The sequence below is a fragment of the Acinetobacter sp. ANC 3832 genome (assembly GCF_002135415.1).
Classification (GTDB): Bacteria; Pseudomonadota; Gammaproteobacteria; order Pseudomonadales; family Moraxellaceae; genus Acinetobacter.
Genome location: NZ_NEGJ01000002.1, coordinates 230,687 through 441,587, shown reverse-complemented (window position 1 = coordinate 441,587; position 210,901 = coordinate 230,687). Strand labels below are relative to the sequence as shown.

Genomic DNA, 210,901 nt, shown 5'->3' with positions numbered 1-210,901 from the left:
AACTTAGGTGGCGGTTCAACTTATGACAAAACCACAGGCGAAGTGACGGCACCGAGCTACACCGTACAAAGCAATCCGAACGATGCGACGACCAGCACCACAGTCAACAACGTCGGTGCAGCAATCGACAGCTTAAACACAGCGGTGAATACCCCACTGACGTTTAAAGATGCAGCATCTGGCAGTTCAACCAACCCATTGGGTAGCGAACTTGCGATTGTGGGTGATAGCAACATCACCACGACCGTGACCCAAGGCCAAGCTGCGATTGCGCTGAACAAAGATCTCAATCTAACCAGCATTACTGCAGGTAATAGCTTGCTGAACACTAATGGTTTAACTATTACTGGTGGACCAAGCATTACCACAGCGGGCATTGATGCTGCGGGTACAAGCATCACCAATATAAAAGGTGGTGAGGTTAGTTTGGCATCGAAAGATGCTATTAATGGTAGCCAACTATATGGCACTTATTTGGCAATGGTTGATGCGTTAGGTGGAAGCTCATCATACAATCCTGATGGTACTGTTACCCCACCAACATATGCAGTAAATGGGACTGATTATAAGAATGTTGGTGCTGCAATTAGTGCTCTTGATACAGGTTGGGTGTTAAATGCGAATGGTCAGGACGCAAGTGCAATTAAAGCAGGAGATACTGTCGATATTGGTACAGCTGATACTGAAGAGAATCTAACTGTAAGTAAAACAGGTAATAAGATTGATTTTGCTCTAAATAAAGACTTGAAATTAAGCACTGTAACAGCTACGGATACAGTTACTGTTGGCATTGGCTCTAATGCAATTAGTATCAATGGTACAACAGGGACATTAAATGGATTAGCGAATAAGACTTGGGATTCGTCAAAAGTTGTCAGTGGACAAGCTGCAACTGAAGATCAATTGAAGTCTGCTACAACATACACAACTAAAGATGGCAATGGTAATGATGTTCAAATGAACATTTCCAATATTGTTGTAAATCAAAATGTAGATGATAAAAATCAAGACTCATTATTCTTGACTTATAACAAGGCTGGTCAAAACACAACAGACAGATTAACAATTGCTCAAACTGTGAGTCAAATGAATAGGGATGGTATTAAATACTTCCATACCAATGCAGATACATCTTCTGGTTCTTTAGGTGTAACAAATGACTCAAGTGCAGGTGGTTTAGATTCAACAGCAATCGGTGTTAATGCCATTATTGAAGCGGGTGCAGATGGTACACTTGCATTAGGTTTAAATACCAAAGCTTTAGCAACAGCAACGGCTTCAGTTGTTATTGGTCAGGGTTCAATTGTTCAAGGTGCTTCTTCTATCGCAATCGGTGATGGTGCACAAGCTTTAGGTAATCAATCGATTAGTATTGGTACGGGTAATGTAGTTACAGGAAATCGTTCAGGTGCGATTGGTGATCCAAATAATATAAGTGGTAATGACAGTTACGCTTTGGGTAATAACAATACAGTAACCACAAATGACACATTTGTTGTTGGTAATAATATTACTCAAACTGTGGATGGATCAGTTGTATTAGGTACTGGCTCTGCGGCAACCACTGGCGCAGGACAAGTTGGTTACAGTTCTCAAAATATTTTAGCACCAGATCTTGCCGCTATTAATGCAACATCATCAACAACTGGTGCTGTCGCTGTTGGTGATGCAAATAAAGGTGTGTATCGTCAAATTACTGGTGTAGCAGCAGGTACAGCAAACTCTGATGCAGTTAACGTTGCACAGTTAAAAGCGGTTGATAACCAAGTTGGTATTACACAAAACGCATTGGTAAATGGCTTAGGTGGTAATGCGAAAGTAAATACTGATGGTACGATTACAGGACCAACTTATAATGTTACTGGCAATACCCAAACTAATGTTGGAGATGCTCTAAATGCCTTAGATAAAGCACTTGCTGATACGACGGGTACTGCAAATGCTGGTTGGACAGTGAAAGCTGGAAATACAACGCAAGTCATTAAAGCAAACAAACAAGTTGAGTTTGAGGGTGATCAGAACGTTACAGTTTCACAAGCAAACGATGCTGATGGTAATGCGAAGTTAACCGTTGCATTGAATAAAAAACTAGACCTAGAAGAAGTTAAAACTGGCGATACCATTATGAATAATAGTGGTGTCTCAATTGGACAGACTGTTCAGTTGAATAATACAGGTTTAATTATTGTAGGCGGACCTAGTGTAACGACGGGTGGTATTAGTGCAGGAAACAAAGCCATTACAAACGTTGCAGATGGTGTAAATACTTCAGATGCGGTGAATAAAGGTCAATTGGATTCAGCTGTCAATAATATCCAAGGTAATATTGATAAAGTGACGGATCAAGCTGTTCAATACAATAAGAATGCAGATGGTACTGTTGATAAAAACAACGTTACTCTTGCAGGTGGATCGAATGGTACAAAAATTGGCAATGTTGCAGATGGTACTTTAGCTTCTGGTTCGAAAGACGCTGTTAATGGCGGTCAATTAGCGGATGTTCGTGATAATTTACAAGGACAAATTACGAATAACACCAATGATATCAATAGTATTAAGAATGACATCAATAGCGGTTCTGTTGGTTTAGTTCAACAAGCTGGAAAAGATGCAGACATTACTGTTGCTAAAGATACAGGTGGTTCAAAAGTAAATATGAGTGGTACCAGTGGTGACCGTGTTGTTACTGGTGTTGCAAATGGTGCAGTAAGTTCAACATCTAAAGATGCTGTAAATGGTAGCCAATTAAATGCAACCAACGATGCTGTTGTGAAGTATTTAGGTGGTGGAGCAGGGTATGACAACATCACAGGTAGCTTCACTGCACCAAGTTATACGGTTGGTGATAGTAAACATGACAATGTTGGTGGAGCAATTGATGCTCTCAATAAAGCCGATCAAACACTGAATAGCAAAATTGATAATGTCAGTACTAAACTTGATGATGCATTCCGAGTTACCAATGATCGCATCGATAGTGTAGAGAAAAAAGCCAATGCAGGTATTGCAGCCGCGATGGCACTGGAATCTGCTCCGTATATTGCAGGTAAATATACTTATGCCGCGGGTGCTTCTTATCATGGTGGTGAGAATGCGATTGGTGTAACTCTACGTAAAACAGCTGATAATGGACGTTGGTCGATTACCGGCGGTGTTGCAGCAGCATCTCAAGGTGATCCAAGTGTACGTATTGGTATCAGTGGTGTAATTGATTAATTCACTAGGCTAGGAAGATCTTCGGATCTTCCTTATTTTTACTTTATAAAAGAGAGATAAAAATGAAAACATTAAACAATATAATCATGTTCGGTGTACTCAGCGGTCTAGTGATTTCTATGAGCCATGCAACAGAAATAGATACGCAAAATACTGCTTCAGAAATTAGCTTTCCTGAAGTAAAAGACAGCTATTTAAAGCAAGTTCAACGTTATGAATATGATCAAGTATCTCGGTTAGATAAAGGACTGACTAAAGATCAAATTCGTTTTTTACTGGGTAATCCACAGTTTTCAGAGGGATTATTTGCGGTAAAAACATGGAACTATGTACTTGATATTCGAGAACCAAATAGCAACCAATATAAACGTTGCCAACTCAGAATAGATTTTGATAAAAAATCTTTATCTGAAAATTTATATTGGAAAGGTGAGCAATGCCAAGGTTTAATGGCTTGGGGGATTAACAATCAGTCGGATACTGAACAAAGTGTAGTGTCATTAGCAGATCACTCTGCAAGTGTTCTATTTTACTTTGATCGTTCTGATAAAAGTGGTATAAAAAATCCTGAATATATTTCTAATATTGCGAATCAAATTAAACAAGTAGATGGTATAAAAACCATATATTTAACGGGTTTTACAGATCGTTTAGGTTCTTTTCCTTATAATCAAAATTTATCAGCAGCAAGAGCCAATACAGTTGCTCAAATGTTGGTAGACCAAGGCGTTGACCCTAAAAAAATGCAGTTTGAAGCGAGAAATAAGACCGATGCTTATCAACAATGCTCAGGTGAGAATAAACGAGTTCAATTGGTTGAATGTTTAGCACCAAATCGTCGTGTAAATATCACATGGTAAAAATAGATTAAATGATTCAAAATTGGAGAATATATGCGCTTAGGATGGCTTAGTTTAAGTTTGATGTTGAGTATCACAACACATGCAGTTGCTGATTCTAAATCAACTTCTGCATCAAGTCCTTTACAGACTTTATTGCAAACTAAAAATTGGGGTTTAGTCCAGCCAGGGACGATGTGTATTGAACAATACCAATTTTTGCCATCTGGGGAAGTTTTGATTCAGAGCAATAAAGAACGCGTATCAGGAACATATAGTTATCTTGAAAAACAGCAAGGTTTTGAGTTGCCAGCTGTTGTGATTAATTTTAAGACGGATAATCAACAACCAGATTGTGCAGGTAATTCAGAGAATCAAGCGGGTACTTCAACAACCAATTTTATTAAAAAAGAGTCGGATCAGAAAGTTTATTTCTGTCTTGATTCTTTAGGGAAAAGTTGCCCAGTGTATTTGCGCCCAGAACGCTAAGTTAATTGTTTAGGAAACATAGAAAATGTTAAAAAAATTAGCACTTGTAATGATTGGTTTAGGTTGTGCAATTCAAGCTCAAGCGTTTGATAAAAGCCAAGTGAATTTAGAAAACGATTTTTGGGGAACTTGGTCTGTTTATAATGCAAAAACACAATGCACAGAAGCATATCAATTTACCAAGCCAGGTAATTTTACTTATACAACCAAGCAAAAAAAAATGACGGGTAATTTTGCTATTTTAAGAAATAAGGAAGCAAATGTTTTAGATATCTTAGCAATGAAAGTGAAAACAGACAATAAAAAAGCAGGTTGTAGTGGGCAAGTGGTTGACTATACCAATGCAGATATGCGTTTGAGTTTAAAGTGGGTTTCAGCAAAAACAGCGGAATTGTGTACAGACCGTGAAGGTAAGCAATGTACTGGGCTCTATTTAATTAAACAAAAATAAGTACTGTTTAATTTATTGAAAAGGCTTCTTCGGAAGTCTTTTTTATAAATGAAAATTTTCATAAATTGTAAAATTAATAAAATATATTTATATAAAAATTAAAAATTATTCATGAAAGTTGTGTATTTAATCTAAAGAGATCGGTTTATATTAGATTTCATTATCCATTTCTTTTATCTGGTTTGTCGAAATATTGGAATAGAAGCGCTACAGATATTTTTCGTATAAAAAAAGATCATTGTGGTGATCGTCTGTTCAACAGCACATGTAGTATGATGTGTTTATATTTCGACTGATTCAAAACTATATTAGTAATATTCAGCCAGAGAGAATCATCAGATTCATTTCAAGCTTAAACTTTGTTGGAAGCACACAATGCCTGACTATCGTTCAAAAACATCAACACACGGAAGAAATATGGCTGGCGCACGTGGCTTATGGCGTGCAACAGGAATGAAAGACGATGATTTTGGTAAACCCATTATTGCCGTGGTCAATTCATTTACCCAATTCGTTCCAGGTCATGTACATCTTAAAGATTTAGGACAATTGGTTGCGAGAGAAATTGAAGCATCAGGCGGTGTAGCCAAAGAATTCAACACCATTGCTGTCGATGATGGCATTGCGATGGGGCATGATGGCATGCTCTATTCATTGCCTTCGCGTGATTTAATTGCAGACTCAGTGGAATACATGGTAAATGCACACTGTGCAGATGCGATGGTCTGTATTTCCAACTGTGACAAAATCACACCGGGAATGTTGATGGCTGCAATGCGCCTTAACATTCCAGTGGTATTCGTCTCTGGCGGTCCGATGGAAGCAGGTAAGGTCAAAATTCGTGGCAATGAAAAAGCCATTGATTTGGTCGATGCGATGATTGTTGCGGCAGATGATAGTTTTACCGATGAAGAAGTTGCTGAATACGAACGTTCTGCTTGTCCAACCTGTGGTTCATGCTCAGGTATGTTTACTGCAAACTCAATGAACTGCTTAACAGAAGCTTTAGGTTTGTCTTTACCCGGTAATGGTTCGACGCTTGCAACACATGCTAACCGCAAAAAATTATTCTTAAAAGCGGGTGAGTTGATTGTTAAATTAGCAAAACAGCACTATGAACAGGACGATTACAGCGTATTACCACGTTCAATTGCAACCAAAGCTGCTTTTGAAAATGCTATGACTCTTGATATTTCAATGGGTGGTTCAACCAATACTGTCTTACATTTATTGGCTGCAGCACATGAAGCAGAAGTTGATTTCACCATGACCGATATTGATCGTCTGTCACGCGGTGTGCCTGTGTTGTGTAAAGTTGCACCTGCAAAACAAGATGTACATATGGAAGATATCCACCGTGCAGGCGGTATCATGTCTATTCTGGGTGAATTAGATCGTGCAGGATTATTAGATACCTCTGTACCGACAGTTCATGAAAAAACCATGAAAGATGCTTTGGATAAATGGGACATTATTCGCACTGAAGATGCGGATGTTTACGAATTTTTCCGTTCAGCGCCGGGCGGTGTTCCAACGCAAACAGCATTCTCACAAAATCGTTATTACCAAACTTTAGATGGAAACCGTGAAACGGGTGTGATTCGCAATGCTGAACATGCTTTCTCACAAGATGGCGGTTTAGCTGTACTGTACGGCAATATTGCAATTGATGGTTGTATTGTAAAAACTGCGGGCGTTGATGATTCAATCTTGAAATTTAACGGTACAGCACGTGTCTTTGAAAGCCAAGATGCGGCAGTTGACAGCATTTTAAGTGGTGGTATTACTGCGGGCGATGTTGTGGTGATTCGCTATGAAGGTCCACGTGGCGGTCCGGGTATGCAGGAGATGTTGTATCCAACCAGTTATTTAAAATCGAAGGGTTTAGGTAAAGAATGTGCCTTACTCACTGACGGTCGCTTCTCTGGTGGTTCATCAGGTTTATCGATTGGTCATGTGTCGCCTGAAGCTGCTGAAGGTGGTGCGATTGGTTTAGTTGAAGATGGTGATATCATTGAAATTGATATTCCAAACCGTAGCATTCACTTAAAAGTGGATGATGCGATCATGGCTGCGCGTCGCGAAGCTCAAGATGCGAAAGGTTGGCAGCCAAAAGAAGAACGTAAACGTAAAGTATCTAAAGCACTTAAAGCGTATGCGATGCATACGACGAGTGCATCAAAAGGTGCGGTACGAGAACTTTAATCGTTTTGTGATTTAAGTTGATGAAATAACGTTTTTCAAAAAGCTTGATGTTTTAAAAATGCACTCGAAATGAGTGCATTTTTATTATTGGCTTAGATGAAATTATTTATAAGTCAGTGAAATGCCAAGTTGGTTTGTTAGTTTTAAAGATGCTCTAAGACGATAAAAGCAATATATGTGTGATTTTGATGAAATATTCCAAACAGAATAAAATACGATAACGGCATCAATTCATTACAAAGGAATGGATTGAAAATTGACTTAGGGTATAACCCTAAAAGTATAGTCTCTCACTGTTTTTGAGTTGAAAAGTAGATAAAGTTGGCTGGAATAAATGATTTTATCCAGTTCTGAAACATTGAATCTTTTGCTTTGAATTGCTATAACTTTTGCATAAAGTTCATTTTATTTTTTAAAGCATCCGAGAAGAATGGATGGTATCCTTGAGCGAGTTTCAATCAAAATATTGAACTCATTCAGCATTTATTTCGAGGCTTATCTAATGTCACTGCTGCGCCGTTGGTTTGATCCAATCCGATCGAGTTGGTTTTATCAAAAGCCGATTCGCCAAGAGGTGTTATCCACGGAACAAGGCTTAAGTATTTATTTACGTCTGGATGATGTTTATAGTTATTTGGCAGTACAACAGCTAACCCAGTTAGATGATATTTTGAGTGATGCATTAAAACCGTTGAAGGTCATCATTTCGGATACAGCCGCAGAACCCCCCAATGGCATGACTGTTGAAGAATGGCGTAATTATTGTTTAAATGATGCCAAAATTTTAGCCAATCAACATCGCTTTAGTTATGATGAAAAACCAGAACAACCTACAGCAGAAGCACTACAACAAGCAGAAATAATTCTAAGAAATACGCCACTCACAGGGCAAAACTTCCTTTATTTAATCGAAGACGTTTTTCATATGCTCTGGCAACAGCAGTACGGGAAATTGCGTACTTTATTTGTGATGGCGAGTAAACATCAAACACCTCAAAATATACCTGAACGGATCTTTAATCATACGCCAGTACTTGCCAGTCATTTCGAGTTTGGTGGGCGTAAATACCATGCTGTAGATGATTTATTGCGTTTGATCCGACGTCTTAAACAACAAAAATTACTGATCGAAAACCCTATTTTTTTGATTAATCATATTGAGTGGCGTGAGCACATTATGAGTGATGCAGAGGAGCTTGCAGAAATACATGCAATGCACCCTGAACTCGATTTATATATTGCGCTTGAAGATCCGATCAGCTGGTTATTATTGGCGTATATTAAAGAAGAGCTTGCTGATTATTACAACATTCAACTGAATGTATTCCCTTTGTCTTATCACGGACGGGATGATTTTGATTGGAGTTTAGCGACTCGGTTATCGAAACGAACTGAAGTTAAATTTACGCCATTTTGTCGACCAACTGCTGATAGTACAGTGAATATGGCGCAACTGTATTACAGCGTATCTGAAGAGCAACGCGTTGATGCAATGTATGAAATTCTTGAAGCTGTATGGACGAAAGGTCAAGATTTATCCTTTAAAGCACATTTTCAACGGATGCAACAGACTTTAGGGATTGAAACGTTAACTCAAGTGGACGTATCGGAATTACTCAAACAGAATGATCAAACCTGTGCTAATCAACATCAACCTGATTTTCCAGTATTGGAATTAAGAATTGATGGCAAACAGTATGTCTTTAATAGTTTATATCGTGTGTGGATGATTGAAAGTATCTTCAGTAATGTGTTAGAACAAAAATATAAAAGTGAAAATAATGCTGAAAGGCTGATTAACAGTGAAGATCCCAGACATGAAAAGAGAGAAATGTGAGTCACTTGAACAGGTGCGTGAACATATTGATGCACTTGATCAAGCTTTAATAGAAATGATTGCGACACGTCAGTTTTATGTGGATCAAGCTGTACGTTTTAAGCGAAATGCGGAAGATGTGCAATCTCCTGAACGTGTGCAACAAGTGATAAATAAGGTGCGTCAGCAAGCAATTGATGTTGGAACCAATCCTGATTTGGTTGAGACGCTTTATCGAGAAATGATTCAGCATTTTATTCAACGAGAGTTAAAAGAGATTAGACCTTAATTTAATGCAGAACAGAATAATAAATGAAGCTATTATGACTGCGCTTCATATCATTTTTTGCAATATTTATTTTATTCACCCAGCTTATAAGAAAGAAAATATTCAGATCTACAACGAATTTTAATGAGTAATGACAGAATCTTGAGTCAGTACATAAATATTTTGATTTTTAAGCCTCAATCTTTCATTGAGGCTTACTTCTAAAAACACTGATTTTTGAAATGAATAACTTTCTGTAGTATCGCCTTGAATATAAGAGGTAATGCAGATGTTAGGGTTCGTGATTGGTGTTTTTGCAATTGCAGGTATGATTAAAGGCACAATTGGTTTAGGTTTGCCTGCTGTTTCTATGGGGCTATTAACATTGGTAATTAGCCCATTTCAGGCTGCAACTTTGCTTATTATTCCTTCAATGGTCACCAATTTTTGGCAACTTTTTGCAGAAGGGCGAGTCTTACAATTGGTTCGCCGTTTTTGGCCATTACTCATGGGTATTATTGTCGGTTCTATTTGGAGTGTTTTTCCAACGTTAGGGCATGGCGGTCAAGGTTTTCATAGTGAAGCTTTATTGGGTGGCATGCTCGCACTCTATGGTTTATACGGCTTATTTTCAAAAAATATGCCAAACCTTGCACCTCATGAAAAATGGTTGTCGCCTATTGTGGGTTATTTAGGGGGAGCATTGACTGTAGCAACAGGCGTAGTCGTTATTCCAGTTGTTCCTTATTTGCAATCATTGCATTTAAAGCGAGATGATTTAGTTCAATCTTTAGGTTTGGCTTTCACCGTTTCAACGCTCTGTTTGGCTGGATTCCTTCACTTAAATCCAGTAGAAGATACGCCCATTGATTATAAAATGTCGCTAATTGCACTGATTCCTGCATTAATGGGAATGTGGATTGGAACGAAAATTCGCTATCAGATTCCAGAGCAAAAGTTTCGTAAAGTTTTCTTTAGTGGCTTAGTTCTTTTTAGTGGTTATATGGTTTTACATCAATTTGGAATCATTTGAATTGAGTTTTGAGTATCAATTGCATTAGGCCATTTACATCTATATTAAAGCCTCGTTCTTGTTTTGCTTAAAAGAGACATTCAAAGGCTTTAAGTAAGATATTTCTTAAATAGAAAGCTTGGTTTTTTGCGACATTAAGAATTGAGTGAAATGTTGATAAGAAACAGGCAAGGCATCAAAGTTTTGTGCTGCCAATAAAAGTTTGCGATTTGCCCATGCTCCAAGTAATTCAACTTGATGAAAGGCATATAATTCATTCAGTCGTTTGGCTGCTCGCTTTGGCATAATGGCAATACCAACGCCATTTGCAACCACTTGTGCAATCGCTGCAAAATTGGGTAAACGTAAGCGATATTGAATAGCACAACCTAAGTTTTTTGCTTGAGCTTCAATCGATTGCTGTAATGAGTGATACTGCATTAATCCGACAAAGGGATAGTTCAACGTATCAATCAATTTTAATTCAGTCTGATTTTTTAATACATGATCTATTGGACAGATTAGAACCAATGGATCATTTGAGAAATCGAGTGTTTGTAATTGATGGGCATGAAAAAAACTCGAAATGAGTCCTAAGTGAGCTGTACCTTTTTCCAAAGCATGAATAATATCGTTACTTTCTGCCTCTTTTAAATCAATTTGAATGTTTGGATTTTCAACTAAATATTGTGGCAGTAGCATTGGCAAATATTCACTTTGTGCAGAGGAATTACACCACAAAGTCATTTCTGAATTTAAGCCTGATGAAAAGGGCAACATCACTTGTTGTAGATGTTGGCTTTGCTGAACCAGTCGTTGTGCTTCCTCAGTAAATGTTTGCCCTGCGATGGTGAGTTTTACACCTGTGGCATGTCGAGTGAAAAGGCTGACAGAAAATTGTTGTTCAAGTTTCTTCATCCGTTCACTGGCAGCTTGTAATGAAATTGCTGAACGCTCTGCACCTTTGGTTAAGCTGCCTGTATCAACAATATTTAAAAAGAGCTGTAGATCAAAAAAATTGAGTCGCATGGGCAAGCACTTATTTTAGATTGAATGACATCTTACTAAAAAAATACCGTCTTAAAAATCAGCGCGAAAAAAAGCAGCCTTTCGGCTGCCTAAATTTTAAAATACTTATTTAGATTTATCGGCTAAGCTAAAGAACCAATTCAGAAGAAGTGCTGCAAATGTTGCAGTACCAATACCGCCTAAATTAAAGTTGCCGAATTGTAGCGCAAAGTCACCTGTGCCTAAAATAATGGTTACTGCCGCGACCATGAGGTTTTTATTTTGAGAAAAATCGACTTTGTTTTCAATCCAAATTTTTGCACCAGCAATAGTAATTAAACCAAAAACGACAATTGAAGCACCTGTCAGAATTGCTGTGGGAATGGTATGGATGACAGCACCAAACTTAGGTGAAAGACCTAAGAAAATAGCAAAGACACCAGCAATCACAAATACAATAGTTGAGTAAACCCGAGTGACTGCCATGACCCCAATATTTTCACCATAAGTGGTCATACCCGGCGCACCAACACCACCAGAAATTGTGGTTGCAATCCCATCTGCAAGGAATGCTTTACCAATTTGTGGGTCTAGGTTTTCACCTGTCATTGCACCAACAGCTTTGATATGACCTAAGTTTTCAGCAACCAAAATTAATGCAATTGGGGCAATAATAATGATGGCATTGAAATCAAATTGTGGAGAATGAATGGTCGGTAAGCCAAACCATGCAGCTTCTTGAATAGGCGTAAAGTTAATGGGCGTACCATTTCCCATCACATTAGACACAATGAAATAGATTAGATAAGACGACAATAAGCCAACCAAAAGCAATAAACGTTGCAATAAGCCTTTGGTGAATACCGCAATAGATCCCATGCATAGCACGGTGACCAACGCCATCCACATATTAAAGTTATTGCCTGCAACACTTTTAACCGTGATGGGTGCAAGGTTTAAACCAATGATCATGACTACAGCACCTGTAACGACAGGTGGCATCAATTTCTCGATCCATTTGGTTCCTGTTACCATCACAAGTAGACCAAATAGGGCATATAAAATACCGCAGACCATGATTCCGCCAGCAGCAATGGCTAAATTGGGATTGGTCGCACCTGTACCAGAAGCCGCATAACCTGTTGCAGCAATCACGACACCAATAAAGCCGAAACTCGAACCTAAATAACTTGGAACTCGACCACCTGTCATTAAAAAGAACAGAATGGTACAAATACCAGACATCAAAATGGCTAAATTGGGTTCAAAGCCCATTAAAAATGGCGCTAAAACGGTTGAACCAAACATTGCAAAAGTATGTTGAATACCTAAGACAGCGCTTTGTGCAGGGGGGAGGTACTCATTGGTACCAACAGGACGGGCATCAATGTTACCGTCGTATGGACGCCACTTGGGAAACCAGTTGGACATAAATTGAGCGCTCAAAAAACAAATTGAGGACATCATACTCTTTCTTTTATTGATTTTTCATCATTTTAGAAAGACTAAAGAATTGCTATCATTCATTTTTTTGCTTTGTTTGTACCAAACGGTCAAATCAAAAAAGTGTGTAAGTAAGTAAAATCAAGAGATTAAAAAATCAGTATAAAATAAAGTCAAATATTTAATTTTTTGCAATTGAATTATTTTTTTAGAATTATTTTGACTTTAATGGCGGTGATGTTGAATAAATAAACAGGAATTTTGTTTAGATTTATATTGGCTGTACTTTCTTTTAGAAAATTCAAAAAATAAAAAGGAAATATCACGATGAAATGATATTTCCTTAAGTCGATATCTTGCATAAAAATTTTATACAAGATGAATGATCTTAAAAATGTTGCTTAGCCTGTATTACGTAAACCTGCAGCAATCCCTGCAATGCTGACCATAAGTGCATGATCAACAGGGGTATGTTCAGCCTGACATTCAGCCAAATAACCACGGCGACGTTTCATCAATTCAGCTTGTAATAAATGTAAGGGTAATAAATACGGTTTACGCACTTTCATGGATTGATCAAGCACATCATTAGAACTTAAAAGTTTAGATTCACCTTTCATTGCCAATAATGTTTGCACTGCATCATGTAGACGTTGACGTAATTCAGCACCCAGTACTTTTAAATCTTCGTCATCGGTCAAATGTGCCTCATAGTACAGCGCAATATTTGAATCTGCTTTAGACAGTACCATTTCCAACATATCAATAAGTGTTTGGAAATAGGGCCATTCGTGTAGCATCTCATCCAACACGGCTTTTTGACCTTGATTAATCACTTGATTAATTGCAGCGCCAGTACCCAACCAAGCAGGAAGCATTAAACGGATTTGTGTCCATGCAAAAACCCATGGAATGGCACGTAAAGATTCGATACCACCACTGACTTTACGTTTTGCAGGGCGTGAACCCAATGGCAACATTTGCAACTCAAGTTCAGGTGTCACTGTTCTTAAATATTGAACAAAATGAGGATTTTCACGCACGGTTTGACGATAAACCTGAACCGATAAATCGGTCATTGTATGCATTAAATCACGCCATTCCTGTTTCGGTTCAGGTGGTGGAAGCAAGGTAGCTTCTAATGTTGCAGCGGTATAAATCTCAAGATTTTGTAGCGCAATTTCTTCTAAACCAAACTTGAAGCGAATCATTTCACCTTGTTCAGTCACACGAATTGCACCTGAAATTGAACCGGGTGGTTGCGAGAATAAAGCCTGTTGTGTCGGTGCGCCACCACGACTGATTGAACCACCGCGACCGTGGAATAAAGTTAGGGTCACGCCGTGTTGTTTGGCAATAGCAGTTAATTCTTCTTGCGCACGATATTGTGCCCAATTGGCAGACATAAAGCCTGCATCTTTGGCAGAATCTGAGTAACCAATCATCACTTCATGCTTACCTTGAATATGCTGTTTATACCAATGCATATTAAACAAAGTGCTCATGGTTGCAGATGCGCCATCTAAATCTTTCAGTGTTTCAAACAGCGGTACAACACGTAAAGGATGTTCAATACCTGCTTCTTTTTGCAGTAGCAATACAGCTAAAACATCACTTGGATATTCCGCCATAGAAATAATGTACGCACCTAAACTTTCTTTAGGTTGTTCAGCCAAAGTACGCATGGTCGCAAAGACTTCTTGCACATCTGGATGCTCAATTAAGCTTCCTTTAGGCTCATTGAGCAATTTCGGTAGCAGAGGACGTTTGCTTTGTAGTTCTTGTAATAAGAAATTTTGACGGGCTTGCTCTGTCCACGTTTCAAAATTGCCTAAGCCTAAATATTCGGTAATCGCTGAAATGGCTTGGCGATGACGACCTGATTCCTGACGAATATCCAGTTTAAGCAATTCAATACCAAAGCAATTCACCCGATAAATAAAGTCGAGCAATTTACCATTGGCAATTTCAGGTAGATTACAGGCGATTAATGAGCGATAACATACCAATAAAGGTTGTAATAACTCATCTTTATGATGAATGATTTGGCTGCGATCGACATCTGAATGTTGCCCTTGAAGTTTATGCGCTAACCATTGACGGGTTGCTTTTAAACGTTCACGTGCATCACGTAAATATTCACGATATGGTTCAGGATGGCTTTTCCCTAAGGCTTGAGCCAATTCATTTGAACAGTCTTGAATAGACAATTCCCAGCGTAAATCTTCAATATCACGGAGATATAAATCAGCCGCTTTCCAACGAGATAACCACAGGACTTCTTGAGTAATATTATGCGTTACATTGGGATTACCATCACGGTCACCGCCCATCCACGAGGCAAAACGAATTGGTGCAATATCTAAAGGTAAATCTTGTTTGCAATGATCTTCAACCAATTCATTCAGTTCACGAATAAATTTGGGTACTGCGTTCCACAAGGTTTGCTCAATGGTGGTAAAGCCCCATTTTGCTTCATCTATAGGGGTTGGGCGATGTTGACGAATTTCATCCGTTTGCCATGCAGAGCAGACCAATTGCTTTAAATCGGCTAATACATCACGGCGTTGTTTAGGCGTGAGTTTTTGCTGATCAAAGGTGGATAAGCAATTGTTAATGCCATCATATTTTTGAATCAGAGTACGACGACTGACTTCAGTTGGATGCGCGGTAAGCACCAATTCAATTTTTAGTTCGCAAATTTGTTTATACAGAACTTCAGTCGAAATTTCTTGGTTTTTAAATTTTTCAAACAGATGAACCAAGACATTTGGAGAAGGTTCATTTTCATTAAATTCACTTTGACGACGGCTCCGCACCACATTGTATTGTTCTGCAATATTGGCAAAGTTTAAAAAGTGCGAAAAAGCACGTGTCAGTGGAAGAATTTCATCATCTTTTAAATTAAAAAATAATTGTTCGAGTTGTTTTTCTGCTTCAATTTGACCATCTCGTGCACCTTTGGCTAAGGCACGAATTTGCTCAATCTGATTAAACAAATCTTGTCCTGCATGTTCCTTTAAGGTTTCCCCTAAAATATTTCCCAGTAAGCGTACATCTTCACGCAATGGAGCATCAATTTGTTGAATCATTTTTCACTCTCCCATTCTTCTTATTTCGACTATATCGCGAAATATTGACATTCCAAGTCTTATCCTACAAAAGTATGTGAACTGCTGGTGAATAAGTCAGCAATTCATTGATCAGTATGCGTGAATTCAATGCATTGTATTATTTAAAAATGAAATACAACTAGGCTGCTCTATATTTCAATAGGAATAGATCAATGCTGTCTAAAATAATCTGCTTTTTTTCACTTTCTGTCGGTGGCTTACGAATGCCCAATAACACTTCATGATGGCGAAGCCCAAGCAATAAAGACAAAATCAGATCAGTTAATTTATCCACGGCGGCATTTTGAATAAAACCGAGATTAATCGCTTGTTGAAAGAAGTCTTGCCAAACAAGGCACATCCGTTGGTGTGAAGCATTATAAAATTGCAGTGCTAAAGGATTCTGTTCGGCTGCCAACTCTAAAAGTAGATGTTCTAGTTTAATCGCTTCAGGCAAACAAATAATATTCAAAGCCAATTCACACGCATGAGAAAAGGCCTGTTGAAAGTCACAATCTGCATGCAAGGTTAAAGGACGTGCATTGATCGATTCCTCACAGGTTTCTTCAATGGCACAAGTAAACAAGGTGGCTTTATCCTGAAAATGGTTATACACCGTCAGTTTAGTCACACCTGCCTCTTTGGCGATCTGATTCATGCTCGAGCCATGATAACCGCAGGTTAAAAATAGCGCTTTCGCCACTTCTAAAATACGCTTATGTTTTTCTAAGTCCTTTGGACGACCTGCTGTTATTTGCACTTTAATTTCCAAAAAAAGAAAAATAAGTCATTTACTTGATACCTGATTTATAATTAATGTACCATGCGGTATATTAATTAAAAAGTAATCAAATTAATAGACCTCACTCTATTGTGCCCGAAAAAATGCATTTGAATAAGAGCAACGCGTATGAGTACTTCAAAATCAGTGATAATCAGCATGATGATTGTATGTAGTGTGACTTTATGGGGGTGTAGCAAAGAACAGCCTGCTGCGGAACAAGTCCCTTTTGTCATGGTGACTCAGCCTGCAACCATACACAATGAACAAAAAAGTTATGCGGGTGATGTACAAGCCCGACAGCAAACGGCACTTGCATTTCGTGTGGGTGGGCAAATTATTGAGCGTTATGTTGATGTTGGGGATCGTGTCAAAGTCGGACAGGTACTTGCAAAACTGGATGTGAAAGATGCGCAGTTGCAACTGAATTCAGCACAGGCTCAATTGGAAAGTGCGCAATCCGCAGCGAAAATAGCCGCGGATGAATTTAAACGCTTTCAACAGCTCTTGCCGATTAATGCGGTGAGTCGTTCACAATATGATGCCATTAAAAGCCAATATGATTCTGCCAATGCCACTTTAAAACAAGCCCAATCGAATTATGCTGTAACAGCCAATCAAACGGGTTATAACCAATTGGTTGCCAATAAAAATGGTGTGATTACAGAGCGTAATATTGAAATTGGACAAGTGATTGCAGCAGGGCAAGCAGCGTATCAGTTGGCGATTGATGGTGATCGTGAAGTGGTTATTGGAGTGCCTGAGCAAGCGGTGTCCACAATTAAAGTAGGGCAAGATGCTTGGGTAACACTGTGGTCTAAACCTCAAGATAAGTTCGCTGCTTATGTCCGAGAGATTTCTCCTGCTGCTGATCAATCGCGTACTTTTACGGCCAAGGTTGCCTTAAAAGAAGGGCAGTCTGCCATTCAACTTGGACAAAGTGCACGTGTTTTCTTTAATACCACAACGCAAAATATGCTTAGTGTTCCGCTTTCAAGCGTTTCAGCAAATGCAAATCAAGCCTATGTTTGGGTTGTAAATGCAGATCAAACATTGCATAAAGTGCCTGTGACTTTAGGGGCTTATGGACGAGATAGTGTTCCAATTTTAAGTGGTTTAAATGCCAATAGTTGGGTTGTGGTTGGTGGTGTGCATCTATTACGTGAAAAGCAAAAAATTCATCCTGTAGATCGTGAAAATCGTGCGGTTACGATTCAAGCAACTCCAGTCGCTTCAACTAAAGTTGGAGGTGGTTCATGAGCCAATTCATGAAATTTAACCTGTCAGAATGGGCGCTGAATAATAAGGGACTGGTCCTTTATTTCATGATTCTACTGAGTATCGTCGGTATCTATTCGTATTCCAAACTTTCACAAAGTGAAGACCCACCGTTTACATTTAAAGTGATGGTCATTCAAACCTATTGGCCGGGTGCAACCGCACAGGAAGTGTCTTTACAGGTAACCGATCGGATTGAAAAGGAGTTGATGAGCACAGGGCTATATGATCGAATCACAGCTTATTCACGTCCGGGTGAATCGATGGTCACTTTCATTGCCAAAGATTCACTGACCTCTGCACAAGTTCCAGATGTCTGGTATCAAGTACGTAAAAAAGTAGGGGATATCAAACAGCAATTACCAAGTGGCGTTCAAGGTCCATTTTTTAATGATGAATTTGGGAATACGTTCGGAAATATTTATGTTTTAACAGGCAATGATTTTGACTATGCCACTTTAAAAGAATATGCAGATCGCACACAACTACAATTACAACGTGTGAAAGATGTGGGCAAAGTTGATTTAATTGGCTTACAAGATCAAAAAATTTGGATTGAACTTTCAAATACCAAAGCAGCGCAATTGGGCATTCCCGTAACTGCAATTCAACAAGCGCTTCAGCAACAAAATAGTATGGCAACTGCAGGCTTTTTTGAAACAGGTACAGACCGCATACAAGTACGAGTCAGTGGTCAGCTTAAAAATGTTGATGACTTGAAAAAAATGCCGTTATTGGTGGGTGATAAAACAATTCAGTTGGGGGATGTGGCTGAGGTCTATCGTGGCTTTAGTGAACCTGCGCAACCACGTATGCGTTTTATGGGGGAAAATGGTATTGGTATTGCTGTTTCTATGCGTAAAGGTGGTGACATTATTGCCTTGGGTAAAAACTTAGAAACAGAATTTAATCAATTACAGAAAAACTTACCTTTAGGCATGCAACTGAAAAAAGTCTCGGATCAGCCTGTTGCTGTACAGCGCAGTATTCACGAGTTTATTAAAGTCTTGGCTGAAGCCGTTATTATTGTGTTATTGGTTAGCTTTTTTTCATTGGGTTTCCGTACAGGTTTGGTGGTTGCATTCTCGATTCCATTGGTTCTTGCAATGACTTTTGCAGGGATGAACTTATTTGATGTTGGATTGCATAAAATTTCATTGGGTGCGCTAATCCTAGCACTGGGTTTGTTGGTAGATGATGCGATTATTGCTGTTGAAATGATGGCGATTAAAATGGAGCAGGGCTATAGCCGAGTGAAAGCAGCAGGCTTTGCATGGACCAGTACAGCATTTCCGATGCTGACAGGAACATTGATTACTGCAGCAGGTTTTTTACCTATTGCAACTGCCGCATCAAGTACGGGTGAATATACACGGTCTATTTTCCAAGTTGTGACCATTGCCTTAATCGTATCTTGGATTGCAGCCGTATTATTTGTCCCTTATTTAGGCGATAAATTATTACCTGATTTTAGTCAAACCACACAGAAAGCGCCGTGGTATCAACGCTTATTGGCACGATTACGCAAACAGCCTGAACCGCAACCTGTGGTCCATCATACGGGCGAACATTATGATCCGTATCAGACCAAGTTTTATCAAAGCTTTAGACGTGTAGTGAACTGGTGTGTGAGTTATCGTAAAACGGTCATTGCTGTCACTGTCGCAATCTTTGTACTGTCAGTGATGATGTTTAAACTTGTACCTCAACAGTTTTTTCCACCTTCAAACCGAACTGAAATTTTAGTCGATCTTAAATTAGAAGAAGGCGCATCGTTAACAGCCACAGAACAAGCGGTCAAAAAAGTTGAAAAGTTCTTATCGACTCAAAAAGGAATTGATAACTATGTGGCTTATGTTGGAACAGGTTCACCACGTTTCTATTTGCCTTTAGATCAGCAATTACCTCAAGCCAGTTTTGCCCAATTTGTTGTGTTGGCTTCATCATTGGATGATCGTGATGAAATTCGTAAAAGCCTAGATACGCAAATTCGTCAATTATTACCGCAAGTACGAACGCGTGTCACATTGCTTGAAAATGGCCCTCCTGTCGGTTATCCAATTCAATACCGCGTATCTGGTGAAGATTTGAATATCATCCGTCAAGTGGCTCAAAAAGTCGCTAAAGTGTTGGGTGAAAATCCGAATACCACCAATGTACATTTGGATTGGGGTGAGCCAAGCAAAATTATTTCTTTAGAGATTGATCAAGATCGTGCACGACAATTGGGTATTTCCAGTAGCGATTTAGCGAATTTCTTAAATAGCTCTATTAGCGGAGCAGTAATTAATCAATATCGTGAAAAACGTGAGTTGATTGATATTCGTATTCGAGGTGATCAGACGGAGCGTGCAGAAGTTGAAGCGCTTTCAAATTTGTCTGTTCCAACAAGCAAGGGAATAACCGTTCCTCTGTCACAAATTGCGACGATTCAATATAAGTTTGAAGATGGTCTAATTTGGCATCGTAATCGCTTACCGACCATTACTGTACGTAGCGATATTCGAACGCATTTACAGCCTGCCACTGTTGTTGCTGAAATGACTGAAAAGATGGATCAACTTCGCGCTGAATTGCCAAGTGGTTATCTGATTGAAGTGGGTGGAACTGTTGAGGAATCTGCGCGAGGTCAATCTTCTGTAAATGCAGGTATGCCTTTATTCTTGGCTGTAGTGTTTACTTTATTGATGATTCAGCTCAAGAGTATTTCTCGATCCTTCATTGTATTTTTAACAGCACCATTGGGTTTAATTGGAGTGGTGTTATTCCTGCTCTTGTTTAATAAACCTTTTGGTTTTGTAGCGATGCTCGGAACAATTGCACTCTCTGGAATGATCATGCGTAATTCACTGATTCTGATTGATCAAATAGAGCAAGATATTCAAGCAGGACATAATCAATGGGATGCAATTTTAGATGCAACAGTGCGCCGTTTTAGACCTATTATCCTGACGGCATTGGCTGCGGTACTGGCAATGATTCCACTTTCAAGAAGTATTTTCTTCGGGCCAATGGCTGTTGCGATCATGGGTGGATTGATTATTGCGACCATGTTGACCCTATTTTTTCTACCTGCACTATATGCAACATGGTTTAAGGTTGAAAAACAAGCAAATAATACTTAGTTTTTTGTGAATATTAGGTGCGAAATATTGAAAAATTCAATATAGTAGCACTTAATCTTTAACACAAAATAACATTGAAATTTTCATTGCATATAAATAAATTAGCATGCAATGAATTGAGGTACAAAAACACCCATGGGGCAAGATAATTCAGAACAGCACCGTCGTTATGTCACGGTCTCATATGTTTTCATGTTTCTTGCATTGTTCACCATTGTGAGTGCTGTCATATCGTATTGGTTAGCTCGAAAAGTGGTACAGGTCGACAATGCAGAAGTATGGCTTCATGCACAAGCATTATGGGTTATGCGTAGCGTAGTCTTATTTATGCTATTGGCTGCTTTTGCTTCCCTATGGTTTATTCCTTTGATTTTTTTCTATTGGGATAGTTTTATTTGGGTCAAAGCATGTACTGTGATTGGTGTTGTATTCAGTGCGATTGCATGGCTGTATTTATTGAATGCGTGGCTGCAAGGCTTTAGCAAATATCTAAAAAAGAAAGCCGTTTTCTAATTTTTTTCATCTTTTTGCTTGTAAAACGAAGTAGTGACCCCCACCTTACTTCGCAGTGAAGTAATATCAAATTTCGTGGAGCATCGCCAGACATGGCTAAACGTGATTATTATGAGGTTTTAGGCATTTCTAAAACCGCTAGTGATGATGAAATTAAAAAAGCCTACCGTAAGTTGGCGATGAAACATCATCCAGATCGTAACCCTGACAATCCTGAAGCTGAAGAAAAGTTTAAAGAAGCTGCTGAAGCTTATGAAATTTTGTCAGACAGTGAAAAACGCAGTATGTATGACCGTATGGGACATAATGCATTTGAAGGTGGCGGAGGCGGTGGCTTCGGAGGCGGATTTAGCGCTGAAGACATTTTTAGCCAGTTCGGTGACATTTTCGGTGGCGCATTCGGTGGTGGCGGTCGTGGACAACAGCGTTCGCGCCGTGGTTCAGATTTACGCTACGTCATGGAATTAACGCTTGAAGAAGCGGTCAAAGGCGTTAAAAAAACCGTAACCTTTACTGCACCTGCACCGTGCGATGTATGTGATGGCAAAGGTTCTAAAAACCCAAATGATGTAGAAACGTGCAGAACCTGTCATGGTGCAGGTCAAGTGCGTATGCAACAGGGCTTTTTCTCTGTACAGCAAACCTGTAGTACATGTCGTGGACAAGGTAAAATCATTAAGAACCCTTGTAATACATGCCATGGTTCAGGGGTAAAAGATCGTCAACAAACCCTTGAAGTGACCATTCCTGCAGGTGTGGACAATGGTGATCGCGTACGTTTGACAGGTAAAGGCGAAGCAATTCGTGACGGTCAAGCAGGTGATTTATACGTTGAAGTGGTTGTTCGTGAACATGAAATTTTCCAACGTGATGGCGCCGATTTATATATGGACGTACCTGTAAGTATTGCTGATGCAGCTTTGGGTAAAGAAATAGAAATTCCGACACTTGAAGGTCGTGTGAGTCTGAAAATTCCTGAGGGAACTCAGACAGGTAAAATGTTCCGCTTACGTGGTAAAGGGGTTAAACCTGTACGTACCAGTATGCAAGGTGATTTACTGTGTCGCGTGGTGATTGAAACACCTGTGAATTTAACAGCACGTCAACGTGAACTGTTAAAAGAACTTCAAGAAACAATGGATGGTGATGATAATAAATCATCACCTAAGAAAAAATCGTTTTTTGATCGATTGTTTGATTAATTTGAAATATAAAATTTAAGTCAAATTAAACAGATCAATCAAAAGAGGTATATGCATGCATATACCTCTTTTTTTATGGGCGATTTATCTTTCATTAAAGCGGCTTATTTTTGTATTTAGTTCTACTCAAAAACAGGTTGATCAATATCTTCCACTCTAACCGTTGCTTGTGGTTCAGCGCTTGGATTCTCTGCTACGACGACTTGTTTTTCTTGTATCGTGACAGTATTGGATGTCTCTCCTGTTGTTGTCGATCCAGCCCATACACTGGTCGTGAGTGTTACTATGAGTAGTGTAAATACCATTTTATTCGAATGCATCATGATCTCCTTATAATCCCGTTTTTATCATTCGTGCGCTGTAGTGTGCGATGCTAACTTTTCACTTTGATGAAAAGTCAGTAGATCACCCAGTCATTTTTAGATTTTTTTAACTTTTAATCACATGGTTGATTCATATCGATATTTATAAGAAAAGAATAGATCTATCTTTATCGTCACTTTGCTCATCTTTTATAGTTTGAGATTTTCTGGAAATTTTGTTGTTGAAACTTAGCCAATCTACAGAGTTTTGTTATAGTAGATGCAATTTAAAAATCCATCTTCAGGAAGATCTAATGTCAACAATTCCACGCATTTGTGTACTAGGTGCAGGCGGTCGTATGGGACGTACTTTAATCCAAGCGGTTCAAGAAGCAGGTTATCAATTGGCTGCGGCAGTAGAGCGCCCAGAAAGCTCATTGGTGGGTGCAGATGCAGGTGAGCTTGCAGGTATTGGTACATTGGGCGTTAAGATTGTGGGTAATCTACAAGATGTTTTAAAAGACTGTGATGTTGTGATTGATTTTACAGCACCTGTTGCGACTGAACAGCATCTTCAATTATGCCGTGCAGCTGGTGTTGCCATGGTGATTGGTACAACAGGCATGTCTGATGCTCAAAAAGCGACTTTAAATGAAAGTGCAAACATTGCACCTGTTGTGTACGCAGCCAATTATTCTGTAGGTGTCAATGTTTCGATCAAGCTTTTAGAACTAGCTGCAAAAGTTTTTGCAGACACCGTTGATATTGAAATTATTGAAGCACATCACCGTCATAAAGTAGATGCACCATCAGGTACAGCATTGATGATGGGTGAAGCGATTGCAGATACTTTGGGTCGTGATTTAAAGAAAGTCGCTGTATATGGTCGTGAAGGTCATACTGGTCCACGTGAACGTGAAACCATTGGTTTTGAAACCATTCGTGGTGGTGACATTGTTGGTGAACATACTGTTATGTTTATTGGCGAAGGTGAGCGTGTAGAAGTGACACATAAAGCAACCAGTCGTATGAACTTTGCCACAGGTGCTGTACGTGCAGCCGCTTGGGTTGTAGGCAAAGAGGCAAAAAAATACGATATGAAAGATGTTTTAGGCTTAAATGACATTTAAGCTGAAATCTGAATCCGTTAAAATTAAAAATCTACATGATGTATTGAATAATAAAATGAATAAAACAGTGATGTTTATTGCGTGTGTGGTGAGTGCTTTTAGCCTCACTGCACAAGCGGCTTTACCAAGTAATGCTAAATTAAGTATAGATAAAAGTAATATTAAAGTTTGGACGTATCAGGATGCGAATAATCCTGTCATGTCGTATAAAGCAGAAACAACTTTAGATGTACCAATTGAACGTGCTGTGGCTTTGGTTTTGGATATTGGTAATACACCTAAATGGGTGCCCAATGTGGCAAAAGCTGAACTCTTATCTCGGGATGATAAAAAAGGTGAATTCACCATTTATATGGTTTTAGATTTTCCTTTTCCATTGAAAGATCGTGATATGGTTGTTCGTGGAAAAATGTTAAAAGATGCCAATGGTAATATTACCATTAAAAATAAAGCCATTTCCCAAGGTAAGCCTGTAAATTCAAGCTATGTGCGTTTGACAAACTATGAAGGGGATTGGATTTTCCAAAAACTTTCAGCGAATAAAGTCAAAGTAACCACCACAGGCTTTGCAGATCCTGAAGGTTCAATTCCACAAAGTGTGACCAATATGTTGGTTCAGCAACAACCGTATCAGATGTTACAAAAAATGAAGATTGAACTGGGCAAAAACAATAAATTGCCTGCATTGCCTGATTTTTTAAAATAGTTTAAATCATCCTCTCTCTAGCCCTCTCTTTAAAAAGGAGAGGGGGCATCCATTATGAGCAAATACTGATTAAAAGCTGGCTTATGAAAAAGGCCTATTCATTTGCAGTCAGGGTGGCTTGCTTACTTAATTTCATTTGAATCATGACTAAAACAAGCCCTAAAGCGGTAAGTAAAGCCCCTGTGATAGACACGGCTGAATAGCTCATTCCCATGTTCAGCACTGCTCCACCTGCAGCAGCACCTAAGGCATTCCCCAAATTAAAAGCACCGATATTGACAGAAGAAGCCAGCCCAGGCGCATCATGTGCAACCGACATGACACGCATTTGTAAAGGTGGTACAACAGCAAAAGCAGCAGCTCCCCAAATGATTAACGCAATTGCAGCACCCAAAGTCGTTTTGGCTAAAAGAGGGAATAACAGCATCATCACCATCAATAAACCTAAGAAGCCAATCAAGGTTTTGGTCAATGATAAATCGGCAAATTTTCCACCGAAATGATTACCAATGGAAAAGCCTATTCCAATAAGAACCAGCATCATCGTAATAACAGCAGGCGTTGCATGAGTAATGCTTTGCAGACTTGGTGCAATATAGGTATAGAGAGTAAACATCGCGCCTGCACTCATCACCGTAGTGAGTAAAGCCAACACCACAGGTAAACGAGTGAGTACTTTAAGTTCAGCCTTTACATCAGGGCGTTGCCCTAATTCGCCCTCAGGCAGTGCTTTCCAAAGTGCAAGCATGGTGGTGATGCCCAATAGCGCAATTAGAGCAAAAGACATGCGCCAACCAATATTTTGCCCAATCCATGTGGCTAAAGGAACACCCCCAATATTAGCAATGGTTAATCCCATAAACATCATGGCGACCGCGCTGGCTTGTTTGTCCTTGGGCACGACACTGGTGGCGACAATGGAACCAATCCCGAAAAATGCACCGTGATTTAAACTGGTAATGATTCGAGCACCCATTAATCCCCAATAATTGGGTGCAAGTGCAGCTAAAATATTACCAATGGTAAAGATACTCATCAAAATAATCAGTGCCTTTCGACGAGGGAAATGCCCAAACCATAAGGTAATGATAGGTGCGCCGATCATGACACCCAGTGCATAAGCGGTAATCAGCATGCCTGCTGTGGGAATAGAGATATCTAAATTTTCAGCAATCTGCGGTAAAAAACCCATCGGTGAAAATTCAGTGGTTCCAATCGCAAATGCACCAATCGCAAGAGCGAAGAGGGGGAAATTAACTTTCATGCGTATTTTAATCCCAAATTGGTGCTAATCCTTCAGGATCAACTTCTCGACTTTGACGTTCTAAAGAGGAAATCATTTGCATTTCCTCAGGACTAAGTTGAATATTTTGCGCTTCTAAATTAGCGATTAAATTTTCACGCTTAGTTGATGATGGAATAACTGCAAAATCTTGATTGAGTGCCCAAGCAAGCGCAATTTGTGCTGTAGTTGCATGATGATTCTGCGCAATTTCAGTTAAAACAGGGTCATTCAGTACTTTACCATAGGCCAAAGTCATGTATGAGGTGACATCAATATTTTGTTGTTGGAGAAAATTGACCAGTTTTTGATTTTGTAAATAAGGACTGAGTTCAATTTGATTGGTCGCAATATTTTCTACACCAACAGCATCAATGGCTTGTTGTGTAAAATCAATATTAAAATTTGAAATACCAATATGCTCAGTTAAACCTTGTTGTTTGGCTTCAAGCAGATTTTGCATCATCTCTTCTATCGAAATTCCAAGTGATGGCGCAGGCCAATGAATTAAAGTGAGATTCACTGCATCTGTACGCAATTTTTGCAAACTTTCTTTTAAACTTGCAATCAAATGATCTTTTTTAAGATGATCAATCCAAATTTTTGTCGTAATAAATAATTCATCACGATGTACATGACTTTCAGTAATCGCTTGCCCAACTTCAGCTTCATTGCCGTAAATCTGTGCTGTATCTACAGCCCGATAACCGACATCTAATGCATTTTTAACAGAATCAATCACCACTTGACCTTCTAAGCGAAAAGTCCCTACACCAAATTTTGGAACGATCATACGGTACTCTTTTAACTATTTTGAAATTGGTGCTATTTTGCAGATTTAATCGTTGCAGAAAAATAGATGAATCTGCAAAATATTGTTGACTAAAAATCAATAAATTTGGATGGTCAATCAAGATGAAATCGACATTAGAAGAATTACAGGCATTCATTAGTATTGTAGACAGCGGTTCTATTGTAGAAGCATCCAAACATTTACAACAAACAACATCAGGTTTAAGTCGAGCTTTACAAAGACTAGAAACAAAGTTGAATGTCACTTTGCTTGAACGCACCACACGAAAACTAAAGCTGACCCAAGAAGGGCAACTTTTTTTAGAAAAAGCTCGCAAAATTTTACATGATTTAAATGAAGCAGAAGATGCCTTATTGAAATCGGACAGTGATACTTCAGGTTTAATCCGTGTTGATTCAGCCACACCGTTTGTATTGCATGTGATTGTGCCTGTGTTGCAAGAGTTCTCCGCGCTTTATCCGAATATTGAAATTGAGTTGAATAGTAATGATCAAATTATTGATCTACTAGAACATAAAACGGATGTGGCGATTCGCTTTGGTCAACTGAATGATTCAAGTTTACATGCAAAACTACTGTGTAAAAGTCGCTTATATATTGTTGCAAGCCCTGAATACCTTGAAAAAAATGGTTATCCAAAGACCCCGAAAGATCTTTTAAATCATGTACAAATTGGTTTTAGCAAAACTAACTATTTGAATACTTGGCCGATTAAAGTAGATGATTTAAATTTTACCTGTAAGCCGAGAATTAAGGCATCCAATGGGGAAACGGTACGTCATTTAGCATTGCAAGGGCTTGGTATTACGTGTTTATCTGCCTTTTTAATTCATCGTGATCTACAGGAAAAGCATTTGATTGCATTATTTGAAGATCACATTGAATTGCACGAGCAAAGTATTCATGCCGTGTATTATCAACAAGAGCACTTACCTAAACGTGTCCGTTTATTTATTGAGTTTTTAGCGCAAAGGCTGTCAAAGTATCGATAGTTTTTTGCGGTGGTAAATCTAAACTCAATAACACTTGTTGCTGATTTTGCCCTTGATCAATTAAACGAACCTCATAGTGTTGTGCAGAATTTTGCGCACATTGAAAGCTCAAATCATGTTGGCGTGGTAGATTGACTTTCATCGTACTATCACTGCTTGCTTTATAGCGATAATCACGATGTACAGCTTGCGTATGGAGTGTTGGGCGTAAGCTATACAGTTCGTATTGTCCTAAATGTTGAGTTTTTAAAAAGCCTTCAATCAGAGATGTACAAATAAAATGTTGCTGTTGGGCAAGTTGATTGACTGGTTGCGGTTGGCAAGCTGCTAATCCAAAAACCAAGGTCACTAAAATCATTATTTTCATCTGTCTCTCCTTTTTCGTGTATCGGGCTGTACAAGGAGAATAAATCTGTTAGTTTTATAGGTACAGATACAATAATATCTAAAAAATGGATACAGAAAGATGGCGTTTCAATATCAGACTTTGGCACATCAATTAACGCAGAAAATTTACAATGGTGAATTGGCTGTGGGGCAGCGTCTAAGTTCACTCAGACAATTTGCAGAACAGCAAAAAGTTAGTCTGAATACGGCAAAAAATTGTTATGAGCTTTTAGAAGCTCAAGGTCTGATTTATGTCAAAAATAAGATGGGTTATTACGTCAAGCCTCAACAAGATCAGCAAGTACAATTACCAACGCACCATGACTTTAAATCTAAAGCACGAGAAGTATCGAATTTAGAATTACAAATTGAGATTCAAGAAGCTTCAATTAATAATAAGTTAATTCATTTAGGTTCAATTCAGCTTTCTCCAAATCTCGTTCCTGCCGAAGCTTTACGCCGTTCAATTCAGCGAGCGTTAAAACACAGTAAACCTGAAGATTTTTTATATAGTGATCGGCAAGGCCATCAACATTTACGTGAAGCGCTGTCTCATCATTGGGCGGAAGATGGTTTTTATATTGCCAAAGAGGATATTTATATCAGCAATGGCTGTATGCCTGCTTTATCGGTGATGGTTCAAAGCCTAACGCAAATCGGCGACAGCATTATTGTTCCGACACCTAACTTTAATGGACAGTTGCAATTACTGGCGGTGCTGAAACGTAAAATTGTAGAAATTCCTGCAAATACAGACGGTTTTGATTTGGAACGGCTTGAGCAAGCCATGCAAAACTCAGGTGCAAAAGTGTGTTTACTCACTGCAAATTATCAAAATCCGTTGGGATTTTGTTTAAGTAATGCTGAGAAAGAAAAAGTTGCACAGCTGGCAGCAAAGTACCAATGTTATGTGATTGAAGATGATATTTATGCTGAATGCACTTATAGCTTAAATAGACCTTTACCGATTAAATATTGGGATCAGCAGGGCTATATTATCTATTGTGGCTCTATATCAAAATCATTATCGACGTCTTATCGAGTGGGATGGTTTTGTATCCCACAGCGTTTACATTTTCTTCGTGCGCAATTGATGACTCAGAATGTTGCTGTCAATACACCTTTACAATTGGGCTTGGCAGATTTGATTTATAGCAGAGCATATCGTGAGCATTTAAATATATTACGACCGATTTTAATGGCGCAAGTGGAGCAGTATCGGCAGTTTATTATTCAAGCTTTTCACAGTGTAGAACTTCGTTTGAATCAACCACAGGGTGGTTATGCATTGTGGCTACAGTTGCCTGAGCAAATTGATGGTTTAGAGATGTATCGTTATGCACAAAGACAGGGAATTAATATTGTTCCCGGTGAAGTGTTCGGTGAAGATAATCGATATAAAAATTGCATTCGTCTAAATGCTGGACATGAACTTTCAGATGAAATTCGGGATGCGATTGAGTTATTGGCAGATTGGGTGAGAGGGGAGTTGGTCACAGAGAATGTGGCTTAAATCTATTTAGATTACTATTTTAAAATGCAGCTTTTAGATTTTTAAGAGTTACTTATATTTTAGGATATTGGTACAAGCTCATATAAATAATGAAATTTAATAAGCTTTGCGAAGGTGAAATTTTACTTTTGATTGGGCAAAATTAAAAAGAACCCTTTGTTGGAATGAGGATACTTTCATGTATCTCATTCCAACGGGTGACATCGATGTCACCAACCACATGATTTCATATTGGAACAAAGCAATTGATTGAATAGCTTGGCTCTAAAAATCTGCTTTTAACACAATGCGATAACGTGCTTTACCTGAATGTAAGCGTTCTAAAGCATCATTGATTTTAGACATTGGGTACAGTTCAATTTGTGGTGCAATATTTTTACGTGCTGCAAATTGTAAAAGTTGACGTAACGCAAAAGGTGAACCTGTTGGAGAACCTGTCACAGATTTTGCACCACTGATGAGTGCTCCTGCTGGAATAGGCATAGGGTCAATCACCATACCAAGCATGTGAATAGCACCATTTGGAGCAAGCGTATTTAAATATGCCTTCCAATCCAAGGTCACATTTACAGTACACAGAAGCAAATCAAATTTACCACGTTGTGCTTTCAAGGCAGATGCATCACGGCTATTCACCACATGATCAGCACCCATCGTTTTTAACTCATCTGTCTTGTCTAAGCTTGAGGTAAATGCCGTAATTTCACATCCCCATGCTTTAAGAAGCTTAATTGCCATGTGACCCAAACCACCAATACCGATAACACCGACATGATGCACTGCTTGAATTTGATGTTTTAAAATTGGATCAAAAACAGTAATACCACCGCAGAGTAAAGGACCTGCACTTTCAGGATCTAAATCTTCAGGAAGTGGAATAATCCATTGCCATCCTGCACGGACTTTATCTGCAAAACCACCTGCATGACCGACAATTGTCGCTTTCTTTTCACCCGTACAAAGTACTTGCTGACCGCTGACACATGGGTCACAGTATTGGCAACTTTCAGCTGTCCAGCCAATGCCGACACGTTGACCGACTTTTAGCCCTTTGGCTTCAGAACCTAATTCAGTAATCGTACCAATAATTTCATGACCACCAATGACAGGGAAAACTGAGTTTCCCCATTCATTATTAATCACTGAAACATCAGAATGGCATAAGCCACAATACTCAACTTTTACTTCAACTTGGTGTGCTTGTAACTCGCCTGCATCAAATGCATAAGGCTCAAGTTTTTCACCTGCTTGTAATGCAGCATAGGCATGAATTGTGTTGATCGTCATTTCTGAATCCTTTTAATTTCAGTTTCAATATGAATCAGTGTTGCTTAGACTTTTTGCATAACACTTTTTATCTTTTCTTTAAAAACATAAAGAGCGTGTGAATATTCATGCAAGCTATCTATTTGAAGGCACAATGATTTTCGTGGTCATTGATCATTCCAACTGCTTGCATGAACGCATAAATCGTTGTTGGGCCAACAAATTTAAAGCCATGCTTTTTTAAGCTTTTCGATATTTTCTGACTTAACTCAGTTTGTGCAGGTGCATCTTTATAATAAGGAACATCATTGATTTGGGCATGGTTATCTACGAAATCCCAAAACCATTTGACCATATCAACGCCATCATCCTTCATTTTTTGCCAAGCAATGGCATTATCACGAATGGCTTTTAACTTACCGATATGACGAATAATGCCTGCATCCTGTAATTTATACTCCAGATGGGTATCTGTCAGTTGTGCAATTTTGGTAATCGGAAATTTAAAGAAATGCTCTCGGTAGTTTTCTCTTTTTTTGAGTACGGTAATCCAAGACAACCCCGCTTGTTGTCCTTCTAAGCACAGCATTTCAAATAGATGCGCTTCATTATGATTGGGCACGCCCCATTCATGATCATGGTATTCAATATAAAGTGGATCATTTGAGCACCAACCACAGCGTTGCGTTGTCATTTAGATGCTCCTATGCATATTGAATGTGCGTTTTATATTTTAAATTCGAGCCATTGGTCTGTCTTATTATCCCAGAAGAATAACTCAGCTTGATTTAAGTCACTGAATTGAATCCAGATATCTTTACCTGTTTTATCTGCAAATCCTGTACTAATCAAGAGGGCATCGTCACTAATTTCCATAATCCAGCCCTGATGTGTTTGCCCATTCAGTACAATCTTTTGCTGATTGCCTGATTCTGCAAATTCAACTAAGCGATTGATTAAAGCTTCTGACATGAAAATTTCCTAAAACTATAAATTAAATTAACGTAAATACGGATAAGGATTGACTGCGCCACGTCCTTTCCCTGATAAATAAAGACCATAGTGCAGATGTGGAGCAGTATGACGTGCATTACCAGTATTGCCAACATAGCCAATGAGTGTACCTTTTTGAATATAGTCCCCCTCATTGAGACCACGTCGTTGATCACTCAGATGGGCATAATAATGCCATGCGCCACTCGGACCGAGTATCCAAATTACTTTACCACCTAAGTTATTGCTTTTTAAACTGGCAATAATCCCTTCGGTTGTACTATATACTTTTGTTCCACGTGGAGCCATGATATCAATACCTTCATGGCTACGACCTTGACTACGGGCTGCACCCCAAGTATCGGTTAAGTTTTTGGTTTTGACACCATCAACAGGAATTGAAAAGTGACTAGGGAGCGACATTGCTTTTAAATAGGCAACTTTATTTTGCGGTAGTGGCTGTGAAATGGTTTTTTTAGGAGTAGTGGTACAAGCCGTTATAAAAATAACGCAAAAACAAAGCAAGCTATAACGCATAAAAGCAGACACGAGACATCCTTATTCTTCAATTTTTGAGCATTTAAAAGTGGTAATCACTCGTGTTTGACTATGTCATACCTGTACAGCAGAGATCAATTTTTTCATGGCAGTTGGAAGCCCCATTTGTGTAGCTTTTTGTGGCGAGAGCCATTCACCGCCTAATTCAGCTTGTAGATACTCTTGTTGATCAGACTCAACTTGGACAATATGTGCTGTTAAAATCCAAGTGAAATGCGTAAAACTATGCGAAATTTGCACAGGTTCTGTTGTAGAAACCAATTTTAAGCTTTGGCAAATTTGCTGATATTTTGCATCATATTCAAAAATGGGTAAGCACCATAAGCCACCCCATAAGCCTGAATTCGGTCGTTGTTGCCATAACCAATCTTCACCCGATTTTAACAATAAAACTTTGGCTGATTTTACGGGCACAGGTTTTTTTGGTTTTTTATATGGGAGTTCAGTTTCAATGCCTTGTTGATGGGCTTTGCAATGTTGTTGCATAGGGCAATATAAGCACAATGGTTTTTTGGGTGTGCAAACCGTTGCACCTAAATCCATGATGGCTTGGGTATAGTCATGATTGCGTTCAACAGGGCAAAGTTGTGTTGCTATTTGCCACATGGCACGTTCATGAATAGGTTTAGACAAATCATCTTCAATGGCCAAGAAACGCGACAATACGCGTTTAACATTACCATCCATAATCACACCATATTCACGTAAACCGAGTGACATCAGCGCACCACCTGTAGAGGGTCCAATGCCAGGTAATGCGACCCATTCTTCTAAGCTTGTCGGAAATGATCCATGATGGTGTACTAAGCCTGCTGCTTTATGTAAATTGCGTGCACGGGCGTAATAACCTAAGCCCGCCCAATAAGGCGCAACGTCATCCCAAGAGGCTTGTCCTAGGTCATCGACAGTGGGGAAGCGTTCGACAAATCGAGTAAAGTATTGCAGTACAGTTTTCACTTGAGTTTGTTGCAACATGATTTCCGATACCCAGACTTTGTATGGGTCATCTACAATTTGCCAAGGCAAATCATGACGACCATGTTCATCGAACCAAGAAAGAAGAGCATCTGAAAAGGTAAATTGCGACATGCCAACTCAATGTTTTAAAGAGGAGGCTAGTATAGCGAAAGTGGAGAGAGTCTCGTGAAAATATTAGAGAACTGCATAACTAGAACCTCTCTTAATTTTTAGAGTTTGATTAGAAATGAAAAAAATTATATAGAAAGTCGATTCAAAATAGTCTTCTAAAAACAAGGCTTGAACCAATAAAAAAGATGCCGAAGCACCTTTAAAAATCAGAAAAATTATTTTTTCTCACATAACTTAAAAATGATTAATCGCTGATGACACCCCAGCGTTTATCTAATTTCAGCGCTTCATTTTTATAGCGTGGAATAATGTGGATATGGAAATGTTCAGCATTTTCGTCACCAAAGACATGTCCATCATTAAAGGCAATATGAAAACCTTCTGGCTGATGGCGAATCTTCAACTCATTACGAGCGAGCTCTAATAATGAAGACAGGCTTTTGCGTTCTTTCTCTGAGATTTCAAAAAAGGAGTCAACATGACGCAATGGTATAATCACAGTATGACCTTTTGATAATGGATTTGGTTCAGGCAAAATTGCGCCAAATTCATTTTTATCAATAATGTCATATTCGTCAAAGTCGCAATAAGGACACTTGTTCTCAGTCATTTTATTATCCTCTTATTAAATCAATACTTTTCAATTACATTGTTTGCTGAACATTTTATTTTATTCACCAAGTTGTTGCTTTAATAAAGCATACATTGCACTAAGTCCAGCTTTTTCAGCCTCTGGGTTATAACCTAAATCAACATCATTGGCTTTGGCACGTTCATCTGCCAGTGGGTTACTAAAGCCATGTTTGGCATCTTTTAAAATAATGACTTCATTTTTAACATCAGCATTTGCCATTTCTTGTTTAAAAGTTTCAACATCAGCTAAAGAAACCATCGTGTCTTTTTCGCCATGCAAAACTAAAATTTCAGCTTGAACCTTGCCTTTTTCAGCAGCAACTTGATGGCTTAAATTGGCATGGAAAGTGACGACTGCTTTGAGTGCTGCGCCTGAGCGAGCCAAATCTAAAATTACTTTACCGCCGTAGCAAAAACCAATTGCTGCAAGTCGCGTTGCATCGACTTCAGGTTGAGTAGCCAAAGTTGCTAAAGCTGCTGCTGAGCGGTCAACAATCGCTTCTTCTTGGAAGGTTTGCATCATCCATTCATAGGCTTGCTTAGCATCAGTGGTGACTTTCTTGTCACCATACATATCAATGGCAAATGCGGCGTAACCATGTTCAGCCAATTCTCGCGCACGTTGTTCGGTATATTCCGTTCGTCCCCACCATTCTGGTGCAACAATAACCCCAGCAACAGGTGTTGTCGTTGGTGCAGCAAAATAACCCACAAGTGTTGTGCCATCAGTCGCTGTGTACTGGATTTCTCGGGTCTGAATGCTGTTGGTCATTGGTTAAATCCTTGTATACAATGGGGAATAGGCCGATTAAATCATAAAAAAGTGATTTTAAAGTGACTTTGTTGCGAATATTAACAATAGAAGTGTGAGGAAATATTTTTACAAATTTGGCATAAAAAAAGAAGGAGTTAATCCTTCTTTCTTCAAAGACTTAATAGTTAAGGTTGAACTGAGCGCTATACTCGACCACGAGTAATAAATCCTATAATTGCAAGGATCACCGCAACAACCAATAAAATCACAGCAAAGTCTTTCGACATGCCTGCTACACCACCAAATCCTAATAAACTCGCGATTAAGGCAATGACAGCAAAAATGATAGCCCAACGGAACATAATTATTCTCCATGTTTTTTTATACGTGTAAATGAAGTATAGGGTTGATTAAAAAATCAACTATAGGTTTTATGTTTAAAAATACTGCAGAGTATTAATTTAAGTAAGTAATTTGTAATTTAGATTGTGAAAAAGAGTTATTCTAAAATGCTATAATTAGACCATATTGAGCAGATTTTAGACTTTATGAGCAGTGAATTACGTCCACAATTTTGGAAAACCTATCCACTTGATCAGTTGAACCAAGCGGAGTGGGAAGCTTTGTGTGACGGCTGTGGATTATGTTGCCTAGTAAAATTAGAAGATGATGAAACTCAAGAAGTTGCTTATACCAAAGTGGCGTGTAAACTTTTAGATTGTAAAACAGCACGTTGCTCAGACTATCCGAATCGTTTAGTACATGTGACAGACTGCATACAATTGACGCCTGAAAAATTACAAAGTATTCACTGGTTGCCACCGAGCTGTGCTTATCGTCGTTTAAATGAAGGAAAAAACCTACCTTCATGGCATTATTTAAATACGGGAACACGTGACAGTATCATCAAAGCAAGAAAATCAGCAGCTGGGCGTTGTGTTTCTGAAACAGAAGTACATGAAGATGACCTTGAAGACTATATCGTACGTTGGGTACGTTAAAAATTTTTAACGATTTGAAGAATATAAAATTTACTTGATAATAATTATCATTTAATATTTCTATACTCCATCTTCAGCCTCATTATTATGTTGAAATTTAATTCCTTTTCTAAAGCGTCATCTTTCATCTTTTTAAGTGTTGCGCTTACTTTTTCTTTCAGTCACAGTGCAATCGCCAAGCCCAATTTACAACCCTTAGGTGAAAATATTGCCGATATTGGCTCAAAATATTATCAATTTCAAATTAAAGAATTCAAATCTACAGATCAACAGCGAAATTATAAAGTTTGGTTAGGCATTCCAAAACAGATTAATCGACAACAGGCTCAGCCTTCTATTTTTATGCTCGATGGTAATTCTGTAATGTCGCGTTTAAATGAGCCACTGTTAAAAGAGATGACAGAGCAACAAGCACCTGTTTTAGTCGCAATTGGCTATCGAACCAATTTGCCCTTTGAGTCTAATTCACGTTCGCTCGATTACACCCCAGCAGACCAAACAGGCAAGCCAAGTATTGATCCAAGAAATGCTGAGCGGATGAGTGGTGGAAGTGAGGCTTTTCGTAAAGTTATTCTTGAACAAATTACACCATGGGTCAGTTCACAAGTTAAATTAGATGCGACTAGAAAAGCATTGTGGGGACATTCATATGGTGGATTATTTGTTCTCGATTCAATGTTAACAACTGATTCATTTAGCCATTATTTTTCTGCAAGCCCATCACTTACATGGGCAGATCAACGGATGTTGAAAAAAATTGCCAATACCGCAGTGACTTCCATTAAAACAAAACAGCTTTTGCTGATGGAAGGAGATATGAGTCTTCAACAAGCTGCAAAAGTCAGTCCAAATTTTGATTCAGCGATGATTCAAAACAATCGACAGGTGATTTCAGATTTGAATAAGCAGGGTGTTAAAGCCAAATTTTTGATTTATCCAAACTTAAGTCATGGTGAAGTTTTTGGTACATCTTTAATGGATGTTTTAAGTAATCGATTATTTTAAGTTTAAGGTGAGACATCTTACATAACCATTCATAAGCTCATTATTTTTCTTTCAAAGGAGAAATAAAAAGGCTTGATGAAAGAAGTCGAGTAAAGCTCAAAAATCATCAGCTAAAAAGGGTTGATTCAAACTATTCCATAGTAGACTATGGGTAGAAATTAATGATTTAAAAAGAATATGTCAGACACACACATCCCACTTCCTGAACGCCTTCGTCCTCGTGATTTGTCTGAAATTATCGGGCAGGATCATTTGCTGGGTGAACATGCACCTTTACGCCAAATGATTGATCAGGGTCATTTACCCTCGATTATTTTTTGGGGACCGCCTGGTGTAGGAAAAACCACGATTGCTTTATTGTTGGCTCAAGCAGTTGATCGCACATTTATCAGTCTTTCTGCATTGAATACGGGAGTGAAAGAACTCCGTGAAATCATTGCAGATAGTGGTGATTTACTGACACCTGTAGTGTTTATTGATGAAATTCACCGCTTTAATAAATCGCAGCAAGATGCATTACTTAACGCTGTTGAAAAAGGCAAAATAACTTTAGTCGGTGCGACGACTGAAAATCCATCCTTTGAAGTGAATGGCGCATTATTATCGCGCTGTCAGGTCTATACGTTAAATGCACTTAGTAATGAAGCCATCCAAGATTTAATTTTACGTGCCATTCGACAAGATCAATTTTTACAAGATCGTCATATTCAAATTGAAGAATATGATGCTTTGGTTCAGTTTGCAGCAGGTGATGCACGTAAAGCACTGAATTTGATTGATCTGGTTGCCAGTACTTTTGAAGCCGATGTTGAAAATATTGTAACCAATGCAATTGTGGTTAAAGTTGCGCAACAGAATATTGCACGTTATGACAAATCGGGTGAGCAACATTACGATCTTGTTTCTGCTTTTATTAAGTCGATTCGTGGTAGTGATCCTGATGCGACTTTGTATTGGATGGCGCGGATGCTCAAAGGTGGTGAAGATCCTGTTTTTATTGCACGCCGTATGTTGATTGCCGCTTCGGAAGATATTGGAAACTCCAACCCGAATGCATTATTACTGGCAGGTGAATGTTTCCGTTCAGTACAAGCGGTAGGTATGCCTGAGTGTCGAATTATTCTTGGGCAATGTGCTGTGTATCTTGCAACCAGTGCTAAAAGTAACAGTACTTATTTAGCCATTAATAAGGCTTTAGATTTAGCAGAAAAAACGGCAAATTTACCCGTGCCCTTACATTTGAGAAATGCACCAACGAAGTTGATGAAAGAACAGGGTTATGGGGTTGATTATCTTTATCCGCATAATTACCCAGAGCATTTTGTGATGCAGGAATATATGCCACCTGAGTTAAAAGGCACAAAGTTATATGAGTCTGCACGCAATAAGCGTGAGGTTGAAGGCGAGCGTTTGCAAGTGCGACGTTGGCAGCAAAACCAAGAGCAATAATCTAGAGTAAAAGTGAAAAATAAGAAGACTTGGCATCATCTAGTATTTTAAGTGGAAAGATATACAATCTGCTTAAAATTTATGATGTAAGCCAAGTTTAATTAAGCATACTTAGCTAGAACATCAATTTGCTTAATTTAGATCTTTAAAAGAAATGACTATGAAATTATTGAATTTAAGCATTGCTCTCATGGGTTTTATGTCTATTACGGCATATGCTGAAAGTATTGAATATAAAAAAATAACGCCTACGGTTAAAAGCCAAAATGTGAAAAGCAATGTACTAACAACCAAAGTACCTTTGCATCAAACAACACTATTAGAAGAAGATTTTGAGAAGCTAAAAATGCTTCCTTCAGGGTGGCGTATTCCTGGAAATAATGCAGGCAATATATCGCTTCAAGATGGCTTTTTACTCTTGGATGGACGGTCTAGTAGTATGACCCCGACGTCTATTTTATTGCCGAAAGACTTAGAAAAAGTACAAAATTATCGCATTGATGTAGATTTCACCTTAGACCAAGCACTCAATAATACGCGATGGGGTAGTATCATTTATGATGTTGTGGAAACTCAAGGTGTTATACCTATCCAATATTACCAATTTACAATACGAGCAGATGCTGCTGCAAAAAATGGTACGGAATTTGGTCGTAAGCAAAAAAATGGACAATGGAATGTACAAGCAATCGCACCATTTTCAGAGAATATTCACCCGCAAAAAATTTATAAAGCCACGATTATTGTGCATGCTAATCGTGTTCAACACTATTTAAATCAAGTTTTAGTTCAAGATGTTGAAGTACCTCAATCTTCCTTAAAAGGTGGAATAGGACTGTCGGTTGCAGGTGCTTTACTCAAAGTTAAAAAAATTAAAATATCTGAACAAAGTGATCAATTACCTGTAGTGAAAAGTAATTTTACTCAAGTACAAGAAATAGAAACTGGTGTGGCTTTAGCTCCGACTATCATTCAAAAAATAAATCATCCATCAGAATCTATGGTCACGAGAGCGAATCAGGTTTTTTATCATCTCGATCAAAAACTCAATTTGATTGACCGTTCAGGTACTGTTGTTACAACATTGTCGAAATATCTTGAAGAGAAACAACGTAAAACCATTCCAGTACTCAAAATTCAAGATCAGATGACGCTTGAAGCGTTAAAGCAATTGAGTCAGACACATGATATTTCGGATATCACTTTATTATCCAATCAAAGTGAATTATTAAATTTAGCCCATAATATTGTACCAATAGTGAGAACAGCTATAGATTTAAGCGCGATGACGCATTTAAGTAATAGCAGAAAAGACCTTTCATGGATTGTGCAACAAGCCAATCAGTCTTTGTCAAAAATTGTTGTTTTGCCAACTAAATTAGTAAATAAAGATAATGTCAGTTTTATTCAAAGGTTATTAATGACAGTTTGGGTCGATTCATCGACCACTCAAATTCAAGATGTAGCTTCACTTCTTACTTCAGGCGTAAATGGAGTTATGACGTCGAATAGCGAATTATTTATCCAAGTATTAAAACAATTTCCCAAAAATACTTTATTGCGAAAACCTTTGATTATTGGACATCGAGGTGTACCCAGTCTTGAAGATGAAAACACTTTAGAGAGTGCAAAACATGCTGTAAATTTAGGTGCTGATATTGTAGAAAATGATATTTACATCACCAAAGATAATCATCTCGTAGTGATGCATGATGATACGGTTGACCGTACAAGCAACGGTCATGGAAAAATTGAAGAGATGACACTTGCTCAAGTTCAGCAACTGAGAACAAAGAATAAAAATTATAAAATTCCAACATTAGCGGATTACTTTAAAGCATTTAAAAATACGAAAAACTTTGTATTAATGGTTGAAATGAAAAGTGCGAATCCTCAGTTGGTACCAGCCTTAAAAGAAGAAATTAAAAAATATGAGGTTGAAGATCAAGTAGTGACAACATCATTTAATCGAGATCAAATTCAGCGTGCAAAAGCTAATTTATCAGGGACTTCTCGAGGGATATTAGTTGGAGCAATGCCAAATTCGACGAATCCACTGAATAATGCACAACAAATTATGTGGGATGCACAAAAATATACTGCCACATACAATTCGGCATACCGTAATGACTTAATCAGTTTGATGGAAGCAACCAAGCATAGAGGAATTAGTTTTTGGCCCTGGAATTTAGATGATGTTGCATTTAAAAAATTGTATGTGGCTGGAACCGATGGCATTACTACCAATGCGACACAGTTTTATTCAAAATATATTGTCGATATTCAAGCACCGACAGATATTAAGGTAAAAGTTGGGCAAGCATTGAATGTGAATACTCAGTTAAGACAACAAGATGGAACTGAATTAAAACAACAGGCTCAGCAATTTATTATTTTGTCTGGCTCGCCAAAGCATGAGTTTAAAGAGGGTATTTTAGTCTTTACTGAAAAAGGTACAGCTTATGTTTTAGCGGGCTATAAATATCAAATTGATCAGCAGTATTCATATAATATTTTTTCTAAACCTTTGAAAGTACAAGTACAGTAAGCGATTTATACAAACTTGTACGAAGAATACCGAGAATGCTAAACATAAAAAACCGAGCTATTTAAGCTCGGTTTTTTATGTATTTCAAACAGAATTAGATATCTGAAAGGTCAACACCAATACGTGTAGCAACTTCTTCATAGGCTTCAACGACACCGCCTAAACCTTGACGGAAACGGTCTTTGTCGAGTTTTTTCTTGGTATCTTTGTCCCATAAACGGCAACCGTCTGGAGAGAATTCATCACCTAGTACGATACGGTCGTGGAATACACCAAATTCAAGTTTAAAATCAACAAGAAGCATGTTGCCTTTGTCGAATAACTCTTTCAGTACAACATTCACTTTTTGAGTGAGTTCTTTCATTTGTGCCAATTGTTCTGCATTAGCCCAACCTAAAGCAATCGCTTGAGATTCGTTGACCATTGGATCACCCAATGCATCATCTTTAAAGAACAATTCAAAAGTAGGAGGAGTAAGCTCCAAACCTTCTTCAACACCTAAACGACGGCACAATGAACCTGCTGCATAGTTACGCATTACGCATTCTACAGGGATCATTGTTAATTTTTTAACTAAAACTTCAGTTGGAGAAAGCAATTTCTCAAAGTGAGTTTCAATACCAGCCTCAGCCAATTTTTCCATGATAAAGGCATTAAAAAGGTTATTCACCTTGCCCTTACGATCTAGTTGCTCTATTTTTTCGCCATTGAATGCAGATGCATCATCACGGAAAACTAAAATTAGATGATCAGCACTCTCTGTTTCATAAACAGATTTAGCTTTACCAGTATAGAGCAAGGTTTGTTTTAACATTGGGGAACCTTTTTCAAAAAAATTGCCTAGAACGACTAGGCTGGCCAGTTTTGGTAAATCTGGGTTAACAATTCTGCAGCTTTTTCTTTGTCTGCAAAACTGCTATCGGCATTGAATACCGCAATATTATTGCTTGAACCTACAGAAGTGAGCTTGACCACATAGATCTTATTATCGATCTTGATTGTTGCTTCATTCGCATTTTTGCTCTTTCCGACAACGTTATGGTTAAGACTACTGAGGGTGGCAAGTGCGTATTGCCAAATTGTAGCAGAATTCCCATCAATTTTGATCAACGGATTACCATTTCCATCAGTCAAAAGCTGTGGTCGTCCGACATTTGTACTCGTTGTTGTATCTTGTACAACAGTATTCGTTTGAGTCACTTCTGGGCGAGGTAATTCAAAACGGTTACCACGCTTATTTTCAAGTTTTGGTGCGTGTTCAATTGCAAGTTGATCAACCACAGGAGCTGGATACAATGGCGTCGCTGGTCTAACCATCGAACCTTCAGGGTATTTTAGCGGCTCTAAAGTGGTTGTGTCTTTATAATCTAAAGAACCGTTGTTGATTCCAATTGAACTACAACCCGCTAAACTTAAAGCTGAAAGGGCAAGGGTTAAACCAAAACGTAATTGCATAATACTAAGCTCTTATTGAATGACACCCGCTGCTTTGAGTTCTTCACGCAGTGGAGTGCGATATTGTTCTGCAAGCGGAGTTAACGGTAGGCGGATACCTGTACCAATTAATTCCATTTCATGAAGTGCCCATTTCACTGGAATTGGGTTCGATTCACAAAATAGAATATTGTTTAATTTTGCAACTTGAGCATCTTTTTCTTTCGCAAGATCTGTATTACCTGCAATTGCAGCAGCACAAAGCTCACTCATAATTTTTGGTGCGATATTGGCGGTAACAGAAATATTACCCTGAGCACCCAATGCAATAAGTTCACGTGCAGTGGCATCATCACCTGAGTAAACCACCATTTCTTTGCCTTGAAGACCATCTAGAAGTTCTTTACCACGAGGAACATCACCAGTTGCATCTTTAACGCCAACAATGTTGGATATATCGGCTAAACGAATAACCGTTTCATTCAACATATCTACGCCAGTACGGCCTGGAACATTGTATAAAATAATTGGTAAATCAACAGCTTCAGCAATTGCTTTATAGTGTTGATATAAACCTTCTTGAGTTGGCTTATTATAATAAGGGGTTACCAAAAGTGCAGCGTCTGCACCAATATCTTTTGCTTCTTTGGTAAGCTCAATTGCTTCATGAGTTGAGTTTGCACCAGTTCCGGCAATAATAGGAATGCGTTTATTGGCGACACGAATCACTTCTTTAATGACTTTAGTGTGTTCAGCCATGCTTAGCGTAGATGCTTCGCCAGTTGTACCAACGGCAACAATACTATTCGTGCCTTGTTCTATATGCCACTCAACGAGCTTCTCGAGACCCTTCCAATCTACGCTGCCATCTTCAAACATGGGGGTGACGATTGCGACAATTGAGCCTTGAATGATCTGTGCTTGCTGAGTCATTTTGAAAAAATATCCTATTTTTCCATCCATTGAGATTAAAAATGAGTATGGACGGTTGCAGTATTTTGATTTGAGCCTAAACAATCAGGTTAGAGATTGCATAATGCTTATGCAAATTATGACTGATTCAGCGTAGGAGAACAATATACTTTGATCGAAGCAGGAGAAATCTTTATAAAAAGAAACAAATACTTCACATATTACTTTTTATTTTTGAAAAGAACTTTGTTTTGTATGTTGAATATAATGTGTATTGATCTAATTTCTAGATTTCAAATCTGAATAGTGTTGTTGAATCAGGTTCGATGAAAAGATTAAGAATTTTACTTAAGTATGAATCAGTCCTCTGCTTTTTCTTCAATGGGAAATTAAAAAATTGTATGCAAGGATGGTATACATGGGCTTTGATTAGATTTATTTAAGATTATATAAGACGCAAGCATGATTAAAATAATGGAAAAATTTTTAAGTAAAAATATTTTATTTACCGTTTATTCAGAGCATTTTTCTATATAAAAAAGTAAGTTAGTTATTAAGTGGTGAGAATGATGCAGTAGAGCAATACCATTCTCGACTATTTTAATCAGATTTCAGCATCAATTTATTACTTTTTTAACTAGATCGTGATGAGATTAAAACAGTAGTTTTCAACTTTTGAAATCATGAATAAATCTTTTTCTAACACTTATTGATAGTTATCTTGGCCTTAAGTGTACTTGATGATGTGTAGGTCATTATCCAACAGCATTAATGAAAAGGATTTTTAAGATGGATAGATCATCAACACAAATAGATAGAAAGCATTCTACGATTACCATATTTATTTGCTTTTTAATTGCCATTATTGAGGGTATTGATATTCAGGCAGCAGGCGTTGCAGCCTCAGGTATTAAAGAGTATTTCTCCTTAGATGCATCTCAGTTAGGTCTATTTTTTAGTATTGGGATTTTGGGCTTATTGCCTGGTGCATTGGTCGGTGGACGTTATGCAGATCGGATTGGTCGAAAAAAGGTATTAATTGCTTCTGTCTCAATTTTTGCAGTTTTCACCTTATGTACAGTCTGGGTCAATAGTTTCTATACATTGTTATTGGTTCGCTTTCTTGCAGGTGCTGGCTTAGGTGCAGCCATGCCCAATTTAATTGCTTTAGCATCTGAGTCTACCCATTCTGAAAACCGCGGGCGCGCTGTTGGGTTAATGTACTGCGGTATGCCAATAGGGGCAATTATTGTATCGCTCTTAGCCGCAAAATTAGCTTCAACAGATTTAAGCACCAGTTGGAAAACGATTTTTTATGTCGGTGGGTTAGTTCCTTTAATTGTTGTTCCAATTATGATGAAGTTTTTACCTGAATCACGTGAGTTTTTAAAAGCACAACAACAAGTAAAAAGTTCAGATACGAAACCCCTTTCTTTTAAAGATTTATTTAGCCGTGAATTTGCACCGCGAACAATTTTACTTTGGATCAGTTACTTTTTTACCCTCATGGTGGTTTACATAATGCTCAGTTGGTTGCCATCATTATTTACTGAGCTAGGTTTTAGCCGTAAAGATGGCAGTATGGCAATGGTTTATTTCCAAATTGGAGCAGCAATCGGTACTGTTATTTTGGGTATGTTGATTGACCGTTGGAATAAGGCTTATGTCATTATTTTGATGTATTTAGGTATTCTTGTCGGATTATTTAGTCTAAATGCTGCGACAACTTTGAATCTTATGTTTGTTGCTGCTGCCATTATGGGAACATTCACCATTGGTGGGCAAGGCGTGCTTTATGCGTTTGGTAGTTTTGTTTATCCAACACATTTACGAGGTCAAGGCGTGGGTGCAGCATCGGCAGTTGGGCGTATAGGCGCAATGATGGGGCCAGCTATTGCTGGACAATTACTGGCAATGGGCAGTGGTGCGACGGGTGTTATTTCTGCTGCAATTCCATGCATTGTCATTTCAGCAATTATTATGGTGTTATTAACACGACGTTTAGAAACTGCATAAACTAAACAGTTTAAGTATTTAAAAAGCTCGCATATGCGGGCTTTTTAATTGCGATACAGTAAGTTTGCCAATTTGGTTTTACTGTTTAATATAGAGACGAATTTTCTAATAATTTTTATTTTTTAATAAACATAAGTTTTGGGGAGTAGTGATGATGTTGCAATATGAAAGAAGTGCTTTAATTATTGTAGATGTACAAAATGGGTTCACCCCAAATGGAAATTTAGCAGTTGTCCATTCAGATGAAATTATTCCATCAATTAACCAACTGGCTAAGTATTTTAAAAATATTGTTCTCACACAAGATTGGCATCCTGAAAATCATATTTCTTTTGCCGAAAATCATACAGGAAAACAAGCGTATGAAACGATCGAACTTGATTATGGTACACAGGTTTTATGGCCATCGCATTGTGTACAAGGCACACCAGATGCTGACTTTCATCCAGATTTAGAGATTACGACAGCACAATTGATTATCCGAAAAGGATTTCATTCACAAATTGACAGTTATTCTGCATTTATGGAAGCTGACCATAAAACATCGACAGGATTAGCAGGCTATTTAAGAGAACGTGGGATAGATACTGTTTATATGGTTGGAATAGCGACCGATTTTTGTGTAGCGTGGACAGCGATTGATGCAAGTAAATTAGGCTTTCAAAGTTACGTGATTGCAGATGCAACCAAAGGTATCGACTTAAATGGTTCTTTGCAACATGCTTGGCAAGAGATGTTCGCGAGTGGTGTAAAAAAAGTTTATCTCAAAGATATTTTGAGTGAAAAAGAGTAATACAGATTTTGCATAAATCTCATTTTTATCAATCTATGGATATAAAAATAAGATTTAGATTTTTATCCGCTTTAAGATAAAGCATATATTGCTCAGATTTGAGTAACCTACACAAAATGATATAGAAGGGATGTATGTCTGCATTATTGCGTTTTACTCAGTTTATTCAAAAAACATTTGCCTTGTGGGTGGTTTTATTCGCAGGCATTTCTTTGTTTGTACCAGAAGCTTTTGTATGGATGAAAGCTTATATCCCATGGATGCTAGGGATTATCATGTTTGGTATGGGAATGACCATGACGGTTGATGACTTTAAAGGGGTTTTACAAAGTCCAAAAGCTGTTTTTATTGGTGTGGTTGCACAATTTTTGGTGATGCCAGGTTTGGCTTATGCATTGTGTCAATTATTTCAATTACCTGCAGAAATTGCAGTAGGTGTCATTTTAGTGGGTTGTTGTCCGGGAGGCACAGCATCTAATGTGATTACTTATATGGCAAGAGGAAATACAGCTTTATCAGTAGCTTGTACTTCAGTTTCCACATTATTGGCTCCAATTCTGACACCTGCTATTTTTTATTTATTGGCAAGTCAATGGCTACACATTAATGCAGGCTCTATGTTCGTTTCAATTTTACAGGTTGTACTTTTCCCCATTATTTTAGGGCTGATCGCAAGAGCGTTCCTTAAACAAAAAGTTGAACAATATATTCAAGTTATGCCACTAATTTCGGTGATTGCGATTGTTGCCATTGTTGCAGCAATTATTGGGGCGAGTAAAACGGCAATTTTGCAATCAGGATTACTCATTCTAGGTGTTGTTATTTTGCATAATGCTTTAGGTTATCTATTGGGTTTTTGGGCAAGTCGGTTCTTCAAATTGCCTTATACAGATTGTAAAGCCATTTCAATTGAAGTTGGAATGCAAAATTCTGGTTTAGGAGTGGCATTGGCAGCAGTCCATTTTGCAGCATCTCCAATTACAGCTGTTCCAAGTGCAATTTTTAGTTTGTGGCACAATATATCAGGTCCTGCTTTGGCAACTTATTGGGCGACAAAAGCAGATAAAATACAAAAAGAACAAGAATAAAATCTGAAAAATAATTTACAGGATCATGGAGGGCTTAGGCTCTCTTTTTAATTTAAATATCCAGGATTTGTAAAAACTGATCTTCAGTGATGACTGTAAATCCATGTTGTTTGAGTAGAGCAGACGTGACGCCATTACCTTGAATTTTATTTCCTGAAAATGAGCCATCATAGATCAGCTCTGATCCACAGGATGGGCTGTTCGCTTTTAATATAACATGTGTAATTTGATGCTTTTGTGCGAGTTGTAAGGCTTTATAAGCACCTTGTATGAATGCATTAGAAACATCATTACCTGCTGAGTCTAAGACTTTGGCTTTGCCACACAAAACATCTTCACCATTTCCACCGACAATTTCAGCAGCTAAACGCGGGGTGCTTAATCCACCTAAAACTTCAGGGCAAATAATCACAGCTCGTTGTTCAATGACCAGTTGGCGTAGTTTTTGTTGTAGGCAGTTTTGACCATCGTAACGGACATTTTCTCCAACGAGGCAGGCACTGATGAGGTATTTAGGCATAGAATTTTGCTACAGATATTCACTATTCAATCGTCAAAATTGAGCAGTACAATGAATTGTGACTGCGGATTAGGTTTCAAGTTTAACTGAAAGTTGAGAATATTATTCTATGGCAATTTATGTGGATCGTGCAAAAGTTTCTTTTAGGGGACAAGAATGGTGTCATTTAATGGCAGATACACTGGATGAACTGCATTATTTTGTAAAAATGGTTGGAATTGATGCACGCTTATTTCATCAGTCAGCCTCTTATCCACATTACGATATTACTTTATCAATGCGAATGATAGTACTAGCACATGGAGCAATTGATGCAGATCGTAAAATGATTATTAGGTGTGGTAAAAAGCTAAAACAAGAATTGCAACTGAGCCAAATATATCTGGGACAATAAAAAACAGCCTACTATTATAGTAAGCTGTTTTGAGTAAATCAGTATGAAAATTAAAAAGTGCTTAGTGAGTATAAGTTATTGATTATTCGACAGTTACGCTTTTTGCTAAGTTACGTGGTTGATCGACATCAGTACCACGTAAAACAGCAACATGATACGACAACAATTGCACTGGAATACTATAAACAATCGGTGCTAATAATGAGCTAATTGTCGGAACATTGACAACGTGTTGACGATCTTTATTTTTAATACCGCTGTTTTCATCAGCAAATACAAATAGCTCGCCACCACGTGCTTGGACTTCTTCCATATTGGATTTAAGTTTATCCAACATCTCATCTTTAGGCGCTAAAATAACCACAGGCATATCATTATCAACAAGTGCCAAAGGCCCATGTTTTAATTCACCAGCAGCATAACCCTCAGCATGAATATATGAAATCTCTTTCAGCTTTAAAGCACCTTCTAGTGCGATCGGGAACTCTGTACCACGACCTAAGAACAAGCAATGCTGCTTTTCTTTAAATAAGTCAGATAAACGCAGAATTTCTTGATCATTTTGCAAAGTATCTAAAATAACTTTTGGAAGATGCCAAAGTTCAGCTGTGATTTCTGCAATTTTCTCAACAGTAATACTTTGTTTTACTTGACCAATTTTAAGAATCAAGAGAATTAAAGCCGCAAGTTGCGTGGTAAATGCTTTGGTTGAAGCAACACCAATTTCAGGACCAGCAAGTGTCAACAAATGGTGATTGGTTTCACGAACCATCGATGAGGTTGCCACGTTACAAATAGTCATTGTTGTAATATTCAGACCTTTGGCTTTTGAACGCTTTTGCGTATCACGTAATGCAGCTAAAGTATCAGCGGTTTCACCTGACTGAGAAATACAAACATAGAGTGTATTTCCAACAATCACAGGTGAGCGATAGCGGAATTCGCTCGCAATTTCAACCTGACATGGCAGATCAATTAATTGCTCAAACCAATATTTTCCAATCATTCCAGCATGGTAACTGGTACCACAAGCAATGATTTGCACTTGTTGAATATTAGCAAAATCAACGTCAGCATTGTTCAAGAAATCATCACGTAAACTATTGCCATTTAACGCTTGAGAGATTGTTTGTTGAATGGCTTCTGGCTGTTCGTAAATTTCTTTCAGCATATAATGCTTATATTCACCCTTAGATGCGTTACTGACTGTTGCATCCAATTCTTTTATAGGGCGATCAACCAATTGACCATTTACAAAAACTTCAATCGTTTGACGTGTTAAACGTGCAATATCACCTTCTTCAAGGTACATAAAACGGTTAGTCACAGGTAGCAATGCCAATTGGTCAGAACTGATGAAATTCTCACCAATACCTACACCAATCACCAACGGTGAGCCTTCACGTACAGCAATCAATTGATCAGGATGTGCTGTATGCACGATACCAAGGGCATATGCACCTTTTAACTGAGGAACAACAAGCTCTACAGCTTTAAGTAAATCAGGTGTTGATTTCAGTGCTTCATGAACTAAATGTGCAACGACTTCTGTATCCGTTTGAGAAGTAAACACATAGCCTAAAGCTTCAAGATCATCTTTAAGTTCTTGATAGTTTTCGATGATCCCGTTATGTACCACAGCAACATCACTAGAAATATGCGGATGCGCATTATTTTCAGTCGGTTTACCATGTGTCGCCCAACGAGTATGTGCAATCCCTAATGAACCCAAAATATTTGATTCAGAAACAGCTTGTTCAAGATTCGCAACTTTACCGACACGGCGTTCACGTAAAATGTGACCTTGATCGACCAATGCCACGCCTGCTGAGTCGTAACCACGGTACTCAAGACGCTTTAAACCTTCAATTAAAATATCTGTAATGCTACGTTCAGCAACGCCGCCAACAATTCCGCACATATTTATATCCTCTTATTTCGTGACCTTTTGGGGACGTTGATAATTTTCTTTTGAAATTTGTTTTGCACGTTCAAATGCAAGACTATGGTCAGCCACGTTATGGGTAATGACTGAGCCTGCGCCAGTCGTTGCGCCGTGACCAATGGTTAGGGGAGCAACGAGTGAGTTATTGGTACCAACAAAGGCATTATTACCAATAATGGTTTTGTGTTTATTGGCACCGTCATAGTTACACGTAATCGTACCTGCACCAATATTAGAGTTTGAACCAATTTCAGCATCACCCAAATAAGTGAAGTGATTGGCTTTAGAACCCACGCCCACAGTGGTATTTTTAACTTCTACGAAGTTACCGATATGAACTTCGTTCGCCAATTTTGCACCAGGACGTAAACGTGCAAAAGGGCCAATTTGTACATTTTCACCGACAATCGCATTGTCAAATACGCTATAAGGTTGAACTTTGGTGCCTGCTGCAATCGTTGTATTTTTAATCACACAACCTGCACCAATTTCAACATTGTCACCAAAAGTACATTCACCTTCAATGATCACGTTAATATCGATACGTACATCTTGACCAACAGTCAATTGACCACGCAGGTCAAAACGAGCAGGATCAATTAAATGCACACCTTGTTGCATTAATTTTTTAGCTTGATAATGTTGGAATTCACGTTCTAAAGCAGCAAGTTGTATACGGTCGTTTACGCCTTCAACTTCAAATGCTAGTTCTGGTTGAATTGAAGCGATTTGCAGACCATCAGCCAATGCCATCGCCACAATATCAGTTAAATAATATTCACCTTGAGCATTGTTATTACTTAGTTTTGGTAACCATTCATGTAGTTTGGCATTGCTCACACAGTAAATACCTGTGTTGATTTCTTTAATTTGATGTTGTTCTGCGGTCGCATCTTTATGTTCTACAATAGCTTGAATTTGACCATCTTTACGCACAATACGACCATAACCTGTCGAATCTGCTAAAGTTAATGTAACCAGTCCAATACCTGTACCTGTTGAAGCATCAATCAAACGTTGTAAGGTACTTTGTTGCACACACGGAACATCACCAGACAAGATTAAAGAAAGACCCTCTTGCGGAAGAACAGGCAAGCTTACTTTGACAGCATGACCTGTACCGAGTTGCTCTGTTTGCTCAACCCATTGAATATTTTCATGGGTAAATACCTGTTGAACAAGCTCACCACCGTGTCCAAAAATAGTAATGATGTTTTCAGCGTGTAATTTTTTTGCTGTTTCAATCACATGACCAAGTAATGGACGTCCTGCTAAAGGTTGGAGTACCTTGGGTAAACGAGAACGCATTCGCGTTCCTTTACCTGCTGCAAGAATAATCACAGTAGTTGACATAACACACCTACAGATTGGCTTAAGCCATAGAAAAATATAAATAAATTATTATACAGATAGCAGCCCAAACACCTGCGATAATATCATCAAACATGATGCCGAAGCCACCACCGACTTGGCGGTCAATTACACGTATAGGCCAAGGTTTCCATATATCAAATAAACGGAAGAGGGCAAATCCAATCAATACCCATAACCAACTCATTTGTCCAAAGTAGATTAAGGGTAAAAATGTAATAGATTGTCCTGCAAACTCATCCCAGACAATACGTCCATCATCATGCACACCCATGATTTCTGCAGTTTTTCCACAAATCCATATGCCAATCAAAGACATGATTATAATGGCTGTAATGGAGCCAGTGAATCCAATTGCAAGCCAAAGTGGCACGAACAAAAGTGCAAATGCAGAACCAAATGTTCCGGGTGCTTTGGGTGCAAGACCTGAGCCAAAACCCACACCGCAAAATACGATAATGCGTTCAGACCATGTCATTGTATTGAAGACAATTGGTGGTTTATGCAAAATGTTGATATCCATGAAGTTGAAGCGGATGATCTAAGCCATCTTTCTCAAAAGTTAAACCGCATTCTTGTGTAATTTTCCCAATAATTGTGGTTTTAACATTGGGCTGTAATTGCAAAAGTTCTTTATAGTTCTGCGCATTTATTGTAAAGCATAACTCATAATCATCACCGCCTGCTAGTGCATATTTCCACTGCATAGTATCGGATAACTGGCTTAAATCAATATTAATGGGTAATTGGCGAAGTTCAATTGTTGCACCGACTTTCGATGCTTCTAAAATATGTCCTAGATCTTGGGCTAAACCATCCGAAACATCAATCATGCTCGAAGCTAAGCCTTTGAGTAACTGTCCTAATTCACACCGCGGTGTAGGATAGTCGAGGCGCCTTTGTAAAGGATGACCTAAATGTTGTAGTGCAAATGCTGCATCACCCAGAGAACCACTGACTACAATAAGGTCATCTATTTGTGCGCCAGAGCGCGTAACAGCTTGACCCGTTTCAATCCAACCCAGTGCGGTGACTGTAATGGTGAGATGAGGGCTTTGTGTGGTATCACCACCGATAAGACTGACATTGTATTGGTCACAGCATGCATAAAGACCATTACTAAATTCTTGCAACCATTCTTCATCAATATTGGGCAAGCTGATTGCCAATAAAATGCTTTGAGGCTTTGCACCCATAGCGGCAATATCTGAAAGATTGACAGCAACACTTTTCCAACCTACAGCATGAGGCGAAGTGTCTAAAGGGAAATGTCGACCTGCAATAAGTGTATCTGCGCAGATGACCAATTGCTGGTTTGCAGGGGGAGTGAGCAGGGCTGAGTCGTCACCGACGCCTAAATCAACGCAAGCATCACGCTTACGATTAAAATAGGTTTCTATAATTGAAAACTCAGCCATCTCAACAACAACTTATTTCGCGGATTGCTTTTCTGCTTCACGCAGGCTGTTTGCTAAACGGTCTAATACACCATTGATGTATTTATGACTGTCTGCACCGCCAAAGTGTTTTGCAAGCTCAATTGCTTCATCAAGAACAACGCGATACGGAACTTCAAGATGATCTTTCAGTTCGTATGCGCCTAGACGCAATGTTGCAAGTTCCACACCATCCAATGCATCAATCTCGCGATCAAGTACAGGGATCAGTAAAGCATCTAATGCTTCATGAGTGGCAACCACTTGCGTCAGCAATTCATGGTAATAACCGAGATCCACCTTGTGCATGGCATTTTCCACACGTGTACGTGCTTCAATTTCATGAACTGGGTTGTGGCTCATCTGCCATTCATAAATTCCTTGTACAGCAAAACGACGTGCTTTGCGTTTCGCTGCATAAGTTGCTTGGAGTGTCTGCGACATGCTTTAAATCGCCTTTAACAAATTAACCATTTCAATTGCAGTAAGAGCAGCTTCGCCACCTTTATTGCCTGCTTTTGTACCAGAGCGTTCAATCGCTTGTTCAATACTATCCGTAGTTAATACACCATTGATTACAGGTAAGCCAGTATCTAAACCAACTACACCTAAACCTTTGGCACATTCGCCAGCAACGAAGTCAAAATGTGGCGTACTACCACGAATGACTGCGCCAAGAGCGATAACTGCATCAAAGTTACCTGATGCAGCTAATTTTTTAGCGACAACGGGAAGTTCCCATGCGCCTGGTGCATGAACGACAGTGATATTATCGTCGGATACACCATGACGATGCAACGTATCAATTGCACCTTCTAGTAAATGTTCAACAACAAAGCTGTTAAAACGACCAACTAAAATCGCGTAACGACCTTCGCTCGCGAGATGTAATAAACCTTCAATACGGCGAATCGCCATAGCAACCTCGATATTAATAAATGTTATTGAACAGAATTTTGATCTGCGGTGACATATTCCACCACTTCTAAATTAAAACCAGACAAGGCATTAAAGCGTAATGGTGAGCTTAATAGCTTCATTTTTTCAACGCCTAAATCACGCAAAATTTGTGCACCGACACCAATTGTTTGGTATTGCTGAGACAATGCCGCATTCGATTTAGTCGGTTTGGGAGCAGACAATGCGTCTAATGCAGGACCAAGGTCAGATAAATGACGTTGACCAATCCATACCAAGACACCGCGATCACTGGCAGCAATCATTTTTAGGGCTTTATCTAAATTCCAAGCCGCTTCACCATCTTTCTTATTCAATTTTAGCAAGTCACGTGCAGGATTAAAACCATGTACACGAACAGTGGTCACGCCTTCTGTTGGTTGACCTTTGACTAAAGCCAAATGAATATCTGGGTTACCTAATTCACGGTAACGATATAAATCAAATGTACCGTATTCAGTTTCAATGCTTTGCTGATCAATACGTTCAACCGTTTGTTCATTGGTCATACGGTAGTGAATAAGGTCGGCAATTGTACCTATTTTTAAACCATGCTTTTCAGCAAAAACTTCTAAATCAGGACGGCGCGCCATTGTACCGTCTTCATTAATGATTTCACAAATGACAGAGGCTGGTTCTAATCCCGCAAGACGTGATAAGTCACAGCCTGCTTCAGTATGACCTGCGCGGTGCAATACACCACCAGGTTGCGCCATTAATGGGAAAATATGTCCCGGTTGTACAATATCAGCAGGTTTGGCATGTGCTGCAACAGCCGTTTGAATGGTATGTGCACGTTCAGCAGGGGAGATACCTGTAGAAATACCTTGAGCAGCTTCAATCGAAAGCGTGAAGTTAGTACCATGTTGTGCACCATTGGCATCTACCATAAGGGGTAGATTCAATTGCTTACAACGGTCACGACTTAAAGTAAGACAGACTAAACCACGTGCATGAGTGATCATAAAGTTGATGTCTTCAGGGCGTACGTGTGTCGCAGCGATAACTAAATCACCTTCATTTTCACGATCTTCATCATCCATGAGGATGACCATTTTCCCTGCGCGGATATCTGCTACAAGCTCTTCAACAGTATTGAGCGGCATCAACCTTCACCTTCTTGTTGTGTCTGAATGACATTTTGATTAATTCATAGTGGCATAGTCTAACGTGTTTTCACGTGTTTTGCCTATGCTTATCACATTCCGATTGCTATGACTGTTATACACAGCTTAGTAGTCGATTGAAAAGATGTGATAAATCTAAAATAGAAGATTCTGTTTAAAGAATAGACATTCACTTGCCATATTTAATGATAATGATATTTAAAAATGCAAAAAGCCCGATAGAACTGAATGCTTATCGGGCTTTAAACGATACATATGTGTTAGATGTCAGAGGTTTGTTCTGAATGATTGTTATGTTCAGATGATTTTTTTTTGCCTTTTAAAATTTCAGTACGAATGGTTTGTGCAATTTCAGCACAATCTGTATTCATTCCATTGATCATAAAAGCATGACGCGTCAATACGTTGGTTGGATTCGGCAATGCTAAAAGTTGATAGCATCCACTAATCTGTTTTAAGTGATCATTGCTTAAATACAATGCCATTTCTTTTGCAATAAGATGATGTGTTAAGCGTTCAGATGCTTGTAATGCATCCAATTGCATAGCTTCAACAGCTGAGCTGACAGCACAACGGGTTTGTAAAACGAAGCGTTTATCTTCTCTGTAGCGTTTATACAGAACCTCAGATAAAAGCTGAAACACCGATGCAATCATTAATAAGCATTCAGCTGCATTGGTTTGCGTCGCTGAAATACTCACGATTGCCCCATTTTGATTGAATTCTTGATTACGTACAAAATCATGTGAGTTCAGTTTGAAATGTTGCGCGCACAGCTCAATGCTTTTATTCAAAAAAATCTGGCATAAATTAAAGTAAGGCAATGAAACTGATTGATTCACCGTATTCATCAATTGTTTAGGGTCATAATGTTGGATATTAAGCGCTAAAATATCTTGATCAACTGAAAACTCAGTCGGTACTTTTTTCGGTTCAGGTTTTACTTTAACTTGTTGTTGCGCTTGAGCAATAGCAAGGGTTCGATTGGCTTTTTCTGCTTCTAAAGCTTCTGTAAGCTGTTGAATTTCGTGTTTAAGACGAGCTTCATTGTTTAAACGTGTCAAGTATTCGCTTCGAGTCGGACGTGCAATTGCACGATATGCCAACCATAAGAATGCATGAATTAGAAGTGAAACCAAAATTGCAAGCCATTGGGTACGTAAGATTTCCCCAATACTTGGCTTAACCAAGGTGATTTCAATGCTACCGACTTTCTTTTCGTGCTGTAACGCATCACGGACAAAAACTTCGCCTTGACGGGTTTTGGCTAAACCACTGGTAGCAAGCACTTGTTTTTTTGCGTCTAAAATACGGATAGAAGCAACACTTGGATTGGTCGCATAACGATTCGCAAGCAATGCCAATGACACTGTATTTGCAGGCTCTAACTCAGAAATACTGTCTGTAACCAGTTGACTGGTCATGAGTTGCCCCTGACTAGCACGGTTTTCATTCAGCTGATGAGTCGTTGCGATTACCAATAAAAAGGTATGTAATGCAAAACTTACGATTAGTAGGCTAGCAAATAGCCCTTGTCTAGGTGCATTCAACGTAAACTTCCAAGGCATTTATATTCAAATTCGATTATGATTCTTACAATAGTTGTAGCTCAGACCAGAGTCAATTCATGCGAGAAATCATTCTTATATCCTTTTTAGGACCTGATCAACCGAATCAGTTTACTCGATTAATGCAGGTACTGTCCGTACATTCTTTGCAAATACTTGATGTTGGGCAAGCGGTTATTCATAACCAATTGACTTTAGGTATTGTTGTATCGTCAAACGACCAAACAGCAACTGCTTTAGCAATGAAAGACATCCTTATTTTAGCACATGATATCGGTTTAACAGTTCGCTTTAAACCTATTTCAGAAACTGAATATGATCAATGGGTGAGCGAAGGCGGACGAACCCGCTATATCGTGACTGCTTTAGCCCCAGAACTGACCGCAGCAGATTTACAAGCTGTAACCAATATTGTGTCGAGTCAAGGTTTTAACATTGAAACAGTCACACGTTTATCGGGTCGCCCAGAACGTGATGGACATAGTGATGGTCCAAAACGCTCATGTGTTCAATTCGGTTTAAGTGGTCAAATGTTAGATGCAGTTGCCATGCGAGCAGCTTGTTTACGACTCTCCACTGAATTAAGCGTGGATGTTGCAGTTCAGGAAGATAATGCTTTCCGCCGTAATCGTCGTCTGGTTTGCTTTGACATGGATTCAACACTGATTGAACAAGAAGTCATTGATGAACTTGCAATTGAAGCTGGTGTAGGTACGCAAGTGGCTGAAATTACTGAACGTGCGATGCTAGGTGAACTTGATTTTCAACAAAGTTTCCGTGCACGTGTTGCCTTACTAAAAGGTTTGGATGCTTCAGTATTACCCAAAATTGCAGAACGTTTAACTGTGACGGAAGGGGCGGAGCGTCTGATTTCGACCTTGAAATCACTCGGTTATAAAACAGCAATTCTTTCAGGTGGATTCCAATATTTTGCTGAATATCTTCAACAAAAATTAGGTATTGATGAAGTGCATGCCAATATTCTTGATGTTGAAAATGGTGTTGTCACAGGTGAAGTTAAAGGTCATATTGTCGATGGAGCACGCAAAGCATTTTTATTGCGTGAGCTGGCTGAAAAAATGGGTATTTCACTTGAACAAGCGATTGCAGTCGGTGATGGTGCAAATGATTTACCAATGCTGTCAATTGCAGGCTTAGGTGTTGCATTCCGTGCGAAACCATTAGTACGTCAAAACGCTAATCAAGCCATTTCAAGTGTCGGTTTAGATGGTGTACTTTACCTTTTAGGTGTACATGATAAAGATCTAAACCGCGCTTAAAAACCGTTAAAATATTGCAAATTGATGACAAAAAGAACGACAAATAAGTCGTTCTTTTTGTTTATAAATAAAGCACATATTGAAATATTTTCGTTTGAAAAAATGAGCTTTCAAAAAAACATAAAAATATTAGAAAAAATCTTTTTGATAGGACAAAACAACATGTGTTTTTTTGTAATGACACGCCAAGATAGGTAATGATTCAGTCTTAAGGAAAAGCACGATCATAAAATTTGTAATGACAAAAGAATGTTGCGACAACATATGTCGTATGACGTTCAGCTAAGTCTTTTATTCCGCTGAAAACCATCCATAATGCATTGCATAAGCTTTTATAAGATTACAAAGAATAACTGCAAAGGCTTGAACCATTGTTGTGAAACATCATTGGACGGTGTTAGAGGCATCATCATTTTTGGCGGAGGTTTTTATGGTAACAGCGACACTTGCAACGATAGTCGGATTCAGTCTGATTGCTGTAGCATTAGCTACTGTTTTCTTTTCCCCATACCGTCATTGGTTAGGGTTTATGTTTGCAGGTATGGTTTTTTGGGGCATTTTAGAAGCCATTCGTTTTAGTATTCAAAATGTATTTGATCTGTCCGTTGCCTATAGCTATTTGACAGCACTCAGTTTAGCGATGATGGGCTTAACTGCCTTTTTATTAAGAGAAGACAGCCGTGCGCAAAAAGCATTGGCAAATCGTCAATATATTGAACATACCCCCGTATATGAAGATGAATGATTTCATTAATTAAACAGCGCATTCAAAAGAATTTTTACTGACCTTAATTACACGAAAAAAATTCACACAGACATTCAAAGGTATATCAAAATGATATACCTTTTTTTCTTGCTGATACTTTGTTATAGAAAGCTTTGTCTCTGAAATAACAAGTTATGTTAGGATGAAAGGGTCTGTTGATATTTCATAAATGCATTGGTTCATTAAATCATCTATGAAATATCAACAAACTTCCAATATTTTTGTATTAAAACAACAGGCTTAAATGTCATGAAACTTTCTGCAATTCCAGTCGTGAAACTACCTATTGTCGATGCGAGTACAGATCCATTAGACCTATTGGTACTTGGTCTTTCGCTTCGTATGAAACAACTTGCACGTACTAGTCCTAAGTTTATTGAGCTGACACATGATCGTCAGTTCCGTATTCAAATTGGTACAGATTTAGGCGTTGCTCGCCAGATCTTGGTGAACAATGGGCAAATTGATACTGTTTCAGGTGATGCAGAAAAAGCAGATTTTATTTTGCAATTTGCAGACAGCGAACAAGGCGTTAAAACTTTGATGAAAGGTGACCCAACTGCATTTATGACGGGTATGCAAAACGGCAGTATTAAAATGGAAGGTGATTTTGGCTTATTGGTTTGGTTTAACCAAGTGGCTAAACTAATTCCACCTAAAGTACCTAAGCCAATTAAAGACAAAATTAAAATGGCGCGTCAGTTTTTAAAAGAAAAAACTGGGCGTTCATTTTAATAACCTGATCTACAGATTTCTTGTATGAGGCTGTTATTTACAGTTATATAAGATGTCTTATAAAAAAGCCTATTCATGAATAGGCTTTTTTATTGACTAATGATTATTCAAAATTAGAGATAGAATTGATGTTTATTTAACCTCTAAGTTAAACGTCACTGGTCCATCATTGACCAAATGAACTTTCATATCAGCAGCAAAAATTCCAGTCTGCACATTTTGAAATTGTGACTCTGTATATTCAACCAATTGTTCGTAGAGTATTTGCGCTTCTGCAGGAGGCATGGCAGGTCCAAAATCAGGTCTTAAGCCCTTTTGAGTTTGAGCCATTAAGGTAAATTGTGAAACCAGAAGCAGTCCACCCTTGGCTTGGCTAACATTCCAGCCCATTTTGCCTTGTTCATCATCAAAAAAGCGATATTTCAGAATTTTATCGATTAACTTTTTACCTTTTTCTAAGTTATCTTCTTTGCCAAGACCTAAAAAAACTAAAATGCCATGATCAATTTCACCTGTAGTTTGACCATCGACAACAACTTTTGCTTCAAGAACTCGTTGCAATAATGCACGCATAATTTAACCAAATGATTGATTTAAAATTTGGGATAAATTGTATCAAATTGACAAGGAATTTCTTAAATATTTAATTAAGTTTTTGAAAAACAATGGATATTAAATTTGAATCATAATTAAATTCATTAATCCGATTTATATTATAAAAATTATCGGTTTTATCTATTTTTGTTGTAACGTTATTTTGACTGCGCAGGAAAGGTATTCAGTCGAGAATTTTATTATGTTTAAGCGTACATTATTGGTCGCAATGTTAGGTATGAGTATTTCAGTTGCTCAAGCCGCACCTTTAACCAAAGATAACGGTGCACCTGTTGGTGACAATCAAAACTCAACAACTGCGGGTAAAAATGGTTCAGTTTTACTACAAGATGTGCAATTGATACAAAAATTACAACGCTTTGCACGTGAGCGTATTCCTGAACGTGTAGTACATGCACGTGGAACAGGTGCTTATGGTGAATTTGTCGCGACGAAAGATATTTCTAATTTAACCATTGCTTCAATGTTTAAAACAGGCACGAAAACTCCTGTTTTCTTACGCTTCTCAACCGTTATTCATCCGCAAGGTTCGCCAGAAACTTTACGTGATCCGCATGGTTTTGCCGTTAAATTTTATACCAAAGAAGGCAATTGGGATTTAGTCGGTATTAATGCCCCAGTATTCTTTATTAGAGATGCCATCAAATTTCCTGACTTTATTCATGCAATGAAGCCAAGTCCAATCACCAATGTTCAAGATGCAAACCGTGTATTTGACTTCTTACAAAGTCAGCCATGGTCAACCAATATGATCACCTACATTTACTCTAAATTTGGTGTGCCAACGAGCTACCGTGAGCAAGATGGTTTTGGTGTTCATGCATACAAATTTTATGATGAAAATGGTGATTATCAATATGTGAAGTTTAACTTCCGTTCACAACAAGGTGTAAAAGGTCTTAATGTGAAAGAGGCAGCTGAACAGCAAGGTAAAGATTTCAATCATTTAACCAATGATTTGTATCAAAATATCGATGCAGGTAAATATCCGAAATGGGATCTTTATATTCAGGTCCTTGATCCAGAAAATTTAGACAGTTATGACTTTGATCCACTTGATCCAACTAAAATTTGGCCTGAAAAGTTATTCCCAGAGTTTAAAGTCGGTACTTTAACGCTGAATCGTAATCCTAAAAATGTGTTCCAAGAAACAGAACAATCTGCTTTTGCACCTGCAAATATTGTCCCAGGAATTGAGCCTTCAGAAGATCGATTACTTCAAGGGCGTGTGTTCTCTTATTCCGATACGCAAATGTATCGTTTGGGTGCGAATCATCAGCAACTAGCAGTAAATCGTCCACTTGTTGATGTAAACAACAATAACCAAGATGGCACGATGAATTTAGGAATGAGCAGTTCTGATGTGAACTACGAGCCAAGTCGTAAAGCGCCAAAACCTGCGACTGAAAAAGCCCGTGCAGTGAAAACACCTTTAGTGGGTACGGTGATGCAAGAAGGTAAAAAAGAGCAGAACTTCAAGCAAGCAGGCGAGTTATATCGTTCATTCACTGAGAAAGAAATATCAGACTTAATTATGAATCTCGCTACTGATTTAGGTGCAGTCAAAGATTCAGAAACAAAACACATCATGTTGTCTTACTTCTATAAAGCAGATGCAGATTACGGCACACGGATCACCAAAGCGGTGAACGGTAATTTAGTCACAGTAAAAGCAAAAGCTGAACAGTTGAAAGACTAAATTTAACTGAAAAGTGAGGTTTGACTGAATAGGTGATTGGGCAAAGGAAAATCATCACAAGAAAGTCCTGTAAAACTCTAAACCCTTTCCTGCAACCCTAGGGGAGTTTTACAGGCATTTATTGATTATTATGGTGTGAGGAAACTAAAGTGAAATTATTTTTAAATAGCTTATCGATGGCGGTACTTAGTATTTGTGTGATGACTATGCTTAGCTTGAGTATTACACGAATTTACGCACAAGAAGTGAATCAGCAAGCTGAACTTAATCAACAAAATAGTGAACAATTGTTGGAATCACAAAAGGAGGTTGTCGCATTATTTTTTGAAGCCGCTAAAACAGGAAATAATGAAATTATTCATGAGTTTTTAAAACATGGTTTTCCTGTTGATGTGAAAAATCATGCAGGCTTTACCCCATTAATGATGGCAACTTATTATGGCCATCAAAATGTGGTTGCTACATTGTTAGAAAATGGCGCAGATCGTTGTGCACGTGACAATAAAGGCAATACGGCATTGATGGGTGCCATTTTTAAACTAGAATGGTCTATTGCCAAACAATTAAATAAAGCTGATTGTGATATCAATGCAAAACAAACAGGGCAAAAGACTGTCGCTGAATTTGCCAAGATGTTTGGTCAAGAAAATCAATTGAAAAAATTGAGTATTGAAAATTAATGCTCAATGAGAGAAATAAGCATCGTGCATCAGCATTTACAAACGCTTTATTTTTCTCTTTTAAGAAGAAATAAAGAAGCGTTATATAAGGAATGGCATTATCTCATAGTTCTATTTAAAGCGGAAAATGAGTGGTATAGTTTCCACTATTTACGAAAGCACTCGCTTTTAATTGAAAAAAATATGCTTTAATGCAAGAAGAACAGCGAAATTAATCAGCCTATGTCTCCAATTATTCAATCTTTGCTCGATACTGACTTGTACAAATTTACAATGCTACAAGTGGTTCTTCATAAATTCCCTCAAACGCATAGCGTGTACCATTTCCGTTGTCGCAACTTAGATGATACGGTATATCCATTGACGGATATTTTAGATGACTTGAATGAGCAACTCGATCATCTTTGTCAGCTTAATTTTAAAGAAGACGAATTAAAATACTTACGCAGTATGCGTTTTATTAAAAGTGATTTTGTTGATTACTTAGAATTATTCCAATTAAAACGTCGTTTTATTAAAGCAGGCATTGATAGCGAAGGTCGTTTAGATATTTGGGTTGAAGGCCCAATGGTTCAGGCGATGATGTTTGAAATTTTTGTTCTTGCAATTGTGAATGAACTTTATTTCCGCCGTATTCGTTCAGATGCAGTACTTGTAGAGGGTGAGCGTCGCTTACAAGCCAAAGTTGCTTTACTGAAAACCTATGTTGAAGAACAAAAAGACAGTGATCCACCTTTTTTAGTTTCTGATTTTGGTACGCGTCGTCGTTATAGTCTCGATTGGCAAAAGCATGTCATTCAGACTTTTCACGATGCCGCACCTACGATTTTCCGTGGTACGAGTAATGTTTTAATTGCGAAAGAAATGGGTATTTTCCCGATTGGGACAATGGCACATGAATTTCTGCAAGCCTTTCAAGCACTGGATGTACGTTTGCGTGATTTTCAAAAATCTGCGCTTGAAACTTGGGTGCAAGAATACCGTGGTGATTTAGGTATTGCACTGACAGATGTCGTTGGGATGGATGCATTCTTACGTGATTTTGATTTGTATTTTGCCAAACTATTTGATGGCTTACGTCATGACAGTGGTGATCCCTACGAATGGGGCGATAAGGCATATCATCACTATCGTAAGTTTAAAATTGATACTAAAACCAAAATGCTTACTTTTAGTGATGGTTTAGATATTGAACGTGCTTGGGGTTTATATCAGTATTTTAAAGATCGTTTCCAAGTAAGCTTTGGTATTGGAACCAATTTAACCAATGATATGGGGCAAACACCACTAAATATCGTCTTAAAGTTGGTTGAGTGTAATGGGCAATCTGTGGCTAAAATTTCAGATAGCCCAGGCAAAACCATGACAGATAACGATACTTTTCTCGCTTATTTACGTCAGGTTTTTGAAATTCAGGAAGACGCAGAATAGTTAGAAATTAATAGCTGATTTTTTGCTAAAGGATTGTGAAAAATCAGCATAATCGTAAAAAAGACTGTGTTAAGATCGATTTAGTTGATGTATTAAAATTCGAAAAATCTTATGACTGTAGCTGCCTTTAATTTTGGATTATTGATTGAAACAGAACAACTTGTGCCTTATTTGGGGCATGAGTTATTACGTATTGTCGATTTAAGTCGCCAATCTGTTTATGAACAATTGCATATTCCACATGCGATTCATCTCAGACCCAATTTATTGGTTCGCCAAGAAGAACAAGCCTCTGGTTTATTACCAGATGAAGACGGTTTACACGCACTGATTGAATATTTGAATATTTCTCCTGACCATCATGTTGTTGTTTATGATGATGAGGGTGGTGCATGGGCAGGGCGTTTAATTTGGAATTTACATTGCCTTGGATTTAACAATGTCAGTTTGTTAAATGGTGGAATTCATGCATGGTTAGGTGCAGGTTTACCCACTTCATCAGAAAAAGAGTCTTTGAACAAAGTTGAAAAGCTGGTTCCAATTGAGTTAGATGCTGAAAAACAGTATCGGATTGAATATTCAGAACTCTTAGAACGTGTTGAAAAAAAAGCAATACAGCTCTGGGATTGTAGAACCATAGAAGAATATACAGGTCAACGTCTTGCCGCTAGACGCGGTGGTCACATTCCAAATGCACGTCATTTTGAATGGAGTACTGCAATTGACCGTCAAAATCATTTAAAATTGCATCCTTTAGAACGCACTCGACAACGTTTAGCACAGTTGGGTTTTCAATTTGATCAACCTGTCGTGGTGTACTGTCAGTCACATCACCGTTCAGGGTTGGCTTATATTATAGGTCGATTACTCGGTTGGAAGATCCAAGCCTATGATGGTGCGTGGAGCGAATGGGGCAATCGCCTTGACAGTCCAATTATTACTGGAGAATCACCTACGTGAGTCTTACATCAAAGTTAAAAAAACAAATTTTTATTCAAGCTCAACGTATCGTTCCACAACAACAATTGAGCCGAGTGGTGGGGAAAGTTGCAGAAAGCGAACATCCACTGGTTAAAAATGTCGTGATTCAAGCATTCAAAGCCAAATATGGAATTGATTTATCCATTGCACAACAAACAGATGCTTTAAAATTTAAATCATTTAATGACTTCTTTACTCGTGCATTAAAAGACGGTGTGCGTGAAATTGATGCTGATCCTAAAAGTGTGGTTTGCCCAGCAGATGGTGCAATTTCACAAATTGGTTTAGTCAAAGATGGGGATGTTTTCCAAGCCAAAGGACAAAGCTTTTCAGTTGAAAAGTTAATTGGTGATCCACAACTTGCAGAACCATTTAAGAATGGTGAGTTTGCAACGGTTTATTTATCACCGAAAGATTATCATCGTGTGCATATGCCATTTGCAGGTACTTTGACCGAGACTTTATATATTCCGGGTGAATTATTCTCAGTGAATCAAACCACTGCAGAAAATATTCCAGGTTTATTTGCACGTAATGAACGTATGGTGTGCTTGTTTGATACTGAGCTTGGTCGTATGGCGGTGGTTCTTGTCGGTGCAATGATTGTTGCAGGCATTGAAACTGTAGCAACAGGCAAAGTAAAACCAACAGGTCGGTTAGAGTTGAATCATCATGAGATGAAACTTGAAAAAGGCGCTGAACTGGGCCGTTTCTATTTGGGTTCAACGGCTATCATTTTATTTGAACAAGATAAAATGGTGTGGGATGCGCAATTCAAAGCAAATTCTGCTGTGGTGATGGGTGAAGCTTTGGGTCAAGTGATCTAATTTTTATTGCCCTTTCTTTTACTCCACTGGTAAAGGAGAGGGCATCTTTTAGAATCTTAATTCATTGTTTCTTCAGGGTTATACAGACGCTCTTTAGGAAAAATTACTTTAAAGGTCGAACCTTCGTTTTCTTTTGACTCTACTTCTAAATAAGCACCGTGTTGCATTAATACATGCTTCACAATGGCTAAGCCTAAACCGGTTCCGCCTGTTTGGCGACTACGCGCACTATCCACACGGTAAAAACGTTCAGTGAGTCGTGGTAAGTGTTTAGGGTCAATACCAATGCCTGTATCTTGTACTGTTAAATAGCCATGTTCACCATCATCATGCCAACCAATCGTTACAGTTCCACCTTTAGGTGTGTATTTGATGGCATTGGTAATCAGATTGCTAAAGGCACTGGCAAGTTCGGTATCTGAACCAATCAAATCACAATGGCTATCAATATCTAAGTTCAGTGTATGACCATAATCAACATTATACGCTTGTGCATCATCAAACAATTGATGCATTAAACTTGGCATTTCAATAATTTGATTTTTAGCAATTTGTTTATTGCCTTCTAAACGTGAAAGAAGTAATAAGTCATTTACCAAAGCATTCATACGTCGTGTTTGTGATTGCATTTGGTCAAAAGCACGTTTCCAACGTGGATTTAAATCTTCTTGATCGGTAAATGTTTCGATATAACCACTTAAAACAGTCAGTGGTGTACGTAATTCATGAGAAATATTGTCAACAAAGTCTTTCCGCATTTGCTCAAGGTTGTGCATGCGGGTGACATCATAGGCAAGTAATAAACGACTTTCACTACCAAAACGAGTCAGTTTGATTTGCACATAATGTTCATCAAAGACCGATGATTTAATTTTGATGCCATCGGGTGCTTTATCAATATGACTAAAATAATCGATAAAACTCGGTTGGCGAATAATGGTCAGAATATTACGTCCACGATCGAGTGGTTGAATACCGAGTAATTTTTCCGCTGCAGGATTCCACCATTCAATTTGATGGAGTTCATCGGTGAGCACTACAGCTTCAGCCAATGCGACGAGTGAAGATTGTGCACGATCAATCAAACCGACCATTTCAGCTTGAACCACACGTTCTTGACGCTGAGCGCGGTAAACATTAAATAATAATGCGCCCCAAATGCCATCTAAATTGGGTGGTGCTTCATAAGGGCGATTTGAAATCCATTCATTCACGAGGTAGAGCGAATGTAATTGAAATGCAAAAAATAGGGCAAAGGCGATGCATAGGCAGATCCAAAAATACCCAATCCCTAAGCCAATAAAGCCTCCGACAAGCAGTAAAAAAGCCAGTAGGCGTAAGTCTTGCTTGGCAAAAGTCCATAAACTGCTGTAACGAAACTTTTTATGTTCGCGTGCAAGATCAGGGACGGGGTACGGTTCATACATAAAAAGCGATTGACCTAGTGAAAGTACTAACCTAAAGCAAGATCTGCACGGGTAGAGAAACGGTAACCTGTGCCACGAACAGTTTGAACAAAACGGTCTACACCATAAGGTTCAAGCACTTTACGTAAACGACGAATATGGACATCAATAGTACGGTCTTCAATATAGACGTTACCACCCCAAACTTGATCAAGTAACTGAGCACGAGTATAGGCACGTTCAGGATGCGTCATAAAGAATGCCAGTAAACGGTATTCAGTTGGACCCATTTCTAAAATATTGTCGCTAAAGCTCACCCGTTGGCTGACAGGATCTAAAATTAAACCATTGGCATCAATGGTTTTTTCGCCACTGAGCGCATTGGCACGACGTAATACAGCTTTAATACGAGAAACCAATTCACGTGTAGAGAATGGTTTGGTCATGTAATCATCTGCACCTGCGTCAAGACCTTGAACTTTATGGTCTTCTTCGCCACGCGCAGTCAGCATAATCACTGGAATTTCAGAAAGATTTTCATCACGTTTTAAGCGACGGCATAAATCGACGCCGCTTACACCACCCGGCATCATCCAATCTAATAAGATAAGCGACGGGCGTTGATCGACAATCATTTGATGTGCTTGTTTTGCATCTTCGGCTTGTAAGCATTGAAAGCCTGCCATGTCCAAAGAAGTATGGATCATTTCTCGAATCGGAAGTTCGTCATCGACAATTAAAATGTAGTCATCTTTCACAACGCAATATCCTATTAATGAACGGTGGACCGTTTTTTATTTATGACAGGCTTATTACAAAGATTAATTATGACAGTATCATTGCAAAAAGGGGCTGTTCGATGAATTTAGCAACGATTTGTGACAATTCTTAGTCGAAACCATGAATAATCCATGACATTTGGTTGAATGAAATGTATGGATATTCAATAAATTATATTTAACTGAAAGTTAAATCATCGATCCATTGGGTGAAAAATGAATAAATTTACTTTTCTGAAAAAGTGTCAAGTAGTGACATAAATACGGTTTGGCATGCCATTAAAACATCCTCTAAAGAGAGCTTAAAACCACCTGTGACCCAGCGAATTGCAACTTGTGTGACGTAGCCATTTAAGCCTGTGGCGATTAAAGAAATTTCCTGCTCACTACGATCAATATGCGGCATCATCAGCATCACAAAAGTATGAATCATACGGTCAAATTGGCTCATTGTTTCGTGAATGGTGGCATGGTTATGTAGTTCTTGAACCAACATTGCATCAATATAAATAATTCGAGCCATACGTGGATCATTTTTGATGAGCGTAAATAAAGTACTTAAACCGACTTCAATCATTTTTTTGGGATCTGAAGAAGCTTGCATGACTGCTTGCATTACATTTTGCTGAAGTGACTCAATTAATTGTAAAAAAATGGTTTGAAACAGCTCTTCGCTTTTCTTAAATGATTCATAAAAATAACGTTCAGTCAGCTTGGCTTCATTACAGACATCTTTTACCGTAACTGAAAAAAAACCATGTGTGCCATAGGTTTCAATGCCTGCTTCAATGAGCTTTTCTCGTCGTGCGAGTTTGCGCTCGACCAAAGACATGCCTTTAAATTGGCGTTCTTTGGTCGCTTTTTTTATTGGTTTTTCTAGCGCGCCGTTTGTATGTAAAAGTTCTTGAGTCATAGTGAATTTGTACCAATTGTACTGTGCAATTTGCAACATTTTATCAATAAACACTGCTGAAACCTATGTTAGTGTTTTTGTCTAAAGATTCAGCAGTAAAAGCTTAGTATATTATATTGACAATAACTATTGTCAAATTTATAGTAATCAAGTGAGCTGCACAACTGAAATTGCTTTGTGCGGAAAATTCAAACAAGGAAACTCCATGAAAAATTTTAAAAATAAAGTCGCAGCAATTACAGGTGCAGGCTCTGGTATGGGGCAACAATTGGCAGTTTTACTTGCTAAAGCAGGTTGCCATTTATCACTGAGCGATGTAAATGAAAAAGGACTGGCTGAAACAGTTGAACTGGTAAAACCTTATAACGTACGTGTGACCAGTCAAAAAGTGAATGTTGCTGACCGTGATCAAATGAAGCAATGGGCTGAAGCAACTGTACAAAATCATGGTTCAGTGAACATGATTTTCAACAACGCAGGCGTAGCATTGGGTTCGACTGTTGAAGGTGCGAGCTATGAAGACCTTGAATGGATTATGGGCATCAACTATTGGGGCGTCGTTTACGGCACCAAAGAATTCCTCCCATATATCAAGAAATCAGGTGAAGGTCACATCATCAATACATCTAGCTTATTTGGTTTGACTGCACAACCAACACAATCTGCTTATAACTCAAGTAAGTTTGCTGTACGTGGTTTTACTGAATCTTTACGCCAAGAACTTGATTTGGAAAAATGTGGTGTGAGTGCACTTTGTGTACATCCAGGCGGTATTCGTACCAACATTGCCAATGATGCACGTATGAATGATAGTTTGCGTTCTTTGGGCATGAACCCTGAAAAATCAGCTAAAGCATTTAATAAATTATTACGTATGCCTGCGGAAGAAGCAGCACAGCAAATTCTGGATGCAGTATTAAAAGATAAGCGTCGTTTATTGATTGGTAATGATGCAAAAACTTTAGATATTATCCAACGTATTTTACCGACGGGCTATCAAAAAATTACTGGTTTTGCGACGAAGTTTAGTAAAAAACTCGAACCGAAATAATTGATTTAAATTGATAAAAAAGACCTGTTGCTACAGGTCTTTTTTATTTTTAAAATTAAGTGACTAAGTTATCGCTGAATAGAAAATTTAAAATAATGGTCATTAGATGAGTGTTTTGATCGCCTTTTTCTTCCACACAAATTGATAATACAAGCCTTGTAAAACACACAGTGAAACAAAGGCTAAGGCATAGGCGTACCAAATTCCTTGTAAGCCCCACCATTGACTGAACAAATAAGCGCATGGCACTTCAATGGCAAGAATAGCAAAAATATTGATCAGCATAGGGACAGTGACAGTGCCACTTGCACGCATGATGGAAGCAAAAATAGAACTTGCACCAAAGAATAAAAATGACCACAACACAATGAAGAGTAATTGCTGACCTAAGGCAATCACGTCAGGATCTGTGATAAAGAGTGCCATTAAATATTTAGAGAATAGATAAGCAAGTGCGACCAAACTACCGGTAATAATGATATTCATCACCAGAGCCGTTCGAGTAACTTTACGTAATAATTCAGACTTACCTGCACCAATGGCTTGTGCTGCAAAAATAGACGCGGCGATTGAAATGGATAAGGCCGGAAATTGAATGTAATTGAGAACCTGATTGACCGCACCATATGCCGCAGTGGCATGTGAACCATAATGATTGACCAAACCAATAATCACCAAACCTGCCACAGAGTTGGTGATCATTTGAATACCCGTTGGAACACCAAGTTTAAGAATGATTCGGCTCAGTTCTGGCTCATGTTTAATATGGCTAATTAAGTTACGGTCAAGCTTGAGTGGATGATTTTTCTTATTTAAATAGACATATAAAAAGAGTAAAACGGCTGAGAACCCAATCAATGAGGCAATGGCGGGCGCAATAATGCCCATTTTAGGAAAACCAAAATAGCCTGCAATGAGTACAGGTGTCACCATTAAACCAATCAGAATGGTCATGCCTGAAGCAATCAGCGGTGTAATACTATCGCCCACACCACGTAAAATAGAGGTGTAAATAATATAGATAAAGAGCAGTGGACTTCCAACGAGCATCCATTGAACATAAGGCAAAGACAGGTGCATAACTTTGGGATCAATCCCGAGAAGCAGTAAAATTTGCTTGGCAAAAACCACACCCAAAATTGCAATGATACTGCCACCAATCAGGGTCATAAATAAAGTTGAACCGACTACGCGTTGCACTTTATCGAGGTCTTTGGCTCCCCATGCTTGCCCGACTAAAACCGTCGCACCACCAGACAAACCAATCACGAATGCCAATAAACAAAACAGAATGGGGAAAAACACCGAAATCGCGGCAATTGCATCGACTCCGAGCATTTGACCGACAAAAATTGTATTAATCGTACCTGACAGGTTTTGCAGAATATTGGTTGCAATTAAGGGTACTAGAAAGATTAAAAATGCTTTCCAGAATTTTGGATGATGAATCATATTTGGACGAGGTGGCATTTGAGTTTTTTATCCAATCCGTGGTCTATTATCTTTAGATCACAATAGCATAGCTACAATAAAAAAAGTCTGAGCATTTGAGTAACTCAGACTTTATGATTCTTATATTTTAATCATAATGCATTAAGTCGATCTTAAAGAGACATCTTAAAAAACGCGTCTTAATATTTCACAGGCTTGCATCAGTGTTTCATCTTTTTTGGCAAAGCAGAAACGGATTAAACGTAAATTTTCAGGTGCTTGTTGATAAAAAACAGAGACTGGAATTGCCACGATTTTATGTTCTTCGGCTAAATATTTGCACATTTCGACATCATTTAAGTCTGGGCGAATCGCACTGTAATCTACATTTTGAAAGAAGGTTCCTTGTGATGGAATCAGGCTGAATTTAGAACCTTCCAAACCTGAAATAAATAAATCTCGTTTTTGTTGGTAGAAACTCGATAAGCCATCAATATGTTCAGGATGTTGTTGCATGTAGTTGGCAAGTGCCATTTGTATAGGCGTTACACCACAGAAATTGGCAAATTGGTAAATTTGACGAAAGACCTTCATCAGTTCTGGTGAGGCAATGCAATAACCTGTTTTCCAACCTGTCACATGAAAAGTTTTACCAAATGAACCCACCACAAAACAACGATCTCTCAATTCAGGGAAGGTGAGTGCTGAAATGTGTTTTGCATCGTCATAAATTAGATGTTCATAAACTTCATCCGACAATACAACAATATTTTTATCTTGAATAAGTTCAATTAAATTCAGCCAATCTTGACATGACCAAATCGCACCTGTTGGATTGTGTGGTGTATTCACAATCACCATACGGGTTTTATCTGTAATGGCATCTTTCACTTGATTCCAGTCCACTGAAAACTCAGGTGCATTCAATGCAATATGAATGGCTTTCCCACCGACTAATTGTACGCTTGGTGCATAACTGTCATAGCTTGGGTCAAAAATAATGACTTCATCACCTGCATGGATGATGGCTTGAATCGCACTAAAAATACCAATGGTTGCACCGGGTGTAATGGTGATTTCAGAAATAGGATCAAGTTTAATTGCATCACGCTTAGAAAAGAGTTGTGCCACTTGTTCACGTAATGGAAGGAGTCCATCCCCTGAAGCGTATTGGTTAAAGCCATCTAAGGTCGCTTGGCTGAGTGCTTCTAATAAATCTGGTGGTGCAGGAAAATCTGGAAAACCTTGTGATAAATTCAGTGCGTTTAAGCGTTGCGCCATTGCCGTCATGATGCTGAAAATAGTGACGCCTTGAGCAGGGAGTTTAGAATGGATTTCGATCATGACGAATGGGTGTAGAAAACTATATTGCTGTCAGTTTAGCAGGTTGCTATGGCGCTAAAATAGAATTAAATGATTCGCTTATTTATGTATCATTGAGTAGTACTATTTTTTTAGAAAAAAATGGATATTTCTACTTGGGGCTTACAACTGAATTTCGCATAAGCGCCATTATGTTAAATAGAGCTAGACTTTCTAATTTGTCATAAGATATTTTATGTTTTATAAATGACTATTCGCTTTTAATGTTTTCAGTAATATGAAAAAGAAAAAATTAAAATATTTGGCAGTCTATAGAGAGAAATTTCCAGATAAAAAAATATTGAGTCAGCCTACTATTGAAAATTATAAGGATGTTTTAACACTAGATTTCACTACTGATATTTTAAAATATTTAGAGCTAGATGATCAACTTCAACTTCAATTTATTAGTCATACGACAGATCCATATAGTGGGGATTCTATTCCATTTTGTATATATTCAGATGGAGATTATGTTTGGGACACTACTTTAATTCATTGGATAAAAAAATATAGAATACAACTACCTATGGTTTTTTTAGAACATTTCAGTAATTCTAAAAATAAAAAGCCACAAAATTTAAAATATAGCGTACATATAACTAGAAAAATGGAGTTAGTTTTTTTAGAAAAGCCTCATTATTTCTTTAAATAGAACAGTCGATTTGCTAGCTTTAATTTAAGATTTCCTAAAATTAACATAATACACTTTATGCGAAACCTTTAATTTAATTACATATAAATCAATTGGTTATCGTATATACAAAAACCCCAATCATGATTGATTAAGTTTTTTATTAATTTATCACGTTCCACGCTAGCTATTTGATCAATGTTTCACGATTTTATTTAGCCTGATTGAACAATACTATTCGCCATAACATTTTCATTGAATAGCTTTAAGGTTATAAATCTTTAAATCAAAAAATCAATAATCGCGCGAATCACACCCAAAGTTAAACCAATAAATGCACCAACCACTACACCATTGACACGAATCATGTGCAAGTCACCACCAACTTCACTTTCAATCTTGCCAATCATTTCACTCGAATCCCATTCATGAATGCGTTCACTGATAAAACGAATGACTTTCTCGCTGTATTGGTCACTTAAATTAACAGCGATACCACTCATTCGATCATTTAAAAGCTCACGGACAGATTGATTTTGAATTAAATTTTCACCCACTTGTTGAATGGCAACACGTAAGTTCATCGCAATGCCAGAATCAGGCTTCATCAAATCAGTTTTGATTGCATCACAGAGAATCACCACAGCGCCTGTAATAAAATTCAAAACGGATGAACTGTCGAGCAGGGCATTTTTGGTATCATTTAAGCGTAGGCTTGCATTACTACTGTTATCAGCCAGTTGAACTTTAAGTTCATTGGCGATTTCTTCAATTTTCTGACGAATTGGATGTTCCGGATCTGCCAACATTGATTCTACTTTTTCCAGTAAAGAATCAATGGTGCGTTGTTCCACATCAATGCCAATCCAACTCGCACCTTTGGCAAGACGTGAAACCCCGAGTTCTTTAAACATGGTTTGCGTCAGTTCACGGGTTTTTTCAGGATTATTCATCATCCATTCATGTGCGACATCTAAGCCCCGCTGTAAAACATCTTGATGGAAATCATTTTCCAATACAGCACGCAACATTTCACTGGCAAGCTGATTTACACGAGTATTTCGTACCCATTGCACGCTATTATTTTGAATAAAATGACCAATTTGTTCTTGTCCAACAAATTCAAAAATTTTCGGCACAGTTTGCTGAATCACATCAACCACTTGAGTATTGTTTTGTGGATTCGCGAGCCATTTACCAATCGCTAAACTTAAATCAGTATCTTTTAAACTTTTCTCAACCACTTGTGGTGATAGAAAATTTTCCTGAACAAACTTCCCCATAGACTCTGCTATACGGGCTTTATTGCGTGGAATAATTTCTGTGTGGTGTTTTAAAAATTTAGGAATCGGAATTTTGCCAAAGGGATTTCTAAACAGTACCGTAATGGCATACCAATCAGCTAAGCCGCCGACAACACCTGCCTCTGCACCCAACATGAGAATATGGATAAACCATGCGTATTCAGGCATGACTTTGGCGCAAATGATTAAAATAATCCATGCCACGACAGCAACAATTAAAGCAATGGTTGCAAATCGTTTACTGCGATCCAAACTTGGAACGTTAACTTGTTCAGTATTACTCATCCAAATTCCTAAAATTTTTTATTTTGATGATGTTACCTCAGTCGGCTGAGGTTGTAGCACTTGTCCTGTCGGACTAACGCCATATTTTTGCCCTAAAGATTGTAAAATCAGACGAGCATCAAAGGCATCATTCGGTGCAGATTTTTTATCTTTATAACATTCAATTGTATAAGCCACTTGTACAGGATCTATGTTGACCACCTGAGGCATATCATAAAAGGGGTCATAGAAAGCGCCGTAGCGTCTATATCCATAACCGTATGGCATGTACATCGGCGTTGGATAAACCACAGCTTTACGTGGCGGTTGTTGTGTCCGATTGCTTGGGTCATCTTGTACTTTAAAGAAGGTAAAACCATTTTGAACAGTGGTTTGTGCAGATTTTAATAACGTAATTTCTTCTGCCGTACCAAAGCTCATATTGCTATTGCCCTGAAAACTAACACGGAAAGTTTGTGCATTCAAAGGGACTGTTGAGAATTGTCCTAATTGGTCAAATGTGCGTGGTTTGGATGGAGTTATTGCACATCCTGACAGTGTAAGTACTGCCACCATGCTGAGACCGATGAGTGCTTTTTTCATGATGGGTTCCTTTTATGGTGGTTCAGTCATTTTATCAGTATATAGTGTTTTAAATGGGTGGATTGATGATGAATTTCAAGCAGATTTTTGTTTGTTAAACTCTATTCATGGGTGAATAGAAAATTTGTATCTGCTCTGATAATCAACTCTTCCAACAATAGACTTCTTGCATAACTCCTTTTTATTTCGCCTTAAAGGAAAAAAAAGAGCTTGTTCATACTGATACAAGAAGTTTCATTAAAAACTGCTATTCGGTTGTTTTAAAAACTCGATTTCTTCAGCCGTAGATTCACGTCCTAAAATTGCATTACGATGTGGATAACGACCAAAACGGTCAATAATCACTTTATGCTTTTTCTCAAATTCTAAATTAATTGGATTGCCTAAATCTTCAAATAGATTTAAAGCGTGTTCATGCATCAACTTTGATTCACTGTGCATAAAGGGCATGTATAAGAATGGACGTTGTTCAAAACTCAATTTTTTATCTAAACCTAAGTTGAGACATTCCTGAGCAAGCGCCAGTGATAATGGGTCTTGTGCAAAGGATTGCGGTGAATCTCGGAATAGATTACGAGAGAATTGATCCAAAACAATAATTTCAGCCAAACGACCTTCAGCATTTTCACGCCATGACCAAAGTTCACATTGTCGTGCTTGTTCCAGTACATGCTTAAAACGATCACGTAAAATCTGATCAAACGCGTCACTTTTAGCGAACCAATGCGGTTGTGTTTCAGGATTAAACCAAAAATCGATGACTTCTTGATAATTCATAATATTTTCACATCATTAAGTATTCTTGTTTAATAGAATCACAAATTTGTGATGTCATATAGGCTAACTTTGTGATAAAAATTTGCCGAGATAAAATGAATATTCAGTGCAAATCCAATCTGTACGTGATGTTATATCGATAATTCACGTTATACTGGTGCCATCCGATAATTTTATTTTAAAAACTCTTTAAGATAAGTGAGTAAGTATGAGTCAACCCGAAGCGATCACTCCATCTGTTTTACCGACTTGGGTCGATTCAGCATTGTTCAAAGGCATGTTGCGTGGAATCGAGCGTGAAAGCCTGCGTATGCAAAGCAATGGTTTTTTATCACAAGCAGATCATCCGATAGCTTTGGGTTCAGCCTTAACCCATCCTCATATCACGACAGATTATTCTGAAGCGTTGATGGAGTTCATTACGCCTCCGAAAGAAAGTATTCCTCAAGCACTCAATTATTTAACAGATATTCATGCCGTTGTTCATCGTCATTTAGAAAATGATGAAAAACTTTGGCCTTTGTCTATGCCATGTATGTTGGACGATCAAGAAGAAAATATTCGTCTAGCACAATACGGCACATCCAATATTGGGAAATTTAAAACCTTATATCGTCATGGTTTAGGCATTCGCTACGGGCGTCGTATGCAGACGATTTCGGGTGTGCATTATAATGTGTCATTCCCAGATCAAGTTTTTGAAGCTTTACAACAAAATGAAACAGATGAGGTTTTAAAAGCACTGAGCTTGCAAGATTATCGTAGTCATCGCTATTTAGGCTTGGTGCGTAATTTTATTCGTTTAACGCCATTAGTGATGTATTTGATTGGCTCTAGTCCATCCGTTTGTAAATGTTTTATGACAGGTCGTGAACATCATTTGTTGCCACTGATCAAAGGAACATTATTCCTGCCGTATGCAACAGCATTACGTATGGGACGTTTTGGTTATCAGAATTCAGCACAAAAACAATTGGGTATTCACTACAATAATTTAACAGCTTATGTTGAAGAATTACAAAAAGCAGTACATACGCCGTATGAACAGTTTAGTCATTTGGGTTTGAACAATGAGCAAGGCGAACCGATTCAAATTAATGATCATGTGCTACAAATTGAAAATGAATACTACAGCTTAGTGCGTCCGAAACAAGTACCGCAAGCAGGGGAAACACCTTCTGACGCATTGGCAAAACGTGGTATTGGTTATGTAGAACTCAGAGCTGTGGATGTTAATCCGTATAGCCCAATTGGGATTGATGAAGATACCGCAGGCTTCCTTGAAGTTTTAGCGCTTTATTGCTTACTGAAAGACAGCCCAGATTTACTTGATGATGAACAAGAATTGATTGAACAAAATCAGGCAGAAGTGGTGAATCGTGGACGTGCGCCAAATGCTAAAATTCTAGAAGACAACCAAGAATATGCATTGGAGGCTTGGGTTAGATTGCATTTAAGTCAAATGCAAGATTTAGCGCAATTACTCAACCAAACCTATACAACTGATTTATATACACAAGCTATGCTTGCAATGCAAAAACGGATAGATGATGTGGATGAAACATTATCTGCGCAAGTCATTGAAGATACGATGAAACATAATGGAACTTGGGCATTTGGGAGCTTTATGGCAAATCAACATTTGGGAAGCTATGAGCAACATCCATTAAGCCCAGAAACTTTGGCATATTTTGCCGAATTAACGCAGTCATCTTTGCAACAACAACAGCAACTGGAACAAGATACAAGCATCAGTTTTGATGATTATCTTGCCAATTTTAGATAATTTATTTGAGATAAGAATGAAGAAGGTGATCCATGCAATGGACTAGTTACCGTGTGGTAAGTGGCTTTTTATTTTTAGCCAGTGTCATTGGCATGGCATTTGCGCTTTATTTAGAACATGTACAAGGCTTAGAGCCTTGTCCACTGTGTGTATTTCAGCGTTTGGGTTTAATTGGGTTAGGGCTTATTTCCTTAATTGCATTACTCCATAACCCTAAAAGTAATGGCATGAAAAGAGGCTATGCTTTTTTAAGTTTGGCTGCAATTTCATGGTCGGCAGGTGTTGCTGCACGTCATGTATGGTTGCAAAACTTACCTAAAGATCAAGTGCCAAGCTGTGGTCCAGGTTTAGATTACTGGGTTGAAACCTTACCGTTAAAATCTGTATTTGAACAAGTGCTGAAAGGGTCTGGTGAATGTGCGTTGGTAGATTGGAGCTTTTTAGGACAGTCTTTACCTGTCTGGTCATTGGCTTTCTTTAGTGTTTTAGCGCTTGTTTGTTTATGGCAATTATTGCGTAAATACGCTTAATATAATGCTTCAAATGATTTTAAAAACCAGCACCTGTGCTGGTTTTTTTGATTAAAATAAGATGAAAAATAGGTTATAAACAAGATGAAAATAAAAACGATGCTATTCGGTATATTATTGGGAATTTCAGCTTTGAGTCATGCCGATTATGGTTTCGTTGATGATCCTGATGGTTTTGTAAATGTCAGAGACAGTAATTCACTCAAATCGAAAGTAAGTACTCGGCTTAAAAATGGTGAAGCGGTTTCATGCAGCTTTGAACAAGGTGATCCTGCATTTTGCTTTGCTCATTTTTCTCTAGGCTCTCAACAAGATTCTGGTTTTATTCATAAAAGCCGAATCAACTTTTTTAAAAATTTTCAAAAATGGCACTTAACTCAAAGGTCAAAACTGAAAGCAAACTATACATCGCCTCAAAATAAAATTGAGATAGAGGTTCAGCCTGCCCAATTTAAAGTTCAAGACTTTAAGAAAACACGCCCGCAAGGTGAAACTGAAAGTCGCTATACGCATTATAAAAATAAGCCATTTTTTGGCATGGATGGCATGGTTTCTTCAAAAGATAGCATGTTTCAATTATCAAAAATAACCATTCATTTTAATGGGCAACAAGTCATCATTCCTGCACAAAATTTGGAACAGTATTTTTTGCCGAATATACCTTTGGCTAAAAATGGTTTACAAGATTTTGAAGAGTCAGAAATTTATAGTAAGGGTCAGGACCTATATATTTTTAATTCTTTGGCGAATGGTGGTGCAGCACAATACACTTTGATGTTTCATATACGCAATGGGAAAATTGTGAGCCAACAGGCTTGGTCTGAAGCAATATAAAGATGAGCTGTATTGATATTTTGTATGAGCGTTAATGCGCTCTTTATTTTGATTATTGAAGGATAAAACTAAAAATTTGAAGAAAAACCGCTGATGAGATTTACATTAAAAAAGCCAATCAAATGGATTGGCTTCATTTTATTTAAGAAATAGATTTAGGTTTGGACAATACCTTCCATACTTTCCAATTTGATCAAATATTTACGGATTTGCTCTTCAGCTAACTCATCATGGTGTGGATAGAACCATTTTGCAATTTGCTCAGAAACACTCGGATGGTATTGAATATCAAAGTGATTCAGCCCATAAAATACAGCTTTATGTGATTCAGGCAATTTTAATTGGTAACGCGGATTCGGGTGCTCACCTAAAGCACTTTTTACACTCACCAAATAATCACCAATAATTTTTAGGGTTTTATTTTTACGATTTTCAAATTCTAAAGTTCCTGCCACAAGAAAAGTGTTGATGTGTGACGGAAGTGGAGCAGGTTTACGATTGTCATCGACGTGACCAATACGTGCATTATTGTGTTCCCAGTCATCATCACGAACACTGCCGTAGCGTAAATCTAAAATACCATTACTACGAATATTGACGATATGGCTGACCAATTTAATGATGGGGAAATGCCCGATTTTTTCTTGCAAAGCAAAACCAAAACGCTCTAAAACAGCACCATGATGTGGTGAGCCAATGCAGACTAGATTTTCAACCATACGGAACCATTGGTGCATATTTTGTTTGCCGTAGAACAAGGCACTGCGTGACACTAAGCCTCCCATACTGTGACCAATTAAATCAATACTGGTAATTCGTGGATTACGCTTAACCAAGTCTTCAAGGGTATTTGCAAGGCTTCGACCATTGGCAGAAATACGACGCCCCGTATTGTAATTCAAATACAACATGGTGTTGTTGTCACGCTGTGCTAACAATTTTTCACCAATACCCCCATTGCCACGATTTGACCAATCCAAATGATTCATACACAAGCCATGTGAAAAAATCACCACACGACCGTCTAAATCACCTCGCTGTAATCCACCATAACGGTCATATAAAGTACTGGGTAGTGCAAGAGGATTGTGATTTGCTAGTAGAAAATCACCTAAAATTCCATTCAATGCACCCACGAGAAAGTGCATGGTTGGTGTTAAAGGTTTATCATGTAAATTCGGGAAACGGTCAATGATTTGGCGTAAACCTGGTGCTAAAAAATGGCTACCATAATTTTGTAGTGTGCCAAAAGCGAATTGATAGATTTTTTGTATGCGTTTAGATTTTTGAAACGCTTTAGTTTTTTGCGTACTTAAGCCGAAAATACTCAATAACATTTCACGTTGTAAGGCTTGAATCAGGTCTTGAACAACGCCATTTAAACGAGTGCTGACCAACTGAGCTATACCTTCTAACAGGTCTGCTTGGCTGGGTGGCGAACGATCCCATTTACAATAAGTTTCGTGCAGTGGCGTTAAACTTGGCATGCGTTTTTATCCTAATTCATATTGACCTATACCGAGACTTTCTTTTTGGTAGAGATCAATGTATAAAATTCTTCGTATTCATCTTTTATTGTTCATCCTGAACAGTTTTAAGATACCGATGATTACATTGGAGTTTTAGTTTTTTTGTCCGACAAGAACTCGTTACATACAAATTAAAACAATTATGTGATTCAAGTCACAATAATGACCAAGCCACTGTAACTTAGATTACGATCAAATTGATATGAATATTATCTATCTACATGGATTTAAAAGTAGCGCTTTCTCGATTAAAGGGCAACAGTTAAACGACTATTGTCAGCGCTATACATCACATATTGTGCATTTACCTGATTTAAATATGCCACCGCAGGCTGTAGAGCTATACCTTTCACATTTAATTGAACAATTGGATGATGTTGCATTGGTCGGTAGTAGTTTCGGGGGCTTTTATGCGACACAATTGGTCGCTAAATATAGCGTACCTGCTGTACTGATTAATCCTGCTATGCGACCATGGCAATTGTTCAGAGATTTATTTGAAACGGAGCAGATTCCTTTTCTTGTAAATGAATACTGGACTTTAGATGATGCACAACTTGATCACTTAGAGCAGATTGCTGTGCCGTTTGTACAGGATGCAGACAAAATATTGGTTCTGTTACAACAAGGCGATGAAGTTTTAGATTATCGTGATGCAGAACGGTATTATAGCGCTACGCAACATTCGTCACTGATCATGACAGAGATGGGTGGTAATCATGCAATGGAAAATTTTGCAGACAAAATACCGATGTTTTTAGAATTTTTATCGTACTCAGTTAAGTAAATCATCATTGGTAAAATAAAAGGAAAACTTACAACGTGTCTCAATATACGGCTCAATCACTTGAAGTTTTATCTGGTTTAGATCCTGTACGCCGTCGTCCGGGAATGTATACCGATACCACGCGTCCAAACCATTTGGCACAAGAGGTTATTGATAATGCTGTCGATGAGGCACTTGCAGGGCACGCCAATAAAATTACGGTTGTAGTTTATAAAGATGGTTCACTTTCGGTTGAAGACAATGGGCGTGGGATGCCTGTCGATATTCATCCTGAATATGGTCAAAGTGGGATTGAGATCATTCTGACCAAGCTACATGCAGGTGGTAAATTCAGCACAGACAATTACCAATTTTCAGGTGGTTTACACGGTGTTGGTATTTCTGTTGTGAATGCTTTATCAACTCGGGTCGAGGTCGAAGTTCAGCGTCAAGGCAATTTGTATAAAATGGCATTTGAACGTGGCGAACCCGTTGGGCCATTAGAAGTATTTGAAGGTAAAGCACCCAAACGTGCTACAGGTACACGTGTACATTTTTGGCCAGAAGACAAATATTTTGATTCACCCAAGTTTGCCGTAAAAGCACTGAAACATAATTTAAAAGCCAAAGCAGTATTGGCGGCTGGCTTACAAATTATTTATATCGATCAGATTAATGACGAAAAAATTGAATGGCAGTTTGAGAATGGTCTAGTTGACTATTTGATGGATGAATTGGAAGACCGTGAGATTATTCCAGATCCCGCTTTTGTCGCTTCTGGTGAAGCTGAACGTGCCAGCGCGGAGTTCGCAATTTGTTGGAATGTTGAAGGCGGCGAACAGATTCAAGAAAGCTATGTCAATTTAATTCCAACAGCGCAAGGTGGTACGCACGTCAATGGTTTACGCTCAGGTGTAACAGATGCAATGCGTGAATTTTGTGAGTTACGTAGTTTATTGCCACGGAATATGAAGCTTTCAGCAGAAGATGTTTGGGATGGTGTGAACTATATTCTCTCATTGAAATTTCAAGAACCTCAATTTTCTGGGCAGACCAAAGAGCGACTTTCAAGCCGTGAAGCCTCGAATATTATGCTAAATATTGCCAAAGATGCATTTACTTTATGGCTCAATCAGAACTCTGAAATAGCCATGCAACTTGCTGAAATCATGATTGCTAAAGCAGGTCGTCGTTTAAAAGCAGCCAAAAAAGTTGAACGTAAAAAGATTGTTGCAGGACCAACTTTGCCTGGTAAGCTTTCAGACTGTGTTGGTCACACTTTAGAGGAATCTGAGCTTTTTATTGTGGAAGGAGATTCTGCTGGTGGTTCTGCGAAGCAGGCACGAGATAAGAACTTTCAGGCGATTATGCCGATTCGTGGCAAGATTCTGAATACATGGGAAGTATCTTCTGATGAAGTTTTGGCTTCTCAAGAAGTACACAACATTGCGATTGCGATTGGGGTTGATCCAGGTAGTGATGATTTATCAGAATTACGTTATGGCAAGGTGTGCATTCTAGCCGATGCGGATTCTGATGGTTTGCATATTGCAACTTTGTTGTGCGCATTGTTCGTTAAGCATTTCCCTACATTAGTAGAAGAGGGGCATTTATATGTTGCGATGCCACCGTTGTACCGTATAGATGATGCTAAAGATGTCCATTATGCTTTGGATGATGATGAGTTAGAAGCTATCTTAAAGAAAGTTAAAAGCAAAAATCCGCAAATCACTCGATTCAAAGGTTTAGGCGAGATGAATGCGAGTCAATTACGTGAAACGACATTAGATCCGAATACACGTCGTTTGGTGCAATTAGATTTAGATGATACTCAGCTTACGGCTGGTTTGTTGGACAAATTACTTGCTAAGAAACGTGCCAGTGATCGTAAAGAATGGCTTGAACAGAAAGGTAATTTAGCGGATTTGGTTGTATAAAAATTTATTTAGAAAGCCCCGAAAAGGGGCTTTTGAGTATTTATATACTCATATTTTCAATCCAAAGAAAATAGCCACCATATTGGCTTGATCTAAATTCACCACCCATTGCTTTTCCTTGGTCAGTTTGATAATGTTTTCCACCTTCATTCAGCGTAAGTAAGCCTTTAGTGACAAATTGATCTAAAAGTTCAGAGGTTTTAAGTTTATGTTTTGCAGCAAGCTTGGATGATGTAAGTTTACTGGCGTTATCGGTACTTTCCTCAGATAGATTTTCTTCCGCTTGTTCTGTTTTTACTTCATCTAATGAAATACGAACTTCGTCACTGATACGAATAATACGTTGAGCTTCTTCGTAGGCATCTTTGAATACTTGGATGTCCTCTTCTTTGTTAATAAAAATACCCATTTCATTATTATTAACTTGGCTAAACTCATATAAGTTCAAACTTGAAATAATGCAACTCTCTTCATTGATATAGCATTTAGCATGAAGATTTTTACAAAAACTGACTCGTACATAATCGAGTCTTTGCATCCATTTAATTTCATCAGGATGTAGGTCACTTTTCCCATAAATAATACGAATATCAATTTTGAGACGATTTTTATCTTCCAATAGTTCTTTGATTCGATCATTTAAACGAAGATAAGGGCTAATTAAAATAAGACGTTCTTTTGCATTTTTAATCAGTTCTTCTAAGTAAAAATTTGTTGCACTGGTATTTAAAAACTTAGCCATTTATTCCCCGTAATATTATTAAGTAATTAATTTATTTGCATAAAATATAATATTACTGCACTTGCTGTAAATTTACAGCTTATTTTTTTGCCTTAGAATAGTTTGCTAATGATAAATAACCTCTTTGTTTTCCTGCTCTAATGAAGAAATTTTAGGAGCATTTTGCAATAAACCCATAAAAACTATTGTGAAAACTTTATATAACAAAATAGGACAAAACTCAGAACTTTGCCTGCTGAAGTTCCGTTATAAATAGATATAACAATTATTCAGAATATATACCATGACAAAACAAATCCGACTTGCAAATGTAGATGATGCACAAATTTTGACAGATTTATTGCAACCAAATTCACAAAGCCTAGGTGGTTCACTTGATGGTGATTTCGCGTATGTTAAAGTTGAAAAAATGCTCGAAAATTCAGAAGTCACTGTTATTTATACAGAGGATGAAATGGCGCTGGGCGTGATTTTTAGCTTTGATCCAGCGACAATGCAAAAGCCACCCGTGATTGAAGAAATGCTGAAACATATTGATGATCAAGATTATCTTATCTATGGACCTGCATGTATTGCATCAGAAGTGAGAGGTGAAGGTATTCTTGGGAAAATGTATAAAGAATTAAGACAACAGACTCAAGGTAAAGCATTTTATGCCTTCGTAAATCAAAAAAATCAAGACTCATTCAAAGCGCATGAAAAAATTGGCTTTTTGTTAATCAGCCCATTTTCTGTTCATGATGAAAAATATTGGATCATTAAAGCGGAATAATCAATTCAAGATCAATTGCATCAGAATTAAATCACGCCATTGCCCAAATTTTTGTCCAACTTGAGGCATATAGCCTGTTTGTTGAAAGCCTAATTTTGCATGTAAATAAATTGAACCTGCATTTTCAGAATCAATTGCAGCAACCATGACATGGAGCTTTTGCTTCCGAGCATGTTCAATCAGTTTTTGCATTAAGATTTGACCTAAACCTTGGCGCGTAAAATCAGGATGGATATAGACAGAATGTTCAACGGTATCTTTATAACCGTTAATTTGGCGGAAAGAGGAGTAATCTGCATAGCCTGCAATTTGCTTTGAATGGGTGCTTTCAGCTACAAATATTGGGAAGTTTTGATTTTTTAAAGATTCAAACCACTCTTGATAATCTGAACCTGATTTAAGTTGGCTATTCCATGTTGCAACGCCATTGCTAATTTCAGCATTATAGATAGACATGATCTGTGGTAGATCAAGAGCTTGGGCAGGACGAATAAGAAAGGTCATTAAAATGCCAAAAGGATCAGTTAAGTCAGTATTTTAGGAAATTTTATTTTATTGAGCAATAAAAAAGCAAGACCGAAATCTTGCTTTTCAATATCAATCTAAACTGTAATCAAGCAGATTTTTTACATGAGTATAAAAAGTTAGATGCAAACAGTTTAACAATTAGAAGTGGTATTTAACCAAGGCACTCACATTGTTTTCATCTTTATTTGGAACGCCATATTTGTTGTGCCATACAGAGTGTTCAACACCAAGATATAAACGAGTATCTGGAGAAATGTGTTTACCCGCATTCCATTTCCATTGTGTCGTCCAGTTCAATTCACTTGAATGGGCTTGTGTATCTTTTTCAGCTGTAGACCAATCAAGGAAACCATCAACCAAGAATTCTTCTGAAGAAATTTTGAATGGAATACCATAAGAGAACGTTAATTGATAATCATCTTCTTGAATATCATTACTTGCGCGGTAGAAGTTTAATTGTGCAAACTGAAAATAAGGAATTGCTAAATCCACACCAACACCATAAAGGTAGTTGTTCATGTCCTTACCACCTTCCCAAGTGGTTGCGATTAAGACATCTTTAATTGGACCAAACTCAAGTTTTTTACCTGAAACTGCACCTAAACTTAAACGTGGTGAAACTTCAAAATAAGTGTCCGATTGACCACCACTATTAGTACGGTCTGCAAAAGCAAAAAAGTCACCATAATTAAGTTTCGCTGCATATTCAAATGTTGCAGTAGATTGCTTTTCATCAGGTGTTAACTCATAGTTTTCACCGTATAGGCCAGTAATACTGAAGTCTTGCCATACAGGTTTAGCTTGAGTCAGTGTTGCTGTAGAAGCCAATGCGCAGATTGCAGCAATATGTGTCAGTTTCATTAAAAAGTCTCTCCCCCAAGAAAGCGTATAAAGGATACAGATTATTAAGCAAAAATAAAGCCAAAATAAGATGAAATTAAAAAAAATATGTAAACATCAAGCCTGAAATTGTGAGTGAATCGTGACTCAAAGTAAGCAATTATTTTTTGTCGTAAAAAATGGATAAAAAGATGAGAGTTGATCTCAGCGTATTTTTGATATACATTATTTGAGCATTTTAAAATCATAAAAGTTAATAAAAATCATTACTTTAAAAAAACAAGTAACAAGTTGTCATTTTTCATATCGTTTTCATAAAATTTTAAAAAATGTACTTGCTTATTTTCGAATATAGCCCGATATTGAATGTATAAGAACACGAATCTGCAGACTCAAATGTGTTCATCCAGTCAATTATGGAGGATGGTATTCCAATTAATTGAAGATGATCAGGCTGTGAAAACAGCGCGCTAAATCGTGCCCAAGAACGAAAGTTTTGCGCCACATGTTTAAAGTTTAAAGAAAGTTTAATAAATAAAGAGGATGATATTTATGAACATTGAAATCCGTACAGATAAAAATATTCAAAATAGTGAACGCTTAATCACATATGTGCGCGATGAGCTAAATCAGGAATTTCAACGTCATAGTGAGCGAATCACCCATTTTTCTGTCCATATTAGTGATGAAAACGGTGACAAAGGTGGGGGTGACGACATCCGCTGTATGATTGAAGCGAAAGCTGCAGGCATTAAACCTGTGGTGGTTACGCACAAATCTAAAAATATTGACTTGGCATTACATGGGGCAATTGAGCGTGTCAAACGCAGTTTAGAGCATGTCCTTGAGAAAAAAGAGAACCCGCGTGGCGGAAAGCTTGAGATTATTGACGAAGAAGAAGTTTAATAAAAAGCCCTACGGGGCTTTTTTTATATCGAATAAAAATAAAAACAACGAATTGCTAAAATAATCCGATCAGTTGGTTGATTTACTCAAAACTATTTTATAAATATTCGGCATAATATTCCTTCAGATAAAAGTGAGAGATCAGCATGCTTAATGCGCAACAACAAGTCTTTTTACAGGCATTAGAAGATTTAGACCTTGAACAGGTTAAGCGCCTGTTGGCAGATGGTCTTGATCCTAATTTTATTGACCCAGAAAAAGGTCCTGCTGTATCCGTTTGGTCTGATGGATTGTTCAAGTGGTGGGAAAAAATTTGTGAAGCTCATGAAGCGGGTCAAGAATTAGCAACAGATCAAAAGAAACAAGATTTACAGGTTCATCTTGATATTTTAGCTGCGCTGATTCAAGCAAAAGCTAATTTTCATCTTTGGGATGCAGAAGAATGTTATGGTCCACTTTGGGATGCAGCAAGTGCAGCATGTGCGCCAGCAGTACAGCTTTTGCTCGATCAACAAGTTGATCCGAACACTAAAGATGAAGAAGGTAAAACGATTTTAACGTCAATTAGTGACTTATTCTTTGATGTCGATTTTGACGAAATTAACTGGTCAGAAGCATTACCTGAAGAAAAAGAAACACTCGAATTGCTGCGCAGTCGCGGTGCAAAAATGTCTAAAGAAATAGTTTGAGAAAACATATGACAATTTTAAAAAAAATGACTTTGCTGATTGCTTCAACAGTCAGTATGGGCAGTATGGCAGCTGATTTTTCATTTGATCGTCCAGGTGCAGGCTTTGGTACAGGGATTACACCTGTCGGTCAGTTGGCTTGGGAGCAAGGTTTACCAAGTGCGACCTATACTGAAACGACGATTGATGGCGCGAAAGCAAAAACGGTTACATTAAATGGCGATATGTTATTCCGTACGGGTTTAACGCCAAGTATGGAATTGCAATTGGGTTGGCAGGGTCCAGCATGGACACAAACTAAATATAAAGGTCAAAAAAATGATGATTCTGGTTTAGGTGATGTCACCATCGGAATCAAAAAAGCCATTGATTTAAAAGATGATAAATTAACACTGGCTGTTTTGGCACAAGCACAGATTGCGACAGGCAATGATGGTTTTACTGCTGAAGATGATATTTATACTTTAGGTTCATCTGTTGCTTATCAATATAATGATTTAGTTAATACAGGTATTACCATGAAGTACGAAGTACAAGATGGTAATTGGGCTGTGACAGCGATTCCAACGATTGGTTATAAAATTGCAGGAAAGCTCTCTGGTTTTTCTGAATTTATTTATCGTAAAGAAGAAAGTCAAGATTATGAATATGGCTTAGGCTCAGGCTTAATCTATGCCTTGAATGATCGTACTCAATTTGATACCAGTATTGGTGTAGATTTGAATGGTAAAGATCGTAGTTATAATGCAGGCTTTGGCGTTGCATTCTTATTTTAATCTGACTTAGCTAGATTAAAAAATAAAAAGAGTAGCCATATGTTGCTCTTTTTTTTGATTTTAACTTTTACAATAAGATGATTTTATATCGATAAAGACTTACAACAGTGAAAATAAGGCTGGGATTTAAACATGATCAATTTATTTATAGGCAATAAAAATTATTCAACATGGTCTATGCGTCCATGGTTGGTGCTTCGCTATTTTAATATTGAATTTAATGAACACTTAATTCCTTTTGATGACTTCAAGTTGGAGAGTGAATTTAAGCAACATATTTTTAAAATTAATCCAACAGGGAAAGTTCCTGCACTTCAGCATGATGGATTATTGGTTTGGGATTCATTGGCTATTTGTGAGTATCTTGCAGAACAATTTCCTCAAAAGCATTTATGGCCAGAAAATAAAGCACAACGTGCAAGAGCAAGATCAATAAGTGCGGAAATGCATAGTGGTTTTGCGATATTACGAAGCACTTGTGAAATGAATATTGAAGCAGATTTAGTTGAAATTGGACAACAACTTTGGCATGACAATCCTCAGTTACAGAGCGATGTACAGCGCATTGAAAAGATTTGGTCAGAGCGACCTGATGTAGATGGTTTTTTGTGTGGTGCTTTTAGTATTGCAGATGCATTTTATGCACCTGTGGTTATGCGCTTTGTGAGTTATGGATTACCCACCACTGAGTTGAGTCAAGGCTATATTGAAAAGATGCTACAAGTTCCAGTATTGCAACAATGGATTCAAGAAGCGAAGCAAGAACATATGTTTGTTGAGTGCGAAGAACCTTATCGATCAAAGTGAACAAAAGGAGTGATAACGCCTAATTTTTATGAGGATATTAAAGAATCCGTTGGATATATCTGGATTTGATTACGGCCTTGTTGTTTTGAGCCATACAATGCAGTGTCTGCAAAATGAATGATTTTTTCACTTTCATAAGTGTAGCTCGACATGGCGAGCCCAAAGCTTGCGGTCAGTGAAATAGATTCCTCTGCACGACTTTGAATGTGTAAATCTTGAATAGCTAAACGACATCGTTCGGCAATTGCTGTTGCTTGCGTAATTTCAGTGTTATTCAGCACCATAATGAACTCTTCACCGCCGTAGCGCGCAACAATGTCAGAAGGTCTGATGCAGTGTGTGAGCGTGTGTGCAACATGTTCTAGAACTTCATCCCCACACTGATGTCCATATTCATCATTAATATTTTTAAAATGATCTAAGTCTAAAATAATAATGGCGTATTCTGCTTTTGAGCGATGTATCAATTGTAGTTTTTCATTAAAGCTACGACGATTAAATAAGCCCGTCAGCGGATCTGTTTGACTGAGTTTTTTAATCAGAGATTCACGGTGTCGCCATTGAATTAAGATAATTTCACCTAAAATTAAACTTGCAAATATGATCGGTATAATAAAATACGCCATACTGACGATCCAAAAAACTGATTTAAAAGGGTAATCATGTAGCAAGCTATCACTGAACATTGGTGCGTAGGGAAGAGCTTCAAAAATAGTCAGTAGTGCTAAGCTAAGTAATGTGATAGTGGCAAGAAGTAGGGGGGGATAGACAATTTTTCGTTCAAAAAGAAGAAAACCTATCCCTGAAATACAGATATAACCGCACAGCGTTGCAGGACTAAAAATACCAATGAGATAGCCATCTCGAATAAACATTGCAACAAAAACAGTCAGAATAATATAAGGTAAGTAATCTTCAGCCCATTGTTTCTTTTTAAGTTTGATGCATGGAATAATTAATAAAATCAAGATAATTAAAGCATAGATATTTAATGAGATTTGAAATTCAAGTAGAGGGATATTTACCCACTCCCAAAGAGAAGGGGTATAGAAAATGAATAGCTTCCATACAATCCATAATAAATGTTGGCAACATCCTAATACTAGAATAAGCGTACACTTATCTAAGTTGCTCCAATTCATAATAATATTGGTATGCAAAAAAAATTGGATTTTTTCCAAGTTCAATACACTGAATTTTCGGATTGCGAACTTCATATAAAACAGTATCTCAGAAATAGATCACTTGGTTCTAAATTTGACTCGATTAGAGATAAATAAAGATCTAAAGTATTTGATAGCACATTCTTATACTTTCTATATTGTTGGATTTTGAGTTTAATTCAACCTTAAAATAATCATTTGATTGATGTAATCTGATTCAAAATGTAAGCACAGAATTAAATGAGTTTCATAGAAATACAATAATGTAATTTATACCGATTGTCTTGCTTTATTCCGAATAGATTATTGAATGCTGAACTGAGATCGCTACGAGAATAAATAGAAGACGGTTCTCTATTGAAAATCAAAGAGCTGGTCAAAAGCATTGAGCAACTCTTTATTTCAGGTCAGTAAATGATTTTAATTAAGTGGAAATAGAGCTTTGATCACGAATTTGATTAAATCCATGTGATTTTGCTACGAATAAAGCTTGATCTGCATATTGTAAAACTTTATCACTAAACGTATTTTCTTTAGAAACAGAGATACCGCAACTGGCTTGTAGCATCACCGATTTAGCGTTAATTCGGAGTTCTTTTTGTTGAATTTGAGCAGTTAATCTTTTTGCCACATTGTTGGCATTGTCTAAATTGATATCACTCAGGATTAAAATAAACTCATTATCGCCATAACGCCCAACAAGATCGGTATCTCGTATACGATTGGACAGCATTGAAGCTACTGTAATTAGGGCTTGATCGGCAGACTTGAGTCCAAAATTATGTTGTATTTCCTTAAAATTATCGACACTTAAAAGGACGATGGCATAATCAATTCCAGCTTGTGGATGTAATTCTTTTAAATAAGAATTAATTCCAAATTGATTATAAAGACCTGTAAGTGGGTCAATCGATACTGTTTCTACACTTTGATTCTTATGCAACAAGTCACTTACAAAAGAGTTTTTGATCACATTTTTAAAAAATGTATGTAACCGACGACGCCTTTCGGAATAGATTTTATTTCTCATAAAGTTACCGCCTATATTTAATCTGTTATTTGTTTTTTGTTGGTTTTAAGTAATATAGCAACTTGTATGATGGCGATCAATTTTTAGTTTTACATAAAATACTGATTTAAATAGTATTATTTGCAAATAATGTGATTATAGTCACAATAATATTCTTTTTTTTGAAGTTACTACTCAGTTTTAGAGTGTGATTTTTATTTTAAATTGTATAAATCTATTTCTAAAAGTACTTTTAAATAAAAGCCATCGCTTTTATAAAATTATATAACGTGATTTGAGCGAAAATCTAAGAAACGGGTGATCTATAGTTTGAGTTTAATAAAAAGGTCAGCGTTGATCTAACCTTTATTGATTCAGATTATGTTCGATCTAACTTGTGTGCAAATTCAGCCAAATCAGCTAAAGAACGCTTAGCTTCATCAAACCATGGGCTGAACATCTGAAAGTTATGCCACATGCCTGTATAGAGTTTATAGGTGACATGTACATGCGCTTGCTTTGCTTTCTCTTCAAAACGAGCCGCATCATCCAATAGAATTTCTTTTGAACCTATTTGTACCAATGTCGGTGGCAAACCTTTGAAGTCTCCAAAAATTGGAGACAATTGAGTTAATGATTTGTCCATATTTTTTGGAACATAATATTCAATTCCTGTTTCTAAGGCTTCAACAGAAAGTAGCGCATCATGCTTTTGGTTATAACGTAAGGATTCGCTGGTCAGTGTTAAATCTAAAAAGGGCGACATGAGCACCAATCCGCTTGGAATGAGAGCTGTATCTTCATCTTTTAAGCGGAGAACCAATGCCAATGCCAAATTTGCACCGCATGAGTCCCCTGAAATAATAATATCTTTGGGTTGGATGCCTTGATTCAGTAGATTGATATATACATCATAAACGGCATCAGAAGCTTCTGGATAAGCATGTTCAGGTGCAAGTGGATAATCGATATGTAAAACTTGCATCTGCGTTCTAACAGCCATTTCAGACAAGAATGCACGATGGGTTTTTAGCGACCCCACAAAAAAAGCACCCCCATGAATATGAAAAATCATTTGAGTGGTTTGTGGTTGAGGTTTAATTTCCTCAGCATGAACCCCAGCAATTTTTAAAGCACGAATTTCTACATCTTTACGTTGAGGAAAAACTTTTGCGAGCTGTTCTAAAGCAAAACGTAATGCAGTTGGGGGTAGATTCAAGCGACTCGGCATTTTAAAGCTAGTTTTAAGAATCATTTCTGTAATATATTGTTTCATTGCAGGGTCTATCTTCATGTTATATCCACATTATTTGAATTTGGTCTTGTTTTTGATGGATTTACCAACAGAGTTTACAAGGGTACACTAAATAGTCACATTCAAAAATTGCAAATTTGTTGTGAGTTTTTAATACTATAAAAGTCAAAGATGACTAGGGAAATGAAAAAAATGAAAAAAATTGCACTTGCTTTAGGATTACTTACAACAGCGATGTTTGCAAATGCTGCAGACCCTTTAAATGGTACAGTATGGAAAACCATTGATGATACGACAAAGCAACCGAAAGCTTTGGTTAAATTTACAGAACAACAGAATGGTACGTTGTCTGCAACCATTCAGAGCATTTTGACGCCAGGTGAAGAGAACTCATGCGTGAAGTGTGAAGGTCCTTACCATAATAAATCGCTAAAAGGCGTGACCATTGTGCATGGTTTAAAAAATGCTGGTGGTAAAAATTATGACGGCGGTACAATTTTAGATCCAAAAAATGGCAAGTCTTATAAATTAAAAGGTGAGCTTGCTGGAAATAAATTAAATTTACGTGGTTATATCGGTGTATCAGTTCTTGGTCGCAATCAAACTTGGGTTCGTGCGAACTAATTTAATCTATTAAATTGATCCTGATTTTAAAAGCCTGATTTTCGAATCAGGCTTTTTATTGAGTTCAATTGTTATCTTGCTGACAACTTAGATAAGCTCGAAGAAGTGCTTTATTTTTCTTTCACAATAAATTGATGATATTCAATCAAAAGCTATTTTAAGCCACGAATTTCATCTTCATTAAAACCAACAATGTAGCCTTGATGAGTTTCAATGACAGGACGTTTGATCATACTGGTATGTGTGGTTAAGGTTGAAATGAGATTCTCTTCACTCGAAAGTGCATGCTGTTGCTCTTGTTCAGAGAGTTTTTTCCATGTTGTGCCTTTTTTATTGAGAATTAACTCTTGTCCAACTTGGTCTAACCATTTTTTTACTGTTTGAGCATCAATACCTTGCTTTTTATAATCATGAAATTCATAACTTAAGCCCAACTCATTGAGTAAATCAAAAGTTTTTTTCATTGAGTTGCAATTTTTAATACCATAAATTTTTAACATGATTTAGCCTGCATTTTTTAAGTGAATCAATTTCTATTGAAGAGCAGATTAACAAAAAATAGAAACAAAAAAGGTAAAGTTTATTTTTGATCAATTCAATTTTTGTGTAGATATTCTATAAATAAGATGTGACTGTGATCAATGTCATAAAGTTGACATCTTTATTTGTCAAAATAGCTTTTAAAAGAGCAATGGTCATAAAAAGTTAAATAACCAAAATTGCCTAATCAGATAGAGATAATAAAAAGTTGAAGATCATAAAAATAATGATTTAATAAAGAGAAAACCCGCATTTAATCATCCTGATCATGCGGGTCTCGATATAACGTCCAATGTCTCATCCTTGGAAAATAAATACAGAGTATTCATTTTCTATCCATCCTACGGCTTCCTATCCCTTTGCGGTCATCCTGACCAAGTCCCTTTGCCGTGAAGCAATAATGCACTTATTTAATGCGCTAAAATATACGCTAACACGACAAGTATTGTGAGAAATTTGCACATACTCAGTATACGTGTGTACACTGAATCTGTACTAAGTTTGTTTAAATTTTATAATCAATGATCACAGGGGCATGGTCACTAAACCATTCTTCTTTATAGACCCAAGCATTAACAGTACGTTCTTTCCAATCAGGTGAACATGCTTGGTAATCAATACGCCATCCAACATTTTTAGCACGTGCTTGCCCACGGTTTGACCACCAAGAATAAACTTCAGCTTCTTTACGGACTTCGCGGAAGGTATCGACATAGCCCAATTCATCATAGATATGATCAAGCCATGCACGTTCATGGGGCAAACAACCAGAAGATTTTTGGTTTCCAGACCAGTTTTTAATATCAATGCGTTTATGTACGATATTGTAATCACCACAAATAATGATGGATTTATTTTCATCACGCCATTGTTTGAGTATTTTTGTATATTCTTCTAAAAAGTGATCTTTACGAGCTTGAGCTTCATTGCCTGAAGAACCTGAAGGTAAATAGAGTGAACAAATATGGACATTCTGTTCCAGTCCAACATCAAATTCAGCAGAAATAAAACGACCTTGGCTATCTGCCAATTCAAAACCTAACCCATCTTTTACCGAAATAAAAGGCAAGCGGCTATAGATGGCTGTACCTGCATAACCTGCTTTTTCAGCAGGAAATAAATGGGTATACCATCCTTCAGGTTGAAACTTTTCTGTCCATTGCGCATGCGTGATTCGACTCTCTTGCATACACACCACATCTGCTTCGGACTTTTCTAGCCACTCAAGTAAGCCTTTGGTCACAGATGAACGAAGTCCGTTGACGTTAATTGAAACGACTCTTAGAATTTTTTGATCACTTGGATAGCTAGTCTTTGGTATCATGCGCAGTCATAACCTTAATGTATGAATTTTTGGAGCACCTCATGTCAACGCCAGCTCAATTTGACCCACAAGCTTTTATCGAACTTGCATTATCACGTGGTGTGCTTAAATTTGGTGAGTTTACTTTAAAATCAGGTCGTGTGAGCCCTTATTTTTTTAATGCAGGTTTACTCAATGACGGTGAAGCATTATCACTTTTAGCGCAAGGCTATGCAGATAAATTAACACAATGTAATCATGTCGAAGTAATTTTTGGACCTGCGTATAAAGGGATTCCATTTGTAGCAGCGACAGCTGTAGCTTTATCACAAGTACATGGTGTAAGCGTCCCTTGGGGCTTTAACCGTAAAGAAGCCAAAGATCATGGTGAAGGTGGTGTACTTGTTGGTGCATCAGTAGAAGGTAAAAAAGTTTGGATTATTGATGATGTCATTACCGCGGGTACAGCTATTCGTGAAGTTGTCACAATTCTGAAAAATGCAGGTGCAACAATTGCAGGTGTATTGGTTGCTTTAGACCGTGAAGAAAAAGGTCAAGGAACATTGTCAGCAATTCAAGAAGTTCAGCAAGAGCTCGAAATTCCTGTACATGCATTAATTACCATGAAAGATTTAATGAATTATTTAGATGCTAAAGGTGAAAAAGAATCTTTAGCAAAAATGCAAGCATACCGTATTAAATATGGTGTATAAGCATTTTTAGATTGGTAAAATAAGGAGCATTTGCTCCTTATTTTTAGCCTCGGATTTCATGTTGGAAGCGCCTTACAATGCTTTTTTTGATTGTGTTTGTCATGTTTATGGTTGTTGCTTTTCTTCTTGCTCGACAACTGGATCGACGTAGATGGCATCGTTATCAAATTGATCGGGATATGTTTTTTCGCACACATCCTTATACTTTAGATTGTGATCAACAATTTGATGTGCATTTGACGCTGAATCAAAATGCGCAAAAAAAACTCATGAATGAATTGATGTTGAAATCTCATGAGCAAAGCATTTTAAAAAAGGCACTTATTCAGCGTGAAGCAGAACAGCAAAACCAACCTTTTATTATTAAAGTTATGATTCATGATTTAATTATTGGTTATTTAGAAATTAAATATGCTGAGCAGTTGTGTAAAAGCTTACAAGAAACTGATTTTATGATTGGTCGCCCGATTGAAACCTTGGCGGAAATTAGCATCTTTCAAAAGAATGAAATCCATTTATTGTGTCGTGTGAAGTTAGATTTGCCTAGAAATCCAAAATTAGTGAACAATTTAATTAAAGGTAAAAAAGTTGATCATGATACTGAATTAGATGCACACACTAAATCATAGTTTATTTATTGATTTTTAATAAATACATGCCCAATATTATTGAATTTTAGCTTTGAAATTAAACTATAATGGAAGAAAATCTAAATTTATTAGTTGCTTGTTTTTCAGCGATTGCTGCTAGCTGTGCTGCATTTGCAACTTTTCTTGGTTGGATAGAGAATAGAAAGCTTAGAAAAGCTCAAACAGAACCATTTGTTGATATTAAATTAGAAGTAATGCCAGAATCCATAAGCTGGATAAGACTCAAAATTTCAAACTTAGGTTTAAGTCCAGCACTCGAGTTAAAATTTGAATTTAGAAGTCATGAATTTTCGAATGAAAAAGTAGCAGAGAAAGTTATTGATATATTTACAACATTGCGATTTATGCGCGAAGGTTTAAATTATTTATCTCATGGAGATAGTAGATATAGTAACTTTGTCAATTTATTAGAGAATACTGAAGCTAGAGGATTTGATGTTAAAGAGTTTTTAAACACGACTTTGATTGTTAGAGTTGAGTATAAAGATCGATTTGACGCACAATATTCTGCTGAGTTTATAATTGCTATGAATGAATTAGAAGGTGATTATAGGATAGGAGAAAGTTTTGGTGATCAAATAATTGAGCAATTAAAGAATACCAATATGAATTTAATAAACTTAAAAACAGAACATCAAATGTTTAGAAATGAATTTGAAAAAACTCATCGTGATTGGACAGAAATAGAATTAGAACAGAAGTTGGCCTTTTTAAAAAAGCAGAGAGCTATAAGCGAAAGTTTAAGGCAATCTCTAGAGAATGTTAAATATCAAAAAGTTGATAAAAAGCCTTCGATTCATCAATTGCGGAAAAAAATGAAATAAACTAATAAGAAATTTTCTCTTCACATTTTAAACAATTCAATTGCACACCTAGTTTTTCAGCTCGACCTTCTGGTGTCACCACCCATGGGCGGTTTTGCCAAGGGGGATTATGCCGTACATGCCGCGCATGCCCACAGGCTAAGTCAGCGACCCAATGCTGTTCTTCGTCTAAATGAAAGCCAATCATTGCTTGTAACATTAAGCCATCCTCAAATATTTTAAAATTTTAGCGAAAGCTTTACTTAAATTCAAAAAAGGAAAGGATAATCTCCGCTATACTCAAGACGATATTAATTTAAAAATGAGTTGTGATAATGCGCGTACTTGTTGTGATGGATCCCATCGAAAATGTAAACCTGAAAAAAGATTCAACTATGGCAATGCTATGGGCTGCATCACGTCGTGGACATGAATTAGGCTATGCATTACAACAAGATTTGTATATTAACCAAGGTAAAGCCTTTGGTTTGATTTCGCCACTGAAAGTATTTGAAGACTATAATCACTATTATGAATTAGGCGAGAAAAAGAAAGAATCTTTAGCAGATTATGATGTCGTGTTGATGCGTAAAGATCCACCGTTCGATATGAACTTTGTCTATACCACTTATATTTTAGAACAAGCAGAACGTGAAGGTGCGTGGATTATCAATAAACCACAAAGCTTACGAGACTGTAATGAAAAATTATTTGCGACACAATTCCCTGAGTTACAAGTGCCAACCTTGGTCACTTCACAGCAAAATTTGATTCGTGAATTTTTAACAGAACATCGCGACGTGATTGTAAAACCATTGGATGGTATGGGTGGAACAGGTATTTTTCGCTTAACTGCGGATGGTGTAAATATTGGTTCGACTTTGGAAATGCTCACTGAAATGGGACAGCAACCGATTATGGCGCAGCGCTACATTCCTGAAATTGTGGATGGGGATAAACGTATTTTGATGATCAACGGTCAACCTGTTCCGTATTGCTTAGCGCGTATTCCACAAAATGGTGAAGTGCGTGGTAATTTGGCTGCGGGTGGTTTAGGTGAAGCACGTCCACTGACTGAAAATGATAAAGCGATTGCAGCCAAAGTTGGACCATTTTTAAAAGAAAAAGGTTTGGTCTTTGTTGGTTTGGATGTGATTGGCAATTATGTGACAGAAATTAATGTGACCAGTCCAACTTGTATCCGTGAAATTGATACCCAATTTGGCACTCATATTGCCGATGATTTATTTGATGTTTTAGAAGCAGGTCGTTAATTCTCTTTATTGAAATTCGATTTTCGATTAATGAAAAAGAGCCAAATTGGCTCTTTTTTGTTTTATACCTTTTGATAGGGATGCGCTTTAAATAATTTCCATACAACAATCAATCCTAAAAGAGACAGTGTGGTAGTTGCCCAAGCAATCGTGCTCCAAGTGTGCGTATAAGAGACCAATAAAGCACTCAATGGTGGAAGTAAGAATTGCCCCAATGCTGATATTTGCAAGACCAAGCCGACACTGGCGGCGACGGCATTTTGTTGTGGTGCATAATATAGACAAATTGCAAATACAGTCGCAGGAATAAAACCGCCAACCGCTGAAAAGAGAAAAACACTTAAATATTGCAGACTAAAAGGTAAATAACTTTGCATGCAGAAAGTGACCCAACTCATCAACAGCATAATCACAAAGCCCCATCGAAACAGACTTTTTGGTTGCACACCACGATGTAGAAGTATTCCTGATATTAACGTACCTACAATATTGGCGATTGAAACGGAAGCAGTGAGAAGCCCTGCTGTTTTTAATTCAATGTGATTGCTGAGATAGATACTGGGTAAAAAGCCAATCACAGTTAGCCATTGACTGGTATAACAAGCAAAGATTAATGCTAAACAAATAATGGGTGGATGAGTCAGCGTGATTTTGAGTAAATGAAAGAAAGAATCAGACTGCGTTGTATATGTAGGTTGATTTGGCAAGACCAATAATTTAGTGATAATAAAAGCAATGGCAAAGCATAAAATACCTAATATGACCCAAATGGTCTGCCATGAGAAAAATTGCATCAAGAGTGGAATGGTCAGCATCGCAATGCCGACACCGAGCCCCATATAAGAACCCCAAAGTCCCATCTTCATGTTGATTTTTGCAGGGTCACAGATTCGTTTTAAAATCGCAGGGGCTGTAAGGGTAATCAGTAAAAAGCCAATACCTTCAAAAAATCGAAAGAAAAATAAACTATAAATATTATGAATAAACACACTGGCTAAACTGGAAAAACCTAAAATGATTAATCCAGACAGAAAGCACTTTTTTAATCCAAATTTTTCAGAAAATACACCTAAACACAGTGCAAATAACATCCCTGCGGCTTGCACTAGAGATAAGGCTAGTCCTGCTTGAGCTAAGGAAATATGTAATTGTTGCTGTAAAATTGGAATAATGGTCGCGAGTTTGCCCACATGAACCGCAGCTAAATAGCCTGCTAAAATAATCCAAATATCATGTCTTGGAGCATGTTGTGTCACAGTATTGTTTCATCCATGAAAACAAGTGAGGTTATTTTGAGTATAGAGAGGATAATTTATTTTTTATAGTTTAAAAGGTGAATAATCACATACCATTTTTGCATAATGAGATAAAAAGAATTTTTCCAATTGTACTCTTCATATCCAATAAATTAGATGATCTATGCAGGTTGGATTTCAATCTATTTGAGAGTGATAGCAAATCTTTTATAGTGGGTATTTTTATAATACTTGAAATATATACTAATTAATAAATATATATTGATGAAAAGAGATGTATTCATCATCTCTTTATTTTTCCTAAGAGTAGAAATAAAAAGGCTTTATTGAAGAGGTCTCATGTTTATGAATCTTGAGCCAAGTGTTACAAAACAGAGAGAATTGTATTAATTTCCTGCTTTTTTTATGGATTAATAATAAAACTAGTTTAAACTTTCATTTCAGTAGAAAAAAACAATGAAATGCTTGGTGAAAAAAAGTAAATAAACTTTTCCCAGTATGCGTTTGTGATTACAATTGCTTTTTTAAAGATATATTAAACATTTCATTTTGAATTGAAGAAATAGACTGTGACTAAACCCGAACAAAGCATACCAAAACACGTCATGATGATGGCGGCAGGAACTGGTGGACATGTGTTTCCTGCACTTGCAGTTGCCAAAGAATTGCAACAACAAGGCTGCCAAGTGTCTTGGTTGGCGACCCCGACGGGAATGGAAAACCGACTTTTAAAACAACACAATATTCCAATCTATCAAATTGATATTCAGGGCGTGCGTGGCAATGGTGTCGTGCGCAAATTGGTTGCCCCATTTAAAATTTTAAAAGCGACTTTAAGCGCAATGCGCTATATGAAACAGCTCAAGGTAGAAGCTGTTGCAGGTTTTGGTGGTTATGTTGCTGGACCAGGTGGTCTTGCCGCACGTTTATTGGGTATTCCTGTGATTATTCATGAGCAAAATGCCGTTGCAGGGTTTACCAATACGCAGCTTGCACGTATTTCAAAGACAGTCTGTGAAGCCTTTCCAAATACATTTGCACAAAGTGAAAAAGTGGTGACAACGGGTAATCCTGTACGTGCAGAGATTACAGCCATTTATAATCCATCATTTCGCTATAAAGAACGCCAGAATGCAGATGAACCTATTCATGTTTTAATTGTGGGTGGCTCTTTAGGTGCGCAAGCTTTAAATGAATGTGTGCCTCAAGCATTGAAACAGTTTGATGTGCCGTTGCATGTTTTTCATCAATGTGGGCAAAATAAACAAGAAAGTACCCAAGTTTTATATGCTGACGCTCCTGATAATTTAAAAGTGGAAGTTCAGCCTTTTATTGAAGATATGGCAAAAGCCTATGCGGATGCAGATTTAATTATTTGTCGTGCTGGTGCGTTAACAGTGACAGAAGTGGCGACCGCAGGTATTGCCGCAGTATTTGTACCTTTGCCAAGCGCAGTGGATGATCATCAAACTGCAAATGCAAAATTTTTAGCCAATATTGGTGCTGCGAAAATTTGCCCACAAGCCAGTATGACACCAGATTCATTAAAGGATGTATTAATGCCGTTGATGAACCGCCAATTATTGATGGAAATGGCAATAAAAGCTCGTCAACAAGCTCAACCCGACGCAACACAGCGTGTGGTTGGTTTAATTCAAGATTTGTAAGTTAGAGTAGATTATGTCTCCAACAAGCCCTGCTGATAAAGCAAAAAGCCTGATTAAAATCCCAGAAATGCGCCGTATTAAACACATTCATTTTGTGGGTATTGGTGGAGCAGGGATGTGTGGTATTGCAGAAGTTTTGAAAAACCAAGGCTATAAAGTGTCTGGTTCAGATATCAAAGCTTCAAAGACGACGGCTCAACTTGAAGAAAATGGCATTAAAGTCTTTATTGGACATGCTGCTGAAAATATTAAAGGCGCAAATGTATTGGTGGTATCCACTGCAATTGATACTGAAAATTTAGAAATTAAAACCGCAATTGAAACACGCATTCCAGTGGTTCGTCGTGCAGAAATGCTAGGTGAATTGATGCGTTACCGTCATGGTATTGCTGTGGCAGGTACGCATGGTAAAACCACAACAACCAGTCTTGTGACATGTATGTTGGCAGAAGAGAATATGGACCCAACTTATGTGATTGGTGGTCTGTTGAATCGTACAGGTGTCAATGCTGCATTGGGTGCGAGTCGTTATATTGTTGCAGAAGCTGATGAATCGGATGCTTCGTTTTTATATTTAGAACCGATGGCAGCCATTGTGACCAATATTGATGCGGATCACATGGATACCTATGGTGGTAGTTTTGACGTATTAAAAGATACTTTTGTTAAGTTTCTACAAAAAATGCCGTTTTATGGTTTGGCGGTTGTTTGTGGTGATGATGCAAACATTCGTGAAATTATGCCACGCATCGGTCGTCCAGTTTTAACCTATGGTTTTAATGAAGATAACGATATTCGTGCCATTGATGTTGAACAGATTGGGATGCAATCACACTTTACGGTTTTACGTAAAGGACGTGAACCACTCAAGTTAACCATTAACTTGCCAGGCTTACACAATATTTTAAATGCATTGGCTGCCATTGGTATCGCAACTGATGAAGGTGTATCTGATGCAGCAATTGCGCGTGCATTAGAAGGCTTTAGTGGTGTAGGACGTCGCTTCCAAGTTCAAGGTCAATATGCTTTGGGTGATGGCGATGTGAAATTGGTTGATGACTATGGTCACCATCCAAAAGAAGTGGAAGCAACCATTAAGGCTGCTCGTGCAAGTCATCCAGATCGCCGTTTGGTGATGTTGTTCCAACCGCATCGTTATTCACGTACACGCGATTGTTTTGATGATTTTGTAGATGTGTTGTCGCAAGTTGATCAATTGTTACTGTTGGAAGTGTATTCTGCGGGAGAGAAACCCATTGTCGGTGCGGACAGTCGCTCATTGGCACGTAGTCTGCGTTTACGTGGCGAAGTTGAACCGATTTTGATTGATCCTGTAGAAGGGAATCTAGCAAACGTGGTGCAAAAAGTGTTACAAGCAAATGACTTGTTATTAACACAAGGTGCGGGTAACGTGGGAGCAATTTCTGTAGAATTAGCTCAAAACCAATTATATTTAAAATAATCACAGTTTGTGATTGTACTTAAATTGACTCACTTTATAAGTTTAAGGATTTAAACGTGTCAAATGCTTCTAAATTCGGCAAAGTAGCTGTGTTGCTTGGTGGTAAATCTGCTGAGCGTGAGGTGTCATTAGATAGTGGTAAAGCTGTACTTGAAGCATTGGTTCGTTCAGGTGTGAATGCAGAAGCATTTGATCCGCAAGAACGAAGTGTCACTGAGTTGGTCAATTATGATCGTGCCTTTATTGTATTGCATGGTCGTGGTGGGGAAGATGGTCAGATTCAAGGAACATTAGAATGGATGAATGTGCCTTATACGGGTACAGGTGTTCAGGGTTCTGCCATTGGAATGGACAAAGTAAAAACCAAGCAAATTTGGCAAGGTTCTGAGTTACCTACAGCACCGTATCGTATAGTAAGCCAAGGAACTGACTTAGCTGAAGTCGTTGGTAGTTTAGGTCTTCCACTGATTATCAAACCTGTACATGAAGGTTCGAGTGTGGGAATGAGCAAGGTTGAAAAAGTTGAAGATCTTGCTGAAGCAATTGCCAAAGCCACTCAACATGATGCTGTGGTCATGGCTGAAAAATGGATTACAGGGCGTGAATTTACCATTTCATTCTTAAATGGTCAGCCTTTACCTGTGATTCGTTTGCAACCACCTGCAGATGTTGCTTTTTATGATTATGAAGCAAAATATAATCGTAACGATGTGGAATATGGTATCCCTTGTGGTCTGACCGATGCAGAAGAGAAAAAACTGCAAGAATTGTGTTTACGTGCTTTCCAAGCCGTTGGCGCAAGTGGTTGGGGACGTATTGATGCAATGCAAGATGAGCAAGGTGATTTTTGGTTATTAGAGGTGAATACCGTACCTGGTATGACCAGCCACTCATTGGTACCAAAAGCTGCACAAGCGGTTGGTTATAGTTTTGATGAGTTGTGTATTGCAATTCTTGAACAGACTTTAGCAGGCGATACACAATAATTTATGGCTCAACTTCCTGCTTCGATGCGCCGTAAACGCGCAGCTATTACATCGATACATGAAAAACCACCGACTCGTAAGGAAAAGTTAATCCATGCGGGTGGATGGTTGTTGATGATTGTTGCCTGTATGGTACTGATTGTCGGGATGTTTGGGCTATATAAACTGATTACTAATGCAAAAGTAGCAACATTGCAAATAGTTGGTGCAGATTCAGCGATTGAAAAGCAACAACTGACGCAACATTTAGCACCCATTGTTAAAGATAATTATTTTACCTCTGATTTAGAGCTGATCCGAGATCAGGCTTTGCAAATTTCATGGGTAGATCGAGTTGTTGTTTCCCGTGCATGGCCAAATAGTATTCGCGTTCGTGTGATGCCACGTCATGCAATTGCACGTTGGGGAACAGGTCGCTTATTGAGTGATGGTGGTGAGATTTACACTGAAGCAGTGATAAAAAATCATTCACAATTGCCGCTGCTTCATGGACCCCTCAGCCAATCTAAAGTGATGATGCGTCGTTATAATGAGATTAATCAATTATTTCTTCCCGTGAATTTACGTTTGAAAGAATTGTATTTAACGGAGCGAATGACTTGGTTTATGCAATTTGATTCAGGTTTACGTGTGATTGTGGATCAAGATCAAACCATGAGTAAGTTACAGCGCTTAAGTCATTTGGCACAAACAGATTTAAAACCCGTATGGCCAAAAATAGCTGCAATTGATTTAAGGTATCGCAATGGTCTTTCTATTCAATGGAAAAACTCAATTGTGCCTAAAATCATCAATGGTCAGTTTGTTGTAACCAGTGATGACATAAACGTTGCGAATACAAGCGTTGCAAAGCCATAATACGTGGCTTTCAATAGGCATAAAGCCAAACATAAACAATGAATAAAATGGTAGTAAGTGATGAGTGAAGCTGTTCCCTCAATTGTTGCGATAGACATTGGGACACATAAAGTTTCAGTTCTAATTGGAAAAGTACATGCCCCTGATAATATTCAGGTGATTGGCATGGCTTCTGCACGTAATAAAGGCATGAATAAAGGCAAAATAGTTAGCCTAGAAAAAGTAACCAATGCCATTAAAAATGCAGTACAAGAAGCGGAAGATATGGCGGAATGTCGTGTACATTCTGCATGGGTGTCTATCCCAAGTACAGAATTACAAAGTTTCTATGCCGCGGGTCGTACGCCTATTGCAAACCCAGAGCGTATGATTACAACAACAGAAGTAGTTCGTGCATTGGATTTAGCCAAAGCCAGTCATATGACACCAGATTATTATTTGGCGAGTGCTGTACCTTTGGGTTTTGAATTGGATGACTCTCCAGAATGGGTACATAATCCGATTAACCTTTCTGCACATAGCATGACGGGGCATTATCAATTGATGATGTTGCCAATTAGCACCATGCAAAATTTAGATCGTGCGATGAAAGGTGCCAATATTTTTGTTGAAAAAATGGTGGTGTCTTGCTTAGCAACGGCTGAAAGTAGTCTGTTAAAAGATGAAAAAGAATATGGCGTATGTTTACTTGATATTGGTGCAGGAACCACGAATCTTGCAGTCTATATTGAAGGGCATCTTGTCTTGGCACACACCATTCAACGGGGTGGTGAAAATGTGACCCGTGATATTGCAGCCGTATTACAAACAACAACAGAAGAAGCAGAGCGAATTAAGTTACTGTATGGTTGTGTGGATTTACATCAAGTGAAACCTGAGCATATGATTCAGTTTGAAGCTATTGATGGTCCGCAGTCGATTAGTCGTATCGAGTTGTCTGAAATTATTATTGCGCGTTATGAAGAAATTTTAAGTGCTGTGCGTGAAGAATTAGAAAAACGTGGTGCATTACAAAGTTTATATCATGGTGTTGTTTTAACAGGTGATGTTTGTCAAATTGAAGGGATGATTACTTTAACGCGACGGATGTTAGGTGTATCTGCCCATTTGGGTAATCCACCTCTAGAAATCACTGCTGAAGAACAATATTTATCAGCCTTGCGTCGTACGATGTATGCGACTGCTGCAGGGCTTTTGATGTTTAGTCAAAGTGATATGCAAGAGTCAATAGAAGAGCCTGAAGTTACTGGAAAGCGTCCAATGTGGGATCGAATGGTCAATGGTTGGAATGCGCTCAATAACAAATTAAAAGGTATTTTTTAGGTGTAGTTTTTTGGGGAATATTGTTAGGAAGTTGTAAGCATGCCGTCCTGTACTTGACAAGCTTAGTAATGCACAGCATCCTGAAAACTATTTATATTATTGAAGATCAAGGCAGTATACGGGCTTAAAGCAACTGCCATATTAATTAGGAACTCTAAAGGTCATGGCCTCATTTGAATTTTTAGAAGATGAACAAACCGATAACAACGGACAAGCCCGTTTTACTGTGTTTGGTGTTGGTGGTGGCGGTGGTAATGCTGTGCAACACATGGTGCAATCCGATATTAAAGGTGTGAAATTTGTTTGTGCGAATACAGACAAACAAGCACTCGATCGTATGAATGCGCCATTCAAAATCCAGTTGGGTGAGCAAAGTACACGCGGTTTAGGTGCTGGAGCAAATCCAGATGTGGGTTCGATTGCGGCTGAAGAAAGTCGTGAGCAAATTCGTCAGCACCTTGAAGGTGCGGATATGGTATTTGTAACCGCCGGTATGGGTGGCGGTACGGGTACTGGTGCTGCACCTGTGGTTGCTGAAATTGCCAAAGAAATGGGTATTTTAACGGTTGGTGTGGTGACAACGCCTTTTAACTTTGAAGGTCGTCGTCGTCAACGTTCAGCAGAAAAAGGCATTGATGCTTTAGAAGCACATGTAGATTCATTGATTATCATTCCAAACCAACGCTTATTAAGCGTGTATGGTGATATTTCAATGCAGGATGCGTATCGCAAAGCAGATGATGTTTTATTAAATGCAGTACGTAGTATTTTTGATTTAGTCGTGCGTCCAGGTCATATTAACCTCGACTTTGCGGATTTGAAAACAGCAATGAGTACACGTGGCTATGCCATGATGGGCGAAGGTAAGAGTAGCGGTGTTGATCGTGCTGAAGAAGCTGCACGTTTGGCAATTCGTAGCCCATTACTGGATAACGTAAATATCATGAATGCCAAAGGTGTGTTAATTAACATCACTGGTGGCGCTGATGTGACATTACGTGAAACAGAAATTATTACTGATGTTGTGAACCAAATTGTTGATCTTGATGAAGGTGAAGTATTTTTTGGTACAGTCTTTGATCCAGATGCACGCGATGAAATTCGTGTGACGGTGATTGCGACTGGTTTAACACGCAATGCTAATGATGCCGCTGAAGTGAAACGTAAAACTCAAGTGAATGTGGCTACTCATCTTCAGCAATCAGTACAAAATTCAACTGATGAAGACGATGTGCCAGCGATTAAACGCCAAAATGCAGATGCATCAACAGCTGCACCAAGCGCGTCACCACGTTCTACACCGATGAGTATTCAGGATTATTTGAAAAATCAACAACGTAAATAATTATAGTTATTTGATTTTTAGTAATAATTCCAAAAAGGTAATGATAATTCATTACCTTTTTGTTTTTTATCAATGGCTAAATGTGCTAACGTATAGCGGATTTAGGCTAAAGACTGAATAAGCATGTTGAAACAACGTACCCTAAAACGAGTCGTGAAAGCGAGTGGTATCGGACTACATAGTGGGCAAAAAGTGATGATTAACTTTTTACCGCATGTCGCTGATGGGGGCATTGTTTTTCGTCGTATCGATTTAAATCCACCCATAGAAATTCCTGCGGATGCAATGCTGATTCAGGAGGCATTTATGTGTTCTAATTTGGTTCAAGAAAATGCCAAAGTGGGTACAATTGAACATGTCATGAGTGCGATTGCAGGTCTAGGTATTGATAATTTAATTGTAGAAGTTTCGGCATCTGAAGTCCCGATTATGGATGGTAGTGCGGGTCCTTTTATTTATTTATTGATGCAAGGTGATTTGGTCGAACTAGACGCACCGAAAAAATTTATAAAAATACTTAAACCTGTTGAAGCACTAATTGAAGATAAGCGAGCTGCTTTTAAACCCCATGATGGTTTTCAAATTAACTTTACCATTGATTTTGATCATCCTGCTTTCGCAAAAGAATACCAATCTGCAACCATCGATTTTTCCACGGAAACCTTTGTTTATGAAGTGAGTGGGGCACGCACCTTTGGCTTTATGAAAGACTTAGATTATCTAAAAGCACATAATTTAGCTTTAGGTGCGAGTTTAGATAATGCCATTGGGGTGGATGATACAGGTGTGGTCAATGAAGAAGGTCTAAGGTTTAATGATGAATTTGTTCGTCATAAAATTTTAGATGCGGTTGGTGACTTATATTTGTTAGGTCATCAAATTATTGCCAAGTTTGATGGGTATAAATCGGGGCATGCACTGAATAATCAATTATTACGCAATGTGCAGAGCGATCCGAGTAACTATGAAATTGTAACATTTGATGACGAGAAGTCGTGTCCAATTCAATTCGTCAGTGTGACATAAGTCATTGTCTTTAGGGTGCAATGTTATAGAGTAACAATATAAAAGGTGATAATTGTCACTTTATGCAAGCTCTAAATTAAAAGTATTCTGAGTTCTGTTACTTTTTATTGCTTGCCAAACGTAATAGAGCTTGGCTAAGCTTAGGGTCGCTCACAAAGCTAGCAGCGTGCTGTAACATTTCTTGCGTCGCTGGTGTTAATTGTTTTGTGGTTTTATGATCGAATTGAGTCTCTTTATGCGCTTTAGCTCTTAATCTGACCTGAATTTTATGTAAATCATGCAATTCATTGATTTGTGATAATTGAGAAATATACTGTTTTTGAAGATAACCGAGTTGACTAATCATGGCTTGATTTTCACCAGTAATCGTCAAAACACCGTATTCATAACATACGACTTGCCATATCTCAGGTTGAGGTAGTAGCGGTTGAATTAATTTAGTAAGTTTTTGCCAACCGGCAACTTGCTTTGTGAGAAACGATAAGTTTCCTGTTTTTATGTGTTGTCTTGTTTGTTGAAAGACGTTTTTGGGTTCTGACATACATTGTTCCTACATGTTTATGCCCTAATCTTAAACGTTCGTTTCAGTGGATATCAAGGAAGAGATCGCACAAGAAACTTAATTAAGAACAGTTCAAGAGGTTTTTTTATGCATTCGCGACGTATTTTACTGGCATTTTCTTTAGCCGCGTCTACTGTGTCAGTTGCTTTCGCAGACTTGGTTCAATTAGATGCTTCAAGCAATTCTTCATCAGATCGATTAGAACAATTAACAAAAACATTATCTCAAGGGTCATATACCCATTCTGATGATTTAGATGTTTCTGCAAATACAAAGCTCAATGTAAAGTTACGCAAAGAAGCGCCAATAGAATTAAATAATGCTTCTTTAGCTCAAAAATATGGTTCAAACACCACAACGCGTTACTCAGCGAATTCAACATCTTCTTGGTTAGTTACACATCCTTTACCAGACATGAAGCGTGTGAGCTCTGATTTTGGTGGTCGTAGCATGGGTGGTCGTGCAGAACATCATTCAGGTTTAGATCTTTCCGCACCAAGTGGCACACCAATTTATGCTACAGGTCCAGGTATTGTAACCAAATCAGGTTGGGGTACAGGCTACGGTCAGTATGTTGAAATTAATCATGGTAATGGTTATATCACGCGTTATGCCCATGCATCACGCTTAGTCGCTCGTGTGGGTGATCAAGTTTCTGCTGGCGAACATATTGCCAATGTTGGTTGTACTGGGCGTTGTACTGGTCCACACTTACATTATGAAGTAGTGAAAGATGGTCAACGTAAAAATCCTTCGACTTATTTAGCAATGTTGCCTTAATAAGATGCAAGCAGTGCAACCATTTATCTAATAATTTAAATGTTATCACTGAACTGAAATACTTTTGTATTAAAAACCGTCTAAATTGGCGGTTTTTTGTTGTTTAGTGTGAGAAAAGGTCACTGACTATTTAGTTCCTAAATAATACTCACAATCCACATTCATCTGTAACGATAACTTAACAAGGCTAAAACATGATACATATATGATATAGAAAACAGTTCATGGAGTAGTTGAATTATGGTGTATTACGGTGATACAGATGCCCAAGAAACCCAAGAGTGGCAAGATGCCTTTGATTCCGTTTTGCAGCATATGGGAACTGATCGTGCTGCTTTTTTGCTCGAAAAATTATACCAACAAGCAATTGCTAAGCACGTACCCATTCAGCGGATAAATACTCCTTACTTAAATACCATTTCTGTAGAAGAAAGCCCTGCAATGCCAGGCGATCAAGATATGGAACGCCGTATCCGTGCATTAATTCGTTGGAATGCTTTGGCGATGGTACTGCGTGCCAATAAAACAGGTGATGACTTAGGTGGTCACTTGGCAAGTTTTGCATCTTCAGCAACGTTATATGATGTAGGTTTTAACCATTTCTTCCGTGCCAACAGTGATCACTTTGGTGGTGACATGATTTATTACCAAGGCCATTGTGCTCCGGGTATTTATGCACGTTCGTATTTAGAAGGGCGTTTGACTGAAGATCAATTGAATAATTTCCGTCGCGAAGTCGGTGGTCAAGGTCTTTCAAGTTATCCGCATCCTTATTTAATGCCTGATTATTGGCAATTCCCAACGGTATCGATGGGTCTCGGACCAATCATGTCGATTTATCAAGCGCATATTCAAAAGTATTTGATGAATCGTCATTTGATTAAAGAAGAAAATCGTAAGGTTTGGGCATACCTTGGCGATGGTGAAATGGATGAGCCTGAAAGCTTAGGTGCTATTTCACTCGCAGGTCGTGAAAAACTGGATAACCTAATTTGGGTCGTGAACTGTAACTTACAGCGTCTTGATGGTCCTGTACGTGGTAACGGTAAAATTATTCAAGAGCTTGAATCTGTATTCCGTGGTGCAGGTTGGCGTGTCATTAAAGTGGTTTGGGGACGTCATTGGGATCCATTATTGGACAAAGACACTTCAGGCGCACTCAAAGCACGTATGGCTGAAGCGGTAGATGGTGATTATCAACGTTACCAAGTGAAAGGCGGTGCATATACGCGCGAGAATTTCTTTGGTAAATATCCAGAAGCAGCTGAGCTGGTTAAAGACCTCAGTGATGATGATATTGAAAACTTAAACCGTGGTGGGCATGACCCGTATAAAGTCTATGCAGCGTATGCAGCAGCAATGACAAGTAATGGTCAACCAACGGTAATTTTAGCGCATACCGTAAAAGGGTATGGCTTGTCAGAAGAAATTGAAGCAGTCAATAAAACGCATCAAATTAAAAAGATGCAGATTGATTCACTCAAATATGTACGTGATCGCTTTAACTTGCCATTTACCGATGAGCAATTACAAGAAGTGCCTTTATATCGTCCAAGTGAAAATTCACCTGAACTAAAATATATGAAAGCCCGTCGTGAAGCATTGGGTGGTTATTTACCTGCACGTCGTAAAGACAGTGAATCCTTGGCGATTCCTGAACTTTCAGTGTTTGATGGTGTGTTGAAAGGCAGTGGTGAGAAAGAACAATCCACCACTATGGTGATGGTTCGTTTAATTGCAGCATTGTTAAAAGAGAAAGCAATTAAAGACCGTGTTGTTCCGATTGTTCCAGATGAAGCACGTACTTTTGGTTTAGAAGGTATGTTCCGTCAATTGGGCATCTACGCGGCACATGGTCAGCACTATACGCCTGAAGACCAAGAACAGTTGATGAACTATCGTGAAGCAAAAGATGGTCATATGCTTCAAGAAGGCATTAACGAAGCAGGTGCGATGAGTGCATGGGCTGCATTGGGTACAAGTTATTCAACCAATAACTTACCCATGATTCCAATGTATATGTATTACTCTATGTTTGGTTTCCAACGTATTGGTGATATTGCATGGGCAGCAGGTGACTCTCAAGCGCAAGGTTTCTTATTGGGCGCGACAGCAGGTCGTACGACTTTAAATGGTGAAGGTTTACAACACCAAGATGGTCATTCGCATATTTTAGCGAACACGATTCCAAACTGTATCTCTTATGATCCATGTTTCGGTTATGAGCTTGCTGTCATTGTACATGATGGTTTACAGCGCATGTATGTGAACCAAGAGCGTGTGTTCTATTACTTAACCGTAATGAATGAAAACTATGAACATCCAGCAATACCTGAAGGTGCTGAAGAAGGCATTAAACGCGGTATGTATTTGTTCGAAAAAGATGACAAAGCAACTGTGCAATTGTTGGGGTCAGGTGTAATTCTGCGTGAAGTGATTAAAGCAGGGAAAATTCTACGTGATGAATACCAAATCCATTCCAATGTTTGGAGTGTAACGAGCTATAACGAATTGGCTCGTGATGGTATGGCAGCTGAAGAACATAACCGCTTGCATCCGCTTGAAGATGGCAAAGAATCATGGGTATCTAAACAGCTTCGTGCGACAGATGGTATCGTGGTTTCTGCAACCGATCATATGCGTGCCTATAGTGATCAAATTCGTGCGTACCTTCCAGACAACCGTCCATATGTGACTTTGGGTACAGATGGTTATGGTCGTTCAGATACACGTGGTAACTTGCGTAGTTACTTCGGCGTTGATGCTGCTCACATCGTTGTTGCAACCTTGAAAAAGCTTGCTGATGAAGGTGAAGTAGATGCACGTTTAGTGAAAGATGCGATTTCAACGTTTGAATTAGATGTAGACCGCCCAGTAGCATGGTTGCCTCAAGCACATCCATCTGTTCAAGATGTTGCGCCGTATGCAGAACCAACAACTGAGGAGAAATAAATAATGCAAATTAAAACTCCTGATATTGGTGTTGATAAAGCCACTGTCGCTGAGATTTTAGTGAAAGTGGGTGATCGTATTTCGGTTGATGACAGTATTGTTCTGCTTGAATCTGATAAAGCTTCTGTTGAAGTGCCTAGCACTTCGGCAGGTGTAGTCAAAAGTATTGCTGTTTCAGAAGGTGATGAAGTTTCAGAAGGTCAGGTGCTGATTGAAGTTGAATCAGCAGAATCTGATGTAACTCCAGAAGCTGAAGCAAAAGCTGAATCTGTTGCACAGCCTGAGACGACTGAGATAAAACCTGTAGTTGAAGAAAAAGCATCTACACCAGCCGTTGCAACATCAACCCAAAGTGTTGATGTGAAAGTGCCTGATATTGGTGTCGAAAAAGCATTGGTTGGTGAAATCTTAGTTAAAGTCGGTGATGAAATTGCGGTTGATGACAGCATTGTTGTTGTTGAATCTGACAAAGCGACCGTAGAAGTCCCGAGTTCTGTTGCAGGAATTGTGGAAAGTGTAGTTGTTAAAGAAGGGGATAGCGTTAAAGAAGGTGTTGTTTTGATTACAGTCAAAACCACTTCTGCTGCTCCTGCATCTAACATTGCAGAAGCAAAAGTTGATTCAGCACCTGTTGTTGCATCAACTACGCCTTCTACAGCAAAAGCAGAATCAGCAACCACTCAATCAGGTTCAGTCGAAGTGACTATTCCAGATTTAGGTGTTGATAAAGCCACGATTTCTGAAATTTTAGTCAGCGTTGGCGACCGTGTAGAGAAAGATCAAAGCTTATGTGTTGCTGAATCGGACAAAGCTTCGGTTGAAGTACCAAGTTCTGTTGCAGGTGTGATTAAAGCTATTCACGTTGAGTTAAATCAGTCTGTTTCTCAAGGGACAGCATTGGTCACGATTGAAGCTGAAGGTCAATCTGCACCTGCGCAAGCACCTGTTACAAAATCTGAGCCTACGAAAGTTGAAACTCAGTCAGCTCCAACGACGACTCAAGTTGAAAAATCAGCACCAGTAGCGGCTCAAGCGGGTTCGGATAAACTAACGAAAGCGCAAGAAGCCGAAAATGCAAAAGTGTATGCAGGACCTGCGGTACGTAAACTTGCGCGTGAACTGGGTGTGGTACTTTCCAATGTGAAAGCATCAGGTTCGTATGAACGTGTGATTAAAGATGATGTTTTTGCTTATGTGAAAACACGTTTAACTGCACCACAAGTTGCACCTACTGCAAGTGCATCAGCAGTTGTTTCAGGTTTACCTGCATTACCAGATTTCAATGCATTTGGTGGTGGTGAAGTGAAAGCAATGACGCGCTTACAGCAAGTGTCTGTACCGCAGTTGTCATTGAATAACTTCATCCCTCAAGTGACTCAGTTTGATCTTGCCGATATTACTGAGCTTGAAGCTTGGCGTGGTGAACTTAAAGCTGGCTTTAAACAGCAGGGTGTGAGTTTGACTATTCTCGCTTTCATTGCGAAAGCGCTCGCATTCTTATTGAAAGAAGAACCATATTTTGCGGGTCATTTGGCTGATGATCAGAAAGGTGTATTGCTACGTAACGAAATTCATATAGGGATTGCTGTTGCAACACCAGATGGTTTAACTGTTCCTGTACTACGCAATCCTGATCAAAAATCAATTAAGCAAATTGCGATTGAATTGGGTGAGTTAAGTAAAAAAGCACGTGAAAAGAAACTTTCTCCGAAAGACTTACAAGGTGCAAACTTTACCATTACCAGCTTAGGTTCAATTGGTGGTACAGCATTTACCCCTTTGGTAAACTGGCCTCAAGTAGCTATCTTAGGTATTTCGCCTGCAACTATGCAACCTGTATGGAATGGTCAAGAGTTTGAACCGCGCTTAATGTTGCCATTGTCATTGTCTTATGATCACCGTGTCATTAATGGTGCTGATGCAGCCCGTTTTAGCAATAAATTAACCAAGCTTTTGGCTGATATTCGTAATATTTTGCTTTAAGTTTAAGCTGTATTGAAAACCTCGCTTCGGCGAGGTTTATTATTTTTAGTCGTCTATTTTTTTGTTTCAAGATAAACTTTAAGATAAATGAGATTGAAAAGCAGGCTAAAGCCATTTAAACTCAGCATACACTTCATTGGGGAGTAGCCGCTATTCACGTTTTCAACGTGAATAGGTGATGATCAACATAATTGTTCAACAGAACATGGTCATCATAGCAAAGAACCAATTTAACTGAATCTTCACTTTGTTCAGTTATCTTTTGTTGGCAAGACCTTTGATTTATCACTCCGCATTGAGTAAAGCATTTAACTTTATTCATTTAGGCTAGCAGGAGGGGTAAGTCATCGGTAAAAATTGCTAGCCTGAGAAACACCTTATGAATGTCTTTCTTATTTCTCTTGTTGTCGTCGCCCTTTCTGAAATGGGTGATAAGACACAGCTCCTCGCATTACTCCTTGCTGCACGTTTCCGTAAACCTGTTCCGATACTTTTTGCTATTTTCTTTGCCACTGTGATTAATCACGGTGTTTCAGCGCTCTTGGGGCAATGGATTACCACCGTACTGAGTCCTACTGTTTTGCTTTGGATTGTATCTCTTGGCTTTATTGCAATGGCGGCTTGGATGTTGATTCCAGATGAATTGGATGATGAAACCGATAGTATTAATAAGTGGCAAAAATATGGGGTTTTTGGTGCAACTTTTGTTTTGTTCTTCCTTGCTGAAATTGGTGATAAGACCCAAATTGCCACTGTGGCTTTGGCTGCGCGTTATGACAGCATCGGTTGGGTAACATTAGGCACAACACTTGGAATTATGTTGGTGAATGCACCTGCTGTTTTCATTGGCAATAAATTAGCAGATAAATTACCAATTTCACTCATTCATAAAATTGGTGCTTTAATCTTCTTGATCATTGGTGTAAGTGCTTTAGTACAACATTATTTCTTTTAAGTAGACGCAATTTAAATCTTTTAAGCCTGACGTTATGTCAGGCTTTTTTTTATTGTGATTCATGGCATAACTCACGAAATTCTTATTCAACTTTATGTGTATATTTATTGTAAGCCTGAAGAAATCCTTATATGTTATAGGGAATAAGTAAAGTTTTATTTTAAAAAGTATTTTTGGGGTTTTTGGTATGGCTTTAGATCGTACAACATCACAGGTTTTATTTGATAATGGTACACACAAATGCATTAGTTTTACCAGTTTGGTAAAAGGCGAAGGTGTACAGGCAAATCAGTTTCTCATTTTAGATCATGAGCGTGCAGCTGTTTTAGATCCAGGGGGTGATTTAACCTATGTTCCGTTAACCATGGAATTGAATCGCTATACACGATTGCAGAATTTAGACTATGTGATGGCTTCGCACCAAGATCCTGACATTATTACTTCTATGCCACGTTGGTTGGTTTATACCGATGCAAAAGTGGTGGCATCAAAATTATGGGCCCGCTTTTTACCCCATTTAAATTCTGCTTTTATGAGCGATCGAATGAAAGGTGGTTGGTTAGAGCGATTAATTGAATTACCAGATCAAGGTGGTGTGATTTCTTTAGGTGAATCTAGAATTATTGTTGTACCTGCTCATTTTTTACATTCAGTCGGTAATTTTCAGTTTTATGATCCAATTGCAAAAATTTTATTTTCTGGAGATATGGGGGCTTCAATTGTTGATGAAGCATCTGCATCTTTAGACGATTTTGAGGCACATATTCCAAAGATGAAAGGTTTTCATCAGCGTTATATGTGTTCCAACAAAGTCATTCGCTTATGGGTGAAGATGGTACGGGGTATGGACATTGAAATGATTGTTCCACAACACGGCACACCATTTATAGGGAAGGTACAGATTAATCAGTTTTTAGATTGGATTGAAACGCTAGAGTGCGGGATTGATTTAATGGATCAATCTATTTTTACCTGTCCTGAATAAGCCAGTCACAAAAATATATTGAGTTTAATCGCAACTTTTTTTAGGATTCTCAAAAGTAAAATATTGATAACGAGAATTTTAAAAAATGTTGTCCCAAATCGCGACGCAGGATGCGTGTTTAAGTTGTGGGGCATGTTGTGCTCATTTTCGAGTCTCATTTTATTGGGCAGAAGGTGAAATGATTCCCAATGAAATGCTTGAAGTTTTAACGCCTGTATATTCTTGTATGAAAGGTACCAATCAAGCTCAGTCGAGATGTATTGCATTAGAAGGTAAAATTGGTGAGTTTGCCAGTTGCCAAATTTATGAACAGCGCAGTTCTTCATGCAAAGAAGTGCAGGTCGCTGATTCACAATGCCATAAAGCGCGTACAGCGCATGGCTTAATTCCTTTAATTGAAATTGATCCTGCTGTTCCAAGCAATGATGATGGTTATGATCAGGTAGTTTAATTGACGGAATGAGTCTAGTATAAAAATTTGAAGTGCCAATAAAATTATTCTTGAGTGCTTTATTGTAGAAAGTACCGATGATATTGAGAATATTGAAGTCTATAGATGTATTGAATAAAGCCTTTTTATTTTTATTTAAAGATAGAAGTAAAGAGGGTATTTATGTTGAGATAGAATATCTAATTTTAAAATTATAGATTGGTCGAACTTAATAATGATTTAACTTTTCAAAGTGTTGCAGATACTTCTGAAAAAACTATGCAATTAAAATGAAAAATAAACTGAAGTTTGTATATAATAGCTCACGGAAATTACCAGCGAGACTGTTATGTTGACCATCGTTCAAGAAGCCCTAACCTTCGATGATGTCTTATTACTCCCTGCCTATTCTACTGTCCTCCCAAAAGATGTCTCTCTAAAGACACGCCTTACACGCGGCATTAATCTGAATATTCCAATGGTATCAGCAGCGATGGATACAGTGACTGAGTCACGTATGGCAATTGCTATGGCACAACATGGTGGTATTGGTATTCTACATAAAAACATGGATATTTCTGCTCAGGCAGCAGAAGTTCGCCGTGTGAAAAAATTCGAAGCAGGGATGGTGAAAGACCCAATCACTGTGACTCCAGAAACAACCGTTCGTGACCTTATTGAAATCACTCAGTCGAATAACATCAGTGGTGTACCTGTTGTTAAAGATGGCAAAGTGGTGGGAATTGTAACGGGTCGTGATACACGTTTTGTCACTAATTTAGAACAACCTGTGAGTAACATCATGACGGGTCAAGACCGTCTTGTGACTGTGAAAGAAGGTGAGTCGAAAGAACGTATTCAAGCATTGTTGCAAAAAAACCGTATTGAAAAAGTATTGGTAGTTGGCGATAACAATGAATTAAAGGGCTTAATTACGGTCACTGATTTCCGTAAAGCTGAACTCTATCCATTAAGCTGTAAAGATGACTTAGGTCGTTTACGTGTTGGCGCAGCAGTGGGTACAGGTATTGAAACACCTGCACGTGTTGAAGCATTGGTTGATGCTGGTGTAGATGTGATTGTTGTTGATACTGCACATGGTCATTCTGCGGGTGTGATTGAACGTGTGCGTTGGGTAAAAGCAAACTACCCACAAGTTCAAGTCATTGGCGGTAATATTGCAACAGGTGATGCTGCTTTGGCATTACTGGATGCTGGCGCAGATGCTGTGAAAGTGGGTATTGGTCCTGGTTCAATTTGTACAACACGTATTGTTGCAGGTATTGGTATGCCACAAATGTCAGCCATTGACAGTGTTGCCAATGCGTTGAAAGATCAGATTCCTTTAATTGCTGATGGTGGTATTCGCTTTTCTGGTGATATCGCAAAAGCAATTGGGGCTGGTGCAAGTACAATTATGGTCGGTTCACTCATGGCAGGTACTGAAGAAGCACCTGGCGAAGTTGAATTTTTCCAAGGTCGTTACTACAAAGCATATCGTGGCATGGGTTCATTGGGTGCAATGGCGGGTGCAACAGGTTCTGCAGACCGTTATTTCCAAGACGCTAAAGCGGGTGCCGAAAAGTTAGTACCAGAAGGTATTGAAGGTCGTGTACCGTATAAAGGTCCAATGGGGAATATCGTTCATCAAATGATGGGTGGTTTACGTTCATCTATGGGCTATACAGGTTCTGCAACAATTGAAGATCTTCGTCAAAATGCAAAATTTGTAAAAATTACATCTGCAGGAATGCAAGAATCGCATGTGCATGATGTAACGATTACCAAAGAAGCGCCAAACTATCGCGTTGGTTAATCTTTAGTAAAGTTTGAGTGAAAAAAGCCGTCAGTTTATGACGGCTTTTTTATTTTGGTGTAAAGTAGACTCAAGGAATAGATACTGTTAAACAACACGATAATAAAGTGGGTAAAAAATGAGTTATTTTGGTACAGATGGTATTCGCGGTAAATTTGGTGAATTGCCAATTACTCCTGAATTTGCACTTAAATTAGGATTCGCAGCAGGCAAAGTATTAAAACAATTAAGTCCGAAGTCCAAACCGATTGTTGTATTGGGTAAAGATACCCGTCTTTCAGGCTATATTTTAGAAGCCGCTTTACAGGCAGGTTTAAATGCGGCAGGTGTCTATGTACATCTGTTAGGACCATTGCCAACACCTGCAATTGCTCATTTAACCCGTGCTTTACATGCCAATTTAGGGATTGTGATTTCGGCTTCACATAACCCTTACTTTGATAATGGTATTAAATTTTTCTCAGATGAAGGTAAGAAATTACCTGAAGCTGTGCAAGATGCGATTAACCAAGAATTAGAAAAAGACATCGTAATTGATGACACCGCTAATTTGGGTAAAAGTGTTCGTGTAAATGATGCCAATGGTCGTTATATCGAATTTTGCAAATCAACCTTTCCTTACCACTTTAACTTACGCCATTTAAAAATCGTGGTCGATTGTGCGAATGGTGCTGCCTATGGTGTAGGTCCATCTGTATTTCGTGAGTTAGGTGCAAAGGTTGTTGTATTAAATGCTGAACCGAATGGTTTAAATATTAATGAAAATTGTGGTTCAACTCATCCTGAACACTTACAGAAAGCAGTGGTTGAACATGAAGCTGATTTAGGCATTGCCTTTGATGGTGATGCAGACCGTGTGGTTCTGGTCGATCGTCAGGGTCGTTTGGTCGATGGTGACCATATTTTATATATTCTAGCAACTCAAGCGAAGCATAAGCCAGAGGGAATTGTCGGTACGGTCATGAGTAATATGGCTTTGGAGTTGGCTTTGGAAAAAGCACAAGTTCCTTTTGTACGCGCTAATGTGGGTGACCGTTATGTATTACAAAGCCTAGATGAACATTCGTGGGTGATTGGTGGTGAGCCATCAGGTCATATTTTGACTTTAGATAAAAGTACCACAGGCGATGCCATTATTGCGGCATTACAAGTATTAACCGTGATGGTTGAGCAAGATAAAGCTTTAGATGAATTGATCAGTGATTTTAAATTATTTCCAAACGTGCTGGTCAACGTACGATTAGAACAAATGTTTGATCCCTTTGCAGTTCATGCTTTAGTGAGTCAGTTTGATCAAGCTGAAGCGCAATTGAAAGGTCGTGGACGGATATTGATTCGTAAATCAGGTACTGAACCGATCATTCGCGTGATGGTTGAAGGTGATGATTTACAAGAAGTCACGACATTGGCCAATCAATTGGCAGATGCTGTACGTCAACAAACAATTGCTTAATCAAACATATTGTATAAGGATTAATTGCTTCTTTATTTTTCTTTAAAGAGCGCTTAAAAGGCTTTATGAAAGAAGTTTTGATTTAGATATTTTAAGGATAGGGTTTCATGAGTGATGTAATTAAAGATTTAAGTGAGTTACGCCTGACTTATGAAAAAGATGAACTGCATGAAGAACAAGTGGATGCCGATCCACATCAACAGTTTCTTGTTTGGTTTAATCTTGCTTTAGAAGCAAAGCTACATGAACCCTATGCCATGTCATTGGCAACAGCCGATGCACAGGGACGACCACATGTACGCACTGTATTATTACGTGGTGCGACAGAAGCAGGTTATGACTTCTATACCAATTATGATAGTCAAAAAGGCTTAGATTTAGCTGTGAATCCTTATGCAGAATTTTTGTTTTATTGGCCTGAATTAGAGCGTCAGATTCGTATTGGTGGTCATGTTGCTAAAATTTCTTTAGAAGAATCGACGGATTATTATCATAAACGTCCGCGTGATAGCCAAATTGCTGCACATATTAGTACACCACAAAGTGGTGTAATAGAAAGTCGTGAATTACTTCAACAACACTTTCAAGAGTTGCATGATCGTGTCGAGTCAAATACAGAATTGGAAAAACCTGAATTTTGGGGTGGATATCGTTTAGAACCAATGCATTATGAATTTTGGCAAGGTCGGCCAAACCGTTTACATGATCGTTTGAGTTATGAAAAACTAAATGGAAGATGGACTTTACAGCGTTTGATGCCTTAAATGCCAAATATTCAAATTAAACAGCGACCACTTATCACACGCCCAGAGCATTTTCAGAGGGTGTCTACATTTGTTGCTGAAATTTTGGCACGCCGTGGAGTAGAGTCAGAACAAGAGTTAGATTTAAAGCTTAAATATCTGCTTGCACCGAAAATGAAAGGCTTAGATCAAGCGATTCAAATTATAGATACGGCAATTGATCAGCAAAAAAAAATCGTGATTGTTGGTGATTATGATGCAGATGGAGCAACCAGTACTGCACTGATGATCTTAGCGCTGAGAGATATGGGTGCAAATGTTGAATATTTGGTTCCAGATCGTTTTAAATATGGTTATGGATTAACACCAAAAATTGCAGATTTAGCTTTTACAAGCTATCAGCCTGATCTATTGATTACAGTCGATAACGGTATTTCCAGTCATGCAGGTGTCGAGCAAGCACAGTTACATGGCATGCAGGTGATTATTACTGATCACCACCTAACAACCAAAGAAACGCCAAAAGCTGAAGCCGTGGTTAATCCAAATCAATTGGGTTGTGAGTTTCCAAGTAAAGCGTTGGCTGGAGTCGGGGTTGCTTTTTATCTATTGGCCAATTTATCGAGTCATCGAGCTAAGCAAGGAAAATCAGGATCGAAAGTTGTGCAATATCTTGATCTTGTGGCTTTAGGGACTTATGCAGATGTGGCAAGTTTGGATTATAACAACCGTATTCTGGTCGATTCGGGTTTAAAACGTATCCAACAAAACCAATGCCGAGCTGGAATTAGCGCTTTATTGGACATTGCGGGACGAGATCCTGCAGAATTAAAAGCACAAGATTTAGGCTTTGTACTGGGTCCACGCATTAATGCCGCAGGGCGTATGGAAACCATGGACATTGGTATTGAATGTCTATTGGCTGTGGATATGCAAGTCGCTTATCCCTTGGCGCGTCAACTGAATGATTTAAATTTAGAACGTCGTCAGGTTGAAAATCAGATGAAACAGGAAGCATTGTCTGAATTAGAAAACTTAAAATTAGATCAAGATCATTTACCTGCTGCTTTGGTGATGTTTGATGAGCATTGGCATCAAGGGGTGATTGGGATTGTTGCAGGGCGTTTAAAGGAACAATTTCATCGTCCAAGTATTGTCTTTGCGGCTGATCAAGATGGCATTCATATCAAAGGTTCCGCACGTTCAATTGATGGTATTCATATTCGAGACTGTATTGAAAAAGTCGCTGAACAATCTCCGCATTTGGTCAGTCATTTTGGTGGGCATGCAGTGGCGGCAGGATTAACCCTCAAAAAAGAGCATTTTGAAGAATTTAATTCTGCCTTTACTCAACTCATTCAAAATATGGATGAAGAGTTATTCCAAGCAACTTTGTGGACAGATGGTGAATTAGCACATCAAGCGTTTACATTAACCACAGTAGATATGATTGAACAATTGGGGCCTTGGGGGCAAAAATTTCCTGCCCCAATTTTTGAAGGGCGATTTAAAGTTTTAGATTATCGATGGTTAAAAGAAATTCATTTAAAATTAAAATTAGCTTTAGATACAGGACAGTCTGTAGAGGCAATTGCTTTTAACGCAGCAGATAAATTTGATTTTGATCCTCAACAAAGTTCTGTGCGTATTGTTTATGAACTGGATAAAAACCAATTCAATGGTCAGGTGAATGTGCAATTAAAAATGTTGCATCTAGAACACTAAGATTAAGCATAGAAATGAAGTAATAAAAAACCGCTCCAATGAAGCGGTTTTTTATTTTAGTTTTGTTGTTTCAGTCTAAATTAGAAGCGGTATGCGCCACGTAGACCAAAAGTATTGTAGTTGTCACCAAAACCAACACGACCTTCAAGGCTTACTTGTTGATTTAAGAATTTTTTAGCAGAAATACCAAACTCATCACGATCAGTTAAATCGTTATTGTAGTAATCAGCACCGACACTTAATGTTTTATCAAGGTAGTAATCACCGCGTACGCTATATTCATCAAGGTCACCGAAAGCACCATATGCTTCTACATTAACATCATGCTGACCGACTTGAGTTACATATTTAGCACGAATTGTTGGATCTGCACCATCATCGCCATCTTTTGCATCATAGCCTTTTACACCCACTGCAAGTAATAGGCCTGGCGCTGGTAAATAACCTACTTCTGCACCATAAGTTGTTACTTTAGTATCGATTGGCGTATTGTCAACTTCATGTTCGCTACGACCGACATTACCACTTAAGTAAAAATCGCTATTTGGTACGAAGTACTCAATGCCTGCGCCATACTGCGTATTTTTTACATCGTTATTATTACCATAATTCACTTCGGCTTTAACATTACTCGCACGATCTAAAAATGCTGCTTCATTTAATGGCGCATTACGTGTTTGAACTGGATTGAAGTAGTAAGTTCCATCTACACCAAAATTATGTGTGCCATCAAAGTCATCCCAATCAGTGTAAGTGTAAGAACCACCAACTTCTGCTTGGTACGCATTTGCAGTACCTGACATTGCTAACGCAGATAATAGCGCTGATGCAATTGCTAATTTTTTCATGGTGAGAACCCCTCTGAAAGTTTGGCTTAATTTAATACATTTTTTGTTACAAGTTTAGTGTAGAGGAATTTGATCGATGGTCAATCCTGAGTACGTAACAGGATTGTAATATACGTAATGTTGTGTAATTAATTTGTTTTAAATATATGATATTTAATTATTAATTAATGTGTTTAGTTTTATTAAAACTGTGTAGGTAGTGTGGAGGTTTGTGTGGGTTGCGTGAAATTAATACATATTTTGTAATAAAAAAAGCATTTTTTAATAAAGTATCTGTTTAGAAAAAGGCATTTAAAGACACAAAATTGACTTAAAAACGATAAGTTGTATTCATATTAAATGTTTCTAAATCGCCACCAAAGCCAAGTGCGCAAGCCACAGCTAGGTTTGAATTTAAGAAATATCGATGAATGCCAAAGCAAGTAAAGAACGTTTCATCGGATTAAGCCTTTTAGATTTTTATTGTAAAATTATAAAAATGTGACAAAAGCGCACGAACTCTTCATTTTCTTGTTACAAAGATCAAGAGTTGAGCATCTTTTTTTCGCTGAATCCATGCGATATTGTTGAGTCGGCATGTGGTAGAATTGCGCCGTTTTAAATTCGAATAGGATTCATCTCGTGGAAATTAATCCATATCTAAACCAATTAAAAGACTTAAACGAACGTGGTCAAACACTACGGGGGTATCTTTGACTACGATCTGAAGAAAGAGCGTTTAGAAGAAGTTCTCCGTGAGTTAGAAGATCCAACGATTTGGAATGATCAAAGCCGTGCACAAGCAATGGCAAAAGAAAAGGGTGAACTGGAAAACGTTATCAACGTATTAGAAGGTTTATCGACTCAGCTTGAAGATGCGCAAGCGCTACTTGAACTTGCAGTTGAAGAAGATGATGAAAGTTTACTTGAAGATGTTCAGAGTGAACTTGATGCGGGTGAAACAGCTTTAGCGAAACTTGAATTTAATCGGATGTTTAGTCATCCGATGGATCCAAATCCATGTTATGTAGAAATTCAAGCAGGTTCTGGTGGTACAGAAGCACAAGATTGGGCTTCAATGTTGTTACGCATGTATTTGCGTTGGATTGAACGTCACGGCTTTAAAGCTGAATTGATGGAAGAATCTGCGGGTGATGTGGCAGGGATTAAGTCTGCAACGATTCGTGTTGAAGGTGAATATGCCTATGGTTGGTTGCGTACTGAATCAGGTGTACATCGTTTAGTGCGTAAATCACCTTTTGATTCGGGAAATCGTCGTCACACATCGTTCTCAGCAGTTTTTGTTTCGCCTGAAGTTGACGATAATATTGAGATTGATATTAATCCGTCGGATGTTCGTACAGACACCTATCGTGCATCAGGTGCAGGTGGTCAGCATATTAATAAAACCGATTCTGCAGTACGTTTAACCCATGCGCCAACAGGTATTGTGGTGGCTTGTCAGAACCAGCGTTCGCAACATGCCAACCGTGACCATGCATGGAAGCAGTTACGTGCTAAGCTTTATGAATTAGAGATGCAGAAACGTAGTGAAGCTTCACAGGCATTAGAAGATTCTAAATCTGATATTGGCTGGGGAAGTCAAATCCGTTCTTATGTATTAGATGACTCACGTATTAAAGATTTACGCACAGGTGTAGAAAATTCAAATACGGGTGCAGTACTTGATGGCGATTTAGATCGTTTTATTGAGGCAAGTTTAAAGCAGGGTTTGTAATGGCTTTGCTCTAATTTATATTTTTAAGTAAAACAAAGCTCTAAACGCATTTTTACAATATATCTAAAAAATTCGATATTAAAATCGAATAAATGCGATATATTAAGGAAAAGATGTTGAATAGAGCTTTGTGATTTATTGAATGTGTCTACTATGGATATTGATTTAATTTTTAAAGCACTGGCAAATCCTACTCGCCGACAAATATTGGAATGGTTAAAATCCCCTGAACAATTTTTATCGGAAGAGCAGTGCGGTGGCTTTAAACGTGGTGTTTGTGCAGGGAATATCGAAAAACTCGGTAATGTCTCTCAGTCCACGATGTCTAATCATTTATCAGTATTGCAACAGGCAGGTTTAATTCAAGCAGAAAAATATGGTCAATGGTCCTATTTTTCTCGCAATGAAGTTCTTATTCAGCAGTATATTGATTATCTGCAAAACTCACTGTAATACATCTAATTTCAGGTGTGCGTGAGTCATGAGGCATCTATGGCTGAATTATCTTCTCCCCTTATTCTTGGCGATTTACATCTAAAAAATCGTGTGATCATGGCACCTTTAACACGTAGTCGTGCGACAGATGATCGTGTTCCAACCCCAATGATGGCTGAGCATTATGCACAACGTGCAAGTGCAGGTTTAATCATTTCAGAAGCAACTGTGATTTCTGAAGCAGCCAATGGTTATTTCAATACCCCAGGATTATTCACCGATGCGCAAGTTAAAGGTTGGAAATCTGTCACTCAAGCTGTGCATGATAAAGGCGGTTTGATTGTTGCACAGCTTTGGCATGTGGGTCGCGTATCACATCCTGATTTGCTCAGTGGTGATACACCTGTATCTGCAAGTTCAGTACAGCAAAAAGGGCAAGTGAGTTTATTGCGTCCAAAACGTGATTATGTCGTACCTCGTGCGCTTGAAATTACTGAAATTAAGACCATTATTGAACAGTTTAAACAGGCTGCAATTCGTGCCAAAGAGGCAGGTTTTGATGGCGTAGAATTGCATGGTGCCAATGGTTATTTAATTGATCAGTTCTTACAAAGTTCAACCAATCAGCGTGAAGATGAATATGGTGGTTCGGTAGAAAACCGTGCGCGTTTATTGCTCGAAGTGGTTGATGCATTAATTGAAGTTTGGGGTGCGGGGCGTGTAGGCGTACATTTAGCACCGCGCGGTGATGAGCATGATATGGGTGATGCTGATCCACGTGAAACCTTTGGTTATGCTTTAGAGCAACTGGGTCAGCGTAAAATTGCGTTCTTCTTTACCCGTGAATATTTGGCAGATGACAGCATCAGTGAATATTTGAAAGCACGTTCAGGTGGTGTGCCTTATATTGCCAATATGAAACTTAGCCGTAATGATGCCATTGCATTATTGGCTTCAGGCCAAGCGGATGCTGTGTCTTTTGGTAAAGCGTATATTGCCAATCCTGATTTGTACGAACGTTTGGTTCAGGATGCGCCTTTGAATGAGTTGGTCTTTGACAATATGATCGGTGCTCAAACTGCTGAAGGATATATTGATTATCCAACTTTGGCAGAAAGTCTTGTTGCTCAGAACGCTGAAAATGAAGTATCTGCATAAACTTGCATTGCACTGTTAAGTCGGGATTTTTTGATTTCTACTTTCTGATTTATTCAGCAAGGTTTTAACTGTATTAGGTAGAAACTCTGGTGATTTTTGTTTTTCAGAAGTAACTAGAGTTTTTATTGAGTTGAAGATTCATTCTTGGATATTCTGCTTAATGTGTACTATCGCCAGCACACTCAAGTATCAATAGTTTTCGATTTCAATATTGATCATGCATATTTTCTATTCATCTAAAAAGAATGAGTGAAACGAATCTCTTCAACTTTATTCTTTAACAACCGAATAAGGCTCTGTTATATTTGCCGATTCAATCTATTCCGAGGCATTGGTTTGGCAACTCCTTTTTGGTATAACGCATTATTATCCATTGTTAAGCCCTTGTATAAATGGCGGATAAAAAAGCGTGCCTTAGATTTAGCACGATACCAACAAGAATGTCTGGAACGTTTTGGACCATTTCAACCACCCAAGAATAAAAATACCATTTGGTTTCATGCCGTTTCTGTCGGTGAAACTAATGCAGCACAACCTTTAATTGAACATTATTTAAAATTGGGTCATGCAGTACTGGTCACCAATACCACTAAAACAGGTCAGGCGCGGGCAAAGTCACTTTTTCTAAAAGCGCCTTTCGAGGCTTTATTTCAAGCGGTTTATTTACCTGCGGATCAAAAAAGTTTAATCAGTGCATTTTTTGAAAAATATCAGCCTAGACTTTTAATTCTAGTCGAGACTGAGCTTTGGCCAAATTTACTTGATCAGGCTCAACAGTTTGTTGTACCAAGCTTGTTGGTCAATGCACGACTTTCAGAAAAATCGGCTGCAGGCTATGGCAAAGTTCCAAGCCTAACCAAACCCATGTTACAAAGTCTCAGTCAGCTCCTTGCACAAGATATTGCAACACAACAGCGTTTTATTGATTTAGGAATTTCTGCCCAAAAAACACAAGTTTTAGGCAGTATTAAATTTGATATTCATGCACCCGAACAATTTATTCAGCAAGCCTCTCAACTCAAGCATGATTGGAATTTATCTACTCGGAAAATCATCACCATTGCGAGTACGCATGCCCCTGAAGAGCAACTGTTACTTTCAGCTTTAAAACCCTATTTGGCTCAGCATCCCGAATATTTGTGTATCGTTGTACCTCGCCATCCTGAACGTTTCGATGATGTATTTAATCTGGCACAACAGTTAAATTTAAACACCCAACGTCGTAGCTTAAATCAGTCGATTCAGTTGGATACACAAGTTTATCTTGCGGATAGTATGGGGGAGTTGTGGCTTTGGTATGCTTTAAGTCAGGCCTGTTTTGTCGGTGGTTCATTAAATGAACCAGGTGGTGGGCATAATATTTTAGAACCGATGGCATTGCATGTGCCTACAGTGATTGGCCCCAATTATTTTAATTTTCATGCCATTGTGGATGAGTTCTTACAAGCGGATGCCGTGAAAGTTGGGCAATCAGCAGATGAAATTGTTGAGCTTTTAGTCCGATGCATTGAAGATCAAGCTTTTGCCGAAGATTTATCAAAACATGCGATACAAGTTTTGGATAAGAATAAAGGGTCTTTGCAAAAACATATTGCTGTGATTGATCAATATCTTAAATAAATGATTTTCACTACGACCAGCAGGTACTTTGCATATTACATAAACATGAATAACCGTTTAATTTTTCTTTCTCAAGTAAAGTTAAAAGACATTATCTAAGCGATCCATTGAAAAATTGGTATTAATAAAATGAACATCGTCCTGTTAGACGCACGTCAGACTCAATCTGAAATTTGGACGATTTCTTCCAAACGGCAAGTTGAACATTTAAAGACTCATGTAGATGTAGAGCTTGGTGATACGCTAAAAGTGGGAATTCGTGAAGGCAAACGTTATCTCACTGAAATTGTTTCTATTTCAGAGCAAAGTATTCAAATTAAACCGATTCAGGAAGAAGCTGTTCCTGCCAAATTACCTGTTACTTTAATTGTTGCTATGCCTCGTCCTAAGGTTTTACGTCGTTTAATCATGGATGCAGTGACTTTGGGTGTAGATAAATTCATTCTTATTCACAGTTATCGCGTAGATAAAAGTTATTGGCAAACCCCCTTTTTACAACAACTGGATCAATATATTACGTTGGGTTTAGAACAAGCGGGGGATACTATTGCTCCCCAAATTGAAATTTACAAACGCTTTAAACCTTTTGTTGAAGACATACTTCCGAGTTTGATTGATACATCTCATCCTGCTTATGTAGCACACCCTTATGCAGCCGAGAAAATGGCATGTGCCATTGAGCATTCATGCACGGTGATTATTGGTCCAGAAGGTGGTTTTATTCCTTATGAGATTGATTTACTCATCAAAAACGGCTGCCAAGCAGTGAGCTTAGGCAGCCGAATTATTCGAACTGAAACTGTTATTCCCTATGTTTTGGGCAGATTATTTAGCACGACCTGAATCGAGTTCATCCACAGACGGATCGCCACGATAAACTTTGACTTCTTGTACAGGGTAAGGAATCGAAATATTGTGTTTGGCAAAAGCATCAATGACCAATTCCTGAACTTCACTGACAGATGCAGACGTTGAAGTTTCGGTAGTATTGACCCACCATTGAACTTTTAAATTAATAGAGAAATCTGCCAAAGCAGCAACATTAACACTAAAGCCCGGTTGGCTTAGAATTTTAGTATCTCGATCCAGTAATTTGAGAATGATATCTTTGGCTTTTTGCACATCATCTTCATAACCAATGCCGACAATAAACTCACAACGACGACGTTGGTATGCTGTATTTACAGTCACTGCACTGGTATATACCGTGGCATTGGGTATCACGATACGACGACCATCTGGTGAGCGTAAAAATGTTGCACGAATTTGGATATCTTCGACTGTACCTTCCATGTTATTGACGATGATGTCATCACCAATTTTGAAGGGTTCGCCCAAAAGAATCAGAATGCCTGACAGCATATTTTGAAAAATATCTTTAAATGCAAAACCGATGGCAACAGAACCAATGCCGAGTGCACTCATTAATTGACTTGGCGTAAAGCCCGGAATGGCGATGACCATTGCAATTAAAAAACCAAAAAAGATAATTGCAGTACTACCAACACGGTTTAGTACTAAGACTAAATTTTGACGGGTATAAGAGCGATTTTCTAATGTTTTACGAACAAAAAATTTGAAGAGTTTAGACAATAACCAAAAAATAAACAGCACGACAAGGGCGATGCACAAATAAGGCATACGCTCCCAAAATCCATCGACAAATTTATCAATCGTGGAATATGCATCATTGTACTTTGCAGTGTGTTCAATGACTGATTTTGCTGTTTTTTCACCAGCACTATGAATCAATTGTGTGGTGTCTTGAGCGACCTCACTTAAGGTATTTGCTTCTTCAGCCACGATATTGTCCAATAAAAAAGTTGCGCTATTTTGCCTGAAATATTTCCGAAATAAAGTATATCAGTTGACTGATTATTAAACTGTCGAGCAACTGTTGTGTTTCGTTAAAAGAAAGTGATTAAAAATACTCAGTTCCTGTTTGAATAATGACATTTGGGCTCTCAATATCACCTGTACCCATGAAATAAGAAACGATGCTAGCCGTTGCAAAAATACTAAAGATCGTCATCAAAATCATCAGCCAAGCCAACATTTTCTCAAGGAAGTGTGAGGGACGAGGAAAGCCAAAATTATTTAAACCTGAGTCTCCGCGGGCGAAAATGAGATAGAGCGCAAAAAAGAAATTAATCACAGGAATAAACAAGCAGATACAGTACCAACCTGATTTATTTCGGTCGTGTAAGCGCCTAATCACGATGATGAAATTAAAATAAAGATAGATACAACTCATTAAAAAATAGGCAATACCCGAAAATCCCATGAAAAATTGTAGATCATGTTCATTTAAATGAAATGTATTCAGATTGAAAATGCCTAAAAATACGCTTAAAGCAACTATCGCAAAAAAATACATTAAATTGAGAAAACTATACCAAGCAATATAGCTCAAACGATTGAATCGCCCATGAGTAGATAAGGGAGATACTTGCTTTACAGTATGATTTTTTGAAAAAAAGGATGAAGAATCTTGAGCGTGCATATACATGATCCACTTGGAGGGAGGTTCACTCAATAAAAGTGATTGGTCTGAAAATGCTATCCATTTTCAAACATACAAATTATAAGATTAAAAGTGTAGGGATATTGAAAATTCACAAGATTTTGGCAAATAATCGCGCTATTCTCTAGTATAACGAAAATATCTAGTCTACGACCAAAGCCTAATTGTTGTGCAATTTGAGCTGTCGTAATACTGAACGCATGCACGTAATAAAATCAATAATCTAAGCATACATCTCGCGATGAGATGAAAAAGTAAGGGAGTATAATATGAATGAAATTTATCCCGTGCCAGAAGAGTTTGTAAAAACGGCACGAACCAATGAACAACAATATTTTGAGCGTTATCAACAGTCACTTGAGCATCCAAATGAGTTTTGGGCGGAAGCTGCAAAAAAATTGGATTGGATTAAACCGTTTACCCAAGTTAAAAATACCAGTTTCGAACCCGATAACTTTAAAATTGAATGGTTTGCCGATGGTCAATTGAATGTAAGTGCAAATTGCTTAGACCGACATTTAAAAGAACATCCGCATAAACCTGCCATTATTTGGGAAGGTGATCATCCTTCACGGCATAAAATTATTTCCTTTGAAGAGTTGCATGACGAAGTGTGTCGTTTTGCCAATGTTTTAAAAAAACGCGGTGTAAAAAAAGGCGATCGTGTGGTGATGTATATGCCAATGGTCTCTGAAACAGCCATCGCGATGTTGGCGTGTACACGTATTGGTGCAGTGCATTGTGTGGTTTTCGGTGGTTTTTCGCCAGATTCATTGGCGAGTCGGATTGATGATAGTCAAGCTAAAATTGTGATTACCGCTGACTCAGGTATGCGTGGGGGTAAACCGATTCCACTGAAAGAGAATGTGGATGCGGCTTTGGCTTTGGATGGAACAGATTCAGTTCAAAATGTGGTTGTGGTACACCGTACAGGCAATCCGATTACCATGCATGAAGGGCGTGACTTGTGGTATCACATGGAAATCATGACGGTCAATGATATTTGCCCACCTGAACCGATGAATGCTGAAGATCCGCTTTTTATTCTGTATACATCAGGCTCTACAGGTAAGCCGAAAGGTGTGTTGCATACCACAGGGGGCTATCTGACTTATGCGAATACCACTTTCCGTGAGGTTTTTGATTTAAAACAGGATGATGTGTTTTGGTGTACGGCTGATGTGGGTTGGATTACAGGGCATTCTTATGTGCTGTATGGACCACTTTCAAATGGTACGACCACGGTGATGTTTGAAGGTATTCCACAATATCCATCATGGGCACGCACAGGGCATATTGTAGATAAGCATAATGTCACGATTCTTTATACTGCTCCAACTGCCATCCGCGCGATGATGCGAGAGGGGGATGCTTTTGTTCGAGAGAGTGATCGAAGCAGTTTGCGTTTATTAGGCTCAGTTGGCGAGCCAATTAATCCTGAAGCATGGAATTGGTACTATACAGTGGTGGGTGAAAACCGTTGTCCAATTGTGGATACATGGTGGCAAACAGAAACAGGTGGTATTTTAATTTCGCCTTTACCAGGTGCAACACCATTGAAACCGGGTTCTGCAACACGTCCATTTTTTGGTGTTCAACCTGCGTTGGTAGATGCTGAAGGCAAAGAATTAGAAGGTGTTGCGGAAGGTAATTTAATTATTAAAGATTCATGGCCGGGGCAAATGCGAACCATTTGGGGTGATCCTGAACGTTTTATTGAAGCCTATTTTGCGACTTATCCGGGTGCTTATTTCACTGGGGATGGTGCACGTCGTGATAAAGATGGTTATTACTGGATTACGGGTCGGGTCGATGATGTATTAAATGTATCAGGGCATCGTTTAGGGACTGCGGAGGTTGAAAGTGCTTTAGTTGCACATGAACATGTCGCAGAGGCTGCCGTTGTAGGAATGCCACATGAGATTAAAGGTGAAGGCATTTGTGCCTATGTCACCTTACAGGCAGGTATTCCTGAAACAGATCATTTACGTAAAGAACTGATTGCTTGGGTGCGTAAAGTCTTGGGGCCTGTGGCAACACCTGATGCTTTGTATTGGGCACCATCATTGCCGAAAACACGTTCTGGCAAAATTATGCGTCGTATTCTGCGTAAAATTGCTGCCAATGAGTTAGACAGCTTAGGTGATACATCAACATTGGCTGATCCAAGTGTGGTGGATCAGTTGATAGCAGAAGTGAAGGCGAATTCTTAAATTGAGTGATTTTATCTGAGAAGTCTAATCTTCAACATTTCAAATACCGCCAGTTAATAGGCGGTATTTTTATTTAAGGAATAAACACTTCAGGCATTGTGATAAAGGTATTGGCTTTGATCTGTTAAGCTTTTAAGCAGATATAAAAATATGAGTGAGCAGCATGAATGCGCAACAACCGCTTTTAGTTCAAACACCTTTAGAAATTGCGCAACAGCTTGCACAACAATTTGCTGAAACAGCAGCAGAGCGTGATAAAGCAGGTGGAAACCCGAAGTTTGAGCGTGATTTAATTCGTCAAAGTGGCTTATTGGGCTTATCTATTCCTCAACAATACGGTGGGCAAGGCGCAGATTGGAAAACCATTTTCCAAACCATTCAAATCATTGCTCAAGTAGATAGTTCACTAGCGCATGTATATGGTTTTCATCATTTATTGATTGCGACAGTACAATTATTTTCACAAGCTGAGCAATATCAATCTTGGTTTGAGCAAACCGTAAAACAAAACTTATTTTGGGGGAATACTTTAAATCCTCTCGATCGAAGAACAACAGCACAACAAATTTCAGAAAATGAATTTATTTTTCAGGGTGATAAAAGTTTTTGTTCAGGCTCTATGGATTCAGATATTTTATTATGTTCGGCGTATAACGATGAAGCTAAGTTATTGATTGGCGTTATTCCAACGGTTCGTGAAGGCGTCAGTCTTTTGGGGGATTGGAACAATATGGGACAACGCCAAACCGATAGCGGAAATAGTCATTTTGAACAGGTTAAAATTCATAAAGATGAATTACTCTTAAATCCGGGGCCATTGAGCACACCCTATTCCAGTTTACGTCCGCTCATTGCCCAACTCATCTTTGTGCATCTCTTTTTAGGGGTCGCTGAAGGTGCTTTTGAACTTGCTAAAGAAACGGTTCAAAGCCAAAAAGCATGGTCGAAATCTTTGGTTGAAAATGCCGTGAATGATCCATTTACCCAAAAGCATTTTGCAGAGTTTTATGTACAACTGGAAAGTGTACGTTTATTAACGAATAAAGCAATTGAAACGCTACAGCATGCTTGGAATCAAGTAGAAAATTTAACTGCAGAGCAACGTGGCGAAGTATCTATTGCTATTGCGACTGCAAAAATTGCTGCGACCAATACATCGCTTTATATCACGCAAAATATTTTTCAAGTGATGGGGGCGAGGGCAACCACTGCCAAACTGAATATTGATCGTTTTTGGCGTAATGTGCGGACGCAGACTTTGCATGACCCGATTGATTATAAATATCAGGAAGTGGGTGAGTGGGTATTAACAGGTAAAGTACCTGATCCGAGTTTTTATTCGTGATTTGGATGTTGGATTATTCATAAAAGGTACTGCTTTAATTAGCTAACTTTCGAGGCTAGTTGAGCAATATCTTTGACTTCTAAAATATGAGTCGGGTAACCACTGCGGACAGCATTTAGCATCGCCACGCCGATACTACTCGTTGTTAAAATGGAGTGAGGTGAAAGACGTTTAATCAGCGGAAGAATAGGGTTCATTATTTTATAAAATAAACGATAGCTCTTTGTTTTTGATTGAATACCATCTAAAGGCTGAATAATTGCAGGGCGGAAAAGGTAAACCGCTTTAAAATTCATTCGGAGCAAGGCATTTTCAGTTTTACCTTTCACACGTGCCCACATCACTGTACCTTGCTCAGAGCTGTCTGTACCGCTGCCAGAAACATAAATAAAGGTCATATTAGGATGATTTATTTCTAATGCTTTGGCGATTTGTATAGTTAAATCGTAGGTAACAGCATGATATTGTTGTTCTGATAATCCCGATGCAGAGATACCCAAACAAAAAAAACATGCATCAAAATTTTGAATGTTATTTAGATAATCGGTTTGATGTAAGTCAGCAGTAATTACTTGTTTTAATTTGGAATTTTGGATATCAAGGTTTTGCCGTCCAACCACCATCACTTCTTTCACATCATCAGCAAGTAAGCATTCCTTTAAAACACCTTGCCCAACCATTCCGCTCGCACCAAAAATTATGATTTTCATGAAGATATACTCGTAGTGATTGGATTCGATAATATATTTAGGGGTGTTGATTTAGGTTGTTGTATAAATCAAAGGATAATTAGAAACGTCTTGCCTTAAGATAAACTTATTTTGATGTAAAATTCAAATGAAAAATTCCCTCAGACCGAGCTCTGAGGGAAATAAAGAACATGCTCTTATCGGTTATTGTTATGTCACAGTCTAAGCTGATTTCGCAGTAATTTGACTGTGTTGAGCTTCTTCAAGTTGGCGAACTAAAGGCAGAACACGTTCACCAAAATATTCAACCTCTTCAATAAAGTGTAAGAAACCTGAAAGAATAAGATCTACACCGACTTCTTTCAATTCAACAATACGTTCTGCAATTTGTTGTGGTGTTCCAATCAAATTGGTTCTGAATCCATCGTTATATTGAACTAAATCTTCAAACGTAGATTTAGCCCAGTTACCTTCTCCTTCTTTAGAAGATGCACCAGCTTCACGGGTTGCATCACCAAAAGCGTGTACGGCTTCAATATTCGCACCATCAATAATAGCTTGAAGGACTTGTTTAGCCTCTTCTTCTGTATTACGGGCAATAATAAAAGCATTCACGCCAATTTTAACTTGATGATTATTGGCTTTGGCTTTTTCACGTATATCATCAATCTGCTTTTTAATTTCAGCAGGGGTGTTGCCATTGGTGAAGTACCAATCTGAAACACGTGAAGCCATGTCACGTGCTGCACGTGAGCTACCGCCTTGGAAAATTTCAATATGTGGCTTTTGCAGTGGTTTTGGCTTTAAGGTGTAATCTTTAAATTGGTAATATTCACCATCAAAACTATAGTTATCTGTTGTCCAAACGCCTTTTAAAGTGCGAATAAATTCTTCCGAACGGACATAGCGTTGATCATGTTCAGGCCAAGGTTCGCCAATCGCATCAAATTCACCACGGAACCAACCACTCACTACATTAATCGCAATGCGCCCATTGGTTAGATGATCAATCGTTGCTAATTGCTTTGCCGCTAAAGCTGGTTTCCACGGACCAGGGAGGATGGCTGCAATCACTTTGAGTTTTTCAGTTTTCGCCAATAAACCGTGACTAAAACTGACTGATTCATGTTGATTATCTGCACCATAACCCGCTGTAAAACGGATTTGGGTCAGGGCGTATTCAAAACCACTTTTTTCAGCAGCTTGCGCCAAACGTACATTGTAGTCATAGCTCCAATCGGTACGTTGTTCGATGTTACTCACCACCAAGCCACCACTTACATTGGGCACCCAATAGGCAAATTTAATGGCTTGATCTATCGTCTGTTGTTCTTTTTTATATTGAGTCATATCAGCATCCTCTAATTTTTTATTGACTTAAGCAACCTGAGATTGCGGTGTCTTCGATTTATGGTGTAAACGAGATTCCGCTGCATCTAAACTAGGTACTGCTGCCGAAGGTAAAACTTCTTCTTGCTCAATTTGTTTATTAATGCCCAAGTTTTGGTTGGCTTGTTGGCTTTTTGCTTTCACAACTTCAGCGCGTTGACCTTTCGCAGGTGCCCATTCCAAAATAGGTAAAGCACGTGCCACAGCTAAGGTAATACGATCACGTAAGAATTCACTGTGAATGGTATATTCAGGGGTGAAGTCACGATCTGTGGCATAGACACCAATCGGTAAAGTCTGGGCTTGAAAGAAGCTGAACAATGGACGTAATTGATGTTCAAGTACTAAAGCATGACGATCACTTCCGCCTGATGCCGCAAGTAAAACAGGAACATCGACCAGTGCTGTTTGTTCGACAAAATCAAAGAAGTGTTTGAACAGGCCTGTAAATGATGCGCGATAAACAGGGGTGCCGACAATCAGTGCATCAGCAGCTTCAACGGCAGCTAAATCATCTTGTACGCGTTGTGGTAATTGGTTGCGGTAAATTGCACCTCCCAATAAATGTCCGATTTCACTAAATTTAATAAAATGTACGTTAATTGGCGTTGCTTGACCTAATTCATTTAAAATTTCTTGAACCAACGCTTCAGTTTTGGAAGGGTTATTTAAACCACCAGAAACAGCGACGATGTTTAATGGTTTTTGTTGTGAAAAAATAGACATATGGACAACCTAAAATTTTGTTCTCGGGATGTCATCTATTAATCATTATCAGGTGCTGGGGTGTAAAATAAGCAAATGAAAAAAGTTTATCTATTTTTGATATATGATTATTTTCTGTTTAATTTTTGATAGGATTAGGCAATAAGATATTGATCATTCTCATTATAATTTTGAAGAATAAGTAATTCATTTTAATGTATTTATTTTATATTTAAAGCAGATATAAATATCTATAATTAGGCTAATAGCTTATAAAAAGTAAGCCTTTCTGATTCAAACCAAGTATTTATCCGAAAAATAGTAAAGATTTACGTATCCTTAATAGCAAGAGTACGGTTAGAATTGACTTCTGTGCTAAAGATCTTTCGCTTCGCTTATGAATATTTTAATCGTTGATGATCATCCCCTGTTTCGCCACGCTTTAATTCAAGCGGTTCGTTACAGCTTACCTCAAGCTCAAATTAATGAGACTGCTGCGGTCAATGAGTTTTATGAACGCTTAGAAAATGGTCCTGAACCGGATTTAGTTCTACTAGACCTAAATTTACCGGGGGCTTCTGGCTTTTCAGCATTGGTACATGTGCGTGCACAGTATCCATCATTGCCGATTATTGTGGTTTCAGCACACGAAGAAACATCGATTATTCAACGCGCAATTGCACATGGTGCAATGGGTTATATTCCTAAATCTGCGCACCCAAGCCATATTGGTGAAGCGATTCGTCAAGTGCTTGAAGGTGATATTTGGTTACCACCAAATTTACCGACCAATTTGAATTTTGACCCTCGTGCTGCAGATGAAACCGCTTTGGCTGAACGTATTCAATCGCTTACACCACAACAATTCCGTGTATTGATGATGGTTGCTGAAGGTTTATTGAATAAGCAAATTGCTTATGAATTAGAAGTCTCTGAAGCAACGATTAAAGCGCATGTGACCGCTATTTTCCGTAAATTAGGTGTGCAAAATCGTACACAAGCAGTATTGGCTATTAGTGCTTTAAATATTGAAGAAAAACGCGTTTAAATTTAAGTGCTATATAGAATAGTGAAAATAGAAAAAGACCTCAATTGAGGTCTTTTTTATGGGTATTGCAGTTTGAATTTTAAGCTAGGCAATCTTGTTTTGAGATTAAATCTGGGCAACCCAATGGGTTTAATGCACATTTCAAATCTTCAATTTGATCTTGAGAAACATAGCCTTTTGCTTTGAGATAATCTGCAACGCGGTCATCTCTTAAACTTAAGAAAGCCGCATCATACACACCGAGATCAACAAAGAGTGCTGCAGTTTCAAGACCATTGAAACGATCAAGGAACACATCAGTGCCATACATTAAGAAAATATGATCGTAATTTGCTTGGGCATCAACATGTAAACGTTGTGCTAAATTATTCGGTGGCGTTTTGATAAATAATAAATCAGAGAGCTCATCTAATTGCGTCATATCTAATTCATTATTGCCTGTTTTTACTTTACCTAGCCATGCTTTGAATACCAATACAGCGCCACCACGGAGTAACATACTCCAAATTTGGTGTCGAGTTTCATCACTTAAATTGTTGCTTTCACTTTCTAAAATTTGAATCAGTTTGTCTTCTTGCTGTGCAAGTTTATCAAATAGTCCCAAACCATGTGGGTCATATGCCACAGGTGTAAAAACATCAAATTTCAGTTCTTCAAAAACTTGTAATGCGAGAGGTACAGCGCTTTGATAGAGGGTATTTAAAGCCTGTAAATGGGTATCATTGAGTTTGCTGTGTTTAAAAATTTCTTGCCAATTCATCTCAGGCAACATTGCATTGACACCATATTGACGGTGGAATTGCAGATTTTGATGAGCTCCTTGTGGGACAGCATCTCTAATATTCATGGCACAACTCCTATTTTTAAAATTTATTAATCAATTTTTTTCACGTCATCCGTGTGTGCTTAAAAATGAATAATTTATATGTCCTTTATGATTTATCTAATATGCAATAGGAATAAGACTAAAGTTGTATTTTGTTTATAATTGAATTTTTATCTATTTAAAAACAAATAATTATAGAAATTGTAACTAAGTATACAAGTGTTCACTTAATTTTTGGTGTACTTTGCCATAGGAAATGAAGTAATGAAATTTTTAGTCAATTAAATACAAGTGTTCTGATTTATTTCTGAAAGCTTTTGCCTAAAAGTCAAAATAAATTGCTAATCAGCTTAAAGAATGGTCTTTTTTTGTATGATAAAAGCCCATATTCCGTAAAGAATATGGACTTAAAATGTTTCAAACTATTTAACTCGTACAATACTATTTTGAAATTTTTAAACCAGATAACCATGAGCGTAATGAAGCTGGTTTTAAAGGTTTTCTTAACAGTACGACATTCAGCTCTTTCAAACGTTGTGGTAATTCTGGATCAGAATCTGCCGTGATTAAGGCAACAGGTACATTCTCTAATCGTTGTTCTAGAATGAAATCTAAACCAATTTTTTCATTGTTTAAATGCTGATCTACTAGCCACACTTGAATATTTTCATTCTGGATAATATCCAAAGCCTGTTCGGGTTCAGTGGCTTTAAATACTTGATAACCCCATTTGGTTAAGAGAGTTGCCATGCCTTCTAAAATCGTTTCATCATTGTCTAGACAAAGGATTTTATAAGCTTTGGTTTTGAGTGGTATTGCTTGTACAGGTGTGGCAACCACTTTCGGAGCAGCAACAATTGGCACCTCAATCATAAAGCAAGAGCCTCGCCCGAGTTCTGAATAAACATGCACAGGATAATCAAGTAGACTGGTCATGCGTTGCACAATAGCCAAACCAAGCCCTAAACCTTGTTCTCCCCAAGGTGAAGTATGTCCACAACGTTCAAACTCTTGGAAAAGTTTAATGCGTTGTTCTTCAGCAATGCCGGGACCCGTATCCCAAACACCAATTCGAATATGCTGAGGATGATCGGTAGAGCGTAATACGCCCACAATTACACGTCCTTTGGCGGTATAGCGTAAAGCATTACTGACAAAGTTTTGGATAATACGACGAATCCATTGGGGATCGGTATCAATCCAAAATTGAACATCGTGCACTTTAAACTGAATGCCACGTTGCGCAGCAATTGATTTAAATTGTAAGTCTAAATCACTGAGCAAATCATGCAACGGATAAGGTTGGCGTTTGGGCTGAATAGATCCACCTTCCAAACGTGCAATATCCAGTAAAGCTGAAAGCATGCTTTCAGCACCATGCAGGGCACGGTCTAATTGTTGCAATGTTTTACGGTCTTCATCCAGTTGAATACTTTGTTCTAGTGCGGTACTAAAGAGTCGAGCTGCATGCATGGGTTGCAATAAGTCATGGCTTGCCGCAGCAATAAAGCGACTTTTAGACATATTGGCACGGTCAGCTTGCTCACGTGCCAATTGTTGCTCGGATAGGGCATCTGCCAATTGGTGAGTACGATCAACAACGCGTGCTTCTAGAATGGCTTCATTTTCACGGAATGCAGTAATGTCAGCAAAGGTTGTAACAAAACCACCTCCTTCAATTGGATTACCTCGCATTTGAATGACGCGGCCATCTTTACGGATACGTTCAAATTCATGTGCACTTCTACCAACTTTCATCCAGTGAATACGTTTACGGACATGTTCTTCTACGGAACCGGGTCCACATTCACCACGCTCGGCGTTATAACGGATCAAGTCCGAAATAGGGCAGCCAACATAGACCAAGTCTTTTGGATAATCGAATAGTTTAAGGTATTGGTTATTCCAAGCGACCAAACACATATTCTCATCGACCACACTTACACCTTGGGTCATATGGTCAATCATGGTCATAATCAGATTTTGGTTAAAGCGTTGCCATTGTGATGCTTGGTCTAAAATATTGGCAACTTGTCCAAGTGCTAAACCATTGTTCACCATCGCTGTGGTGAGAAGGGTACGTGCGGAAGCTGAACCAATGGTACCTGCTAGGTATTGTTCGGTAAAACGCCACCACATGCCATTGGCACTGCTATTTTCATTCAGCACTACATTGTTCATAGTACAAAATTGTTTAAAGGCATGTGTAGTTGGGCCTTCGCCTGTAATGCGTTTAGCCAGTGCGATTAAATCGCCCACTTTTAAACGGGCCACATCATGATGTAAATAGTTAATGTCAGTAGATGTGTTTTGCGCAGGTAAAGGCTTGGTTTCGTAATAGAAGAAACTTTCAGCCTGAATTTGTTCTGCAATACTTGGACGATAAATTCGTGAAATCCAAACATACAATAAGATATTTAAACCGAGTGACCAAGTGACGCCATGTGTCAGTGGTGCAAAAGATTCAAAACCCAATAAAGCTTGTGGTCGAAGCCAATCAATCCCAAACGGTCCACTACTTAAAAACTGACTTGCAAATTGACCATATTCAAGCGGAAGGCTCTTTAAAATTGTGGGTAAAAGTAGTGTATAAATCCACATAAAAAAGCCAACAATCAGGCCAGCGTAGACCCCTTGACGACTTCCTCCACGCCAGTATAAACCGCCAATTAAAGCAGGTGAAAATTGTGCAACCGCACTAAAGGCAAGTAAGCCAAATACCGAAAGTTGATCAATATCATTAAAGAAGTGGAAGAACAAGAAACCCAGTAGCATAACCGCCAAAATACAAACACGGCGAGTAAACTTCAGCACTTGAGGCATGCGTTTATCATGTCGTGACAATAAGCCTAAGCGCCATAACGCAGGCATAATTAAGTCATTACTCAACATAATAGAGAGTGCGACAGATGAAACCAAAAGCATACCAGTAGATGCAGAAAAGCCACCTAAAAATGCCAAGAGGGTGAGCCATTCTTGGTTGTAGCTCAGAGGCAGTGACAATACAGCAACATCTGGAATGGTTAAATAAGCAGGTGCTGCATGGAGTGCCCAACTGGCAATCGGGATAATGGCAAAAATAGTTAAAATTAAATAAACCGCAAACCAACGTCGTGCGCCACGAATATGTTTTTCATCTCTCAGTTCGACTACAGCAACATGGAATTGACGGGGTAAACAAATAATCGCAAGTGCAGCAAGCAAGGTTTGAACCCAAAAAGTTTCAGGCACACCAAACAGTTGAACTTCATGAAATGTCTTTGAAACATCATGTGAAATTTGAATGATATTTTGAGGATTTTCAAAAATAAAAAAGAATGCAACACAGAGTAAAGCAAACAGTTTCACAAAGGACTCAAATGCAACAGCCAACATGAGTCCACCATGTTGTTCGGTATTGGCGATTTGTCTTGTTCCAAACATCATGGCAAGAATAGCTAAAACAGCTGTAAGTCCTAGAACGCCATTGGTCGTGGCAGAAACCACTTCAGTATTATGGTCGAGCATCACAGAGGCGCTGAGTGCGATTGCGCGAAGTTGTAAGGCAAGGTAAGGGATAATCGCAACAACGGCCAAAATGGTGACAAGAGAAGCCAGTGCACCACTTTTACCATAACGTGCAGAAACAAAGTCTGCGATGGATGAAATGGCATGATGCTGTCTGACTCGACCGAGCCTACGCCAAATGTCATACCCTAGACCCACAAATAAAAGAGGTCCTAAATAGATTGGAAGGAAAATAATACCTTCACGGACTGCTGCACCTGTTGCACCATAAAATGTCCAAGACGAGCAATAAACACCCAGTGTTAGACTAAAGAGAAGCATTCGTCCACGCGTACTTAAACGACTGGCGTGCTTCTCTCCATAGAATGCGCACACAAATAAAATCAGGATATAAAGGGCCAGAACCCCAATAATCAACCAACTGTTCATAAGGACTACAGCTAAAAAACCTAGCGCTATAATACCGTATCTATGAACGATCACGTTGAGCTTGATCAAAATTTAACGACCAAAGTCTAAGTTACGAATGGCATAGAACCTTGTTAATTTTGAATATGTAGAAAAAAGATTAAAAAAAAGCAACCAGTGGACTGGTCGCTTAACAAGGAGCATGGATATGGATGATAGACAAGTAGAAGCAATTCTACAGAATCCAAAATTTAAAGAAATGGTTGCTAAAAAAAGTAAATTGAGCTGGACATTAACTGGAATTATGTTGTTCGTTTATGTTGGGTTTATGCTTTTAGTTGGCTATAACAAAGAATTTTTAATGAGTTCTTTTAGTGGTGGTGTTACAACTTGGGGAATGCCACTTGGTTTAAGTATTATTGTACTGTCTTTCGTTTTATGTGGCGTGTATTCATATGTTGCAAACAATAAGTTAGATCAATTGACTAACGATGCAATGAAAGAAGTGGAAGCAATTGCCCATGAAAAAGGACAATACTAATATGAAATGGAATTCATTAAAGACGAATGCTGTAGCGGCTTCTACACTTTTACTTTCAGGGATGGCTTTTGCAGGTCCTGATTTGGGTGAAGCACAACAACAAGCAACCAATTGGCACGCAATCATTATGTTTGCGATTTTTGTTGGCTTGACTCTATTTATTACCAAATGGGCTGCAAAACAAACTACAAGTACAGCTGATTTCTATACAGCCGGCGGTGGGATCTCAGGTTTCCAAAATGGTTTGGCGATCGCAGGTGACTATATGTCAGCCGCATCGTTCTTGGGTATTTCCGCATTGGTCTTTGGTTCTGGCTTTGACGGACTTTTATACTCATTAGGTTTCATGGTCGGTTGGCCAATCGTATTATTCTTGGTTGCTGAACGTTTACGTAATCTTGGTAAATATAACTTATCAGACGTTGTATCTTTCCGTTTAGAAGAAAAGCCAGTTCGTACACTTGCTGCAGTAAGCTCGCTTGTCGTGGTTGCATTCTATTTGATCGCGCAAATGGTGGGTGCAGGTCAGCTGATTAAACTTCTTTTTGGCTTGAACTATAACATAGCCGTTGTGATTGTTGGCCTTCTAATGATGGCTTACGTGATCTTCGGTGGCATGCTTGCAACGACTTGGGTACAGATCATTAAAGCAGTGATGTTGCTTTCTGGTGCGACCTTCATGGCGTTCATGGTCATGCACTCAGTGGGTTATAGCTTCTCGAATATGTTTACTCAGGCGATTGATGTATTTGCAGAAGTACATAAAATTAGCGTTTCTGAAGCACATAACATTATGGGACCAGGTAAGTTAGCAGCAAATCCATTAGATGCATTATCTCTTGGTTTGGCGTTAATGTTTGGTACAGCGGGTTTACCACATATTCTAATGCGTTTCTTTACCGTTAAAGATGCGAAAGAAGCACGTAAATCAGTGGTTGTTGCGACAGGTTTCATTGGTTATTTCTACTTATTAACATTCATTATTGGTTTCGGTGCGATCCTTTTCGTATCAAACAACCCACAATTCATTGATGTTGCTAAAATGGCTGTGACTGGCAAACTAGAATTAGTTGGCGGTAACAACATGGCTGCTGTTCATTTGGCAGATGCCGTGGGTGGCGACTTGTTCATGGGCTTCATTTCAGCAGTTGCATTTGCGACAATCCTTGCAGTTGTTGCCGGTTTAACACTGTCAGGTGCTTCAGCAATTTCTCATGACTTGTATGCAAATGTATTTAGAAAAGGTCAAACAACACCTGAATCTGAATTACGTATGTCTAAAATCGCGACTTTAGGTCTAGCAATTTTTGCAATGATTTTGGGTATCGTGTTTGAAAAACAAAACGTCGCATTCATGGTGGGTCTAGCATTCTCTGTTGCAGCATGTGCAAACTTCCCAGTACTTGTTCTTTCAATGTTCTGGAAAGGTTTAACCACTCGTGGTGCAGTGATTGGTGGAGTCGTTGGTTTGGTAACAGCGGTAACGTTGATTATCTTATCTAAAGCAGTTTGGGTAGATACACTTAAAATTTCTGATACACCAATTAACTCGTTTAATGGTCCAGCAATTTTTGCAATGCCTTTAGCATTCTTCTGCTGTTGGTTCTTCTCTGTGACTGATAAATCAGCACGTGCTCAAGCAGAACGCAAAGCATTTGATGCACAGTTTGTACGTTCACAAACAGGTATTGGTATCTCTGGTGCTTCAGATCACTAAGTGATGAATGAAGCCTAGAAAAAAGAAAAGCCCCAATTGATGGGGCTTTTTTTATTCAGAAATATATTTAGTCTTTGGTATAGACCTCATTATTCAAAACGACTTTCCATTTGCCTTCTTGTTTGTAGGGCGCTTTGGTGATGGTAAAGTTTTGAGATAATTCACCTTGTCCAACTTGAAAATGATGCGTATCAAACTCAGTAATTGTGGCTTTAATATCAGACGTTGAAGAGGCTTTAATCTCGCTTGAAGCTGTTTTATTCTCAACTTTTGTATGATGTACATATTTGGCATCACCATCCTTTTCAATGGTCAGTGTGCTGGTTTCATTTTTCCACTGACCAATAAACTCTTTATTATTTTCAAGCAGAGGACTGGTTTTTCCACAAGCAACCACACCGATAGAACAGATTGTTGCAAGGAGAACAGCTTTATATTTCATTTAAGTTTCCTTTTCATATTTATGTTTTTTTACTTGCCTAGTATTGATTGAAACTGTGTGAATGTATTGATGAGTTTCTCCAATATTCTGTAATCAATTGACCTTTTACATCGTTACTCATAGCTCATTTATTTTTTTTTAGAGGTGAAATCAAAGGTTTTATTCATGAAACTAAATATGAATTTAAAATCCAAAATTGATGCAAACTTACTTTTAATATTTAAATTATGATAATTTGGCGACATGAAAAGAATAACATTTGAGTAAAAAATGCGTGCTGTTGTTGAATTTTGGAAAGGCTTTAAATTACTCCCATCAGCATGGTTATTGTTGGTGCAATTTCTAATTTTAATCCTCTTGGTTTTTGCCAATGGAAGTCGAAGTTATCAAGCTTTGACTTGGGCCTTAGGTGTATTGGCTTTATTAATTATTGCCAAGGTGATTCGTCAAACACCTGCTTTTACAGTGCTCGGTTTATTTTTTGTGAGTGGCGCGTGTCTATTTTCCTTTCTGATTTTGATCGGATATAGCGCAACATGGATTCAAGTCATTGCACATAGCTTTGAAGCGGCAGCCTATTTTAGTGCCACTTATGGTTTAGTACGTTATATGTTTGCAGATAAATATCTCACCAAAGATGAACTCTTTGCAGCAGGTGCAGTGTTTACTTTAATGGCTTGGGGCTTTGCATTTTTATACAGCATTTGCCAAATGTTAATTCCACAGAGTTTTTTAAATCCGAACCATATGGGTGATTCTCAGCCATGGTTAGATTTATTATTCATCAGTTTTAGTTTGCAATCAGCAACGGGTTTATCAGATTTAATTCCAATTTCACCTGTAGCACGAGTCATTGCAATGTTTCAAATGTTTTCTGGAGTCATGTATTTGGCATTAATTGTTTCAAGACTCATTGCATTGCAATACATTGCTAACAAACCTGATTGAAATATGTAATTTCAAGTTACAGGAAGTAAACTGCCGACAAAGGTGGAATAAATTATAATTTTCTCCGAACCCAACTGATTTTCTACCGGGTTCGTCTTTATTCACACGTGTGAATGCCTTTCTTGACCATCTGGTCTGTCCGTTAATTAAAAAAACATGGGGGAATTATGCCTTCCAAAAAGACGTCTTGGTTTACCAATGTAAATCCAAATGTTTTTTTTAGTACAGTAATGATTATTGTCGCTTTCTTAGCTGTCGTCATTATTGCACCAAATGCCTTTGATTTAATCACTCGCCAAATGAATCAGTGGATTACAGATTCTTTTAGTTGGTTCTATGTTTTATCTGTCGCGATTTTTCTGATTGTACTGATTTTCATTGCTATCTCTGACATGGGGAAAATCAAACTGGGTCCCGATCATAGCCAACCTGAATATGGAAATGGATCATGGTTTGCCATGCTCTTTACCGCAGGTATGGGGATAGGACTGATGTTCTTCGGTATTGCTGAACCTGTCATGCATTATGTCAACCCACCCACAGGTGAACCAGAAAGTATTGAAGCCGCGCAACAAGCGATGCGAATTACTTTTTTCCACTGGGGCTTACATGCTTGGGCAATTTATGCATTAGTGGGTTTAAGCCTAGCTTATTTCGCTTTTAGATATAATTTGCCCTTAAAAGTACGTTCTGGTTTATATCCCATTATTGGGGAACGAATCTATGGTCCTTTGGGGGATGGTGTAGATACCTTTGCCACGATTGGTACGGTATTTGGTGTTGCAACGACTTTAGGCTTTGGTGTGACCCAAATCAATTCAGGTTTAACGTATCTGTTTGGTTGGGAAAGCTCAATCAGCATGCAAATTATCTTAATTATTTTTGTCAGTAGCTTGGCTTCTTTATCTGTTTTTCTCGGTTTAGATAAGGGTGTTAAGCGGCTTTCGGAACTGAATTTGATTTTAGCTTTAGTCCTTTTAGCATTTGTATTCTTCGCCAGTTCTAGTATTTATATCCTGCAAACCACCATTCAAAATGCAGGGCAATACATGTCCAACTTATTTAGCATGACGTTTAACTTGTATGCTTATCAACCGAATGGCTGGATCGGTGGTTGGACAATTATGTATTGGGCATGGTGGATTTCATGGTCACCTTTTGTTGGAATGTTCATCGCACGTGTTTCACGTGGTCGTACTATTCGTGAATTTATTGTGGGTGTATTACTGATTCCGACGGGTTTTACTCTGATTTGGATGGGCTTTATGGGTAATGCTGCGTTATATAGCATTCTCGAACAAGGTCAAACAGGGTTAATCACTGCTGTACAAAAAGATTCATCGGTTGCGCTCTTTGAGTTTTTAACACATTTACCATTTGCAGGTATTTCTAGCCTGATTGCGACAGTTTTGGTTATTTTATTTTTTGTCACTTCAGCAGATTCAGGGGCTTTAGTCACAGATTATTTAACGGCTAAATCTGAAAACTCTCCAACTTGGCAACGCCTGTTTTGGACTGCTTTAATGGCAATCTTATCGATTATCTTGTTGATGGTCGGTGGTTTGAGCGCCTTGCAATCCGCAACCATGATGAGTGCATTGCCGTTTACTTTTATTATGTTGTTACTGTGCTGGGGTTTACTCAAAGCTTTACGCTTAGATGTGATTAAAATGAATGCTTTGCAAGTTGCACGAATTACACCACGGGCAGTACAAAACCCAAGAAGTTGGCAACAGCGTTTGGGCTTGATTATGCATTATCCGCATGCTCAGCAAGAGGTAAAATGCTATATTCAAAAAGATGTTAAACAAGCGTTTGAAAGTATTCAACGCGAATTTAAACGTCGTGATTTGGATGTGCTGATTAAAGAAACAGAAAATGGTTTGCAACTGAATGTAGATCATCACAATGAGATCAACTTTATTTATAAAGTGATTGCGCAGGAACTGGCAGCACCAAGTTTCATGCTGAATGATGAACACCAAGATATTCATGATTTTTATCAGGCAGAAGTTTTTCTACGTGAAGGCGGTCAGAATTATGATGTGATGGATTGGACGCAGGAAGATTTGCTACAAGATATTATTGATCAATATGAACGTCATTTGCATTTCTTAAATATTGTCAGAAATTAAATCTTTTGAAATGTAAAAAAGGACTCAAATATGAGTCCTTTTTTTGAATTCGATTTCTAAAAAATTAGAAACGGAATTTAGCATTTACGCCAACAGTTTCAGTATCAAGGTTTGAACCTTTTTCAGCATTCGCATTTACATAGCTAGCGCCAACTGCAACAGCAGGAGTAATAAAGTAATTTACATTTGCGCCCCAAGCTGAGTCTGGAGAACCAGCAAAGCTAGATTCAGCGTAAGAAGCGCCAACGCTTAATTGTGGGTTTAAATATAAATCAGTTTTTAATTGGTATGCAGTGTTGTCACCGTAAACAATACCAGATTCAAAAGCGATCGACATATTTGTACCGTCAATCGCGCCAACATATTTAGCACGTGCAGTAATCGCATCTTGGTCTTGACCAATTGTTGCAGATTCTAAAGCAGCTTGAGCAACACCGTTGTTTAGGATGTTGAAAGCATCATAAGAAACTTGGTTAGCAACATTTGTATAACCAAGAGCAACTAAGAAGTTTGGAGCAACAACAGCACCAAGTTCTAATGCAAAACGGTCGCCATTGTCATCAGCTAAACCATTTTTGTTATCTGTGATTGTGTGGCTATAAGAAGCACTTGCATATGCAGGTACAAACTTAGTTGGAACATAAGCTTCCGCTTTAGCACCAAAAGTATGTGAGATAAAATCAGCAGTACCTACGTCATATTCGCCATAGTTATAAGCTAAAGAAACGTTAGATGCTTGGTTTAAAAAAGCTGCTTCTGCCAAAGGACCTTTAGAAGAATCTACATTTTTGAGGTAATAAGTACCCTGAACAGCGCCAGTAAAGTTTTTTTCGTTTACTGTATTATCGATGTACTCAGATTGACCTTGTACTTCGAATTGATACGCTTGCGCACCGGTCATGGCTAATAATAAAGCAGTGGCTAAACCGAGTTTTTTCATAATCATTTCCATAGGTTAAAATGGGGTTAAACACACCGCATTGTATTGTAACAATATATTAAGTCAATGAAGTTTAAGGACATTATAATTTTGAATTTTTAGCATAAATAGACTATTGGATATAAAGTGATCACTTGAATTATATGCGTCAACTCTTAAAAAAGATGAATCAGAACAAGTAAATAAAGAATAGAAAAAGTGGGAAAAAGACGAAAATTAAGACAATATGATGAATATCTGTGATTACATTAATAGTTAAATATTTAAAATTTAATCGGAAATACTGATTTATTTAGCTGTAAAAAACAGCTGATCTTACAATTGTATAACAATGTAACTGTTGTTTTTAATCAATCTAAAACATGTTTTTTATTGTTTTGGTGTTTTTAATCTGTTTGATTGACTATTTTGTGATTATTATTGAGTTTATTGGTTAATATGATGGATATATCAAATCTGATCAAATTAATCGACTTTACATAATTTGATCTTTTTCACATAATATTTCTATTGAATGTGATTCATTTAAGAATCATTGATTCAACCAATATTTGGTTTCTATGCCCAACTTTCCCCAAGGTTGGGCTTTTTTTTTATTTAAATTTTGCCTTTAGATTTGAAGAGTTTATAACTGGATTTATTCTTTGATTGCAAATATCACTTTTTAAAAGTGCACTTGCTGAGAAATAGTCTATTTTTAAAGTTTAAATTTGAACTTAATATCTGATTGATGCGAATGGAGTGTTATTTTTATGAAACAAGATGCACTTTATTGGTGCGATATTTTGCCTATTAAATAAAAAAACCATAAAAAAAATCCCAGTTTTACAAGAAAACTGAGATTTTTCGCCAAAATCTTCGAGAAAATTAGAAATCCTGCTGAGGATCGATTCTAAAGTGCCCTAATGAGGTGCATTATGCACTTATTTGTTGCGTGTGTAAATAAATTCTTACAACTTTAGGATCGAATTTCTAAAATTAAAAAAAGCAAACAGATAGATCCCTCAATCATCTTATTATAATGAATTGAAAATGCAGTGAAAGATGGAATAGATCTTATGAAGATAAACACGTTGCTGATTGTTTTTAGCCTTATGTCATTGAGCTTTGTGGGATGTGTAACCTCAACACAAAAGGTACAAGAACAGAAGAGAGAAGAGCCTAAAAAACAGTCTATGCAATATGATTCTAAACGTATCAATGAAATTCCTCTGTTATTTGATGAAGCAAAAACAAAGGCTGTCTTTATTGTATATGACGGTCAATCGACACAGATATATGGCAATGATTTAACCCGTGCGCAACAAGCCTATGTACCTGCTTCTACATTTAAAATGCTTAATGCACTGATTGGTTTACAACATCATAAAACCAGCACTAATGAAGTTTTTAAATGGGATGGTCAACCTAGAGCATTTCCAATGTGGGAAAAAGACATGACTTTAGCAGAGGCAATGCGACTTTCTGCTGTCCCTGTTTATCAAGAATTGGCGAAACGCATTGGTTTAACTTTAATGCAAAAAGAAGTGCAACGAGTTGCTTATGGTAATCAGGATATAGGTACTCGAATTGATAAATTTTGGTTGCTTGGACCTTTAAAAATTACGCCTGAGCAAGAAGCCAAATTTGCATATCAATTGGCAACAGAACAACTTCCTTTTGACCAGAACGTACAAAAACAAGTCAAAGATATGCTCTATATTGAGCGCCGTGGTGATACTCAGCTTTATGCCAAAAGTGGTTGGGCAACAGATGTTGATCCTCAAGTGGGTTGGTATACGGGTTGGGTTAAAAAAGCAGATGGTAGAGTCGTTGCCTTTTGCTTAAATATGCAAATGAATCGTGATGCTGATATTGCCGAGCGTAAACAACTGACATTGGATGTATTAGATAAGTTGGGTATTTTTTACTATTTATAAAATATTTTGATATGCATTTTTATAGATACCAAGATGAAATAGGATTGATAGGAAAGTGATCAATAGATAAAAAGAAGCCCAGTCGATTGGGGTACATGACTGGGCCCGAAAAGGATGTTTAGAGTCTTGTGAGAAAAAACATCCTAGGTGTTGAGTTAAAGTATAAGTATCTTGAACTTCAAAAGACTCTTTACCTTATATGATTATTATGTAGTAAATCTAAATATAAGTAAAACAATTAAAATTAATCTTAATAGTGATTTTGTAGAGTATTGAGTGTTTTTTGTTAATAGAAATTGATTTTATAAAGATCTCGATAGATTTGATTAGGTTTATCACAATTCTTAAAACATAATTGATTCAAACATGGACATTATGTAAACAGTCATTTACATTGTATCTGTAGTGTTCTATAAAAATAATGAATATAGCATTTAGTATAATTGTTTCTATGGATGTTTTTTTAGATACTAAGTTGATGTAATTTATGTAAATTTAAGAGTTTTTGAACATAAGTGTTTTACTGGAGAGCGTATAGCGGATGTTAAAATTACGTTCTGAACAAATCAGTAAACGTTTATTGGTTTCAATGCTGATTATTGTGTTGTCATTATTGTGTATTTCTATTCCATTGATTGTAAGTAGTTATAAAGAATATGTAAAAGCACAACACGCATTAATTGAAATTCAAAGTCTAGGGGCTGTTGCTGACCTTGCCAATAAAATATCAAGAGAACGTGGTCCATCCAATAAAGCAATGTCGAGTTCGCCTAAAGAACGACAAAAAAACCTTCAAGATCTAAAAGAATATCGCAAACAAGTTGATCAGCAAATTGCATCTACCTTTCAGACATTAAAGCAAGCAGGTTTTACGGGGCTAACACGCGAATTAAAAAGTGATTTAGTTCAAAGTTTGAGTCTTGGTCGTCAAAGTATTGATCAATATATTCAAACACCTTTTAAAGAACGTCAGTCTAAACAGTTAGATGATGCTATTTTAAAGATGTTTCAAGCTTGGGACAGTAGTCATGAGCTATTAAAAAATGTTGTGATGCAGTCACAAAATAAAGACAGTTCCGTGGCGAACTATTACACGCAAATTTTGATTCTCGCAGATTTACGTGATCAAGCTGGGCGAGTCGCTTCTAATGTCATGGCATATTTGTCATTTTCAGAACCGCAACCTAGCGACAATATTGCACGTTCTTTACAGACTCAAAAGCAAGTTCGATATCTTTGGGATTTGGTGAATACGATTCAACCTGAGCAAGATAAGACACCTGAATTTATTCAGTTACATCAGCAAGTCAAAACAGAATTTATTGATCAAGGCTTACCGATTATTATGCGTTTGATTGATGAAAGTCGTCACCATCAGCCTTATTATTTAACAGGCACACAGTTAACAGATGCAGTTTCTAATAAATTTTTAACTGTGATTAATCTACAAAAATATCTTTTAGAATCTAGTGTTCAAGTTGCAAAAGCAGAGCAAAACATCGCTCAACAAAAGTTTTTAGTGACCTTATTGGTCTCCATTATTTCTTTAATGGCTGCTTTATTTACCATGATTTATGCACAACGCAAGGTTTTTGCACCTTTGATTCAAGCAAGAAATATGATTGTAGAATTGTCTTATGCCAATGCACGAGATCATACTGATATTGCAGTTCGTAAGAATCAAGAAACTTACTCTTTATATGATGCGATGCAAAAATTGCAAAATATGTTGAAGCAACGTGATGCTTTTGAATTTCAATTAAAAAATATTGCCAATACTGATAAATTAACAGGCGTATCAAATCGGTTGTTTTTAGATGAGTATTTAAAAACGGTAGAGTATCTCCCACAACATTTTGATTATCTTAGTTTAATTATTATTGATATTGATAATTTTAAGCGTGTGAATGATCAGTATGGTCATATTTTTGGTGATAGCGTTATTGTTTCTGTCGCAGAAAGTCTAAAAGAAAATGTACGTAGTACAGATTTAATTATTCGTTTTGGTGGTGATGAGTTTTTGGTGGTGATTGATCAAATTGGATTCGAACAAGCTTTAATTTCTGCTGAAAAAATTCGTGAATCTATTTCGGCTCTTGATTTTCAGCTTCCTGAATCAGATCAAAAATTAACAGTATCTGTCAGTATTGGTGTGGCAGTGGGGGCAGAAAATTGGATTGCTTTGCTTGAAAAGGCAGATAAGTCTTTATTTAAGGCAAAGGCCCAAGGCAAAAATGTTGTGGCAGGGTAAAGGTTAATATTTCCGATTTATTATTTATTCAAAAAATTGGTTATTGTGTTATTAAGCTGAAAATAATGCACAAAGGTATGTACATATACCTTAATGATAGTTGTATTTTACTTGATCTCATCCAAAATAATTATTTTCAAGATTAGGTAAGAATCAAGGATATGGAGAGTCCAAATAATCAAATTTCATCAATTATTGATCGAAAAATATCAGGATATCAGTGGTTAATTATTCTATTGTGCTTTTTTATTGCACTTTTTGATGGTTTTGATACTCAAGCCGTTGCCTTCACAGCCCCAGCAATTATTGATGCTTTTCAATTAGAAGCAAAAGCCTTAGCACCAGTTTTAACGGCTGGAATTATTGGTATGACGATTGGTGCAATGTGTTTAGGAATATTGGGTGATAAGCTAGGGCGAAGAAAAACATTAATTCTGTGTATCTTTATTTTTGCTATATCAACCTTATTCACTGCTTTTGTAACTCACCTAAATCATATTTTTATTCTTAGGGTTATTGCAGGTTTAGGCATGGGGGGAGCGACACCTGTATTACTTGCTTTGGCGGCTGAATACTCTCCAAAGCGTTATAAAGGACTTGTAACAACAGGTGTATTATTGGCTTTGCCCGCGGGAGCAATGTTAGGTGGTTTATTGGCAGCCAAAATTATGCCTATATGGGGATGGCAAAGTATTTATATTATTGGTGGCGTCGTTCCTTTGCTCTTTTTAGTGATTCTTTTCTTTGTTTTACCTGAATCTTTGGAGTATTTACGCCAAAAACCAACGGCATTGAATAAACAGACAATCGAAAAGATTTTGAATAAGATCTCGGCAGAAAAAATTCACTTGGATGAAAATAACTTTCACTCAACTACCGAATCTAAAGAAAAAACTGCAAAGCTATCTATTTTATTTCAACAGGGTTTAGCTAAAACAACCATTGGCGTATGGGGAACATACTTTTTCAATTGGGTCGCTTGGTTTATGTTGCTTTCGTGGTTACCGACCATTTTAAAACAAGCAGGATTAGATCCGAGTAATGCTCCTTACGCTTCTGTCACTGTGAATGCAGCGTTTATTGTTTTTGCAATTCCTTTGGCTTATTTTCTACCAAAGTTAAATACTGTCAAAATACTTTCTTTTATGTTCATCTGCGGTATAGCGATTGCGATTGCTTTAGGTTTAACCATTCAAAGCCAGCAGTGGGGGCTTATATTTGTATTAATTGCTTGTGCAGGTTTTGGAATAGGTGGACAGCAGTTAGCCTTAAATTATTTAGTAGTTGCATCATATCCGACTGAAGTTCGGGCTACAGCGATTGGTTGGGCAATCGGGATGGGACGATTTGGAGCTATTATAGGTTCAGCAATAGGAGGTCTTATTTTGGCTAGTTTCGGTATTCAAGGCTACTTTATGAGTTTGGCTATACCGTTAGTGATCGCTTTTATTTGCATTCTCATGATTCGTAAGAGTTATAAGCAAACGACAGATAAAATAGTTACAAGTCACTAAGCAAAAATAGTATTTTGCTGTACAAATATTGTCTTTATTTAGTTAGCGTCTAATGAATTTCATTGGGCGTTTTTATTTAAACTTACGACTTAAGAAAGTGAAATGGTCTAGTCGGTTTATGCAAAGCATTTTTAGAATAAGTGATTGAAAGTTTGAATAGTATTTGTTTTGATAGTGATCGAACTAAATTAATTGTGTTTTAGACAATATGGGTATTCAAGAAAAAAGAAAGCGCCTTAAAGATGCTTTAGAAAAGAATATTAAAGAAGAAAAAATGGGTACAGCAATTGCAATTACAGGTTCGTGGGGTGTCGGTAAGACTTATTTTTGGAATAAGTTTAGAGAGGATTATCCTTCTAAAAATAAATATGTTTATGTTTCGCTCTTTGGTTTAGAGTCTCTTGGTGATTTGAAAACCCATATTTATAGCAATATTGAAAATAATCATTCCAGTATTGAGATTCCTCGTTGGATTCGAGGTTTGCCATCAATTTTGAAAGACACAAAAATTTCACAATTTGGCATCAATGCCTCTGCTAAAGTTTTTGACAGTTTAATGTTCAATCAGGTTAAAGACGCAGTTATTTGTTTCGATGACTTTGAGCGAATGTCGAATAAACTTGATATTAAAGATGTTATGGGTTTGGCAAACCAACTCAAACTAGAAAAAAATTGCCAGATTATTTTAATTTTAGATGAGAGTAAAACTGAGGATAAGAACAAAGAAAAATATTCTGAATATAAAGAAAAATTGATTGATGAAACCATTATTATTAACTCAGTTGAACCTTTGATTCGTGAAAATACAAAAGATATAGATAAACAATTAGTAGACTTAATGGTGAAATTTGCTGATGAATTAAAGATTCATAATTTTAGGTTTTTTCAAAAAGTCATAAGGTTGTATAAGCAATTTAGAGCAGAATTACCCGACATAGTTGCTTATTCAACAGAAAAAATTATTTTGATTCGAATTTTACAAGGATATTTTATTGATGATTATGGCGAAAGTTCAAATGTAGGGTGGAAAGATTTTACGATTGAAAATGCAATCAAATTAATGAATGGAATTGAAAATGATGAGTTACAGGGCACAAAATTTATAGTACTAAATCGGCTTAGTAAAGTGTCATATCAATTTGTTATCGATCCAGACCAATGGTTATTTGAGTTTAAAAAGTGGTTTGAACAGAAGGGTTCGTTAGATTTTAAAGAGCTTAAACAATTGGCAAACTCAGATTTAATTTCAGAAAAAAATAATTTGATAAAAGAAGAACTCCAAACCTTAATGAATCAATGGAGAAACTTGAATGTAGATCAAGACTACTGTGATTATTTATTTGAAAAATCCTCAGAGTCAATCACATTTAATGATTTAGAAAATCTAAATTTCCATTGTTTTCTTCTTAAAAAATTTGGTCGTAATGACCTTTCTAAACAATTAAAAACAAAAGTAATAGCCTTGCTTATTAGTAGAATGAAGGAAAATTATAATCAAGTTTTGGAGAATGCTACACATTTTGGCTATAAGAATGATAATTTATTTCATTGGTATATCAAACGTCAGAAGCTACATTATTCATTAACAGGATTACCTTCTTTATTTGATGTTTTGAAGGTATATGTTTTAGATAAAAATATAAAAAATAAGGCTAAATTAGTATTACAGTATGCTACTCAAAAAGATTGGGATGATTTTATTTTTATTCAGTCAACAGCTGACTTGGAGTTAAAAGCATTAACCAAAGGAGAGTTGATGACAGTTATATTAGAGCAAAAAATAGATTCAACTTTAACGCCTTTAATAAAGCAGCATATTGAAGCAATTTTATTCGATAAACTCTCTGTTAGCACAGATTCATTTCAGCAGCAGAATATTGAATTTGTGATAGAAAATTTTAAAAAGAAAGGGCTCTTATGAGCCCTTTCTCTAAATTACTTCAACAACGCCTTCAAAAACTTCGCTGTATGTGAAACTTTAGACTTCACCACGTCTTCAGGTGTACCTTCAGCAATAATCATACCACCGCCTGCACCACCTTCAGGGCCTAAATCAATCACCCAATCGGCAGTTTTCACCACATCCAAATTGTGCTCAATGACCACAATGGTATTTCCCTTATTACGGAGCTCATGAAGAATATCCAAAAGCTTTGCAATGTCATGGAAATGCAAACCTGTAGTTGGTTCATCCAAGACATATAAGGTTTTACCCGTATCACGCTTCGCCAATTCACGTGCCAATTTCACACGCTGTGCTTCACCACCTGAAAGCGTGGTTGCAGATTGACCCAAACGTATATAGCCCAAACCGACTTGAGTTAAGGTTTCTAAACGACGGTGAATCACAGGAATGGCTTCAAAGAAATACATCGCATCTTCAACGGTCATACCCAAAACATCAGAAATGTTTTTGCCTTTATAGCCAACTTCTAAAGTTTCACGGTTATAACGATCACCATGACAAGAATCGCAAGGCACATACATATCAGGTAAGAAGTGCATCGCCACTTTAATCATGCCGTCGCCTTCACAGGCTTCACAACGACCACCTTTCACGTTAAACGAGAAACGACCTGCAGCATAACCACGGGCTTTGGCTTCAGGTGTTTGCGCAAAAAGTTCACGAATGGGTGTAAACAAACCTGTATACGTTGCAGGATTCGAACGAGGTGTACGTCCAATCGGGCTTTGGTCAATATCCACGACTTTATCTAGGAATTGTAAGCCATCAATCGAATCAAATTTTTCAGCAGTCAGCGTGGTTGCACCATTCAATTGCGTCGCTGCAAGCGGTAACAAGGTACGGTTAATCAACGTAGATTTACCTGAACCCGAAACCCCTGTGACACAGGTCATAATGCCCAAAGGAATGGTCAAATCGACATTTCTTAAGTTATGGCCACTTGCACCCATCAGCTTAATTTGCTCTTCAGGCTTTGGTGGCTGAGTACGAACTTTCGGTACTGCAATTTTTAACTTGCCTGAGAGATATTGACCCGTAAGTGAATTGGGATTTGCCAAAATTTCTTCATAGGTTCCTTCGGCAATAATATGACCGCCATGAATCCCTGCACCAGGACCAATATCAATAATATGATCGGCAGCTCGAATGGCATCTTCATCATGTTCAACCACTAAAACGGTATTGCCCAAGTCACGTAAACGAACTAAAGTTTCAAGCAAACGGTCGTTATCACGTTGATGTAAACCAATTGATGGTTCATCAAGCACGTACATCACGCCCATTAAGCCTGCACCAATTTGCGAAGCCAAGCGGATACGTTGTGCTTCACCCCCTGAAAGGGTTTCAGCAGAACGGGATAAGCTTAAATAATTCAATCCAACAGAAACAAGGAAGTGTAGACGCTCACGAATTTCTTTAAAGATTTTATCGCCAATTTCACCTTTGGCACCTTCAAGTTGTAAGTCTTGATAATATTGTTCGGCATCACCAATCGACATCTTGGTGATTTGAGCAATGGTCTTGTCTAAGATTTTTACATTACGTGAGATTTCATTCAGGCGTGAACCATCACAGGCATCGCAAGCTGCATTGGATAAATATTGGGCTAAATCTTCACGGACATAATTTGATTCGGTTTCACGGTAACGACGTTCTAAATGAGGCAAGATTCCTTCAAAAGCTTGCACACGCTTATGTGAACGACCACGCTCATCGATATAACTTAAATCAACTTTGTCTTTGCCTGTACCGTAAAGGAATTTCTTTTTGGTATCAGCATCGAGTTCATTCCATGGCGTATCTAAAGAAAAGCCAAAATGTTCAGCCACTTTTTCAATCATGCTGTAGTAATACGGACGTTGTCTGTCCCAACCACGAATGGCACCTTGACTGATGGAAACATCAGGGCTAGGAATCAATTTTTCTGAACTGAAATGACTGCGTGTACCTAAACCATCACAGACAGGGCAAGCCCCGAATGGATTGTTGAAGGAAAATAGGCGTGGTTCAAGTTCACCGACAGCACGTTCACATTCAGGGCAGGAGTGTTTTGCCGAGAATGTACGATCGCTTTGTTCGCCATTCATCCACGATAATGTCGCAATATCACTGCCTAAGCGTAATGCTGTTTCAAAACTTTCAGCAATACGATTGCCCAAATCATCACGGACTTTAAAACGGTCAACGACCACTTCAATGGTGTGCTTTTTCTTTTTATCGAGTTCAGGTGGTGTATCAATATCAATGACTTCACCATCGACACGAGCACGGACAAAACCTTGGCTTTGCAATTGTTCAAAAAGATTGGTGTATTCGCCTTTACGTTCACGCACGACGGGTGCGAGCAACATTAAAGCGGTGCCTTCTTCCAAGCCTTTAACCGCATCGACCATTTCCGAAATGGTTTGCGCCACCATTGGCAAATCATGTTCAGGGCAATAAGGCGTACCAACACGAGCATAGAGTAGACGTAAATAATCGTAAATTTCAGTAATCGTTCCCACTGTTGAACGAGGGTTATGACTTGTCGATTTTTGTTCAATCGCAATAGCAGGACTTAAACCTTCAATGGAATCTACTTCAGGTTTTTCCATTTGCGATAAAAATTGGCGTGCGTAGGCAGACAACGATTCTACATAGCGACGTTGTCCTTCTGCATATAAAGTATCAAAGGCAAGGGAAGATTTACCAGAGCCTGAGAGTCCCGTAATGACCACGAATTTATCGCGTGGAATATCGAGGGACACATTTTTTAAGTTATGGGTACGTGCGCCTCGAATACGGATATGACTTTGGCTCATAAAACTTTCTCGGTATTGTGCAAATTGAAGGTTATATATGATAGCGATTTAAATTTGTTCAAGCTGTATTAAATCGTTTTTTAACGACATTTTGTGTCGGATTGATGAATTTGTTAAGAATCTCACTGTATCGAGGTTTTTGTGTAGTGACAAGTCAGAAATTTTTCTGTTGAAATTTGCATTTTTAAGATAAATTTAATGCTGTAAAAAGAATACTTCGATGATGAGTGACATGGCAGATTTTATGATCCTGAACGCTGTGTATAGAGTCAAAAAATTAAATAATTTGGAAAATTAAAATGATCATTGCCAAAGTTCTTATCGCTTTTATTGCCATTTTGCATATTTACTTTCTTATTTTAGAAATGTTCCTGTGGGACAAACCGATGGGAATGAAAGCCTTTGGTAATAATTCTGAAAAGGCAGCATTAACCAAAGTTTTGGCACAGAATCAAGGTTTATATAATGGATTTTTAGCTGCAGGTTTAATTTGGTCACTCTTTGCAGCAATGCCGTTTGCAATTCAACTGGCCAATTTCTTTTTAGGCTGTGTATTGGTTGCAGGGCTTTACGGTGCCATGACCGCCAGTAAAAAGATTCTATATATTCAAGCCCTGCCAGCTTTAGTGACTTTAATGGTCGTGAATTTTATTTAATGACTTAAACAAATCATCTAAATAAAAAACCATTTCATCATGAATGTATGCTCAATCGTTATTTAGCATGCCATGCGGAATGAACGTTCAAAAATAGAGTCTATTTCTTCGAAAGCCAATGTACGTGGAATTTCATGATGCTTTCGTGCATAAAAATTAACTTCATTTTCCATAATTTGTAGAAAGTCGTTATAGCTTTTTTCAAAGTCTGGTAAGTCAAGCAAATCTAATTGTTTGGATAGATAACAATTGTATTTTTGAATGAAGGCTAACATTAATTTTTGGATGTGTTGGTTGGTAAAGTAAATTAAATATGTGGCAGCAGAACCACAATGTTCACAGCCTTTTTCTAAGTAAATTTCTTCGCTATTCAGCCAACAGCATTGTAAGGTGAAAAATGCACGGATGGCTTCTGTTCCCATATTTTCTAGTTGCATTGTTATCCCTCTCAAACAAAATCACGCATTATAAATGATAATCATTATCGTTTATAATGCGTGATTTAATACTGAAAGTCCAGTTTTAAATCAATACAATTTTTACATAAACCTTTGAATTTATTATTAGAGAATAAAAGGAGATCATTGATATTCACGTAAGCTACTAAAGCGTGATTCGCTTTTATGCAGATCAGATCTTTTAAAAGAAATGAATCAGCGTAAACTAACATTTTTTAGAAAATCTAAATTTGAGTGCTTTATGCTGTCTTTGTTTTTAAAATGTATTTTAGGGGCAGCGGTCGTTATTCTTATTTCGATACTTTCAAAAAGCAAAGCATTTTATATTGCTGGCTTAGTGCCACTCTTTCCTACTTTTGCATTAATTGCCCATGTCATTGTGTCACAACAGCAAGGCGCAGAGGCGTTGCGTAAAACGGCTTTATTTGGCTTGTGGTCTTTAATTCCATATGCTCTTTATTTAATCATGGTCTATGCGTTAGCGACAAAGATGTCCATGTGGTCTTGTTTAGGTCTAGCAACGCTTTGTTGGATCGTAGCTGCAGCTGGATTGATTTATGAATGGCAAATTTTTCAGCAGTAAATTTTTCGCAGTAATTCATTCAACAGTAAATTTTTCGAATGAATTATTTATATAGAAGCATCAATTTAAAGAAAACGATAAAGACTCAAATACTCAAAGATCGGAAACTTCTTGCACCATGTACTATCTACACTTTGAATGATTTCTATAAGAGAAATAAAAGGTGTGATGCAAGAAGTAGAATACACAAGTCTAAATTAATTGATTCATCTCAATTATGGTTGAGAAAGCCCTAGCCATTGTCTTTGATGATAAGCACCATCCCAAAACAACCATTCTAATTCAGCACCTTTGGTATAAGCTTGATGCATTTTCTCAATGGTATCAGCATCACAACGCTCTGCAACTTTATCAATGGTTGCCAGTACATTGCGGACAGCCTCATTAAACTCTTCACCTGAATAAGTATCGACCCAAGCTTGATATGGGTTATTTGGAATTGATTTGCTCACAATATCTTTACCAACTTCAGCATAAATCCAAAAGCAAGGGAGCAGTGAAGCCAAAACTACAGGATAGCTTTCAGACCAAGCTGTTGCGGTTAAAAATGAGGTGTAATGATGGCAAGCCAAAGTTAAAGGTGTTGTTTCAAATTGTTGTTTGGTAATGCCAAAATCTTGCATAAAACCATCATGTAAACTGCGTTCAACGACAATGGCTTCTTTAGCCCCTTGCGTGAATTGAATGATGTCATCTGCTTCAAATGCTTTTGCACCACATACCGCCAAAGCTCGACCATAAGCAACAAGGTAATGTGCATCTTGAATCACATAATGACAAAAGACGTCTTTGCTTAACGTCCCTTGAGCAAGCTCTTGATTAAAAGGTAGATCTAACGTTTTTTGATATAAATTTAAATTACGCTGCCAAACATCTTGAGAAAAACTCATGTCAAATACCTATCGACAATAAAGAAAATGAGGAATGTCAGGACTATATCAAGACTGTTAAAAGGAAGATATGATAGAGAACATAACGCAGACTAGAATTCAAAAAATCATACGAAGAATTTTGGTTAAATGTGAAAAAGTTGTCATAATCACATCCAATTAAATCTTAAATTTTCTTTTAAGTTTTACAGAATTTTCATTATAAATAATTGTGCATAGGTCGTTCCATGAAACATTTTGGTTTCTCTATATTTTTTACGATCGTGTGTTTGGCTATTTCTGCTTATTGGGGTTATACCCATGGTCCACAAGCAGGTTTACAAACCATGTTCACAGCACTGACCATTACTGCAATTTTAGCAGTCATGGAAGTGTCCCTCTCATTTGATAATGCCGTAGTGAATGCCTCAGTTTTACGAGGATGGGATCATTTCTGGAAAATGATCTTCTTAACAGTCGGTATTGTAGTTGCTGTTTTTGGTATGCGTTTGGTTTTCCCAATCGTGATTGTTGCTGTGACAGCAGATATGGGAATGCTTGAAGTCGTGAAGATGGCTTTGAATAATCCTATTGAATATTCAGCAAAATTGATGGCACATCATGCTGAAATTGCAGCATTTGGTGGATCATTTTTATTGCTTGTATTCTTAAACTTCTTCTTAGATGAAGGTAAAGATACACACTGGTTTAGATGGTTAGAACGCCGTTTAGCCAACCTTGCCAATGTTCCTGCGATGTCTGTATTTGTTGCGCTGATTGCTTTACTCATCATGGCTGCAAATGTAGAAGAAGCAAAACGTCTTGTGGTAACGATGGCTGGTATTTGGGGTATTGTGATCTACATTGGCGTACAAGTTTTAAGCCATATGTTAGGTGGTGAGCCTGAAGTAGATGAGGATGGTAATGCGATTGGACATGATGCCAGTGGTGCGCCTTCAGGTGTAATTAAAGCAGGTATTGGTGGTTTTATTTATCTTGAAGTCCTTGATGCATCATTCAGTTTTGATGGTGTGATTGGTGCATTTGCGATTACTTCAGATGTTGTCATTATCATGCTAGGTCTGGCTATTGGTGCGATGTTTGTTCGTTCAATGACGATTTATTTGGTAGAAAAAGGCACATTGGATGCTTATATCTACCTTGAACATGGTGCGCATTATGCCATTGGTGCTTTAGCATTTATTATGCTGGCAAGTGGTACGGGTGTACATGTTCCTGAAGTGGTTACAGGTCTTATTGGTGTGGCGTTTATTGTTTGGGCAATTTTTGCATCAATCCAATACAACAAACGAACTGTAAATAGTTAATCCATATTTAAGATATTTGTTTAAAATGGAGGGCGCATATATTGCGTCCTTTTTTATGTTCAATGTTTCCACAAAGTTGCAGCAATGTGCGATGATGTGGAGATAACAGAATCGCCAATTTTGATAGCCAGTGAATATGATGAATGCCTTAGAACGTCGCTCAACTTTTGCATTAAGCAGTATTTTTGCATTACGCATGTTGGGATTGTTCATGATCATCCCAGTATTTGCGGTGGCAGGGCAATCTTACCAATATGCAACGCCAGCACTTATCGGATTAGCTGTTGGTGTATATGGTTTAAGCCAAGCTTTATTACAAATTCCTTTTAGCCTTTTGGCAGACCGTTTTAGTCGTAAACCTTTAATTATTTTTGGCTTATTGCTCTTCGCTTTAGGCGGTGCTGTGGCTGCAATGTCTGAAACCATTTATGGTGTGATTATTGGGCGTGCTATAGCAGGTGCAGGGGCTGTTTCTGCGGTAGTGATGGCATTGCTTGCAGATGTGACACGAGAGGAACAACGTTCAAAAGCCATGGCAACCATGGGCATGAGCATTGGTTTATCCTTTGTGGTTGCTTTTAGTTTGGGGCCTTGGCTCACTAGTTTGATGGGCATTTCAGGTCTGTTTTGGGTCACCACCATTATGGGATTGCTTGCAATTTTAATGGTGTTTATGGTGCCTAAAACCACACGTCATCATAAAAATTATAAGCAAGGTTATATTAGTCAGCTAAAACAAGTTCTCAAAATGGGTGACTTAAATAGACTCCATGTTTCTGTGTTTGCATTGCATTTGTTACTTACAGCAATGTTTATTTATGTCCCTTCTCAGTTGATTGAGGTTGCAGGTATTCCTTTGTCTAAGCATGGAATGGTTTATTTACCCCTACTTGTACTGAGTCTATTTTTTGCATTTCCAAGCATTATTCTGGCTGAGAAATATCGCAAGATGCGAGGCATATTTTTAACAGCGATCGCTGGGATTATCATTGGTTTATTGATTCTTATTTTTGGCTATCAATCTAAATATATTCTACTTTTAGGCTTAGGTTTATTCTTTATTGCCTTTAATGTGATGGAAGCTTTACTGCCATCATGGCTGTCTAAATCTGCTCCAATTCAATCTAAAGCAACTGCGATGGGCGTAAATGCCAGCGGACAATTTTTAGGTGCATTTTGTGGCGGGATTTTAGGCGGTCAATTATTAATGTTACATAATACTGCGATTGGTTGGAGTGTATTATCGGCTATTGCTATAATTTGGTTGCTGATTAGTTTTGGGTTAGCTCAACCACGTTATTTAACCTCGATTGTTTTGCGATTACCTGAAGATAAACAAACCGATGATTGGACTTCTCAGTTACTGGCAATTCATGGTATTGAAGAGGTCGTGGTGATGTCTGAACAACAAGTGGCTTATGTAAAAGTTGATAAACAGCTCTTAGATGATGCTGCGCGACAACATTTAACGCACTTGTTGGGTAAAGAGGTAGCCATTTAAACATAACTCTTATAAAGTAAAACATAGAATTGAATAGGAAGATAACGTCTGATGCGTGGTGTAAATAAAGTCATTTTAGTTGGTACTTTGGGTAAAGATCCTGAAACTAAAACTTTCCCAAATGGTGGGTCTTTAACTCAGTTTTCAATCGCGACAAGCGAATCGTGGACTGATAAAAATACGGGTGAACGCAAAGAACAAACTGAATGGCACCGTATAGTTTTACATAACCGTTTAGGTGAAATTGCTCAGCAATATCTCCGTAAAGGTTCTAAAGTTTATATTGAAGGTTCATTACGTACACGCCAATGGACTGACCAAAATGGTCAAGAGCGCTATACCACTGAAATTCGTGGTGAACAAATGCAAATGTTAGATTCAAACAATCGTCAACAGAATGAAGGTTCTGGTGATAATGGTGGATTTAACCAACCACGTTTTAATAACAACAATAATAACCAGCAAAGCGGTGGTTATGGTCAGCCACAAAATAGCGGATTTAATAATCAGCAAAGTGGAAACCAAGGCGGTTATGGCAACAATAGCAATGGTAATGTAAACCAAGGCTTCCAATCGCCTAAACCACAGTCGGCACCTGCTGCACCTGTACAAGCGCCTGCTGATTTAGATGATGATTTACCATTTTGAGACATTTGAGATATCGCTCTTTTAATTATTGTATAAGTTAAAAGGGCAGATCATCATCAAAAGAAAACCCTTTGTGAAAACAAAGGGTTTTTTACATTTTAAATTTGATTTGGGAAGTCTAAAGATTATTTCTTTTTAGCAGATACCCACATGGTAATGACGGCATGGAAGACGATCTCGCCTTGAGTATCTTTAACATCAACGTTTACAAGATAATCACTGCCTTCAGTCCATTGGAAAGATGGCTGTGCTGGCATCGCAATAGCCACAAGATCAGTATCTGCCTTCTTTAAATATTCAACAGTCATTCCCTTTGGAATCCAACGATGTGATGATGGAACTGTCACTTCAGTCATGGTCCCACCTGCAAGCTCTGCCATATTACACATGGCTATAGCATGTACTGTACCAATATGATTGAGTACAGCACGTTTTTTAGGAATACGAATTTCACAATAATTGGCATCTAGTTTTTCAAAAGTCGGCGAAATACTCCCAAAATAAGGCGCTTTCAAGCAGATCATTTTAGAAAATGTCCATTTCCCTGCAGGTTTATTGGAGAATTTTTTCCACAGTTTAAGAACTTGGCTCATCATTTTTATCCTTATTGAAAATTCAAACTGAATATTATTCTAATACAGAATATAATTCTGTTGTTGGCTGTAATGTAGATATCTGCATGATATAAAGTCAACGTTGTTTTTGTGATGCTTAAAAGGCGGTGCATTTGTATGACTAATCAAATCTTAATTGAGCGTATATTTTCGGGTCGCCGTGCTGAATTAAAGCGAATCATTTTATTGCAAGCGCTCTCATGTTTCTTAGAAAAGGGTATTGAAGCAACAACCATTGAAATGATTCGTGATCGGGCTGAAGCCAGTGTTGGCGTGATTTATCATCATTTTAAGAATAAAGAAGGTATTATTTCAGCCCTTTTTTTTGCGGCTTTAGATGATCAATCACAACGCCGTGAAGAAGCATTGCTACAAGCGACTAGTTTGCAACAAGGCATCATTTCTATTGTTGAAAGTTATATTGATTGGGTTGAGCAGAATCCTGATTTTGCAAGCTTTTTATATACAGCCAGACTGAATATTACAGAAAATAACGCAAGTGAAGAACTACAACTCAGAAATCAACAACGGAACCAAGCATTAATGGCATGGTTTCAGCAGCAACAAGACTTTGCCATTCTTCAAAAAATTCCGCATGAATTACTTTTATCTTTGGTGATTGGTGCAACAGAAAGCTATTGCCGTGCATGGTTGTCTAACAAAGTAAAAACCTCACCACAACAGTATAAAAGTGTGTTGGCCCAATCTGCTTGGAATGCTTTAATACATTTATAAATATCGGTTTAAAGGGCAAGTTGATATATTTCAGTTTTAAAAAATAATCATTTTGAATGGGTATGTTCAATTAAATAGAGGATGTTAATGGGCTTTATGATCTATTTTTTCGATTGTTTTTATAAAAAAGTACAGTTTTACCAATTTTATAAAATTTCGTATTCTAGCTTCACAAATAAGCAATCTATGAAATCAAGCTAGAGGAATATCTCATGAGTTTAATCAATACAGAAGTAAAACCATTTAATGCAACGGCATATCAAAATGGCGAATTTATTGAAGTTTCTGAGCAAAATTTAAAAGGGAAATGGTCAGTTGTATTCTTCTATCCTGCCGATTTTACCTTTGTATGTCCAACAGAATTAGGTGATTTAGCAGATAATTATGCTGAATTCCAAAAAATGGGTGTCGAAATTTATTCAGTATCAACAGATACTCATTTTACCCATAAAGCTTGGCATGACAGTTCTGATGAAATCAAAAAAATTCAATATGCAATGGTGGGTGATCCAACATGGATTTTGGCTAAAAACTTTGAAGTTTTAATTGAAGCTGATGGTTTAGCAGATCGTGGTACTTTTGTGATTGATCCAGATGGCAAAATCCAAATTATCGAAATCAATGCAGGTGGTATTGGTCGTGATGCACAAGAACTTCTACGTAAAGTAAAAGCAGCACAATATGTACATACACATCCAGGTGAAGTTTGCCCTGCAAAATGGAAAGAAGGTGAAGCAACATTAGCACCATCAATTGATTTAATTGGTAAAATTTAAATTTAAAAAATAGTATGGGAAAGAAAAAATCCAAGAGTTAAGCTCTTGGATTTTTTATGTTTAAGCGTTCTATTAATGCAACGAAGTGTGCTACCTATTTAACAATACTGCCTATTTAAAACGAATAAAATGCCCTCAATATAAGTCCTAGAGATAGGAGATTTAAAATGAAAAAAGTTATTGGTGTTTATCGCAACCAAAATATGCATTGGGTTGGAGATGGTTTTCCTGTAAAAAACCTATTCTCCTATGATCGATTAGGTCAAGCCATTAGCCCATTTTTATTATTGGACTATGCTTCTCCATATAAATTTGAGCCAAGTTCAGAGCAACATGGTGTCGGTTCGCATCCGCATCGTGGTTTTGAAACTGTAACGATTGCTTACCAAGGTGAAGTGACACATAAAGATTCGCATGGTGGTGGCGGAACTATTAAAACAGGCGATGTGCAGTGGATGACAGCAGGTTCTGGTTTAGTGCATGAAGAGTTTCATTCACCAGAATTTGCCCAAAAAGGTGGGCTATTTGAAATGGTTCAGCTTTGGGTCAACTTACCTGCTGCCGATAAAATGACAGCACCAAGATATCAAGCTATAGAGTCTCAGGATATTCCTGTGATTCAGTTTGAAGATGATGCAGGTCAGGTTCGGGTAATTGCAGGTCAATTTGCTGAACAACAGGGGCCTGCAAATACTTTTAGTCCTGTGAATGTGTGGGATGCTGTATTAAAAGCAAATCATTCACAACAAGTGCACGTTCCAGTAGATCATACGACTTTAATGGTTGTACTTGAAGGTGAGTTATTGTTGAACGGTACTCAAAAGGTTCAGGATAATTCGGTTGTGATCTTTGCAAAAGATGCTGAAACAGAGATTCAAGTAGAGGCCATTCAAGATACCAAGTTTTTAGTATTGACAGGTCTACCACTGAATGAACCAATTGAAGGTTATGGTCCATTTGTTATGAATACCAAAGAAGAAATCATGCAAGCATTTCATGATTTCAACAATGGTAAATTTGGTGAAATTGCCATAGAGGCCTAAACGGAAAAAAGCAGATTGTAAAATCTGCTTTTTTTTTAAATTTTTAGAAATAAGATTCAAAGTGCTGTTAAAACAGAATCAAATATTAATTATTTTTAGTTTATCTTATTGAAATATTTAATAAAAAAGAAAAGGATCTCTATCCCACACAATAGAGATCCTTTACGCTGTAGTTTACTTTTTTTATTTGTTGTTATGGTTATATGTGTTATCTTTTATTTTAATTTGTGTGATTCATTTCACATTTTGTAAGCGCATAATAATCAAACGTCGTTCCTTTGTAAAGCCCAAAATTCAAAAATAGTGAAAATATATGTTTTATTTTTAAACGATTTTTATAGAAGTGCTAAAAAGTAGAAAAATATCGTTTCAAAATCAGGAAAAATGTTTCATTTGCTTAAAGAAATAGAGCGATTTGATTGAGATTGATCATTCAAAAATAAAATGATGAGATCGATAAATAGGATGAAAACTGGAACTTTTTAATACCGTATTTTGAACATGCATCATTCATAATAAAAAAAATAGTCAATCTCGGATAATAACTTTGAATATTGCAGTAATTGGTAGTGGCATGGCTGGTCTTGCTACAGCAAGAATTCTTCAAGATGCAGGACATCATATTACCATCTTCGAAGCATTACCTGGGCGAGGCATGGATAGTCACAGTATTGAGTTTGAAGGTGGTTTAATTGATGCGCCTTTACGTGTGATGAATCCGCATCTTTGGCAGAATACTTTAAGCCTTGCTGCCTATTTGGGTATTCAAACTTTTCCTGTGCGCACATTCATGGCGTGTAGTTGGTTATTCGAGAATAAAACGGAAACATGGCTCACCACATCACGTACCCGCATTGGTAATTTTCCAATCATTAATAGTCGTAAAAGTATTAAACAGTACGGTTGGCGCTTAGTAAAAGGCATGTTGCAATTAAAAACAGCCATTCACCAATTTTTTAAATCAGATAATCAAGAGATTACACTTGCCGAATTTATTAATAAAAATGATATTGAAGAAGTATTTTTACACGGTGCTGTGATGCCTGTGTTGTATACCATTTGCACCTGTGATCCGAAAACGATTGGCGAATGGCCTGCTAAACCTTTATTGGTTTTTTTAAGACAATTGACCGATGGTGATGCCTTACTGCGTTTACAAGGTGGTACGCCTGCATTGGTTGATAAGTTGATTGAAGGTATCGAGATTCAGAGTGGATCTGCGATTTCGAATATTGAAGAGCAGGGTGAGCAAGTCCTAGTTGAGAATGTACAAGGGGAAAAATTTCTCTTTGATCGTGTTGTAGTGGCGACGCCAACCAATAAATTAGACACTTTTTTAAATGCAGAACAATTTGCAGATGATCTTACATTACTCAATCAATTTAAATTTGAACAGGGCGAATTGGTAATGCACACCGATGCGACTGTGATGCCTCCGAATCGTAAAGATTGGGCGGTGTTGAGCTATATGATGGATCGTCAATTTACTCGTCAACAATTTACAGTGTGGTTGAACTCAATTGAGCCGAGCTTAGTTGGTAAATCAGCAGTATTCCAAACATGGCGCCCAGTGACACCCATTGATCCTAAAAAAGTGATTTCGACGGTAACGTTGACTCGTGCAGTGGTTAATATGGATACCGTGGCATTGAATAAAGAACTGCAACAACGTCATAAAGAACCTGATCGTAAAGTGTTTTATTGTGGTTCATGGTCATGCGATGGTTTGCCGATCTTAGAGTCTGCCGTGACATCTGCGATGCATATTGCCGAAATTTTTGGTGCGCCATTGCCATTTATTGGATTAAAACCTAAAGTTGAGGTTGCTCCCCAATTGGGTTATTAATTCGAGTGTGCTTTCTTGAAAATGAAATGGCTTCAAGCAATTCATCAACGTTTTCCCAAACATAAATATGCAGTCAATGCAAAACAGTTGGGGGATGATGCTGAGTGCGCTTGGAGTAATTTAGGCTATTGGAACGATACATCTCATTATCCTGAAGCTTGTTGTCAATTGGCGGATCAATTGGCACAAGCTATTTCCTTAAATTCACAGGATCATCTCCTTGATTTAGGTTGTGGACAAGGAGCGAGCTTATTACATTGGCAACAGCATTATCATATTCAGCACTTAGCTGCTGTTGAATTACAAAAACAATGCGTTGATCACATTCAAGAACATATTCAAAATTTAGAGGCAATTTATTGTCAGTCTTTTTTGAATTTAACAATCATTCCATCGTCAAAAAAATTTGATGCAGTGCTATGTATTGATGCTGCTTATCATAGTCCGTTAAATTTATTTCTAGACTCCGTAAGTTGTGTTTTAAGCGTGAGGGGGAGGTTAGGGTTTCACTATTTAATTTGGTCTGAAAAGTGGAAAGATTCAAGTCTATTAAAAAAACAACAATATCGATGGTTACTAAAATCGGCAGATGTGCGTTTAGAAAATTTGCTAGATGAAGAGCAATTAAAAATGATGTTGAAACAACATGCTTTTATAGATATGGAGGTACAAGATTTTTCTGAACCTGTATTACATGGTTTTTCAAATTATTTTGATTCAATACTCAAAGCACAAAAAATGAAGCACGACTTAGATTATTTTAAAATCCAAATGACAGCCAAATTATGCAAAAAATTATATCAAGATGGTTTGGTGAGATATGTACAGATTACTGCGAGATTGAATGAGTGATGTATTGTTAGAATTTTGAATTTGACAATTAATAAAAAGGAATCTCTAGAAACAACAAAGGCTCACTAAAAAGCGAACCTAAGTTTAAAATGGTGCCGGCACACGGATTCGAACTGTGGACCTACTGATTACAAGTCAGTTGCTCTACCAACTGAGCTATGCCGGCAACGTAGCGAGAATTCTACAGAAAAATTCAAAGAACGCAAGCCAAAAAATAACCACTTAATTGTTATTATTATTTATTGTTGTTATGGAGATGGTTGAGGCTGGAGTCATCAATCATCAGAATGTTAAGTTCAGTGTAAAGACATCATTATTTTTTGAGCGCAATTTGAGCCAAAGTATTGCCTTTATTCGCTGCTTTCTCATACCAAGCATGTGCTAGATTCTGATCTTGTTGTACGCCTATTCCTGTTTGATAAAAGTCCGCAACTTTATATTGAGCCTTGGCATAACCGAGGTTCGCCGCTTTCAAATACCAATTAAAAGCCTCAGGTGTATTCTTCTGTCCACTTAAACCCATTTCAGCGATTGTGGCTAAGCGATATTGAGCTTGTACATTATTTTGTTCAGCTGAAGCCAATAACCATTGTTGTGCAAGCTTTTGATCTGTTTTAACCTGATCACCATTAAAATACATCATGGCAATTTGATATTGAGCTTTTGCATCGCCTTTATTAGCGAGTTCCAATGCACTTGCAAATGATTGACATGCATCATGACTAAGCTGAGTTGTTGAATTTAAATTCACTGCTGTTGTTTCAATATTATTTGCGAAAGCTGTACAGCTAGAAAATAATGCACCACATAAAATCATTTGTATTTTTTTCATAATATTTATTTTTAGTGTGACTTATTTAACGCTATTATTATCAAACTCAATATTGGTTGTAAACATAAACTTTTTATTTCATAAATAAAAACTAAATATTTTTTAAATTAATATTTAAGATATTGTTTTATAAATATTTTATTTTAAATTAAAATTGTTTAGTTAATCTAAAAATAAAATTATTAATATAAATTCTTTCTTCACGTTATCGATATTTAAACATTAATCTAAAAAAATTTTTAATTTTTCTAAATAGATTTTAGTAATATTTTAAAAATACTTAATACCGAATAAAAAAGTATTTTTAAACATAAATAAAATAGCCCAACATGAAAGGTGAGCTATATGTATTGTGAATACTTGAAATTTAAAATAATAGTGGTCTAGATGTATTATTTAATTTAAAAAGAGAGATTGTTTTTATTGCCACTTATTTGCTCCTTAAAATTTGGTCTAAGTCTTGAGCACACTCTTCTAAGGTTAAAGCCATATCAATTTGCATTTGAGGTTTAAGTTCATTGGCTAAACTTCGCCATTGCTCAATCAGCCGAATGGCTTTCTGTATTTTGTGTTTATTAACGTCCTTTGCAATCGTTGGTGTATATCCGCCGCGTTTCGCATTTTTAATTTGTTTGACATAATTAGTGCTGTTATCCATTCTTGCTCCCGAATAGCAGTTATTCTATGTTGGATTCGATTGATTGTGACTGGCAATCAACAATCTGAGTATGCTTAAAGAACATTGCATCTCTATGATATAGTGTTGTAATTTTGAAAATTAGGCATAATTTTATTGATGTTAAGTCGATAAAACTTTGTATATAAATTCTTTCCTAAAAGGAGAAAAATAACTTGTTAATAATGATGTAAAATATTGATGATGCTCAGTAATTTAAGAAATAAGAATCGCTGATTTTATGAGTGATTTGTAGCCCGAACGAATCTAATAAAAAGTTTAAATATTCCAAAGTAAGCAAGAATGAAGTGAGCTTTATTCAATTTTAATAAAAAAGAGATTTCGATGAGAAAAATAATTTATTTACTACTGCTGTTTTCTTGTTCGTATGCGTGTGCGGAAAAAAGTAGTGCTTGCGAACTGATTGATGATACTGCTGATATGTTGATGCAATTTCATCAGAGTGGTTTGTCATTAGATGACATTGAAATCAATAAAGAAGAGCTTAATCCACAAGAAGTTCAATTGCTGAATAATCTGATTTTGGATGCGAAAGCAACACCTGTGTATAAAACTGATTTAGCCAAATTGAAAGAGATAGATGATTTTAAGAATAAGTGGCTTGAGTTATGCCAAGTTCAACTTAATCCTTAAAAGTTTGGATGAAATGAATTTATCCTTCACTCTATGTAAATTGCAGTTGGTATGGTGAGATAAAAATAATATTTTTAAATTATGAAGAATACAGGGTAGAAGTATATGGATGATCTTAATTTACTTTTCTAAGTGTTACGTGATTATAAGCTTGAGAAACGACATTTAAAAAATACTTAAATTACCAAAACCTTCCAACTGCGGAAATAGCTTCTAGGCATACACCTTTTCATCTGACTAACATTTCTTGTTCTCTAAGTATTTTATCTTTCAAACTTTGGCATCTGTAAGCATGAGAACTGATTCCGTCAATAAATGGGGGTACAAAAAAAGTGATAAAAATCTTACCCCCACTTATACCCTCATCTTAAAGGCGATTTCAAGATGGGCTAATTGATTGCTAGAGACAATAAAAAGGCTTAAACCCTTTGGATTTAAGCCTTCGTTTACAACATGTTTATGAATCTTGGCGGTGAGAGAGGGATTCGAACCCTCGATACGCGCAAACGTATACACACTTTCCAGGCGTGCTCCTTAAGCCACTCGGACACCTCACCAAGGCGAGCGATAATAACCAAAAAAATCATTTCTGCCAAGCAACAATTGATTTAGAGCAAATTTTTTTACTCAGTGATATTATTGCGGAAAAATTATGTCTACATCGAAGACGAATATATGCAAAGTACTGCAAAGAAAGCCGCACTGCCTGCAATCACCCTCGCTGCATTAGGCGTCGTGTTTGGAGATATTGGTACAAGTCCACTATATGCCTTAAGACAATGTTTCCTCACAGCTCATATCGCGATTACAGAAGCAACTGTATTGGGTATTCTATCGCTGATTTTTTGGTGTTTAATGCTGACCATTAGCTTTAAATATGTCACCGTCATTATGCGAGCAGATAATAATGGTGAAGGCGGTATTATGTCGCTTTTAGCATTAAATCTACGTTCCACACGCATTGCTGATAATAAGAAAATTTATTTAATTGCATTGGGATTTGTCGGCGCATCATTATTCTTTGGTGATGGCATTATCACCCCAGCGATTTCTGTACTTTCAGCTATTGAAGGTTTGAGTATTGCAACACCGATGTTTAATAAATGGTTGATGCCTTTGGCATTGGGTATTTTAACTGCACTGTTTCTTGTACAAAGACATGGTACAGGGACAATGGGTAAATTCTTCGGTCCAATCACATTAACTTGGTTTGCATCTATCGGTTTGATTGGAATATGGAGCATTAGTCAAACACCATATGTACTGACCATGGTCAGTCCACATTGGGCATTAAATTTTATTTTTCATCAGCCTTTTGTTGCCTTCTTAACAATGGGTGCTGTGATTTTAACAGTCACAGGTGGTGAGGCTTTATATGCAGATATGGGGCATTTTGGACGCTTACCAATTCGTTTGGCATGGTTCATTATCGTCTTACCTTGTTTACTTCTAAACTATGCTGGACAAGGCGCGTTATTGTTGCGTAATCCTGCTGCAATCGAAAATCCATTCTATTTATTGGTTCCCGAGTGGGCATTGTATCCAATGATAGCACTGGCAACAGCTGCTGCTGTTATTGCATCACAAGCTGTAATTACTGGTGTATTCTCAATGGCAAATCAAGCAATTCAATTGCGCTATTTGCCACGTCTAACAGTTCACCATACATCAGATGTTGAACAAGGGCAGATCTACCTCCCATTCATTAATTGGGTTCTCTATATTTCGATTTTGTTGTTGATCTTGATTTTCCAGACCAGTGCGAATTTAGCCAATGCGTATGGTGTCGCAGTGACCATGACCATGTTCTGTGACACGATTTTAATAGCAGTATTGGCTTATGGACTTTGGCGTTGGCCAAAATGGAAGGTTGCCATATTTGCGATACCTTTATTAATCATCGATATTATATTTATTGCCTCAACCTCATTGAAAATTGTTTCCGGTGGATGGGTTCCAATCTTGATTGGTGCCATTGTATTTACGATTTTAATGACATGGAAAAATGGTCGAGAAATTGTTTTTGGTCGCCTTGAAAAAGATGCTTTACCTTTAGATTTATTTATTAAAAGTGTCAGCTTAAATGGCGATACGATGATTGTTCCGGGTGAGGCAGTTTTTCTCACAGGTACACCAAACATCGTTCCTCATGCAATGTTGCATAATATTAAGCACAATAAAGTGCTGCATGAGAAAAATATACTCGTCACAGTCATTACTCGAGATGTTCCTTATGTACCTGATTTGGAGCGTGTGCGAGTAGAAGTGCTTGATGCGCGTTTCTATCGGATTTACGTCTACTATGGCTTTAAAGATCAACCGAATATTCCACAAGCATTGGAATTGGCTTATAAGCAATTAAGTTTTGAATTCGATATGATGCAAATCAGCTTCTTTATCTCTCGTGATCGTCTAATTCATACCTTAGGTGATGGCATGGCGCCATGGCGTGAGAAGTTATTTATTTCTATGCAACGAAATACCAGTCCAGTGAGTGATTTTTATCAAATTCCATCGAACCGTGTGGTGGAAATGGGTAGTCAAATTGAGATTTAAAAGCTAAATTTGGATGCAGGGAAACCAGAGTTATGCTCTGGTTTTTTTATGTCTATTGTTTTGCTTTCTATACAAGATATAGATATATAAATTAGAACGACAAAATATGTCGTTCTAACATCAATGTTGAGCATTCTAGATAGCAGAATGGACTAAAGTAGGTTTAATACAACATTTCTAGACAGATCGTTTCAATCAGAAATATCACTTAATGCAACAACAATTCATTACAGGTAATCAGCTTTTATTCAGGAACAATTCTTAAAGCTTTGTTCATTTGAAAATTCACATAATTTATTTCTATAAATAAGCTTATTAAAGCTCATTTAAATCAAGATTTGTAGGTAAAATGGCGCGGAAAAGAAGTCGTAACACGAAGTTTAATTTAGGGAAAGTTTTGTTGAATAATTCGTTGGTCAAAATCGTTTTAGGTGTAGTTGCAACAGGTAGCTTCGCAATTGCCTTTGGACAAGAAAAAATAGCGCAATTCATGCCATTTTCAAGTGGTACAAGTACAGAGTGCTTAAAACAATTTTATCGTGAAGAACCTCCATTTTTAGTGAAAGATAGCTTAAATAAAAATAGTTATCCGCTATGTTTTAATGGCTTTAATGTGATGTATTCGGGTGTTTCAAAAACACCTTTATGGACGGCTGAGCATTTATCTCCACAACGTTTAAGCCAAAAAATTAAACGTGAAGATAGTTTCCATGAAGAGCTTCGCGTGAATGCTGAACATCGTGCGTTATTAAAAGACTATAAAGGCTCAGGCTATGACCGTGGGCATATGTCACCAAATGGTGATATGCCCACGAAACAATCCCAAGCAGATAGTTTTTCTCTTGCCAATATGGTGCCACAAGCACCAAAAAATAATCAGCAAGTTTGGCGAGAATTAGAAGAAGCCACTCGTGCAATGGCGACAAAGCAGAAGCAAGATGTTTATGTGGTGACTGGTCCAGTATTTTCAGGTAAAAAACTAAGCACCATTGGTAATGGAGTGATTGTTCCAACGGCAGTATTTAAAGCCATTTATATTCCTAAAGAAGGAATTATAGGGGCTTATTACGCACCCAATAATAATTCATTACAGGTCAAAATCTTGAGTGTCTGCCAGTTAGAAGAACTTACAGGTATCAATATTTTCCCGCAATTGACAGAAGAGCAGAAGCGAAATACTTATAAATTACCTTTATCTACGGCTCAAGTAAAAGCCAATCAAAAAATTGCATATTCACATTGGGATGGTGAAAGTCAGTGTGCGCCAGATGTTTCGGCTGATCAGTTACAAGCCTTACAGAAAAAATTTAAGTCTAAAAATGGACCAGCAGAAACCAATATAAGTGTGCCGAAAGTCGATGGTCAGACACAAGATGCTTTGGTCAAACAGCTTGTAGAAGCATTGTTGCAATATTTATTACAAATTTTGAAATAAATTAAGCTGAATATTGTCAGAAAGTCTTTATACTTTTCTGACAATACAATGAAAAATATAGAGAATAAATAATATGTTTAAACCTTTTGAAAATGGAACAGAATCACATGCGATTCATGATTTAACGTTGGAAAATCAGGAAGATTGCATCAGTGTGTATGGGAATCTACAAATTACCAAAGATCAAGCTGGCTTACAGGCAGCCAAGGCATTACAAGCCTTTATGAATGAAGTTGTCACGGCTTTAGAAAGCAGACAGAATTTACCTGAGAAAATAGAACGTCAAATTGAGGGTGAAGTCGAAAATCCATTTTTATAATTGGGTTATTAAAAAGATTTAATACACCCGTCTAAAGTTGGTTGTTTTGAGTGAACTACTTTAAAAAATAAAGCCTGTAATTGAGCAGGCTTTATTTTTAACTTGAAATATTAACTTTTCTGTTCACCCGCAATACCGCGATAAAGCACAGCACCGATGATGGCACCAATAATTGGAGCAACCCAGAATAACCAAAGTTGACTCAGTGCAGCCGTATCCGCAAATATTGCAACCGCTGTACTACGTGCAGGGTTTACCGAAGTATTGGTGACTGGAATACTAATCAAATGGATCAGTGTTAATGCGAGACCAATTGCGATTGGCGCAAAGCCTGCAGGAGCACGTTTATCTGTAGCCCCCATAATTACAATGAGGAACATTGCAGTCAGTACAATTTCAATGATTAATGCTGACATCATTGAATATTTACCTGGGGACAAGTCGCCAAAGCCATTGGTTGCGAAACCGCCAACGCTGACGAAGTCTGCTTGACCTTTTACAATCATATATAAAACAAACGCAGCAACTGCACCACCAATCACTTGGAAGATGATGTAAGGAACAAGATCTTTGGCATCAAAACGACCACCGACCCAAAGACCAATACTGACTGCAGGGTTAAAATGTCCACCAGAGATATGACCTAGGGCATAAGCTCCTGTTAATACGGTTAAACCAAATGCTAAAGCGACGCCTGCGAAACCAATGCCAAGCTCAGGGAATGCAGCAGCCAGTACAGCACTACCACAACCACCAAAGACCAGCCAAAAGGTTCCGATAAATTCTGCGAGATATCTATTCATATATTTTCCATTATTGTGTTGTTTACAGTTGTTGTAATTAAATTTTAATGAGTTTCGGAAATATTCTAATCAGTTTTTATAAAAAAGCTATGAATTAATCTAGCTTAAGCTGATCGTTGTTTACGCCATTGTTGAGGTGTTAATCCTGTCCATTGTTTAAAAGCACGTTGAAATGCACTTTGTTCAGAATAGCTCAGCAATAAAGCAATTTCCTGTAAACTTAAATGAGGATCTTGTAAATATTGCATGGCCAAGAGCTGACGAACTTCTTGCACGCGCTGTTGGTAAGTGGTGTTTTGACTTTGCAAATGACGTTGTAACTGGCGAATTGACATATTCAGTTGCTGTGCAATTGCTTCAATTTGATAATTATTTTTTTGTAAGCCCATTAAAATACTTTGTTGTAATCGTTCATCCAATTGTGTGCTATTGGGAAGATTCTCAAGCAAGGCTTTGGCTTGTTGCATTAAAAGCTTTTGTAAGGTCTGATCTGCTTGTTTGATGGGTGTGGTTAAATAGTGTAGTGGAAAAATTAATTCTGCTCTTGGCTGAGAGAAGCGAACTTTGCAATGAAAATAACGTTCATACAGACTGACATCTTTAGGTGCAGGCTGAATGAAATTGACTTCATGAATAAAAATATCATCCAATATTAAAAAATGTTTGAGAAATTGAACAATCAAAGCAATTGCAATTTCATCAGTAATTTGTGTGGTTAAATGTTCAGGCAGTAAATCCCATTGAATGGAGAGATAGTTACCTCGAACCTCGACTTTCAGTGGACTACCATCATAAATGAGGCGATGGAAATCATAATAACGTGTTAGTGCTTCGCTTAATGTGTCACACGATTGTGCAATATAGGCAATGATCCCTAAATGCTTAGGTTGTACATATTCAGCAATATCTAAACCAAGCGTCGGGCTTTGTACAACTCGATTAATATCATCAAGTAGTCCACGCCAAATACTAAAATCAAAGCGTTCTAAGTTTTGTACAAGTTGTAATTGATCTGAGATTTTGAGACCTTTGGCTTGACTATACGCATAGAGCAAATGTCCGAGTCCACCATAGACAGAGCCTGCGTAATCTTTTATCGGTTGCATAAGCATCACTTTATTATTGTCGTAAAATGTCAATTTAAACTAAATATAGCCACGTTTTAACATTTTAAATAAAAATCGGCAACTCCCTAACTGTAAAAGCGAATCAATTTTAAACATAAAAATGTCGTAATTTGTCAATGTAAATTAATTTTAAGGTCAATATCGTTTGGAAGTAATCATCTATATTAAATGATAAGAAGAGACTTCTTGCACACACATTGTAGAGCCAACTTTCTTTGGGAAAAGAAAAGGAATTACTTAAATGCAAGAAGCTAAATAAGGAGATATGAAGATGCTAAAAGGTTTTCTGGTGGGTTTAGTTGTTGCAAATGGCTTTGAATGGGTTGCGCATAAATACATTTTGCACGGTACGCATCGTGCAGGTAAGCCACGCTATAGTCCTGTACCCGATAGTATGAAGTCGCATTGGGAACATCACCGTGAAGTGCGTAAGCAAGTATTTTTTGATGATTGCTATGTTGAGGGTATTTCTAACTGGCGGACAAAAAATGAAATTATTTCATTGGCTGTTGTAGCAGGTGCAGCGAGCTTAATTTTTTATCCTATTTCGAAAGGAATGGTGGCTGCTTCACTTTATAGTGCATGTAATTATTATTATATTCACCGCCGTGCACATTTAGAACCTGATTGGGCAATGAAGAAAATTCCATGGCATTATGACCATCATATGAATTCTAATCAGGATGCCAATTGGTGTGTCACCAAACCTTGGTTTGACTATATATTGGGTACACGTGTTGTGTCCTCAGCGGATTTAAAAGAACAAAACCCATTGGGTGTACATTTACCACAACCTGTTGCAAATCGGCTTTCGAAACGCGTTGAGAAATATTTTCCAGCGAAGTTAGTAGAAAAAATACCAAAATTAGTACAAAAAGAAGATGATTCGGCTGTCGATTCAGTGGCTTAAAATTTTGATTTATTGAAAAGGGAATATTGGGTTATTCCTTTTTTTATTTAAAAAAAACAGAGTTTTGCTGTACTCATTATGATTTTAGTGTACTCAAATTTGAGTTTAATGTGCAATTTTAGTGCGCGCATGTCGTAAATAGTCAATATTTTTTGTCAACCGTGTCAATATTCAAGATTTTAAATTGGTTATAGTGGCTTTGCTTACTGAGTAGCCTCTTTAAGAAATTTTAAAATGCCAAGTGCTGTTATTTTCTTGGTTTATAGGGAAGCCTTTCATAAGGTTTCCTTTTTTTTTTATTTTAAAAAGAATGATCATATTTAAAGAGCGGTAAAAAAGAGTGCCCATTCGGCACTCTTTTAAATATTTTGATACTTAATTTTGAAATGCTCAATATCTTACATAAGTGTAAATAGTCTTTTTATTTATCTGCTCAAAGAAAAAACTAAAAGTCTTATGCAAGCAGTTTACTTAAAGACGCATTTCAATGCCTTGATTTGCTAAATACTCTTTTGCTTCAGGAATGGTATGTTGCCCAAAGTGGAAAATAGAGGCAGCTAAAACGGCATCCGCGCCACCTTGTAAAATACCATCAGCCAAATGTTGTAAACAGCCAACGCCACCTGAGGCAATGGTTGGAATATTCACACGGTTATTAATTTGTCGCATTAATTTCAGATCATAGCCTGATTTGGTACCATCGGCATCCATAGAGGTGACCAGTAACTCACCAGCCCCATATTCAGCCATTTTTACAGCCCATTCAATGGCATCAATCCCTGTGGTTTTACGACCACCGTGAGTAAAGATTTCCCACTTATTGTCGCCTGTTTTTTTCGCATCAATTGCCACTACGATACATTGTGCACCAAAGCGTTGTGATGCTTCTTGGACAAATTCAGGATTAAATACGGCAGCAGAGTTAATACTGACTTTATCCGCACCAGCATTCAAGAGTAAACGAATATCTTCAACTTTACGGACACCGCCACCAACGGTTAAAGGAACGAATACACTTTCAGCCATACGCTCAACAGTACGATACGTGGTATCACGACCATTCGACGTTGCGGTAATGTCTAAGAAGGTAATTTCATCTGCACCTTGCTCATTATAACGACGCGCAACTTCAACGGGATCGCCTGCATCACGAATATCAAGAAATTGAACACCTTTCACCACACGACCATTATCAACGTCTAGGCAAGGAATAATACGTTTAGCGAGCATAATTTTTTCCAAAAATAACAGTCGATTGTGAAACTTAGCGACTCAGGTGCTACACCTTGATAGTCGAAGCGGTTATTCTATCAAAATTATGTAAGTTTTTTCGCAGGTTTTCTATGTCGGTTTATACCACTTTGAGTTTAAAGGAAGTTCAGGCTTTCGCAGCACCTTATGGATTAGAGGTTGTTGAGCTGAATCCCATTCAAGGAGGTATTCAAAATACGAACTATTTTATTGTTTGTGCAGATAGCACGCAGTTTGTTTTGACGTTATTTGAAAATATGGATGAGCAAGGTGCAGGTGAATTGGTTCCTGTACTTGAACATTTAGGGCAACAAGGTTTGGCTGTACCTGTACCTCTAAAACATGATGGAAAAGCCATTCACTCCTTAAAAGATAAGCCTGCACAAATTGCACCACGATTAATGGGTGATCATCCAATGCCTGCCAATATTGAGCAGATCAAAGCGATTGCCATTGCACAAGCTCAAATTCATGTGGCATTAAAAGATTTTCCTTTGCAACGTGCTGAATATCGTAATCATCAATATTGGCGTAATGTTGCCAAAGAAATCAAACCGACATTGAATATTGCCGATCAAACGATTTTGAGTAATTTATTGGGTTTATATGATGCCTTAACAGCGATGTATCCAAACCGACCGAAAGGCTTTATTCACTCAGATTTGTTTCGTGACAATACGCTATTTGAAGGTGATCAGCTCAAGGGGATTTTGGATTTTTATGAACTGAATCAAGATGAATTATTATTTGATGTTGCGATTACGTTAAATGATTTCTGTACAGAATATCCTGAAGTAACGTTGGATGAAGTGAAGGCTCAAGCTTTTTTAGAGGCTTATGAGAGCATTCGCCCGTTAACCTCAGATGAAAAATCTTGCTTAGAATTGTATTTGGCGATGGCAGCAGGGCGTTTTTGGATGATGCGTTTGCAGGTCGCACATATGAATCAAATTGAAGGTCGTACAGGTGAGGATATTTTGCAGAAAAATCCTCAAGAAATGCGTAATATGTTGATTGAAAGATTAAAATTCGTCACGGCTTAATCTGGCGTTCTGCATCAGTATTTACGACTTCTTTATTCTTCTTCTATTTTTATAAAATAGAAGAAGAACTTAAAAGACCTTATGCAGAGTGTTTTTTGTAGCTGATTAAAATAGTCATATTTAGAATTTATATTGAAAAGATAAGGGAGTTTAAATGCGTGATCAAGGACGTTTAGTTGAATGGTTTGATGACAAAGGCTATGGCTTTATTCAACCGAATGATGAGTCCAAAGGTCGTGTGTTTTTACATATCAAGGATTTTGCTCGTCAAGGTCCGCGGCCAATTGTGGGTTGTGCATTGGAATATGTGGTGCAGTTGGATGGGCAAGGTCGTTATAAAGCCATTCAAGTGACGTATTTGAAAGCATCGCAAACACAGAAAAAAACCCATTCATCAACCATTCAACCCAACAAGCAGTCCACATCGAAACTTCAGCCGATGCAAATATTTGCAATTATTTATATTTTAGCATTGGCGATTTTGACTGTCTCAGGTTTTTTAAGTGGCATGGTGTTGCTTTTTATCAGCATTATAAATGTGATGACTTATTGGTTTTATGGCCAAGATAAAGAAGCTGCACAAAATGGTAATCGCCGTGTACCTGAAAATACACTGCATCTTTTATCTTTCTTGGGTGGATGGCCAGCCGCATGGTTGGCTCAACAACGCTTACGACATAAAACACAAAAACAACCGTTTCGTAAAATTTATTTTTGTACTATAGGATTAAATATTTTATTGATTTTATGGCTTATTTCTCCTTTAAACGTGTTGAAATTTTAAAGGAAAAATTAAGCATAAGGGGCAAGTAGATGAATACAAGCATAGATCAAAGTCAAAATAAAACGCTTACCTTTATTCTTTACGCACTTTATATTATTGCGATTGCTTCAGCGGGTATTTTGGCTGTTATCGCTTTAATTATTAACTATGTGAAGATGGATTCTGTTCGAGGTACGATTTTTGAAAGCCATTTTAAATGGCAAATTCGTACGTTTTGGTGGTATTTAATTTGGAATATCATTGCCTTTGTTCCTTTCATCTTCCTATTTTTTACAGGTCAAAATGCAACTGCCTTTGCTGGCGTAGCATTGGGTGCAGGAACATTTTGTTTATTTGTGATTGGTCTGTCTTGGGTTTGGATTGTGTATCGTGCAATTCGAGGCATCATTGCTTTAAATGATAACAAAGCAATGTATTCATAATGCAAAAGCTGAGTGGTCTAAATGATTATTGAGCATGTGCATTTGACTATCAAGCCTGAGCAGAGTCAGGCTTTTGAGCTTGCATTTAAGCAAGCTCAACAAATTATTTATCCAATGCAGGGTTTAAATGCAGTGCAATTGATTAAAAATATAGACAATCCACATCGTTATATTTTACTGGTTTTTTGGGATAAGTTAGAAGACCATACTGAAGGGTTTAGAAAATCTGAGGCATATTTAGACTGGAAAGCATTGTTGCATCACTTTTATGATCCCATGCCAACCGTAGAATATTATGAACCCTGTATGTTGTTAAAGAAGAAGGAATGATCTGAATAACTAAACATCAAAGAGCTTAATTGAGCTCTTTTTTAGATGAAATTTTATTCAAAAACTTTGGCTTTAACTCACTCACAATAACACCTAGAACAACAAATAATCCACCAATTAAAGCCAAAATAGGTAAGCGCTCACCTGCAATTCGTCCAAATATCGCAGCCCAAATGGGTTCAACTGCATAAATAATTGCAGCTTGGGATGGAGCAACAGAGCGTTGAGCCCAATTCATGGTCAATTGAATAACAGCACTCGCAAGTCCTAATCCAATAGCAACGGCAATCAAGACCCATGAGAATTGGGGTAAATGATATTCACCGACCAAAGGCATTGAGGCAAAAGCCAACAGAGATGCTACAGCAAGCTGAATGACAGTGACACGTCGTAAGTTTACTTTACTGGCAAAGTAGCTAATCAGGATGATTTCCATGGCGATGGCAATTGAACCTAAAATCGTAATACTTTGTCCAAAATTAAGAGAAATTTGCCTAAAACCATTGCCTGTCAAAAACACCAATCCAATAAAGGCAAAGGATACACCAATCCATGTCATCAAATGTGGGATTTTACGGAAAACCAGTAAAAGCAAAATAGGGACTAAAGGAACATATAGAGCAGTTAAAAATGCAGATTCACTACTGCTGATACTTTTTAAACCAATCGTTTGTGTACCATAACCAATGGCGATAGTTAGGCCAATTAAACTGCCCGCATATAAGTCTTGTCTGGTTATGCCTTTTAAATCAGACCAAGAAAGTAATCCAACAATAATCGTTGCTGCTAGAAAACGGCAACCGACAAAGAACATCGGGCTACTAAAATTGAGTGCATATTGTACTGTTATAAATGTGCCACCCCAAATCATGGTAATTAAAATCAGGGAAAGTTGAGGGGTATATTTTGAAAATATATGATTTTGGGATAAAAAAGTGGGCGATTGCATATTCAATGAGGGAGAACAAAGAGTATATATTCTACGCTTATCGTGTATTTAATGAATGAATTTTATAAGAATATGAATCGAGGGCTTGTCCCTGAATATCTAATTTGATAGATGTTTTAAATTCGTGTTTATGGTTTTTTCCTTTTCTCTTTAAATATGAATGAAAAGGGCATGATGTAGAATGCTTCACATTTCAAAAGTTCTACGTTATTTCATACCTGTGTTATATCAAAAGTATTAAACTGGCTAAAAAGAACACTTAGAGGAGTTTAAGTCATGGTCATAGAACAAGCGATATTCCATATTATTGATGGTCAACAACAAGCCTTTGAAAAAAAGTTTTATGAAGTTTCGGATGTGTTCCGCAATGCACAAGGTTGTGAAAAATTCAAACTGATCCGTGGTATTGAAAACAAGCAAAATTATATTCTACAAATTTATTGGACTGATTTAGAAGTACATACCGACGTTTTTATGAAAACAGAAGAGTTTAAACATTGGTTTAATGCGATGAAGCCGTTTCTAGTCAGTAAAATTGAAATGCAACATTTTGAAAATACTTTGGGATAAAAAAGAGATCCAATTGGATCTCTTTTACATCATTTAAAACAGTACGTTTTAAATGGATTGATCATCCCACAAAGACTGAGCTTCACGCAGGTTTAATGTACCTTCGTAAATTGCACGACCTGTAATTGCACCTAAAATGCCAGGTTGACCTTTTAAATTGCGTACATCATCAAGATTGGTCACACCACCAGAAGCAATGACAGGCAAGCCTGAATAGGTTGCTAAATTGACAGTTTGTTCAATGTTGACACCTTGCATCATGCCATCACGAGCAATATCGGTATAGACAATGCTAGATACGCCTGCATCAGCAAAACGTTTTGCAAGGTCAATGGCTTTTACATCTGTCACATTCGCCCAACCATCGGTTGCAACCATGCCATTCATTGCATCAATACCGACAATAATATGGCCCGCGAATTTTTTACATGCTTCTTCAACAAAGCTAGGATCTTGAACGGCTTTCGTCCCAATAATCACAAAAGAAACGCCTGCATCTAAATAATGCTCAATGGTTTCAAGTGAGCGGATACCACCACCAATTTGAATTGGAAGTTCAGGTTGCGCACGAGCGATTGCTTCAACTACTGGCTTATGGATTGGCGTACCTGCAAAAGCACCATTTAAATCGACCAAATGTAAGCGACGTGCGCCTTCATTGACCCAATGTTGTGCAGTTGCAACTGGATCATCAGAAAATACAGTATCGTCTTCCATACGACCTTGTTTTAAACGGACACATTTGCCATCTTTCAGGTCAATTGCAGGAATGATCAGCATGCTCGCGCTCCTCGCTAAATCTTATAAAGAATGTATTGTGCGCAATCTTAGCAAAGTATTGCTCAATATCTAAGTATCAAACAGCGCTTTTATTTGGACGAATCCTTAATTTTAAGGATGTATTTGGAATTGTTTGAGGAATTAAATCTAAACGAAGTAATTCTTCAAAGACTAGGACAGGTGCATAAGCATCTGCAGCAGCGTAATCAACTTGTTGCGGAGAGAGTATTTTACGAGACCAATTGGATGTACTGATGGTTTTACTTTTGGGGAAATTGACTCGAAATAATAGCGCCATCACATTTTTGAGTCCCATTGGATTGGTAAAACCAAAGCTTGAGAAGCATTTAGAGAGTTCGATGATGCTATTCAGTTCTATTCCTTTTTTACGAAAAAGATGCGCATCATTTTTTAAGCCAAAGCCGACTTTAATTTGGTCATGGTTTGCAAAAATGGGTTTTAAAAATTCTAAAATTTCAGAGTTAACTTGGAATAAATAGGCTTTTTCAAATGTCGCAAGTTGGATCAAATGAGGACCTGTCGATATTTCACCTTTGGTAAATGTGGGTTTGGATTCAGAGTCAAAACCCAGTAGTGCTGCTGTTGTTAATTCATCTGCAATGGCATGACATTGTTCGAGTGTATTGATCACCAAAATCTGTTCAGATTTGAGGTTCTGAAAACGAGGCAAGAGTGCAATTTGTTCTTTGCTTGGGAGTATGGTTTCAGGAGTGTGCAAAATAAATCACAAAAGGCTTATATATTAAAAATGTTATAACAAAAAATGAGCAAGAAATGTTAGTTTGAGTGATAATCGTCAGGAAGTTATTTAGGGTAATCAAAGATGAGTGATAGGGAAGATGACCTTTTTATAGAAGGCGCAAAAAAAATTAAACAACTCATTCAAGATAAACAGATTAAGCCAATAGATATTGTGAATATTCTTGAGATTTCGAAAGGAACAATGAGTAAATGGTTCCAAAACTCGACCCCAAGTACGGCACAGAGTTTAATTGAGTTAGCGCGTTTGGTTGGTGTGACGGAGCGTTGGAATTCTGAATCTAAAAATGAAGAAAAAGCAGATTTAGCAACCAAAGCGTATGAACAATCTGAGTTTGATTTAAAAAATGCTTCTGTTGATCAATTGATGATGGAAATTAAAGCACGTTATGCGGCTTTAAATTTAAAAGCAGAGATTAAAATTAGTGTAGAACCATTGGAAGGTGGTTTTGTGACAAGGGATTAATAAAAGCCTTCAAGTGAGAAGGCTTTTATTTTGAAATCATTCAGAATGATTTATATTTTGTTCTAACTGCATTTGCTGAGCACGCTTAACGTAGTCTTGATAAGCAGGAATAGAAATTGCTGCTAAAATTCCTAGTGGGAATATAAGCACATACATCCATCCTAAAATTTTTTCCCATGTTTTAGTAATACGTGGTGCACCAAAATTGTTTGAACCCTGAGTTCCTGGAGCAAAAATTAAGTATAGGATAAAAAAGAAATTAATTATGGGGATGAATATAACTAAAGATAACCAGCCACTATGATCACGGTCATGTAACCGACGTATTGTAAATATAAATGAAAAATAGATCATGAAAGCATAAATAATGACAAAGAATACGATAGTCGCTATTGATAGTTTTTCACTAGGATTTGTTGGTAGTATACTTGGTGCAATGAGTGCGATAATAGTAACAATGAGGACAGTTATTAATCCTAATAACATATTCCATCCTAAATAAGAGAGTCTTCCGAAACGACCATTTGCACTTAAGGGTGAATCTTGATTTTGTCTAGGTGAATTCATTGTATTACTCATTTTAAATTTAATTTTAGAGTTGTTGTAGAAAAGGTAAAATTTTACATATTGTTTTAAAATTAATCAGATAATAGTAAAAATAATGGATAAAAGAAAGTAGCTTATATTTTTTTATAAAAAGCTCATCATGTGATGAGCTTTTTTACTTTGGAATGAAAGATTAAACTTTCCATTCCACAAAGTTTTTTAACAACTGTAAACCAGCGGTATGACTTTTTTCTGGGTGGAACTGTGTTGCAAACAAATTTTCTTTATGAATAGCAGTGCAAAAGTCAATACCGTAATCACAGGTTGCTGCAACTAAGCTAGAGTCTTCTGGTTGAACATAATAGCTATGCACAAAGTAGAAACGGGCGTCTTGCTCAATGTTTTTCCACATTGGATGGCTCGGATCTGCTTGATGGACTTGATTCCAACCCATATGTGGAACTTTTAAGCCGCTCATCTCAGGGAAATGTTTGACAACACCTTTAAAAATCCCCAAAGCCTTTGAACCACCATTTTCTTCAGATGATTCAAGCAAAGCTTGCATGCCTACGCAAATGGCTAAAACAGGCTTATTGAAAGCAGCATTGCGTACTACTTCATCAATACCTGCTTCACGCATGCCTTGAATGCAGTCACGCATTGCGCCTACACCTGGAAATACAATTTTATCAGCTTGAGCAATGAGTTTTGGATCATTGGTCACATCAACAGTAGCACCGACATGTTCAAGTGCTTTTGCTGCTGAATGTAGATTTCCCATGCCATAGTCAAGAAGGGCAATTCGGGTCATTACAAACTACCTTTGGTTGAAGCAACAGTATTTTCAGCGCGTGGATCAATCTCACATGCCATACGAAGTGCACGAGCAAATGCTTTAAATGTGCATTCGATTTGGTGATGACTATTTTTACCTTTTAGGTTATCAATGTGCAGTGTCATCAGTGAATGATTCACAAAACCTTGGAAAAATTCAGAGAATAAATCCACATCAAAGGTACCAATACGGGCACGAGTGAATGGAATATCCATCCATAAACCTGGACGACCAGATAAATCAACCACAACTCTGCTTAAAGCTTCATCAAGTGGTGCATAGAAATGACCATAACGACGTAAGCCTTTTTTATCACCCAAAGCTTGTGCAAAAGCCTGTCCAAGCGTGATACCACAGTCTTCCACAGTGTGATGATCATCAATATCTAAGTCGCCATCACAATGAATATCAATATCAAATAGTCCATGACGCTTGATTTGATCAATCATATGGTCTAAAAATGGAACACCTGTATTGAGGGTGCCTTGACCCGTACCATCAAGATTCACACGAACTCGGATTTTGGTTTCGTTGGTGTTTCTTACCACTTCACTGATACGTTGCGTCATAGACACGTTCCTCAAAAACGTCAAAAATGATTGATGTTAAAATGTTTTTCGCGGTGACGAAAGTCATCGCATATTAGATTGCTCTGGAGGGTTAATCAATGCCTATTACCGTACATGCCAAAACTTCACTAGACAATGAAGAAGTTCGCGATCAACTCGAGCGACTGTATGACACAAGTCCTGAGTTCGGTGATGGAAAAGATGCCATAGAACAACTTGAGCAAAACTTAGCTCAGTATACCTTACTTTATACAGCAGAATTTAATACCAAGATTATTGGTGCGGTTTGGTGTACAGGTCAAGGGGAGAGTAAAACTTTAGAAAATATTGTTGTTCATCCTGCGAATCGGGGGCGAGGCGTGGCTGAAAGGCTGATTGAAGAAGTTTGTCGTATCGAGGAAGAGAAAGGTGTAAAAGTATTTGAACCAGGATGTGGCGCGATTCATCGTTGCTTGGCACATATTGGTAAAATTTAACTTTAGATCCTCTGCATATGATTAAAAACAGCCTGAATGGGCTGTTTTTTTATTAAGATTGATAGCTAAAACATCAAAACAAGCAAATTGTGCTGTAAAAATAAACTATTGATAAATTTTTCTGCATTCAATACTTGACGCTAAAACGTTTAGATTGTTTAATACGCCCCAACGGCGTGATAGCTCAGTCGGTAGAGCAACGGATTGAAAATCCGTGTGTCCCCAGTTCGAACCTGGGTCTCGCCACCATATTCAAAACTTATTTAAAGTTTCAATCTCTGATCCCATCAGAGATTTTTTTTGCGTAAAAAATATCCGATCAAATAAAAAAGTCATGATTTATATTGACTAATATATTCAGATACGGCTTAATACACCGCAACGGCGTGATAGCTCAGTCGGTAGAGCAACGGATTGAAAATCCGTGTGTCCCCAGTTCGAACCTGGGTCTCGCCACCATATTCAAAAAAACCTCAAACAAATTGTTTGAGGTTTTTTTATTGCCTGATTTTTGAAATGCAGAACTGAAGATGAACTTTGTTGAAATCGAGATTTTGTCGGACAAAAATAATAGATTGAATTTATAATTCGACTATATTCATTAGAAAATCTATAACTATTTTTACAACGATAATGAAAGATTTATTCTCAAGCAACAGTCAGCTTTATCAGCAAGCCCGTCCAAGTTACCCAGCGACCGTCATTCAGGAAGTTTTAAAATATGTTCCTAATCGTCATTTTGCATGGGACTGTGGTGCAGGGTCAGGGCAGTTTACGCAACTGCTTACGCCTTATTTTGATCATATTGTGGCGACTGATTTAAGTGAAAATCAGCTTCAACAAGCTCCTTATTTTGAAAATGTGAGCTATCAAATTCAGCCAGCAGAACATACATCATTTGCAACACATAGCTTTGATTTGATTACGGTTGCTCAAGCCATTCATTGGTTTGATTTTGAGGCTTTTTATCATGAAGTCAAACGAACCCTAAAACCAAATGGTATTTTAGCGGTGATAGGTTATGGTTTGATTCACGTTGAACATAAAGTAATCAATGAGCTGATTCATGATGTCTATTTTAACCAGTTGAATGGTTATTGGGATCTTGAACGTCGTTATATTGATGAAGAATATAAAACTATTCCTTTTCCATTTGATGAATTGCTTACACCTGATTTAAAGATGCAGTATCAATGGTCAGCTACGCAATTACTTGATTATATCAATACATGGTCTGCAATTAAGCATTATAAAAATAAGCATGAGGATAACCCTTTGGCTCAACTTGAAACGTATATAAAGCAGAATCAGGATGTAAATGCACTGAATATAGAGTTTCCCGTATTGCTTCGTATTGGTAAAATTTCAGCTTAGAACTTTGGGGATGATCTCCTTTTATGCTCGTTTAGAAGATAAAATAAAGCACTTGTTTAGACTGGTGCAGATGTTTTTGCAATTTTGATCTATATGAATAAATTGACTAAGTATTTAATTTTATATTCGATTACAAGATAAAAGCATAACAATATACTCATATGTATATTATTTAAAAGTAAATTAAATCATGCTTTCTCTCTCTAAAGTTTTACCGTTAAGTCTTCTACTCCCTTTTCTGAGTTTATCTGCACATGCAACAACAGGTTATTTCATGCATGGTTATGGCGTGAAAGCTCAAGGGAATGCAGGGACATCGATTGCTCAATTTCAAGATGCACTCACTATTGCAAATAATCCAGCAGGTTTAAGTTGGATTGGAACACGATTAGATGCTGGAGCAACAGTATTTGCACCTGATCGTTCAGCGGAAATTGTGGGAAATGGAGCAGGTGCAAATGGTCAGTATGAAGGCAATGGACGTAAATATTTTATCTTACCTGAATTGGCGTATAACCATCAAATTAACGCTCAAGTTGCTTTAGGTCTAGCCATCTATGGCAATGGTGGTATGAATACAGGTTATAAAAATAATCCTTTTGCTGCTTTTGGGAATACGGGTTCTGCGGGTGTGGATTTATCAGAAATCTTTATTTCTCCTGCGGTGGCTTGGAAATATTCAGAAAATCAGTCGATTGGTATAGCGACCAATATTTTATATCAACGTTTTGAAGCCAAAGGTATTCAGGGCTTTGCAGGTTTTTCTGCAGATGGTGGGAATTTAAGTAATCGTGGTAAAGACTCATCTACAGGCATTGGTGCACGTATTGGTTGGTCAGGAAAGTTCTATGATGATCGTTTAACTTTGGGCGCAGAATATTCATCTAAAATTAAAGCGGATAAGTTTGAACAATACCAAGGGTTATTTGCCGAACAAGGTGGTTTTGATGTACCTGAAAGCTATGGTATTGGAGCGGCTCTGAAAGTAACACCTAAACTCACGGTTGCTACTGATATTCAACGAATTCAATATTCAGATGTAAGTTCTGTAGGTAATACCTTTGATGTGAATAAAGTCATGCAAGGTCATCCTTTTGGGTCACAGCAAGGACCGGGTTTTGGTTGGGATGATATCAATGTCTATAAACTGGGAATTACTTATCAAGCTCATCCTAAATTGGTTCTACGAGCAGGCTATAGCCATAATGATCAACCGATTTCAAATGATCAGACTTTCTTAAATATTTTAGCACCAGGCGTGGTTCAAGATCATGTCAGTGTGGGTGCAACGTGGAATATGGATCACCATCAAGAGTTAAGTGTGGCATATACCCATGCTTTAGAAAAAGATGTGAAAGGAAATCAGTCTATTCCAGCCACTTTTGGTGGTGGCGAAGCGAATTTAAAGATGAGTCAGGATATTTTAGGTTTTTCTTATGGCTATAAATTTTAAGCATAATTTATAAGAACGTATTTTATAGAAACATCGATCTCTTTTTTATTTTTCTGATTGAAAGGAACGTAAAAAGGCAATCGATCATCAGCTTAAACTAAGCGTACCTAGCTGATGATCTTGATCACTATTAATCTTGAATTAATCGTTTACCGAGACACACCACTTCAATCTCTTCATAGCCCAGTTGCTCATAAAAACTCTGCACATCAATATTATCTTTGCGAATGAGTAACTGGAGCTTTGGGCAGCCTAAAGCGATCAGGCGCTTTTCAAGTTGTTGTAATAGCGCGGTTGCAACACCATTGCGTTGCTCATGTGGATGAACTGCCAAATAATTAACCCAACCACGATGACCATCATAGCCTCCCATCACGGTTGCAATTAATTGCTCATCTTTCACTGCAAGTAAAAATAATCAATCCCTTTGTGCAACCTTGCGGAAAATATCAATTTCAGGGTTATTCCAAGGACGTGTTAAGTCACACAGTTCCCATAGTGCAATAATATCTTCCAAGTCAGTTTCGGCATACGGTCTAATAATAAACATAGGATCATGAATGCAGTGAGGTGATCTTCAGATTAATCTAGATGAGATGTTTTTTTAAGCTTTAAAATGAGAAAAATAAAAAAAATCAGATGGATAGATACTTAAATGAAAATTTAGAGAGAAAACGATAATAGGATGACCTTTGTGATCATTCTTTTTATATGTTAAAAATGCATAATGATAAAAAATAAGCAATAAAACGAAAGCAATATAATAAAGGTATGAAAGATGGAACAAAAGGAATTTGATTACATCGTGATCGGTGGTGGAAGTGCAGGTTGTGTATTGGCTGGACGACTTTCTGAAAATCCAAATGTCTCAGTATGTTTACTTGAAGCAGGTGGAGGTGGAGATGGGTGGAAAGTTGAAGTTCCAGCCGCGGCAGTCATTAGTATTCCCACTAAAATTAATAACTGGGCTTTTGAAACCACTCCTCAAAAAGGGCTGAATGGTCGTAAGGGTTATCAACCGCGTGGAAAATGCTTAGGGGGATCATCTGCGATTAATGCGATGATTTATATTCGTGGTCATCGTCAAGATTATGATAATTGGTCAGCTTCGGGCAATGCAGGTTGGTCTTATGATGAAGTATTGCCTTATTTTATTAAATCTGAAAATAACGAAAGAATCCATGACCAATATCATGGAAACTCTGGGCCACTTTCGGTCACTGATTTACACAGTGATAATCCCTTACAACAACGCTATCTCAATGCTGCCAAAGAGCAAGGCTTTCCAATTTTAGATGATTTTAATGGCGCAGAGCAGGAAGGTTTAGGGGTTTATCAAGTCACTCATATCAATGGTGAACGTTGTAGTGCAGCTCGTGCTTATTTATTTCCACATATGCAACGCCCAAATTTAACGGTGATTACTCAAGCTTTGACACAGCGCATTTTAATTGAAAATAATGTCGCGATTGGTGTGGAATATAAACATCAAGGGCAGGTGAAACAAATACGCGCTCGTCGTGAGGTTTTACTCAGTGCTGGTGCTATTCAATCTCCACAGATTTTGATGTTGTCTGGAGTAGGCGATCAACAAGAACTTAATCAACACGGGATTGAGGTTAAAAAACATTTACCGGGTGTTGGTAAAAACTTCCATGATCATCCTGATTTTATTTTTGCGTATAAAGTGAAAGATATTCAAGGAACATTTGGCTTATCTATTCCAGGAACGATTGATTTATTCAAACAAATTGGGCGCTACCGTAATGAAAGACGTGGCTTAATGACCACCAATTTTGCTGAATGTGGCGGTTTTTTGAAAAGCTCTCCTGAGCAAGTATTACCCAATTTACAACTGCATTTTGTGGTGGCTTTGGTGGATAACCATGCCAGAACCATGCACACAGGGCATGGTATTTCATGTCATGTCTGTCTGTTAAATCCAAAAAGTCGTGGCACAATTAAATTGAGTGGTGCAAGTGTGGATGATCCTTTACTGATTGATCCTAATTTTTATGATGATGATTGGGATTTAGAAGAAATGGTCAAAGGGTTTAAAGTCACTAAAAAACTGATGGAGGCTGATGCATTTAAATCTATCGTCAAAGAAGATTTATTTACGGCAAAAGTTCAAACAGATGAAGATATTCGCCAGATACTCCGAGATCGTTCAGATACCGTTTATCATCCTGTAGGAAGTTGTAAGATGGGTGTCGATGAGATGGCTGTGGTTGATCCACAATTGCGTGTCTATGGTATTCAAAGCTTACGGGTGGTAGATGCTTCAATTATGCCAACCGTGGTCAATGGAAACACCAATGCACCTGTGATTATGATCGCGGAGAAAGCTGTGGATATGATTCTTCAGGATCAAGCAAGTGTGGCTTTTATTGAGCAGATTAATCAAGATGCGATTGCAGTTTGATTTGATCTATTTATGCAAGATATCTCATATTAATGTATAAATAAAAAAACGCCCAATTGGGCGTTTTTTATTATGGTGCTTTTACTTTAGATCAAAGCTCTATGCAGATTTTTTAGCTTGTTCTTCAGTATTAACAAGCATATGACCTGTTTCTTCAAAGTTTGCATGCCAAGAAAGCGCTTCGCGTAGAAGATGTGGTGTATGACCACCTTTAGCACATGAACGATCAAAGTAATCATTTAATGCATCACGGTACATTGGGTGAGCACAGTTATCAATAATCACACGAGCGCGTTCGCGAGGTGCTAAGCCACGTAAGTCAGCTAAACCTTGTTCAGTCACAAGAATATCAACATCATGTTCAGAATGGTCAACGTGAGAAGCCATAGGAACGATAGAAGAAATATCTCCACCTTTCGCAATGGCTTTGGTCACGAAAATAGCCAAGTGTGCATTACGTGCAAAGTCACCTGAACCACCGATACCATTCATCATTTTAGTACCACACACGTGAGTAGAGTTTACGTTTCCGTAAATATCAAACTCAAGTGCGGTATTGATCCCAATGATGCCTAAACGACGTACCAGTTCCGGATGGTTTGAAATTTCTTGTGGACGAAGAACCAATTTGTCTTTGTACGCTTCAAGGTTATTAAATACTTTTTCGCCATATTTTTCAGAAAGCGTAATTGAGCTACCAGAAGCAAACTTCATTTTGCCTGCATCAATTAATTCAAAGGTGCAGTCTTGAAGAACTTCAGAGTACATCACTAAGTCTTCAAAGTTTGAATCTTTAAGACCTGTTAAAACGGCATTGGCAATAGAACCGATACCCGCTTGTAGTGGACCTAAATCTTTTGGTAAACGACCTTCAGCAACTTCTTTTTCAAAGAATGCGATCAAGTGATTTGCAATACCTTGAGTTTCATCATCTGGTTCAGTCACAGTTGATGGAGAGTCATGATATTCATTGTTAATCACGATACCTACAATTTTTGAAGGATCGATATTAATTGCGGTTGTACCAATACGCTCATCGACTTGCGTCAATGGAATCGCTTGACGTGTTGGACGATAGGTTGGGATGTAAATATCATGTAAGCCTTCAAAAGCAGGGCTTAAATTAGTATTGATTTCAATAATTACTTTTTCAGCAAAAATTGCAAAGCTTGCAGAGTTACCTACTGAAGTTGTTGGAATAATGCCACCATCTTCAGTGATCGCAACTGCTTCAATGATCGCTACATCAGGCTTTTTAAGCTGAAGGTTACGCATTTGTTCAACAGTCTCAGACAAATGCTGATCGATGAACATTACTTCGCCTTTGTTGATGGCTTTACGTAATGTATTGTCTACTTGGAATGGTAGACGACGAGCAAGCACACCAGCTTCAGTCAGTTGCTTGTCTAGATCGTTACCAAGGCTCGCACCTGTAATTAAAGTGATTTTTAAAGGATTAACCTTTGCTTGTTTTACTAAGGCTAAAGGGACAGCTTTTGCTTCGCCTGCACGAGTAAAACCACTCATACCTACAGTCATACCATCTTGGATAAAAGTAGCAGCTTGTTCTGCGCTCATGACTTTGTCATGAAGTGACGCTAAACGAATACGATCTAAAGACATGATTTACGCTCAATTCTTGTTCAAAACTAGACGGATTGTACCGCCCTAAAAGTAAATTGTGCATGCCTGTTAGGCTAAGGTCTAATTTTTTCAATAAATGTAGGTATAAATTACAGTGATGTGTTTTAAGTTATTATTTTTTAAGTAAATAATAGGTGCGTTTGTAAAACGAACAAAGTTGTTTGTTGTATAATTAAACAATAGTTAAAAACGATCACTCAAAGTTTGCTTAATTTTTTGAATCGGGTTCGGAGTTTGGCTTTCTTCCTCACTTTCCACAGGTAGCGGTAAAGAAATCACCGCTTCTAAACCACCTTCAGGACGATTGTGAATAGAAAGCTCTCCTTGATGGATATCGACAATTCTTTTGACAATCGCCAGTCCGAGTCCACTACCTTGTACAGTTCTGGCTGCATTACCCCGTACAAAGGGTTGCATCAGTTCATCAATTTGGTCTTCAGGAATACCTTCGCCGTGATCTGACACACTAATTTTAATATGATCATTTTCAACATGGGCTTCAAGCTCAATCGGTTCAGCACCGTAGCGTTTGGAGTTGTTAATGAGATTACCAATCAGACGTTTAAGCGATAAAGAACGGGCTGTAATTGTCGGTAAAGGTTGGGCTTCAAAACGAATATCTAAGGGTTTAAATTGGATTGCTAATTCTTGAAGTAGACTGTTGATATCTGTTTCTTGTAATTCTTCATCTGAGCCATCGCGCATATAAGAAATGAATTGATTCAAAATTGCATCCATATCTTCAACATCATAAATAAGACCTTCTTTGAGAAAATCATCATCGGGCATCATTTCAGCACTTAATCGAATACGAGTCAGTGGTGTACGTAAATCATGTGAAATACCTGCCAGCATAATTTGACGGTCACGTTCGGTTTGTTCAAGCGTGTATATCATATGGTTAAATGCTTGATTTACTTCTCGTATTTCTTGAGGTCCATGATTGGTTTCTAAATAAGGTGCCTTACCTGTTTTACTATAATTGTTTGCAGCATTCTGTAAACGACGCAAAGGGCGGTTCAACTGTCGAACTAACGTTAAAATGATACCTGCCGCAATGAGTGGAACACCTAAGAGCCAAGCTAAAATGAGCTCAGGGCTATAATTGGCATAAGTCGTTAAAGGCTCTCTGACCCAATTGCCTTTCATCTCTGGGGTTTGAATCCAAATACGCGGACTTGGTTTAAATTGGAAATATACCGTTACATCTTTAATCTTTAATTCAGTCGCAAGTTGGTGCTCGATACGATTGGTAAAGAAATCTGCAATCAGTTTGTCTTTAACATTCGGGTATTCAGCAGGATCGGTGACATATTCAACCCCGACCCGTTGTTTGAGCCACTCATCCACATCAAGCTGCGTTTCATTATGATAAATTTTTAAATGTGGATTATTGACCATTTCTAGTTCAACAGCTAAAAATCTAGCATGTTGTTGAATTTCAGGTAAGTAGAGTGTTTTCCAAAAAAACCATAAAGACATAAATAAACTGAAAAATACGATAAATAAAACCAAAACCGTTGTGCGCATTGCCGCTGAACGGGGCTTAATTTTATCGAGAAAGCGTTCTGATGAAGTCCGTTTCTTTTCAGAATAAGTAGAGAAGTCTTTAAATGCTTGCGGGTCGATGGGATCTAATTTCACTGAACATGTTCCTAATACGAGACATCATCATGCAATGGAAATGATGTGTTTGAATCGACTCTCATTATTTTTTCGCGAGATCAACACGAATTTAAAATGAGTGAAATATTTTTTATTTTTCATTAAAGCGAAATTAAAAAGTTTTATAGAAGAGCTTGAATGATCTTAAAACAAAATAAGCCTTTAAAAGGCTTATTTTGTGAGTAAAAAATTATTCAGCACCATCTGGAACAAAAACATAACCTACGCCCCAAACCGTTTGGATGTAACGTGCACGGGCAGGGTTTTCTTCAATTAAGCGACGTAAACGTGAAACTTGCACATCAATTGAACGTTCCATTGCGCCCCACTCACGACCACGGGCTAAATTCATTAATTTATCACGTGTCAATGGTTCACGAGGATGTTGTACCAATGCTTTCAGTACAGCAAATTCGCCTGTGGTTAACGTAACCACTTGCCCTTCACGGGTTAGGGTGCGTGTAGATAAATCGAGTGACCATGGACCAAATGAAACCACTTCATAATTTTGACTTGGTGCGCCAGGAACTTCACGAACTTGACGACGTAATACAGCACGAATACGTGCCAGTAATTCATTTGGATTAAATGGTTTTGGTAAATAGTCATCCGCACCGGCTTCTAAGCCCGCAATTCGGTCAGAATCGCTACCACGAGCAGTCAGCATAATAATTGGTGTATCAATATTGGATTGACGTAAGCGTCGGCAAATGCTTAAACCATCTTCTACAGGAAGCATGAAATCTAGAACAATCAGTGAGAATAATTCACGTTGTAATAAACGATCCATTTGAGTTGCATCGTGAGCTGTTTTGACCACGAAGCCTTTATCTTCTAGAAACCGCTGTAAAAGGGTACGTAGACGCACATCATCGTCGACGACTAGAATGCGTTCGACACGGTCAGTTTCATTGTGTACTACATCTGTATTTTCAGCAGGTACAACTAAACTCATGATGCACTCCCTTAATGTTGTAAATTATAAATATTCGTTAATCTCAGTATAATGCCTAAGTTCTTGTTAAGACTATGTATCAAATTGCTCAAAATTACAATTTTAAGCGCTTATTGAAACCAAAAGACAACATCTATAAATAATTAAGAATATAGCTAAGGTTATAAAGAAAAAGATACCCGTTTGGCAAATGAAACTTTAATGTATTTTCACTTTAAGCTTTTGTTTAAGCGTATATATTCACCAATTTTTAGTATTCAAGATGAATGTGTAAACAAGGGGGATTCAGCTCTATTTTATGCATGCTTTATAAAGTGGATGAAATGTGAGTGATTTTGTGAAATTAAATACGATGAGCGAAGGACATATATCATCTTGATTTAAGATTAAAATTCGGATGCTATTTATACGTTTATTGTGGGGTAAGTTAAGCAGATTCATATTCTTTAATTTTTTAGGCTTTAAAGGGCTTTGAGATATTTCATCTTTTTGATGATCATGAATCATAAAAGGGTAAGGGAGTGGAATTTGAAACCCTCATCTTACAAGATCAAGTAAAATCAAATACAATGCGCTAAAGAGAAGCTTAAGCCTTAAAATTCAAGAAAATTGATCTTTTATCATTTTTTTCATTGGTAATTTGCAAAACAATTGTGGATTTTATGGTCTTGGTCTTTATAATCACTAACTTTTAGTCCTTATCCTTGTGGAATTAAACACGATGACTGACTTAGTTCAGCAGTTGGCAAGTGAGCTTGCCGTACGTTCAAACCAAGTAGAGGCTGCCATCAAGCTGATTGATGAAGGTGCCAGTGTTCCATTTATCGCACGTTACCGTAAAGAAGTAACGCAAGGTTTAGACGACACGCAATTACGCCAACTTGATACACGCCTCGTTTATTTACGTGATTTGTATGAACGTCGTGGCAAAGTAATAGAATCTTTAAAAGAACAAAATAAATTATCTGATGATATGTTAGCGCGCGTGAATGCGGCTGAAACTAAGAATGCATTAGAAGAAATTTACGCACCGTATCGTCCAAAGCGTACCAGTAAATCATTTAAAGCAAGAGAAGCTGGATTAGGTCCAATTGCTGAAAAAATCGTTGCTGAAAATGTTGAGCCAACAGAAGCGTTGGCGGATTTTAGTCACGAAAATTATGCTGATGTTGAAAGCCAGTTGGATGCAATCCAACACATTATTATTGATGATTGGGCACAAAATATTGGATTAACAACTGAGCTTAAAACAACATTTGCTAAAACAGCATTGTTAAAAAGCGAAGTCGCTTCTGATGAGAAAAAAGAAGTTGGCAAAAAATTCCGTGATTATTTTGATTTTTCAGAAAATTTAAATAAAGTCCCTTCACATCGTTTATTGGCAATGTTACGTGGTCGTCAAGAAAATGTATTGGGCTTAAAAGTTGATGGTCAAGACGATCAACCGATTGTGCGCATTGAAACTGAATATAATCTTGATCAAGCTCAACCACAAGCACGTCAAGATTTCTTAAAGCAAACTGCAAAATTATTTTGGCTTGGTAAAATCCGTCCGCAAATTGAACACTCTTTGTTGACTGAAAAGCGTCTAAGCGCTGAATCAGAAGCAATGGATGTATTTGCAGAAAACTTACGTCATTTATTGCTTTCTGCACCTGCAGGTTCACGTTGTACGCTGGGTGTAGATCCTGGTATTCGTACAGGTGTGAAATTGGCAGTGGTTAATGAATCGGGTGATGTGGTTGCTCATAGCACGATTTATCCATTTGCACCAAAAGAAGATAAAGCCGGTTCAATTGCAGAACTTGCACGTTTATGCCGTGAATTTGATGTTGCCTTAATTGCAATTGGTAACGGAACTGCAAGTCGTGAGACAGAAGCAGTTGTTGCTGAAATGATGACGCAAAATCCAGATTTGAAATTGACCCGTGTTTCAGTGAGTGAAGCAGGTGCATCAGTTTATTCAGCGTCAGAATTGGCTTCTGCTGAACTGCCTGAGCTTGATGTTTCAATTCGTGGCGCCGTGTCTATTGCTCGCCGCTTACAAGATCCATTAGCAGAACTTGTAAAAATTGATCCTAAATCAATTGGTGTAGGTCAATATCAGCATGATGTTAACCAAACAGGTTTAGCAAAAACACTTGAAGCTGTAGTTGAAGACTGTGTGAACTCAGTCGGTGTTGATGTAAATACTGCATCACCTGCGATTTTGTCTTATATCGCGGGTCTGAATAAATCAATTGCACAGCAAATTTTTGAATACCGTAAAGAAAATGGCCGTTTTGATAACCGTCAAGCGTTGAAAAATGTACCCCGTTTAGGCGAACGTACTTTTGAACAAGCTGCTGGTTTCTTACGTATTCAAGAAGGTTCTGAGCCATTAGATGCTTCTGCAGTGCATCCTGAAAGTTATGGTTTGGTTGAGAAAATTGTTGCTGCTCAATCAACTACTGTAAAACACATTATTGGTAATACTGAAATTATTCGTCAAGTAAGCGCTGAAGCGTTTGTAGATGATAAATTCGGTTTACCGACTATTCAAGACGTTTTAAGCGAACTTGAAAAACCAGGTCGTGACCCACGTCCAGAATTCCGTACTGCGAAGTTCCGTGATGATATTAAAGAAGTGTCACAGTTGACAGAAGGTTTACAACTCGAAGGTGTGGTTACGAATGTAACGAACTTTGGTGCATTTGTAGATGTGGGCGTTCACCAAGATGGTTTAGTACATATTTCTGAACTTGCCAATGAGTTTGTATCTGATCCACATAAAGTGGTTAAACCAGGTCAAATTGTACAAGTACGTGTATTACAAGTAGATGCAGAACGTAATCGTGTGAATTTGTCTATGCGTCCTGAAGGTTCTGAAGCACCTGCGAAAGCAGCGCGTCAGCCACGTCGTGAAGGTCAAGCCAATACTGAGCAACGTGGAGAACGTAAACCACAGGCGAAACGTCCTCAACAGGCTCGTCCGCAGGGTGATCGTCCACAACAAGCGAAGAAACCACAGTCTGCTAAACCACAAGAAGCTAAAATTGGTGGTTTAGGTGCATTATTATTACAAGCAGGGATTAAAGGTTCTAAATAAACCTTAAATACCAAATAAAAAAACCGCCTTTTGGCGGTTTTTTTATTTAATTATTATCTTGTTGTATAACCACCATTTGCAAAAATAGTTTGGCCTGTAATCCACCAGCCATCTGTGACTAAGAAACGAATTAAAGGTTCAATATCTTCAATTTGAGTTAATCCACCTAGTGCCGCAGCAGATTTATGATAAGCCACAGCCTCTGGTGCTTCCTGACCATAGAAAAAAGGAGTATCCATTGGACCTGGCGCGACAGCAGTAACAGATATTCCTCTTTCTCCGAATTCTTTAGAAGCAGCTCTAGTGTAATGCTCAACAGGTGCTTTCAAACCTTCGTATGTAGAATATAAGCCTGTATATGCTGCTAATAGACTGGTGACAATGGAGCAAATTTTTCCATTATTATTTAATTGTTTACCTGCTGCTTGAATGAAAAAATAAGCAATCTTATTATTAACATCATTCATAGCGTCAAATTCTTGTTCACTTGTATCAACAAATGGTTTCTTGAGTACACGACCCACTGTATTAATCGCAATATCAACGCCACCGAAGTTTTCTTTGGCTTTAGTAAATAATAATTCAATATGGTGAATATCAGATAAATCAGCTTGAACTAAAATGGCTTTAGCACCAAGCGCTTTGACAGCTTTTAATGTTTCTTCAGCATCTTGTTGAGTTTCAGCACTATTATAATGAATCAATAAATTGGCACCATGTTCCGCAAATTTGCGAGAAATTAATCCGCCCAAATTTTTTGCACCACCTGTAATAATTACCGTCTTGTTCTTCAAATCATGCTTAGACATATTTTGCTCATGGTTTTATGTAATCGGAATAATTCTAGAGCAGTTTTAAAGTGTGAAATAGTCTACAGTATTGAATGGATTGTTCGTAAAAGTTGAATAATATAATGGATAAAATAGAAAAATTAAAAATTTTTTGCCTTGTTGCTGAAAAAAAATCATTTGCACAAACAGCCACACTATTAGGCTTGCCAAGGTCTAGTATCACTTATGCGATTCAATCATTAGAAAAAGAGTATGAAGTATTATTATTTTACAGAACTACGAGAAAAGTATCGTTAACGCATGAAGGAACACTCTTTTATGAAGAATCAATGCGCTTAATTGTGCAACTTAAAGAATTAAATCGTTTCAAATATCAAGTACGTCATCAGCAAGGAAAAATTAGCATAGGTATGCCAAAGAGGATGGCTACTCAAATTTTAATTCCAAATTTAAGTGAATATTATCAGCAATATCCTCAAGTCAAAGTTTTAATTAATGGAAGTGATGCTTTTTCTAATTTAGTTGAGCAACAGCTAGATTGTGTTGTGAGAGTGGGGCAAGTTCAAGATGAATATCTATTAATTAGACCGATTACATCAGTGAAATTATTGACGTTAGCATCGCCTCAATATATTACTGAATTTGGAAGACCAAATGATTTAAATAACTTAAAGCAACATTTTGGAGTGGATTATCATGTTGCACAAAATTATAAGGAATTTACAGAACTCACTTTTGCTGATTTTCGCGTAAAAATACCATATCGATTACTGGTTGAAAATACAGAAGCTTATATTCAGGCGGGTTTATCGGGTTTAGGTATTATTCAAATTCCAGAATTTGATGCTCAAATTTATCTTAAGCAAGAGCGATTGGTTGATTTATTTACGGATATTACATATCAATTTTTACCTGTCAATATTTTACTGACTAATCGCAAATATAGACCTCAGTATTTTCAAGACTTCATTGATTGGTTAATTGGGCTTTTGAATAAATCTATTGGCTCTCATTAATAATATACAAAATTTTTGCTGAGTAAATTTGGCTAAATTACTCTTAGGCAAGAGAATTTTATTACAATTCTCTCTTATTTGATAATAGATAATTTTTTAGGTTGATAGCGTTGGGGTAATCTAATAACGAGTAAAAAACCGCCTTTCGGCGGTTTTTTAATCTTACCAATGTTCGCCTGGGAACAATCGAGCATAAGCACGTTGTACCAAGTTTAATTTATCTTGTTTGCCCACAGACGCACTTGAGCTTGGGAACAAGTTAAAACCAATTGACATCAATTTATTATTAATTTCTGGCGCTATTGAATAGGTAATTGATGCTAAACGGCCGAGGTGTGTTGCCACTTTTTTTGGACGTTTCACAATTGCATAAGCCACTAAGTCTGCTGCTTGCTCAGGAGAAAGCGTTGGTACGTAGTTGTACATTTTGGTGGGTGCAATCATTGGTGTACGAACCAAAGGCATGTATACAGAAGTGATCGCAATTTTATGTGAATGTACTTCCGCAGATAAACAACGGCTAAATGCATCTAATGCTGCTTTTGATGCCACATAAGCAGAGAAGCGGGTCGCATTTGCCAATACACCAATAGAACTGATATTGATGATTTGCCCATCTTTACGGATCATCATTTGTGGAAGTATGTTGAGTACTAAACGAACAGCACCAAAATAATTCAGTTGCATGGTACGTTCAAAGTCATGAAAGCGTTCCACAGATTCATGAACTGCACGGCGAATTGAACGCCCAGCGTTGTTAATTAAAATATCAATATGATCGACTGACGCTAAAATTTGTTTAGATACTTCATCAATTGAATTCATGTCATTTAAATCACATGGGAAAACTGAAGCTTGACCACCTTGAGCTTGAATTTCAGCTTGAACTTCTTTCAATGTTTCTTCAGTACGTGAAACAAGAAGCACATGAGCGCCTGCTGCTGCCAGTTTTTTTGCAACTGTTAAGCCAATACCACTTGAAGCACCTGTGATAAGTGCGACTTTACCGTTCACTTTTTTCTGAAAAAGTTGCTCTAATTTTTGGTTCATGTACATTTCCCTGATTCTGACTGAAATGAATTGACGTATTGTATTTGTTTTACATGATGATGATCTTTGTCTAAAAGATGATCAGCGGTTATGGGAGGCAATCATAACGAAAAATAAAAAAAATGCTAGATGTAAGTATCTGAATTTTAAAATTATTTTTAGAGTAATTACTCTAATATGTTTTGCTTTATTAAGTGATTTTTAACATATAAAAATAAGGATGACTAGTCTAAAAGTGAGTAAATTCAAAGTTATTACGTAAAAAAGCTAAAATTGTATAAAAAATATTCAACCCAATTAAGTTGAGAATTTAAAAGTAAACTTTAAATTTAAAACTGACCAGTCAAATATTAGAGGCGTGTTGTAGCTTCATTAATTCGGAATGTCGCTTTTCGAGTTGTATATATTGAGCTGTTTCAGTATTGGGCTCACTTTGTTTCAAAGCATCGATATCGTCCATAATTTGCGCTAAGCAGTGATTAAATGCTGTTGGTTTAAGCAAAAGTTGTGCGATGTAGATCGCATCATTTTGTATTTCTTTATTTAAAGTAATTTTTTTCAGTAAATTAAGTGCAAAGGGTGGACAAAATAAAGCATCTATGAAGAAGGATATACATTGTTTTTTATTTAATGAAAGCAGCTTTCTTTTGAAAATGATATAAGCAGCCTGAGCAATATTGATTAAATAAATCAGAAGGAGAGTGGATAAAATCAGTAAATAGCTTTGTTGCATCAAAAATAACAAGGGAAAAACGATGAGTGTAAGGATCCAAACAACAATACTGCTTAATTGTAGTTTTCGTAAAGAATCAACTTGTTTTTTAACGTTTGGAATTTCATCTAAGAATTGAAGGTCATTGTGCTTTTTTTGTGTGTTTAAATTCCATTGTAAAATAAAGAGTAGATGACTGCTGTGAAAAGGATGAGTGAAAAATAAATATTTTTTAAGCATATTCATATTTTTTGATGGAACATGAATCGAAAACTTGGAGCGTAAACCTGTATAAAGGAACACTTGGTTATAACCAATTAGTTTAGCCGAATCATATAAATATAATCCGACTAAACTTAAAATTACCCAATATTCAAAAGCAATATTCATTAATCTTTTTTGCGTTTAAAAATAGAGGTAAACCCACCAAAAACTGCGATTACAGCAATGACGACAATTTTCCAAGCTTTTGCTAACAATACCAGTAATGTTGCAAATAAGCCTTTTTTGGCAGCAACGGCAACTGCACCACCTGTAACCAGAGCTGCGAGTCCATATTCTGCAACTTTGTCACCATTTTTATATTCTGAATAGCGTTGCCCTGAATTGAAATTAAAACCTTCTAAGGAGTGTTTAAATGCTTGAATATTTTTATTCAAATTTTCTTCATCAGACACAAGGGTTGCACTCATCACACCAGTACGACCTAAAAGGCGAACAGTGTAGTTAATGGTTTCTTGTTGATCTTCAGAGCGAACTTTCAAGGCCCATTCAAGTTGTTTGGTTTTCGGATCGTAATGAGGAGGGACTGCCCAACCTGCCGTATAGAGCTTACTCATCCCCAGACGCGTGCGTTCTTCATTACTGGCTTCATCAGAATCTTTTAATTCTTTGAGTAGGGCATCAGCATCAATTTTTTCATCATCTTTCACATAGCCAGACTCATCAAAATCAAAAGTTGCCCACCATGAGTCATCATCCGCAACCAGAATGTTGGTACTTCCAGAAGGTAAATTATTGGTTAACTCTAAAAATTGATCTGAGTTTTTAGTATCTAAAAACCCTTCACCTTTTGCTGTTTTGAGTTGAGCAACATTTGCAATGGTTTCAGCCGTTGGCCCTATATGCCAATCTAATTTTGTTAAAGGATTATCTTGCGCTCCACTTGCTTGGGTTGCCTCTGTTGGTGCAGATTCAGATGCAAAAACCAAAGTAGGCAGTGCGGTGATCGTACTTAAACTGAAAACAAGTGTAATGCCTTGAACTAATTTTTTTAGTTTCAATGATTTATCATGTTGTTGCATATATTTTCTCTTTTTATCAACGTTTTTAATTTTTTATTTGTTCAATAAAGTGATAATTGTAGTTTAATAAATAAGCACTTGTCTTTATTTTTTTTATTTTAAGGCTAAATTAAAAATCAGACCCCTCTGCTTAGAAGTCTGATTTTGATGTTGTTTAGACCGCTTGTAAAGCTTGTTCTAAATCAGCAATTAAATCATCAATATGTTCAATTCCCACAGATAAACGAACCATATCAATGCTGACACCTGCAGCTTTTAACTCAGTTTCATTGAGTTGACGATGTGTAGTTGTTGCAGGGTGGCAAGCTAAACTTTTTGCATCGCCAATATTCACAAGGCGAGTGAAAAGCTGTAGTGCATCAATAAAGCGTGTCCCACCTTCTAGACCATCTTGTACACCAAAAGACAGAATTGCAGAGGGTTTACCTTTGACGTATTTCTGTGCGAGCGCATGCTGAGGATGATCTTTTAATCCAGCATAATTGACCCATTTTACTTTTGGATGTGCTTTTAAATATTCAGCCACTTCCTGCGCATTTTCAGTATGGCGCTCCATACGTAAATTTAAGGTTTCTAAACCTTGTAAAATCAGGAATACGCTTAAAGGGCTAATCGCAGCGCCTGTATTACGCAAAGGCACAACCCGTGCACGTGCGATATAGGCTGCTTCACCTAAGGCTTCAACATAATTGACACCATGATAACTTGGATCAGGCGTGTTCAATACTTTAAAGCGTTCAGGATATTTACCCCAAGGGAATTTTCCACTATCCACAATTGCACCGCCAATGCTATTGCCATGACCACCAATATATTTAGTCAATGAATGCACCACAATATCTGCACCATGCTCAAAAGGTTTGAGTAGGGCAGGTGTTGCAACAGTATTATCAACAATCACAGGTACACCATATTCATGGGCAATCTTGGAGATGGCTTCAAGATCAATAATATTACCCAGCGGATTACCGATAGATTCTACAAAAACCAATTTGGTTTTTTCATCAATTAACCCACGTAGTGCTTCAGGGTTTTGATAGTCGAAGAAACGGACTTCAATACCTTGTTTGGGTAGTGTATGTGCGAATAAATTATAAGTGCCACCATATAAAGTGGATACAGAAGCAATATTATCGCCAGCTTCAGCAATGGTTTGAATTGAATAGGTAATGGCAGACATACCTGATGCTAAAGCAAGTGCGCCAATCCCTCCTTCCAGTGCTGCTAGACGTTGCTCAAGAACAGCCGTAGTTGGGTTCATAATACGGGTGTAAATATTCCCCTGAACCTTTAAATCAAATAAATCAGCCCCATGTTGAGTATCATCAAATGCATAAGATGTGGTTTGATAAATTGGAACAGCAACGGCTTTGGTGGTTGCTTCTGGCGTATAGCCTGCATGAATGGCAAGGGTTTCATCTTTATAGGTCATG

The 210,901-nt window shown here is 37.7% G+C and carries 191 protein-coding genes, 4 tRNA genes, 1 pseudogene and 1 riboswitch; of the genes and pseudogenes, 111 read left to right on the top strand and 85 right to left on the bottom strand.

Going from position 1 to position 210,901, the window contains the following annotated elements:
- From B9T35_RS04455 to B9T35_RS04420, 8 genes are all read left to right on the top strand, one after another.
- A partial coding sequence (locus B9T35_RS04455; protein WP_322853539.1) for a YadA-like family protein occupies window positions 1–3,216 on the top strand: 3,216 nt, incomplete at its 5' end.
- A 62-nt stretch (window positions 3,217–3,278) separates the two neighbouring features.
- Complete coding sequence (tpgA, locus tag B9T35_RS04450) at window positions 3,279–4,076, top strand: trimeric autotransporter adhesin/peptidogylcan-associated protein TpgA (RefSeq protein WP_086189915.1); 798 nt, start codon at window positions 3,279–3,281, stop codon at window positions 4,074–4,076.
- A gap of 33 nt (window positions 4,077–4,109) precedes the next feature.
- Window positions 4,110–4,544, top strand: a complete 435-nt coding sequence (locus tag B9T35_RS04445; protein ID WP_086189914.1) for a hypothetical protein — start codon at window positions 4,110–4,112, stop codon at window positions 4,542–4,544.
- Between the two features lie 25 nt (window positions 4,545–4,569).
- A complete protein-coding gene (locus B9T35_RS04440; protein WP_086189913.1) occupies window positions 4,570–4,995 on the top strand; it encodes a hypothetical protein in 426 nt (141 codons plus the stop codon).
- A 375-nt stretch (window positions 4,996–5,370) separates the two neighbouring features.
- Complete coding sequence (ilvD, locus tag B9T35_RS04435) at window positions 5,371–7,200, top strand: dihydroxy-acid dehydratase (protein WP_086189912.1); 1,830 nt, start codon at window positions 5,371–5,373, stop codon at window positions 7,198–7,200.
- A gap of 502 nt (window positions 7,201–7,702) precedes the next feature.
- Window positions 7,703–9,037 (top strand): hypothetical protein, encoded by a 1,335-nt coding sequence (locus tag B9T35_RS04430; RefSeq protein WP_086189911.1) that lies wholly within the window; start codon window positions 7,703–7,705, stop codon window positions 9,035–9,037.
- The gene (locus tag B9T35_RS04425; protein ID WP_086189910.1) at window positions 9,018–9,305 is read left to right on the top strand and encodes a chorismate mutase; all 288 of its coding nucleotides are present in this window, start codon (window positions 9,018–9,020) and stop codon (window positions 9,303–9,305) included. Before B9T35_RS04430 ends, B9T35_RS04425 begins: the two co-directional genes overlap by 20 nt.
- Window positions 9,306–9,573: 268 nt before the next feature.
- Entirely contained in the window at window positions 9,574–10,317 is a 744-nt protein-coding gene (locus tag B9T35_RS04420) for a sulfite exporter TauE/SafE family protein (protein WP_086189909.1), read from the top strand.
- Window positions 10,318–10,422: 105 nt separating this feature from the next.
- Here B9T35_RS04420 and B9T35_RS04415 read toward each other — a convergent pair whose 3' ends face one another.
- From B9T35_RS04415 to B9T35_RS04400, 4 genes are all read right to left on the bottom strand, one after another.
- A complete protein-coding gene (locus B9T35_RS04415; protein ID WP_086189908.1) occupies window positions 10,423–11,325 on the bottom strand; it encodes a LysR family transcriptional regulator in 903 nt (300 codons plus the stop codon).
- 105 nt (window positions 11,326–11,430) lie between these two features.
- On the bottom strand, window positions 11,431–12,735 hold the full coding sequence (locus B9T35_RS04410; RefSeq protein WP_086189907.1) for a solute carrier family 23 protein: 1,305 nt from the start codon (window positions 12,733–12,735) through the stop codon (window positions 11,431–11,433).
- Window positions 12,736–13,148: 413 nt separating this feature from the next.
- The gene (ppc, locus tag B9T35_RS04405) at window positions 13,149–15,839 is read right to left on the bottom strand and encodes a phosphoenolpyruvate carboxylase (RefSeq protein WP_086189906.1); all 2,691 of its coding nucleotides are present in this window, start codon (window positions 15,837–15,839) and stop codon (window positions 13,149–13,151) included.
- 160 nt (window positions 15,840–15,999) lie between these two features.
- Window positions 16,000–16,620: a TetR/AcrR family transcriptional regulator gene (locus B9T35_RS04400; protein ID WP_086189905.1), complete on the bottom strand. Its 621-nt coding sequence runs from the start codon at window positions 16,618–16,620 to the stop codon at window positions 16,000–16,002.
- A gap of 150 nt (window positions 16,621–16,770) precedes the next feature.
- On the opposite strand from B9T35_RS04400, the gene B9T35_RS04395 reads away from it, so the two are divergent.
- The 4 genes from B9T35_RS04395 to dnaJ all read left to right on the top strand — a co-directional run bounded on the left by B9T35_RS04395 (window position 16,771) and on the right by dnaJ (window position 22,759).
- Window positions 16,771–17,901 carry an efflux RND transporter periplasmic adaptor subunit gene (locus B9T35_RS04395; RefSeq protein WP_086189904.1) on the top strand — a complete coding sequence of 377 codons (1,131 nt, stop codon included), beginning with the start codon at window positions 16,771–16,773 and terminating at the stop codon, window positions 17,899–17,901.
- An 8-nt stretch (window positions 17,902–17,909) separates the two neighbouring features.
- Entirely contained in the window at window positions 17,910–21,044 is a 3,135-nt protein-coding gene (locus tag B9T35_RS04390) for an efflux RND transporter permease subunit (protein ID WP_086189930.1), read from the top strand.
- Between the two features lie 135 nt (window positions 21,045–21,179).
- Window positions 21,180–21,557: a hypothetical protein gene (locus B9T35_RS04385; protein WP_086189903.1), complete on the top strand. Its 378-nt coding sequence runs from the start codon at window positions 21,180–21,182 to the stop codon at window positions 21,555–21,557.
- 92 nt (window positions 21,558–21,649) lie between these two features.
- Complete coding sequence (dnaJ, locus tag B9T35_RS04380; protein WP_086189902.1) at window positions 21,650–22,759, top strand: molecular chaperone DnaJ; 1,110 nt, start codon at window positions 21,650–21,652, stop codon at window positions 22,757–22,759.
- Between the two features lie 122 nt (window positions 22,760–22,881).
- On the opposite strand, the gene B9T35_RS04375 is transcribed toward dnaJ, so the two are convergent.
- Window positions 22,882–23,079 (bottom strand): hypothetical protein, encoded by a 198-nt coding sequence (locus B9T35_RS04375; protein WP_086189901.1) that lies wholly within the window; start codon window positions 23,077–23,079, stop codon window positions 22,882–22,884.
- Between the two features lie 296 nt (window positions 23,080–23,375).
- Here B9T35_RS04375 and dapB point away from each other — a divergent pair, with 296 nt between their 5' ends.
- Together dapB and B9T35_RS04365 are read left to right on the top strand one after the other, a co-directional pair.
- Window positions 23,376–24,191 (top strand): 4-hydroxy-tetrahydrodipicolinate reductase, encoded by an 816-nt coding sequence (gene dapB / locus B9T35_RS04370; protein ID WP_086189900.1) that lies wholly within the window; start codon window positions 23,376–23,378, stop codon window positions 24,189–24,191.
- 55 nt (window positions 24,192–24,246) lie between these two features.
- A complete protein-coding gene (locus tag B9T35_RS04365) occupies window positions 24,247–24,897 on the top strand; it encodes an START domain-containing protein (RefSeq protein WP_086189929.1) in 651 nt (216 codons plus the stop codon).
- 94 nt (window positions 24,898–24,991) lie between these two features.
- Here B9T35_RS04365 and B9T35_RS04360 read toward each other — a convergent pair whose 3' ends face one another.
- Window positions 24,992–26,161 (bottom strand): MFS transporter, encoded by a 1,170-nt coding sequence (locus B9T35_RS04360; protein WP_086189899.1) that lies wholly within the window; start codon window positions 26,159–26,161, stop codon window positions 24,992–24,994.
- A gap of 7 nt (window positions 26,162–26,168) precedes the next feature.
- Complete coding sequence (gene dkgB / locus B9T35_RS04355; protein ID WP_086189898.1) at window positions 26,169–26,972, bottom strand: 2,5-didehydrogluconate reductase DkgB; 804 nt, start codon at window positions 26,970–26,972, stop codon at window positions 26,169–26,171.
- A 122-nt stretch (window positions 26,973–27,094) separates the two neighbouring features.
- On the opposite strand from dkgB, the gene B9T35_RS04350 reads away from it, so the two are divergent.
- The gene (locus tag B9T35_RS04350) at window positions 27,095–27,985 is read left to right on the top strand and encodes a LysR family transcriptional regulator (protein ID WP_086189897.1); all 891 of its coding nucleotides are present in this window, start codon (window positions 27,095–27,097) and stop codon (window positions 27,983–27,985) included.
- Here the strand turns inward: B9T35_RS04350 and B9T35_RS04345 are convergent.
- Window positions 27,945–28,352, bottom strand: a complete 408-nt coding sequence (locus B9T35_RS04345; RefSeq protein ID WP_086189896.1) for a hypothetical protein — start codon at window positions 28,350–28,352, stop codon at window positions 27,945–27,947. The genes B9T35_RS04350 and B9T35_RS04345 overlap by 41 nt on opposite strands.
- A gap of 99 nt (window positions 28,353–28,451) precedes the next feature.
- Here B9T35_RS04345 and B9T35_RS04340 point away from each other — a divergent pair, with 99 nt between their 5' ends.
- Window positions 28,452–29,885 (top strand): PLP-dependent aminotransferase family protein, encoded by a 1,434-nt coding sequence (locus B9T35_RS04340; protein ID WP_086189895.1) that lies wholly within the window; start codon window positions 28,452–28,454, stop codon window positions 29,883–29,885.
- Window positions 29,886–30,149: 264 nt separating this feature from the next.
- Here B9T35_RS04340 and ahr read toward each other — a convergent pair whose 3' ends face one another.
- The 8 genes from ahr to B9T35_RS04300 all read right to left on the bottom strand — a co-directional run bounded on the left by ahr (window position 30,150) and on the right by B9T35_RS04300 (window position 35,540).
- Window positions 30,150–31,172 (bottom strand): NADPH-dependent aldehyde reductase Ahr, encoded by a 1,023-nt coding sequence (ahr, locus tag B9T35_RS04335; RefSeq protein WP_086189894.1) that lies wholly within the window; start codon window positions 31,170–31,172, stop codon window positions 30,150–30,152.
- Between the two features lie 118 nt (window positions 31,173–31,290).
- Entirely contained in the window at window positions 31,291–31,845 is a 555-nt protein-coding gene (locus tag B9T35_RS04330) for a DNA-3-methyladenine glycosylase I (RefSeq protein ID WP_086189893.1), read from the bottom strand.
- Between the two features lie 32 nt (window positions 31,846–31,877).
- The gene (locus tag B9T35_RS04325; RefSeq protein WP_086189892.1) at window positions 31,878–32,123 is read right to left on the bottom strand and encodes a hypothetical protein; all 246 of its coding nucleotides are present in this window, start codon (window positions 32,121–32,123) and stop codon (window positions 31,878–31,880) included.
- A 27-nt stretch (window positions 32,124–32,150) separates the two neighbouring features.
- Window positions 32,151–32,681: a M23 family metallopeptidase gene (locus B9T35_RS04320; protein WP_416202417.1), complete on the bottom strand. Its 531-nt coding sequence runs from the start codon at window positions 32,679–32,681 to the stop codon at window positions 32,151–32,153.
- A gap of 75 nt (window positions 32,682–32,756) precedes the next feature.
- Window positions 32,757–33,791, bottom strand: a complete 1,035-nt coding sequence (gene mutY, locus B9T35_RS04315; RefSeq protein WP_086189890.1) for an A/G-specific adenine glycosylase — start codon at window positions 33,789–33,791, stop codon at window positions 32,757–32,759.
- A 244-nt stretch (window positions 33,792–34,035) separates the two neighbouring features.
- Window positions 34,036–34,401, bottom strand: a complete 366-nt coding sequence (locus tag B9T35_RS04310) for an HIT family protein (RefSeq protein WP_086189889.1) — start codon at window positions 34,399–34,401, stop codon at window positions 34,036–34,038.
- 60 nt (window positions 34,402–34,461) lie between these two features.
- The gene (locus B9T35_RS04305) at window positions 34,462–35,196 is read right to left on the bottom strand and encodes a dienelactone hydrolase family protein (protein WP_086189888.1); all 735 of its coding nucleotides are present in this window, start codon (window positions 35,194–35,196) and stop codon (window positions 34,462–34,464) included.
- Window positions 35,197–35,381: 185 nt separating this feature from the next.
- Window positions 35,382–35,540 (bottom strand): DUF1328 domain-containing protein, encoded by a 159-nt coding sequence (locus B9T35_RS04300; RefSeq protein WP_086189887.1) that lies wholly within the window; start codon window positions 35,538–35,540, stop codon window positions 35,382–35,384.
- 186 nt (window positions 35,541–35,726) lie between these two features.
- On the opposite strand from B9T35_RS04300, the gene B9T35_RS04295 reads away from it, so the two are divergent.
- The 4 genes from B9T35_RS04295 to B9T35_RS04280 all read left to right on the top strand — a co-directional run bounded on the left by B9T35_RS04295 (window position 35,727) and on the right by B9T35_RS04280 (window position 41,181).
- The gene (locus B9T35_RS04295; RefSeq protein WP_086189886.1) at window positions 35,727–36,179 is read left to right on the top strand and encodes a YcgN family cysteine cluster protein; all 453 of its coding nucleotides are present in this window, start codon (window positions 35,727–35,729) and stop codon (window positions 36,177–36,179) included.
- Window positions 36,180–36,266: 87 nt separating this feature from the next.
- Window positions 36,267–37,184, top strand: coding sequence for an alpha/beta hydrolase (locus B9T35_RS04290; RefSeq protein ID WP_086189885.1), 918 nt, complete (start codon window positions 36,267–36,269; stop codon window positions 37,182–37,184).
- A gap of 177 nt (window positions 37,185–37,361) precedes the next feature.
- Window positions 37,362–38,633: a replication-associated recombination protein A gene (locus B9T35_RS04285; protein WP_086189884.1), complete on the top strand. Its 1,272-nt coding sequence runs from the start codon at window positions 37,362–37,364 to the stop codon at window positions 38,631–38,633.
- Window positions 38,634–38,793: 160 nt separating this feature from the next.
- A complete protein-coding gene (locus tag B9T35_RS04280) occupies window positions 38,794–41,181 on the top strand; it encodes a glycerophosphodiester phosphodiesterase family protein (RefSeq protein ID WP_086189883.1) in 2,388 nt (795 codons plus the stop codon).
- Between the two features lie 94 nt (window positions 41,182–41,275).
- Here the strand turns inward: B9T35_RS04280 and purC are convergent, their stop codons facing one another.
- From purC to dapA, 3 genes are read right to left on the bottom strand one after another with little or no spacing between them, the layout of a single operon-like run.
- Window positions 41,276–41,995 carry a phosphoribosylaminoimidazolesuccinocarboxamide synthase gene (gene purC, locus B9T35_RS04275; protein ID WP_086189882.1) on the bottom strand — a complete coding sequence of 240 codons (720 nt, stop codon included), beginning with the start codon at window positions 41,993–41,995 and terminating at the stop codon, window positions 41,276–41,278.
- 35 nt (window positions 41,996–42,030) lie between these two features.
- Window positions 42,031–42,636 (bottom strand): lipoprotein-34 precursor (NlpB), encoded by a 606-nt coding sequence (locus B9T35_RS04270; protein ID WP_086189881.1) that lies wholly within the window; start codon window positions 42,634–42,636, stop codon window positions 42,031–42,033.
- 12 nt (window positions 42,637–42,648) lie between these two features.
- The gene (gene dapA / locus B9T35_RS04265; protein ID WP_086189880.1) at window positions 42,649–43,548 is read right to left on the bottom strand and encodes a 4-hydroxy-tetrahydrodipicolinate synthase; all 900 of its coding nucleotides are present in this window, start codon (window positions 43,546–43,548) and stop codon (window positions 42,649–42,651) included.
- A 768-nt stretch (window positions 43,549–44,316) separates the two neighbouring features.
- Here dapA and mhpT point away from each other — a divergent pair.
- From mhpT to B9T35_RS04250, 3 genes are all read left to right on the top strand, one after another.
- Window positions 44,317–45,543, top strand: coding sequence for a 3-(3-hydroxy-phenyl)propionate transporter MhpT (gene mhpT, locus B9T35_RS04260; protein WP_086189879.1), 1,227 nt, complete (start codon window positions 44,317–44,319; stop codon window positions 45,541–45,543).
- A gap of 154 nt (window positions 45,544–45,697) precedes the next feature.
- A complete protein-coding gene (gene pncA / locus B9T35_RS04255) occupies window positions 45,698–46,336 on the top strand; it encodes a bifunctional nicotinamidase/pyrazinamidase (protein WP_086189928.1) in 639 nt (212 codons plus the stop codon).
- Between the two features lie 134 nt (window positions 46,337–46,470).
- Entirely contained in the window at window positions 46,471–47,424 is a 954-nt protein-coding gene (locus B9T35_RS04250; RefSeq protein ID WP_086189878.1) for a bile acid:sodium symporter family protein, read from the top strand.
- 52 nt (window positions 47,425–47,476) lie between these two features.
- Here the strand turns inward: B9T35_RS04250 and B9T35_RS04245 are convergent, their stop codons facing one another.
- Window positions 47,477–47,944 (bottom strand): DUF523 domain-containing protein, encoded by a 468-nt coding sequence (locus B9T35_RS04245; protein ID WP_086189877.1) that lies wholly within the window; start codon window positions 47,942–47,944, stop codon window positions 47,477–47,479.
- 109 nt (window positions 47,945–48,053) lie between these two features.
- On the opposite strand from B9T35_RS04245, the gene B9T35_RS04240 reads away from it, so the two are divergent.
- A complete protein-coding gene (locus tag B9T35_RS04240; protein ID WP_086189876.1) occupies window positions 48,054–48,338 on the top strand; it encodes a DUF4031 domain-containing protein in 285 nt (94 codons plus the stop codon).
- 82 nt (window positions 48,339–48,420) lie between these two features.
- Here the strand turns inward: B9T35_RS04240 and glmS are convergent, their stop codons facing one another.
- The 8 genes from glmS to B9T35_RS04200 form a co-directional block, all read right to left on the bottom strand.
- Window positions 48,421–50,259 (bottom strand): glutamine--fructose-6-phosphate transaminase (isomerizing), encoded by a 1,839-nt coding sequence (gene glmS, locus B9T35_RS04235; RefSeq protein ID WP_086189875.1) that lies wholly within the window; start codon window positions 50,257–50,259, stop codon window positions 48,421–48,423.
- Between the two features lie 12 nt (window positions 50,260–50,271).
- The gene (gene glmU / locus B9T35_RS04230; RefSeq protein ID WP_086189874.1) at window positions 50,272–51,636 is read right to left on the bottom strand and encodes a bifunctional UDP-N-acetylglucosamine diphosphorylase/glucosamine-1-phosphate N-acetyltransferase GlmU; all 1,365 of its coding nucleotides are present in this window, start codon (window positions 51,634–51,636) and stop codon (window positions 50,272–50,274) included.
- A gap of 19 nt (window positions 51,637–51,655) precedes the next feature.
- Window positions 51,656–52,177 carry a phosphatidylglycerophosphatase A gene (locus tag B9T35_RS04225; protein WP_086189873.1) on the bottom strand — a complete coding sequence of 174 codons (522 nt, stop codon included), beginning with the start codon at window positions 52,175–52,177 and terminating at the stop codon, window positions 51,656–51,658.
- Window positions 52,155–53,072 (bottom strand): thiamine-phosphate kinase, encoded by a 918-nt coding sequence (gene thiL, locus B9T35_RS04220; RefSeq protein ID WP_086189872.1) that lies wholly within the window; start codon window positions 53,070–53,072, stop codon window positions 52,155–52,157. Before thiL ends, B9T35_RS04225 begins: the two co-directional genes overlap by 23 nt.
- Window positions 53,073–53,084: 12 nt before the next feature.
- Complete coding sequence (gene nusB / locus B9T35_RS04215) at window positions 53,085–53,534, bottom strand: transcription antitermination factor NusB (RefSeq protein ID WP_086189871.1); 450 nt, start codon at window positions 53,532–53,534, stop codon at window positions 53,085–53,087.
- A gap of 3 nt (window positions 53,535–53,537) precedes the next feature.
- Entirely contained in the window at window positions 53,538–54,008 is a 471-nt protein-coding gene (gene ribE / locus B9T35_RS04210; protein WP_010112227.1) for a 6,7-dimethyl-8-ribityllumazine synthase, read from the bottom strand.
- A 23-nt stretch (window positions 54,009–54,031) separates the two neighbouring features.
- Window positions 54,032–55,153 carry a bifunctional 3,4-dihydroxy-2-butanone-4-phosphate synthase/GTP cyclohydrolase II gene (ribBA, locus tag B9T35_RS04205; protein WP_086189870.1) on the bottom strand — a complete coding sequence of 374 codons (1,122 nt, stop codon included), beginning with the start codon at window positions 55,151–55,153 and terminating at the stop codon, window positions 54,032–54,034.
- A 281-nt stretch (window positions 55,154–55,434) separates the two neighbouring features.
- Window positions 55,435–56,724, bottom strand: coding sequence for a hypothetical protein (locus B9T35_RS04200; protein ID WP_086189927.1), 1,290 nt, complete (start codon window positions 56,722–56,724; stop codon window positions 55,435–55,437).
- A gap of 77 nt (window positions 56,725–56,801) precedes the next feature.
- Here B9T35_RS04200 and serB point away from each other — a divergent pair, with 77 nt between their 5' ends.
- The 3 genes from serB (at window position 56,802) to B9T35_RS04185 (ending at window position 59,523) form a co-directional block, all read left to right on the top strand.
- Window positions 56,802–58,022 carry a phosphoserine phosphatase SerB gene (serB, locus tag B9T35_RS04195; protein ID WP_086189869.1) on the top strand — a complete coding sequence of 407 codons (1,221 nt, stop codon included), beginning with the start codon at window positions 56,802–56,804 and terminating at the stop codon, window positions 58,020–58,022.
- A gap of 430 nt (window positions 58,023–58,452) precedes the next feature.
- Window positions 58,453–58,767, top strand: coding sequence for a ciprofloxacin tolerance protein AciT (aciT, locus tag B9T35_RS04190; RefSeq protein WP_086189868.1), 315 nt, complete (start codon window positions 58,453–58,455; stop codon window positions 58,765–58,767).
- A gap of 270 nt (window positions 58,768–59,037) precedes the next feature.
- On the top strand, window positions 59,038–59,523 hold the full coding sequence (locus B9T35_RS04185; protein WP_086189867.1) for an SCP2 sterol-binding domain-containing protein: 486 nt from the start codon (window positions 59,038–59,040) through the stop codon (window positions 59,521–59,523).
- A 132-nt stretch (window positions 59,524–59,655) separates the two neighbouring features.
- Here the strand turns inward: B9T35_RS04185 and dtd are convergent, their stop codons facing one another.
- Entirely contained in the window at window positions 59,656–60,096 is a 441-nt protein-coding gene (dtd, locus tag B9T35_RS04180; protein ID WP_086189866.1) for a D-aminoacyl-tRNA deacylase, read from the bottom strand.
- A gap of 223 nt (window positions 60,097–60,319) precedes the next feature.
- On the opposite strand from dtd, the gene B9T35_RS04175 reads away from it, so the two are divergent.
- The 5 genes from B9T35_RS04175 to asd all read left to right on the top strand — a co-directional run bounded on the left by B9T35_RS04175 (window position 60,320) and on the right by asd (window position 65,756).
- On the top strand, window positions 60,320–61,837 hold the full coding sequence (locus B9T35_RS04175; protein ID WP_086189865.1) for a catalase: 1,518 nt from the start codon (window positions 60,320–60,322) through the stop codon (window positions 61,835–61,837).
- 176 nt (window positions 61,838–62,013) lie between these two features.
- The gene (locus B9T35_RS04170) at window positions 62,014–62,517 is read left to right on the top strand and encodes an ankyrin repeat domain-containing protein (RefSeq protein WP_086189926.1); all 504 of its coding nucleotides are present in this window, start codon (window positions 62,014–62,016) and stop codon (window positions 62,515–62,517) included.
- 222 nt (window positions 62,518–62,739) lie between these two features.
- Window positions 62,740–63,948 (top strand): nicotinate phosphoribosyltransferase, encoded by a 1,209-nt coding sequence (gene pncB, locus B9T35_RS04165; RefSeq protein ID WP_086189864.1) that lies wholly within the window; start codon window positions 62,740–62,742, stop codon window positions 63,946–63,948.
- Between the two features lie 111 nt (window positions 63,949–64,059).
- Window positions 64,060–64,908 carry a sulfurtransferase gene (locus tag B9T35_RS04160; protein ID WP_086189863.1) on the top strand — a complete coding sequence of 283 codons (849 nt, stop codon included), beginning with the start codon at window positions 64,060–64,062 and terminating at the stop codon, window positions 64,906–64,908.
- Window positions 64,905–65,756 carry an archaetidylserine decarboxylase gene (gene asd, locus B9T35_RS04155; RefSeq protein WP_086189862.1) on the top strand — a complete coding sequence of 284 codons (852 nt, stop codon included), beginning with the start codon at window positions 64,905–64,907 and terminating at the stop codon, window positions 65,754–65,756. The genes B9T35_RS04160 and asd overlap by 4 nt, the downstream gene beginning before the upstream one ends.
- A gap of 56 nt (window positions 65,757–65,812) precedes the next feature.
- Here asd and phoR read toward each other — a convergent pair whose 3' ends face one another.
- The 3 genes from phoR to B9T35_RS04140 form a co-directional block, all read right to left on the bottom strand.
- Window positions 65,813–67,183, bottom strand: a complete 1,371-nt coding sequence (phoR, locus tag B9T35_RS04150; RefSeq protein WP_086189861.1) for a phosphate regulon sensor histidine kinase PhoR — start codon at window positions 67,181–67,183, stop codon at window positions 65,813–65,815.
- A gap of 26 nt (window positions 67,184–67,209) precedes the next feature.
- Complete coding sequence (phoB, locus tag B9T35_RS04145) at window positions 67,210–67,920, bottom strand: phosphate regulon transcriptional regulator PhoB (RefSeq protein ID WP_086189860.1); 711 nt, start codon at window positions 67,918–67,920, stop codon at window positions 67,210–67,212.
- Between the two features lie 247 nt (window positions 67,921–68,167).
- A complete protein-coding gene (locus B9T35_RS04140) occupies window positions 68,168–68,854 on the bottom strand; it encodes a TetR/AcrR family transcriptional regulator (protein WP_086189925.1) in 687 nt (228 codons plus the stop codon).
- A gap of 205 nt (window positions 68,855–69,059) precedes the next feature.
- On the opposite strand from B9T35_RS04140, the gene B9T35_RS04135 reads away from it, so the two are divergent.
- Window positions 69,060–69,905 carry an SDR family NAD(P)-dependent oxidoreductase gene (locus B9T35_RS04135; RefSeq protein WP_086189859.1) on the top strand — a complete coding sequence of 282 codons (846 nt, stop codon included), beginning with the start codon at window positions 69,060–69,062 and terminating at the stop codon, window positions 69,903–69,905.
- Between the two features lie 102 nt (window positions 69,906–70,007).
- Here B9T35_RS04135 and B9T35_RS04130 read toward each other — a convergent pair whose 3' ends face one another.
- Window positions 70,008–71,375: an MATE family efflux transporter gene (locus B9T35_RS04130; protein ID WP_086189858.1), complete on the bottom strand. Its 1,368-nt coding sequence runs from the start codon at window positions 71,373–71,375 to the stop codon at window positions 70,008–70,010.
- A 147-nt stretch (window positions 71,376–71,522) separates the two neighbouring features.
- Window positions 71,523–72,680, bottom strand: coding sequence for a methionine aminotransferase (locus B9T35_RS04125; protein ID WP_086189857.1), 1,158 nt, complete (start codon window positions 72,678–72,680; stop codon window positions 71,523–71,525).
- 256 nt (window positions 72,681–72,936) lie between these two features.
- On the opposite strand from B9T35_RS04125, the gene B9T35_RS04120 reads away from it, so the two are divergent.
- Window positions 72,937–73,353, top strand: coding sequence for a hypothetical protein (locus B9T35_RS04120; protein WP_086189856.1), 417 nt, complete (start codon window positions 72,937–72,939; stop codon window positions 73,351–73,353).
- Between the two features lie 260 nt (window positions 73,354–73,613).
- On the opposite strand, the gene B9T35_RS04115 is transcribed toward B9T35_RS04120, so the two are convergent.
- The 3 genes from B9T35_RS04115 to B9T35_RS04105 form a co-directional block, all read right to left on the bottom strand.
- Window positions 73,614–74,921, bottom strand: coding sequence for a DUF445 domain-containing protein (locus B9T35_RS04115; protein ID WP_086189855.1), 1,308 nt, complete (start codon window positions 74,919–74,921; stop codon window positions 73,614–73,616).
- Between the two features lie 18 nt (window positions 74,922–74,939).
- The gene (locus tag B9T35_RS04110) at window positions 74,940–75,503 is read right to left on the bottom strand and encodes a CC0125/CC1285 family lipoprotein (protein ID WP_086189854.1); all 564 of its coding nucleotides are present in this window, start codon (window positions 75,501–75,503) and stop codon (window positions 74,940–74,942) included.
- A gap of 237 nt (window positions 75,504–75,740) precedes the next feature.
- Window positions 75,741–76,280 carry a DUF924 family protein gene (locus B9T35_RS04105; RefSeq protein WP_086189853.1) on the bottom strand — a complete coding sequence of 180 codons (540 nt, stop codon included), beginning with the start codon at window positions 76,278–76,280 and terminating at the stop codon, window positions 75,741–75,743.
- 208 nt (window positions 76,281–76,488) lie between these two features.
- Here B9T35_RS04105 and gshA point away from each other — a divergent pair, with 208 nt between their 5' ends.
- The 3 genes from gshA to B9T35_RS04090 all read left to right on the top strand — a co-directional run bounded on the left by gshA (window position 76,489) and on the right by B9T35_RS04090 (window position 79,430).
- Window positions 76,489–78,066, top strand: a complete 1,578-nt coding sequence (gene gshA, locus B9T35_RS04100; protein WP_086189852.1) for a glutamate--cysteine ligase — start codon at window positions 76,489–76,491, stop codon at window positions 78,064–78,066.
- Window positions 78,067–78,098: 32 nt separating this feature from the next.
- On the top strand, window positions 78,099–78,596 hold the full coding sequence (locus B9T35_RS04095) for a disulfide bond formation protein B (protein ID WP_086189851.1): 498 nt from the start codon (window positions 78,099–78,101) through the stop codon (window positions 78,594–78,596).
- An 84-nt stretch (window positions 78,597–78,680) separates the two neighbouring features.
- Window positions 78,681–79,430 (top strand): hypothetical protein, encoded by a 750-nt coding sequence (locus tag B9T35_RS04090; RefSeq protein WP_139842000.1) that lies wholly within the window; start codon window positions 78,681–78,683, stop codon window positions 79,428–79,430.
- 155 nt (window positions 79,431–79,585) lie between these two features.
- Here the strand turns inward: B9T35_RS04090 and B9T35_RS04085 are convergent, their stop codons facing one another.
- Window positions 79,586–80,917 carry a hypothetical protein gene (locus B9T35_RS04085; RefSeq protein ID WP_086189849.1) on the bottom strand — a complete coding sequence of 444 codons (1,332 nt, stop codon included), beginning with the start codon at window positions 80,915–80,917 and terminating at the stop codon, window positions 79,586–79,588.
- A 244-nt stretch (window positions 80,918–81,161) separates the two neighbouring features.
- Between B9T35_RS04085 and B9T35_RS04080 the strand changes: the two genes are divergently transcribed.
- Window positions 81,162–81,746, top strand: a complete 585-nt coding sequence (locus B9T35_RS04080; protein WP_086189848.1) for a YqiA/YcfP family alpha/beta fold hydrolase — start codon at window positions 81,162–81,164, stop codon at window positions 81,744–81,746.
- 35 nt (window positions 81,747–81,781) lie between these two features.
- Window positions 81,782–83,662 (top strand): DNA topoisomerase IV subunit B, encoded by a 1,881-nt coding sequence (gene parE, locus B9T35_RS04075; RefSeq protein ID WP_086189847.1) that lies wholly within the window; start codon window positions 81,782–81,784, stop codon window positions 83,660–83,662.
- A 40-nt stretch (window positions 83,663–83,702) separates the two neighbouring features.
- On the opposite strand, the gene B9T35_RS04070 is transcribed toward parE, so the two are convergent.
- Window positions 83,703–84,404 (bottom strand): phospholipase D family protein, encoded by a 702-nt coding sequence (locus B9T35_RS04070; RefSeq protein WP_086189846.1) that lies wholly within the window; start codon window positions 84,402–84,404, stop codon window positions 83,703–83,705.
- A 283-nt stretch (window positions 84,405–84,687) separates the two neighbouring features.
- On the opposite strand from B9T35_RS04070, the gene B9T35_RS04065 reads away from it, so the two are divergent.
- Window positions 84,688–85,176, top strand: a complete 489-nt coding sequence (locus B9T35_RS04065; RefSeq protein ID WP_086189845.1) for a hypothetical protein — start codon at window positions 84,688–84,690, stop codon at window positions 85,174–85,176.
- On the opposite strand, the gene B9T35_RS04060 is transcribed toward B9T35_RS04065, so the two are convergent.
- Both B9T35_RS04060 and B9T35_RS04055 read right to left on the bottom strand, forming a co-directional pair.
- Complete coding sequence (locus tag B9T35_RS04060) at window positions 85,177–85,680, bottom strand: GNAT family N-acetyltransferase (protein WP_086189844.1); 504 nt, start codon at window positions 85,678–85,680, stop codon at window positions 85,177–85,179.
- A gap of 162 nt (window positions 85,681–85,842) precedes the next feature.
- Window positions 85,843–86,565 (bottom strand): outer membrane protein OmpK, encoded by a 723-nt coding sequence (locus B9T35_RS04055; RefSeq protein WP_086189843.1) that lies wholly within the window; start codon window positions 86,563–86,565, stop codon window positions 85,843–85,845.
- A 531-nt stretch (window positions 86,566–87,096) separates the two neighbouring features.
- Here B9T35_RS04055 and B9T35_RS04050 point away from each other — a divergent pair.
- The 4 genes from B9T35_RS04050 (at window position 87,097) to B9T35_RS04035 (ending at window position 89,722) form a co-directional block, all read left to right on the top strand.
- Window positions 87,097–87,450 carry an HPF/RaiA family ribosome-associated protein gene (locus tag B9T35_RS04050; protein ID WP_213033348.1) on the top strand — a complete coding sequence of 118 codons (354 nt, stop codon included), beginning with the start codon at window positions 87,097–87,099 and terminating at the stop codon, window positions 87,448–87,450.
- Window positions 87,451–87,596: 146 nt separating this feature from the next.
- Window positions 87,597–88,139 carry a hypothetical protein gene (locus B9T35_RS04045; RefSeq protein WP_086189841.1) on the top strand — a complete coding sequence of 181 codons (543 nt, stop codon included), beginning with the start codon at window positions 87,597–87,599 and terminating at the stop codon, window positions 88,137–88,139.
- An 8-nt stretch (window positions 88,140–88,147) separates the two neighbouring features.
- Window positions 88,148–88,915: a transporter gene (locus tag B9T35_RS04040; RefSeq protein WP_086189840.1), complete on the top strand. Its 768-nt coding sequence runs from the start codon at window positions 88,148–88,150 to the stop codon at window positions 88,913–88,915.
- 132 nt (window positions 88,916–89,047) lie between these two features.
- Entirely contained in the window at window positions 89,048–89,722 is a 675-nt protein-coding gene (locus B9T35_RS04035) for a glutathione S-transferase family protein (protein ID WP_086189839.1), read from the top strand.
- 26 nt (window positions 89,723–89,748) lie between these two features.
- Here the strand turns inward: B9T35_RS04035 and B9T35_RS04030 are convergent, their stop codons facing one another.
- The 3 genes from B9T35_RS04030 to B9T35_RS04020 all read right to left on the bottom strand — a co-directional run bounded on the left by B9T35_RS04030 (window position 89,749) and on the right by B9T35_RS04020 (window position 93,188).
- Window positions 89,749–90,864: a GGDEF domain-containing protein gene (locus B9T35_RS04030; protein WP_228147072.1), complete on the bottom strand. Its 1,116-nt coding sequence runs from the start codon at window positions 90,862–90,864 to the stop codon at window positions 89,749–89,751.
- Between the two features lie 445 nt (window positions 90,865–91,309).
- On the bottom strand, window positions 91,310–91,828 hold the full coding sequence (locus tag B9T35_RS04025; RefSeq protein WP_228147070.1) for a GGDEF domain-containing protein: 519 nt from the start codon (window positions 91,826–91,828) through the stop codon (window positions 91,310–91,312).
- Between the two features lie 445 nt (window positions 91,829–92,273).
- Window positions 92,274–93,188 carry an alpha/beta hydrolase gene (locus B9T35_RS04020; protein ID WP_086189836.1) on the bottom strand — a complete coding sequence of 305 codons (915 nt, stop codon included), beginning with the start codon at window positions 93,186–93,188 and terminating at the stop codon, window positions 92,274–92,276.
- A gap of 153 nt (window positions 93,189–93,341) precedes the next feature.
- Between B9T35_RS04020 and B9T35_RS04015 the strand changes: the two genes are divergently transcribed.
- Window positions 93,342–93,773: a DUF2147 domain-containing protein gene (locus B9T35_RS04015; protein ID WP_086189924.1), complete on the top strand. Its 432-nt coding sequence runs from the start codon at window positions 93,342–93,344 to the stop codon at window positions 93,771–93,773.
- A 152-nt stretch (window positions 93,774–93,925) separates the two neighbouring features.
- Here B9T35_RS04015 and B9T35_RS04010 read toward each other — a convergent pair whose 3' ends face one another.
- Window positions 93,926–94,273, bottom strand: coding sequence for a Spx/MgsR family RNA polymerase-binding regulatory protein (locus tag B9T35_RS04010; RefSeq protein WP_086189835.1), 348 nt, complete (start codon window positions 94,271–94,273; stop codon window positions 93,926–93,928).
- 545 nt (window positions 94,274–94,818) lie between these two features.
- The gene (locus tag B9T35_RS04005) at window positions 94,819–95,637 is read right to left on the bottom strand and encodes an exodeoxyribonuclease III (RefSeq protein ID WP_086189834.1); all 819 of its coding nucleotides are present in this window, start codon (window positions 95,635–95,637) and stop codon (window positions 94,819–94,821) included.
- Between the two features lie 41 nt (window positions 95,638–95,678).
- Here B9T35_RS04005 and pyrE point away from each other — a divergent pair, with 41 nt between their 5' ends.
- The 3 genes from pyrE to B9T35_RS03990 all read left to right on the top strand — a co-directional run bounded on the left by pyrE (window position 95,679) and on the right by B9T35_RS03990 (window position 97,803).
- Window positions 95,679–96,329: an orotate phosphoribosyltransferase gene (pyrE, locus tag B9T35_RS04000; protein WP_086189833.1), complete on the top strand. Its 651-nt coding sequence runs from the start codon at window positions 95,679–95,681 to the stop codon at window positions 96,327–96,329.
- Window positions 96,330–96,406: 77 nt separating this feature from the next.
- Window positions 96,407–96,958 carry a hypothetical protein gene (locus B9T35_RS03995; protein WP_228147069.1) on the top strand — a complete coding sequence of 184 codons (552 nt, stop codon included), beginning with the start codon at window positions 96,407–96,409 and terminating at the stop codon, window positions 96,956–96,958.
- Window positions 96,959–97,026: 68 nt separating this feature from the next.
- Window positions 97,027–97,803, top strand: a complete 777-nt coding sequence (locus B9T35_RS03990; RefSeq protein ID WP_086189832.1) for a hypothetical protein — start codon at window positions 97,027–97,029, stop codon at window positions 97,801–97,803.
- A 1-nt stretch (window position 97,804) separates the two neighbouring features.
- Here B9T35_RS03990 and B9T35_RS03985 read toward each other — a convergent pair whose 3' ends face one another.
- Window positions 97,805–98,002 carry a DUF3565 domain-containing protein gene (locus B9T35_RS03985; RefSeq protein WP_086189831.1) on the bottom strand — a complete coding sequence of 66 codons (198 nt, stop codon included), beginning with the start codon at window positions 98,000–98,002 and terminating at the stop codon, window positions 97,805–97,807.
- 115 nt (window positions 98,003–98,117) lie between these two features.
- Between B9T35_RS03985 and gshB the strand changes: the two genes are divergently transcribed.
- The gene (gene gshB, locus B9T35_RS03980; RefSeq protein WP_086189830.1) at window positions 98,118–99,056 is read left to right on the top strand and encodes a glutathione synthase; all 939 of its coding nucleotides are present in this window, start codon (window positions 98,118–98,120) and stop codon (window positions 99,054–99,056) included.
- A 62-nt stretch (window positions 99,057–99,118) separates the two neighbouring features.
- Here the strand turns inward: gshB and B9T35_RS03975 are convergent, their stop codons facing one another.
- On the bottom strand, window positions 99,119–100,312 hold the full coding sequence (locus B9T35_RS03975; RefSeq protein WP_086189829.1) for a CynX/NimT family MFS transporter: 1,194 nt from the start codon (window positions 100,310–100,312) through the stop codon (window positions 99,119–99,121).
- A gap of 569 nt (window positions 100,313–100,881) precedes the next feature.
- On the opposite strand from B9T35_RS03975, the gene murG reads away from it, so the two are divergent.
- The 7 genes from murG to lpxC all read left to right on the top strand — a co-directional run bounded on the left by murG (window position 100,882) and on the right by lpxC (window position 108,979).
- A complete protein-coding gene (gene murG / locus B9T35_RS03970) occupies window positions 100,882–101,979 on the top strand; it encodes an undecaprenyldiphospho-muramoylpentapeptide beta-N-acetylglucosaminyltransferase (protein ID WP_171264203.1) in 1,098 nt (365 codons plus the stop codon).
- A gap of 13 nt (window positions 101,980–101,992) precedes the next feature.
- On the top strand, window positions 101,993–103,441 hold the full coding sequence (murC, locus tag B9T35_RS03965; protein ID WP_086189827.1) for a UDP-N-acetylmuramate--L-alanine ligase: 1,449 nt from the start codon (window positions 101,993–101,995) through the stop codon (window positions 103,439–103,441).
- Between the two features lie 56 nt (window positions 103,442–103,497).
- Entirely contained in the window at window positions 103,498–104,427 is a 930-nt protein-coding gene (locus tag B9T35_RS03960) for a D-alanine--D-alanine ligase (RefSeq protein ID WP_086189826.1), read from the top strand.
- 3 nt (window positions 104,428–104,430) lie between these two features.
- On the top strand, window positions 104,431–105,285 hold the full coding sequence (locus B9T35_RS03955) for a cell division protein FtsQ/DivIB (protein WP_086189825.1): 855 nt from the start codon (window positions 104,431–104,433) through the stop codon (window positions 105,283–105,285).
- A gap of 60 nt (window positions 105,286–105,345) precedes the next feature.
- Window positions 105,346–106,608 (top strand): cell division protein FtsA, encoded by a 1,263-nt coding sequence (gene ftsA, locus B9T35_RS03950; protein WP_086189824.1) that lies wholly within the window; start codon window positions 105,346–105,348, stop codon window positions 106,606–106,608.
- A 163-nt stretch (window positions 106,609–106,771) separates the two neighbouring features.
- Window positions 106,772–107,953 (top strand): cell division protein FtsZ, encoded by a 1,182-nt coding sequence (ftsZ, locus tag B9T35_RS03945; protein ID WP_086189823.1) that lies wholly within the window; start codon window positions 106,772–106,774, stop codon window positions 107,951–107,953.
- Between the two features lie 123 nt (window positions 107,954–108,076).
- Window positions 108,077–108,979 (top strand): UDP-3-O-acyl-N-acetylglucosamine deacetylase, encoded by a 903-nt coding sequence (gene lpxC, locus B9T35_RS03940; RefSeq protein ID WP_086189822.1) that lies wholly within the window; start codon window positions 108,077–108,079, stop codon window positions 108,977–108,979.
- A 97-nt stretch (window positions 108,980–109,076) separates the two neighbouring features.
- Here lpxC and B9T35_RS03935 read toward each other — a convergent pair whose 3' ends face one another.
- Window positions 109,077–109,520 carry a DUF721 domain-containing protein gene (locus tag B9T35_RS03935; protein WP_086189821.1) on the bottom strand — a complete coding sequence of 148 codons (444 nt, stop codon included), beginning with the start codon at window positions 109,518–109,520 and terminating at the stop codon, window positions 109,077–109,079.
- Window positions 109,521–109,628: 108 nt separating this feature from the next.
- Here B9T35_RS03935 and B9T35_RS03930 point away from each other — a divergent pair, with 108 nt between their 5' ends.
- The 10 genes from B9T35_RS03930 to recJ all read left to right on the top strand — a co-directional run bounded on the left by B9T35_RS03930 (window position 109,629) and on the right by recJ (window position 123,363).
- Window positions 109,629–110,321, top strand: a complete 693-nt coding sequence (locus tag B9T35_RS03930) for a M23 family metallopeptidase (protein ID WP_086189820.1) — start codon at window positions 109,629–109,631, stop codon at window positions 110,319–110,321.
- 240 nt (window positions 110,322–110,561) lie between these two features.
- Window positions 110,562–113,273, top strand: a complete 2,712-nt coding sequence (aceE, locus tag B9T35_RS03925) for a pyruvate dehydrogenase (acetyl-transferring), homodimeric type (protein ID WP_086189819.1) — start codon at window positions 110,562–110,564, stop codon at window positions 113,271–113,273.
- A gap of 3 nt (window positions 113,274–113,276) precedes the next feature.
- Window positions 113,277–115,256, top strand: a complete 1,980-nt coding sequence (locus tag B9T35_RS03920; RefSeq protein ID WP_086189818.1) for a 2-oxo acid dehydrogenase subunit E2 — start codon at window positions 113,277–113,279, stop codon at window positions 115,254–115,256.
- A 126-nt stretch (window positions 115,257–115,382) separates the two neighbouring features.
- A riboswitch (yybP-ykoY riboswitch) is annotated at window positions 115,383–115,508 on the top strand.
- A gap of 127 nt (window positions 115,509–115,635) precedes the next feature.
- Window positions 115,636–116,211: a TMEM165/GDT1 family protein gene (locus B9T35_RS03915; RefSeq protein ID WP_086189817.1), complete on the top strand. Its 576-nt coding sequence runs from the start codon at window positions 115,636–115,638 to the stop codon at window positions 116,209–116,211.
- A 187-nt stretch (window positions 116,212–116,398) separates the two neighbouring features.
- Entirely contained in the window at window positions 116,399–117,196 is a 798-nt protein-coding gene (locus B9T35_RS03910; protein ID WP_086189816.1) for an MBL fold metallo-hydrolase, read from the top strand.
- 85 nt (window positions 117,197–117,281) lie between these two features.
- The gene (locus B9T35_RS03905; RefSeq protein ID WP_086189815.1) at window positions 117,282–117,647 is read left to right on the top strand and encodes a YkgJ family cysteine cluster protein; all 366 of its coding nucleotides are present in this window, start codon (window positions 117,282–117,284) and stop codon (window positions 117,645–117,647) included.
- 328 nt (window positions 117,648–117,975) lie between these two features.
- Complete coding sequence (gene guaB / locus B9T35_RS03900; RefSeq protein ID WP_086189814.1) at window positions 117,976–119,442, top strand: IMP dehydrogenase; 1,467 nt, start codon at window positions 117,976–117,978, stop codon at window positions 119,440–119,442.
- 118 nt (window positions 119,443–119,560) lie between these two features.
- A complete protein-coding gene (gene glmM / locus B9T35_RS03895) occupies window positions 119,561–120,895 on the top strand; it encodes a phosphoglucosamine mutase (RefSeq protein ID WP_086189813.1) in 1,335 nt (444 codons plus the stop codon).
- Between the two features lie 107 nt (window positions 120,896–121,002).
- Entirely contained in the window at window positions 121,003–121,659 is a 657-nt protein-coding gene (pdxH, locus tag B9T35_RS03890) for a pyridoxamine 5'-phosphate oxidase (protein WP_086189812.1), read from the top strand.
- Window positions 121,660–123,363, top strand: coding sequence for a single-stranded-DNA-specific exonuclease RecJ (gene recJ, locus B9T35_RS03885; protein ID WP_086189811.1), 1,704 nt, complete (start codon window positions 121,660–121,662; stop codon window positions 123,361–123,363).
- An 80-nt stretch (window positions 123,364–123,443) separates the two neighbouring features.
- Here recJ and B9T35_RS03880 read toward each other — a convergent pair whose 3' ends face one another.
- Window positions 123,444–124,211: a putative porin gene (locus B9T35_RS03880; protein ID WP_086189810.1), complete on the bottom strand. Its 768-nt coding sequence runs from the start codon at window positions 124,209–124,211 to the stop codon at window positions 123,444–123,446.
- A 621-nt stretch (window positions 124,212–124,832) separates the two neighbouring features.
- On the opposite strand from B9T35_RS03880, the gene prfB reads away from it, so the two are divergent.
- From prfB to B9T35_RS03855, 5 genes are all read left to right on the top strand, one after another.
- Window positions 124,833–125,928, top strand: a protein-coding gene (gene prfB / locus B9T35_RS03875) for a peptide chain release factor 2 (protein ID WP_139841999.1) whose coding sequence is annotated in 2 segments (ribosomal slippage) — window positions 124,833–124,904 and window positions 124,906–125,928 — 1,095 coding nt in all. Because the reading frame shifts where the segments join, the coding sequence is not laid out codon by codon here.
- Window positions 125,929–126,081: 153 nt separating this feature from the next.
- Window positions 126,082–126,381 carry an ArsR/SmtB family transcription factor gene (locus B9T35_RS03870; RefSeq protein ID WP_067761589.1) on the top strand — a complete coding sequence of 100 codons (300 nt, stop codon included), beginning with the start codon at window positions 126,082–126,084 and terminating at the stop codon, window positions 126,379–126,381.
- A 39-nt stretch (window positions 126,382–126,420) separates the two neighbouring features.
- Window positions 126,421–127,521: an alkene reductase gene (locus tag B9T35_RS03865; protein ID WP_086189808.1), complete on the top strand. Its 1,101-nt coding sequence runs from the start codon at window positions 126,421–126,423 to the stop codon at window positions 127,519–127,521.
- Between the two features lie 336 nt (window positions 127,522–127,857).
- Window positions 127,858–129,141, top strand: a complete 1,284-nt coding sequence (locus B9T35_RS03860; RefSeq protein WP_086189807.1) for a 3-deoxy-D-manno-octulosonic acid transferase — start codon at window positions 127,858–127,860, stop codon at window positions 129,139–129,141.
- A 129-nt stretch (window positions 129,142–129,270) separates the two neighbouring features.
- Window positions 129,271–129,984 (top strand): 16S rRNA (uracil(1498)-N(3))-methyltransferase, encoded by a 714-nt coding sequence (locus tag B9T35_RS03855; RefSeq protein ID WP_086189806.1) that lies wholly within the window; start codon window positions 129,271–129,273, stop codon window positions 129,982–129,984.
- Here B9T35_RS03855 and B9T35_RS03850 read toward each other — a convergent pair.
- Together B9T35_RS03850 and B9T35_RS03845 are read right to left on the bottom strand one after the other, a co-directional pair.
- Window positions 129,967–130,944, bottom strand: coding sequence for a mechanosensitive ion channel family protein (locus B9T35_RS03850; protein WP_086189805.1), 978 nt, complete (start codon window positions 130,942–130,944; stop codon window positions 129,967–129,969). The genes B9T35_RS03855 and B9T35_RS03850 overlap by 18 nt on opposite strands.
- A 118-nt stretch (window positions 130,945–131,062) precedes the next feature.
- Entirely contained in the window at window positions 131,063–131,644 is a 582-nt protein-coding gene (locus B9T35_RS03845; RefSeq protein ID WP_086189804.1) for a DUF805 domain-containing protein, read from the bottom strand.
- Window positions 131,645–131,934: 290 nt separating this feature from the next.
- Here B9T35_RS03845 and acs point away from each other — a divergent pair, with 290 nt between their 5' ends.
- Both acs and B9T35_RS03835 read left to right on the top strand, forming a co-directional pair.
- Window positions 131,935–133,878 (top strand): acetate--CoA ligase, encoded by a 1,944-nt coding sequence (gene acs / locus B9T35_RS03840; RefSeq protein ID WP_086189803.1) that lies wholly within the window; start codon window positions 131,935–131,937, stop codon window positions 133,876–133,878.
- A gap of 163 nt (window positions 133,879–134,041) precedes the next feature.
- On the top strand, window positions 134,042–135,223 hold the full coding sequence (locus tag B9T35_RS03835; RefSeq protein ID WP_086189802.1) for an acyl-CoA dehydrogenase family protein: 1,182 nt from the start codon (window positions 134,042–134,044) through the stop codon (window positions 135,221–135,223).
- A 38-nt stretch (window positions 135,224–135,261) separates the two neighbouring features.
- Here B9T35_RS03835 and B9T35_RS03830 read toward each other — a convergent pair whose 3' ends face one another.
- From B9T35_RS03830 to msuE, 3 genes are all read right to left on the bottom strand, one after another.
- Window positions 135,262–135,933, bottom strand: a complete 672-nt coding sequence (locus B9T35_RS03830; RefSeq protein WP_086189801.1) for an NAD-dependent epimerase/dehydratase family protein — start codon at window positions 135,931–135,933, stop codon at window positions 135,262–135,264.
- 201 nt (window positions 135,934–136,134) lie between these two features.
- On the bottom strand, window positions 136,135–137,262 hold the full coding sequence (gene sfnG, locus B9T35_RS03825) for a dimethylsulfone monooxygenase SfnG (protein WP_086189800.1): 1,128 nt from the start codon (window positions 137,260–137,262) through the stop codon (window positions 136,135–136,137).
- A 27-nt stretch (window positions 137,263–137,289) separates the two neighbouring features.
- A complete protein-coding gene (gene msuE, locus B9T35_RS03820) occupies window positions 137,290–138,027 on the bottom strand; it encodes an FMN reductase (RefSeq protein WP_086189799.1) in 738 nt (245 codons plus the stop codon).
- 376 nt (window positions 138,028–138,403) lie between these two features.
- Here msuE and B9T35_RS03815 point away from each other — a divergent pair, with 376 nt between their 5' ends.
- Window positions 138,404–139,054, top strand: a complete 651-nt coding sequence (locus tag B9T35_RS03815; protein ID WP_086189798.1) for a response regulator — start codon at window positions 138,404–138,406, stop codon at window positions 139,052–139,054.
- 79 nt (window positions 139,055–139,133) lie between these two features.
- Here the strand turns inward: B9T35_RS03815 and B9T35_RS03810 are convergent, their stop codons facing one another.
- Entirely contained in the window at window positions 139,134–139,901 is a 768-nt protein-coding gene (locus B9T35_RS03810) for a hypothetical protein (protein ID WP_086189797.1), read from the bottom strand.
- 420 nt (window positions 139,902–140,321) lie between these two features.
- Window positions 140,322–143,816 (bottom strand): PAS domain-containing hybrid sensor histidine kinase/response regulator, encoded by a 3,495-nt coding sequence (locus B9T35_RS03805; RefSeq protein WP_086189796.1) that lies wholly within the window; start codon window positions 143,814–143,816, stop codon window positions 140,322–140,324.
- Window positions 143,817–144,003: 187 nt separating this feature from the next.
- Here B9T35_RS03805 and B9T35_RS03800 point away from each other — a divergent pair, with 187 nt between their 5' ends.
- Together B9T35_RS03800 and B9T35_RS03795 are read left to right on the top strand one after the other, a co-directional pair.
- Window positions 144,004–144,336 carry a DUF485 domain-containing protein gene (locus B9T35_RS03800; RefSeq protein ID WP_086189795.1) on the top strand — a complete coding sequence of 111 codons (333 nt, stop codon included), beginning with the start codon at window positions 144,004–144,006 and terminating at the stop codon, window positions 144,334–144,336.
- 1 nt (window position 144,337) lies between these two features.
- Window positions 144,338–146,053 (top strand): cation acetate symporter, encoded by a 1,716-nt coding sequence (locus B9T35_RS03795; RefSeq protein ID WP_086189923.1) that lies wholly within the window; start codon window positions 144,338–144,340, stop codon window positions 146,051–146,053.
- Window positions 146,054–146,120: 67 nt separating this feature from the next.
- Here the strand turns inward: B9T35_RS03795 and B9T35_RS03790 are convergent, their stop codons facing one another.
- Window positions 146,121–146,495 carry a hypothetical protein gene (locus tag B9T35_RS03790; RefSeq protein ID WP_086189794.1) on the bottom strand — a complete coding sequence of 125 codons (375 nt, stop codon included), beginning with the start codon at window positions 146,493–146,495 and terminating at the stop codon, window positions 146,121–146,123.
- Between the two features lie 270 nt (window positions 146,496–146,765).
- Here B9T35_RS03790 and B9T35_RS03785 point away from each other — a divergent pair, with 270 nt between their 5' ends.
- Entirely contained in the window at window positions 146,766–147,443 is a 678-nt protein-coding gene (locus B9T35_RS03785) for an ion channel (RefSeq protein WP_086189793.1), read from the top strand.
- A 167-nt stretch (window positions 147,444–147,610) separates the two neighbouring features.
- The gene (locus B9T35_RS03780) at window positions 147,611–149,578 is read left to right on the top strand and encodes a BCCT family transporter (protein WP_086189792.1); all 1,968 of its coding nucleotides are present in this window, start codon (window positions 147,611–147,613) and stop codon (window positions 149,576–149,578) included.
- A 64-nt stretch (window positions 149,579–149,642) separates the two neighbouring features.
- On the opposite strand, the gene omp33-36 is transcribed toward B9T35_RS03780, so the two are convergent.
- On the bottom strand, window positions 149,643–150,518 hold the full coding sequence (gene omp33-36 / locus B9T35_RS03775; protein WP_086189791.1) for a porin Omp33-36: 876 nt from the start codon (window positions 150,516–150,518) through the stop codon (window positions 149,643–149,645).
- A 1,058-nt stretch (window positions 150,519–151,576) separates the two neighbouring features.
- On the opposite strand from omp33-36, the gene blaOXA reads away from it, so the two are divergent.
- From blaOXA to B9T35_RS03755, 4 genes are all read left to right on the top strand, one after another.
- The gene (gene blaOXA / locus B9T35_RS03770; RefSeq protein WP_086189790.1) at window positions 151,577–152,437 is read left to right on the top strand and encodes a class D beta-lactamase; all 861 of its coding nucleotides are present in this window, start codon (window positions 151,577–151,579) and stop codon (window positions 152,435–152,437) included.
- Between the two features lie 541 nt (window positions 152,438–152,978).
- Window positions 152,979–154,688 carry a GGDEF domain-containing protein gene (locus tag B9T35_RS03765; protein WP_086189789.1) on the top strand — a complete coding sequence of 570 codons (1,710 nt, stop codon included), beginning with the start codon at window positions 152,979–152,981 and terminating at the stop codon, window positions 154,686–154,688.
- Between the two features lie 161 nt (window positions 154,689–154,849).
- Window positions 154,850–156,202: an MFS transporter gene (locus tag B9T35_RS03760; RefSeq protein ID WP_086189788.1), complete on the top strand. Its 1,353-nt coding sequence runs from the start codon at window positions 154,850–154,852 to the stop codon at window positions 156,200–156,202.
- 208 nt (window positions 156,203–156,410) lie between these two features.
- Window positions 156,411–158,123 carry a P-loop NTPase fold protein gene (locus tag B9T35_RS03755; protein ID WP_086189787.1) on the top strand — a complete coding sequence of 571 codons (1,713 nt, stop codon included), beginning with the start codon at window positions 156,411–156,413 and terminating at the stop codon, window positions 158,121–158,123.
- A 14-nt stretch (window positions 158,124–158,137) separates the two neighbouring features.
- Here the strand turns inward: B9T35_RS03755 and uvrA are convergent, their stop codons facing one another.
- Complete coding sequence (gene uvrA, locus B9T35_RS03750) at window positions 158,138–160,969, bottom strand: excinuclease ABC subunit UvrA (protein WP_086189786.1); 2,832 nt, start codon at window positions 160,967–160,969, stop codon at window positions 158,138–158,140.
- A 302-nt stretch (window positions 160,970–161,271) separates the two neighbouring features.
- On the opposite strand from uvrA, the gene B9T35_RS03745 reads away from it, so the two are divergent.
- Complete coding sequence (locus B9T35_RS03745) at window positions 161,272–161,625, top strand: DUF1304 domain-containing protein (RefSeq protein ID WP_086189922.1); 354 nt, start codon at window positions 161,272–161,274, stop codon at window positions 161,623–161,625.
- Window positions 161,626–161,687: 62 nt separating this feature from the next.
- Here B9T35_RS03745 and B9T35_RS03740 read toward each other — a convergent pair whose 3' ends face one another.
- Window positions 161,688–162,062, bottom strand: a complete 375-nt coding sequence (locus B9T35_RS03740) for a hypothetical protein (RefSeq protein WP_086189785.1) — start codon at window positions 162,060–162,062, stop codon at window positions 161,688–161,690.
- Between the two features lie 262 nt (window positions 162,063–162,324).
- Here B9T35_RS03740 and B9T35_RS03735 point away from each other — a divergent pair, with 262 nt between their 5' ends.
- Window positions 162,325–162,666 (top strand): GlpM family protein, encoded by a 342-nt coding sequence (locus B9T35_RS03735; RefSeq protein WP_086189784.1) that lies wholly within the window; start codon window positions 162,325–162,327, stop codon window positions 162,664–162,666.
- A 215-nt stretch (window positions 162,667–162,881) separates the two neighbouring features.
- On the opposite strand, the gene tenA is transcribed toward B9T35_RS03735, so the two are convergent.
- A complete protein-coding gene (tenA, locus tag B9T35_RS03730) occupies window positions 162,882–163,556 on the bottom strand; it encodes a thiaminase II (RefSeq protein ID WP_086189783.1) in 675 nt (224 codons plus the stop codon).
- Window positions 163,557–163,783: 227 nt separating this feature from the next.
- Between tenA and B9T35_RS03725 the strand changes: the two genes are divergently transcribed.
- The 3 genes from B9T35_RS03725 (at window position 163,784) to ssb (ending at window position 167,012) form a co-directional block, all read left to right on the top strand.
- Complete coding sequence (locus B9T35_RS03725; protein WP_086189782.1) at window positions 163,784–164,863, top strand: DUF475 domain-containing protein; 1,080 nt, start codon at window positions 163,784–163,786, stop codon at window positions 164,861–164,863.
- A 136-nt stretch (window positions 164,864–164,999) separates the two neighbouring features.
- Entirely contained in the window at window positions 165,000–166,364 is a 1,365-nt protein-coding gene (locus tag B9T35_RS03720; RefSeq protein WP_086189781.1) for an MFS transporter, read from the top strand.
- A gap of 51 nt (window positions 166,365–166,415) precedes the next feature.
- Window positions 166,416–167,012, top strand: a complete 597-nt coding sequence (ssb, locus tag B9T35_RS03715) for a single-stranded DNA-binding protein (protein ID WP_086189780.1) — start codon at window positions 166,416–166,418, stop codon at window positions 167,010–167,012.
- Window positions 167,013–167,137: 125 nt separating this feature from the next.
- Here the strand turns inward: ssb and B9T35_RS03710 are convergent, their stop codons facing one another.
- Window positions 167,138–167,605 carry a hotdog fold domain-containing protein gene (locus tag B9T35_RS03710; RefSeq protein ID WP_086189779.1) on the bottom strand — a complete coding sequence of 156 codons (468 nt, stop codon included), beginning with the start codon at window positions 167,603–167,605 and terminating at the stop codon, window positions 167,138–167,140.
- Between the two features lie 138 nt (window positions 167,606–167,743).
- Here B9T35_RS03710 and B9T35_RS03705 point away from each other — a divergent pair, with 138 nt between their 5' ends.
- The 5 genes from B9T35_RS03705 to B9T35_RS03685 all read left to right on the top strand — a co-directional run bounded on the left by B9T35_RS03705 (window position 167,744) and on the right by B9T35_RS03685 (window position 172,878).
- Window positions 167,744–168,361 (top strand): TetR/AcrR family transcriptional regulator, encoded by a 618-nt coding sequence (locus B9T35_RS03705; protein WP_086189778.1) that lies wholly within the window; start codon window positions 167,744–167,746, stop codon window positions 168,359–168,361.
- A gap of 212 nt (window positions 168,362–168,573) precedes the next feature.
- A complete protein-coding gene (gene ahpC, locus B9T35_RS03700; protein ID WP_086189777.1) occupies window positions 168,574–169,137 on the top strand; it encodes an alkyl hydroperoxide reductase subunit C in 564 nt (187 codons plus the stop codon).
- Window positions 169,138–169,304: 167 nt separating this feature from the next.
- Complete coding sequence (locus B9T35_RS03695) at window positions 169,305–170,180, top strand: pirin family protein (protein ID WP_086189776.1); 876 nt, start codon at window positions 169,305–169,307, stop codon at window positions 170,178–170,180.
- Window positions 170,181–170,727: 547 nt separating this feature from the next.
- Window positions 170,728–172,026 carry an FAD-dependent oxidoreductase gene (locus B9T35_RS03690; RefSeq protein ID WP_139841998.1) on the top strand — a complete coding sequence of 433 codons (1,299 nt, stop codon included), beginning with the start codon at window positions 170,728–170,730 and terminating at the stop codon, window positions 172,024–172,026.
- A gap of 21 nt (window positions 172,027–172,047) precedes the next feature.
- Window positions 172,048–172,878: an SAM-dependent methyltransferase gene (locus tag B9T35_RS03685; RefSeq protein ID WP_086189775.1), complete on the top strand. Its 831-nt coding sequence runs from the start codon at window positions 172,048–172,050 to the stop codon at window positions 172,876–172,878.
- Window positions 172,879–172,968: 90 nt separating this feature from the next.
- Here the strand turns inward: B9T35_RS03685 and B9T35_RS03680 are convergent.
- The 3 genes from B9T35_RS03680 to B9T35_RS03670 form a co-directional block, all read right to left on the bottom strand.
- Window positions 172,969–173,044 (bottom strand) — tRNA-Thr (locus B9T35_RS03680).
- A 147-nt stretch (window positions 173,045–173,191) separates the two neighbouring features.
- Entirely contained in the window at window positions 173,192–173,710 is a 519-nt protein-coding gene (locus tag B9T35_RS03675; protein WP_086189774.1) for a tetratricopeptide repeat protein, read from the bottom strand.
- A gap of 430 nt (window positions 173,711–174,140) precedes the next feature.
- On the bottom strand, window positions 174,141–174,368 hold the full coding sequence (locus tag B9T35_RS03670; RefSeq protein ID WP_086189773.1) for a hypothetical protein: 228 nt from the start codon (window positions 174,366–174,368) through the stop codon (window positions 174,141–174,143).
- A gap of 363 nt (window positions 174,369–174,731) precedes the next feature.
- Between B9T35_RS03670 and B9T35_RS03665 the strand changes: the two genes are divergently transcribed.
- Window positions 174,732–175,040 carry a hypothetical protein gene (locus B9T35_RS03665; protein ID WP_086189772.1) on the top strand — a complete coding sequence of 103 codons (309 nt, stop codon included), beginning with the start codon at window positions 174,732–174,734 and terminating at the stop codon, window positions 175,038–175,040.
- Between the two features lie 467 nt (window positions 175,041–175,507).
- On the opposite strand, the gene B9T35_RS03660 is transcribed toward B9T35_RS03665, so the two are convergent.
- Window positions 175,508–175,597 (bottom strand) — tRNA-Ser (locus tag B9T35_RS03660).
- Window positions 175,598–175,715: 118 nt separating this feature from the next.
- Between B9T35_RS03660 and B9T35_RS03655 the strand changes: the two genes are divergently transcribed.
- The 3 genes from B9T35_RS03655 (at window position 175,716) to B9T35_RS03645 (ending at window position 179,350) form a co-directional block, all read left to right on the top strand.
- A complete protein-coding gene (locus B9T35_RS03655) occupies window positions 175,716–177,596 on the top strand; it encodes a potassium transporter Kup (RefSeq protein WP_086189771.1) in 1,881 nt (626 codons plus the stop codon).
- A gap of 349 nt (window positions 177,597–177,945) precedes the next feature.
- The gene (locus B9T35_RS03650) at window positions 177,946–179,031 is read left to right on the top strand and encodes a DNA/RNA non-specific endonuclease (RefSeq protein ID WP_086189770.1); all 1,086 of its coding nucleotides are present in this window, start codon (window positions 177,946–177,948) and stop codon (window positions 179,029–179,031) included.
- 73 nt (window positions 179,032–179,104) lie between these two features.
- Window positions 179,105–179,350 carry a hypothetical protein gene (locus B9T35_RS03645; RefSeq protein ID WP_086189769.1) on the top strand — a complete coding sequence of 82 codons (246 nt, stop codon included), beginning with the start codon at window positions 179,105–179,107 and terminating at the stop codon, window positions 179,348–179,350.
- 110 nt (window positions 179,351–179,460) lie between these two features.
- Here B9T35_RS03645 and aqpZ read toward each other — a convergent pair whose 3' ends face one another.
- Together aqpZ and B9T35_RS03635 are read right to left on the bottom strand one after the other, a co-directional pair.
- Window positions 179,461–180,153 (bottom strand): aquaporin Z, encoded by a 693-nt coding sequence (gene aqpZ, locus B9T35_RS03640; protein ID WP_086189768.1) that lies wholly within the window; start codon window positions 180,151–180,153, stop codon window positions 179,461–179,463.
- A gap of 104 nt (window positions 180,154–180,257) precedes the next feature.
- Entirely contained in the window at window positions 180,258–181,259 is a 1,002-nt protein-coding gene (locus B9T35_RS03635; protein ID WP_086189767.1) for an AraC family transcriptional regulator, read from the bottom strand.
- Window positions 181,260–181,551: 292 nt separating this feature from the next.
- On the opposite strand from B9T35_RS03635, the gene B9T35_RS03630 reads away from it, so the two are divergent.
- Window positions 181,552–182,190, top strand: coding sequence for a sterol desaturase family protein (locus B9T35_RS03630; RefSeq protein ID WP_086189766.1), 639 nt, complete (start codon window positions 181,552–181,554; stop codon window positions 182,188–182,190).
- A gap of 471 nt (window positions 182,191–182,661) precedes the next feature.
- Here the strand turns inward: B9T35_RS03630 and hisF are convergent, their stop codons facing one another.
- On the bottom strand, window positions 182,662–183,423 hold the full coding sequence (gene hisF / locus B9T35_RS03625; RefSeq protein WP_322853540.1) for an imidazole glycerol phosphate synthase subunit HisF: 762 nt from the start codon (window positions 183,421–183,423) through the stop codon (window positions 182,662–182,664).
- A 110-nt stretch (window positions 183,424–183,533) separates the two neighbouring features.
- Between hisF and B9T35_RS03620 the strand changes: the two genes are divergently transcribed.
- The 4 genes from B9T35_RS03620 (at window position 183,534) to B9T35_RS03605 (ending at window position 186,020) form a co-directional block, all read left to right on the top strand.
- Window positions 183,534–184,484: a homoserine kinase gene (locus B9T35_RS03620; protein WP_086189764.1), complete on the top strand. Its 951-nt coding sequence runs from the start codon at window positions 183,534–183,536 to the stop codon at window positions 184,482–184,484.
- Between the two features lie 154 nt (window positions 184,485–184,638).
- Window positions 184,639–185,268, top strand: a complete 630-nt coding sequence (locus B9T35_RS03615; RefSeq protein ID WP_086189763.1) for a DUF1294 domain-containing protein — start codon at window positions 184,639–184,641, stop codon at window positions 185,266–185,268.
- A 29-nt stretch (window positions 185,269–185,297) separates the two neighbouring features.
- A complete protein-coding gene (locus B9T35_RS03610; RefSeq protein ID WP_086189762.1) occupies window positions 185,298–185,690 on the top strand; it encodes a DUF4870 family protein in 393 nt (130 codons plus the stop codon).
- Between the two features lie 21 nt (window positions 185,691–185,711).
- On the top strand, window positions 185,712–186,020 hold the full coding sequence (locus B9T35_RS03605; RefSeq protein ID WP_086189761.1) for an antibiotic biosynthesis monooxygenase family protein: 309 nt from the start codon (window positions 185,712–185,714) through the stop codon (window positions 186,018–186,020).
- Between the two features lie 25 nt (window positions 186,021–186,045).
- On the opposite strand, the gene B9T35_RS03600 is transcribed toward B9T35_RS03605, so the two are convergent.
- The gene (locus B9T35_RS03600) at window positions 186,046–186,969 is read right to left on the bottom strand and encodes a DMT family transporter (protein ID WP_086189760.1); all 924 of its coding nucleotides are present in this window, start codon (window positions 186,967–186,969) and stop codon (window positions 186,046–186,048) included.
- Window positions 186,970–187,245: 276 nt separating this feature from the next.
- Here B9T35_RS03600 and B9T35_RS03595 point away from each other — a divergent pair, with 276 nt between their 5' ends.
- Window positions 187,246–187,539 (top strand): antibiotic biosynthesis monooxygenase family protein, encoded by a 294-nt coding sequence (locus tag B9T35_RS03595; protein ID WP_086189759.1) that lies wholly within the window; start codon window positions 187,246–187,248, stop codon window positions 187,537–187,539.
- Window positions 187,540–187,587: 48 nt separating this feature from the next.
- Here the strand turns inward: B9T35_RS03595 and hisA are convergent, their stop codons facing one another.
- Both hisA and B9T35_RS03585 read right to left on the bottom strand, forming a co-directional pair.
- A complete protein-coding gene (gene hisA / locus B9T35_RS03590; protein ID WP_086189758.1) occupies window positions 187,588–188,319 on the bottom strand; it encodes a 1-(5-phosphoribosyl)-5-[(5-phosphoribosylamino)methylideneamino]imidazole-4-carboxamide isomerase in 732 nt (243 codons plus the stop codon).
- 76 nt (window positions 188,320–188,395) lie between these two features.
- Window positions 188,396–189,058, bottom strand: coding sequence for a 3'-5' exonuclease (locus B9T35_RS03585; RefSeq protein ID WP_086189757.1), 663 nt, complete (start codon window positions 189,056–189,058; stop codon window positions 188,396–188,398).
- Window positions 189,059–189,163: 105 nt separating this feature from the next.
- Here B9T35_RS03585 and B9T35_RS03580 point away from each other — a divergent pair, with 105 nt between their 5' ends.
- Window positions 189,164–189,565, top strand: coding sequence for a transcriptional regulator (locus B9T35_RS03580; RefSeq protein WP_086189756.1), 402 nt, complete (start codon window positions 189,164–189,166; stop codon window positions 189,563–189,565).
- 36 nt (window positions 189,566–189,601) lie between these two features.
- On the opposite strand, the gene B9T35_RS03575 is transcribed toward B9T35_RS03580, so the two are convergent.
- The 3 genes from B9T35_RS03575 to hisB form a co-directional block, all read right to left on the bottom strand.
- The gene (locus tag B9T35_RS03575; protein WP_086189755.1) at window positions 189,602–190,132 is read right to left on the bottom strand and encodes a DUF805 domain-containing protein; all 531 of its coding nucleotides are present in this window, start codon (window positions 190,130–190,132) and stop codon (window positions 189,602–189,604) included.
- Window positions 190,133–190,304: 172 nt separating this feature from the next.
- Entirely contained in the window at window positions 190,305–190,922 is a 618-nt protein-coding gene (gene hisH, locus B9T35_RS03570; RefSeq protein ID WP_086189754.1) for an imidazole glycerol phosphate synthase subunit HisH, read from the bottom strand.
- Entirely contained in the window at window positions 190,922–191,515 is a 594-nt protein-coding gene (hisB, locus tag B9T35_RS03565; RefSeq protein WP_086189753.1) for an imidazoleglycerol-phosphate dehydratase HisB, read from the bottom strand. The genes hisH and hisB overlap by 1 nt, the downstream gene beginning before the upstream one ends.
- Before the next feature lie 98 nt (window positions 191,516–191,613).
- On the opposite strand from hisB, the gene B9T35_RS03560 reads away from it, so the two are divergent.
- The 5 genes from B9T35_RS03560 (at window position 191,614) to B9T35_RS03540 (ending at window position 194,818) form a co-directional block, all read left to right on the top strand.
- Window positions 191,614–191,991: a GNAT family N-acetyltransferase gene (locus B9T35_RS03560; protein WP_086189752.1), complete on the top strand. Its 378-nt coding sequence runs from the start codon at window positions 191,614–191,616 to the stop codon at window positions 191,989–191,991.
- Window positions 191,992–192,164: 173 nt separating this feature from the next.
- Window positions 192,165–192,240, top strand: a tRNA-Phe gene (locus B9T35_RS03555).
- Window positions 192,241–192,374: 134 nt separating this feature from the next.
- Window positions 192,375–192,450 (top strand) — tRNA-Phe (locus B9T35_RS03550).
- 174 nt (window positions 192,451–192,624) lie between these two features.
- Window positions 192,625–193,365, top strand: a complete 741-nt coding sequence (locus B9T35_RS03545) for a class I SAM-dependent methyltransferase (RefSeq protein ID WP_086189751.1) — start codon at window positions 192,625–192,627, stop codon at window positions 193,363–193,365.
- A gap of 190 nt (window positions 193,366–193,555) precedes the next feature.
- On the top strand, window positions 193,556–194,818 hold the full coding sequence (locus B9T35_RS03540) for an OmpP1/FadL family transporter (protein ID WP_086189750.1): 1,263 nt from the start codon (window positions 193,556–193,558) through the stop codon (window positions 194,816–194,818).
- Window positions 194,819–194,948: 130 nt separating this feature from the next.
- Here the strand turns inward: B9T35_RS03540 and B9T35_RS03535 are convergent.
- Window positions 194,949–195,368 (bottom strand): annotated as a pseudogene (locus tag B9T35_RS03535) (GNAT family acetyltransferase).
- Window positions 195,369–195,596: 228 nt separating this feature from the next.
- Here B9T35_RS03535 and B9T35_RS03530 point away from each other — a divergent pair.
- Entirely contained in the window at window positions 195,597–197,243 is a 1,647-nt protein-coding gene (locus B9T35_RS03530; RefSeq protein ID WP_086189749.1) for a GMC family oxidoreductase, read from the top strand.
- Between the two features lie 99 nt (window positions 197,244–197,342).
- Here the strand turns inward: B9T35_RS03530 and B9T35_RS03525 are convergent, their stop codons facing one another.
- From B9T35_RS03525 to ompR, 3 genes are all read right to left on the bottom strand, one after another.
- On the bottom strand, window positions 197,343–198,866 hold the full coding sequence (locus B9T35_RS03525; RefSeq protein ID WP_086189748.1) for an acetyl-CoA hydrolase/transferase family protein: 1,524 nt from the start codon (window positions 198,864–198,866) through the stop codon (window positions 197,343–197,345).
- Between the two features lie 204 nt (window positions 198,867–199,070).
- Entirely contained in the window at window positions 199,071–200,531 is a 1,461-nt protein-coding gene (locus tag B9T35_RS03520; protein WP_086189747.1) for an ATP-binding protein, read from the bottom strand.
- 211 nt (window positions 200,532–200,742) lie between these two features.
- Window positions 200,743–201,507, bottom strand: coding sequence for a two-component system response regulator OmpR (gene ompR, locus B9T35_RS03515; RefSeq protein WP_086189746.1), 765 nt, complete (start codon window positions 201,505–201,507; stop codon window positions 200,743–200,745).
- A gap of 721 nt (window positions 201,508–202,228) precedes the next feature.
- On the opposite strand from ompR, the gene B9T35_RS03510 reads away from it, so the two are divergent.
- A complete protein-coding gene (locus tag B9T35_RS03510) occupies window positions 202,229–204,595 on the top strand; it encodes a Tex family protein (RefSeq protein WP_086189745.1) in 2,367 nt (788 codons plus the stop codon).
- A 53-nt stretch (window positions 204,596–204,648) separates the two neighbouring features.
- On the opposite strand, the gene B9T35_RS03505 is transcribed toward B9T35_RS03510, so the two are convergent.
- Window positions 204,649–205,404, bottom strand: coding sequence for an SDR family oxidoreductase (locus B9T35_RS03505; RefSeq protein WP_086189744.1), 756 nt, complete (start codon window positions 205,402–205,404; stop codon window positions 204,649–204,651).
- A gap of 104 nt (window positions 205,405–205,508) precedes the next feature.
- On the opposite strand from B9T35_RS03505, the gene B9T35_RS03500 reads away from it, so the two are divergent.
- Window positions 205,509–206,402 carry a LysR substrate-binding domain-containing protein gene (locus B9T35_RS03500; RefSeq protein ID WP_086189743.1) on the top strand — a complete coding sequence of 298 codons (894 nt, stop codon included), beginning with the start codon at window positions 205,509–205,511 and terminating at the stop codon, window positions 206,400–206,402.
- 162 nt (window positions 206,403–206,564) lie between these two features.
- On the opposite strand, the gene B9T35_RS03495 is transcribed toward B9T35_RS03500, so the two are convergent.
- The 4 genes from B9T35_RS03495 to B9T35_RS03480 form a co-directional block, all read right to left on the bottom strand.
- The gene (locus tag B9T35_RS03495) at window positions 206,565–207,452 is read right to left on the bottom strand and encodes an SDR family NAD(P)-dependent oxidoreductase (protein ID WP_086189742.1); all 888 of its coding nucleotides are present in this window, start codon (window positions 207,450–207,452) and stop codon (window positions 206,565–206,567) included.
- Between the two features lie 343 nt (window positions 207,453–207,795).
- Window positions 207,796–208,554: a hypothetical protein gene (locus B9T35_RS03490; protein ID WP_086189741.1), complete on the bottom strand. Its 759-nt coding sequence runs from the start codon at window positions 208,552–208,554 to the stop codon at window positions 207,796–207,798.
- On the bottom strand, window positions 208,554–209,468 hold the full coding sequence (locus B9T35_RS03485; protein WP_086189740.1) for a DUF2167 domain-containing protein: 915 nt from the start codon (window positions 209,466–209,468) through the stop codon (window positions 208,554–208,556). The genes B9T35_RS03490 and B9T35_RS03485 overlap by 1 nt, the downstream gene beginning before the upstream one ends.
- A 154-nt stretch (window positions 209,469–209,622) precedes the next feature.
- Window positions 209,623–210,900, bottom strand: a complete 1,278-nt coding sequence (locus tag B9T35_RS03480) for an O-acetylhomoserine aminocarboxypropyltransferase/cysteine synthase family protein (protein WP_086189739.1) — start codon at window positions 210,898–210,900, stop codon at window positions 209,623–209,625.
- Window position 210,901 lies beyond the last annotated feature (1 nt).

Bases quoted from the DNA above. Each gene is read 5' to 3' on its own strand.
- B9T35_RS04085 (WP_086189849.1), bottom strand. From the start codon at position 80,917: ATGCCAAGTTTAACGCCACTGCACGAAACTTATTGTAAATGGGATCGT.
- B9T35_RS04090 (WP_139842000.1), top strand. From the start codon at position 78,681: ATGAAAATAAAAACGATGCTATTCGGTATATTATTGGGAATTTCAGCT.
- B9T35_RS03580 (WP_086189756.1), top strand. From the start codon at position 189,164: ATGAGTGATAGGGAAGATGACCTTTTTATAGAAGGCGCAAAAAAAATT.
- B9T35_RS04120 (WP_086189856.1), top strand. From the start codon at position 72,937: ATGAAAAAGAAAAAATTAAAATATTTGGCAGTCTATAGAGAGAAATTT.
- B9T35_RS03575 (WP_086189755.1), bottom strand. From the start codon at position 190,132: ATGAATTCACCTAGACAAAATCAAGATTCACCCTTAAGTGCAAATGGT.
- B9T35_RS04375 (WP_086189901.1), bottom strand. From the start codon at position 23,079: ATGCATTCGAATAAAATGGTATTTACACTACTCATAGTAACACTCACG.
- thiL (WP_086189872.1), bottom strand. From the start codon at position 53,072: ATGGCTGAGTTTTCAATTATAGAAACCTATTTTAATCGTAAGCGTGAT.
- B9T35_RS04395 (WP_086189904.1), top strand. From the start codon at position 16,771: ATGAGTACTTCAAAATCAGTGATAATCAGCATGATGATTGTATGTAGT.
- B9T35_RS04140 (WP_086189925.1), bottom strand. From the start codon at position 68,854: ATGACTCAAGAACTTTTACATACAAACGGCGCGCTAGAAAAACCAATA.
- B9T35_RS03785 (WP_086189793.1), top strand. From the start codon at position 146,766: ATGCGTGCTGTTGTTGAATTTTGGAAAGGCTTTAAATTACTCCCATCA.
- B9T35_RS04420 (WP_086189909.1), top strand. From the start codon at position 9,574: ATGTTAGGGTTCGTGATTGGTGTTTTTGCAATTGCAGGTATGATTAAA.
- ssb (WP_086189780.1), top strand. From the start codon at position 166,416: ATGCGTGGTGTAAATAAAGTCATTTTAGTTGGTACTTTGGGTAAAGAT.
- B9T35_RS03910 (WP_086189816.1), top strand. From the start codon at position 116,399: ATGGCTTTAGATCGTACAACATCACAGGTTTTATTTGATAATGGTACA.
- aceE (WP_086189819.1), top strand. From the start codon at position 110,562: ATGGTGTATTACGGTGATACAGATGCCCAAGAAACCCAAGAGTGGCAA.
- B9T35_RS04175 (WP_086189865.1), top strand. From the start codon at position 60,320: ATGTTTAAGCGTACATTATTGGTCGCAATGTTAGGTATGAGTATTTCA.
- gshA (WP_086189852.1), top strand. From the start codon at position 76,489: ATGAGTCAACCCGAAGCGATCACTCCATCTGTTTTACCGACTTGGGTC.
- B9T35_RS03740 (WP_086189785.1), bottom strand. From the start codon at position 162,062: ATGCAACTAGAAAATATGGGAACAGAAGCCATCCGTGCATTTTTCACC.
- B9T35_RS03480 (WP_086189739.1), bottom strand. From the start codon at position 210,900: ATGACCTATAAAGATGAAACCCTTGCCATTCATGCAGGCTATACGCCA.
- B9T35_RS04060 (WP_086189844.1), bottom strand. From the start codon at position 85,680: ATGACCTTTCTTATTCGTCCTGCCCAAGCTCTTGATCTACCACAGATC.
- B9T35_RS04115 (WP_086189855.1), bottom strand. From the start codon at position 74,921: ATGAGTAATACTGAACAAGTTAACGTTCCAAGTTTGGATCGCAGTAAA.
- glmM (WP_086189813.1), top strand. From the start codon at position 119,561: ATGAGTTATTTTGGTACAGATGGTATTCGCGGTAAATTTGGTGAATTG.
- B9T35_RS04225 (WP_086189873.1), bottom strand. From the start codon at position 52,177: ATGGATATCAACATTTTGCATAAACCACCAATTGTCTTCAATACAATG.
- B9T35_RS03780 (WP_086189792.1), top strand. From the start codon at position 147,611: ATGCCTTCCAAAAAGACGTCTTGGTTTACCAATGTAAATCCAAATGTT.
- B9T35_RS04425 (WP_086189910.1), top strand. From the start codon at position 9,018: ATGAAAAGAGAGAAATGTGAGTCACTTGAACAGGTGCGTGAACATATT.
- ftsA (WP_086189824.1), top strand. From the start codon at position 105,346: ATGAGTGAAGCTGTTCCCTCAATTGTTGCGATAGACATTGGGACACAT.
- B9T35_RS04010 (WP_086189835.1), bottom strand. From the start codon at position 94,273: ATGTTAAAAATTTATGGTATTAAAAATTGCAACTCAATGAAAAAAACT.
- B9T35_RS04365 (WP_086189929.1), top strand. From the start codon at position 24,247: ATGAATAAAACAGTGATGTTTATTGCGTGTGTGGTGAGTGCTTTTAGC.
- aqpZ (WP_086189768.1), bottom strand. From the start codon at position 180,153: ATGAATAGATATCTCGCAGAATTTATCGGAACCTTTTGGCTGGTCTTT.
- B9T35_RS03615 (WP_086189763.1), top strand. From the start codon at position 184,639: ATGCGTGATCAAGGACGTTTAGTTGAATGGTTTGATGACAAAGGCTAT.
- B9T35_RS04040 (WP_086189840.1), top strand. From the start codon at position 88,148: ATGACAATTTTAAAAAAAATGACTTTGCTGATTGCTTCAACAGTCAGT.
- B9T35_RS03905 (WP_086189815.1), top strand. From the start codon at position 117,282: ATGTTGTCCCAAATCGCGACGCAGGATGCGTGTTTAAGTTGTGGGGCA.
- murC (WP_086189827.1), top strand. From the start codon at position 101,993: ATGTCTCCAACAAGCCCTGCTGATAAAGCAAAAAGCCTGATTAAAATC.
- B9T35_RS03630 (WP_086189766.1), top strand. From the start codon at position 181,552: ATGCTAAAAGGTTTTCTGGTGGGTTTAGTTGTTGCAAATGGCTTTGAA.
- B9T35_RS03935 (WP_086189821.1), bottom strand. From the start codon at position 109,520: ATGTCAGAACCCAAAAACGTCTTTCAACAAACAAGACAACACATAAAA.
- ompR (WP_086189746.1), bottom strand. From the start codon at position 201,507: ATGAGTTTAGTTGTACCTGCTGAAAATACAGATGTAGTACACAATGAA.
- tpgA (WP_086189915.1), top strand. From the start codon at position 3,279: ATGAAAACATTAAACAATATAATCATGTTCGGTGTACTCAGCGGTCTA.
- B9T35_RS03735 (WP_086189784.1), top strand. From the start codon at position 162,325: ATGCTGTCTTTGTTTTTAAAATGTATTTTAGGGGCAGCGGTCGTTATT.
- B9T35_RS03500 (WP_086189743.1), top strand. From the start codon at position 205,509: ATGGATAAAATAGAAAAATTAAAAATTTTTTGCCTTGTTGCTGAAAAA.
- B9T35_RS03540 (WP_086189750.1), top strand. From the start codon at position 193,556: ATGCTTTCTCTCTCTAAAGTTTTACCGTTAAGTCTTCTACTCCCTTTT.
- omp33-36 (WP_086189791.1), bottom strand. From the start codon at position 150,518: ATGAAAAAACTCGGTTTAGCCACTGCTTTATTATTAGCCATGACCGGT.
- B9T35_RS04240 (WP_086189876.1), top strand. From the start codon at position 48,054: ATGGCAATTTATGTGGATCGTGCAAAAGTTTCTTTTAGGGGACAAGAA.
- B9T35_RS03685 (WP_086189775.1), top strand. From the start codon at position 172,048: ATGAAATGGCTTCAAGCAATTCATCAACGTTTTCCCAAACATAAATAT.
- B9T35_RS03485 (WP_086189740.1), bottom strand. From the start codon at position 209,468: ATGCAACAACATGATAAATCATTGAAACTAAAAAAATTAGTTCAAGGC.
- B9T35_RS04390 (WP_086189930.1), top strand. From the start codon at position 17,910: ATGAAATTTAACCTGTCAGAATGGGCGCTGAATAATAAGGGACTGGTC.
- B9T35_RS04070 (WP_086189846.1), bottom strand. From the start codon at position 84,404: ATGGCTAAGTTTTTAAATACCAGTGCAACAAATTTTTACTTAGAAGAA.
- B9T35_RS04340 (WP_086189895.1), top strand. From the start codon at position 28,452: ATGGCGTTTCAATATCAGACTTTGGCACATCAATTAACGCAGAAAATT.
- B9T35_RS04360 (WP_086189899.1), bottom strand. From the start codon at position 26,161: ATGAAAGTTAATTTCCCCCTCTTCGCTCTTGCGATTGGTGCATTTGCG.
- B9T35_RS03760 (WP_086189788.1), top strand. From the start codon at position 154,850: ATGGAGAGTCCAAATAATCAAATTTCATCAATTATTGATCGAAAAATA.
- B9T35_RS04250 (WP_086189878.1), top strand. From the start codon at position 46,471: ATGTCTGCATTATTGCGTTTTACTCAGTTTATTCAAAAAACATTTGCC.
- B9T35_RS04330 (WP_086189893.1), bottom strand. From the start codon at position 31,845: ATGACAACGCAACGCTGTGGTTGGTGCTCAAATGATCCACTTTATATT.
- B9T35_RS03720 (WP_086189781.1), top strand. From the start codon at position 165,000: ATGATGAATGCCTTAGAACGTCGCTCAACTTTTGCATTAAGCAGTATT.
- B9T35_RS04295 (WP_086189886.1), top strand. From the start codon at position 35,727: ATGAGCAGTGAATTACGTCCACAATTTTGGAAAACCTATCCACTTGAT.
- B9T35_RS03865 (WP_086189808.1), top strand. From the start codon at position 126,421: ATGGCTGAATTATCTTCTCCCCTTATTCTTGGCGATTTACATCTAAAA.
- B9T35_RS03765 (WP_086189789.1), top strand. From the start codon at position 152,979: ATGTTAAAATTACGTTCTGAACAAATCAGTAAACGTTTATTGGTTTCA.
- B9T35_RS03600 (WP_086189760.1), bottom strand. From the start codon at position 186,969: ATGCAATCGCCCACTTTTTTATCCCAAAATCATATATTTTCAAAATAT.
- guaB (WP_086189814.1), top strand. From the start codon at position 117,976: ATGTTGACCATCGTTCAAGAAGCCCTAACCTTCGATGATGTCTTATTA.
- B9T35_RS04135 (WP_086189859.1), top strand. From the start codon at position 69,060: ATGAAAAATTTTAAAAATAAAGTCGCAGCAATTACAGGTGCAGGCTCT.
- B9T35_RS03985 (WP_086189831.1), bottom strand. From the start codon at position 98,002: ATGTTACAAGCAATGATTGGCTTTCATTTAGACGAAGAACAGCATTGG.
- B9T35_RS04110 (WP_086189854.1), bottom strand. From the start codon at position 75,503: ATGAAAAAAGCACTCATCGGTCTCAGCATGGTGGCAGTACTTACACTG.
- B9T35_RS03545 (WP_086189751.1), top strand. From the start codon at position 192,625: ATGAAAGATTTATTCTCAAGCAACAGTCAGCTTTATCAGCAAGCCCGT.
- B9T35_RS03755 (WP_086189787.1), top strand. From the start codon at position 156,411: ATGGGTATTCAAGAAAAAAGAAAGCGCCTTAAAGATGCTTTAGAAAAG.
- phoR (WP_086189861.1), bottom strand. From the start codon at position 67,183: ATGTATGAACCGTACCCCGTCCCTGATCTTGCACGCGAACATAAAAAG.
- B9T35_RS04430 (WP_086189911.1), top strand. From the start codon at position 7,703: ATGTCACTGCTGCGCCGTTGGTTTGATCCAATCCGATCGAGTTGGTTT.
- B9T35_RS03675 (WP_086189774.1), bottom strand. From the start codon at position 173,710: ATGAAAAAAATACAAATGATTTTATGTGGTGCATTATTTTCTAGCTGT.
- dtd (WP_086189866.1), bottom strand. From the start codon at position 60,096: ATGCGTGCATTATTGCAACGAGTTCTTGAAGCAAAAGTTGTTGTCGAT.
- tenA (WP_086189783.1), bottom strand. From the start codon at position 163,556: ATGAGTTTTTCTCAAGATGTTTGGCAGCGTAATTTAAATTTATATCAA.
- B9T35_RS03990 (WP_086189832.1), top strand. From the start codon at position 97,027: ATGGAAGAAAATCTAAATTTATTAGTTGCTTGTTTTTCAGCGATTGCT.
- B9T35_RS03505 (WP_086189744.1), bottom strand. From the start codon at position 205,404: ATGTCTAAGCATGATTTGAAGAACAAGACGGTAATTATTACAGGTGGT.
- glmU (WP_086189874.1), bottom strand. From the start codon at position 51,636: ATGTCAACTACTGTGATTATTCTTGCAGCAGGTAAAGGAACGCGAATG.
- sfnG (WP_086189800.1), bottom strand. From the start codon at position 137,262: ATGACTCAATATAAAAAAGAACAACAGACGATAGATCAAGCCATTAAA.
- pncB (WP_086189864.1), top strand. From the start codon at position 62,740: ATGTCTCCAATTATTCAATCTTTGCTCGATACTGACTTGTACAAATTT.
- B9T35_RS04105 (WP_086189853.1), bottom strand. From the start codon at position 76,280: ATGAATTATCAAGAAGTCATCGATTTTTGGTTTAATCCTGAAACACAA.
- B9T35_RS03605 (WP_086189761.1), top strand. From the start codon at position 185,712: ATGATTATTGAGCATGTGCATTTGACTATCAAGCCTGAGCAGAGTCAG.
- B9T35_RS03490 (WP_086189741.1), bottom strand. From the start codon at position 208,554: ATGAATATTGCTTTTGAATATTGGGTAATTTTAAGTTTAGTCGGATTA.
- B9T35_RS03710 (WP_086189779.1), bottom strand. From the start codon at position 167,605: ATGAGCCAAGTTCTTAAACTGTGGAAAAAATTCTCCAATAAACCTGCA.
- B9T35_RS04440 (WP_086189913.1), top strand. From the start codon at position 4,570: ATGTTAAAAAAATTAGCACTTGTAATGATTGGTTTAGGTTGTGCAATT.
- B9T35_RS04130 (WP_086189858.1), bottom strand. From the start codon at position 71,375: ATGCCACCTCGTCCAAATATGATTCATCATCCAAAATTCTGGAAAGCA.
- B9T35_RS03595 (WP_086189759.1), top strand. From the start codon at position 187,246: ATGGTCATAGAACAAGCGATATTCCATATTATTGATGGTCAACAACAA.
- ppc (WP_086189906.1), bottom strand. From the start codon at position 15,839: ATGATTCAACAAATTGATGCTCCATTGCGTGAAGATGTACGCTTACTG.
- B9T35_RS03995 (WP_228147069.1), top strand. From the start codon at position 96,407: ATGCTTTTTTTGATTGTGTTTGTCATGTTTATGGTTGTTGCTTTTCTT.
- B9T35_RS03655 (WP_086189771.1), top strand. From the start codon at position 175,716: ATGCAAAGTACTGCAAAGAAAGCCGCACTGCCTGCAATCACCCTCGCT.
- B9T35_RS03635 (WP_086189767.1), bottom strand. From the start codon at position 181,259: ATGCAACCGATAAAAGATTACGCAGGCTCTGTCTATGGTGGACTCGGA.
- B9T35_RS04055 (WP_086189843.1), bottom strand. From the start codon at position 86,565: ATGAAACTGACACATATTGCTGCAATCTGCGCATTGGCTTCTACAGCA.
- B9T35_RS03920 (WP_086189818.1), top strand. From the start codon at position 113,277: ATGCAAATTAAAACTCCTGATATTGGTGTTGATAAAGCCACTGTCGCT.
- B9T35_RS04185 (WP_086189867.1), top strand. From the start codon at position 59,038: ATGAAACTTTCTGCAATTCCAGTCGTGAAACTACCTATTGTCGATGCG.
- B9T35_RS03805 (WP_086189796.1), bottom strand. From the start codon at position 143,816: ATGAACAGTTGGTTGATTATTGGGGTTCTGGCCCTTTATATCCTGATT.
- B9T35_RS04170 (WP_086189926.1), top strand. From the start codon at position 62,014: ATGGCGGTACTTAGTATTTGTGTGATGACTATGCTTAGCTTGAGTATT.
- B9T35_RS03560 (WP_086189752.1), top strand. From the start codon at position 191,614: ATGCCTATTACCGTACATGCCAAAACTTCACTAGACAATGAAGAAGTT.
- B9T35_RS03870 (WP_067761589.1), top strand. From the start codon at position 126,082: ATGGATATTGATTTAATTTTTAAAGCACTGGCAAATCCTACTCGCCGA.
- B9T35_RS03610 (WP_086189762.1), top strand. From the start codon at position 185,298: ATGAATACAAGCATAGATCAAAGTCAAAATAAAACGCTTACCTTTATT.
- B9T35_RS04160 (WP_086189863.1), top strand. From the start codon at position 64,060: ATGACTGTAGCTGCCTTTAATTTTGGATTATTGATTGAAACAGAACAA.
- B9T35_RS04125 (WP_086189857.1), bottom strand. From the start codon at position 72,680: ATGATCGAAATCCATTCTAAACTCCCTGCTCAAGGCGTCACTATTTTC.
- B9T35_RS04415 (WP_086189908.1), bottom strand. From the start codon at position 11,325: ATGCGACTCAATTTTTTTGATCTACAGCTCTTTTTAAATATTGTTGAT.
- B9T35_RS03530 (WP_086189749.1), top strand. From the start codon at position 195,597: ATGGAACAAAAGGAATTTGATTACATCGTGATCGGTGGTGGAAGTGCA.
- hisA (WP_086189758.1), bottom strand. From the start codon at position 188,319: ATGCTGATCATTCCTGCAATTGACCTGAAAGATGGCAAATGTGTCCGT.
- B9T35_RS04035 (WP_086189839.1), top strand. From the start codon at position 89,048: ATGATCAATTTATTTATAGGCAATAAAAATTATTCAACATGGTCTATG.
- B9T35_RS04290 (WP_086189885.1), top strand. From the start codon at position 36,267: ATGTTGAAATTTAATTCCTTTTCTAAAGCGTCATCTTTCATCTTTTTA.
- ahpC (WP_086189777.1), top strand. From the start codon at position 168,574: ATGAGTTTAATCAATACAGAAGTAAAACCATTTAATGCAACGGCATAT.
- mhpT (WP_086189879.1), top strand. From the start codon at position 44,317: ATGGATAGATCATCAACACAAATAGATAGAAAGCATTCTACGATTACC.
- B9T35_RS03815 (WP_086189798.1), top strand. From the start codon at position 138,404: ATGAATATTTTAATCGTTGATGATCATCCCCTGTTTCGCCACGCTTTA.
- B9T35_RS04080 (WP_086189848.1), top strand. From the start codon at position 81,162: ATGAATATTATCTATCTACATGGATTTAAAAGTAGCGCTTTCTCGATT.
- hisH (WP_086189754.1), bottom strand. From the start codon at position 190,922: ATGACCCGAATTGCCCTTCTTGACTATGGCATGGGAAATCTACATTCA.
- B9T35_RS03790 (WP_086189794.1), bottom strand. From the start codon at position 146,495: ATGAAATATAAAGCTGTTCTCCTTGCAACAATCTGTTCTATCGGTGTG.
- B9T35_RS03665 (WP_086189772.1), top strand. From the start codon at position 174,732: ATGAGAAAAATAATTTATTTACTACTGCTGTTTTCTTGTTCGTATGCG.
- B9T35_RS04410 (WP_086189907.1), bottom strand. From the start codon at position 12,735: ATGTCCAACTGGTTTCCCAAGTGGCGTCCATACGACGGTAACATTGAT.
- B9T35_RS04285 (WP_086189884.1), top strand. From the start codon at position 37,362: ATGTCAGACACACACATCCCACTTCCTGAACGCCTTCGTCCTCGTGAT.
- B9T35_RS03955 (WP_086189825.1), top strand. From the start codon at position 104,431: ATGGCTCAACTTCCTGCTTCGATGCGCCGTAAACGCGCAGCTATTACA.
- B9T35_RS03800 (WP_086189795.1), top strand. From the start codon at position 144,004: ATGGATGATAGACAAGTAGAAGCAATTCTACAGAATCCAAAATTTAAA.
- B9T35_RS03525 (WP_086189748.1), bottom strand. From the start codon at position 198,866: ATGTCTTTAGATCGTATTCGTTTAGCGTCACTTCATGACAAAGTCATG.
- B9T35_RS03845 (WP_086189804.1), bottom strand. From the start codon at position 131,644: ATGCACGCTCAAGATTCTTCATCCTTTTTTTCAAAAAATCATACTGTA.
- B9T35_RS04245 (WP_086189877.1), bottom strand. From the start codon at position 47,944: ATGCCTAAATACCTCATCAGTGCCTGCCTCGTTGGAGAAAATGTCCGT.
- B9T35_RS03810 (WP_086189797.1), bottom strand. From the start codon at position 139,901: ATGAATATTAGAGATGCTGTCCCACAAGGAGCTCATCAAAATCTGCAA.
- B9T35_RS03650 (WP_086189770.1), top strand. From the start codon at position 177,946: ATGGCGCGGAAAAGAAGTCGTAACACGAAGTTTAATTTAGGGAAAGTT.
- B9T35_RS03645 (WP_086189769.1), top strand. From the start codon at position 179,105: ATGTTTAAACCTTTTGAAAATGGAACAGAATCACATGCGATTCATGAT.
- B9T35_RS03705 (WP_086189778.1), top strand. From the start codon at position 167,744: ATGACTAATCAAATCTTAATTGAGCGTATATTTTCGGGTCGCCGTGCT.
- B9T35_RS04095 (WP_086189851.1), top strand. From the start codon at position 78,099: ATGCAATGGACTAGTTACCGTGTGGTAAGTGGCTTTTTATTTTTAGCC.
- B9T35_RS04300 (WP_086189887.1), bottom strand. From the start codon at position 35,540: ATGTTCCGTTGGGCTATCATTTTTGCTGTCATTGCCTTAATCGCGAGT.
- B9T35_RS04280 (WP_086189883.1), top strand. From the start codon at position 38,794: ATGAAATTATTGAATTTAAGCATTGCTCTCATGGGTTTTATGTCTATT.
- B9T35_RS04310 (WP_086189889.1), bottom strand. From the start codon at position 34,401: ATGACTGAGAACAAGTGTCCTTATTGCGACTTTGACGAATATGACATT.
- B9T35_RS04270 (WP_086189881.1), bottom strand. From the start codon at position 42,636: ATGCAATTACGTTTTGGTTTAACCCTTGCCCTTTCAGCTTTAAGTTTA.
- B9T35_RS03830 (WP_086189801.1), bottom strand. From the start codon at position 135,933: ATGAAAATCATAATTTTTGGTGCGAGCGGAATGGTTGGGCAAGGTGTT.
- ftsZ (WP_086189823.1), top strand. From the start codon at position 106,772: ATGGCCTCATTTGAATTTTTAGAAGATGAACAAACCGATAACAACGGA.
- B9T35_RS04325 (WP_086189892.1), bottom strand. From the start codon at position 32,123: ATGTCAGAAGCTTTAATCAATCGCTTAGTTGAATTTGCAGAATCAGGC.
- B9T35_RS04445 (WP_086189914.1), top strand. From the start codon at position 4,110: ATGCGCTTAGGATGGCTTAGTTTAAGTTTGATGTTGAGTATCACAACA.
- dapA (WP_086189880.1), bottom strand. From the start codon at position 43,548: ATGACTCAGCAAGCACAGATCATTCAAGGCTCAATTGTCGCAATCGTC.
- gshB (WP_086189830.1), top strand. From the start codon at position 98,118: ATGCGCGTACTTGTTGTGATGGATCCCATCGAAAATGTAAACCTGAAA.
- B9T35_RS04005 (WP_086189834.1), bottom strand. From the start codon at position 95,637: ATGATACCAAAGACTAGCTATCCAAGTGATCAAAAAATTCTAAGAGTC.
- ilvD (WP_086189912.1), top strand. From the start codon at position 5,371: ATGCCTGACTATCGTTCAAAAACATCAACACACGGAAGAAATATGGCT.
- B9T35_RS04320 (WP_416202417.1), bottom strand. From the start codon at position 32,681: ATGCGTTATAGCTTGCTTTGTTTTTGCGTTATTTTTATAACGGCTTGT.
- B9T35_RS04350 (WP_086189897.1), top strand. From the start codon at position 27,095: ATGAAATCGACATTAGAAGAATTACAGGCATTCATTAGTATTGTAGAC.
- B9T35_RS04385 (WP_086189903.1), top strand. From the start codon at position 21,180: ATGGGGCAAGATAATTCAGAACAGCACCGTCGTTATGTCACGGTCTCA.
- B9T35_RS04030 (WP_228147072.1), bottom strand. From the start codon at position 90,864: ATGAATTGGAGCAACTTAGATAAGTGTACGCTTATTCTAGTATTAGGA.
- B9T35_RS04050 (WP_213033348.1), top strand. From the start codon at position 87,097: ATGAACATTGAAATCCGTACAGATAAAAATATTCAAAATAGTGAACGC.
- glmS (WP_086189875.1), bottom strand. From the start codon at position 50,259: ATGTGCGGAATTGTTGGCGGCGTTGCTGAACGTAGCATTACAGATATT.
- B9T35_RS04065 (WP_086189845.1), top strand. From the start codon at position 84,688: ATGACAAAACAAATCCGACTTGCAAATGTAGATGATGCACAAATTTTG.
- B9T35_RS03695 (WP_086189776.1), top strand. From the start codon at position 169,305: ATGAAAAAAGTTATTGGTGTTTATCGCAACCAAAATATGCATTGGGTT.
- B9T35_RS03855 (WP_086189806.1), top strand. From the start codon at position 129,271: ATGAACATCGTCCTGTTAGACGCACGTCAGACTCAATCTGAAATTTGG.
- B9T35_RS03880 (WP_086189810.1), bottom strand. From the start codon at position 124,211: ATGAAAAAATTAGCAATTGCATCAGCGCTATTATCTGCGTTAGCAATG.
- B9T35_RS04305 (WP_086189888.1), bottom strand. From the start codon at position 35,196: ATGACCAACAGCATTCAGACCCGAGAAATCCAGTACACAGCGACTGAT.
- msuE (WP_086189799.1), bottom strand. From the start codon at position 138,027: ATGTCTATTTTTTCACAACAAAAACCATTAAACATCGTCGCTGTTTCT.
- pncA (WP_086189928.1), top strand. From the start codon at position 45,698: ATGTTGCAATATGAAAGAAGTGCTTTAATTATTGTAGATGTACAAAAT.
- purC (WP_086189882.1), bottom strand. From the start codon at position 41,995: ATGTTAAAACAAACCTTGCTCTATACTGGTAAAGCTAAATCTGTTTAT.
- pdxH (WP_086189812.1), top strand. From the start codon at position 121,003: ATGAGTGATGTAATTAAAGATTTAAGTGAGTTACGCCTGACTTATGAA.
- B9T35_RS03915 (WP_086189817.1), top strand. From the start codon at position 115,636: ATGAATGTCTTTCTTATTTCTCTTGTTGTCGTCGCCCTTTCTGAAATG.
- B9T35_RS03510 (WP_086189745.1), top strand. From the start codon at position 202,229: ATGACTGACTTAGTTCAGCAGTTGGCAAGTGAGCTTGCCGTACGTTCA.
- B9T35_RS03795 (WP_086189923.1), top strand. From the start codon at position 144,338: ATGAAATGGAATTCATTAAAGACGAATGCTGTAGCGGCTTCTACACTT.
- recJ (WP_086189811.1), top strand. From the start codon at position 121,660: ATGCCAAATATTCAAATTAAACAGCGACCACTTATCACACGCCCAGAG.
- uvrA (WP_086189786.1), bottom strand. From the start codon at position 160,969: ATGAGCCAAAGTCATATCCGTATTCGAGGCGCACGTACCCATAACTTA.
- mutY (WP_086189890.1), bottom strand. From the start codon at position 33,791: ATGTCGCAATTTACCTTTTCAGATGCTCTTCTTTCTTGGTTCGATGAA.
- serB (WP_086189869.1), top strand. From the start codon at position 56,802: ATGCGAGAAATCATTCTTATATCCTTTTTAGGACCTGATCAACCGAAT.
- hisB (WP_086189753.1), bottom strand. From the start codon at position 191,515: ATGACGCAACGTATCAGTGAAGTGGTAAGAAACACCAACGAAACCAAA.
- dkgB (WP_086189898.1), bottom strand. From the start codon at position 26,972: ATGATCGTTCCAAAATTTGGTGTAGGGACTTTTCGCTTAGAAGGTCAA.
- ahr (WP_086189894.1), bottom strand. From the start codon at position 31,172: ATGACGATCAACACAATTCATGCCTATGCTGCATTACAAGCAGGTGAA.
- B9T35_RS04045 (WP_086189841.1), top strand. From the start codon at position 87,597: ATGCTTAATGCGCAACAACAAGTCTTTTTACAGGCATTAGAAGATTTA.
- dnaJ (WP_086189902.1), top strand. From the start codon at position 21,650: ATGGCTAAACGTGATTATTATGAGGTTTTAGGCATTTCTAAAACCGCT.
- B9T35_RS03670 (WP_086189773.1), bottom strand. From the start codon at position 174,368: ATGGATAACAGCACTAATTATGTCAAACAAATTAAAAATGCGAAACGC.
- lpxC (WP_086189822.1), top strand. From the start codon at position 108,077: ATGTTGAAACAACGTACCCTAAAACGAGTCGTGAAAGCGAGTGGTATC.
- B9T35_RS03725 (WP_086189782.1), top strand. From the start codon at position 163,784: ATGAAACATTTTGGTTTCTCTATATTTTTTACGATCGTGTGTTTGGCT.
- B9T35_RS04020 (WP_086189836.1), bottom strand. From the start codon at position 93,188: ATGAAGATAGACCCTGCAATGAAACAATATATTACAGAAATGATTCTT.
- B9T35_RS03835 (WP_086189802.1), top strand. From the start codon at position 134,042: ATGAATGCGCAACAACCGCTTTTAGTTCAAACACCTTTAGAAATTGCG.
- ribBA (WP_086189870.1), bottom strand. From the start codon at position 55,153: ATGCCGCTCAATACTGTTGAAGAGCTTGTAGCAGATATCCGCGCAGGG.
- pyrE (WP_086189833.1), top strand. From the start codon at position 95,679: ATGTCAACGCCAGCTCAATTTGACCCACAAGCTTTTATCGAACTTGCA.
- B9T35_RS04345 (WP_086189896.1), bottom strand. From the start codon at position 28,352: ATGAAAATAATGATTTTAGTGACCTTGGTTTTTGGATTAGCAGCTTGC.
- nusB (WP_086189871.1), bottom strand. From the start codon at position 53,534: ATGTCGCAGACACTCCAAGCAACTTATGCAGCGAAACGCAAAGCACGT.
- aciT (WP_086189868.1), top strand. From the start codon at position 58,453: ATGGTAACAGCGACACTTGCAACGATAGTCGGATTCAGTCTGATTGCT.
- acs (WP_086189803.1), top strand. From the start codon at position 131,935: ATGAATGAAATTTATCCCGTGCCAGAAGAGTTTGTAAAAACGGCACGA.
- ribE (WP_010112227.1), bottom strand. From the start codon at position 54,008: ATGGCGATTCGCCGTATTGAAGGTTTATTACATCTCGCGAGCGAAGGT.
- B9T35_RS03930 (WP_086189820.1), top strand. From the start codon at position 109,629: ATGCATTCGCGACGTATTTTACTGGCATTTTCTTTAGCCGCGTCTACT.
- dapB (WP_086189900.1), top strand. From the start codon at position 23,376: ATGTCAACAATTCCACGCATTTGTGTACTAGGTGCAGGCGGTCGTATG.
- B9T35_RS04015 (WP_086189924.1), top strand. From the start codon at position 93,342: ATGAAAAAAATTGCACTTGCTTTAGGATTACTTACAACAGCGATGTTT.
- B9T35_RS03495 (WP_086189742.1), bottom strand. From the start codon at position 207,452: ATGAACCAAAAATTAGAGCAACTTTTTCAGAAAAAAGTGAACGGTAAA.
- B9T35_RS03620 (WP_086189764.1), top strand. From the start codon at position 183,534: ATGTCGGTTTATACCACTTTGAGTTTAAAGGAAGTTCAGGCTTTCGCA.
- blaOXA (WP_086189790.1), top strand. From the start codon at position 151,577: ATGAAGATAAACACGTTGCTGATTGTTTTTAGCCTTATGTCATTGAGC.